206 protein-coding genes and 4 pseudogenes (1 of these 210 running past the window's edge) are annotated in these 227,372 nt (G+C 64.2%); 116 read left to right on the top strand and 94 right to left on the bottom strand.

The annotated features are described in order from the left end of the window. Window positions 1–967, top strand: partial view of a flagellar hook-length control protein FliK gene (locus RP6297_RS17220; RefSeq protein ID WP_009239974.1) — the 3' portion only. Its footprint begins 608 nt before the window's first position; the window shows 967 of its 1,575 coding nt (coding positions 609–1,575); its start codon lies beyond the left edge, outside the window; the stop codon is at window positions 965–967. Window positions 968–1,341: 374 nt separating this feature from the next. Here RP6297_RS17220 and RP6297_RS17215 read toward each other — a convergent pair whose 3' ends face one another. Next, entirely contained in the window at window positions 1,342–2,319 is a 978-nt protein-coding gene (locus RP6297_RS17215) for a DedA family protein/thiosulfate sulfurtransferase GlpE (protein WP_009239973.1), read from the bottom strand. Between the two features lie 168 nt (window positions 2,320–2,487). Here RP6297_RS17215 and RP6297_RS17210 point away from each other — a divergent pair, with 168 nt between their 5' ends. After that, entirely contained in the window at window positions 2,488–3,024 is a 537-nt protein-coding gene (locus RP6297_RS17210; RefSeq protein WP_009239972.1) for a GNAT family N-acetyltransferase, read from the top strand. A gap of 103 nt (window positions 3,025–3,127) precedes the next feature. On the opposite strand, the gene RP6297_RS17205 is transcribed toward RP6297_RS17210, so the two are convergent. Then, complete coding sequence (locus tag RP6297_RS17205; RefSeq protein ID WP_009277085.1) at window positions 3,128–3,295, bottom strand: DUF6726 family protein; 168 nt, start codon at window positions 3,293–3,295, stop codon at window positions 3,128–3,130. 420 nt (window positions 3,296–3,715) lie between these two features. Here RP6297_RS17205 and RP6297_RS17200 point away from each other — a divergent pair. The 5 genes and pseudogenes from RP6297_RS17200 to RP6297_RS17180 form a co-directional block, all read left to right on the top strand. Next, window positions 3,716–3,898, top strand: a pseudogene (locus RP6297_RS17200) (hypothetical protein); the annotation flags it as partial. 131 nt (window positions 3,899–4,029) lie between these two features. Further along, window positions 4,030–4,332, top strand: a complete 303-nt coding sequence (locus tag RP6297_RS17195) for a hypothetical protein (protein ID WP_009239970.1) — start codon at window positions 4,030–4,032, stop codon at window positions 4,330–4,332. Window positions 4,333–4,416: 84 nt separating this feature from the next. Continuing rightward, complete coding sequence (locus tag RP6297_RS17190) at window positions 4,417–5,088, top strand: DUF1345 domain-containing protein (RefSeq protein WP_009277086.1); 672 nt, start codon at window positions 4,417–4,419, stop codon at window positions 5,086–5,088. After that, on the top strand, window positions 5,085–6,122 hold the full coding sequence (locus RP6297_RS17185; RefSeq protein ID WP_009239968.1) for an AI-2E family transporter: 1,038 nt from the start codon (window positions 5,085–5,087) through the stop codon (window positions 6,120–6,122). Before RP6297_RS17190 ends, RP6297_RS17185 begins: the two co-directional genes overlap by 4 nt. A gap of 739 nt (window positions 6,123–6,861) precedes the next feature. Further along, complete coding sequence (locus RP6297_RS17180) at window positions 6,862–8,103, top strand: MFS transporter (RefSeq protein WP_009239966.1); 1,242 nt, start codon at window positions 6,862–6,864, stop codon at window positions 8,101–8,103. Window positions 8,104–8,178: 75 nt separating this feature from the next. On the opposite strand, the gene RP6297_RS17175 is transcribed toward RP6297_RS17180, so the two are convergent. Together RP6297_RS17175 and RP6297_RS17170 are read right to left on the bottom strand one after the other, a co-directional pair. Further along, complete coding sequence (locus RP6297_RS17175; protein WP_009239965.1) at window positions 8,179–9,234, bottom strand: hypothetical protein; 1,056 nt, start codon at window positions 9,232–9,234, stop codon at window positions 8,179–8,181. 183 nt (window positions 9,235–9,417) lie between these two features. Next, window positions 9,418–10,044, bottom strand: coding sequence for a LysE family translocator (locus tag RP6297_RS17170; protein ID WP_009239964.1), 627 nt, complete (start codon window positions 10,042–10,044; stop codon window positions 9,418–9,420). A 101-nt stretch (window positions 10,045–10,145) separates the two neighbouring features. On the opposite strand from RP6297_RS17170, the gene RP6297_RS17165 reads away from it, so the two are divergent. Then, window positions 10,146–11,012, top strand: a complete 867-nt coding sequence (locus tag RP6297_RS17165; RefSeq protein ID WP_009239963.1) for a LysR family transcriptional regulator — start codon at window positions 10,146–10,148, stop codon at window positions 11,010–11,012. 11 nt (window positions 11,013–11,023) lie between these two features. On the opposite strand, the gene RP6297_RS17160 is transcribed toward RP6297_RS17165, so the two are convergent. The 3 genes from RP6297_RS17160 to RP6297_RS17150 form a co-directional block, all read right to left on the bottom strand. Continuing rightward, window positions 11,024–11,296, bottom strand: coding sequence for a hypothetical protein (locus tag RP6297_RS17160; protein ID WP_009239962.1), 273 nt, complete (start codon window positions 11,294–11,296; stop codon window positions 11,024–11,026). Between the two features lie 126 nt (window positions 11,297–11,422). Then, window positions 11,423–12,187 carry an SDR family oxidoreductase gene (locus tag RP6297_RS17155; RefSeq protein ID WP_009239961.1) on the bottom strand — a complete coding sequence of 255 codons (765 nt, stop codon included), beginning with the start codon at window positions 12,185–12,187 and terminating at the stop codon, window positions 11,423–11,425. A gap of 48 nt (window positions 12,188–12,235) precedes the next feature. Then, a complete protein-coding gene (locus RP6297_RS17150; protein ID WP_009239960.1) occupies window positions 12,236–12,910 on the bottom strand; it encodes a histidine phosphatase family protein in 675 nt (224 codons plus the stop codon). A gap of 230 nt (window positions 12,911–13,140) precedes the next feature. Here RP6297_RS17150 and RP6297_RS17145 point away from each other — a divergent pair, with 230 nt between their 5' ends. Then, window positions 13,141–14,364 (top strand): M20/M25/M40 family metallo-hydrolase, encoded by a 1,224-nt coding sequence (locus tag RP6297_RS17145; RefSeq protein WP_009239959.1) that lies wholly within the window; start codon window positions 13,141–13,143, stop codon window positions 14,362–14,364. 233 nt (window positions 14,365–14,597) lie between these two features. Beyond that, window positions 14,598–15,719, top strand: a complete 1,122-nt coding sequence (locus RP6297_RS17140) for a beta-ketoacyl-ACP synthase III (RefSeq protein WP_009239958.1) — start codon at window positions 14,598–14,600, stop codon at window positions 15,717–15,719. A 28-nt stretch (window positions 15,720–15,747) separates the two neighbouring features. Here the strand turns inward: RP6297_RS17140 and RP6297_RS17135 are convergent, their stop codons facing one another. The 4 genes from RP6297_RS17135 to RP6297_RS17120 all read right to left on the bottom strand — a co-directional run bounded on the left by RP6297_RS17135 (window position 15,748) and on the right by RP6297_RS17120 (window position 18,630). Continuing rightward, window positions 15,748–16,860, bottom strand: a complete 1,113-nt coding sequence (locus RP6297_RS17135; protein ID WP_009239957.1) for an alpha/beta hydrolase family protein — start codon at window positions 16,858–16,860, stop codon at window positions 15,748–15,750. A gap of 2 nt (window positions 16,861–16,862) precedes the next feature. Continuing rightward, window positions 16,863–17,294 carry an AraC family transcriptional regulator gene (locus RP6297_RS17130; RefSeq protein ID WP_009239956.1) on the bottom strand — a complete coding sequence of 144 codons (432 nt, stop codon included), beginning with the start codon at window positions 17,292–17,294 and terminating at the stop codon, window positions 16,863–16,865. Window positions 17,295–17,303: 9 nt separating this feature from the next. Beyond that, entirely contained in the window at window positions 17,304–17,702 is a 399-nt protein-coding gene (locus RP6297_RS17125; protein WP_009239955.1) for a helix-turn-helix transcriptional regulator, read from the bottom strand. A 73-nt stretch (window positions 17,703–17,775) separates the two neighbouring features. Then, window positions 17,776–18,630: a LysR family transcriptional regulator gene (locus tag RP6297_RS17120; protein ID WP_009277087.1), complete on the bottom strand. Its 855-nt coding sequence runs from the start codon at window positions 18,628–18,630 to the stop codon at window positions 17,776–17,778. A gap of 103 nt (window positions 18,631–18,733) precedes the next feature. Between RP6297_RS17120 and RP6297_RS17115 the strand changes: the two genes are divergently transcribed. Continuing rightward, on the top strand, window positions 18,734–19,117 hold the full coding sequence (locus RP6297_RS17115) for a tautomerase family protein (RefSeq protein WP_009239953.1): 384 nt from the start codon (window positions 18,734–18,736) through the stop codon (window positions 19,115–19,117). Beyond that, window positions 19,114–19,239, top strand: a complete 126-nt coding sequence (locus RP6297_RS22720) for a hypothetical protein (RefSeq protein ID WP_009239952.1) — start codon at window positions 19,114–19,116, stop codon at window positions 19,237–19,239. Before RP6297_RS17115 ends, RP6297_RS22720 begins: the two co-directional genes overlap by 4 nt. Here RP6297_RS22720 and RP6297_RS17110 read toward each other — a convergent pair. Continuing rightward, window positions 19,229–20,191 (bottom strand): SRPBCC family protein, encoded by a 963-nt coding sequence (locus tag RP6297_RS17110; RefSeq protein ID WP_009239951.1) that lies wholly within the window; start codon window positions 20,189–20,191, stop codon window positions 19,229–19,231. The two genes, RP6297_RS22720 and RP6297_RS17110, sit on opposite strands and share 11 nt — an antisense overlap. After that, the gene (locus RP6297_RS17105; protein WP_009239950.1) at window positions 20,175–20,531 is read right to left on the bottom strand and encodes an ArsR/SmtB family transcription factor; all 357 of its coding nucleotides are present in this window, start codon (window positions 20,529–20,531) and stop codon (window positions 20,175–20,177) included. Before RP6297_RS17105 ends, RP6297_RS17110 begins: the two co-directional genes overlap by 17 nt. Window positions 20,532–20,648: 117 nt before the next feature. Between RP6297_RS17105 and RP6297_RS17100 the strand changes: the two genes are divergently transcribed. The 3 genes from RP6297_RS17100 to RP6297_RS17090 are packed head-to-tail and all read left to right on the top strand — an operon-like array spanning window position 20,649 to window position 22,743. Further along, the gene (locus tag RP6297_RS17100; protein ID WP_009239949.1) at window positions 20,649–21,536 is read left to right on the top strand and encodes an alpha/beta hydrolase family protein; all 888 of its coding nucleotides are present in this window, start codon (window positions 20,649–20,651) and stop codon (window positions 21,534–21,536) included. Next, window positions 21,533–21,967: a MarR family winged helix-turn-helix transcriptional regulator gene (locus tag RP6297_RS17095; RefSeq protein ID WP_009239948.1), complete on the top strand. Its 435-nt coding sequence runs from the start codon at window positions 21,533–21,535 to the stop codon at window positions 21,965–21,967. The genes RP6297_RS17100 and RP6297_RS17095 overlap by 4 nt, the downstream gene beginning before the upstream one ends. After that, window positions 21,964–22,743: an enoyl-CoA hydratase gene (locus RP6297_RS17090; RefSeq protein WP_009239947.1), complete on the top strand. Its 780-nt coding sequence runs from the start codon at window positions 21,964–21,966 to the stop codon at window positions 22,741–22,743. The genes RP6297_RS17095 and RP6297_RS17090 overlap by 4 nt, the downstream gene beginning before the upstream one ends. 182 nt (window positions 22,744–22,925) lie before the next feature. Here RP6297_RS17090 and RP6297_RS17085 read toward each other — a convergent pair whose 3' ends face one another. Then, window positions 22,926–23,378, bottom strand: a complete 453-nt coding sequence (locus RP6297_RS17085; RefSeq protein WP_009277088.1) for a DUF3005 domain-containing protein — start codon at window positions 23,376–23,378, stop codon at window positions 22,926–22,928. Between the two features lie 74 nt (window positions 23,379–23,452). Further along, window positions 23,453–24,871 (bottom strand): aminotransferase-like domain-containing protein, encoded by a 1,419-nt coding sequence (locus RP6297_RS17080; protein ID WP_009239945.1) that lies wholly within the window; start codon window positions 24,869–24,871, stop codon window positions 23,453–23,455. Between the two features lie 245 nt (window positions 24,872–25,116). On the opposite strand from RP6297_RS17080, the gene RP6297_RS17075 reads away from it, so the two are divergent. The 4 genes from RP6297_RS17075 to RP6297_RS17060 all read left to right on the top strand — a co-directional run bounded on the left by RP6297_RS17075 (window position 25,117) and on the right by RP6297_RS17060 (window position 29,560). Continuing rightward, window positions 25,117–25,635: a rhodanese-like domain-containing protein gene (locus RP6297_RS17075; RefSeq protein WP_009239944.1), complete on the top strand. Its 519-nt coding sequence runs from the start codon at window positions 25,117–25,119 to the stop codon at window positions 25,633–25,635. Window positions 25,636–25,683: 48 nt separating this feature from the next. Continuing rightward, the gene (gene epsC, locus RP6297_RS17070; RefSeq protein ID WP_009239943.1) at window positions 25,684–26,685 is read left to right on the top strand and encodes a serine O-acetyltransferase EpsC; all 1,002 of its coding nucleotides are present in this window, start codon (window positions 25,684–25,686) and stop codon (window positions 26,683–26,685) included. Window positions 26,686–26,775: 90 nt separating this feature from the next. Continuing rightward, the gene (locus tag RP6297_RS17065; RefSeq protein WP_004631502.1) at window positions 26,776–27,714 is read left to right on the top strand and encodes a family 2A encapsulin nanocompartment shell protein; all 939 of its coding nucleotides are present in this window, start codon (window positions 26,776–26,778) and stop codon (window positions 27,712–27,714) included. Further along, window positions 27,689–29,560, top strand: a complete 1,872-nt coding sequence (locus RP6297_RS17060; protein ID WP_009239942.1) for a family 2A encapsulin nanocompartment cargo protein cysteine desulfurase — start codon at window positions 27,689–27,691, stop codon at window positions 29,558–29,560. The genes RP6297_RS17065 and RP6297_RS17060 overlap by 26 nt, the downstream gene beginning before the upstream one ends. A 178-nt stretch (window positions 29,561–29,738) precedes the next feature. Here the strand turns inward: RP6297_RS17060 and RP6297_RS17055 are convergent, their stop codons facing one another. Genes RP6297_RS17055 through RP6297_RS17045 form a run of 3 tightly spaced genes read right to left on the bottom strand, consistent with a single transcriptional unit; the run spans window position 29,739 to window position 32,339 of the window. Continuing rightward, the gene (locus tag RP6297_RS17055; protein ID WP_004631504.1) at window positions 29,739–30,392 is read right to left on the bottom strand and encodes a methionine ABC transporter permease; all 654 of its coding nucleotides are present in this window, start codon (window positions 30,390–30,392) and stop codon (window positions 29,739–29,741) included. Next, entirely contained in the window at window positions 30,373–31,509 is a 1,137-nt protein-coding gene (locus RP6297_RS17050) for a methionine ABC transporter ATP-binding protein (RefSeq protein WP_009239941.1), read from the bottom strand. The genes RP6297_RS17055 and RP6297_RS17050 overlap by 20 nt, the downstream gene beginning before the upstream one ends. 20 nt (window positions 31,510–31,529) lie before the next feature. After that, window positions 31,530–32,339: a MetQ/NlpA family ABC transporter substrate-binding protein gene (locus RP6297_RS17045; protein WP_009239940.1), complete on the bottom strand. Its 810-nt coding sequence runs from the start codon at window positions 32,337–32,339 to the stop codon at window positions 31,530–31,532. Between the two features lie 153 nt (window positions 32,340–32,492). On the opposite strand from RP6297_RS17045, the gene RP6297_RS17040 reads away from it, so the two are divergent. Next, complete coding sequence (locus RP6297_RS17040; RefSeq protein ID WP_009239939.1) at window positions 32,493–34,019, top strand: M20 family peptidase; 1,527 nt, start codon at window positions 32,493–32,495, stop codon at window positions 34,017–34,019. A gap of 2 nt (window positions 34,020–34,021) precedes the next feature. On the opposite strand, the gene RP6297_RS17035 is transcribed toward RP6297_RS17040, so the two are convergent. Beyond that, entirely contained in the window at window positions 34,022–34,978 is a 957-nt protein-coding gene (locus RP6297_RS17035) for a TauD/TfdA dioxygenase family protein (protein WP_009239938.1), read from the bottom strand. Window positions 34,979–35,233: 255 nt separating this feature from the next. Here RP6297_RS17035 and RP6297_RS17030 point away from each other — a divergent pair, with 255 nt between their 5' ends. Further along, the gene (locus tag RP6297_RS17030; RefSeq protein ID WP_004631509.1) at window positions 35,234–35,596 is read left to right on the top strand and encodes a DUF2917 domain-containing protein; all 363 of its coding nucleotides are present in this window, start codon (window positions 35,234–35,236) and stop codon (window positions 35,594–35,596) included. Here the strand turns inward: RP6297_RS17030 and RP6297_RS17025 are convergent. The 4 genes from RP6297_RS17025 to RP6297_RS17010 all read right to left on the bottom strand — a co-directional run bounded on the left by RP6297_RS17025 (window position 35,499) and on the right by RP6297_RS17010 (window position 38,750). Continuing rightward, the gene (locus RP6297_RS17025; protein ID WP_370452735.1) at window positions 35,499–35,852 is read right to left on the bottom strand and encodes an ATP-binding protein; all 354 of its coding nucleotides are present in this window, start codon (window positions 35,850–35,852) and stop codon (window positions 35,499–35,501) included. The two genes, RP6297_RS17030 and RP6297_RS17025, sit on opposite strands and share 98 nt — an antisense overlap. Window positions 35,853–36,067: 215 nt before the next feature. Next, a complete protein-coding gene (locus tag RP6297_RS17020; protein ID WP_009239937.1) occupies window positions 36,068–36,502 on the bottom strand; it encodes an HIT family protein in 435 nt (144 codons plus the stop codon). A gap of 95 nt (window positions 36,503–36,597) precedes the next feature. Beyond that, entirely contained in the window at window positions 36,598–38,043 is a 1,446-nt protein-coding gene (locus RP6297_RS17015) for an MFS transporter (RefSeq protein WP_009239936.1), read from the bottom strand. 41 nt (window positions 38,044–38,084) lie between these two features. Then, complete coding sequence (locus RP6297_RS17010; protein ID WP_009239935.1) at window positions 38,085–38,750, bottom strand: TetR/AcrR family transcriptional regulator; 666 nt, start codon at window positions 38,748–38,750, stop codon at window positions 38,085–38,087. A gap of 229 nt (window positions 38,751–38,979) precedes the next feature. Here RP6297_RS17010 and RP6297_RS17005 point away from each other — a divergent pair, with 229 nt between their 5' ends. Then, the gene (locus RP6297_RS17005) at window positions 38,980–40,236 is read left to right on the top strand and encodes a branched-chain amino acid ABC transporter substrate-binding protein (RefSeq protein ID WP_009239934.1); all 1,257 of its coding nucleotides are present in this window, start codon (window positions 38,980–38,982) and stop codon (window positions 40,234–40,236) included. A gap of 29 nt (window positions 40,237–40,265) precedes the next feature. On the opposite strand, the gene RP6297_RS17000 is transcribed toward RP6297_RS17005, so the two are convergent. Then, entirely contained in the window at window positions 40,266–41,201 is a 936-nt protein-coding gene (locus RP6297_RS17000) for a 2-hydroxyacid dehydrogenase (protein ID WP_009239933.1), read from the bottom strand. A 271-nt stretch (window positions 41,202–41,472) separates the two neighbouring features. Between RP6297_RS17000 and RP6297_RS16995 the strand changes: the two genes are divergently transcribed. The 8 genes from RP6297_RS16995 (at window position 41,473) to RP6297_RS16960 (ending at window position 53,282) form a co-directional block, all read left to right on the top strand. After that, on the top strand, window positions 41,473–42,150 hold the full coding sequence (locus tag RP6297_RS16995) for a glycine zipper 2TM domain-containing protein (protein WP_009239932.1): 678 nt from the start codon (window positions 41,473–41,475) through the stop codon (window positions 42,148–42,150). An 89-nt stretch (window positions 42,151–42,239) separates the two neighbouring features. After that, the gene (locus RP6297_RS16990) at window positions 42,240–44,087 is read left to right on the top strand and encodes a methyl-accepting chemotaxis protein (RefSeq protein ID WP_037028658.1); all 1,848 of its coding nucleotides are present in this window, start codon (window positions 42,240–42,242) and stop codon (window positions 44,085–44,087) included. A 738-nt stretch (window positions 44,088–44,825) separates the two neighbouring features. Beyond that, entirely contained in the window at window positions 44,826–46,937 is a 2,112-nt protein-coding gene (locus RP6297_RS16985; protein WP_009239930.1) for a glycosyl transferase family protein, read from the top strand. Beyond that, complete coding sequence (locus tag RP6297_RS16980; RefSeq protein ID WP_009239929.1) at window positions 46,934–48,667, top strand: bacteriophage N4 adsorption protein A; 1,734 nt, start codon at window positions 46,934–46,936, stop codon at window positions 48,665–48,667. The genes RP6297_RS16985 and RP6297_RS16980 overlap by 4 nt, the downstream gene beginning before the upstream one ends. Window positions 48,668–48,928: 261 nt before the next feature. Then, a complete protein-coding gene (gene wecB / locus RP6297_RS16975) occupies window positions 48,929–50,188 on the top strand; it encodes a non-hydrolyzing UDP-N-acetylglucosamine 2-epimerase (RefSeq protein ID WP_009239928.1) in 1,260 nt (419 codons plus the stop codon). A 9-nt stretch (window positions 50,189–50,197) separates the two neighbouring features. Then, window positions 50,198–50,650 (top strand): hypothetical protein, encoded by a 453-nt coding sequence (locus RP6297_RS16970; protein ID WP_009239927.1) that lies wholly within the window; start codon window positions 50,198–50,200, stop codon window positions 50,648–50,650. A gap of 23 nt (window positions 50,651–50,673) precedes the next feature. Then, window positions 50,674–52,392, top strand: coding sequence for a DUF2334 domain-containing protein (locus RP6297_RS16965; RefSeq protein ID WP_009239926.1), 1,719 nt, complete (start codon window positions 50,674–50,676; stop codon window positions 52,390–52,392). Window positions 52,393–52,394: 2 nt separating this feature from the next. After that, window positions 52,395–53,282, top strand: coding sequence for a hypothetical protein (locus RP6297_RS16960; protein WP_009239925.1), 888 nt, complete (start codon window positions 52,395–52,397; stop codon window positions 53,280–53,282). Here RP6297_RS16960 and RP6297_RS16955 read toward each other — a convergent pair. The 3 genes from RP6297_RS16955 to RP6297_RS16945 all read right to left on the bottom strand — a co-directional run bounded on the left by RP6297_RS16955 (window position 53,272) and on the right by RP6297_RS16945 (window position 57,017). Beyond that, window positions 53,272–54,402 (bottom strand): mechanosensitive ion channel family protein, encoded by a 1,131-nt coding sequence (locus RP6297_RS16955; protein WP_009239924.1) that lies wholly within the window; start codon window positions 54,400–54,402, stop codon window positions 53,272–53,274. The two genes, RP6297_RS16960 and RP6297_RS16955, sit on opposite strands and share 11 nt — an antisense overlap. Before the next feature lie 52 nt (window positions 54,403–54,454). Next, window positions 54,455–55,555 (bottom strand): GGDEF domain-containing protein, encoded by a 1,101-nt coding sequence (locus RP6297_RS16950; protein WP_009239923.1) that lies wholly within the window; start codon window positions 55,553–55,555, stop codon window positions 54,455–54,457. Window positions 55,556–55,697: 142 nt separating this feature from the next. Then, complete coding sequence (locus RP6297_RS16945; RefSeq protein WP_009239922.1) at window positions 55,698–57,017, bottom strand: Nramp family divalent metal transporter; 1,320 nt, start codon at window positions 57,015–57,017, stop codon at window positions 55,698–55,700. A 233-nt stretch (window positions 57,018–57,250) separates the two neighbouring features. On the opposite strand from RP6297_RS16945, the pseudogene RP6297_RS16940 reads away from it, so the two are divergent. Then, window positions 57,251–57,929: pseudogene (locus RP6297_RS16940) on the top strand (response regulator). Next, window positions 57,926–59,413: an ATP-binding protein gene (locus tag RP6297_RS16930; protein ID WP_009239920.1), complete on the top strand. Its 1,488-nt coding sequence runs from the start codon at window positions 57,926–57,928 to the stop codon at window positions 59,411–59,413. Before RP6297_RS16940 ends, RP6297_RS16930 begins: the two are co-directional and overlap by 4 nt. A 35-nt stretch (window positions 59,414–59,448) precedes the next feature. On the opposite strand, the gene RP6297_RS16925 is transcribed toward RP6297_RS16930, so the two are convergent. From RP6297_RS16925 to RP6297_RS16910, 4 genes are all read right to left on the bottom strand, one after another. Next, window positions 59,449–60,060, bottom strand: coding sequence for an NAD(P)-dependent oxidoreductase (locus RP6297_RS16925; RefSeq protein ID WP_009239919.1), 612 nt, complete (start codon window positions 60,058–60,060; stop codon window positions 59,449–59,451). 97 nt (window positions 60,061–60,157) lie between these two features. Beyond that, the gene (locus tag RP6297_RS16920) at window positions 60,158–60,595 is read right to left on the bottom strand and encodes an Rrf2 family transcriptional regulator (RefSeq protein ID WP_009239918.1); all 438 of its coding nucleotides are present in this window, start codon (window positions 60,593–60,595) and stop codon (window positions 60,158–60,160) included. Between the two features lie 73 nt (window positions 60,596–60,668). Further along, window positions 60,669–61,313 carry an FMN-dependent NADH-azoreductase gene (locus RP6297_RS16915; protein ID WP_009239917.1) on the bottom strand — a complete coding sequence of 215 codons (645 nt, stop codon included), beginning with the start codon at window positions 61,311–61,313 and terminating at the stop codon, window positions 60,669–60,671. Window positions 61,314–61,333: 20 nt separating this feature from the next. Beyond that, the gene (locus tag RP6297_RS16910) at window positions 61,334–61,663 is read right to left on the bottom strand and encodes a DMT family transporter (RefSeq protein ID WP_009239916.1); all 330 of its coding nucleotides are present in this window, start codon (window positions 61,661–61,663) and stop codon (window positions 61,334–61,336) included. Window positions 61,664–61,946: 283 nt separating this feature from the next. Between RP6297_RS16910 and RP6297_RS16905 the strand changes: the two genes are divergently transcribed. From RP6297_RS16905 to RP6297_RS16875, 7 genes are all read left to right on the top strand, one after another. Next, the gene (locus tag RP6297_RS16905) at window positions 61,947–63,035 is read left to right on the top strand and encodes a tartrate dehydrogenase (RefSeq protein WP_009239915.1); all 1,089 of its coding nucleotides are present in this window, start codon (window positions 61,947–61,949) and stop codon (window positions 63,033–63,035) included. Window positions 63,036–63,202: 167 nt separating this feature from the next. Beyond that, the gene (locus RP6297_RS16900; protein ID WP_009239914.1) at window positions 63,203–63,604 is read left to right on the top strand and encodes a winged helix-turn-helix transcriptional regulator; all 402 of its coding nucleotides are present in this window, start codon (window positions 63,203–63,205) and stop codon (window positions 63,602–63,604) included. Between the two features lie 64 nt (window positions 63,605–63,668). Beyond that, complete coding sequence (locus tag RP6297_RS16895; protein WP_009239913.1) at window positions 63,669–64,196, top strand: hypothetical protein; 528 nt, start codon at window positions 63,669–63,671, stop codon at window positions 64,194–64,196. Between the two features lie 113 nt (window positions 64,197–64,309). Beyond that, window positions 64,310–65,656, top strand: a complete 1,347-nt coding sequence (locus RP6297_RS16890; RefSeq protein ID WP_009239912.1) for a TolC family protein — start codon at window positions 64,310–64,312, stop codon at window positions 65,654–65,656. Next, a complete protein-coding gene (locus RP6297_RS16885; protein WP_009239911.1) occupies window positions 65,653–66,873 on the top strand; it encodes an efflux RND transporter periplasmic adaptor subunit in 1,221 nt (406 codons plus the stop codon). The genes RP6297_RS16890 and RP6297_RS16885 overlap by 4 nt, the downstream gene beginning before the upstream one ends. Continuing rightward, on the top strand, window positions 66,870–70,019 hold the full coding sequence (locus RP6297_RS16880) for an efflux RND transporter permease subunit (protein ID WP_009239910.1): 3,150 nt from the start codon (window positions 66,870–66,872) through the stop codon (window positions 70,017–70,019). Before RP6297_RS16885 ends, RP6297_RS16880 begins: the two co-directional genes overlap by 4 nt. Further along, on the top strand, window positions 70,016–70,339 hold the full coding sequence (locus RP6297_RS16875) for a P-II family nitrogen regulator (protein WP_009239909.1): 324 nt from the start codon (window positions 70,016–70,018) through the stop codon (window positions 70,337–70,339). The genes RP6297_RS16880 and RP6297_RS16875 overlap by 4 nt, the downstream gene beginning before the upstream one ends. A 107-nt stretch (window positions 70,340–70,446) precedes the next feature. On the opposite strand, the gene RP6297_RS16870 is transcribed toward RP6297_RS16875, so the two are convergent. Together RP6297_RS16870 and RP6297_RS16865 are read right to left on the bottom strand one after the other, a co-directional pair. Then, window positions 70,447–72,687 carry a M1 family metallopeptidase gene (locus tag RP6297_RS16870; protein WP_009239908.1) on the bottom strand — a complete coding sequence of 747 codons (2,241 nt, stop codon included), beginning with the start codon at window positions 72,685–72,687 and terminating at the stop codon, window positions 70,447–70,449. Between the two features lie 175 nt (window positions 72,688–72,862). After that, window positions 72,863–73,000, bottom strand: a complete 138-nt coding sequence (locus RP6297_RS16865; RefSeq protein ID WP_155647574.1) for a hypothetical protein — start codon at window positions 72,998–73,000, stop codon at window positions 72,863–72,865. Between the two features lie 252 nt (window positions 73,001–73,252). Here RP6297_RS16865 and RP6297_RS16860 point away from each other — a divergent pair, with 252 nt between their 5' ends. Beyond that, complete coding sequence (locus RP6297_RS16860) at window positions 73,253–74,725, top strand: sensor domain-containing diguanylate cyclase (protein ID WP_009239906.1); 1,473 nt, start codon at window positions 73,253–73,255, stop codon at window positions 74,723–74,725. A gap of 18 nt (window positions 74,726–74,743) precedes the next feature. On the opposite strand, the gene RP6297_RS16855 is transcribed toward RP6297_RS16860, so the two are convergent. Then, window positions 74,744–75,586, bottom strand: a complete 843-nt coding sequence (locus tag RP6297_RS16855; RefSeq protein WP_009239905.1) for a class I SAM-dependent methyltransferase — start codon at window positions 75,584–75,586, stop codon at window positions 74,744–74,746. Window positions 75,587–75,805: 219 nt separating this feature from the next. Between RP6297_RS16855 and RP6297_RS16850 the strand changes: the two genes are divergently transcribed. Further along, window positions 75,806–77,068, top strand: a complete 1,263-nt coding sequence (locus tag RP6297_RS16850) for a TIGR03862 family flavoprotein (protein WP_009239904.1) — start codon at window positions 75,806–75,808, stop codon at window positions 77,066–77,068. A 9-nt stretch (window positions 77,069–77,077) separates the two neighbouring features. Here RP6297_RS16850 and RP6297_RS16845 read toward each other — a convergent pair whose 3' ends face one another. Continuing rightward, window positions 77,078–78,232 (bottom strand): methyltransferase, encoded by a 1,155-nt coding sequence (locus RP6297_RS16845; protein WP_009277096.1) that lies wholly within the window; start codon window positions 78,230–78,232, stop codon window positions 77,078–77,080. Between the two features lie 299 nt (window positions 78,233–78,531). On the opposite strand from RP6297_RS16845, the gene RP6297_RS16840 reads away from it, so the two are divergent. Genes RP6297_RS16840 through RP6297_RS16825 form a run of 4 tightly spaced genes read left to right on the top strand, consistent with a single transcriptional unit; the run spans window position 78,532 to window position 82,860 of the window. After that, a complete protein-coding gene (locus RP6297_RS16840; RefSeq protein ID WP_009239902.1) occupies window positions 78,532–79,266 on the top strand; it encodes a DUF3348 domain-containing protein in 735 nt (244 codons plus the stop codon). A gap of 18 nt (window positions 79,267–79,284) precedes the next feature. Continuing rightward, window positions 79,285–81,591: a DUF802 domain-containing protein gene (locus RP6297_RS16835; protein WP_009239901.1), complete on the top strand. Its 2,307-nt coding sequence runs from the start codon at window positions 79,285–79,287 to the stop codon at window positions 81,589–81,591. Next, window positions 81,588–82,241 carry an OmpA family protein gene (locus RP6297_RS16830; protein WP_009239900.1) on the top strand — a complete coding sequence of 218 codons (654 nt, stop codon included), beginning with the start codon at window positions 81,588–81,590 and terminating at the stop codon, window positions 82,239–82,241. The genes RP6297_RS16835 and RP6297_RS16830 overlap by 4 nt, the downstream gene beginning before the upstream one ends. After that, the gene (locus RP6297_RS16825) at window positions 82,228–82,860 is read left to right on the top strand and encodes a DUF2894 domain-containing protein (protein WP_009239899.1); all 633 of its coding nucleotides are present in this window, start codon (window positions 82,228–82,230) and stop codon (window positions 82,858–82,860) included. Before RP6297_RS16830 ends, RP6297_RS16825 begins: the two co-directional genes overlap by 14 nt. 115 nt (window positions 82,861–82,975) lie before the next feature. Here RP6297_RS16825 and RP6297_RS16820 read toward each other — a convergent pair whose 3' ends face one another. Further along, a complete protein-coding gene (locus RP6297_RS16820; RefSeq protein WP_009239898.1) occupies window positions 82,976–83,401 on the bottom strand; it encodes an HU family DNA-binding protein in 426 nt (141 codons plus the stop codon). A 193-nt stretch (window positions 83,402–83,594) separates the two neighbouring features. Here RP6297_RS16820 and RP6297_RS16815 point away from each other — a divergent pair, with 193 nt between their 5' ends. Continuing rightward, complete coding sequence (locus tag RP6297_RS16815; RefSeq protein ID WP_009277098.1) at window positions 83,595–84,797, top strand: DUF2252 family protein; 1,203 nt, start codon at window positions 83,595–83,597, stop codon at window positions 84,795–84,797. 306 nt (window positions 84,798–85,103) lie between these two features. Here RP6297_RS16815 and RP6297_RS16810 read toward each other — a convergent pair whose 3' ends face one another. Continuing rightward, window positions 85,104–86,399: an Nramp family divalent metal transporter gene (locus tag RP6297_RS16810; RefSeq protein ID WP_009239895.1), complete on the bottom strand. Its 1,296-nt coding sequence runs from the start codon at window positions 86,397–86,399 to the stop codon at window positions 85,104–85,106. Between the two features lie 144 nt (window positions 86,400–86,543). Here RP6297_RS16810 and RP6297_RS16805 point away from each other — a divergent pair, with 144 nt between their 5' ends. Next, entirely contained in the window at window positions 86,544–87,413 is an 870-nt protein-coding gene (locus RP6297_RS16805; protein ID WP_009239894.1) for a manganese catalase family protein, read from the top strand. 99 nt (window positions 87,414–87,512) lie between these two features. Then, window positions 87,513–87,668, top strand: coding sequence for a hypothetical protein (locus tag RP6297_RS16800; protein WP_009239893.1), 156 nt, complete (start codon window positions 87,513–87,515; stop codon window positions 87,666–87,668). Window positions 87,669–87,679: 11 nt separating this feature from the next. On the opposite strand, the gene pdeM is transcribed toward RP6297_RS16800, so the two are convergent. Genes pdeM through RP6297_RS16780 form a run of 4 tightly spaced genes read right to left on the bottom strand, consistent with a single transcriptional unit; the run spans window position 87,680 to window position 93,655 of the window. Beyond that, window positions 87,680–88,339, bottom strand: coding sequence for a ligase-associated DNA damage response endonuclease PdeM (pdeM, locus tag RP6297_RS16795; protein WP_009239892.1), 660 nt, complete (start codon window positions 88,337–88,339; stop codon window positions 87,680–87,682). Further along, on the bottom strand, window positions 88,336–90,951 hold the full coding sequence (locus RP6297_RS16790; RefSeq protein ID WP_009239891.1) for a ligase-associated DNA damage response DEXH box helicase: 2,616 nt from the start codon (window positions 90,949–90,951) through the stop codon (window positions 88,336–88,338). The genes pdeM and RP6297_RS16790 overlap by 4 nt, the downstream gene beginning before the upstream one ends. After that, window positions 90,948–92,594 carry an ATP-dependent DNA ligase gene (locus RP6297_RS16785; protein WP_009239890.1) on the bottom strand — a complete coding sequence of 549 codons (1,647 nt, stop codon included), beginning with the start codon at window positions 92,592–92,594 and terminating at the stop codon, window positions 90,948–90,950. The genes RP6297_RS16790 and RP6297_RS16785 overlap by 4 nt, the downstream gene beginning before the upstream one ends. Continuing rightward, a complete protein-coding gene (locus tag RP6297_RS16780; RefSeq protein WP_009239889.1) occupies window positions 92,591–93,655 on the bottom strand; it encodes a ligase-associated DNA damage response exonuclease in 1,065 nt (354 codons plus the stop codon). Before RP6297_RS16780 ends, RP6297_RS16785 begins: the two co-directional genes overlap by 4 nt. A gap of 711 nt (window positions 93,656–94,366) precedes the next feature. On the opposite strand from RP6297_RS16780, the gene RP6297_RS16775 reads away from it, so the two are divergent. Both RP6297_RS16775 and RP6297_RS16770 read left to right on the top strand, forming a co-directional pair. Next, window positions 94,367–94,819 carry a hypothetical protein gene (locus RP6297_RS16775; protein WP_009239887.1) on the top strand — a complete coding sequence of 151 codons (453 nt, stop codon included), beginning with the start codon at window positions 94,367–94,369 and terminating at the stop codon, window positions 94,817–94,819. Between the two features lie 156 nt (window positions 94,820–94,975). Then, the gene (locus RP6297_RS16770) at window positions 94,976–95,362 is read left to right on the top strand and encodes a hypothetical protein (protein ID WP_009239886.1); all 387 of its coding nucleotides are present in this window, start codon (window positions 94,976–94,978) and stop codon (window positions 95,360–95,362) included. A gap of 481 nt (window positions 95,363–95,843) precedes the next feature. Here the strand turns inward: RP6297_RS16770 and RP6297_RS16765 are convergent, their stop codons facing one another. The 3 genes from RP6297_RS16765 to RP6297_RS16755 all read right to left on the bottom strand — a co-directional run bounded on the left by RP6297_RS16765 (window position 95,844) and on the right by RP6297_RS16755 (window position 100,782). After that, window positions 95,844–97,202: a GGDEF domain-containing protein gene (locus tag RP6297_RS16765; RefSeq protein ID WP_223293304.1), complete on the bottom strand. Its 1,359-nt coding sequence runs from the start codon at window positions 97,200–97,202 to the stop codon at window positions 95,844–95,846. A gap of 673 nt (window positions 97,203–97,875) precedes the next feature. Continuing rightward, complete coding sequence (locus tag RP6297_RS16760) at window positions 97,876–98,940, bottom strand: porin (protein ID WP_009239884.1); 1,065 nt, start codon at window positions 98,938–98,940, stop codon at window positions 97,876–97,878. 297 nt (window positions 98,941–99,237) lie between these two features. Continuing rightward, window positions 99,238–100,782: a methyl-accepting chemotaxis protein gene (locus RP6297_RS16755; protein ID WP_037028662.1), complete on the bottom strand. Its 1,545-nt coding sequence runs from the start codon at window positions 100,780–100,782 to the stop codon at window positions 99,238–99,240. 247 nt (window positions 100,783–101,029) lie between these two features. Between RP6297_RS16755 and tnpA the strand changes: the two genes are divergently transcribed. The 5 genes from tnpA to RP6297_RS16730 all read left to right on the top strand — a co-directional run bounded on the left by tnpA (window position 101,030) and on the right by RP6297_RS16730 (window position 105,071). Beyond that, window positions 101,030–101,401 carry an IS66-like element accessory protein TnpA gene (gene tnpA, locus RP6297_RS16750; RefSeq protein WP_004633552.1) on the top strand — a complete coding sequence of 124 codons (372 nt, stop codon included), beginning with the start codon at window positions 101,030–101,032 and terminating at the stop codon, window positions 101,399–101,401. Beyond that, a complete protein-coding gene (gene tnpB, locus RP6297_RS16745) occupies window positions 101,368–101,733 on the top strand; it encodes an IS66 family insertion sequence element accessory protein TnpB (RefSeq protein WP_306303472.1) in 366 nt (121 codons plus the stop codon). Before tnpA ends, tnpB begins: the two co-directional genes overlap by 34 nt. A gap of 62 nt (window positions 101,734–101,795) precedes the next feature. Further along, on the top strand, window positions 101,796–103,325 hold the full coding sequence (tnpC, locus tag RP6297_RS16740; RefSeq protein WP_009238807.1) for an IS66 family transposase: 1,530 nt from the start codon (window positions 101,796–101,798) through the stop codon (window positions 103,323–103,325). A 249-nt stretch (window positions 103,326–103,574) separates the two neighbouring features. Beyond that, on the top strand, window positions 103,575–104,441 hold the full coding sequence (locus tag RP6297_RS16735; protein WP_009239881.1) for a CHAD domain-containing protein: 867 nt from the start codon (window positions 103,575–103,577) through the stop codon (window positions 104,439–104,441). Between the two features lie 180 nt (window positions 104,442–104,621). Continuing rightward, window positions 104,622–105,071: a hypothetical protein gene (locus tag RP6297_RS16730; RefSeq protein WP_009239880.1), complete on the top strand. Its 450-nt coding sequence runs from the start codon at window positions 104,622–104,624 to the stop codon at window positions 105,069–105,071. A 696-nt stretch (window positions 105,072–105,767) separates the two neighbouring features. Here the strand turns inward: RP6297_RS16730 and RP6297_RS16725 are convergent. The 6 genes and pseudogenes from RP6297_RS16725 to RP6297_RS16700 all read right to left on the bottom strand — a co-directional run bounded on the left by RP6297_RS16725 (window position 105,768) and on the right by RP6297_RS16700 (window position 114,535). Beyond that, window positions 105,768–106,982, bottom strand: coding sequence for an alkaline phosphatase family protein (locus RP6297_RS16725; protein ID WP_009239878.1), 1,215 nt, complete (start codon window positions 106,980–106,982; stop codon window positions 105,768–105,770). Between the two features lie 3 nt (window positions 106,983–106,985). Continuing rightward, entirely contained in the window at window positions 106,986–108,410 is a 1,425-nt protein-coding gene (locus RP6297_RS16720; protein ID WP_009239877.1) for an alkaline phosphatase family protein, read from the bottom strand. Between the two features lie 286 nt (window positions 108,411–108,696). After that, a complete protein-coding gene (locus tag RP6297_RS16715; protein WP_009239876.1) occupies window positions 108,697–109,227 on the bottom strand; it encodes a GGDEF domain-containing protein in 531 nt (176 codons plus the stop codon). Window positions 109,228–109,349: 122 nt separating this feature from the next. Further along, a pseudogene (locus RP6297_RS16710) lies at window positions 109,350–110,511 on the bottom strand (low temperature requirement protein A). A gap of 35 nt (window positions 110,512–110,546) precedes the next feature. Then, window positions 110,547–113,237 carry an excinuclease ABC subunit UvrA gene (locus tag RP6297_RS16705; protein ID WP_009239873.1) on the bottom strand — a complete coding sequence of 897 codons (2,691 nt, stop codon included), beginning with the start codon at window positions 113,235–113,237 and terminating at the stop codon, window positions 110,547–110,549. Between the two features lie 614 nt (window positions 113,238–113,851). Beyond that, entirely contained in the window at window positions 113,852–114,535 is a 684-nt protein-coding gene (locus RP6297_RS16700) for a type 1 glutamine amidotransferase domain-containing protein (protein WP_009239872.1), read from the bottom strand. Window positions 114,536–114,716: 181 nt separating this feature from the next. On the opposite strand from RP6297_RS16700, the gene RP6297_RS16695 reads away from it, so the two are divergent. Further along, a complete protein-coding gene (locus RP6297_RS16695; protein ID WP_223293302.1) occupies window positions 114,717–115,136 on the top strand; it encodes a hypothetical protein in 420 nt (139 codons plus the stop codon). 375 nt (window positions 115,137–115,511) lie between these two features. On the opposite strand, the gene RP6297_RS16690 is transcribed toward RP6297_RS16695, so the two are convergent. Continuing rightward, window positions 115,512–116,573 carry an SDR family oxidoreductase gene (locus tag RP6297_RS16690; RefSeq protein WP_009239871.1) on the bottom strand — a complete coding sequence of 354 codons (1,062 nt, stop codon included), beginning with the start codon at window positions 116,571–116,573 and terminating at the stop codon, window positions 115,512–115,514. 112 nt (window positions 116,574–116,685) lie between these two features. On the opposite strand from RP6297_RS16690, the gene RP6297_RS16685 reads away from it, so the two are divergent. Further along, the gene (locus RP6297_RS16685; RefSeq protein WP_009239870.1) at window positions 116,686–117,591 is read left to right on the top strand and encodes a LysR family transcriptional regulator; all 906 of its coding nucleotides are present in this window, start codon (window positions 116,686–116,688) and stop codon (window positions 117,589–117,591) included. A gap of 117 nt (window positions 117,592–117,708) precedes the next feature. Further along, complete coding sequence (locus RP6297_RS16680; protein WP_009239869.1) at window positions 117,709–118,662, top strand: chemotaxis protein; 954 nt, start codon at window positions 117,709–117,711, stop codon at window positions 118,660–118,662. Between the two features lie 54 nt (window positions 118,663–118,716). Here the strand turns inward: RP6297_RS16680 and RP6297_RS16675 are convergent, their stop codons facing one another. The 5 genes from RP6297_RS16675 to RP6297_RS16655 all read right to left on the bottom strand — a co-directional run bounded on the left by RP6297_RS16675 (window position 118,717) and on the right by RP6297_RS16655 (window position 123,743). Next, window positions 118,717–119,229 (bottom strand): hypothetical protein, encoded by a 513-nt coding sequence (locus RP6297_RS16675; protein ID WP_009239868.1) that lies wholly within the window; start codon window positions 119,227–119,229, stop codon window positions 118,717–118,719. A 111-nt stretch (window positions 119,230–119,340) separates the two neighbouring features. After that, window positions 119,341–120,465 (bottom strand): zinc-binding metallopeptidase family protein, encoded by a 1,125-nt coding sequence (locus tag RP6297_RS16670; protein ID WP_009239867.1) that lies wholly within the window; start codon window positions 120,463–120,465, stop codon window positions 119,341–119,343. A gap of 249 nt (window positions 120,466–120,714) precedes the next feature. Beyond that, entirely contained in the window at window positions 120,715–122,100 is a 1,386-nt protein-coding gene (locus tag RP6297_RS16665) for an LLM class flavin-dependent oxidoreductase (protein WP_009239866.1), read from the bottom strand. A 5-nt stretch (window positions 122,101–122,105) separates the two neighbouring features. Continuing rightward, a complete protein-coding gene (locus tag RP6297_RS16660; protein WP_009239865.1) occupies window positions 122,106–122,945 on the bottom strand; it encodes a hypothetical protein in 840 nt (279 codons plus the stop codon). 153 nt (window positions 122,946–123,098) lie between these two features. Next, entirely contained in the window at window positions 123,099–123,743 is a 645-nt protein-coding gene (locus RP6297_RS16655; RefSeq protein WP_009239864.1) for a TetR/AcrR family transcriptional regulator, read from the bottom strand. 125 nt (window positions 123,744–123,868) lie between these two features. On the opposite strand from RP6297_RS16655, the gene RP6297_RS16650 reads away from it, so the two are divergent. From RP6297_RS16650 to paaE, 9 genes are all read left to right on the top strand, one after another. Then, window positions 123,869–124,300: a YybH family protein gene (locus RP6297_RS16650; protein ID WP_009239863.1), complete on the top strand. Its 432-nt coding sequence runs from the start codon at window positions 123,869–123,871 to the stop codon at window positions 124,298–124,300. 111 nt (window positions 124,301–124,411) lie between these two features. Next, entirely contained in the window at window positions 124,412–124,843 is a 432-nt protein-coding gene (locus RP6297_RS16645; RefSeq protein ID WP_009239862.1) for a VOC family protein, read from the top strand. A 233-nt stretch (window positions 124,844–125,076) separates the two neighbouring features. After that, entirely contained in the window at window positions 125,077–125,604 is a 528-nt protein-coding gene (locus RP6297_RS16640) for an SRPBCC family protein (protein ID WP_009239861.1), read from the top strand. A gap of 40 nt (window positions 125,605–125,644) precedes the next feature. After that, window positions 125,645–127,093, top strand: coding sequence for a DHA2 family efflux MFS transporter permease subunit (locus RP6297_RS16635; RefSeq protein WP_009239860.1), 1,449 nt, complete (start codon window positions 125,645–125,647; stop codon window positions 127,091–127,093). Window positions 127,094–127,258: 165 nt separating this feature from the next. Beyond that, on the top strand, window positions 127,259–128,278 hold the full coding sequence (paaA, locus tag RP6297_RS16630) for a 1,2-phenylacetyl-CoA epoxidase subunit PaaA (RefSeq protein WP_009239859.1): 1,020 nt from the start codon (window positions 127,259–127,261) through the stop codon (window positions 128,276–128,278). A gap of 17 nt (window positions 128,279–128,295) precedes the next feature. Next, window positions 128,296–128,583 carry a 1,2-phenylacetyl-CoA epoxidase subunit PaaB gene (paaB, locus tag RP6297_RS16625; protein WP_004635034.1) on the top strand — a complete coding sequence of 96 codons (288 nt, stop codon included), beginning with the start codon at window positions 128,296–128,298 and terminating at the stop codon, window positions 128,581–128,583. Window positions 128,584–128,592: 9 nt separating this feature from the next. After that, window positions 128,593–129,393, top strand: coding sequence for a 1,2-phenylacetyl-CoA epoxidase subunit PaaC (paaC, locus tag RP6297_RS16620; RefSeq protein WP_009239858.1), 801 nt, complete (start codon window positions 128,593–128,595; stop codon window positions 129,391–129,393). A gap of 23 nt (window positions 129,394–129,416) precedes the next feature. Continuing rightward, the gene (gene paaD / locus RP6297_RS16615; RefSeq protein ID WP_009239857.1) at window positions 129,417–129,899 is read left to right on the top strand and encodes a 1,2-phenylacetyl-CoA epoxidase subunit PaaD; all 483 of its coding nucleotides are present in this window, start codon (window positions 129,417–129,419) and stop codon (window positions 129,897–129,899) included. Between the two features lie 37 nt (window positions 129,900–129,936). Beyond that, window positions 129,937–131,037, top strand: a complete 1,101-nt coding sequence (gene paaE, locus RP6297_RS16610; RefSeq protein WP_009239856.1) for a 1,2-phenylacetyl-CoA epoxidase subunit PaaE — start codon at window positions 129,937–129,939, stop codon at window positions 131,035–131,037. 3 nt (window positions 131,038–131,040) lie between these two features. Here paaE and RP6297_RS16605 read toward each other — a convergent pair whose 3' ends face one another. Next, on the bottom strand, window positions 131,041–131,679 hold the full coding sequence (locus RP6297_RS16605; protein WP_009239855.1) for a TetR/AcrR family transcriptional regulator: 639 nt from the start codon (window positions 131,677–131,679) through the stop codon (window positions 131,041–131,043). An 86-nt stretch (window positions 131,680–131,765) separates the two neighbouring features. After that, complete coding sequence (pcaD, locus tag RP6297_RS16600; RefSeq protein WP_009239854.1) at window positions 131,766–132,581, bottom strand: 3-oxoadipate enol-lactonase; 816 nt, start codon at window positions 132,579–132,581, stop codon at window positions 131,766–131,768. Between the two features lie 111 nt (window positions 132,582–132,692). On the opposite strand from pcaD, the gene RP6297_RS16595 reads away from it, so the two are divergent. Then, window positions 132,693–133,643 (top strand): LysR family transcriptional regulator, encoded by a 951-nt coding sequence (locus tag RP6297_RS16595; protein ID WP_009239853.1) that lies wholly within the window; start codon window positions 132,693–132,695, stop codon window positions 133,641–133,643. 43 nt (window positions 133,644–133,686) lie between these two features. On the opposite strand, the gene RP6297_RS16590 is transcribed toward RP6297_RS16595, so the two are convergent. Next, the gene (locus RP6297_RS16590) at window positions 133,687–134,292 is read right to left on the bottom strand and encodes a cysteine dioxygenase family protein (RefSeq protein ID WP_009239852.1); all 606 of its coding nucleotides are present in this window, start codon (window positions 134,290–134,292) and stop codon (window positions 133,687–133,689) included. Between the two features lie 154 nt (window positions 134,293–134,446). Here RP6297_RS16590 and metC point away from each other — a divergent pair, with 154 nt between their 5' ends. After that, complete coding sequence (gene metC / locus RP6297_RS16585; RefSeq protein ID WP_009239851.1) at window positions 134,447–135,691, top strand: cystathionine beta-lyase; 1,245 nt, start codon at window positions 134,447–134,449, stop codon at window positions 135,689–135,691. Window positions 135,692–135,694: 3 nt separating this feature from the next. Here metC and RP6297_RS16580 read toward each other — a convergent pair whose 3' ends face one another. The 17 genes from RP6297_RS16580 to RP6297_RS16500 all read right to left on the bottom strand — a co-directional run bounded on the left by RP6297_RS16580 (window position 135,695) and on the right by RP6297_RS16500 (window position 151,849). Continuing rightward, complete coding sequence (locus tag RP6297_RS16580; RefSeq protein WP_009239850.1) at window positions 135,695–136,552, bottom strand: amino acid ABC transporter ATP-binding protein; 858 nt, start codon at window positions 136,550–136,552, stop codon at window positions 135,695–135,697. Beyond that, entirely contained in the window at window positions 136,539–137,222 is a 684-nt protein-coding gene (locus RP6297_RS16575; protein ID WP_009239849.1) for an amino acid ABC transporter permease, read from the bottom strand. The genes RP6297_RS16580 and RP6297_RS16575 overlap by 14 nt, the downstream gene beginning before the upstream one ends. Further along, complete coding sequence (locus RP6297_RS16570) at window positions 137,215–137,997, bottom strand: amino acid ABC transporter permease (RefSeq protein WP_009239848.1); 783 nt, start codon at window positions 137,995–137,997, stop codon at window positions 137,215–137,217. The genes RP6297_RS16575 and RP6297_RS16570 overlap by 8 nt, the downstream gene beginning before the upstream one ends. 14 nt (window positions 137,998–138,011) lie before the next feature. Continuing rightward, the gene (locus RP6297_RS16565) at window positions 138,012–138,860 is read right to left on the bottom strand and encodes a transporter substrate-binding domain-containing protein (RefSeq protein ID WP_009239847.1); all 849 of its coding nucleotides are present in this window, start codon (window positions 138,858–138,860) and stop codon (window positions 138,012–138,014) included. A gap of 89 nt (window positions 138,861–138,949) precedes the next feature. Further along, on the bottom strand, window positions 138,950–140,077 hold the full coding sequence (locus RP6297_RS16560) for an acyltransferase family protein (protein WP_009239846.1): 1,128 nt from the start codon (window positions 140,075–140,077) through the stop codon (window positions 138,950–138,952). 49 nt (window positions 140,078–140,126) lie between these two features. After that, window positions 140,127–141,287 (bottom strand): sigma-54 interaction domain-containing protein, encoded by a 1,161-nt coding sequence (locus RP6297_RS16555; RefSeq protein WP_009239845.1) that lies wholly within the window; start codon window positions 141,285–141,287, stop codon window positions 140,127–140,129. A gap of 23 nt (window positions 141,288–141,310) precedes the next feature. Beyond that, window positions 141,311–142,513 (bottom strand): acyl-CoA dehydrogenase family protein, encoded by a 1,203-nt coding sequence (locus RP6297_RS16550; protein WP_009239844.1) that lies wholly within the window; start codon window positions 142,511–142,513, stop codon window positions 141,311–141,313. Then, window positions 142,485–143,318 carry an ABC transporter ATP-binding protein gene (locus RP6297_RS16545; RefSeq protein WP_009239843.1) on the bottom strand — a complete coding sequence of 278 codons (834 nt, stop codon included), beginning with the start codon at window positions 143,316–143,318 and terminating at the stop codon, window positions 142,485–142,487. The genes RP6297_RS16550 and RP6297_RS16545 overlap by 29 nt, the downstream gene beginning before the upstream one ends. A gap of 11 nt (window positions 143,319–143,329) precedes the next feature. Next, window positions 143,330–144,586, bottom strand: a complete 1,257-nt coding sequence (locus RP6297_RS16540) for an acyl-CoA dehydrogenase family protein (RefSeq protein ID WP_009239842.1) — start codon at window positions 144,584–144,586, stop codon at window positions 143,330–143,332. A gap of 44 nt (window positions 144,587–144,630) precedes the next feature. Continuing rightward, entirely contained in the window at window positions 144,631–145,962 is a 1,332-nt protein-coding gene (locus tag RP6297_RS16535; protein WP_009239841.1) for an ABC transporter substrate-binding protein, read from the bottom strand. Window positions 145,963–146,019: 57 nt separating this feature from the next. After that, window positions 146,020–147,099, bottom strand: a complete 1,080-nt coding sequence (locus tag RP6297_RS16530) for a branched-chain amino acid ABC transporter permease (protein WP_009239840.1) — start codon at window positions 147,097–147,099, stop codon at window positions 146,020–146,022. Between the two features lie 3 nt (window positions 147,100–147,102). Further along, a complete protein-coding gene (locus RP6297_RS16525; protein WP_198286344.1) occupies window positions 147,103–147,984 on the bottom strand; it encodes a branched-chain amino acid ABC transporter permease in 882 nt (293 codons plus the stop codon). 14 nt (window positions 147,985–147,998) lie between these two features. Then, window positions 147,999–148,913, bottom strand: coding sequence for an ABC transporter ATP-binding protein (locus RP6297_RS16520; RefSeq protein WP_009239838.1), 915 nt, complete (start codon window positions 148,911–148,913; stop codon window positions 147,999–148,001). Between the two features lie 93 nt (window positions 148,914–149,006). Further along, on the bottom strand, window positions 149,007–150,155 hold the full coding sequence (gene sfnG, locus RP6297_RS16515; protein WP_009239837.1) for a dimethylsulfone monooxygenase SfnG: 1,149 nt from the start codon (window positions 150,153–150,155) through the stop codon (window positions 149,007–149,009). Between the two features lie 50 nt (window positions 150,156–150,205). Beyond that, window positions 150,206–150,787 carry an FMN reductase gene (gene msuE, locus RP6297_RS16510; protein WP_009239836.1) on the bottom strand — a complete coding sequence of 194 codons (582 nt, stop codon included), beginning with the start codon at window positions 150,785–150,787 and terminating at the stop codon, window positions 150,206–150,208. Window positions 150,788–151,142: 355 nt separating this feature from the next. Then, window positions 151,143–151,466 (bottom strand): RNA polymerase sigma factor, encoded by a 324-nt coding sequence (locus tag RP6297_RS16505; RefSeq protein ID WP_009277117.1) that lies wholly within the window; start codon window positions 151,464–151,466, stop codon window positions 151,143–151,145. Continuing rightward, entirely contained in the window at window positions 151,463–151,849 is a 387-nt protein-coding gene (locus RP6297_RS16500; RefSeq protein WP_009239834.1) for a winged helix-turn-helix transcriptional regulator, read from the bottom strand. Before RP6297_RS16500 ends, RP6297_RS16505 begins: the two co-directional genes overlap by 4 nt. Window positions 151,850–151,999: 150 nt before the next feature. On the opposite strand from RP6297_RS16500, the gene RP6297_RS16495 reads away from it, so the two are divergent. Then, window positions 152,000–153,007 (top strand): zinc-dependent alcohol dehydrogenase family protein, encoded by a 1,008-nt coding sequence (locus RP6297_RS16495; RefSeq protein ID WP_009239833.1) that lies wholly within the window; start codon window positions 152,000–152,002, stop codon window positions 153,005–153,007. A gap of 84 nt (window positions 153,008–153,091) precedes the next feature. Here the strand turns inward: RP6297_RS16495 and RP6297_RS16490 are convergent, their stop codons facing one another. From RP6297_RS16490 to RP6297_RS16465, 6 genes are all read right to left on the bottom strand, one after another. Continuing rightward, window positions 153,092–153,745, bottom strand: coding sequence for a GntR family transcriptional regulator (locus tag RP6297_RS16490; RefSeq protein ID WP_009239832.1), 654 nt, complete (start codon window positions 153,743–153,745; stop codon window positions 153,092–153,094). Between the two features lie 226 nt (window positions 153,746–153,971). Continuing rightward, window positions 153,972–155,180 (bottom strand): porin, encoded by a 1,209-nt coding sequence (locus RP6297_RS16485; protein WP_009239831.1) that lies wholly within the window; start codon window positions 155,178–155,180, stop codon window positions 153,972–153,974. Between the two features lie 60 nt (window positions 155,181–155,240). Beyond that, entirely contained in the window at window positions 155,241–156,593 is a 1,353-nt protein-coding gene (locus RP6297_RS16480) for a TRAP transporter large permease (protein WP_009239830.1), read from the bottom strand. Between the two features lie 6 nt (window positions 156,594–156,599). Further along, window positions 156,600–157,088, bottom strand: coding sequence for a TRAP transporter small permease (locus RP6297_RS16475; RefSeq protein ID WP_009239829.1), 489 nt, complete (start codon window positions 157,086–157,088; stop codon window positions 156,600–156,602). 134 nt (window positions 157,089–157,222) lie between these two features. Beyond that, window positions 157,223–158,215, bottom strand: a complete 993-nt coding sequence (locus tag RP6297_RS16470) for a TRAP transporter substrate-binding protein (protein ID WP_009239828.1) — start codon at window positions 158,213–158,215, stop codon at window positions 157,223–157,225. A 76-nt stretch (window positions 158,216–158,291) separates the two neighbouring features. Further along, on the bottom strand, window positions 158,292–160,307 hold the full coding sequence (locus tag RP6297_RS16465) for a glycoside hydrolase family 28 protein (protein WP_009239827.1): 2,016 nt from the start codon (window positions 160,305–160,307) through the stop codon (window positions 158,292–158,294). A 415-nt stretch (window positions 160,308–160,722) separates the two neighbouring features. Between RP6297_RS16465 and RP6297_RS16460 the strand changes: the two genes are divergently transcribed. From RP6297_RS16460 to RP6297_RS16430, 7 genes are all read left to right on the top strand, one after another. Then, the gene (locus RP6297_RS16460; RefSeq protein ID WP_009239826.1) at window positions 160,723–161,709 is read left to right on the top strand and encodes a MerR family transcriptional regulator; all 987 of its coding nucleotides are present in this window, start codon (window positions 160,723–160,725) and stop codon (window positions 161,707–161,709) included. A gap of 100 nt (window positions 161,710–161,809) precedes the next feature. Continuing rightward, on the top strand, window positions 161,810–162,538 hold the full coding sequence (folE, locus tag RP6297_RS16455) for a GTP cyclohydrolase I (RefSeq protein WP_009239825.1): 729 nt from the start codon (window positions 161,810–161,812) through the stop codon (window positions 162,536–162,538). 28 nt (window positions 162,539–162,566) lie between these two features. Continuing rightward, window positions 162,567–163,862 carry an NAD(P)/FAD-dependent oxidoreductase gene (locus RP6297_RS16450; protein ID WP_009239824.1) on the top strand — a complete coding sequence of 432 codons (1,296 nt, stop codon included), beginning with the start codon at window positions 162,567–162,569 and terminating at the stop codon, window positions 163,860–163,862. After that, entirely contained in the window at window positions 163,859–164,626 is a 768-nt protein-coding gene (locus RP6297_RS16445) for a DUF1365 domain-containing protein (protein ID WP_009239823.1), read from the top strand. The genes RP6297_RS16450 and RP6297_RS16445 overlap by 4 nt, the downstream gene beginning before the upstream one ends. Then, on the top strand, window positions 164,623–165,822 hold the full coding sequence (locus RP6297_RS16440) for an SAM-dependent methyltransferase (RefSeq protein ID WP_009239822.1): 1,200 nt from the start codon (window positions 164,623–164,625) through the stop codon (window positions 165,820–165,822). Before RP6297_RS16445 ends, RP6297_RS16440 begins: the two co-directional genes overlap by 4 nt. Window positions 165,823–165,824: 2 nt before the next feature. Then, window positions 165,825–166,601: a DUF1295 domain-containing protein gene (locus tag RP6297_RS16435; protein WP_009239821.1), complete on the top strand. Its 777-nt coding sequence runs from the start codon at window positions 165,825–165,827 to the stop codon at window positions 166,599–166,601. 32 nt (window positions 166,602–166,633) lie between these two features. Beyond that, window positions 166,634–167,734, top strand: coding sequence for an SAM-dependent methyltransferase (locus tag RP6297_RS16430; RefSeq protein ID WP_009239820.1), 1,101 nt, complete (start codon window positions 166,634–166,636; stop codon window positions 167,732–167,734). 15 nt (window positions 167,735–167,749) lie between these two features. On the opposite strand, the gene RP6297_RS16425 is transcribed toward RP6297_RS16430, so the two are convergent. Then, on the bottom strand, window positions 167,750–168,280 hold the full coding sequence (locus RP6297_RS16425) for a DUF2878 domain-containing protein (RefSeq protein ID WP_004634963.1): 531 nt from the start codon (window positions 168,278–168,280) through the stop codon (window positions 167,750–167,752). Here RP6297_RS16425 and RP6297_RS16420 point away from each other — a divergent pair. After that, window positions 168,269–168,901 carry a lipocalin family protein gene (locus RP6297_RS16420; RefSeq protein WP_009277120.1) on the top strand — a complete coding sequence of 211 codons (633 nt, stop codon included), beginning with the start codon at window positions 168,269–168,271 and terminating at the stop codon, window positions 168,899–168,901. The genes RP6297_RS16425 and RP6297_RS16420 overlap by 12 nt on opposite strands. 11 nt (window positions 168,902–168,912) lie before the next feature. Here the strand turns inward: RP6297_RS16420 and RP6297_RS16415 are convergent, their stop codons facing one another. After that, on the bottom strand, window positions 168,913–169,392 hold the full coding sequence (locus RP6297_RS16415) for a chalcone isomerase family protein (RefSeq protein WP_009239818.1): 480 nt from the start codon (window positions 169,390–169,392) through the stop codon (window positions 168,913–168,915). Between the two features lie 339 nt (window positions 169,393–169,731). On the opposite strand from RP6297_RS16415, the gene RP6297_RS16410 reads away from it, so the two are divergent. The 3 genes from RP6297_RS16410 (at window position 169,732) to RP6297_RS16400 (ending at window position 172,911) form a co-directional block, all read left to right on the top strand. Further along, on the top strand, window positions 169,732–170,337 hold the full coding sequence (locus RP6297_RS16410) for a lipocalin family protein (RefSeq protein ID WP_009239817.1): 606 nt from the start codon (window positions 169,732–169,734) through the stop codon (window positions 170,335–170,337). Window positions 170,338–170,414: 77 nt separating this feature from the next. After that, window positions 170,415–171,956 carry a cryptochrome/photolyase family protein gene (locus RP6297_RS16405; protein ID WP_009239816.1) on the top strand — a complete coding sequence of 514 codons (1,542 nt, stop codon included), beginning with the start codon at window positions 170,415–170,417 and terminating at the stop codon, window positions 171,954–171,956. 34 nt (window positions 171,957–171,990) lie between these two features. Next, the gene (locus RP6297_RS16400; protein ID WP_009239815.1) at window positions 171,991–172,911 is read left to right on the top strand and encodes a TIGR01777 family oxidoreductase; all 921 of its coding nucleotides are present in this window, start codon (window positions 171,991–171,993) and stop codon (window positions 172,909–172,911) included. Window positions 172,912–172,995: 84 nt separating this feature from the next. Here the strand turns inward: RP6297_RS16400 and RP6297_RS16395 are convergent, their stop codons facing one another. Next, the gene (locus RP6297_RS16395) at window positions 172,996–173,655 is read right to left on the bottom strand and encodes a carbonic anhydrase (RefSeq protein ID WP_004634952.1); all 660 of its coding nucleotides are present in this window, start codon (window positions 173,653–173,655) and stop codon (window positions 172,996–172,998) included. 440 nt (window positions 173,656–174,095) lie between these two features. Here RP6297_RS16395 and RP6297_RS16390 point away from each other — a divergent pair, with 440 nt between their 5' ends. The 7 genes from RP6297_RS16390 to RP6297_RS16360 all read left to right on the top strand — a co-directional run bounded on the left by RP6297_RS16390 (window position 174,096) and on the right by RP6297_RS16360 (window position 182,273). After that, the gene (locus RP6297_RS16390) at window positions 174,096–174,956 is read left to right on the top strand and encodes an alpha/beta hydrolase (RefSeq protein WP_009239814.1); all 861 of its coding nucleotides are present in this window, start codon (window positions 174,096–174,098) and stop codon (window positions 174,954–174,956) included. Window positions 174,957–175,140: 184 nt separating this feature from the next. Next, window positions 175,141–176,691: a cryptochrome/deoxyribodipyrimidine photo-lyase family protein gene (locus tag RP6297_RS16385; protein WP_009239813.1), complete on the top strand. Its 1,551-nt coding sequence runs from the start codon at window positions 175,141–175,143 to the stop codon at window positions 176,689–176,691. An 8-nt stretch (window positions 176,692–176,699) separates the two neighbouring features. After that, window positions 176,700–176,864: a DUF2256 domain-containing protein gene (locus RP6297_RS16380; protein WP_165835792.1), complete on the top strand. Its 165-nt coding sequence runs from the start codon at window positions 176,700–176,702 to the stop codon at window positions 176,862–176,864. Then, window positions 176,861–178,162 (top strand): DASH family cryptochrome, encoded by a 1,302-nt coding sequence (locus RP6297_RS16375; protein WP_037028675.1) that lies wholly within the window; start codon window positions 176,861–176,863, stop codon window positions 178,160–178,162. Before RP6297_RS16380 ends, RP6297_RS16375 begins: the two co-directional genes overlap by 4 nt. A 149-nt stretch (window positions 178,163–178,311) precedes the next feature. Beyond that, on the top strand, window positions 178,312–179,691 hold the full coding sequence (locus tag RP6297_RS16370) for a sensor domain-containing diguanylate cyclase (RefSeq protein WP_009239811.1): 1,380 nt from the start codon (window positions 178,312–178,314) through the stop codon (window positions 179,689–179,691). Window positions 179,692–180,223: 532 nt separating this feature from the next. Then, window positions 180,224–181,120 (top strand): LysR family transcriptional regulator, encoded by an 897-nt coding sequence (locus RP6297_RS16365; protein WP_009239810.1) that lies wholly within the window; start codon window positions 180,224–180,226, stop codon window positions 181,118–181,120. A gap of 94 nt (window positions 181,121–181,214) precedes the next feature. Then, the gene (locus RP6297_RS16360; RefSeq protein WP_009277125.1) at window positions 181,215–182,273 is read left to right on the top strand and encodes an AI-2E family transporter; all 1,059 of its coding nucleotides are present in this window, start codon (window positions 181,215–181,217) and stop codon (window positions 182,271–182,273) included. Window positions 182,274–182,306: 33 nt separating this feature from the next. On the opposite strand, the gene RP6297_RS16355 is transcribed toward RP6297_RS16360, so the two are convergent. Beyond that, the gene (locus RP6297_RS16355) at window positions 182,307–183,023 is read right to left on the bottom strand and encodes a TetR/AcrR family transcriptional regulator (protein ID WP_009239808.1); all 717 of its coding nucleotides are present in this window, start codon (window positions 183,021–183,023) and stop codon (window positions 182,307–182,309) included. A gap of 363 nt (window positions 183,024–183,386) precedes the next feature. Between RP6297_RS16355 and RP6297_RS16350 the strand changes: the two genes are divergently transcribed. The 6 genes from RP6297_RS16350 to RP6297_RS16325 all read left to right on the top strand — a co-directional run bounded on the left by RP6297_RS16350 (window position 183,387) and on the right by RP6297_RS16325 (window position 192,910). Further along, the gene (locus RP6297_RS16350; protein WP_009239807.1) at window positions 183,387–184,553 is read left to right on the top strand and encodes an efflux RND transporter periplasmic adaptor subunit; all 1,167 of its coding nucleotides are present in this window, start codon (window positions 183,387–183,389) and stop codon (window positions 184,551–184,553) included. Further along, window positions 184,550–187,717 carry an efflux RND transporter permease subunit gene (locus tag RP6297_RS16345; protein ID WP_009239806.1) on the top strand — a complete coding sequence of 1,056 codons (3,168 nt, stop codon included), beginning with the start codon at window positions 184,550–184,552 and terminating at the stop codon, window positions 187,715–187,717. Before RP6297_RS16350 ends, RP6297_RS16345 begins: the two co-directional genes overlap by 4 nt. 2 nt (window positions 187,718–187,719) lie before the next feature. Next, window positions 187,720–189,183: an efflux transporter outer membrane subunit gene (locus tag RP6297_RS16340; protein ID WP_009239805.1), complete on the top strand. Its 1,464-nt coding sequence runs from the start codon at window positions 187,720–187,722 to the stop codon at window positions 189,181–189,183. An 87-nt stretch (window positions 189,184–189,270) separates the two neighbouring features. Next, window positions 189,271–190,596: a paraquat-inducible protein A gene (locus tag RP6297_RS16335; protein ID WP_009239804.1), complete on the top strand. Its 1,326-nt coding sequence runs from the start codon at window positions 189,271–189,273 to the stop codon at window positions 190,594–190,596. 47 nt (window positions 190,597–190,643) lie between these two features. Beyond that, on the top strand, window positions 190,644–192,239 hold the full coding sequence (locus RP6297_RS16330) for a PqiB family protein (protein ID WP_009239803.1): 1,596 nt from the start codon (window positions 190,644–190,646) through the stop codon (window positions 192,237–192,239). Beyond that, on the top strand, window positions 192,239–192,910 hold the full coding sequence (locus RP6297_RS16325; RefSeq protein ID WP_009239802.1) for a PqiC family protein: 672 nt from the start codon (window positions 192,239–192,241) through the stop codon (window positions 192,908–192,910). Before RP6297_RS16330 ends, RP6297_RS16325 begins: the two co-directional genes overlap by 1 nt. Window positions 192,911–192,953: 43 nt before the next feature. On the opposite strand, the gene RP6297_RS16320 is transcribed toward RP6297_RS16325, so the two are convergent. Further along, on the bottom strand, window positions 192,954–193,709 hold the full coding sequence (locus tag RP6297_RS16320; RefSeq protein WP_009277128.1) for a TetR/AcrR family transcriptional regulator: 756 nt from the start codon (window positions 193,707–193,709) through the stop codon (window positions 192,954–192,956). 136 nt (window positions 193,710–193,845) lie between these two features. Here RP6297_RS16320 and RP6297_RS16315 point away from each other — a divergent pair, with 136 nt between their 5' ends. From RP6297_RS16315 to RP6297_RS16295, 5 genes are all read left to right on the top strand, one after another. Beyond that, window positions 193,846–195,546 (top strand): bifunctional 3-(3-hydroxy-phenyl)propionate/3-hydroxycinnamic acid hydroxylase, encoded by a 1,701-nt coding sequence (locus tag RP6297_RS16315; protein ID WP_009277129.1) that lies wholly within the window; start codon window positions 193,846–193,848, stop codon window positions 195,544–195,546. 10 nt (window positions 195,547–195,556) lie between these two features. Then, on the top strand, window positions 195,557–196,627 hold the full coding sequence (locus RP6297_RS16310; protein WP_009239799.1) for a VOC family protein: 1,071 nt from the start codon (window positions 195,557–195,559) through the stop codon (window positions 196,625–196,627). Between the two features lie 48 nt (window positions 196,628–196,675). Further along, window positions 196,676–197,629: a fumarylacetoacetate hydrolase family protein gene (locus RP6297_RS16305; protein ID WP_009239798.1), complete on the top strand. Its 954-nt coding sequence runs from the start codon at window positions 196,676–196,678 to the stop codon at window positions 197,627–197,629. A 5-nt stretch (window positions 197,630–197,634) separates the two neighbouring features. Beyond that, window positions 197,635–199,584 (top strand): acyl-CoA synthetase, encoded by a 1,950-nt coding sequence (locus tag RP6297_RS16300; RefSeq protein ID WP_009239797.1) that lies wholly within the window; start codon window positions 197,635–197,637, stop codon window positions 199,582–199,584. A 152-nt stretch (window positions 199,585–199,736) separates the two neighbouring features. After that, complete coding sequence (locus tag RP6297_RS16295; protein ID WP_009239796.1) at window positions 199,737–200,462, top strand: OmpW/AlkL family protein; 726 nt, start codon at window positions 199,737–199,739, stop codon at window positions 200,460–200,462. Window positions 200,463–200,477: 15 nt separating this feature from the next. On the opposite strand, the pseudogene RP6297_RS16290 reads toward RP6297_RS16295, so the two are convergent. Beyond that, window positions 200,478–200,693 (bottom strand): annotated as a pseudogene (locus RP6297_RS16290) (methyl-accepting chemotaxis protein); the annotation flags it as partial. A gap of 423 nt (window positions 200,694–201,116) precedes the next feature. Between RP6297_RS16290 and RP6297_RS16285 the strand changes: the two are divergent. From RP6297_RS16285 to RP6297_RS16265, 5 genes are all read left to right on the top strand, one after another. Further along, entirely contained in the window at window positions 201,117–202,709 is a 1,593-nt protein-coding gene (locus RP6297_RS16285; protein WP_009239795.1) for an MFS transporter, read from the top strand. 70 nt (window positions 202,710–202,779) lie between these two features. After that, window positions 202,780–203,277 (top strand): MarR family winged helix-turn-helix transcriptional regulator, encoded by a 498-nt coding sequence (locus RP6297_RS16280; RefSeq protein WP_009239794.1) that lies wholly within the window; start codon window positions 202,780–202,782, stop codon window positions 203,275–203,277. A 29-nt stretch (window positions 203,278–203,306) separates the two neighbouring features. Further along, entirely contained in the window at window positions 203,307–204,278 is a 972-nt protein-coding gene (locus RP6297_RS16275) for a magnesium and cobalt transport protein CorA (protein WP_009239793.1), read from the top strand. A 10-nt stretch (window positions 204,279–204,288) separates the two neighbouring features. Beyond that, window positions 204,289–204,846 (top strand): DNA-3-methyladenine glycosylase I, encoded by a 558-nt coding sequence (locus RP6297_RS16270; protein ID WP_009239792.1) that lies wholly within the window; start codon window positions 204,289–204,291, stop codon window positions 204,844–204,846. A gap of 74 nt (window positions 204,847–204,920) precedes the next feature. Then, a complete protein-coding gene (locus tag RP6297_RS16265) occupies window positions 204,921–205,466 on the top strand; it encodes an NADPH-dependent FMN reductase (RefSeq protein WP_004634902.1) in 546 nt (181 codons plus the stop codon). Between the two features lie 22 nt (window positions 205,467–205,488). Here the strand turns inward: RP6297_RS16265 and RP6297_RS16260 are convergent, their stop codons facing one another. Next, window positions 205,489–206,715: a CynX/NimT family MFS transporter gene (locus RP6297_RS16260; RefSeq protein WP_009239791.1), complete on the bottom strand. Its 1,227-nt coding sequence runs from the start codon at window positions 206,713–206,715 to the stop codon at window positions 205,489–205,491. 91 nt (window positions 206,716–206,806) lie between these two features. Beyond that, window positions 206,807–207,688 (bottom strand): Rossmann-like and DUF2520 domain-containing protein, encoded by an 882-nt coding sequence (locus RP6297_RS16255; protein ID WP_009239790.1) that lies wholly within the window; start codon window positions 207,686–207,688, stop codon window positions 206,807–206,809. A gap of 180 nt (window positions 207,689–207,868) precedes the next feature. Between RP6297_RS16255 and yddG the strand changes: the two genes are divergently transcribed. The 9 genes from yddG (at window position 207,869) to RP6297_RS16210 (ending at window position 218,025) form a co-directional block, all read left to right on the top strand. After that, window positions 207,869–208,789 (top strand): aromatic amino acid DMT transporter YddG, encoded by a 921-nt coding sequence (gene yddG / locus RP6297_RS16250; RefSeq protein WP_037028678.1) that lies wholly within the window; start codon window positions 207,869–207,871, stop codon window positions 208,787–208,789. A 172-nt stretch (window positions 208,790–208,961) separates the two neighbouring features. Then, window positions 208,962–209,117 carry a DUF3309 family protein gene (locus RP6297_RS16245; RefSeq protein WP_004634893.1) on the top strand — a complete coding sequence of 52 codons (156 nt, stop codon included), beginning with the start codon at window positions 208,962–208,964 and terminating at the stop codon, window positions 209,115–209,117. A 143-nt stretch (window positions 209,118–209,260) separates the two neighbouring features. Next, complete coding sequence (locus RP6297_RS16240; RefSeq protein ID WP_009239788.1) at window positions 209,261–210,820, top strand: efflux transporter outer membrane subunit; 1,560 nt, start codon at window positions 209,261–209,263, stop codon at window positions 210,818–210,820. Further along, window positions 210,817–211,968 carry an efflux RND transporter periplasmic adaptor subunit gene (locus tag RP6297_RS16235; RefSeq protein WP_009277133.1) on the top strand — a complete coding sequence of 384 codons (1,152 nt, stop codon included), beginning with the start codon at window positions 210,817–210,819 and terminating at the stop codon, window positions 211,966–211,968. Before RP6297_RS16240 ends, RP6297_RS16235 begins: the two co-directional genes overlap by 4 nt. After that, window positions 211,965–215,060: an efflux RND transporter permease subunit gene (locus tag RP6297_RS16230; RefSeq protein WP_009239786.1), complete on the top strand. Its 3,096-nt coding sequence runs from the start codon at window positions 211,965–211,967 to the stop codon at window positions 215,058–215,060. Before RP6297_RS16235 ends, RP6297_RS16230 begins: the two co-directional genes overlap by 4 nt. A 48-nt stretch (window positions 215,061–215,108) precedes the next feature. Further along, entirely contained in the window at window positions 215,109–215,879 is a 771-nt protein-coding gene (locus RP6297_RS16225; RefSeq protein ID WP_009239785.1) for a crotonase/enoyl-CoA hydratase family protein, read from the top strand. A 385-nt stretch (window positions 215,880–216,264) separates the two neighbouring features. Then, window positions 216,265–216,948 (top strand): CsgG/HfaB family protein, encoded by a 684-nt coding sequence (locus tag RP6297_RS16220; RefSeq protein WP_004634882.1) that lies wholly within the window; start codon window positions 216,265–216,267, stop codon window positions 216,946–216,948. Between the two features lie 49 nt (window positions 216,949–216,997). Beyond that, window positions 216,998–217,363: a DUF4810 domain-containing protein gene (locus RP6297_RS16215; protein ID WP_004634880.1), complete on the top strand. Its 366-nt coding sequence runs from the start codon at window positions 216,998–217,000 to the stop codon at window positions 217,361–217,363. Continuing rightward, on the top strand, window positions 217,363–218,025 hold the full coding sequence (locus RP6297_RS16210) for a DUF799 domain-containing protein (protein ID WP_004634877.1): 663 nt from the start codon (window positions 217,363–217,365) through the stop codon (window positions 218,023–218,025). The genes RP6297_RS16215 and RP6297_RS16210 overlap by 1 nt, the downstream gene beginning before the upstream one ends. A 73-nt stretch (window positions 218,026–218,098) precedes the next feature. Here the strand turns inward: RP6297_RS16210 and metE are convergent, their stop codons facing one another. Then, entirely contained in the window at window positions 218,099–220,429 is a 2,331-nt protein-coding gene (gene metE, locus RP6297_RS16205; RefSeq protein ID WP_009239784.1) for a 5-methyltetrahydropteroyltriglutamate--homocysteine S-methyltransferase, read from the bottom strand. Window positions 220,430–220,553: 124 nt separating this feature from the next. Between metE and RP6297_RS16200 the strand changes: the two genes are divergently transcribed. After that, complete coding sequence (locus RP6297_RS16200) at window positions 220,554–221,471, top strand: LysR family transcriptional regulator (RefSeq protein ID WP_009239783.1); 918 nt, start codon at window positions 220,554–220,556, stop codon at window positions 221,469–221,471. Here RP6297_RS16200 and RP6297_RS16195 read toward each other — a convergent pair whose 3' ends face one another. Continuing rightward, window positions 221,472–222,392: a LysR family transcriptional regulator gene (locus tag RP6297_RS16195; protein WP_009239782.1), complete on the bottom strand. Its 921-nt coding sequence runs from the start codon at window positions 222,390–222,392 to the stop codon at window positions 221,472–221,474. A 113-nt stretch (window positions 222,393–222,505) separates the two neighbouring features. Between RP6297_RS16195 and RP6297_RS16190 the strand changes: the two genes are divergently transcribed. Together RP6297_RS16190 and RP6297_RS16185 are read left to right on the top strand one after the other, a co-directional pair. Next, on the top strand, window positions 222,506–223,663 hold the full coding sequence (locus RP6297_RS16190) for an acyl-CoA dehydrogenase family protein (RefSeq protein ID WP_009239781.1): 1,158 nt from the start codon (window positions 222,506–222,508) through the stop codon (window positions 223,661–223,663). Between the two features lie 103 nt (window positions 223,664–223,766). After that, window positions 223,767–224,405 (top strand): FMN-binding negative transcriptional regulator, encoded by a 639-nt coding sequence (locus RP6297_RS16185; RefSeq protein WP_009239780.1) that lies wholly within the window; start codon window positions 223,767–223,769, stop codon window positions 224,403–224,405. Between the two features lie 41 nt (window positions 224,406–224,446). Here RP6297_RS16185 and fahA read toward each other — a convergent pair whose 3' ends face one another. Beyond that, complete coding sequence (gene fahA / locus RP6297_RS16180; protein WP_009239779.1) at window positions 224,447–225,718, bottom strand: fumarylacetoacetase; 1,272 nt, start codon at window positions 225,716–225,718, stop codon at window positions 224,447–224,449. Window positions 225,719–226,025: 307 nt separating this feature from the next. Next, the gene (gene hmgA, locus RP6297_RS16175; protein ID WP_009239778.1) at window positions 226,026–227,372 is read right to left on the bottom strand and encodes a homogentisate 1,2-dioxygenase; all 1,347 of its coding nucleotides are present in this window, start codon (window positions 227,370–227,372) and stop codon (window positions 226,026–226,028) included.

Genomic DNA, 227,372 nt, shown 5'->3' with positions numbered 1-227,372 from the left:
TTCCGCAGACCCGGCCGCGATGGCACAGGCCGGCCTGGCCGGACTGCCTGCCGCGAAGGACGCGAAGGCAAACGCCGCAAACACGCCGACGCCGCCCGCCACCGCGTTGCCCGATAGCGGCACGCTGGCCCAGGCCATGGCTCGCACACGCGCCGCTGCTGACAACACGCCGGCTGCCGTGCGCCAGCTCGGCAGCGCGTCGTCTGGGCAGGGCGCCAATGCCGATCGCGGCCTGCCGCGCCGCGATCTGAGCCCACACAACGCCCCCGCGCAACCGGCCGCCGCCGCCGTAACCGATGCCATCAGCCACGCCAGCAATGGTGGCAACACCGGCAACACCGATAACGCTGGCACGCAATCCAACGCGCAGGGCAACGGCATGCAGTTCCAGGGCGTGCTGTCGCGCGCCACTGGCGACGGGGGGATGGCCGCGCCTACCTTTGCGGTGGGCGGTGCCAACGCAGGCGCAGCGGCTGGGGCATCGATCACGCCGCAACAAGTCCACACGCTGCCCACCTTTGGCGATGCCGCATGGCCGCAGAGCATGGCCAGCCAGCTGGCTTTCATGCAAGTGCATCGCCAATCGTCGGCCGAACTGCAGTTGAACCCGGCCGAGCTGGGCGGCATGCACGTCAAGCTGGAAGTGGACAACGGCGCCGTCAACGCGAGCTTTGTCTGCCAGCACCAGGCCGTGGCCGAACTCGTGCAGGACGCCATGCCGCGCCTGCGCGACGCCATGCAGCAAGGCGGGATGCAGCTTGCGCAAACGTCAGTCAGCACGGGCGACTTCAGCCAGCAGCAGAACGCATCGCAGGGCTCGTCGGCGCAAAACCAAGGTAGCGGTTCGGGCAACGGGGGGAGTGGCAGTCGTTATGGCAGCAGCGGCTCGCAAGACCGCCCCGATACGGTGACGGCGGCACCGCGCCGTGTTTCCAGCCACGAAGGTGCGATCGATACATTTGCCTGACGATTGGGGCGGCGCCTAAAGTTCGACGCGACGCTGCCGTTAGTACGCAGGAGTGCCACGCAAAAATGGCCAGCCGCAAGGCTACAAAGGAAGGACGGGAAATCACAACGCGAGCTCGCCGCGCATAGGTTTGAAGCGGCAGCGTTGCAAATGAATAACAAGGGGGTCAAGTCCGACTGGCGAAGAAGGGATCAAACGGGGATCATTTCGCCACATCCGTCCTTGGGCGGATGCACACGGACCGATGCGGGGTGTCCGAGCCGGGGGGCTGGCGCACCGCATGTTTGCCGTACTTACGGGAGAGCGCACCGCGAGGTGCGCTTTTTGTTTTTGTGCGCCAGCTTCGTGGTTGCGGCGCACCTGCGTGCGGAGTCTCAGGCGCCCGCTTCCGCCGTTGCGAGTGTGGCGGGCGTGACCGATATCACGTGCTCCACGCCATAGCCGCGCTGCACCCATGCATCGATACCGCCATGCAACGGACGCACGCGCTTGAAGCCGCGTCCCATCAGCGTGCGGGCCAGCATGACGGCAGACGCCTCGTTGGGACAGGCGCAGTAGATGATGATCTCTCGGTCGGGGCCGTCGATCTCGATCGCGCGTTTGCTGCTGGACATGTCATACAGCATGGCTCCCGGAATGCGTTGCGGCTGCAGCATGCGCGAGCTGTCGGCGCGTACATCGATGATGACGGGTGCCGCGCCCGATTCGATCAGCGCGTGCAGCTCATCGGGCGAGATGCGCGCCATCTCCAGCATCTTGCGAAAGCGCCAGCGCTGCAGCCAGCGCGCCGCCACATACACCGCCGCCAGCAATGCGATCAGCAGCACGGCACGCGCGCCCAGCATGTCGAGCTGGCGCAGCGCCTGGTCGATGCTGTCATGCGCTACGCGGCCCAGCAGCAGCCAGAGCGTTGCCCACGCCGCCGAGCCCACCAGGTTGTACAGCGCAAACCTGCTGAACGGCGTGCGCATGGTGCCCAGCAGCGCCGACGACACGGTCGACAAGCCCGGAATGAACTTCGCGATCAGCAGCATCGGCGCGCCCCAGCGCTCGAACTGCGTGCGCGTGCGCCGCACGCAGGAGTCGGGCGACAGCGACACGCGGCACAGCAGTGCCATGACGTGCCTGCCGTAGCGCTTGCCTGCGAAGTACCACAGGCCGTCACCCAGCAGCGCACCGGACACCGCAGCGGGCGCAAGCTCTATGAAGTAGAGCGGCCCCTGGAATGTGAGCGCGCCGGCCACCAGTAGCGTCGGCACGGCCGGCAGCGGGGCGCCGGCTTGCGTCAGCAGCACATTGAGGAACACGGCAAACGCGCCGTATTCGGCGATCAAGGGAAACAGGTCATGCATGGCAGGAAGGGCGCGGCGGGGGCAAATGCGTCTGCCAAGTTACCGCATTCCGCCGCCGCCCGATAGCCATGTCACCGGAATGCGCTCGGCGATATGCGATTCGTGTTGAATTGGCGTGACAATGAACGCTTCACACCGCTTCCAGCTCCTGCCGCCATGCCTTCTGCAATGCCCATCGACGCTTCCGGATCCGTGCGCGAATCCGGTGCGGTTGCCATTCGTCCCGCTATCGAGGCGGATCTGCCGACCATCGTCGGCATCTATGCACATCATGTGCGTACCGGCACCGCCAGCTTTGAGATCGATGCCCCCGATCTGGCCGAGATGACGCGCCGCTTTCATGCCTTGCAGGAAGCCGGCATGCCTTACGTGGTGGCCGAAGCGGGCGGTGCGCTGCTCGGTTATGCGTATGCCGGCCCGCATCGTGCGCGGCCTGCGTATCGCCATACGGTGGAAGACTCCATCTACCTCGACACCGCCGCTCAGGGGCGGGGCGTTGGGACGTTGCTGCTGGAGGCGCTCATCCGCGAATGCCAGGCGCGCGATTTCAAGCAGATGGTGGCTGTGGTAGGGGGCGGCCGCGAGAACCCGGGGTCAGCCAAGCTGCACGCCCGTTGCGGGTTTCGCGAGGTGGGCGTGCTGGAGGCGGTAGGCTACAAGTTTGGGCGCTGGCTGGATTGTCTGCTGATGCAGCGGGCCCTGTGAGGCAGCGGCACTGGTTAAGGTTCAGTGAAGAACGGTAGATGCTTTCCTGAGTGGCCCAAGCCTTCTGAGCTCAATTCACAGCACAGCGCTTTGATTACTACGCTCAATCGATGATGTCGGCGCAGGCGTCGGTGGGCGCGGCCGCCACATGCCCCACCAGCGGCACCATCTTCAGGCCCGCCGATGCTACGCGGCACGGCGCGGCCACCACGCCGCACCCGGAAAGGAGTGCAGCGACGAGCAGGGACACAGCGAGGAGAAGGCGTTTCATCGTGGGTGCGTTTGAAAGCGAATGCCGTGCAGTGTGACACAGGGTCATTCGCCAACCTCTGCGCGTGTGTATCGGGAAATGACAATCTGTGCGCGTCGCACAACCATGATGCGATGCGTCAGAACCCAACAATAAAACCCGTTCGAAAGCCGTACAACGCTGACTTTGGGTGAAAAAGTCACATTCTGCGTTTGCGCAAATTAACCCGCAAGCCTTTGTCGCAGGCCGCAAAACCACTGGTGATGCGGGTTTTCCCGTAATTTCACATATCGCAACAATAAATTGCCTGTCGCGACATTTATTGTCTGAACAGGCTCGCCTACGATGACTCCATCGAATGCGGCGCCGCAGCGAAAAAGAAAATCCTGGAAATGTCCGGATCACCTGCCCGACGCGCTGCGCCCATCTGGAGAAGACATCATGAAAGCCCAACGTACCCTGATTGCTGCCCTGATCGCCTTGGCAAGTGTGCCGGCCCTGGCCGCAGCCAAGTTTGACGTGTACACGCAAGGTGCTGCGCAAGTCAGCCAACGCTTCGATGTGTACTCGGAGGGCGCCAAGGCTGGCAGCAAGTTTGATCCGTACACCGAAGGCGCCGTTGCCTGAGCCTGGTTCCTACCCCAAAAACGCCCGCATATTGCGGGCGTTTTTGTTTGCGTCACCGGGCAAGCGCGATGATTGCGAACCGAGTCGCCGTTGCCGCGTCTCACTCTCATCGCAACCAGGAAGCCATGATGATTCGTTCTCGTCGTCCGACTCGCTCCCTCCTGTGCCTTACGCTGGCCGCGGCCGCCATGCTCGCCGGTTGCGCGACTGTCACCCCGGGTCCGTTCTTGATCACCGTGCGTGATGCCGATGACACGGTGCTGGCGCAGTTCCAGTTCCAGGCCGGATCGCAGGGGGCGCTCGAGACGGCCATGATCGGCATGTGCCGCGTGTATCCGAAAGCCACCGTCATCGCAGAACAGCTCTCAACGCACGAACGCCTGCAGGAGCGCTGCAAGCGCTCGTTCGCTTCAATGCTCTCAGCGTCCTGATGCGCTGAAGCGGCTACCATGTCGCCTCATCGGCTGGCGTTGCCGGCCTTGTGTGAACACCGCGAGCACGCACCCGAGGCCCATGTGAACCCGCAAGACAAGTCCTCCGAGATTTCCCGGCTTCCCCGCTTTGCGGCGACTCGGCCGCGCCTGTTGTTGGCGCTTGCGCTGGGCGCAATTGCTGTCGCCGTTGTGTCGGCGCACGGGTGGCTTGCGCGCCTGCTGCTCGGCTGGGACATCGCCGTGTGGACGTATCTGATTCTGATCACGGTAATGATGTTGCGCGCAGACCCACACCGCATCCGTGCCGTCGCCCGCCGTGAAGACGCACGCGCGTCTGCCGTGCTGGCGGTAGTCTGCCTCGGTGTGGTGGCCAGCATGGTGGCCATTGCGTTTGAGCTGGCGACGGCCAAGTCGGCTGGGCATGCACAGACGTCGCACTATGTATTTACAGGCATCACGGTGCTCGGCGCCTGGCTCATGGTGCCGATGATGTTCACGGTGCACTACGCGCATCTGTATTACCGTGCGCCCCACGAGCCGCCGCTGCGGTTTCCCGACGAGCAGCTTGAGCCCGATTACTGGGATTTCCTCTACTTCTCCTTTACGATCGCGGTCGCCAGCCAGACGGCCGATGTCAGCATCCGTTCGCGCGCAATGCGGCGGGCGGTGCTGGGGCAATCGCTGCTGTCGTTCTTCTTCAATACGAGCATCCTCGCGCTCTCCATCAACATTGCTGCCGGCCTGTTCTCATGACGATGCTGCCCCCCGAGCTTCCTCCCAACGCGCACACCCGCGCCATCAACGCTGTCAGCTACGTACTGGTGGCGGCCATGATTGCGGCAGTGCTGTGGCTGCACCTGTTGCCGGCCGCCATAGCCGGTTTCCTCGTCTACGCGTTGGCGCGCAAGCTGGAGGCGCGCCTGCGCCGGCGCCGCACGCTATCCCAGCGCGCAAAGGCGATTGCGGTGATCTGCGTGTTCGTGATCGCGGCGCTCATTCTCGCGGCGCTGGGCATCGGGATCGGCCGCTTGGTCGAACATGGTCATGGGCTCGAAGGCATGCTCACACGCATTGCCGACGTGCTCGACAACCTGCGGGAATCATTGCCGGCAGCGGTGGTCAGTTACGTTCCGCAGTCGGTGACGGAGCTGCGTGTGCAGCTTGTACAGATGATCAAGGAGCATGGCCATCAGGTGTCGACCCTCGGCATCGACGGGTTGCGAGCCAGCGCATTGATGCTGGTTGGGCTGATCCTGGGGGCGATGGTGGCTTGGTCGGAAACACCTGATTCCGAGCACCACAAGCCGCTGGCCGCAGCATTGGTAAGCCGGCTGAGCCGGTTGACCGATGCATTTGAGGCGGTGGTGTTCGCGCAGGTGAAGATCTCCGCGCTCAACACGGCCCTCGCGGCCATTTACCTGCTGGGCGCGCTGCCGCTGTTCGGGCAGCACGTGCCGTATTCCAAATCGCTGATCCTGCTGACCTTCGTGGCGGGGCTGATTCCGGTGGCGGGCAACCTCATCTCCAACACAGCGATCGTCGTGATGAGCGTGACCGCCTCATTGGAGTTGGCGGTGGCGTCGCTGATCTTCCTGGTGGTGGTGCACAAGCTGGAGTACTTCGTGAATGCGCGCATCATTGGCAGCCGCATCGACGCGCGGGCTTGGGAGCTGATCCTCGCGCTGATCGTGATGGAAGCGCTGTTTGGCGTGGGCGGCGTGATTGCCGCGCCGGTGCTGTACGCCTATATGAAGCGTGAACTGGCGGACGCCGGGCTCATCGGCTGACACGTTTCCCGTTGATGCGTGGGGTGACCCGCCAGCGCCCCCGCGCTGACGGCATCGGCAGAAAAGAGCGCGCCCTACGGGACGAGGGGCGCGCAATAACTCGCTGACCGAGAGACGTCAGCGAGCCGAGGGTCGGTACATGGGGACGAAGCGGGCGGCGGGCGCGTGCCGTCGCCAGTGACATCCACGGCTTCGGACGTGACGAAGCAGCAGACGACCCGGTCGTCGAGCAGGGCCTGATAGAAAAGGTCTCCCATCGCGCGGCATAGCGTTCCCGTTAGCAGGATCATCATGGCTCCCCTCCCATGTTGGCCGATGTGCGGCATCGTCGATGCTGGTCATCGGTTCGGGTTGCGGATCATCGTGCGTGTGAAATGGCTCACGCATCGGGCTCCGTCAGGCCGTCGGCACTGGCGCCATGCTGGTGCTCCGGCGTCGTGCTGCAGTCCATGCTGGCGAGTATAGAAAGCGTCTCCTGAGCGGCCATGCTACGAACGGAGTAGCCCTCCGCGAGAAAACGGCTAACACGTTAGCTACCTGCCAGGGCAAGCGGGGTCAGGGTTTGCGGGAAGACGCCTCCTGTTTTAGTAAAAGGGGCGCGGCGCGAGCTGACGCTTCTGCCGTAGCAATAGATTGTCAGGTTCGCGCTAATCGTTGTCGAATTTGCGGTAACACGCCTGCACCGTTTAGGCGGAAGATTGAGCGCTTCCTCGCCTCAACTTTGTGACCTCAAACCATCATGCAAACCACCGCAAATGGCACGGCCGCTGCCCCGGCGACTGCCGCCGCGCAGGCCGACAAGACCGGCTTTGGCGTGATCGGCGCCATCAGCTTCGCGCACTTCCTCAACGACATGATGCAGTCGTTGATCCTGGCGATCTATCCGCTGCTCAAGGGCAACTTCCATCTCGATTTCTCGCAGATCGGGCTGATCACGCTCACGTACCAGATCACGGCGTCGCTGCTGCAGCCGATGGTGGGGCTGTACACCGACAAGCATCCGAAGCCGTATTCGCTGGCGGTGGGCATGGGCTTTACGCTGGTGGGGCTGGTGCTTTTGTCGGTGGCGCCCAACTTTGGCACGGTGCTGCTGGCGGCGGCGCTGGTGGGCACCGGCTCGTCGATCTTCCATCCGGAATCGTCGCGCGTGGCGCGTATGGCGTCGGGCGGCCGCCATGGTCTGGCGCAGTCGCTGTTCCAGGTGGGTGGCAATGCTGGCAGCGCGATGGGTCCGTTGCTCGCGGCAATCATCCTCATGCCGTACGGGCAGCACAGCCTCGCGTGGTTTTCGATCGCTGCGCTGATCGCCATCTTCGTCCTGTATCACGTGGGCGGCTGGTACAAGCGTGAACGTGCCGCGGGCCATGGCAGCAAGGCGGGTGGCCGTGCACATGCCGCGATCAAGCTGTCAGGCGGGCAGGTCGCGTTTGCGATGACGCTGCTGGTCGTGCTGCTGTTCTCGAAGTACTTTTATCTGGCGAGCCTGAACAGCTATTACACGTTTTTTCTGATCACCAAGTTCCACCTGTCGGCACAGACGTCGCAGCTGTTCCTGTTCCTTTTCCTGTTCTCGGTGGCGGTGGGCACGATCGTGGGAGGTCCGATTGGGGATCGCGTAGGCCGCAAGGTGGTGATCTGGGTGTCGATTCTGGGCGTGGCGCCGTTCACGTTGCTGTTGCCGTACGCCAACCTGTTCTGGACGGCCGTGCTGACGGTGATCATCGGGCTGGTGCTGGCCTCGGCGTTCTCGGCCATCCTCGTGTATGCGCAGGAGCTGATTCCCGGCAAGGTCGGGATGGTGTCGGGCTTGTTCTTCGGGTTTGCGTTCGGGCTGGGCGGCATCGGCGCCGCGGTGCTCGGCAAGCTGGCCGATGCAACCGACATCTACAACGTCTATCACCTCTGCTCGTTCCTGCCGCTGATCGGCCTGTTGACGGTGTTCCTGCCGAATATCGAACGCAAGCGCCAACAGGCGGCGTAACGCGACACATACCGCATACGGATGCAGCGCGGCGGACGTCCCCTCCCGGACGATCCGCCGCTTTGCTTTTCGGCGTTACTTCTCGACGGCGTGGGTCGGGCCCGGCCACACGCCGGTCATCTCGATCTCGCGCCGGCCGGTCAGCCATTGGCCGAGCGGGCTGGGCCAGCGGAACGAATAGTTGTCGCTGTTCACGACGCCCTGGAACTTCACGTCGACCTGGATATCGGTGGCGTTGAGCGGAATGTTCGCGACCGTCTTGGAGATGCCGCCGCTGAGCGAAAACTCATCGCTGCGCGGGCCTTGCGGCGTGTTGAAACGCAGCTTGATGTGCGTGACGTAAGTGCTGCCCGGCTTGTTGTTGAAGTAGATCTCGAAGCCGCCCAGACGCGTGATCCAGTTCGGGATCAGCAGGTTGCCGTCGAACGACGCAAAGGTGTAGGCCACCGGAATGGGCGCGGGCGCCTGCTTGCCGGGCTCGAACGGCCACAGATGCTGGTCGACGCTCTTGGTCTGGTTGACCGACACGAACGATCCCTTGCCCGTCGCGCTGCCGAGCATGTCATGCACAGCGCCCGCCGAGCCCGTGATCGAGAACGACGCGTTGTTGTCTTGCGAGCCCACGTTCAGCCCGCTGTTGGCCAGAATCACGCTGGTCACCACGCCGAAGCCCTGCGCGATATTGCCGCCCGAACCCATGCTGACGGACTGCGCCTGTTCGGCGAGCCACTTGATCGTCTCGGGCCGTGTGAGTTGCGTCAGGTCGCTGATGTAGGACTCCGAAGCAATGCCGAATTCCGAGGCGATCGACCCGACCGACGAGAACTCCCATTTCACTTCCACGCCCGCGTTGATCTTGGTGCCGCTTTCAGGGTCGGTGGCCGAGCCATCGAGCTTGACGTTGGTCTCGGTGCGGTGGACGTTGTTGGTCGACAGTTTCCATTGGTTCGGTACGATGCGCGTGTTGACCGCCACGCCAGGTGTTTCCGGCTTGACGGGCGTGAAGTCGCCGGTGTCTGGCGACACAAAACCGACGGCGCCGGGTTTGATGGTGGGGGCGAGCGTCCAGTTGCCCCAGTAAGCTGCGCGGCCGTTGCGGATGAGGTCGGTGAAGGCGCGATTCCATTGCATGGTTGCACTCCAGGTGTGAGGTTGTGCTGCGAGTCAGCGGGTTTGCGCGATGGCCTCCATCGTCACGTAGCGACGGGCAGGGCGCGAGGGCACTGTCTCAAACGGGCTGGCGCCTGTTAATGCAGCAGAAGACCTGGGACAGACGGCACGGGCGCAGGCATGGGCAGGCTGTTACGCGCGACATCACGCAAGCCGCGCAAGCCCCAGCGCCAATCCCAATCCGATCAGGATCACGCCAATCACGCCGTCCACGATGCGCTGCCGCGCCAGCAGCGAACGCCGCAACGCGCCTGACGCAAACGCTGCGGCCACCAACGCAAACCACATCGCGTGCGCAGCCGACATGAACAGGCCGTAGCCGAACTGCGCGAGCAGCGGCGTGCTCGCGTGAACAACCTGCGTGTACGTGCTGACCACGAACAGCGTTGTTTTTGGATTGAGCGCATTGGTGAGAAAGCCCATGCGCAGGGCTGCGAAGGTCGATAGCGTTGGAGCGTCGACGCTGTTACCGGCAGTCTCGCCGCTGGGCAACGGCTTGGCCGACAGCGTCTTCCAGCCAATCCACACCAGGTACGCCGCGCCTACCAGCTTGATGCCATGCAGAAGGGTTGGCGCATGCGCAATCAGCAGCCCTACGCCGAACATCGTGTAGAACACGTGCACCTGTACGCCCAGCGCAATGCCCAGCGCGCACAGCACGCCGGCGCGCCGCCCATGCAGCAGGCTGTTGCGCGTGACCATGGCAAAGTCCGCGCCTGGGCTGATGACGGCGAGGATGGTGATGAGGGCAACAGCAAGGAGTTCGGTCATGTCAGGCGCAATCGCAAAGTGGGGGTGCGCCAATTCTGGATGCACCCATCATCGCCGAAAATCGATTTATGATGCCGTTTTTAGGTGAGAAAAACTGACAGATGGCGCTGCCTCCACTGAATACCCTGCGTGTGTTTGAAGCTGCTGCACGGCATGGCAGCTTCGTGCGTGCGGCCCAGGAACTGCACGTAACGCATGGCGCTGTCAGCCGGCAGATACGACAGTTGGAAGCGTCGTTAGGGGTGGATCTGTTCGAGCGGCGCAATCGGGCCGTCTTCCTGACGCCAGCGGGCGACCAGTTGCATGCGGCTGCCACAGATGCGTTTGAAATTCTCACAGATAGCATCGACCGGATCGCCCGCCGGGCAATGTCTTCAACGCTGGTGGTGTCATGCGAACCGACGCTGGCGATGCGGTGGCTGATCCCGAGACTGTCGCGCTTCCAGGCGCGGCATCCGGCCATCCAGGTGCATCTGTTTGCGGCGGGCGGGCCGATCGATTTCGCGCGCACCGGGGTGGACGTCGCATTGCGCCGTGATGACTTTGCGTGGCCCGCGCACGTGCATGCGGCGCCCATTTGCGACGAGTGGATCGGCCCGGTACACGCCCGCCAAGCGGATATTGCCGCGCGTCGACGGCTGCTGCACACCGTCACGCGCCCCGATGCATGGCAGGCATGGTGGCGCGCCAGCAGCACGGCACGGCCGCGAGGGCGGCTGCCCGAAGCGCGCTACGAACATTTCTATCTGAGTTTGCAGGCGGCCCTGGCGGGGCAGGGCACCGCCATCGCGTCAAAGCTGATGGCCGGTGATGACCTGAAAGATGGGCGGCTGGTCGCGCCCGAAGGGTTCCGACGCGACGGCTCTGGCTACTACTTGCTGGCCGATGCGCCTATTGCGCCCGACAGCGCGGCCGGCGCGTGGCTCGCCTGGTTGCGCGAAGAGACGGCAGCCACACTTGCGGACTAGCGCACGCCGGCTTACGCCGCTGCGTGTCCGCCGCCAAGGATGCCGCGAATAGTGGCCAGATAGGCTTCGCCCACAGCCCGGTTGAGCGGTCGCGCACGGGGTGTCGCGCGTTTGCGCGGCGGCGGCGTCAGGCCCAGCGTGCGGCAGACTTCCGACGCATACGGCCGCCCGCGCACATCCATGCGCAACACGACTTCGTTCAGCGCCTGTTCACCCAGACGCTCGCGCAGCCAGAGCACCGTCTGGCGGTCGTACTCGTTTTCGATGCGGATTAGGTCGTCCATGGCAGTGCTGTATAAATTTACAGTTACTGTAAATATATACAGGTATCCACAGATTTCAAGGACGATGTTGCGGCCGCGCCGCACTAGCGTGCCGGGCGGCTCAGTCGATGCCGTAAACGCCCAGTGTCAGACCGTCATGCCGCCATCGACGACGATGCATTCGCCGTTGGTGTAGCTCGCCGCATCCGACACGAGATAAAGCACCGTGCCCGCCATCTCGCGCGGTTCGGCGTGGCGGCGCAGCGGGATTTCGCTGATCCAGCGGTCGTACGTGGCCTTGTCTTCAAAGAGGGCGCCTGCGAACTTCGTCTTGGTTAGCCCCGGCAGCAGCGCGTTCACGCGAATGCCGAACGGCCCGCATTCCTTGGCAAAGGCGCGCGTCATGTGGGCCACGGCGGCCTTGGTGATGGAGTAGATGCCTTGCTTGTCGCCCGGGTGCAGCGCGTTGACCGACGCGGTATTGACGATCGCGCCGCCGCCCTGCGCCTTCATCATCTTGCCGGCTTCAACCGACATGAAGAAGTAGCCGCGGATGTTCACCTCAACAGTCTTCTCGTACGCCGCCAGATCCGTGTCGAGGATGTGGCCGAAGTGCGGGTTGGCCGCCGCGTTGTTGATGAGAATGTCGAGCCGGCCGTGCGTGCGGCGGATGGTGTCGAACGCCGCGGCAATGTCTTCCATGCGCCCGACGTGGCAGGCGAGGGCTTCTGCCTTGCCGCCGGCTTCGCGGATGCGTTCTGCTACGACTTCGCAGTCGGCCAGCTTGCGGCTCGACACGATCACGTGCGCGCCTTGTTCTGCCAGCAGCTTGGCAATCTCTTCGCCAATGCCGCGGCTGGCGCCGGTAACCAGGGCGATCTTTCCGGTCAGGTCGAACAGGTTCGTGCTCATGGTGTGCTCCTCCAATGGTGATCTGTTATGGGCGTCCGGCCTGGGCGATCAGCCGTACGTCTGGAACGCGCGTCGCGCCGGATCGTCCAGATGCGGGACGCCGTTGAAAGTGGCCAACTGGAACGATTCGGCGTTGAAGAAATACTGCGAGACGCTGCTGTTGCGGATTTGCAGGTTCAGCGCAATGGCGGTGGTGGGCGGTGCGGCCAGCACCTGCTGCGCGGTCACCGCAATGGGGCCGCCGGAACTGATCGCCAGCACACGCTGCCCGCCGCCTGCCTGGATGGCCGCGCGGGCGTCGGCCACGCGTTGCTGGAAGGCGGCCCACGTTTCGGGCAGGGGCCCGCGGATCTTGTCGTCCGACCATAGATGCAGCACTTGCTTGAGCGCCCGGTAGTGATCGCGCATTGAGCCCGAGGCCAACTGCGTCAGCTCCGGAAAATCCTCTCCCAGCGCGGCAAAGAGGCCCTGGAAGTCGTATTCGTTCAGCCCGGCATGCTGCTCATATGCCGTGCCTGAAATGCCCATGCCGCGCAGGATGCCGTCGACAGTCTGCTCGTGGCGGCGCAAGGTGCCGCAGATGACGCGATCAAAAACAATATCCTGCCGCGCAAAATATTCACCAAGCCAGACGCTCTGCTGCTCGCCGCGCTCGGAGAGCCGGTCGTAATCTGCCGCGCCAAACGAGGCCTGTCCGTGCCGTACGAGATAAAGCTCCGCCATCGTCTGCCCGCCAAATCAAAGGGGAAACCAGATTAGCGGCGCGTGCATTATTTGTGAAATTTATTGTTTGAATGACTGGTAATGCATGCAATGAATAGTTGTGCCACTGCATGACGGCTTGCCAAGAGCAAGCTGCGGGTGACGACCGTGCGCCTCGCGCAACATGGCTGCCCGGCCAGCACTGATGTTGTGTGTAATGGCTGTTTTGCCACTCGCTACAAAGGTCCTGTATGAAACCGTCCCGCCTTGCCGTTGCTGCGCTGCTGCTGTGTGCCTCAGGCCTGTCTTGTGCCGCCGATGCCAATCCCAAGGTGCTGTCCGCCGCCGAGGGCTACCGCGGCGACGCTCTGCAATTGCTCGAGCGCCTGGTGAACATCGATTCGGGCACGGGCAACGAAGCGGGGCTGAGCCAGATTGGCACCATCGTCACCGACGAACTGCGCAAGGCTGGCGCCCAGGTGGAAACGGTGTCCGCCGCGCCGGCAGTGGGCAACAACATCCTGGCGACCTGGAAGGGCTCCGGCAAGACGCGCATTCTGCTGATGGCGCATATGGACACCGTCTTCAAGGACGGCACCGCACGCGCCAAGCCGTTTTACATCAAGGACAAGCGCGCCTATGGCCCCGGCGTGATGGACGACAAGGGCGGCGTGGTGGCGGGTTTGTATGCGATGAAGATCCTGCAGCAGCTCGACTTCAAGCAATACGGGCAAGTCACGCTGCTGCTCAACACCAACGAGGAAACCGGCTCCAAGGGCACGCGCGCGTTGATCGAGCGCGAAGCCAAGCAGCATGACGTGACGCTCAACCTGGAACCGGGCCGGCCCGCCGATGGGCTGGTCGTGTGGCGCAAGGGCAGCGGCACGGCGGAGATCGACGTCAAAGGCAAGGCCGCGCACGCCGGCGTGGCGCCCGAATCCGGTCGCAACGCCGCCAACGAACTGGCGCACCAGGTGCTGCAAGTCGGCAAGCTGGGCGACAGTGCCAAGCAGACGACTTTCAACGTGACGGTGCTCAAGGCGGGCGACGCGACCAACGTCATCCCCGACCATGCAACGGCGTACGCCGACGTGCGCGTGGCCGTGCCGGAGGAATTCGACCGCGTGGAGCGCGACCTGACGCGCGTGTCGGCCAACAAGCTGATCGCCGAGACGGAAGTGAAGACCTCGCTGGTGCGCAGCTTCCCGCCGATGCCGCGCAATGCAGCGTCCGACCAACTGGCCGCCAAGGCGCAAGCCATCTACGCCGAGATCGGCCGCAAGCTCACGCTGGAGGGCAGCGGCGGCGCGGCCGATTCCAGCCTGTCGGCGGGTGTCGGTACGCCCACGCTGGATGGCTTCGGGATTGTTGGCGGCGGCATTCACACGCCGGAGGAATATGCGGAAGTGGAGAGCGTCGTGCCGCGCCTTTATCTGCTGTCGCGGATGATCATGGAGGTTGCGGCGAACAAGTAGCCGCAGCGCCCACGCTGCGGAACAAAGCGCGGGTGACGGCGCGGTGCTGTCACCCGTTTTGTTTTGCTGGCTGGGCGAGGGCGAGGGCCGGGGGCGCGGAGTTGGGATGGTGTCGGCGCATGTGCGCCCCGCTGCGCAAGGTCCAACTAGACGTAAACGACCACATGCTGGCCCCCGCATTGCCGGGCCGATGTGCTATCGTCGCCGCCACGAAAAATTCATAAATTCCGGGTATGCACGACGTCGTTATCAGCGGCACGGGCCTGTGGGTCGCGCCCGAGGTCATCACCAACGAGGAGCTGGTCGCCTCCTACAACGCCTACACTCAGCGCTACAACGCGCAGCACGCCGAAGCGATTGCCGCGGGCGAGCTGACGGCGCTGGCGGAATCGTCGGCCGAGTTTATCGAGAAGGCTTCAGGCATTCGCCAGCGTTACGTGATCGACAAGGCCGGTGTGCTGGACCCAACGCGCATGCGCCCGCGTCTGACGCCGCGCCCCGACGATGCGCTGTCGCTGCAGGCTGAGATTGGCGTGGCGGCCGCGCGCGATGCCTTGGCCGCTGCCGGCCGCGATGCCGCCGAGGTCGACATGCTGCTGTGCGCAACGTCCAACTTCCAGCGGCCGTATCCGGCACTGGGCGTGGAGATCCAGAACGGCATTGGCGCGGGCGGCTACGCGTTCGACATGAACGTCGCGTGCTCGTCGGCCACCTTCGGGCTGGAGCAGGCCATCAATGCGGTGCGCAGCGGCACGGCGCGGGCGGCGCTGGTCGTGAGCCCCGAGATCACCTCCGGTCACCTCGATTGGAAAGACCGCGACTGCCACTTCATCTTCGGCGACGTGTGCACGGCCGTGCTGGTCGAGCGCGCGGAAGACACACGCTCCGCCGACGCCTGGCGCGTGCTCGGCACCAAGTGCGCGACGAGCTTTTCCAACAACATCCGCAACAACGCCGGCTACCTCTCGCGCAGCGAAGACCGCAACCCGGACGACCGCGATCAGCTCTTCCGCCAAGAGGGCCGCAAGGTCTTCAAGGAAGTCTGCCCGATGGCCGCCGAACACATTGCCGGCCATCTGCAGCAGCTCGGCCATGTCCCGGCTGACGTGCGCCGCTTCTGGCTGCACCAGGCCAACCTGGCAATGAACCAGCTGATCGGCAAGCGCCTGCTTGGGCACGATGCATCGGCCGACGAAGCGCCGGTGATTCTGGATGAGTTCGCCAACACCGCATCGGCGGGGTCGATCATCGCGTTCCACCGCCACCGTGCCGACCTGAAGTCGGGCGACCTGGGCATGATCTGCTCGTTTGGCGCGGGCTATTCGATCGGCAGCGTGGCGGTGCAGAAGCAGTAATCGACCTGCATCGAATCGCGGGCGACGCTCAGGTCTGACCGGGCAGCGCCGCCCCGAAAAAATCCAGCGCCCGGCGCACGGCCTCGGCATGCACCGCATCGCGGTCGACGCCCGGGTTGTCCTTGCACAGCAGCGGCACATGGGGTGCGGCCCCCGGCAGGCACGTATCCATGAACGTGTAGTGCGACGCGCCCGGCACCAGCAGCAGATCGGCCTTGGGCAGCATCTTGGCGACGCGGCGCACGTTGGTGTCGACGGGCACGGTGATATCCGCGTCTCCGGCCATCAGCGAGACCGGGATGCTGATGTTGCCAAGCGACGTGGCGTCCATCGCCATGCCCAGTGCCGGCGCCATCGCAAAAACGGCTTTGATGCGTGCGTCGCGGTAGGACGCACCGGAGCGGGCGAGGGACGCTTCCGTCTGCGGTGATCTTGTTGTGTCGACGGTCGGGTTGATCTGCGCGCGGGCCATCTCGGGTGGATGGCAGATCGCGTCGGCCTGCGGCGAGCCGCAGAACGCCATGAACGCCGGGACATCCGTGCGTGCGCCGGCAAGTTCGAGCACCGTATAGCCACCCAACGAGAAGCCCACGGCGCCGATGCGCGTGCGATCGACATGCGCGCCCAACACGGGATCGGCGAGCACGCCGTCCAGCACTTCGCTCACGTCAGTGGCGCGCTCCCACCACAGCATGAAGCCATCGCGCGTGAGCGGTTCCAGTGCCGTGTTACCGGGATGATTCACGCCCGCGACGATGTAGCCGTTCGCGGCCAGCGCAGCGGCCATCCAATCGAGGCTGCTTGCCGTGCCGCCCGTGCCGTGCGAAAGCAGCAGCAGCGGATGTTGCGCCTGCGTTGACGCGACGGGCGCTTTGCCGGCAGATGGCTGCATGCGGAACGGCGACCGGCCCGGCGCATCGACGTTGTGCGAAACCTCCGGCACGGAAATGTCCACCGGATACCAGATGTTGGTGATGAGCGCCTGCGTGCGTGCCCCGCGCCAATGGCGTTCAGCCTGCGGGTGGAACGTGCGGGTGGTTTCGCCCACGTGAAACGGCGCAGCGGGTGCGTCTGCCGGACCGCCATGGGCAGCGCCCATGACGACGGCCGCCAGCGCGGCGGCAAGGCAACGGTGCAACATCTCTACTCCTTGCGGATGGGGATCATCAGATCGGTCACGCAGGCACGCGGCGGGTGGTGCCGCCCTGGGCTGCGATACAACTCAAGTGCCGGCCGGTCGTCCGGTTCAAAGCCGTAGCTTGGGAGGCATCCGCCGTAGAGCGCCTGCATGGTCGGCGCGATCAGCGCATAAGGACCGATCAGCCGGTGGCAAGCGTAGAGACCGCCTTCGATCCGCATCGGGAGCAACGGCCCGGTGATGGCGCGCGGCGCATCGAGGATGACCCCCGCGAAGTACTCAAAGGAGCCGGGCGTTTCGGGGTCGCCGTGGCAGATGCCAATGCGATCGGGTGCATCCGCCGATTCCATGTCGATGCCGAGCGGTTGCCGCAACGTGATGAACGTCTGGCGGATGGTTGCGACGGGGCCGTCGTGGCGCAGGCAGAGCGCGTGCAAAGGCGGCTGCTAGATCAGCTCGATGGGCGGCAGGTCTTCCGTATCGGCGCTGCGCACATTCAGCGCCTGCTGCCGGGTCTGGAAGGCGCGCGGGCTTACGCCCGTGAACTCGCGGAAGGCGCGCGCGAATGCCTGCGGGCTGCCATAGCCCACGTTGAGCGCGACGTCGGTGACGGAATCTTCTGCGCCGCTCAAACGCCGCGCGGCCTGCGCCAGCCGCATGCGCTGGACGGTCTCGAATACGCCTTCGCCGGTCAGCGCCCGGTAGATGCGATGGAAGTGAAACGGCGACAGGTGGGCCACCGCGGCCAGACTCTGCACCGTATGTGGCGCGGCGGGGTCGGCCAGAATCGCCTGGATCACGCGGGCGATGCGGCGGTGGTAATCGTGTTCAGTGCGCGGTTTCATGGGGCAAAGCATAGTCGCCCCGCAGGCGCCGCGCGGTGCAGCGATTGCGCAAATCTGCGCCTATGGTTATCGGCTAACGCCCCGCCGTGGCCCGCAAGGTGGACGCGAACGTGCGTAGCGCCTTCTTCGCCGCAGAATCGGTCAAACGGGAATGCAGCACCACGCTGCGTGGTGGAAGCGGAGGAAGGCCGAGCGCAGCGCCCATGTCCACTGTGCCGGGCGGCGCCACGCGGCGGCTGAGGGCCGCCACGGCGAGGCCCGCTGCCGCGGCCGCCCCGATGGTGGCCACACCGCCGCCCACAAACACCTCCTGCCAGGGAATGCCCGCGTCTTCCAGCGTGGCGACTGCCATCTGCCGTATGCGGCATGTGTCCGCTTGATTTGCCAGGCGAATGGGGTCGCCGGCGCGGTGTTCGAAGTCGGGCGCAGCCATCCAGCCGAACGGTTCTTCCATGAGGACTTCGCCATCGGTGCGGCGGTTGTCGTGGCGCAGTACGATGGCCGCGTCCAACGCGCCGCTCTCGAAAATGTCGAGGATCTCCCACGAACTGGCGATGCGGATCTCCAGCGTCAATGCAGGTTCGGCCAAGCCCATCTGGCGGAGCAGCCGTGGCAGTTCAGCGCCGACGATGTGATGGCTGATCCCGACCGACAGCCGCCGCCGTTCCACGCCAAACGCGCCGAGCGCGCCTTCGTGCGCGGCCACCAGTTCGCGCGCCGCTACCAGAAAGGCGGCGCCATCCTGAGACAGCCGCACGAGACGCGGCGTGCGTTCCAGAAGCCGGCGGCCCAGCGCATCTTCCAGCCGCTTGATCTTCAGGCTCACCGCGGATTGCGTGGAGTCCATGGCCTCCGCCGCGCGCGTGAAGCTCTTCAGATCGGTGGTCAACACGAAGGCCTGGACGGCCTCCATATCCAGCATCTTCATGGCTCAATCATTTTGAAATCGAATGATTGAAATATCTTAGGATGCCTTTTTTGAATGATCAACGTGGGGCATGCTTTGGTCACTGCAAACCTCGGAGTTGACCATGCCTCTCGTTCAAGTGTCGCTGCGGCGCGGCAAGCCTGCCGCTTATCACCAGGCCATTTTCGACGGCGTCTATCGCGCCATGCGCGAGACCTTCAACGCGCCGGAAGACGACCGCTTCATGACGCTCACCGAGCACGACGCGAGCACCTTCAGCGTCAGCCCGACGTACTTTGGCATCGCGCGTAGCGACGACGTTGTGATCATCCAGATCACCGCCAACAACACGCGCAACCGCGAGCAGAAGCAGGCCCTCTATCGCCGTATCGTCGAGTTGCTGGGCGAGGAGCCCGGCATACGGCCCGAAGACGTGTTTATCAACCTGGTGGAGGTGCTGCCCGAGAACTGGTCGTTCGGCAACGGTCTCGCGCAGTACGCGCAATGACGCCGCGCCAGGCGCTTCTGGCGCACCTGGGCGGCGTGTTGTGGGCGGCAGTGTTGATCGTCGGCGCGGCGGTCACGTTGGCGACCATTGCGCGCGACGTCGTGCAGATGCTCAGTCCTTGAGCGAATTGCCGAGCATGTCGAGCAGGAACTGCGTGCCGCGCTCACGCGATCCGGAGTCGTCGTAGCCATCCAGGAAGGCGCCTTGCTCGGTCATCACGAGATGCGTGCCGCCCGAACCGTCCTTCGGCTCACGCAATTCCAGCGTGGCGAGCGATGCGGAGATCTTGCGGTCGTCCAGGTGCATCACATACGAATAGACGACGCGCTCGTTCGGAATGACGTCGTGATACAGCGCTTCAAAGCTGGACACGACACCGCTGTCCCACCGGCCCTTGACGACTTCGCGGCCGCCGGGCGTGGCGTTCATTTCGCGCACGAGCAAGGTGTAGCCGTTGCCGCCCGCAAACCACTTGGCCTTGGCGGCCGGGTCGGTCAGCGCCTTGAACACGCGCGAACGGGGTGCGTCGTACGTGCGCTCCACCGTGAAGGTGGCATGCACCACAGAGCGCTGGATGCCATCGGCCACCGGCACGCTTGCGGCTTCGCGTTCCAGCTTGTCGAGCGTCTGCTTCCAGCCTTCGGACGCGCCCTTGATCATCATCTCGGCAATCGGCGCCAGCGGCGTGTGGGTTTGCGTAACTTCCATGCGCGTGCCGCCGCCGGTTTCTTCGGCAAAGGTCACGACGGTGTGGGCGTTCATCAGCGGGCGGTTGTCGCCGTCAACGACGTTCATGTCGATGACCAGGCGCGCGTTCGGCACGATCTCCAGAAAGTGACCGCGCGACCAGTGGTCCTGGCCCTCGGGCGAGCGCATGCAGACGTCAAACTTGCCGCCCACGCGAAACTCCACCGTTGCATCCGGCACCGTGTAGTGCGTCGGGCAGAACCAGCGCTTGATGTGATCGGCGGTGCTCCAGGCCTTGAAGACCCAGTCGCGCGAAACCGGGAAGGTGCGAGAGATCACGAGAGGGCGCAGGGTCGTGCCGGCGGGGCGGTCAATGGTCGTCGTCATGTACGTCTCCTTGGGTTTTGAGTGTTTCCAGGTAGGCGCCGAGGCGGTCGAAGTGCTGTTCCCACTCCAGGCGTCGTTGGTTGATCCACTGCTCGGCGAGGCTCAGCGCCTCGGGTTCGATACGGCAAGTCCGCACGCGGCCCACCTTTTCCGATCGCACGAGACCGGAGTTCTCCAGCACCGCCAGATGCTGCATCACCGCGGGCAGCGAAATATCGAGGGGTTGGGCAAGTTCGCTCACCGACGCAGGCCCGCGCACGAGCTGCACCAGCATCGCGCGCCGGTTGCCGTCGGCCAGGGCCTGGAAGGCGAGATCGAGAGAGGTGTCATGGTTAAGCATGTGGTTAACTATAGCGAGTTCGAATAGTTAAGCAAGTACTTTATCTTTCTGTCGTTGACAGGCCAATTTAGTTCGCATACAAAGTAAAACACTTCGCATGCGAACTAATTTCCCGCCATGGACAGCACACCGCACACCATTCCCGCGACGGACGGCTACCCGCTGGGCGCCATGCTCTGGACCGCTGCCGGCGTGCCGCACGGCGTGGTCGTCATGCACCCGGCCACGGGCGTGCCGCAACGCATTTACCAGGCGTTCGCCAAGTTCCTGGCCGAGCGCGGCTTCCACACCATCACCTATGACTACCGCGGCATCGGCGCATCCCGGCCGAAGAGCCTGCGCCGCTTTGCTGCGCGCATGCGCGACTGGGCGCTGCTAGACGCCGAAGGCGTGATGCGATGGGCAAGGGCGCGCTACCCGGAACTGCCACACCTGGCGGTTGGGCATTCTGTGGGCGGTCACGCCATCGGCTTGTGCAGTGCGGACTGGGACGTCGCGGGCGTGGTGCAAGTGGCCTGCCACACGGGCAACGCGCGCTTCATCCGCCAACGCGGTGAACGCTGGCGCGTAGACCTGATCCTGCGCGGCGTTGGCCCCTTGATGGCGCGGTTGATCGGCTACGTGCCCGGCAAGCGCATGGGCCTGGGCGAAGACCTGCCGGGCGGTGTCGCCATCGAGTGGGGCGCATGGGCCGGCATGCAGCGCTACTTCTTCGATGACCCGACGCTGGGCGCCATCGAGCGCTTCAACCGCGTCACGCATCCGGTGCTCGTCTACGGCTTTGACGACGACCCGTGGGCCACGCCCGCCGCCATCAACGCGTTGACGATGCACTTCACGAACACGTGGGTGGAGCGGCGGCAGATCACGCCTGCGCAGGCCGGCGGCGCGGTGGGGCACATGGGTTTCTTCCGCGCGCAGTTCGCCACCACGTTGTGGCCAGATCTGGTGGATTGGCTGCGCGAACGTGCCGCCACCACATGCAACGAAGCGGAGGCTGCATGACGGCACCCGACCGCCGCCTCGTCTATCTGATCAGCGTTGGGCAACGCCGATTGCAGCGCTGGATTCAATCGCGTACCGGCGAGGGCGTGACCGCCGCGCAATCCGGCCTGCTGTTCTTCCTGGAGAAGAACGACGGCGCGTTGATGCGCGAAGCCGGCGCCGCGCTGGACCTCGGCCCCTCCGCCATGAGCGGCCTGGTCGATAGAACCTCCGACGCCGGCCTCATCGAGCGCCGCGCAGACGCCAAGGATGGTCGCGCCTGGCAACTCTGGATCACGCCCGCCGGCCGCGAAGCCTTGGCAGCAACACGCAACGGCCTGGCCGAGTTGAACGCGCGGCTGACCGAAGGTTTTACTGACGCCGAGATCGACGTTGTCGCACGCTGGCTGGCCAGCCTGCAAACCAAGTTCCCCAACGGAGACGAACAATGAGTGAACATATCCAAAGCCATAACGCCGATGGCGTGCTGACGCTTACCCTGGCCCGCGCCGACAAGAAGAACGCCATCACCGATGCGATGTATGGCGCGCTGGCCGATGCGCTGAGCGCCGCCGAGCGTGACAGTACCGTGCGCGTGGTGCTGCTGCGGGCTGAAGGCGACATGTTCTCCGCCGGCAACGACATCGGCGAATTCGCGTCGATTGCGATGGCCGGCGGCAAGGGCGATGGCGAGCGCAATGTCATCCGCTTCCTGCACGCGCTCGCACGTGCCACGCGCCCGCTGGTGGCGGCGGTGCAGGGCCGCGCGGTCGGCATTGGCACGACCATGCTCCTGCATTGCGATTTCGTGCTGTTGGCCGACAACGCGCAGCTCTCCACGCCGTTCGTCAATCTGGCGCTGGTGCCGGAAGCTGCATCGAGCCTGCTGATGCCCGCCCGACTCGGCCACGTGCGCGCGTTCGAGATGTTCGCGCTGGGCGATGCGGTGGGCGCCGAATCCGCGCTCGCGTGGGGCTTGGCGAATCGAGTAGTGCCGCTGTATCAGCTCGGCACGGAGGCGCAGGCCATTGCGGCGCGATTGGCGCGCCAGCCGTTGGGCGCCCTGACCGAAACCAAGCGCCTGATGCGCGATGCCGAACTGCTCAAGCAACAGATGGATGCGGAGAGCGCCTGCTTTGCGCGGCGGCTGCAATCGCCCGAGGCGCATGAAGCCTTCCGGGCGTTCGTCGATCGGCGGCCGCCCAATTTCAACGCCCTGGCGCACTGAGCGCGGCGGTGTCGTGTTCGGCGGCCCTGGTCCGGCCGCGTTTTTTCATTCAAACGGCCAATCGCCCCGGGGATGCTGCAATCGAAATCGTTGTTCCCAGCGGTGGCGATTCAAACGCCTGAGGGCCGCGGCGACGGGGCGCAGAGAGAAGAGCGCGTGTCAACGCGCCATGCTAAGGCTCCTCACTGCTCGTCGTCTTCGAGTGAAAACCGCTGCGCGGCGCGCGTGCCATTGCGGGCCGTTTCATCGACCACGCCTCGCATGACCACCCGCTGACCGGGCTCCGCAGCGATGGTGGGGCGCCCCTGATTGGGCCGGCTGTCGATCCCGGCGATGGGCGCCGCCGGGTCCGGCTCGGGCCGGCTGTTGTCGAGCGACGCGTTCGAGTAGATGACGTTGTCTTGCCACTGAGACGCACTCTTTGCGGCCTCGAGCCCCTTGCCGTCGGTATCGACGGTGTTGTCAGTCGCTTCCGCCCCGGCGGCGTCGACGGAGAGGATGCGGCGAGACGCTTGCGCCAGCGGGTCGTTGCGTGGGGCGTCGGGCGGCGGTTGCGTGAGCTTGGCGCTCTCCGGACGGTGAGTCACCGGCTCTTCGGGCTGAGGCTGCACTTGGTTGTGCTCGGCGTTGTGCATGATCGGGTTCCTGCGCCGCTGCATGCGGCATGAACCTCAACTGCATCGCAACGCGCGTGCCCGGCACGCTGGCGTCAGGCGCGCTTGCGGCCGGGCCGCCGCCCCGCCTCCTGCAGGAAGGCTACCGCACGGGGCTCGGTCGCGTAGGCGCTGTTGATGCGCACCCACGGCGATACCTCCAGGTTCGGTCGGAAGTAATGCCCGGGCGCCAACGTCACGCCGTGCTTTTCTGCGGTGGCTGCCAGATCGCGCGAATCCTCCACATGCGGCACGCGCGCCCACAGGAAGTTGCCGCCCGACGGATGGTGAAACACCTCCCAGCCTGCATCGGCCAACACATCCAGCGACGCGATGACGGAGTCACCCGCGCGCTGGCGCAGCCGCTCCACATATTTGCGATAGGCGCCGCGCTCCAGCAGCGTGCTCACCACGGCCTCGGCAAAGCGGGAGCCGCCCACGCTGGTCAGCATCTTCACGTTGGTCAGGTCATGTACCAGCTCGCGCTTGGCAATCAGGTAACCCACTGGCAGCGATGCCGACACTGTCTTGGAAAACCCGCCCACGTAGATCACATGATCCAGCTGGTCCAGCGTGGCAAGCCGTGCGGTCGGATCGGCCTGAAGGTCGGCAAAGATGTCGTCTTCGAGAAACGTGAAACCGTGGCGCCGCGCCAGTTCAAGCAGGCGGAACGCCACCGGCGGTGACACCACCGAGCCCGTGGGGTTCTGCAGCACGGTGTTGATGAAGAACAGCTTGGGCCGATGCTCGCGCAGCATCGCTTCCGTCACTTCCACGTCCGGCCCGTCGCTGCGGCGCGGAATGCCGACCAGCTTCACGCCGTGCAGCCGCAGCAGCCCAAACACGGTGTAGTAGCCCGGGTCTTCCACGAAGACCGTGTCGCCGGGTTTGAGCAGGTGCCGCATTACCAGGTCGATCGCCTGGCTCGTGCCGGCGGTGATGAGCACATTGGGCGGGTCGGCCTGGATGCCGAGCTGCCGCGCACGCATCATGACCTGATGCCGCAGCGCCGCGTTGCCCAGTGGCGAGGCGTAGTCGATTACCGCATGCGTATCGGTGCGCGATACCTGACGGATGGCCTGCGTCAGGCCATCGACATCGCGCCAGTCTGCCGGCACGAAGCCGCCGCCGAGCTTGAGCATGCCGTCGGGGTAGCTGAACTGCTCGAAGATGTGTTTGGACTCGGCCTCCGCCCGGCGCGGGTCTGACCAGCCGCGCCCGTCGCGCCCCGTCAGGTTGCTCTCAGCCACGTAGAAGCCCGAGCCGTGGCGCGAGTCCAGCAGGCCCAGCGAAACCAGCCGGTCATACGCCTCGATCACGGGGAAGCGGCTGATGCCGTAGTCCGCCGCCAGTTGCCGGATCGACGGCAGCTTGGCGCCGGGGCGCACGTCGTTGTCGCGAATCCACGCCTGTACGCCGGCCACGATCTGGTCGGAGATGGGGACGCGGGTGGCGGGATCGATCTGGAGTTTCATGGGCGGTAGCCCTCCGGGCAGATGATTCGGAACAGTCACGTACAACTGTTCTGGACTGTTCGCATTGTAATGACCCGGCGCACCAACGGACGCGCTTCGGTACGGCGCGTCATGCAGGCCGGCGTTATGCGATGACCGTGGATCGAAGGGCGGTTTTATTCGTTTTATCAAATATCACCCAAGGCTAGAGTGGGCTTGTCCGTCACCCATTGCGCGCTCGTTGCGATCACTAAGTCGGAGGTTCGATGTCTGCCACCACCGTTCAAACTGCGCCACGCGATCCGGCTGTGCAGGCCGTGCTCGACAGCGTGCTGTCTACACCCTCGTCAACGCTGCTGGAGCGCGCACGCAGCCACGCCAGCGAGCAGGGGCTGCGCTACGCGGGCGGGCTGACACCGGCCGAAGCCTGGGCGCTGGTCAGCCGTGGCGACGCCGTACTCGTGGACGTGCGTACAGCGGAAGAACGGAAGTTCGTGGGTCGTGTGCCGGATACCCCTCACGCGGCGTGGCAGACCGGGCCCGCCATGATCAAGAACCCACGCTTCCTGCGGGAGCTGGAGAAAGCCGCGCCCAAGAGCGCCGTGGTGCTGCTGCTGTGCCGCAGTGGCAAACGCTCTGCTGCCGCAGCGGAAGCCGCCGCCGCTGCCGGATTCCAGAACGTGTTCAACGTGCTGGAAGGCTTCGAGGGCGACCTGGACGAACAGCAGCAACGCGGCGAAGCCGGCGGCTGGCGCCGCTGGGGCCTGCCCTGGCAGCAGGACTGAGCGCCGCCGCAGCGCTAACAATCAAACCAACAGAACAGGGGAGCGACGATGAGCGATCGCGTCATCGCGGGCAGGCCTGCGCCCGCACACGACCCAGGCTGGCAATTGGACCGCATCGTCGGCGAGTTGCGTGCGGCCCGGGCTGATTGGCGCGCCCGCAACGGCCGTACCGAAGTCACGGGCCGCGAGTTGCCCTCGCGCGAGGCGGTGCGGCAGATCCTGGAGGCGCTGCGCGGGGCACTGTTCCCCATGCGGCTCGGCCCCACGGACCTGCGTGAAGAAAGCGAAGACTTCTACGTCGGCCATACGCTCGATTCGGCACTCAATGCGCTGGTAGCGCAGGTGCGGCTGGAACTGCGTCACACGGTGCGCCAGGCGCGCGCCGTGGATCGCGATCCCGATGCCGAGGCTGTGCGACTCGTGCGCGACTTCGCGGCGGCACTCCCCATGCTGCGTCGCCTGCTCGATACCGACGTGCTGGCCGCCTACCACGGTGATCCCGCAGCGCGCAGCGTCGACGAGGTGCTGCTGTGCTACCCCGGCATCCTTGCCGTCATCCATCACCGCATTGCCCATCACCTGTACCGCGCCGGCTTGCCGCTGCTCGCGCGCATGGTCGCCGAGACCGCGCATGCCGACACGGGCATCGACATCCACCCCGGCGCCCAGATCGGCAGCGGCTTCTTCATCGACCACGGTACGGGCGTGGTGATTGGTGAGACCGCCGTGATTGGCGAGCGCGTTCGGATCTACCAGGCGGTGACGCTCGGTGCCAAGCGCTTTTCTGCCGATGCCGATGGCCATCTTGAGAAGGGCGTTGCGCGCCACCCGGTGGTGGAAGACGACGTCGTCATCTACGCCGGCGCGACCATCCTCGGGCGCATCACCATCGGACGCGGCTCGTCCATTGGCGGCAACGTGTGGCTCACGCGCAGCGTGCCGCCCGGCAGCAGCGTCACCCAGGCAAACGTGCAGAGCGGCGTGCAGGAGGGCGTTCAGAGCCCTCGGCCGCACACGCACAGCCACAGCGAGGCACACCCCGCGCGCTGATTCGCCCGACGTGCCTTTCCCACCGGTTTTATCCACCGCACCCGCCAGAGAAACGGGGGCATTTTTTCAAATGAAGTTGGGAGTCATTGCATGGCAGAAGCAGATACCCAGGACGTGCGCACCGCGCTAGGCGACAGTGCCGCACGCCAATTGGCGAACGCGACCAAGACTGTTCCGCAGTTGTCCACCATCAGCCCGCGCTGGCTGGTGCACCTGCTGCAGTGGCAGCCGGTGGAGGCCGGCATCTTCCGCCTGAACCGCGTGAAGAATCCGCGCGATGTGCGTGTTGCCTGCTCGCAGCGCGACGAGGCAGAGCTGCCGCAGACTTTTGTCGACTACGACGAACATCCGCGCGAGTACTTCCTCAACGCGGTGACGACGGTGCTCGACGTACATACGCGTGTCTCGGATCTGTACAGCAGCCCGCACGACCAGATCCAGCAGCAGCTGCGCCTGACCATCGAGACCATCAAGGAGCGTCAGGAAAGCGAGCTGATCAACAACCCCGACTACGGCCTGCTGGCCAACGTGGATGAAACGCAGCGCATCTCCACGCTCACCGGCGCGCCCACGCCTGACGATCTGGACGAGCTGATCACCAAGGTCTGGAAAGAGCCAGCGTTCTTCCTTGCGCATCCGCTGGCGATTGCCGCGTTTGGCCGCGAATGCACACGCCGTGGCGTGCCGCCGCCCACTGTCAGCCTGTTCGGCTCCCAGTTCCTGACATGGCGCGGCCTGCCGCTGATTCCGTCGGACAAGGTGCCCATTGACGAAAACGGCCGCACGAAGATTCTGCTGCTGCGCGTGGGCGACAAGCGCCAGGGCGTGGTGGGCCTGTATCAGCCGGGTGTGGCGGGCGAGCAGAGCCCGGGCCTGTCGGTGCGCTTCATGGGCATCAACCGGAACGCCATCGCGTCGTACCTGATTTCGCTGTATTGCTCGCTGGCCGTGCTGACCGAAGACGCGCTGGCGGTGCTCGAAGACGTGGAGATCGGCAAGTACCATGACTACCCCGACACCTACAAGTAATGCGCCCGGCGTGAGCGGCCTGGCGCTGCCGGCGGGCGACGTGCCGGCTGGTTTGCCGGATGCGGCTGCGCTGGCGCAACTGGCCAACGCGTTCTTCACGGCGCTACCCGGCAGGGAGCCAGAGCCCGCCATCGATCTGGCGCCGGTGGGCACATCGCCGCAGTTGAACGCGTTGCCCGTTGCGGATGCCGCACCGATTGCATCGCACGTCCCTGTGCTGGGTGTGCCGACGCAGTATGCGGCGGCGCTGCCGCAGCTGGCACCCGGTCATGGCCAGCCTGTACCTGCGCATCCCGTCTCGGCCCCGAGTTCGCCGTACTACTTCCTCGGTGAGGCGAGCGGATATCAGTCCGCTGCGCCGCATGCGGGGGTGGCGGCGTCGGAGGCGGGTGTGCCGGAGGATCGTGTCTCAGCGCAGCCGTTTCAGCTACCGGGCACCGATGCGCTGGCACGGTTGATCGATGGCGCATCTGGCACGCCGCCTGCGGGGCCGGATGCATTGCGGCAACCGGGTGGGGCTGCGCAGGCGGGGCAGTTCTACTTCCTCGCGCCAGCCGGCGGCCCGGCCGCGCCCACGCTGGAGGCACCGCGCAATACGAGGGACCAGCAGAGCCACCAGCCGCATCGCGTTGGCGCTTTCGACGTGCATGCCGTGCGGCGGGATTTTCCGATCCTGGCCGAGCGCGTCAATGGCCGACCGCTGATCTGGCTGGACAACGCTGCCACCACACACAAGCCGCAAGCGGTGATCGATCGGCTGGCGTATTTCTACGCGCACGAGAACTCCAACATCCACCGCGCGGCGCATGAACTGGCCGCACGTGCAACCGACGCATATGAGGGTGCCCGCAACAAGGCGGCGCGCTTTCTCGGTGCGCGGTCGGCCAGCGAGATCATCTTCGTGCGCGGCGCCACCGAGGCGATCAACCTCGTTGCGCAGACGTTTGGCCGTCAGCACATCGGCGCGGGGGACGAGATCATCGTCTCGCACCTGGAGCACCACGCCAACATCGTGCCGTGGCAGCAGCTGGCCGCGCAGGTGGGGGCGCGCATCCGCGTGATTCCGGTGGACGACAGCGGGCAGATCCTGCTGGATGAATACCGCAAGCTGCTGAGCCCCCGGACGAAGTTGGTGTCGGTCACGCAGGTGTCGAATGCGCTGGGGACGGTGACGCCCGTGCAGGAGATCATCGCACTGGCGCATGCGGCCGGCGCGCGCGTGCTGGTGGACGGGGCGCAGGCGGTCTCGCACTTGCGTGTGAACGTGCAGGCGCTGGACGCGGACTTTTACGTGTTCTCCGGCCACAAGGTCTTCGGGCCGACAGGCATTGGCGTGGTCTACGGCAAGCAGGATCTGCTCGACACGCTGCCGCCGTGGCAGGGCGGCGGCAACATGATTGCCGACGTCACGTTCGAGAAGACGCTGTACCAGCCCGCACCCGCGCGCTTCGAGGCCGGCACCGGCAACATTGCCGACGCGGTGGGGCTGGGCGCTGCGCTTGATTACGTCGAGCGTATCGGCCTGGAGCACATCGCGCGCTACGAGCACGACCTGCTGGTGTATGCCACGCATGGGCTGTCGCGCATTCCCGGTTTGCGGCTGATCGGTACGGCTGCCAACAAGGCGAGCGTGCTGTCGTTCACGCTGGCTGGGTACCGCACCGAAGAAGTGGGCGCGGCGCTCAACCGCGAAGGTATTGCCGTGCGCTCCGGCCATCACTGTGCGCAGCCCATCCTGCGGCGCTTTGGGGTGGAGGCCACGGTGCGGCCATCCCTGGCGTTTTACAACACGTGCGAGGAGGTGGATGAACTCGTGCGCGTGGTGGGGGCGCTGGCCCGGCGGTAAGGCATTTTGGGCTGTTGAAGAAAGACGCCCTGTTGGTCCGATGCACGGGCTGGCGGGGCGTTTTTTTGTTTTGGCCTTTGGCCTTTGGCGGGGCGGGGGGTGGTGGTGCGTCTCTTTTTCTCCCCCTGCCGGGGATGAAACCGGGAATGGACCACTAGCAAAAAAAATCAACGAGCTCTCAACGCGCCTTCAGCCGCCGCACCGAGACATCCCCCACCCACTGCACGAGGCTCACCAGCCCGATCAGCACCACGATCACCACCGCCATGACGGTGGTGTCGAAGCGCTGATAGCCGTAGCGGATGGCAATGTCGCCCAGCCCGCCTGCGCCAACGGCACCCGCCATGGCCGATGCGCCAATCAACGACACCACCGTCAGCGTAAAGCCGCCGATGATGCCGGGCAGTGCCTCTGGCAGCAGCACGTGCCAGACGATGTGGCGACGCTCGCAACCCATGGCCTGGGCGGCTTCCATCAGGCCGCGGTCGACCTCGCGCAGGCTGATCTCGGCAATGCGCGCGAAGAACGGTGTGGCGCTGATCGACAGCGGTACGACCGCCGCCCATACGCCAATCGTTGCGCCCACCACCAGCCGCGTGAACGGCAGCAGCGCCACCAGCAGGATGATGAATGGCGTGGCCCGAAAGCCGTTGATGAGTGCACCCAGCACGCGGTGTACGCGCGGCGACTCCAGCGCATTGCCCGGCGCGGTCAGCACCAGGATGAGCGCCAGCGGAATACCGGCCAGCACGGCGATCAGCGCGGAGGCCGACACCATCGTGAGCGTGTCGAGCAAGCCCTGCCAGATGCGGTCAATCGTGAGCGGCGACATAGCCGAGGCTCCGGGTGTGTTGCGACAACTGCAGCGCGGCGAGCGCGTCAGCCGACAGCGTGCTGCCCGCTGCTGCGACCAGCAGGCGCCCTTGCGTGCGGCCCTGGATGCGGTCAAGGTCGGCGCGCAGCAGGCGGGTGGGTTGGTGCAGCGCCTGAGCAATCTGCGCGAGTTCCGGCACGGCGGCGGTGCCGGTGTAGCTGAGTTCGATCAGTTGCTCGAACGGAGCGCGCGCGGGCGGCGTGGGCTGCAAACGGAGCGCTACGTCTTCGGGCAGGCCGCCGCGCAGCGGTTCGAGCAAGGCCTTTGTGGCGTCGTGCTGCGGGTCGCCAAAGACGCGCCACACGGGGCCTTGCTCGGCAATGCGGCCGGCTTCGAGCACGAGCACGTTGTCGCAGATATCGCGGATCACGCCCATCTCATGCGTGATGAGCACGATCGTCAGCCCCAGGCGGCGGTTGATGTCGCGCAGCAGGGCGAGGATGGCGTCGGTCGTTTCGGGGTCGAGCGCAGAGGTGGCCTCATCGCACAACAGAATTTCCGGGCGATGCACGAGTGCGCGCGCAATCCCCACGCGCTGCTTTTGCCCGCCGGACAGGCGCCCGGGATACACGTGCTGCTTGCCCTCCAGCCCGACCAGCGCCAACAGCGCATCCACGCGCTCCGCGATCTCGGCCGGCGGCACGCCTGCCACCTTCAGCGGCAGCGCGACGTTTTCCCAGACCGTCTTGGCGGAAAGCAGGTTGAAGTGCTGGAAGATCATGCCGATGCGCCGGCGCAGCCCCACCATTGCGGCCCTGCCGAGCGTGCCGACATCGACGCCGTCCACCAGCACCTGCCCGCTGGTGGGTTGTTCAAGTCCGTTGATGGTGCGCAGCAGGCTGGATTTTCCCGCACCGCTACGCCCGATGATGCCGAAGATGCCCCCAGCCGGAATGTCGAGGTCGATGCCTTGCAGTGCATGCACATCGCCCGCGGCCGCGCGGTACGTCTTGCCGACGTTGCGAAACGTGATGGTGCCGGCCGTGGGGGTGGAGACCGCGGCATCGGCGTGCCTGGCATGCGGCGCGATCGCGTCGGTCCAGATGTGTGCGGGGTTTGAGACGAGTGTGGTCATGGCCTTGGCGCTTTACCGTGTCACCGTTTCACCCAGGGCAGAGTGAAGAGCTTGTCGTCGTTGGCATAGGACGTGCGCACTTGCTGGCGCACGGCAGGCGAGTCCTGATACAGCTTGATGAAGCGGGCGATGCGCGGGTCGTTGGCGTTGTCGTTGCGGGCAACGAAGCGGATGGCGAAGTACTCGTCGTCGATGCCCGAGTACAGCAAGCCGGCGCTTGCAACGTCCGGTTTGCCCGCGTTGACGAAGTGCGCGGGGTAGCCCTGTGCAAGGTCCACGTCATCGAGCGCGCGTACGAGCTGCGGGCCTTCGATTTCGACAAACTTCAGTTTCTTCGGATTGGCGACCACGTCGTTGAGCGTGCCGCGTGCACCCACGCCATCGCGCAGTTTGATCAGCCCCGCCTTCTGCAGCAGCAACAGGCCACGGCCCTGGTTGACGGGGTCATTGGCCACGGCCACGCGCGCACCGTCCTTCAAATCGCTCAGGCGTTTGATCTTGCTGGAATACAGGCCGATGTTGCCCAGCACGCCGATGCCGACGCTCTTGAAGGCATAACCGCGTTCCTTGATCGCGTTGTCGAGAAAGGCCTGGTGCTGAAAGTAATTGAGATCCAGATCACCCGAGGCGAGTGCCACGTTCGGAGTGGTCCAGTCGGTCAACTCCACCACCTTGACGTCCAGCCCCTGTTTTCGGGCTTCGGCGGCGGCCACCTCCACGGAATCGGCCAGCGCACCAGGCGTGACGCCGATACGCAGTGGGGCCGCATGGGCGGCAGCGGCAATGGTGAGGGCGCTGAGTGCGAGGGCGAGTCGTTGGGTCAGGTTCATGGGTACGGTTACAGCAAAAGGAACATGCAGTGATTCCAGCATGGCAACCGGGCCCATTCCCACGAATATTTGCGTAGATGGTTACTCGGTCTGAGTTAGAGCGATACTTGCCGTCGACCGTGGCAGTTCAATCACAAGGAGGGGGACTCTTCGATGCATGCATCTTTCAAACGTCGCCGAGCGACGGCGGGGCGGGTGGTGGGGCGTTTGCTGTTGGCAATCGCCGTCATCCTGGTGGTCCTTGCAGCGGTTGTGGGCGTCAATACGTGGCGGCACAACTCGCGCCAGCTGGATGTGCCGGCCGTTACGCCGGTCGCGGTGGATGGCCCCGCCGCTGCGGCCCACTTGGCCGAAGCCGTGCGCGCACGCACCGTGTCGAGCGCCGCCGATGCGCAACTGAGCGCCGACCAGTTCCGCCAGCTGCACGCCATGCTCGAGGCGCGTTACCCTAAGGCGCACGCCGTGCTGCAGCGTGAGCAGGTGGGCGACTTTGCGTTGCTCTACACCTGGAAGGGCGCTGACCCGTCGCTGAAGCCCATCATGCTGATGGCCCACCAGGATGTCGTGCCGATCGCCTCCGGCACCGAAGGCGACTGGACGCAGCCGCCCTTCGACGGCGTCGTCAAAGACGGCATGGTCTGGGGGCGCGGTGCGTGGGACGACAAGGGCAACCTGATCTCGCAGATGGAAGCCATCGAGTTGCTGGCTGCCAGCGGCTTCAAGCCGCGCCGTACCATCCACCTGGCCTTTGGCGCCGACGAGGAAGTGGGCGGCGAGCGCGGTGCCAAGCGGATCGCCGCGCTGCTCAAATCGCGCGGCGAACGTCTCGACTTCGTGATCGACGAAGGTCTGCTGATTACCGAAGGCGTGCTGCCTGGGCTCGCCAAACCTGCGGCGCTGATCGGCGTGGCAGAGAAGGGCTTCCTCTCCGTGCAGCTCAAGGTGGGCGCTACGCCGGGACATTCGTCGATGCCGCCTCCGCCAGGGCAGAGCGCCATCGCCATGATGAGCGCCACGCTCAAGCGGCTGGATGACGATCAATTGCCCGCGGGCATTAGGGGCGTTGCGCAGGAGATGTTTGCGACGCTGGCGCCCGAGATGCAGGGTTTCAGCCGCGTGGCACTGTCCAACCTGTGGCTGTTCGGGCCGCTGCTCCAGAAGCAATTGGAGGCATCAGGCAGCTCCAACGCCATGCTGCGAACCACGACTGCGTTGACCATCGTGCAGGCCGGCAACAAGGACAACGTGCTGCCCGGCCGCGCCGAGGCCACAGTCAACTTCCGCCTGCTGCCCGGCGACACCATCGCCTCCGTCACCGCGCACGTGGAAGACGCCGCCAAGGCGGCGGCGCCCAAAGGCAAGTTCGAGCTGACACGCCTGCCCGGCTCGAGCGAAGCCTCGCCGGTGTCGCCCACGCAATCGGCGTCGTATCAGTTGATCAACAAGACGGTGCGAGAGCTGTTCCCGGGCACGGTCGTGGCGCCAGGGCTGATGATCGGCGCGACGGATTCGCGCCACATGATCGAGATTGCCGACCATGTGTATCGGTTCTCGCCGGTGCGCGCCAAGCCGGAAGACCTGCCGCGCTTTCACGGCACCAACGAGCGGATCACCGAAGCCAACCTGGTGGAGCTGATCCGCTTCTACCACCGGTTGGTGCAGCAGGCGGCCGGGGCCTGATCTTAGTGTGAGGCTGCCACCAGCGTGTCGATGTGCGCGTCGTTGGTGGCTTCGGGGCGGCGCAGTTGCGTGCTGCGGCTGCCATCCACCGAGACGGCCGTGTCGCCATGCACGGTCACGCGGCGTACCAGGCGCGGCTGGTTGCCGTAATCGTTGATGGCGTAATGCTGCGTGGCGCGGTTGTCCCAGATGGCAACGTCGTGCTGGCGCCATTGCCAGCGCACGGTGTTGTCCAGCCGCGTTACGCGGTTCTGCAGCAGTTCGAACAGCCGCGTCGATTCGCTTCCCGGCAGGCCGGTGAAGCGCTTGACGAAATGCCCGAGCAGCAGGGCGCGTTCGCTGGTCTCCGGATGCACATGCACCACGGGGTGCGACGCTTCATACACCGACGCGGTAAACACCTCGCGGTGATGCCGCAGGCGTGCGCCGTCGATCTGCGTGCGCTCGGCACCGTAGTCGTAATCGTTGGTGTGCACGGCCCAGAGTTGCTCGGCAAGCTGCTTGAGCGTATCCGGCAATTGTTCGTAGGCGCGGGCCGTGTTGGCCCAGACCGTGTTGCCGCCGTAAGCGGGAATCGTCACCGCGCGCAGGATCGACACCTTCGGAAACGCATCGAGAAACGTCACGTCGGTGTGCCACGAGTCGGCACGGCCACCGCCCTTCGACGCGTCGAGTTCAAACAGCTGCGTGCCGGTGGGCGCCGGCACGGTCGGGTGGGCGACGATGCGGCCGAAGCGCTTGCCGAAAGCCTGGTGCTGGTCATCGTCCAGATGCTGCTGGTCGCGAAAGAACAACACCTTGTACTTGAGTAGCGCGGCATACAGGCTCGCGAACGTGTCTTCCGCCAAGTCGGCACCAAGCTTGAGGTCGAGCACCTCCCCGCCGATATGTCCGGCCACGCGGCGTACGCGCAGGGCGCCGAACGTGGTGTCGATGGCGGCGTTGTGATCGTCTGGCATGGCGGCTCCGGCAGGAACGGCGATGGATCATGCTAGCCACCCGGTGCCGGGCGGAAAACGAACGGTTTGACATATCCAAATGCAGTTCTGTCGCTCATGCCGATGAACTGTTCGAGAAAGATGCTGAACAGTTCAGCGAAACTGTTCACAACTGTTCATGTCAACCGGTTGCGCTGCCGCGCAAGATGGAACCGTGCCGATCCGCAGTCCCCATAAAAATCATCCACCACGAACCCCGGCACAGGAGTCTCAATCATGCGCGAAATCAGAATCTTCGAACTGGACCGGCCGGGCGTGCCGGTGAGCTGGCGGTCGGCACGGGCCCAAACCATCGCCGCACAAGCCGGGCTGCTGTGGGTCACGCAAGAGCATCAGCGCCAGGACATCTGGCTCAAGCCCGGCCAGTCGATCGACGTGCCGGCGGGCGTGCGCTTCTGGCTGTCCGGTGAGCCGGTTGAAGGCACGCCAGCGCGCTTTGCCGTGACCGAAGACATCAACGCCCCGCGCCGCCTGCTGCGCTTCATCGGTTTGGTGGTGATGGCCGCGTATCGGCAGATTCTGCGCGACGACGGGCAGGATGCAGCGCGTACGCCGTCGGCACAGCGGATTGGTACGTAAGCCTTGCGTCAAGCCGGAAACACGAGCCGGAACCCGGTCCGCCCACCCGGCGAGCTGCTGGCCTGCACGCTACCACCGTGCAGGTCCATGATGGTTTGACGGTGGCCAGTCCCAACCCGGTCGACTGGCTTGATTGCGCACTGGATTGCGCCTGCGAGGGGGCGCCCCGGTAGAACCGCTCGAACAGCGGCGGCAGGGCGGTGTGCGGAATGCCCGGCCCCGGGTTGCACACGGGAATGGCGATCCCTTGCGGCACCGGCTCGATGGCCACGTCGATGCGCGCGCGGGTGGGCTTGTGGTGCAGCTGCGCATCGCACTGCAGGTCGATGGTGATGTTGCGATCGGCTGCCACCGGGCCGAAGCAGTCGACCAGCACCTGGACTGGCTGGCTTATCGACAGGAGAATGGGCGGGCGACATTACGGCGCAGGCAAACGCGGCAGTGCCGTCTGCTGCGCCGTGACGGTAGCGTTTATTCCGCTTGCAGTGCGGCGATGATCTTCTCAGCTTGGGCCTTGAGCTTGTCGCTGTCGGCCTGGACACGGGCGTGTGGTTGCAGCGGGGTGTCGCTGTAGCGCGGCAGCACGTGAAAGTGCACGTGCGGCACCGTCTGCCCGGCGGCGCTGCCGTTGAGCTGAAAGATGGCGATGCCCGGCGGGGTAAACGCAGCCCGCACGGCGCGCGCCAATTTGCGCGTGGTGCGGATGGCAGCCGATGCGGCATCGTCGGACAGGTCGAACAGCTCTGCCGCGCCTTCCTTGGGCAGCACCAGCACGTGGCCGTCGGCCTGCGGCATGATGTCCATGAAGGCGATGGTGTGATCGTCTTCGTACACCTTGATGCAGGGCAGCTCGCCGCGCAGGATCTTGGCGAAGATGTTCTGGTTGTCGTAAGTCGCGTCAGGCATGGGTGTCTCCAGTAAGCGGGAAATGCACGGGAAAGCGCTGCGCGAAAGTATATAGGCGACCGATGGCGACGCGCGCGGCGCGGGTTTGGCGCAGATCAAGCCTGGCTATCGTCCACCGACAGCGGCGCAGCCACGTGTTCGAGCGGTTTGCGCTCAGCGGCCGTCCCCCAGCACGCCTGTACCGCGGCCGCAAGCAGCATGAGCACCGCGCCGAACGCATAGCCGCCGAACACGGCACCGCGCGAGTGTGTATCGATCAGCCAGCCGAACAGCGCAGGCCCCGCAACGCCGCCCAGCCCCGTGCCCACGGCATAGAACAACGCGATGGCCAGTGCGCGCACCTCAAGCGGGAAGGTCTCGCTCACCGTCAGATAGGCCGAGCTGGCGGCGGCCGATGCAAAGAAGAACACGACGGTCCACGCGAGGGTCTGCGTGGTGCCGTCGAGCACACCTGCCTTGAATAGCGTGCCGCTCACCAACAACAGCACACCGCTGATCGCATACGTGGCGGCAATCATCGTGCGCCGGCCGACCACATCGAACAACCGCCCAAGCAGTAGCGGCCCGAGAAAATTGCCCAGCGCGAACGGCAGCAGGTAGGTGCCGACCTTCGTTGCGGGCACGCCATAGAAATCCGTCAGCACCAGCGCGTAGGTAAAGAAGATCGCGTTGTAGAAAAACGCCTGCGCGGCCATCAGCGCGAGGCCCACCAACGCACGTTGCCGGTGCTGCACGAACAGCACCCGTGCGACTTCCATCAATCGGGGATGGCCGCGGCTGCGCATGCGCAATGCCGGCAGCGGCGCGGAATCGAAGCGATGGCCACGCGTGGCGATCTCGCTTTCGATGTCCTGCACGATGGTCTGCGCTTCTTCGTGGCGACCGCGCGTGATGAGCCAGCGCGGGCTTTCCGGAATCCAGAAACGCATCACCAGAATGATGAGCCCCAGCAGGGCGCCGATGAAGAAGCACAGCCGCCAGCCGGTATCGACGCTCATGTGCGCGGGGTCCAGCAACCACTGCGATGCGCCCGCACCCAACGCGGCACCGACCCAGAACGTGCCGTTGATGGCGAGGTCCGTCCAGCCGCGCACGCGTGCCGGCGTCAGTTCCTGGATCGTCGAATTGATGGCCGCATATTCGCCGCCGATTCCCGCGCCGGTGAGCACGCGAAACACGACGAGGCTGGCGAAGCTCCACGAGAACGCTGTCGCCAGCGTGGCCAGGATGTAGACGCCCAACGTGATGAAGAACAGCTTGCGGCGGCCGAGTCGATCGGTCATCCAGCCGAACAACAGCGCGCCGAATACCGCGCCGATCAGGTATGCGCTGCTGGCGATGCCGACCTGCGCGTTGGAAAGATGCAGGGCAGGGCTTTGCTTGAGGGCGCCCGCCACCGCGCCGGCCAGTGTCACCTCCAGGCCGTCGAGCAGCCACGTAATGCCCAGCGCAATGACCACGCGCGTGTGAAAGCGGCTCCAGGGCAGGCGATCGAGCCGGCTGGGCAGGTCTGATGTGTGAAAGGCTGGCGACTCGGGCATCGCGGCGCACTCTAAAGCGAATGCGCTCGATGCAGCACGATCTATTCCTGCGAGGGTGTGGCCGAATCTTCTTGCGGCGCGCCGGCAAGCAGCGTGTCTTCAAAGAAGCGGCGGCGCGCGTCTTTGTCGGGCTTGCTGCCCTGGTGCCAGAGCGTGGCTTCCGATAGCTGGTAGGCGTACAGCATGAAGGCGCGCGTCTTGGCGTCCTTGCGCGTAAAGCCGATCGCCTGGAAATGCTGGATGTAGTAGTCCATGCGGTGTTCGTCGACGGCTTCGACGGCTTCCTGCGCCATCGGGTCACGCCGCGCCCAGGCACGAATGGCGAATTCGATCATGGCCGTGCGTCGCGCGCTGCGACCGCGAAACGGCAGTGCCAGCAGATCGCGGACGAGCCCCTGCACCGACGGGTTCTGCCGCTCCAGCTTGGGGCCCACGCGCGTGCGCTCGCTCCAGTCCTGCAGCACCTGGTGCAGCAGGTCGTCGCGGTTCTTGAAGTGCCAGTAGAAGCTGCCACGCGTCACGTCCAACTGCTTGGCGAGCACATCCACGCGCACTGCATCGATGCTCTTGGTGACGAGCAGATCGGTGGCGGCGCGCACCCAGTCGTCGGGCGTGAGCTGTGCACGCGGCGCGGCAGGGGAGTCGGAATCGGCACCGACGTCGACGGTGTCGTCGTGTTTGTCGAGCAGCAGGGAAGGCTTGGGCATGAAGGCGGATTCTAGTCCCGCTGACAGGGCTGTCCAGCGCTTAAATCGTGCTGAGGCCCCCTGGTTTGCGCGGGTTGACACGGCAACAAACGCGCTCCTACCATGCACATACGTTTGTGTATGGAAGGATCGAGCTACCGTAAGCCTCGGTTTGCGGTTTAGTACAAGAACCATGCTCGACGATGCCTTCTGCACGGCGTCAAACGATAAGACATCAGGAGACATTTGCATGAAGGCATTCCGACTCGCGCTGTGCGCGGCGGCAGCAGTTGGCACATTCGCGGGCGCATTGTGCCCGAGCACCGTCCACGCCGAGACCGTCAAGATCGCGTGGATCGATCCGCTGTCCGGGCTGATGGGCGCGCTGGGCCAGAACCAGTTGCGCAGCTGGCAATACGCGGCCGACCTGGCCAACCAGCAGAACTGGAGCGGCAACGGCACCAAGTTTGAAGTCATCGGCTTCGACAACAAGGTCTCACCGCAAGAAAGCCTGACGATCCTCAAGCAGATCACCGACCAGGGCATCCGCTACGTCGCGCAGGGCGACGGGTCCAGTGTGGGCATGGCGCTGCAGGACGCGATCGCCAAGTACAACGACCGCAACCCGGGCAAGGAGATCATCTATCTGAACTACGCCGCGGTCGATCCGGACATGACCAACAGCAAGTGCAACTACTGGCACTTCCGCCTGGACGCCAACTCCGACATGAAGATGGAGGCCCTGACGAGCTATCTCGCCAAGGACCAGAGCATCAGGAAGGTCTACCTGCTCAACCAGAACTACTCGTTCGGCCACCAGGTGGCGCGCGCGGCGAAGGAGTACCTCAAGCGCAAGCGCCCGGACATCCAGGTGGTGGGTGAGGATCTGCACCCGCTCGCGCAGGTGAAGGACTTCTCGCCGTATGTCGCGAAGATTCGTGCTTCGGGCGCGGATACGGTCATCACCGGTAACTGGGGGAGCGATCTGGCACTGCTGATCCGCGCATCGAAGGATGCGGGCCTCACCACCAACTTCTATACGTACTACGCCGGCACCACCGGTGTGCCCACGGCGATGGGGGCTTCGGGCGCCGACCGCGTAAAGGTCATCAGCTACTTCGCGCCGAACGACGGCAACGCGAAGACGAGCGCTGTGCTCGACGGCTTCAAGAAGAAGTACAACGACGATTTCTTCAACGCCGATGTCTACACCGGCATCGCCTTCCTCGCCAAGGCCATCAAGACCAGCGGTTCGGCGGAGCCGGCCAAGGTGGCCAAGGTGATGGAAGGCATGACGGTCGATGGCCTCAACGGCCCGATCGAGATGCGCAAGACCGACCACCAGGCCCAGCAGACGCTGTACGTGACCACCTGGGTGAAGGCCGATGGCAAGAAGATCAAGTACGACCAGGAAAACACCGGCTACGGCTGGCGTACCGACGTCACGCTGGAACCGCATCTCGCGGCCCAGCCGACGTCGTGCCAGATGAAGCGTCCGGCGTCGTAACCGCGTGATGGAGGTGTCCCGGGGTCAGTTCATTCGACCGGGGACACCACGCCTGTGCCCGCCAGGTGTCCGCGGGCGTTCTCCAAAAAGCGATCCACCGTCGCCTGCACCGATTCCGGCGACCAGCCGGCAATATGCGGCGTCAGCACGACCTGCTCCAGGTCCAGCAGCCCGGCCGGCGGCCTGGGCTCGCTCTCATACACATCCAGCCCCGCGCCGCCCAGCTTGCCCGAGCGGATGGCTGCTTCCAGCGCTGCCGTATCCACCACGCTGCCGCGCGCAATGTTGACCACGTAGCCATTCGGGCCCAGCGCTTCCAGGATCGTCTGGTTGACCAGATGCTTCGTCTGCGCACCGCCCGGCGTGGCAACGATCAGGAAGTCGGCCCAGTCGGCCATGTCCTTGAGCGCATCGAAGTAGCGGTATGACACGCCTTCGCGCGGCTTGCGATTGTGATAGGCGATCTGCATGTCGAAACCGGCTGCGCGGCGCGCGATCTGCATGCCGATGGTGCCCAGGCCGACGATGCCCAGGCGCTTGCCGCATACGCCGGGCTGCAGCGGAATGTCGTCACGCCAGACGCCATTGCGCGTCGAGCGATCCAGCTTGGGAATGCCGCGCACGGTGGCCAGCAGCAAGCCAAAGGCGTGGTCGGCCACGCAGGCGTCGTTGGTGCCGGCGCCGTTGGCCACCGCCACGCCACGTGCGCGGGCGGCCTCCACGTCGATGTTCTCGTAGCCGGCACCGAGCGCGCAGGCCAGTTCCAGCTTGGGCATCGCGGCGATCTCCGCGCCGGTCAGGCCCGTCGAGCCATTGGTGAGCACGATGCGGACATCGCGCCCATCGCGCGCGATGGCGGCGTCGCGTTCGGCGCGGGTGGGTGCATGGATGACGCGGAAATGTTCAGCGATCTGCGCCATGTTCTCGGGCGTCATCGCAATGAGGAGCAGCAGGGTCGGTTGCATGGGGTAGGAAGAGGAGACGGGCCGCATGAATGGGGGCGAGACCCGGCAAAGAGGTGCGTCGCGCAGCGCCTAGCGATGATAACGCGCGCTCCAACGCCACGCGGAAAGCCACGCGCGCCATGCGGTTACACACCGTTACCGATGAGCAGGTTTGGTTGCACGGGTTTGCAGGGCCGCGGCATAGACTTTGCGGCAGGAGGCGCATGGCCGCGGGCCGCAGAACAGACTGCCGGTCCGGCCCAGATGCCTCGCTTACCAGACGGGATTCATCATGCGAGCAACGAACAAGTTGGACCGTGCAGGGCGCGCAGCGCATTGGGTGGCTGTGGCCGCATTGGCCGCCGTGGCAGCAGGGCTGACGGGCTGCGTGACGGCGCCGGCGTACCCCGGTTACGGCGCCGGTTATGGGGCAGGCTATGCCGCGGGCAGCAATGCTTACGGCAACAGCATCGCCCCGACCACCTACAGCAGCGGCTATGGCAGCTATGACGCGAATGCGCCGCAGCCGTATCCGCAGCAGCCGGCGCCGGCGTATTCGCAGCCCCAGCCGACATATTCGCAACCGAACTATTCGCCGTATCCGAACAACGGCGACCCGTCTTATCAAGCGCCAGCGGATAACCGCTACGGCGTTGTCGAATACGTCGAAGCGGTGCCCGTGCGCGGCCAGTCGAGCGGCGTGGGTGCCGTGCTCGGCGGCGTGGTGGGCGGCTTGCTTGGCCACCAGGTTGGCGGCGGGCGCGGCAACACCGTGGCCACCATCGGCGGCGCGGTGGCGGGTGCCATGGCGGGCAATGCCGTGGAAGGCAACACGGTGGTCGGCCAGACCTACCGCGTGACCATGCGGCTGAACGACAACTCGCGTATCACGCTCACCCAGAACAACCCCAACGGCCTGCGCGTGGGGGATCGCGCCCGCATCGAAAACAACATGGCAGTGCCGTACTAGCCACTTCCTGCATGGGAGCGCCCGCGCCGGCTTCAGAAACGGCGCGGGCCGACCGATATAGCGGAGGCAATAACCCCGCGGTGATTCCCATGCTCAATCGACTTTCCATCCGTTTCCGTCTCAATGCAGCGCTGACGCTGCTGGCCTTGCTGCTCGCCATTACCGGCACCATTGGCGTGATCGGAATGCGCGCGTCCGACGCGAACATCAACGAGATCTACACCAATCAGCTCGCTTCGACCTCGCTGGTCGGCAAGGCGCAGCTGAATGCGGCGATCGTGCGTACGACGCTCGATCGCGCGGTCTTCCATCCGGATGCCGCTGACGTGCCGGCCATCCTGGACAAGGCCAACGGCTACCGCACGAAGTCTGACGACGCCTGGAAGCAATACAAGACCCTGCCCATGAACGCGGACGAAAGCCGTCTGGCCGCCGACATGGAGACCAAGCGCAACGCATTCTTCCGTGACGGCATCGAGCCGCTGATGACCGCATTGCGTGCCCGCGATGCCGCGACCGTCGACAAGGTGGTGATGAACGTGATTCCGCCGCTGTCCGTGGCGCTGTCTGCGGCAGCCGATGCGCTGGATCGCAGCCAGGTCGAACAGGCCAAGGCAGCCTACGAAAGCGCAGCGGCCCGATCGCACGCGTTCCTGATGCTGATCATCGGCGCCATCGGAGTGGGCATTGCGGCGGCGCTGGGGTGCGCATTTGGCCTGCACCGGGCAATTTCAGTGCCGTTGTCAAAGATGCTGGGCCACTTCAGCGCGATCTCGAACGGCAACCTGACCGAGCGCATCACTGTCGGCAGCAAGGACGAAATGGGCGCGCTCACGCAAGGTCTCATCGACATGCAGCGCGGCCTGATCCGCACCATCGTGACAATGCGCGGCGGCAGCGAATCCATCGCCAGCGCCACCAAGCAGATTGCGGCCGGCAACATGGACCTGTCGCAGCGTACGGAGGAACAGGCTTCGTCACTGGAAGAAACTGCGTCGAGCATGGAAGAGCTGACGAGCATCGTGCGCCAGAACGCCGACAACGCACGTCAGGCCAGCCAGCTTGCCGGCAACGCGTCGGACATCGCCGTGAAGGGCGGTGAAGTGGTGGGCCGCGTGATCGAGACGATGTCGGGCATCAACGACAGCAGCAAGAAGATCGCCGACATCATCGGCGTGATCGAAGGCATTGCGTTCCAGACGAACATCCTTGCGTTGAATGCCGCAGTGGAAGCCGCCCGCGCGGGCGAGCAAGGCCGCGGCTTTGCGGTGGTGGCTGGTGAGGTACGCAGCCTTGCACAGCGCTCGGCCACGGCAGCCAAGGAAATCAAGGAACTCATCAGCGATTCGGTTGGACGTGTAGAAAACGGCACGACCCTGGTTGCCGAAGCAGGCGACGTGATCGACGAGGTGGTCGTTGCCGTGAAGCGTGTGACCGACATTATGGGCGAGATCAGCTCGGCTTCTGAGGAACAAAGTGCCGGTATCGAGCAAGTCAACCAGGCCGTCACGCAGATGGATGAGGTGACCCAGCAGAACGCCGCGCTGGTGGAAGAGGCGGCGGCCGCTGCGCAATCGCTGGAAGAACAGGCTGGCGTTCTGCGCGAGGCCGTGGCGTCATTCCGCCTGCCGGCGGCGGGCGCGAATGCCGAGCCTGTGCTGGCTCCCGTCGCTGCCAGTGCGCTGAGCGTTGCCAAGGCAGCACCGGCGGTATCGACGGTGCCGGCTTCGCCCGGTCCGGCAGCGAAACCGGTCGCGCGCAAACCAGGGGCAGCGACGGCACGTGCCGCACGCAAGCGCCCCGCAGCGGCTGCCAAGCCGGCGACTGTACCTGCCCCGGATGCGAAGGCAGTGCCTGTTGCGGTGGCCGAGGCCAAGCCCGGCAAACTTGCCCTGGCTGCGGTGTCCAGCGATGCCGACGACTGGGAACAGTTCTGACGCACCCGCCGAACGTCCATCCCGACAAGCCGCGCCCTGAGCGCGGCTTTGTGTTTCAGCGCTGCAACCGATTTACAGAACTGCTTGGGCCGAGGTTGTTGATCCGGCCGACGATTTGCGCTGCGGCGTCGCCAACGCAACGCCGGACCGCGAGGTCGGTCGCGTTTTGCCGCGCGATTCATCGGGCAGAGCCTTTGCGCATAAGACTTTGCAACCTGCGCCCGGTTGCGCGCATTAGTCCATGCGGTAACACGCGCCCACGCCGGTCAGGGGTGCTCCCCGCTCGCCTAAGCCAAACCGCCTGCATTTGATCGGTCAGCGCCTCCGTCGTTTGTAGGGAGGCCTTGTTGGCTGACGGTCGAATGTCCCCCCATATCAGATGGCGTTGTATGCCGTGGCGTTGATCCCGCTACCGCCACCGCCCGTTTCTTGCGTTCACGCATGCAACAACCCGGGCTATCCGGCACGTGTCTGAAGGCGCATTTGATGTGCTGCGCCGCATAACTGTGCGCCTCGGCGGGCGTTGGTATGGTCCTCGCGTTCCCCTTCACGAGAAGCAGGCCAGAGGGCGACGCGTCAACCCGATCGGCGGTGGCAGATTGGGTCGGATGCCATGGCGCAAAGCGGTTGCGTCGCACGTCGAAAAGACCTTGGGGGAAGCATGAGCGCCACTGCGCAAGGCGGGGGGTACGCCGGACACTCGCAACGCGCCCGCAAGGCCGGGGCAGGGGAGCAGCCGTGAGCGATTTGCCATGGGAGCTTTACCTGGCGTTGCTCAACACCTTGACGGTAGCGACCACGCTCGTCATCTTCATCAGCACCGCCGACGACTTCTTCCTGGACGCCTTCTACTGGGTGCGGGAGCTGTGGCTCTGGCCGCAGCGTGGCCGCACGCCGGTCACGATTTCGGCGCAATCGTTGCGCGAGCGCGAAGAGCAGTGGCTCGCCATCATGGTGCCGGCCTGGAAGGAGTACGACGTCATCGCCAAGATGGTTGAGAACACCCTAGCGACGATGGAGTACACGCGCTTCATCATCTTTGCCGGCGCGTACCGCAACGATGCGGAAACCACCACCGAAGTCGAACGCATGGTGCGCCGCTACCCGGGCCGCGTGGTGCGCGCAGCGGTCACGCACGATGGCCCGACATGCAAGGCCGACTGCCTGAACACCATCATCCAGACCATCATCCGGCACGAGGCTGGGCACGGTATCCGCTTTGCGGGCGTGATCATGCACGACTGTGAAGACGTGATCCACCCGCTGGAGCTGAAGTACTTCAACTACTTCATCCTTGATCAGGATCTGGTGCAACTTCCGGTGCTATCGCTTGAGCGCAAGTGGTATGAGTGGGTGGCCGGCACGTACATGGATGATTTTTCCGAGACGCACCAGAAAGACCTGGTGGCGCGCCAGGCGCTGACCGGCACGGTGCCCGGTGCTGGCGTCGCGCTCTGTTACAGCCGCCGTGCCATCGAAGCTGTGATGAAGGTGCGCGGCGATTCGCCCTTCAACACCAGCACGCTCACGGAAGACTATGACTTCAGTTTTCGCCTGCGCGAACTGGGCATGCGCGAAGCGTTCGTGCATTTCCCGATCTGCGAGAACGCAGAACCAACCGCGGATGCCGAGGGCAAGACGCGCACACGCTGGCGCTTTGGGCGGCGCAAGGGAACCCGCCCGCAACTGCTGGCCACGCGTGAGTACTTTCCGAGCACCTTCCGCACGGCCTACCGCCAGCGTGCGCGCTGGGTGCTCGGCATCGCGTTCCAGGGCTGGTTGCAGATGGGCTGGAGGGGCAACCTCATCACGCGCTACATGTTCTTCCGGGACCGCAAGGGCGTGCTCACGGCGCTGTTCTCGATCCTGGCCTACGTACTGTCGCTGAACTATCTGGCGCTGGGCGCGCTGATGTTCAACGGCGTGATCACGATCCCCGATGGCACGTTCGTGGTCGGCAGCATCTGGATGCAGGACCTGCTGGCCATCAACGCGGCGCTGCTCTTTAACCGGCTGGCGCAGCGCGTGTACTTTGTCGGTCGGCTCAATGGCCCGCTGCAGGGCGTGCTGTGCCTGCCCAGGCTGGTGGTGAACAACTTCATCAACTTCTTCTCGGTGTGCCGGGCGTGGAAGATCTTCCTGATCTACTGCCTGACCGGCAAGCCCATCGCCTGGGACAAGACGCAGCACACCTATCTGTCGAACGACGCGCTGGGCCGTACGCGCTGCAAGCTTGGCGAGACGCTCGTCAAGTGGGAAGTGCTCACGCAGGCGCAGCTGGATGCGGCCCTCGCCATTCAGAGCCAGACCGGGCGCCGGCTTGGGCAAGTGCTGGTCGAGCAGGGGCTGGTCACGCCCGACACGCTGGCCGATGCGCTGGCCGAGCAGGTCGACCTGCCGCGCGTGAGCCTGACCAACGTGGTGCTTGGCGCGCTGGCGGATTGCCTGCCGCGTGACTTGGCTGTGCGGCATCACGTGGTGCCGTTCTCGATTGGCGAAGACGGGTCGCTCAACATCGCCGTGTCGGAGTTGCCCGAGGGCGAAGTGCTGGAAGAGCTGGCCCGCGCTGCGGGCCGCAAGGTCGCCTGCTTCATGGCGTGCGACCACGAGATGTCGGCCGAGCTGGCGCAGATGGCCGACCCTAACCGCCGTGCCACGGTCGTATTCGGACCGTCGGCGCATTCGGCCATGTTGGCCGTCGAATCCATGACGGGCGCCGGCCCAGGCATTGCAGCCGGCACGGCACCCGCATCCGAGGCTTCCACCATCCCCCCGATTCCTGTGCCGCCGGATCTGCCCCCCGGATCAGAGCCGCGGCCCAACCCATCTGTTGCGGGAGGTGTGGCATGACACACGAGAGAGCCATCCGTCTAACCCTGCGCCGTTTGCGCTGGCCGATTGCCGCGGCAGTGTGGGCGCTCTGTCATGGCGTATCTCTGGCAGAGCCGCCCGCGCCGTTGCAGCCTGACGCCTATTTTCGCGCCGACCGCGCCTATCGCGCCATCGACGCCAACAAGCTCGACGATGCGGAAGCCGCCACGCGTGCGGCACTGGCCGCGCAGCCAGACAGCCTGCAACTGAACCTGCTGCTGCTCGATGTGCTGACGCGCAAGGGCCAGTTGGATGCGGCGCGCGCGCAGGCCGATGCGCTGCTGCGGAAGTATCCCGACGAGCCCCGTGTCTTTGCACAGCACGGGTTCCTCGCGCAGAAAGCGAACGATCCTGCCGTGGCCGAACAGGACTTTGCACACGCCGTGCAAGGCACCGACTGGACGCCGCAGGAGCAGCGCAATCTGCATCTGGCCTGGTCGGACAGCGCATATTCGGCCAAGCATCCGCAGGCTGCCATCGATGCGCTGAGCGGCATGAAGGACGAACCCGATGCCGACGTACAACTGCGTCTCGCGCAATCTCGCCTGCAATTGGGCGACCGTGATGGTGCGTCTCAGGCCGCCACGCTGGCAGCCGAACACGCGACGGACCCGGCGCGCCAGCGCTACGCCAAGGCGCTGCTTGCCCAGGCGATGGCACCTGAAGCGCAGGGCGAAACCACGTCCGCCAATGACCCGCGCGTGGTCGGCCAGCGTGAGTTGAACGATGCCTACAGTCACCTGCGCGCGCGTGACGATCGTGCCGCGCTGGCAGCGTTCCAGCGCGGCTTTGCCACGGGCCAAGGCAAGTGGACGCACTACGCCGATGCCGCCTACGCGGCCAAGCGCCTGGGCGACAACCCGACCGCCATCAAGCTCTTCCGGCAAAGCCTTGACCATGCCGATGCCGATGCCAAGAGCGACAGCGGCGGCAATGGCGACGACCGCCTTCCAGCAGACCGTCGCTTCGGCTACCGGCGCGAAGTCGAGCAGATGCAGCGTAACTTCGGCATGGTCGTCTCGGGCGCATATCAAACCTCGGCGTTCGGTTTGCCCAACACCGTGAGCGTGGGCCAAGCGGGCGCGGAGGTGTACTGGCAGCCGCCCGGCGTCGGGTATCGGGACGGCAGCGTCTTCCAGCTCTTTGCGCGCGGCTATGACAACGTGTACGACCGCAATGGCCACACAGGCCTCCCGACCGCGCAGGGCTCGGTGGGCGCGCGCTACAAGCCGATCAAGGACATCAACCTGGTGTTCACCGCCGAGCGCCTTTTCCGCATTGGGCAACTGACCACCAACGACACGCTGCTGCGCATCGGGTTCTCGACCGACCAGGGGCTCGACCTGCAAGTCACCAAGCCGCGCTGGCAGACCTGGCAGGTGTATGGCGAGGGCGCCTATTTCCTCAACCAGGGCCGGATGATCATCAGCACGGAAATGCGCTACGGACACACGTGGCTACTGAACTCCATCAGCGATCGGCTCACGGTCTACCCGCACATCGTGCTGGCGGGCGATCACGACAACAAGGCGATCGACCACCAGCTTGCGCTGGGTGTCGGCCCAGGCATCAACTTCCGCTATTGGTTTCGCGAGTCGCACTACGCGGCGCCGGCCAGTTGGCTGGACTTGACCGTGCAATACCGCTTGCCGTTGACGCACGCGGATCGAGCAAAGGGGGTGGTCGCGCGAGCCATTCTTTGGTTCTAAGGCAACCCCGGATGCAAGCAGACCCCCAGTCAGAGGTGTCGCAGATGAAACGTTTTTGACCGCCGAGGGAAACGGGTAACAAAGAGACGCGGCAGCGGCGTCCACAGGATGGCGTCGCAACGCCATGGTGGGTCAAAGCAGGATGCATGGCACGGCCTTCGCTCAGTAGCGAGGTCTGCCCGGCGTCAGAAGCGACACGCGCGTCTTCGCGCCCGTCGTGCTTTGCAGGCGCGCCGGAGCAGACGACAGGGGAGTGCAGTGATGATGGGGAAGATCTTGACCGTGTTCGGCACGCGCCCAGAGGCCATCAAGATGGCGCCGCTGGTGCAGGCATTGCAGGCCGAGGCAGGCTTTGCGTCGGCAGTGTGCGTGAGCGCGCAGCACCGGCAGATGCTGGATCAAGTGCTGGAGCTCTTCGGCATCGTGCCGGAGTTTGACCTCAACCTGATGCGGCCTGGGCAGACGCTGTCCGATATCACATCCAACGTATTGAGCGGCATCGACGGCGTGCTAGACGCCTACAAGCCCGATGCCGTGCTGGTCCACGGCGATACGACGACCACGCTGGCGGCGAGCCTCGCAGCGTTCTACCGGCGCATTCCGGTCGGGCATGTGGAAGCGGGTTTGCGTACCGGCAACATCTGGTCGCCATGGCCGGAAGAGTTGAACCGGCGCGTGACCGATTCCGTGACCACCTGGCACTTCGCGCCCACGGCCGAATCACGTCAGAACCTGCTGGACGAGGGCATTGACCCCGAGCAGGTCACGCTGACCGGCAACACCGTCATCGATGCGTTGCTGGCCGTGAAGCAACGGCTGGACAGCGATGCCGCGCTGTCAGCGCAGTTGGCGGCGCGCTATCCGTTCCTGGCGGCTGGGCGTCGGATGATCCTGGTGACAGGCCATCGCCGCGAGAACTTCGGCGAGCCGTTCGAGAACTTCTGCGTGGCGCTGCGCCTGCTGGCGGCGCGGCATCCGGATGTGCAGGTTGTGTATCCGGTGCACCTGAACCCGAACGTGCAGCAGCCGGTCAGCGCCATCCTTTCCGGCCACGGCAACGTTCATCTGATTGCGCCGCAGGACTATCTGCCGTTCGTCTACCTGATGGACCGCGCCTACCTGATCGTCACCGATTCCGGTGGCATTCAGGAAGAGGCGCCCGCTCTTGGCAAACCGGTACTGGTAACGCGCGACACGACCGAGCGACCGGAGGCTGTGGCATCGGGCACCGCACGGCTGGTCGGCACCGATACGCAACGCATCGTCGACGAGGCAGAAACGCTGCTTAACAACGCCCCCGAATACGAGCGAATGGCGCAGGCCCACAACCCTTATGGCGACGGCCAGGCCTGCCGGCGCATTGTCGATGCGTTGAAGCAGGCCTTCACCACGCAGCCGCAGAAGGTGGCGCGCGGCCCGCAACTCATTCGCAAACCGGCCACCGAGGCCGAAATCTTCGATCTGGAAGCGGCGCGTGCCACCGCGCAAGGGTCGTCAACACAGCACCGCCTGAACGGTTAGGAGGCTTTGATGAAAGCAAAACGAATCGGTGGCGGCGTGTTGGTTGCCTCCGCACTTGTTGCCGGGTGGCTGATCGTCGCGCCGCCGTGGGCTGGCGATGGGGGCGTACCCGCCATCGTGACCGGCGCGACGAACCAGGGCAGCCCCGGTGCCGATACACGCAAGAAAGGCCCACCGCCCGCGTTTTCCAAGGCGGCAGCCACGGCTGCGCAACCCGTGCAGCCCACCGTCGTGGCCGCAGCAACACCCAGGCCTGTGACGGGAGGCGCGCGCGCCTACGGCTACGGCGTCATGGATGAGAACGGACAGGTCGTCCCGCCGCCACGTCCGGCGGTCATGACCGAAGTCCGCCCTGGCATGCCGGAAAACGAGACGACAGGTACCGAACGTGGCCACGATCGTGGCCCCAACTTCAACCTCGGGCTCTACCGCCAAGCGGATGGCTCGATTTATCGCCCATGATCGCCATGAGTCGGAGAGTCATCATGAAGACATTGCTACGAAAGTTTCTGTGCGCGCTCGTCTTTGCGGGCGGCATGCTCGGGGTCTCGCTGACAGCGCCGGTGCAGGCCGCCACCTGCACAATTGGGCTCGGGCCCATCTGCGTGACCATTGGTGGATCTGCATCGGCCCAGACCGCGCCGGCCCCGATGCTCGTGCTGTACGACGCCCCGCCAAACGACCAGTACACCAACCTCGGCAAGGCGTACGCGATCATGCTGTACAACCTGCTCGCGCACTTCAACGCCACCATCACGCTGCTGCCCGTGCAGAACTACACGGCGGGCATGACCGAGCAGTACACTGCCACGTTCTACATGGGGAGTTACTACAACAATCCCATACCGGCGGCGTTCCTGTCGGATGTGACCACCACACAGAAGACCGTGGTCTGGTTCAAGTACAACCTGTGGGAACTTGCCTGGAATACGGCCTATCCGTTCACGACGCGATACGGCATTACGTTCTCCAGCCTGGCGGGCATGAATGCGGCACCGTCAGCCAGCGCGCCGAATCCTGGTTTCTTTGACACGATTACGTACAAGAACCAGACGATGACGAAGTACTACGCCTTCAATGCCACGACCGGTGCGATTTCCGCAGACCCTGATATTGGTCTGACGGCGGTGGCCGATGCCACCAAGGCGACGAGCCTGGTGACGATCACCAATTCGGTCACCAAGGCGACTGCACCGTATGTGATTCGGTCCGGCAACTTCTGGTACTTCGCCGATATGCCGTTTTCGTACATCGGGCCGCGCGACCGCTATCTGGTGGTGTGCGACATGCTGCATGACATCCTTGGCACCAATGCGCCCACGCTGCACCGTGCTCTGGTGCGGCTGGAAGACGTGAACGCTACGACCACGGTTTCGTCCATGCAGACGCTGACGGACTACATGTACGGCCAGAAGATTCCGTTTTCGATCGCGACCATCCCCGTGTATACGGATCCGAACGGGGTCTACAACGGCGGTGTGGCGCAGACCATCCACATGGTCAACGCAACAGGCCTGAAGCAGGCGCTGAACTACGCCAGGGCGCGCGGCGGACATGTCCTGATGCACGGCTACACGCACCAGTACAGCAACGTCCCGAACGTGATCAACGCGGTCAGCGCGAACGACTATGAGTTCTGGTTCGCCACCCAGAATCGCCCGGTGAATGAAGACTCGACGCAATGGGCTGCCGGTCGTCTTTCGGCGGGGTTGCTGGAACTGCAGTTCAACGGCTACTTCCCGTTTGCGTGGGAGGCGCCGCACTACCAGTCGTCGCCATTGGCCATCAAGGCCGTACCGACGTACTTCAAGAACACCTACCAGCGCGTGGTGTACTACACGTCGGACAACCCGCAGACGCTTGCTGCCACCACGCCGGGCCATGATTTCTCGGTGGGGCAGTTCTTCCCCTACATCATTCAGAAGGACTACTATGGCCAACGCGTGATTCCGGAGAACCTGGGCAACGTTGAATACAACATCTGCTCGATCGATCCGTCGTCTTGCCTGACTTACAACGTCACGGACATCCTGACCAACGCGAACTATGCGCTGGTCGTGCGCGATGGCTTTGCCTCGTTCTTCTTCCATCCGTTCTGGCTGGAGCCGGGGCTGGTCGCCACGGGGTTCCCCGACTTCCAGCAGATCATTACTGGCATCACCGCGCTCGGCTATACCTGGGCGGATGCCAGCACAGTGCAGTAGCCATGCAGCGGATGCGCTGGATACTGGCGGCAGCCATGCTGGTAATGAGCGCATCCAACGAGGCCGCGGGGCTGGTGGGCGCGATGCCTTCCGGCCCTGTGCCGTTGTATGGCGTGACCGTCGATGCGGTGGACAACGTGCCCGCCGTGGTCGACGCACTGTCGCACCTCTCGCGCACGCCCACCGTGCGCGTCGTCTTTGATGAAGGCATGGACGCGCCGCATTACGTCGGGCGCGTGGCCGCCATCCGGGACGTGGCCTACGTGATGGGCGAGCTGGCCGATTCCTCCACGCTCAAGCAGTACACGACCCCGCAACTGCGCCAGCGTGCCGCGGCTTATCTGCACACGCTCGCCGGCAACGTCGATGTCTGGGAAATCGGCAATGAGATCAACGGCGAGTGGACAGGCCCCACACGCGAGGTGATCGACAAAACCATGGCAGCCTATGAGGTCATCAAGGCCGGCGGCGGCCGCACGGCGCTCACGCTGTACTACAACGAGGGCTGCGCAGAGCAGCCATCACGCGCCATGTTTGATTGGACGCAGCGCAACGTGCCGCTACGCCTGCGCGATGGGCTCGACTACGTGTTCATCAGCTTCTATGAAGACGACTGCAAGATCGCGCCGCCCGACTGGAACGCCGTGTTCACCCGCCTGGGAGAACTGTTTCCGCACGCCGTGCTGGGTTTTGGCGAAGTCGGGACGCGGCATGCCATGCGCAAGGCCGCGCTCGTGGCGCACTACTACGGGCTTGCGATCGCGCATCCGCGGTTTGTCGGCGGGTACTTCTGGTGGTACTTCCGGCAGGACATGGTGCCGCGTTCGAGACCGCTGTGGCGCAGCCTCGATGCGGCGTTTCTCAGCATGCCCGCAGTGGTCAACCGCTAGCCCGCGCGCTCACACGCTGAGTGCTGGCGGGTGAGCGGTCGGCGAGGTCTTCCGGGCCAACAGGTTCGCCGTCACGGCGCACGAGCTGGATCGTACGCGTGGGCAGGGCGAACGAGGTGCCCAGATTTTCCAGCCCTTCCAGGATCGTCAGGTTGATGCGCTGCTGGATATCCATGTACAGATTGAAATCCGGATCGGTCACGAAATACACGACCTCGAAGTTCAGCGCGTTCTCGCCAAACTCCTTGAAGTGCGCACGATCGAAACGCGTGTTGCCGACGGCCTCCACCGCACGGCGCACGATGTCCGGAATCTTCTGCAGTTGCGCGGCGCGCGCATCGTAGGTCACCCCAAAGGCGAAGACGATGCGTCGTTCCGACATCCGTTTGTAATTATGAATCGTGCTCTTGAGCAGCGCCGTGTTGGATGCGACGATCTCTTCGCCCGACAGGCTGCGGATGCGCGTGGTCTTGAGGCCCACGTGCTGCACAGTGCCGGCAATCGATTCGAAGACGATGAAGTCGCCAATCTCGAACGGCTTGTCCAGCCCGATGGCAAGGGAGGCAAACAGGTCGCTCAGGATGCTCTGCACCGCCAGCGCCACCGCCACACCGCCCACACCCAGGCTGGCGACGAAGGCCGTGATGTTCACGCCCACGTTGGCCAGGATGGCCAGCAGCAGCATCGACCACAGCGCAAACCGCAGCACCCACGCGGTCATCGACGTGATCACCGGGTTACGCGTGGCGTGAGTCTGGGTCGACAGCCGATCGCGCGCCCATAGCTTCACGCCGCGGTTGAGCCACAGCGCAATCTGGAAGCCGATGATGACGAACCAGATGTGATCGAGCTTGTTGGCAACGCGCGTGGGCAGATCGATGAAATACGAGCCCGCGAGCAACGCTGCCAGCGCAATGAACAGCGGATGCGTATCGCGCAGCACCGCCGTGACGAGAATGTCAAAGCGATAGCCGGTGCGGCGGGCACGTGCGTCAAACCGGTTGCAGATCAGGTGCAACACGCTGGACAGTACCGCATACGCAGCAATCACAGTCAACGCGGCGGCGGCCCAATCGCGGGCCGGCACGCGCAGGAAGGTGTGGGTGTTGAGCCACTCCATTGGCATCTCCGTGCAAGAACACGGATGCTGCGCCGCACAGAGCGTGCCTGCCTTACTGCCGCAGATTTGCCGGCGGCTGCACATCGGTCGGTACGCACACGCGGTTGCGGCCCTGGCGCTTGGCCTCCATCAGGCCGAGATCGGCATCGGCCAGCAAGCGTGCCAGGTCTTGCCCGGGGCGCAGCGGTGCGGCTCCTACGCTTACCGTCAGCGGCCCCACGGGCGTTTGCGTGCCGGCCACCGCAGTCTTGAGCCGTTCCACCACGGCGAGCGCACCCGTCAGACCACAGCCCGGCAGCAGCACGGCGAATTCGTCACCGCCCAGACGGCCAAACAGATCGGCCGGGCGCAGCACGTCCGCCAGCGCATCGGACAGCGCGACGAGCGCTTCGTCACCGGCGGCATGTCCCCACGTATCGTTGATCGACTTGAAGTGATCGACGTCGAGGTACAACGCGCATAACGGTTCAGCATGATGCTGCGCGCGTTCGACCGCAAAGCTGCCGAGTTCGAAGAAGCGCTGCCGCGCAAGCATGCCGGTCAGGTGGTCAGTGTTGGCGCGGTCGGCCAGGCTGCGTTCGGCCGCAAAGTGTCGGGCCATGGCGCGCAGCAGGTAGTGGTGAATGACGGCGGCCGCGGCTATGCAGATCGGCAGATAGAGCACCAGACCCAGCCAGCCGTGGCGGATTGCCGAGGCCGGTTCCGGCGCGATCAGCAGCGCGACGATGGGCCCGGCTGTGCACAGCGCCATGGCAATGCAGAAATCGCGCCGGGTGAGCCACGCGGGGCTGGTGGCAAGCGGCATCAGGTAAAACGCCGGCAGTACCCATTGGAGCCCCGCCTGATGACCGAACGCGATGATGGCCACTTCTTCTGCCAGCAGGTGCGTGAGCGCCAGCAGCCCCCACATCCCGGTGTGCCGATACCGCTGTGCGACCACCACGATCGCCACCAGAACCAGGAGCAGCGCAAGCAGCGGCTCGGGCCGATGCAGCAGCCCGACCGACCAGCCCAGCATGATCGCGAAGGCGTAACCGAGCACGCCGCATTTGCTCAGCGCGAGGATCATCGGCACGAAATGGCGCGCCTGATAGTCGAGCGAGGGCGTGCGGGCGTCGGGCAGGTCGGAGGCGGTAGGCAGGTTCGCGCTCAAGGCAGGACAATGGAGGCCTGCTGACGCGACGGGATGATGCGGGCGCGGGCGTGGCCGGATTGCGCAACAAAGCGCGCATTCTAACGGCGGCAGGCGGCGCCGTGCGCGGATTTTTAGTGGGGGAAATCCCGCAATGGGCGTATCAGCCCGCCAGTACCTGCCATACCAGCCACACATTGGCGACGCCGATGACGACGAACAGGCTCCACGCCAGCCACGACGTGAATCGGCTGTTGGCAAAGACGCCCATCAGGGTGCGATCGCCCGTCATGCGGATCAGCGGAAACATCGCGAACGGCAGTTGCAGGCCGAGCACGACCTGGCTGATGACCAGCAGCTTGCCAATGGCATGGTCGCCCAGCATTGCTACGCCGATGAACGCGGGAATCAACGCCAGGGCCCGCGTGATCAACCGCCGCTGCCAGCAGGGGATGCGCAAATCGAGGAAGCCCTCCATGAGGATTTGCCCCGCGATGGTGCCGGTAAAAGTCGAGCTTTGCCCCGCCGCCAGCAGCGCGATACCGAACAGCAGCCCCGCCAGCGCCGTTCCGACGATGGGCTCCAGCAGGTGATAGGCATCCTGGATGTCGGCCACGTTCTGATGGCCGTGCGCGTTGAACGCCGCTGCCGCCAGGATCAGGATCGCGCCGTTCACCAGCAGCGCCAGCCCCAGCGACACGATGGTGTCAAGCCGCGACAGGCCGATAGCCTCGCGCTTGGCCGCCTCGGTGTTGGCCGTCATGCGCGTCTGCACGATGGACGAATGCAGATAGAGGTTGTGGGGCATCACCGTGGCGCCCAGGATGCCGATGGCCAGATACAGCGGCTCGCGCTGGCTCACGGCCTGCCACGACGGCATCAGCCCTGCAGCCACCGAAGGCCAGTGCGGCTTGATGAGCACGAGTTCAACGAAATAGCACAGCCCGATCGTGAGAATGAGCCCCAGCACGATGGCTTCCAACTGGCGGAAGTTTTTGCCCTTCAAGCCCAGCACGATCAGCGTGTCCAGCGCGGTGAGCGCCACGCCCCAAAGGATCGGCACGCCCAGCAGCAAGTGGAAGGCCAGCGCGCAGCCCAGCACCTCGGCCAAGTCGCACGCGATGATGGACAGCTCTGCCAACAGCCACTGCACGCGCAACGCGCCGGGTTGATAGCGATTGCGCGACGCACGCGCCAGATCCATGCCCGTGACGATGCCAAGCCGCGCCGACAGACACTGCAGCACCATCGCCGCCAGACTGGAGAGCACCACCACGAACAGCAGCGCATAGCCGTAACGCGAACCGGCTTCAATGTCGGTTGCCCAGTTGCCCGGGTCCATGTAACCGACCGACACCAGCAGCCCCGGCCCCGCAAAGCGCAGCAGCTCCTTCCACAGGGGCAGGCCGGGCGGGACAGCAACGGTGCCGCGCACCTCGGACGGGCAGAACGGCGCGGTGGCGGTGGTGGGCAGGCGGAACATGCTCGGGGGCTTAAGGAAAATACAATCGGAATTTCGGAATGATAGCTAAACGCCACGTTGTATGCCCGAGCCCGCGTCCGGTATGTATTGGCGAGGCGACTTCTTCGTCACGTGTCTCCACACATTTAAGGTAAAGCTCAGTCCGTTGCGGTAGATTTCGACCTTCGCCGGCGCCTGTTTTCCAGGTGCCGGTTGTCCGTTTACTGTCATTACCGCCGCCGAGATTCCCGCGCATGAACGCCATCCTCCTCATCGAAGACGATTTGCCGTTGGGCACGGCGCTGGCCCGCGCGCTGCGTCAGGCCGGCTACAACGCGACCTGGGTGCGCCGCCTGGTCGACGCGCAGAAATGGATCACCACCAACACGTTCGAAGCCATCGTGCTGGATCTCGGGTTGCCCGATGGTGAAGGCCATACGTTCCTGGAAGAACTGCGTGCCGCGCACAGCGACGTGCCCGTCATCATCGCCAGCGCGCGCGACGCGCTGTCGGAACGGCTCAAGGGCCTGGATTCCGGCGCGGACGATTTTCTCGTCAAGCCGTTCCCCGTGGACGAACTTATCGCCCGTCTGCGCGCCGTGCTGCGCCGCCATGCGGGACAGAGCACCAATCAGTGGAACGTCGGCAACCTGGTGGTGGAACCCTCGCAGAAGCGCGTGACGCAAGAGGGGCAGGTCATTGAACTCACGCCGCGCGAATACCAGCTGCTGCTTGAACTTGTGCGCCGCGCCCACCGCTGGGTGCCGCGCGAAACGCATCATGGATGCGCTCTACCGTGAGGGCGACAGCGTGAGCGCCAACGCGCTGGAGGTGGTCATCCACCACCTGCGCCGCAAGCTCGGCAACGAAACCATCCAGACCATTCGCGGTGTCGGCTACATGATCGGTGGCAACCGCGGGGCGGGCCAATGAAGCTGGCGGTTCCAGCCATCCTGCGGGTTCGCTCGCTGTCGTTCCGCCTGTATGTGCTGATCCTGCTCGCGCTGGTGTTGATGCTGCTGGTGCAGCTCGTCATCGCGCATCTGGAAATTTCGCGCACCAACAGCCGCCAGGTGGTGAGCGATCTGCGCATGTCGGCGCAGGCCTATGCGGACCTCACCACGCTCAACATGGATGACGTGCCGCGCCGCGAAGAATTCCTGCGCCGCCTTACCGACATCAAGCTGGGCCTCTCGCTGCCCAACATCCTGCCTGGCGAATTCCGCTACGTGCTGTGCGATCGCGCCGGCAACGTCATCACCGCCTTCCCCGGCGCGCCCACCATGCCGTGCGGAAAGGCGCACGACACCGTGGTCGAGATCATGCTCGAGGGCAAGCCGTGGCGCAGCTACACGGTCGACAGCGTTGACGGCAAGATCTCGGCCACCGTCGCGCAGCCCCTGGCCGCCTACGAACGCGCCATTCGCGATCTTTTCCAGGAAGTGGCGGTGGCGCTGGCCATCTTGGCGAGCGCCCTGATGGTGATGGTTGGTTGGGCGGCGCATCAGGGCCTCAAGCCGCTGCGCACGCTCACGCGCCAGGTGGAAGCGCGCGACTCCGCCGATCTTGACCCCGTGCAGAGCGTCGAACACGCCGAGTTGAAACCGCTGGTCGAAGCCCTGAACGGCTTGTTCGCGCGCGTGCGTCGCGGTATCGAGGCGGACCGCCGTTTCTTCGCCGATGCCGCGCACGAACTGCGCACGCCGCTGGCCGCCATTCAGGCGCAGGCATATGTCGTGTCACATTCCGACAGTGAAGACGACCGTTCCACCGCCCTGCGCGAGTTCGATCGCGGGATTTCACGCGCGACGCAGTCGCTCGCCAAGCTGCTCGCCATTGCCCGGCTGGATGCGCGCCGCGTGGAGGCGCAGCTCGCGCAGGGTGCGCTCTCCGACCTGGCCGGCTGTGCGCGCAGCGGCGTGATTCAGCAAGCCTCGCGCGCCGAGCGTCGCAACATCACGCTGTCGTATGACGGCGCCAACCAGGCGTGGGTATCGGTGTCGCATGAAGACGCCGCGACGCTGGTCGAAAACGTGCTCGACAACGCCGTGCGCGAAACACCCAATGGCGGCGAGGTGCGCGTGGCCGTCAACCGCATCGAGCAGGCGGGCGTGCCCATAGTCGAACTGCGCATTGAAGATTCCGGCCCCGGTATTCCGCCCGACGAGCGCGATCGCGTATTCGAGCGGTTCTACCGCCCGCGCACCAGTCAGTCGCAAGGCAGCGGCCTGGGCTTGGCGATCGTGCGCCGCATCGTTGAATTGGGCAACGGCTCGGTGGCCATCGAAGACGGCCTGGCGCATGCGGAAGGCAGAGGGTGCGCGATCGTGATCCGCCTGCCGGCGCTGGAATCCGCGCCCGAGCCGATCGAGCCCGATGATGCGCCGCCGGGCATGGCAGACACGCGCGGTCATTGATTGGCGCGCACCCCCGTGCCCCCATCCGCCGCTGATCAGTAACCGACCGTGAAACGCTGGCGCGGGTGTGCCGGCTTTTCCGTTTCGTCGAGGAAGGCGATGGCGTAGTCTTCCATCGAAATCCACGGCTTGCCGTTCGCATCCACCAGCAGTGAATCCTTGCCGACGCGGAAGCGCCCCGTGCGCTCGCCCGGCTCGAAGATGGCCGACGGCGACACGAACGTCCAGTTCAACTCGGTTTCCTTGCGCAGCGCATTGAGGAAATCGCGGCCGGCCGAGGCTTCTTCAAAGTACTCCTTGGGGAACTGCGGCGTGTCGATCAACGCCACGCCCGGAGCCACTTCCAGGCTGCCGGCACCACCCACCACCAGCAGGCGTGGCACGGCCGCTTTCTTCACCGCACCAACGATCTGGTCGGCGCTTGCCTGCAGAAAGCGCACGGTGCTGTAGACGACATCGTTGCCGGCAAGCGCTGCCACGAGCCCCGCCTCGTCGGCAACGTCGACATCCTTGGTGGTGAGCCCGGCACGTGCGGGCAGCTTCGATGCGGTGCGCGCAATGGCCGTCACCTGATGGCCGCGCCGCAGCGCTTCGTCGATCAGGCGGGTGCCCACGCGCCCAGTAGCGCCAATGATTGCGATCTTCATGGTCAATTCCTTGTGGTTGGTCTGGGTGGTTGAAACGTTATATGTAATTAACGCAGTTACATATAGGGGTAAAAAAAGAGGCCGACATGCGGCCCGGCTAGGCCCGACGGCGGCGGCGTTGCGCGTGCCCCACCTCGCTGAGGATGCTGGCGATGGTTTGCGCAGCCAGCTCGGCTTCCAGCGCGGCCTGCGCGCGTTCCGTCACGCGTTCGAGCACGCCGGTGATCTCACGACCGACCTCGCACGCCGGGTTGGGCGCGTTGGGCGGCAGCGCAATCAGCACCGGAGCTTCCACCACACGAAAGACGTCGAGCAGCGTGATTCGGTCTGCCGGTCGCGCCAGCGTGGCACCGCCTGTCGCGCCCATCTGCGAGGTCACAAAACCGGCATCCGCCAATTGCGCCACCAGACGCCGGATCAGCGCCGGGTTGGTCCCCACGCTGCCAGCAATGAGCGAAGACGGCACCGGCCCCTCCGCGCTGGCAAGCAGGGTGAGGATATGCACGGCGACGGCGAAGCGGCTGCTGGTAGACATGGGATTACGTACGAAAGTGTAACCATCGTAGATACACTTTGGCGCGCAGTCAACCCGCGGGCAGACGTGCATCTCAGAAGGCTGCGCCCAATGCCGCCGCTCGCGCTTTGGCATCGGCCTTGGTCGCCGCGAGCAGATCGGCTGCCGTCAGCGTGGGCGCGGCGCTGATCTCCCTCACATCTTCGATACCGAGAAAACGCAGCCAGCGGCGCAGATAGGGCTTCTGGAAATCGTCCGGCGATTCGCTGGCACCTTCCGTGTGTGCGGCGTACGCCCCGGCGCTGGCGTAGATAAGCGCTGCCTTTTTGCCCGAGAGCAGCGCCTGATAACCCGTGGCGGGCGACCAGTTCCAGTTCTGCCCGGGCAACGTCATCACATCAATGAAATGCTTGGGCCGATAAGGCACCCCGAAATTCCACATCGGTACAGAAAAGAGATAGTGGTCTGCCGCATTGAAGCGCTGTGACAGTGCCACCGCGCGCTGCCATTGCGCGCGCTGTTGCGGCGTTGCGTTCTGCGCGCGCAAGACCGCAAACTTGGCGCCGATCATGTCGGCGTCGAATTCGGGCAGGTCAATGTTCTGGCTCCACAAGTCGATCGTGTCGATCTCGTGGTTGGGGTGTGCGGCACGGTAGGCGTCGAGAAACTGCTTCGCCACGTCGATGGAGTGGGACAGCCTTTTCATGGGTGAGGCTTCGATATGGAGCAGGCGGGTCATGCTGGGCTCCTGAGGCGGTGTTACGCAGCGTTGAAGAAGTTGAGGCCGACGGTGCCGGCAATCACCAGCCCGATGCAGGCCAGGCGCGCGGGCTGCATGCTCTCGCCAAAGAGCACGATGCCCAGCACCGTCACGCCCACTGAACCGATGCCCGTCCAGATGGCGTAGGCCGTGCCGGCAGGCAGGCCGCGCATGGCATGCGTGAGCAGGAAGACGCTTGCAAGCGCCGTCACGATGCCGAGCACGCTGGGGATCGGGCGCGTCCACCCCTGCGCAAACTTGAGCGAGACCGCCATGGCGATCTCTACAGCCCCGGCTGCCAGCAGCCAGAGCCAGGCGGTTTGAATCATGGGACCTCCGAGATATCCGCTGCCGGGCCGGCAAGCGGATGCGTTGCGATGCACGCAGAGTAAGGACGGTGCGGTGCGGCAACAAGTACGCACCTGGAGGTAACCACCATGGGCGGCGTGGGTATGTGCGTCCGATTTTGGTCGTGGTGGCCCGCATCATCCATACTGCGTGCAACTTGCCAACTCGGTGCCCGAACTGCGCCCGGCCTGGCTTGACGAGCGGGACCGCACGGTGACCCATTCCGCGGCGGTCTCCATCTAACAGAGAAGCAAAAGGAACGACATGATTCCCGCATTCCGCGTCGCGATCATTCCAGGAGACGGCATCGGCAAGGAGGTGATGCCAGAAGGCCTGCGCGTCATCCAGGCGGCGGCCGAGCGCTTTGGCTTGCAGCTTGAGTGCCACACCATCGATTGGGCCAGCTGCGACTACTACCAGCAGCACGGCCAGATGATGCCCGACGACTGGAAGGCGCAGCTCAAGGGCATGGACGCGATTTTCTTTGGCGCGGTCGGCTGGCCCGCCACGGTGCCCGATCACGTTTCGCTGTGGGGCTCGCTGCTCAAGTTCCGCCGCGAGTTCGACCAGTACATCAACCTGCGCCCCGTGCGCCTGTTTGAAGGCGTGCCGTGCCCGCTCGCCAATCGCAAGCCCGGCGACATTGATTACTACGTCGTGCGTGAGAACACCGAAGGCGAGTACACATCGCTCGGCGGCATCATGTACGAAGGCACCGACCGCGAGATCGTGATCCAGGAATCGGTCTACTCGCGCAAGGGCGCAGAGCGGCTACTGAAGTTCGCGTTCGACCTCGCACAGAGCCGCCAGCGCAAGCATGTGACGCTCGCCACCAAGAGCAACGGCATCGCCATCAGCATGCCGTGGTGGGACAAGCGCGCGGAGGAAGTCGCGCAAAACTATCCGGACGTCACGCTCGACAAGCAGCACATCGACATCCTGACCGCGCGCTTCGTGCTGCAGCCGGGCCGCTTCGACGTGGTGGCTGCCACTAATTTATTCGGCGACATCCTGTCCGATCTTGGCCCCGCCACCACCGGCACGATCGGCCTGGCCCCTTCCGCCAACCTGAACCCCGATCGCACGTTCCCGTCGCTGTTCGAGCCCGTGCACGGCTCGGCGCCGGACATCTACGGCAAGAACATCGCCAACCCGATTGCAATGATCTGGTCGGGCGCCTTGATGCTGGACTTCCTCACGCAAGGGCAGGGCGCGGGGCGTGCGGCGCACGACGCCATCGTCGCAGCCATCGAAGCGGTGCTCAAGGACGGCCCGCGCACGCCTGACCTGGGCGGCACCGCCAATACCACGCAGGTGGGCGAGGCGATTGCCGCGCACGTTGCTGCTCACTGATCTTCATCGACTGGATCGTTCACGCGGACAAGGTATGCGCTCTTGCGTGGACGATTAGCTCGACAGCAAGTACGTCTGCCAGGGCCAGCTCGACTGACGGGCTGCATTGCAGGGTCGCACGATTGGCGGTACGGTCACGCGTATCCCAATCGTGTTCCGGAGGCCCCATGGCCGACAACCTGGCCCCGTCCTCTTCGTCCACGCCGGGAAGTCCCGCTGAAGGCACCGTGGACGCCTGCCCGTCCATGCGCGCACTCGAGCTGATCGCCGGCAAATGGGCGCTGCGCATCTTTCCGGCGCTGGAAAACGGCCCCGTGCGCAACAACGAACTCCTGCGCCGCGTGGGCAACGGCATCTCGCAAAAAATGCTCACGCAGACGCTGCGCGAGCTGGAAGCCAACGGCCTTATCCTGCGCACCATCTACGACAGCGTCCCCCCGCACGTCGAATATCGTCTCAGCCCGCTCGGTGAATCGCTCAACCGCACGCTCGTCGGCCTGGACGACTGGGTGCGTGCGCATTGGTCCGACATGGAACGGATTCGCAAAAGTCAGGTCGATTCCGATTGATATCCGGGCGATCTGCCTGACGTTGTGTGTAGATGCAGCATTTTTCCGATAGTATTCGGAGCCCATGTTTGTGACGAATCTTTCATCCGCCTTGCCGACGTTGTCTCGCGCCACCGCGCGGGGCGTCCTGTCACGTGCGCGCGGCGTACGGTGGATCGTCACGATCTGGTGTCTGTTGTTTACGGTGTCGGTGTTTTCGGCCACCCATTTTCCCGATGGCCAGGCTGCGGACGACGCGCTTGAAGCCATCGAAGCCGTGGTTGACGACGTGCCGGGTGAAGCGCTGCCCGCTGCTAAGCCCAGCAAGGGTTTTGAGCGTGCCATCAAGGTCGCGCTTGGCAAGACGGTCAAGCAGCCCGGCCAATGCTTCAGCGTTGAACACTGGGTTGCGCACGCATCCGATGCGCCCGATGCGCCCTCGACCAGCGCCGCCGCCCCCGATCACCCCAGCGACGCGCCGGAACTCTGGCTCCCGCCCCCTCCCATGGTGTTGACGCCCGGCTTGCGTGTCGCGCGCGTCCGTGTCGCTCTTCCCCCGTTCCAGGCTGGCCCCACGCCGGCCCCCATGCTGCGCCCGCCCGCACGCGCCTGATCTCCGGCGTTCGCCGGAAACCATCCCCTTGAGTTGCTAGTGCTGCGCCGACCGGCCCGTTGACCGGCTGGGCGTTCGCGCTTGCCTGTTCTTCTTTTTCAGGATGATTTCGGATGTTGTCCAATCAGGATGCGGCCAACCCGCGCCCCGCAGCAGGCGCGCGCGCGTCGCGGCGTGCTGTTCTTTCCGCTGTGCTGGCCGCGATGGCTGTCCATGCCAATGCAGCGCCCACGACACCGTCGCCACGTAGTGCTCAGACCGCCACCACCGGTGCCGACGAGGCGCTCCCGCAGCCGCGCTACACCTTGCAGCAGTTACTCGAGCTGGCCCGCGCCAACCACCCGGCACTCGCCGCTTCACAGGCGCAGGTGCAGGCGGCGCAGGCGGGCATCGCCACCGCACGCGCGTGGCCCAACCCCGAGGTGGAGGCGATGGCCGGCCGGCAGCGGGCCCGCATGCCGGGTGCGGCGGAAGGCCGCACTAATAGCGTGTCGATCACGCAAAAGCTCGATTTGCCCTGGCAGCGCGCCGCCCGTAGGCAGGCCGCTGATGCCGCGTACGAAGCGTCGCAGGCCACGGCCCGATCGCAGGCACGCGACGTGGAGGCCGATCTCAAGCTGCGCTTCTACAACGTGGTGCGTCGCGAAGCGGAGCAGCGCAACGCGCGCGAAGACGTGACGCTGGTCGAGCAGATCCGCCGTGGCGTGGCCGTGCGTGTGGAAACCGGCGAAGCCCCGCGCTACGAACTCATCCGTGGCGACGCGGAGTTGCTCAACGCGCAGCGCAACGAGCAGGCCGCCGCACTGCGTGTGCAGCAGGCGCTGGCCGAACTGCGCCGCGCCGTGGGTGCCGATCTGCCGCAGACGTTCGATGTCGATGCCGGTGCGGAAACGCCTCCCGTCGCGCATCTGCCTCCGCTGGCCGATCTGGTTAGCACGGTCCTCGCCACGCATCCAGAGCTGGAGGCCGACCGCGCCGCCGTGCGCGAGGCTGACGCGCGTCTTGCGCACGAGCGCAGCCAGCGTTGGCCGTCGCTGGCGCTGCGCGGGTCGGTCGACCGTCAGCCCGATCTGCAGGACAGCCGCGTGGGGCTGGTGATGTCGATTCCGCTGTTCGACCGCCGCGATGGTCCCGTCGGTGAAGCCGTGGCCACCCGCGAACGTGCCCGCGCCCTGTTGCGCGACCGGGAGTTGCGCACGCGCCAGGCGGCGGAATCGGCCTATCGCCAATACGAGATTGCGGAGTCGCAAGTCAGCGCACTGGAATCCGGCGTCATCAAGCAGGCCGAATCGGCGCTACGCGTGGCCGAAGCCGCATACCGCCACGGCGAGCGCGGGATTCTCGACTACCTCGATGCCCAGCGCGTCTTCCGCCAGGCACGCAATGACCTGATTGCCGCACGCGCAGACCTGCGCACCGCCGCCGTTGAACTCGACCGCCTGCGCCCGGAGGCCCCATGAAACGCCCCAGCCATCGCGTTGCCTCCCGAATTCACGAATCCAGCCAGACCATGACCGTACCTTCTTGTTTCTCTTTTTCGATCCGGCTGGCCGGCGTTGCCCTGGCGGCGATGCTGCTGCTGGGCGCTTGCGGCAAAGATGCCGCCAACGATGCCAAGGCTGCGCAACAGGCAGTCGACCCGAACCTCGTGGTTGCCCAGCCCACGCTGGTGCAGCGTCTGAAAGTGGCGCCGGTGGGCAAGCAGCCGATTGCCGAGCGCCTGCGCGTGCCGGGGCAGATAGCATTTGACGAACAGCGCGTGGCGCGCATCGGTGCCACCGTCACAGGGCGTGTGACCGAGCTGGTCGCCACGCCGGGGCAGAGCGTGAAGGCAGGCGACATCCTCGCGCAACTGCACAGCACGGAGCTTGGCGCCGCGCAGCTCGCCTATCAGAAGGCTGCAGCGCAGCGCGACCTGCAGGCGCGTGCGCTGGAACGCGCCAAGCTGCTGCTGGCTGCCGACGTGATCGGCTCAGCCGAGTTGCAGAAGCGGCAGAGCGAATTGGCGATGGCCGATGCCGAAGTGCGCGCGGCCGTTGACCAACTGCGCGTGATGGGCGTGTCGCCCGGCACGCTGGCGAAGATGCGCACGAGCGGCATGTCGTCGATCTCGCCCGTGGTGGCGAGCATCGGCGGCACGGTGGTGGAGCGCAAGGTGACGCGCGGCCAGGTCGTGCAGCCGGCCGACGAGCTGTTCACCGTGGCCGATCTGTCGCGCGTGTGGGTGGTGGGTGAAGTGCCCGAAAACGCCGCTGCTGGCGTGCGGGCGGGGCAGGCCGTAGAGATCGACACCGGCGCGGGCGATCGCATAGTCGGCAAGCTGATCTGGGTGTCGGACATTGTCGACCCGCAAACGCGGACGGTCACGGTGCGCACCGAAGTGGACAACGCAGAGCGCACGCTCAAGCCGTCGATGCTGGCCACGCTGCTCATCCAGTCGCGGCCGGAAGAACGCGTGGTAGTGCCGACCTCCGCGGTGGTGCGTGAAGACAACCGCGACTACGTGTTCGTGCGCACCAGCGAGACGAACTACCAGCTCACGCCGGTCAAGCTGGGCGATGAATCGAACGGCGTGCGCCCGGTTATCTCGGGCGTGCAGGCCGGCCAGCCGATCGTCGTTGAAGGCGGCTTCCATCTGAACAACGAGCGCAAGCGCGCCGAGATGGAGGGCGCATGATCGACGCATTGATTCGCGGCGCGCTCAAGCAACGGCTCGTGGTGGCGGTGATTGCCGCCGTGCTGCTGTTTTTCGGGTTGGATGCCGCACGCAAGCTGTCGCTTGACGCGTTTCCGGACGTGACCAATGTGCAGGTGCAGATCGCTACGGAAGCGCCGGGGCGCTCGCCGGAAGAGGTCGAACGCTTTGTGACCGTGCCGGTGGAAATGGCGATGACCGGCCTGCCGGCGCTCACCGAAATGCGCTCGCTCAACAAGCCTGGCCTGTCGCTCATCACGCTCGTCTTCACCGACGAGACCGATGTGTACTTCGCGCGCCAGCTCGTGCTGGAGCGGTTGATCGAGGTGCAGTCGCGCATGCCGGCGGGCGTGACGCCGGTGCTCGGCCCCGTATCGACGGGCCTGGGCGAGGTGTATCAGTACACGCTCGACAAACCGGATGACGGCGACAAGGCGCTTTCGGTCGAGGAACTCACCCAGCGCCGCATTGCGCAGGACTGGGTGGTGCGGCCGCTGCTGCGCTCGATTCCGGGCGTGGCCGAGATCAACTCGCAGGGCGGTTACGAGAAGCAGTACCAGGTGCTCGTCAATCCAGAGCGCCTGCGCCATCACAACGTGACGGTCAAGCAGGTGTTCGAGGCGCTGGCCGCCAACAACGCCAACTCGGGCGGCGGGGTGCTGCCGCACTTTGCGGAGCAGTACCTCATCCGCGGCGTGGGCTTGGTGCGTGACACCAACGACATTGGCGCCATCGTGCTCAAGGAGGTCAATGGCACACCGCTCACGATTCGCGACGTGGCCGAGGTAAAGATCGGCACGGCGGTGCGCGCGGGGGCGGTGGTCAAGAACGGCGTGACGGAATCCGTTGGCGGCGTGGTGATGATGATGCGCGGCGGCAACGCCAAGGAAGTTGTTGCCCGCATCCAGGATCGCGTGAAGGCCATCAACAACGATGGCATGCTGCCCGACGGCCTGAAGATCGTGCCGTACTACGAGCGTTCGGAGCTGGTCGATTCGGCCCTGCAGACCGTCATCAAGGTGCTGGCAGAAGGCGTGGTGCTGGTGGTGATCGTGCTGTTGCTGTTCCTGGGCGACATCCGTTCATCGCTCATCGTGGTCGGCACGCTGATCCTTACGCCGCTGTTGACGTTCATGGCGATGAACAAGCTCGGCATCTCGGCCAATTTGATGTCACTCGGCGGGTTGGCCATCGCCATCGGCTTGATGGTCGATGGCTCGGTGGTCGTGGTGGAAAACGCGTTCGCGCACCTCGCCAAGCCGCGCGACCCGAGCGAGAGTCGCGCGCGCATCATCCTCCATGCCGTGACCGAAGTGGCGACGCCCGTGATCTTTGGCGTGGGCATCATCATCCTGGTGTTCCTGCCGCTGATGACGCTGGAGGGCATGGAAGGCAAGATGTTTGCGCCGCTGGCCTTCACGATTGCGATTGCGCTGTTTTTCTCGCTGGTGCTGTCGCTCACGCTGACGCCGGTGTTGTCGTCGTATCTGCTCAAGCCCAAGGTGCCCAAGCACGTGGAAGGTGAGCACAGCGACGACCCCCACGCCGAGCACGACGCGCATGACACGTGGCTGATCCGCAAAATGAAGAAGCCGTATCTGCGCCTGCTGGAGTTGAGCCTGAACAACGGCCGCAAGACCGTCGTCGTGGCCGTGGCCGTGTTCCTGGCCACAGGCGCGCTGATGCCGTTTCTGGGCACGGCGTTCATTCCGGAGATGAAGGAAGGCTCGGTGGTGCCCGGCATCAACCGCGCGCCGAACATCTCACTGGAAGAGTCGGTCCGCATGGAGATGGAAGCCATGCGCCTGGTGATGCAAGTGCCGGGCGTGAAGTCGGCCGTCTCCGGCGTGGGCCGAGGCGAGTCTCCGGCCGACCCGCAGGGCCAGAACGAATCGACGCCGATCGTCTCACTCAAGCCGCGCGATGAATGGCCCAAAGGCTGGAACCAGGACGACATTGCCGAGGCGATGCGCAAGGCGCTGCAGGTGTTGCCCGGCGTGCAGATCGTCATGGCACAGCCGATTTCCGATCGCGTGGACGAGATGGTGACCGGCGTGCGTTCCGATGTGGCCATCAAGGTGTTCGGCGACGATCTGAACACGCTGCGCGAGAAGGCCGAGGCGATTGCCAAGGTGGCACAGGGCATCCAGGGCGCGCAGGACATGCGTGTCGAGCGCATTACCGGCCAGCAGTATCTGCAGATCGCGATCGACCGCCAGGCGATTGCGCGTCATGGCCTGAACGCGGCGGACGTGCACAACGTGATCGAGACCGCCATCGGCGGCAAGGAAGCCACGGAAATCTTCGAGGGCGAGCGCCGCTTCAGTGCGGTGGTGCGCCTGCCGGACGCGTATCGCGGCAGCGTAGAGGCCATCCGCAACCTGATCGTGGCCGCCCCCAATGGCGCACAGGTGCCGATGGAAAGCATCGCCCGCATCGATGTGACCGATGGCCCCGCGCAGATAAGCCGTGAGCTGGGCAAGCGCCGCGTGGTGGTGGGCGTGAATGTGCGCGACCGCGACTTGGGCGGCTTCGTGGCCGAGCTGCAGGCGGCTGTCGCGCAAAAGGTCAAGCTGCCCGAGGGCTACTACCTGGAGTGGGGCGGCCAGTTCCAGAACATGGAACGCGCCATGCGCCACCTGAAGGTGATCGTGCCGATCACGGTGGCGGCCATCTTCTTCCTGCTCTTCCTGCTGTTCAACTCCGTGCGCTATGCCACGCTGATCATTCTGGTGCTGCCGTTCGCCTCGGTGGGCGGAGTGATCGGCCTGTTCGTCACGGGTGAATACCTGTCCGTGCCGGCATCGGTGGGGTTTGTGGCGCTATGGGGTATCGCGGTGCTCAACGGCGTGGTGCTCGTCAGCACGATCCGCAGTCTGCGCGAGCAAGGCATGCCGGTGGAGGAATCCGTGCGGCTGGGCTCGCGCATGCGTTTCCGCCCCGTGATGATGACGGCCACGGTAGCCATGCTGGGCCTGATCCCGTTCTTGTTTGCCACAGGGCCGGGCTCGGAAGTGCAACGGCCGCTGGCCATCGTGGTGATCGGCGGTCTGCTGACCTGCACGCTGCTGACGCTGGTGATGCTGCCCACGCTGTACAAATGGTTTGATGAGGAGTCGAAGGCATGAAGGAAATCCGCATCGTAGTGCGCCCGCAACTGCTGGAGCGCTTGCACGAAGCGCTGCGCGTTTGCCCCGGTTTCCCGGGCATGACGGTGGCCGAGGTGAATGCCTATCCGCCAACGGCTTCACAGGCCGGTGCGCATTCCATCAAGGAAGACCTGACGGAGTTCGTGCCGCGCGTGCGCATCGAGATCGTCGCTTCCGATGCGCTGGCCAGCGTGCTGTTCGAAAGCGCCGTCAAGGTGCTGGAGCACGGCCAGACCGGCGAAAGCGCTCTCTGGATGACCGACGTGATCCAGGCCACCTTCCTGCATCGCACCGGTTGAGAATCGTCTGACGCGCGCATGAAAAACGGCGGACCGTGTCCGCCGGAAATCAGGAGCCACCCTTGCAGCGGGCCGCATCGTAAGACGCGGCCCGCGTGCTTTGGTGCTTACCGCTTGATGTCGGTCAGATGCTTCATGAGACCTTCGTAGCGGAACGTGTGGATCGGGCGATCCATCGACTGCATTTCCTGCAACTGCACCGCTTGCGGTTGCAGCGAGCCGGTTGGCTTCACAGACTGGGCGGCCAGTGTTGCCACCGCAGGCTGGAAGTTCTTGATACCGACGATCTGGTCGTACTGCGCCTTGGTGATGAGCTGCGCGTTATACAACTGCGTGGCATCGCCTGCGATGTTGGTCTTGGCCGCATCGCTGCTGATGGCGCCGGCCTGCGCCAGCAGGTTGCTCCACAGCGTCGGGCTGTAGTTGGTCACGTAGTAGTCCAGGCCCGAGGGGTTGGCCAGCACGGCCGAGCACGTCGGCAGCGTGACCTGCGCGGTCTGCTGGTCGAGCACGATGGTCTGCGACTGACCAAAGTTGTCGCCGTAGGCCAACGTGAGCGGCACGTTCCACTGGTAGCCCGAATAGACGTTCTTGTTCGGGAAGGCCTTCTGCGTGATCGTCAGCACGTTCTGGTTGGTGACCGGATTGCACTGCGCATCGATGGTGACGAGCGGCAGGCCGGTCTGGCGCACGAAGCTGTCGCCCACCTTGCCCACCGGCTTGCCGCTTGCCGCTTCCAGTTCTGCCCACAGGCGCGGCGGCGTGCCGTTACCGAACTTGTACTTGTTCAGGTAGCTCTGCAGACCCTTGCGCATGGCGTCCTTGCCGATGTAGTTCTCGAGCATCTGGAGGACATGGCCGCCCTTGTTGTAGGCAAAGCGGTCGAGGAAGTCCATCGAGCCGGCATCGCTCAGGTTGTGCTGTACCGGTACGGCGGTAGGCTGCAGGTCCAACGTGTAGACGCGCTGCTTGACGGCTGCATAGTCGGCCCATGTGTTGCCTTGGAACTCGGGGTGCAGCGCGATCTTGGTGACGTTCTCGAACCAGTTGGCGAAGGACTCGTTCAGCCAGATATCGTCCCACCAGTCCAGCGTGACCAAGTCACCAAACCATTGGTGGGCCAGTTCATGCGACACCACGACGAACGAGCGCGCCTTGCCCATCGAGTGGACCGTTGTCGGTGCGCCATCGGGCGGCACCAGCACCTGGTCGGCAAACTCGAAGATGGCGCCCCAGTTCTCCATGCCGCCAAAGCCGGCATTCTTGTTGTTGTAGCTGTCGTTGGCGACGATGGTGTCCATCTTGTCGAACGGCAGCGGGATCTGGAAGTAGTTGTAATAGTGGTTCAGCGCTTCCTTGGTGAACTGCATGCCGGAGACCGCCGAGTGCGCCTCGCCGGGCGGCACCCACCAGCGCAGGCGCATGCTGCTGCCGTCGAGCGGGTTGGTGAACTGGTCTTCCAGGATGTCGAACTTGCCGCCGCCGAAGAACAGCAGGTACGCCGGCATCGACGGTGTCTTGGCAAACGACACCTGCTGATAGCCATCCGGCAGCTTGGTGGCGCCCGTCTGCCTGCCGTTGGCCACGGCCTTCCAGTCGCCCGGAATTTCTGCCGTCACCTCGAAGGTGTTGCGGAAGGCCGGTTCATCCCAGCTCGGGAACCACTCGCGCGCGAAGTTCGACTCGCCTTGCGTGACGATGGCGTCCGAGCTCTCACCCGTTGCCGCCTGCAGGCCCAGCTTGAAGATGCCCTCGGCCTTGGTGAAGTTGATCGTGCCCGTCCACTCCATGTGCAGCACGTAGTTGCCGGGCTTGATGTCTCCGGTCGGGTCGCGCAGGTCATAGAAGGCCCCTTGCGATTGCGGAATCAGCACGAGCACACGCGCCGCGCCGTTGCCCGAGGTGGGCGTGAGCGTCAGGCGCGAGCCGTCGAGCTTCAGGTCGCGCACGGCCAGCGTCACGGCACCGGTTTGCTTGGTGACCTTGATCTCCACATCGGCGCGGCCCGAGAAGCTGTTCAGGTCTGCGCTCGGGCGGAACCACAGCTTGTAGTTGACCGGCCTGATGTAGTCCGGCAGTTCAACCGGCGGCACCGTTGCGTCGACTGCCGGCGCTGGTGCATTCGTGTTGCCGGTGTTGGTATTGCCCTGCTGCTGCGAGCCGTTTGCGTCCAGCTTGCCGCCGGCCGGCGTGAGCGCGTCATCTCCGCCGCCGCCGCACGCGGCCAGAATCAGCGCGGCCGCAGCCTGTGCCACGAGTGCCAGCTTGAACGAGCGACGTGTCCGGGCGTTGGAGGCGCGCCCGGTATGTGTCGTGGCCGTACGACGGTGGGTTGTCGAATCCCGCATTGCATTTCTCCTGAGTTGGAAACGAATCCGCGGCCCAGGGCTCAAGAGAAAATCGGGGGGCAGGCCGCAGAATCGGGACAAGGAATTACCCGCTTCTTGCGCGGTGCAAATCACAGCCCGCGCACGGGATGCACGGATTCTGGAGGAAACGGCCTGCGAATTGAGACGAAGTTTTTTAAATCACGTGCGAGAGAATCTGCTGCGGAATTTGCAGTTTTTGGTATGTGCATTTACGAAGCGGCAGGCGCATCTCGGAATGATCGGCGATTTCTGCAACGCGCATTGAAAAAATGAAAGGCGCGACGCGCTTCATGAAAATATCTTAAAAATAGCAGCGGCTTTTTTTACAACGCCAGATAAAGCAAAACTAAATACGGAGTAGCTTCGCAAAATCCGTTTGGGGAACTTTCTGGATATTCGGCAAGGTATTGCGCTGCAGCAGCTGACAGCGCATCGCCTGCATGGGGGTAATCCTTCCGGATGAGCGAGGCGCTGTGCGCGGTGTTACACAAAACCAGTACGCTCGCAAGCTTTGCGAAGTGTTCTTGTTCCCGTAGAGCGATTCATGCAATCCGCGTCCGATAGCGTCAGCAGCCCGGCGGCTGTGGGTGTCAACCTGATCGATTTCTTCGATGTCACCCCCACTTCATTGTGGCTGGAGGATTACAGCGACCTGCACCGCCTCTTTGCCGAGTGGCGCGCCGCCGGCGTAACCGACCTGCAACACTTTCTGGAAGAGGACGTATCACGCGTGGCGGCCTGTTCGGCCTGCATCAAGGTGCTGCGCGTGAACCGGCGCACGTTGTCCATGTACGCCGCCCCGGACGCCGAAACCCTCACTGCCCGCCTGGCCGACGTACTGCGCGACGACATGCTTGAAGCGCACGTGGGCGAACTCGTCCAACTCTGGTCTGGCGAACCGTCGTTCGAGAGCCGCAGCGTCAACTACACGCTTGACGGCCGCCGCCTCGACATCCTGCTCAAGGGCGTTGTCCTGCCTGACCACGCCCAGCCGTGGGACCGCGTGGTGGTGGCCGTGGACGACATCACCGAACTCGAAGACGCCCGCCGCCGTGCCGCGGCCAGCCAACTCTATGCGCGCGGGGTGTTCGAGCATGCGCCGGTGTCGCTGTGGGTGGAGAACTTCAGCACCATCAAGATGCTGCTGGACGAAGTGCGCATGCAGGGCATCACCGATTTCCGCACCTTTACCGACGTGCATCCGGAGTTTGTCGAGCGCTGCATGCAGGAAATCCAGGTGCTCGACGTCAACGGCTTCACGCTGGAGATGTTCAAGGCGCGTAACCGCAATGACCTGCTGGGCCGCTTGCCGGAAATCTTTCGCGACGACATGCGCCCGCACTTTCGCGAGCAGCTGATCGACTTGTGGGAAGGCAAGCTCTTCCAGCAGCGCGAGGTGGTCAACTATGGGCTGGATGGCAACCCGCTGAACATCCACCTGCAGTTCTCGGTGTTTCCGGGCCGCGAGAAGGATTGGGACATGGTGCTGCTGGCGCTGACCGACATCACGGCGCGCAAGAAGGCCGAGTCATACCTGGAATATCTCGGCAAGCACGACGTGCTGACCAAGCTGAAGAACCGCTCGTTCTATGTGGACGAGATCAACCGGCTGGAGCGCAAGGGCCCGTTTCCGGTCACGGTCATCATGATCGACCTGAACGACTTGAAGCGCGTGAATGACCAGCTCGGCCACGCCGCAGGCGATGCGCTGCTGCGCCGCGCCGGCGAGGTGCTCGGCAAGGCCGTCGACAAACCTGCACACGCTGCGCGCATTGGTGGCGACGAGTTTGCCGTGCTGTTGCCCGGTGCCGATGCCCAGGCCGGTGCGGCGCTGGTGGAGAGCCTGCGCAAGCTGGTCGAACTCAACAATCAGTTCTATCCGGGCGCGGAGCTTGGGTTTTCCATGGGCTGCGCCACCTGCCACGAAGGCGGGCGTCTGGAAGAAACGCTGCGCGAGGCTGATGTCGCGATGTACGAAGACAAGCGGGTGCAGCACGAAGGCAAGCGCACGGCATAAGCTCGGCGGCCCGCGTCTTCAGGCGCCAGCCGGCGCGAAAAACCGTTCGTGCAGTTCCTCCAGCCCCAGCGTGCTGATCACCTCGTTCAGTCGCTCGGTCGGGCGGCGACGCGGCAGATCTTTGTAGTGCGCGATGATCAGTTCGTTTTTCATCGAGTGTTCCCACCCGACGAGTTCCGTCACGCTGACCTGATAGCCGTGCGCTTCAAGCTGAAGGCAGCGCAGCACGTTGGTGACCTGGCTGCCGAATTCGCGCGTGTGCAGCGGGTGGCGCCAGATTTCCGTGAGCGCGTTGCCGAGCGACTTGCCCTTGTTCTTGCGCAGCACGCCGGCCACCTCCGCCTGGCAGCACGGCACGAGCACGATGTATTGCGCATGCTTTTCGAGCGCAAAGCGGATCGCATCGTCCGTGGCGGTATTGCACGCATGCAGTGCCGTGACGATGTCGATCGTGCCGGGCAGCTTGTCGGACGTGATCGATTCCGCCACCGACAGGTTCAGGAACGACATCCCCTTGAAGCCCAGCCGCGCGGCAAGCTCGGTCGACTTGGCGACCAGCTCTTCGCGAGTCTCAATGCCGTAGATATGTGAGGTGCCGTCGCCCGGCTGTTCCTTGCAGAACAGGTCGTACAGGATGAAGCCGAGGTAAGACTTGCCCGCGCCGTGGTCGACCAGCGTGACGTGCCCCTTGGCTTGCTGCACGTCGGCCATCAACGGCTCGATGAACTGGAACAGGTGATAGACCTGCTTGAGCTTGCGGCGGCTGTCCTGGTTCATCTTGCCGTCGCGCGTCAGGATGTGCAGTTCCTTGAGCAGTTCGATCGACTGGTTGGGGCGGATTTCGTGGGTCTTGTTGGACATCGTCAGGACAGCCTGGGCGACATGTCGCACGGAATGGGATCGGTGCGGCGGCGCGGAGAAAAACGGAAAGAGGGCGCCAGTTTACCGAAAAGCGGGGTGGGCGACGGCAAGCGCACCCCAGGCGGCGTCATGCGCGACCTCGTTTGCCCGCGCCCAGTGGGGATGTGACAATAGCGCCCCGCTTGTCTGCCCCGCGCGATTCGATCCGTTCCTCCCCGCATGTCCGAAACATCCAACGCCCCTCTCGTTGCCGTCATCGGCGCCGGCCCCGCCGGGCTCATGGCCGCTGAAGTCCTGTCGCGCAACGGCGTGCGTGTGGAGGTGTTCGACGCCATGCCTTCGGCCGGGCGCAAGTTCCTGCTGGCGGGCATCGGCGGGATGAACATCACGCATTCGGAGCCGCTCGATGCGTTTCTCGGGCGTTATCGCACGCGGCGCGAGGCACTGGCGCCGCTCATCGGCCGCTTCAGCCCTGACGCCCTGCGCGCTTGGATTCATGGGCTGGGCATCGACACATTTGTCGGCAGCTCGGGCCGTGTGTTTCCGACCGAGATGAAGGCGGCGCCCTTGCTGCGCGCATGGCTGCACCGCCTGCGCGAGTCGGGCGTGCAGCTGCACATGCGGCATCGCTGGGTGGGGTGGGCAGAACCGTCGGACCACGCGCAGGTGCTGCGCTTTGAAACCGCTGGTGTTGAACGGCTGGTGCAAGCCGATGCCGTGGTACTGGCCATGGGCGGCGGCAGTTGGCCCCGCCTGGGCTCCGACGGCGCCTGGGTGCCGTTGCTGGAGGCGCGCGGCGTGCAGGTGCAACCCTTGCAGCCCGCCAACTGCGGGTTCGACGCCGATTGGAGCGCGTATTTCCAGGAGCGTTTTGCGGGGCAGCCCGTGAAGTCGGTCGCGATCGGTTTGCGCTCGGCCGAGGACGGTGCGCTGCAATTCCGCCAGGGCGAGTTCGTCGTCACGCAGACGGGCATTGAAGGCGGTCTCGTCTATGCGTTGTCGGCGCCCATTCGGGATGCGCTGGCCGCAGAGGGCAGTGCGACGATCTGGCTTGACCTTGCGCCAGGCTGGAGTGCGCAACGTGTGACGGATGAACTGATGCGCCCGCGCGGCGCGCGTTCGATGTCGAGCCATCTGCAAAGCAAGCTGAACATCACGGGCGTGAAGCTCGGCTTGCTGCGCGAGTGCCTGAGCAAGGAAGCGTTTGCCGATTTGGCTCAATTGGCCAAAGCCATCAAGGCGCTGCCGTTACGGCTCACACGCACGCGGCCCATTGAGGAGGCGATCAGCACCGCGGGCGGCGTTGCATTTGAAGCGCTGGATGCAAAGCTGATGATCGAGCGTCTGCCGGGCGTGTTCTGCGCCGGCGAGATGCTCGATTGGGAAGCGCCGACGGGCGGCTATCTGCTGACGGCGTGTTTTGCGAGCGGCGCCGCTGCCGGGCAGGGCGCGCTCGACTACCTGGCGAGGATGGCGCGCTGAATTCCTGGCTTACTGGCGTGCCTTCAGGCGCCACAGCGACGTGACCTCGGCAACGCGCGCGCGATAGAGCGGGTCGTTTTCATCGGACGCCTTCGGGTGCTTCGGCTTGATGTCCTCCCGACCCACCACCTGCAGGCCGGCCGCATCGATCATCGCCAGCAGGGCATCGCGCGTGCGCAGCCCAAGATGCTCGGCAAAGTCCGACAGGATCAACCAGCCCTCGCCATTCGGCTCCAGATGGGCGGCGAGGCCCTCCAGAAAGCCCCGCAGCATGCGGCTGTCCGGATCGTAGACGGCGCGCTCGATGGGCGAGCTGGGCCGTGCCGGCAGCCAAGGCGGGTTGCACACAATCAGCGGCGCACGGCCTTCAGGAAACAGATCCGCATCGACAACGTCGACCTGGGCCTGCAGCCCGAGACGCGCCAGGTTCTCCCGCGCACAGGCCAGGGCACGCGGGTCCTGATCGGTGCCGATGACGCGTTTCACGCCGCGTTTGGCGAGCACCGCCGCCAGCACACCCGTGCCCGTGCCGATATCGAACGCTAGCGTTTTGGAAGGCAACGGCGCATTCGCCACCAGCTCGATGTATTCGCCGCGCACCGGCGAGAACACGCCGTAGTGCGGGTGAATGCGCTCACCACCGAGCGCGGGAATCTCCACACCCTTCTTGCGCCACTCATGCGCGCCGATCAAACCAAGCAGCTCACGCAGCGAGACGACGGAAGCGGCGTGGCTCGTGCCGTAAGCCTCCGTGCAGGCGTCGCGCATGTCGGGGGCGCGGCGCAGCGGGATCGTGTAATCCGCATCCAGTGGAATCAGCAGCATGCCGAGCGTGCGGGCGCGCTGCGATTGCGCCTGCCGGTGCAGGTTGAACGCATCGATGGGCGAGGCGGGTTCCTTGCGCGCCTTGCCGGGTTTGCGATCCGTGCGGCGGGACATGGCTTGCAGCAGTTGGCGCGCGTTCTGGAAGTCGCCTTGCCAGAGCAATGCCGTGCCTTCGCAGGCGAGGCGATAGGCCGCATCAGCGGTGGTGCGATCATCCGCGATGACCACGCGCTTGGGCGGCGGGTTGCCGGCTTCGGAGCGCCAGACGGCGGTATGGACGGCGTCGCTGCTGGCTTCAGGGCGGTCGTCGGTCCAGGTGAGGGTGGGGTGTTCGGTCACGGGGGAAAAGGGGCGGGAAAGCGAGAGGGTGCGGTAGTGGGCGACACGATACCGCTGTCGGCTTGATCGCACAAATGTAGACGGGCGACCCGGGCGGCGCTGCACTGCCGCGGTTTCGCTGGGGCGCCGTGTCATGAAAGGCCGATGCTGCGCTATGCGGTAAAGAACGTCGCCCCGTCTCGCCCGCGAGCGGATCGACTGCAGCGATTCTTCTGGCGAAGTGATTCTGCTGCCACTCAAAGACGTCAGTCCGACCCGGCGGGCAGTGTAAACTCCAGCCTTTTTTCGGCACTCGTAGCATGGCGTACGCCCAGCAACGCAGGGCGCTCAGCGGCCCTGCGCTGATCCGCATTCTTGCTCGCCTGACGGACGTCGACGTTTCCGCATCTGCGCAGCCCCTTTCTGACCGGTTGAGCCAATGGCTCAGCTGGACGGATGCCATTACGCTCTCCTCGGCATTGAGCGCGGCACCGCCCGCCGGTGCCTCCGGCACGCGGCCCGGGGGCCCGGACGCCGAGACGATCGCGGCCCGTGTCCGTGCGGCGTTGGCAAAGTCCATCGCGTCCAGTTGCGCGCCGGACGCCAGGCCTGGGCCTCGCGCGCCGATCCAGGGCCCCTTGGCGCCCGTGGTAGTCGACTATGCCGATTTCCGGCAGCGCTACGTGCTGGTGCAGCAGACGATGGAACTCGAGATCGGCGAGCTGCGTGGCCGCCTGCGGCGCCTGCTGGCTGCCAGGACGCCCGACCTCGCGCGCCTTGCGGTGCTGGACGCCAGCATGGAGCAGGCGCTCGCAGGCCGCGAGCGTTCGTTGCTGGGGGCCATTCCAGCGATGCTCGCGCGGTACTTCGAGCGCTTGCGCGCGGCCGAGCAGCAGCGGCAGGCCGAGTTGCCCGCAGAGGGCCAGGCCACCCCATCCACATCCCGCGCCTGGCTGGACGCGTTCCGCAAGGATATGCAGAGCGTGCTCCTGGCCGAGCTTGATGTTCGTTTTCAACCGATCGACGGGTTGCTCGCAGCCCTTCGCCCCCGCTAAGCGGGACAGACACCATTCATGTCCAGACATCACCTGAATCTCATCGTTTTTTCTGTCGGGCTGGCGGCCTTGGGGTGGATTGCCGGCGGTTACCTCGTTGGCGGAAACCTGCTGGCGCTGGCCGTCACGCTTGTGATCGGTGCCGCCTATGTGGCGGGCGCGCTGGAGCTGCGCCGCTATCGGCAAGCCACGGGCACGGTCGCCCAGGCCGTGGCAGGGTTGTCCGAGACGCCGCCCACTCTGGCGGCATGGCTGGAGCAACTGCACCCGAGCCTGCGCCATGCCGTGCGCCTGCGCGTGGAAGGCGAGCGCGTTGCGCTGCCCGCGCCCGCATTGACGCCGTATCTGGTGGGCCTGCTGGTGCTGCTTGGCATGCTCGGCACGCTGCTCGGCATGGTGGTGACGCTCAAGGGCACGGGCGCAGCGCTGGAAAGCGCGACGGATTTGCAGGCGATCCGCGCATCGCTGGCCGCCCCGATCAAGGGGTTGGGATTCTCGTTCGGCACCTCGATTGCCGGTGTGGCAACGTCGGCCATGCTGGGGTTGCTCTCGGCGCTGTGTCGGCGCGAGCGGCTGCAGGCCGTGCAGGCGCTCGACGCAAAGATCGCGACCACGCTGCGCATCTACTCGCACGCACATCAGCGTGAAGAAACGTTCAAGCTTCTGCAGCGGCAATCCGATGTGATGCCCGCGCTGGTTGATCGGCTGCAGGCGATGATGACGTCGCTGGAGCAGCAGGGCGCGGCCAGCAGCGAGCGACAGATCGCCGCCCAGCAGGCATTTCTCGACAAGGCGGAGACCGCTTACAGCCAGCTTGCGTCGTCGGTCGGTCAGTCCTTGAAGGACAGCGCAGCGGAAAGCGCACGCGTTGCCAGCGCCGCGCTGCAGCCGGTGGTGGAAACGACGATGGCCGGGCTCGCGCGGGAATCGGCCGCGCTGCAGGAGACGGTCACGCACGCGGTGCAGCGTCAGCTCGACGGCCTGTCGACGCGCTTTGAAGCGACGGCCGAGGCGGTTTCCGGCATCTGGAACAACGCCCTGTCGGCGCACCAACGCTCGAGTGAGGCGCTGGTCGGTCAGGTCGGCACGTCGCTGGACCGGTTTGCCGAGACATTCGAGCAACGCTCGGCGCGGTTGCTCGATGGCGTTGCCGAGCGTCTGGATGCCACCGCTGGCGGCCTGTCCGCCGCCTGGCGCGATGCGTTGGGCCGCCAGGAACACACCCACGCCGAACTGGCCGCGCAGAACCAGCGTGCGCTGGAGGCGGCCGCTGCCACGTTCGAGCGGCACGCCACGTCGTTGCAAGATGCGTCGCGCCAATCGCATACGGCGCTGCAAGCCGCACTGGAAGCACGAGACGCGCAACGTCTCGCGGCCTGGACCGAGGCGCTCAGCGCAACGGGCGAGAAGCTCGGCCAGGCGTGGGAGAAAACCGGCGCCGATACGGCGAATCGTCAGCAAGATATCTGCGATGCGTTGGCGCAGACAGCGCGCGATATCGCCGCGCAGCAGGAGGCATCGCGTCAGTCGCAAGCCGCGCTGCAAGCTGCGCTGGAAGCGAGAGACGCGCAACGTCTGGCGGCCTGGACCGATGCCCTTGGCGCGATGGGCGCCAAGCTCAGCGAGGCGTGGGAGAAAGCCGGCGCCGATACGGTAAACCGTCAGCAGCAGATTTGCGACGCACTGGAGCAGACGGCACGCGACATTTCCGCGCAAACGCAGGCACACGCCAACGACACGATCGGCGAGATTTCGCGCCTGGTCCAAGCCGCTTCGGAAGCGCCCAGGGCCGCCGCCGAAGTGGTGGCCGAGCTGCGCCAGAAGCTGACTGACAGCATGGTGCGCGATACCGCGATGCTGGACGAGCGTGCGCGCCTGCTGGGCACGCTGGAAACGCTGCTCGACGCGGTCAACCATGCATCGACCGAGCAGCGCGCGGCGGTGGATGCGCTGGTGGCGACATCGGCGGACCTGCTGGAGCGCGTGGGTGACCGGTTCACCGATCGGGTGGAGACCGAGACCGGCAAGCTCGGCGCGGTGGCTGCGCAGGTGACCGGCAGCGCAGTCGAGGTGGCGAGCCTGGGCGAGGCGTTTGGCGTGGCCGTGCAGCTGTTTGGCGAGTCGAACGACAAGCTTGCGGCCCAGCTGCAGCGTATCGAAGCCGCGCTCGAGAAGTCGCTCACCCGCAGCGACGAACAGCTCGCCTACTACGTGGCGCAGGCGCGTGAGGTGATCGACCTGAGCATGCTGTCTCAGAAGCAGATCCTGGAAGACCTGCAACGGCTGGGTGACCAGCGCGCGCTGGCCGGGACCGAAGCGGCATGAACGACGAGATCGACGGTGGCATCGAGGCCACGGCGCCGGTCTGGGCCGCGTTCGGCGACCTGATGTCGGTGCTGCTGGGCGCGTTTGTGCTGATTCTGGTCGGCGTGATCGGCGTGCAGCTGGAGCTGTCCTCCAAGCTGGAAAACGAGGTCAAGCAGCGCGAGGCCGAGGCACAGCGCCGCAAGACACTGGAGCAGGCGCTGGCCGGCCCGCTGGCGGCCGGGCGTGTGACGCTCGTCAACGGGCGCATCGGCATCAACGGCAACGTGCTCTTTGCGATCAACTCCGATCAATTGCAGCCCGAGGGCCGCGCGCTGATGAAGAGCCTGGCGGGGCCGCTGGCCGCGTATCTCACTTCGCGTGAAGAGATCCTGATGGTGAGTGGCTTTTCCGATGACCAGCAGGTGCGTGCCGGTAACCGGCTGTTTGCCGATAACTGGGAGCTGTCCGCCAAGCGCGCCTTGACGGTGACGCGTGCGTTGATCGACGAGGGCATTCCGGCGTCGAGCGTGTTTGCCGCTGCGTTTGGATCGCAGCAGCCTGTGAGTTCCAATGCAGACGACGTCGGGCGCGCCAAAAACCGGCGTGTGGAAATCGCGCCTGTCCCCAGGCAGGCTGCTTCCAACGGTGGACGTCGTGAGCCGCATTGAGGCGTCGACGCAGGCCATGCTCGACAGCTGGCGCGCAAGCGGCGCGGACCGGCTGGACCGCCTGCGCTTCTGCTTCATCGAGGCGTTGCATCGGCGTGCGGCCGGCCAAACCGGCGAGGCGCGCCGCATTCTCGACGGGCGGCTCGCCGAGCTGATCGCGGCCTACGCGGCAGACCTCGATCGCCCGACGGCAACGTCCGACGCGAGCGACGCAAATGCGCCTGCCGACAGCGCGTTGGCGGAGCTACTGCGTGACATTGCCAGCCAGCAACGCACGGATGTCGGCGAGGCTTCGGATGGCGGATCTGGGCCTCATCGGCATGCATTACCGGAGCTGAAGATTCTCGAAGACGTGCGCGAAACCTGGTCCCGCGTCCGCGCCGAGAAACAGTTGCGCGACGCCCTGGACAAGGTGCCGGTCAATGCCGGTCCGCTGAATTCGAGCAGTCTTGTGCATCGTTCATTGCTATTGATGCGCGAGGTGTCGCCCGATTATCTGCGGCAGCTTTTGTCGTATGTGGACGCGCTTTCGTGGCTGGAACGCATGAGCGGGGACGGCGCCGTCGGTGGCCAGGATGCGGCACGCGGCGGCGGAAAGACGGCGCGCAAGGCGCGCTAAGCATCACAGCACAGCGCCATTCGGCCAGGCAGACTGGTCTGCGCCTGCTGCGTCTTCCGACCGGCAAGCACGCAAAAAAAGGGAGCCGAAGCTCCCTTTTTCTTTGCGCTGCCGATCAGCTGTTGATCGCTGCGTCCTTGACCTTTTTCAAGGCGCGGACCTTGACGCGCACGGTTGCCGGTTTGGCTTCGAACCACTGATCCACACCGGTAAAGGGGTTCTTGCCGAAGCGGCGCTTGGTTGCCGGCACCTTGACCGACGTCACCTTGAACAGGCCCGGCAGCGTGAACTCACCCGCGCCCTTCTTGTGCAGCGAAGCCACGATGGTGTTCTCCAGATGGAGCAGCACCGCCTTCACCGCCTTGGCGTCGACGGCAGCTTGTTCCGCCAGATGGCTCACCAGGCTCGCCTTGGTGAACGTGTCCTTCAAGGGCTTGAGGGTCGGCGTCGTTGCAGCAGGCTTCTTTGCTGGCGCGGCCTTCTTTGCCGGCGAGGCCTTCTTTGCAGCGGTCTTGGCAGCGGTCTTGGTTTTGGTGGCCATAGTGAAAATAGATGGTTGGGTAAAGTTGACCATTCAATGGAAGCGACGCCTGTGCAGCGCGCTTCGAGCAAGCATAGCAAAGGTTGAGCGCCGTGGAGGCGTTATCTAAGCTGTTTTAGGGGGGCGGGGAACACTTATTGCATACGGTTCGCCGTCCATCACCTTGTTCAAGTATCCCAGGTTCAGCACACACATGTCCCAACGAAAATCGTCGCACAGCGCGGTGAGCCCCAAAAACCGTGCACCCATACTTGCCCGGCTGCGGCAATCGAAGATGACGCGTTCCACCCATGCGTACGTTCGCGGCAGCACCGTGAAGTTCTACGAGTGGCTGAGCGAGGTGCAGCCGCACACGTTTCCCGAGGGGCCCACCATCTGGATCTGCGGCGATTGCCACGTCGGCAACCTCGGCCCGATCGGCCATACCTCCGGCGCCGCGCGCATACAGATCCGGGATCTGGACCAGACGGTGCTGGGCAATCCCGCGCACGATTTGATCCGGCTTGGCGTCTCGTTGGCGACGGCCGCACGAGGATCGGACCTCCCTGGCATCGTGACCGCACGCATGGTGGAGGCGCTGATGGCGGGGTACCTGCACGGTATCGACCCCGATGCAGCGTTGCGCTTGCCGCCGCGCCCTGCATCCGTTCGCACAGCCATGAAAGCGGCAACTGCACGTACGTGGAAAGAACTGGCCAAGGAGCGGCTGAGCGACACGTCTCCAACCATTCCGCTAGGGCGCCATTTCTGGCCGCTCTCACGAGAAGAGCGGCGCGAACTGAAACATCTTGTGAGCCAGCACGAGGTGCTTGCACTGGTGGCGCGTCTTTACGAAATGCCGGGCGAAGCCTCCGTCAGCATCGTGGATGCGGCGTACTGGGTCAAAGGATGCAGCTCGCTCGGGCAGCGGCGTTATGCCGTCTTGCTGGCTGTCGACCAGGACCGCGGGCCGCGGTACCGGCTGATCGACATCAAGGAGGCGGGCAAGGCCGCGGCGCCAAGCACCGCTGCAGGCGAGATGCCGCGGATCAACGGGGAACGCGTAGTCACCGGCGCGCGGCGTCTTTCTCCTGACTTGGGCGATCGAATGGCATGGGGGCGCATGCTTGGCGGTAGCTTCTTCATGCGCGAGCTGCAGCCGCAAGACCTGAAGCTGTCGGTCGACAAGCTGGAGCACGAGGACGCCACGGTCCTGGCCGCATATCTGGGCAACGTCGTCGGCCTTGCGCATGGCAGCCAGATGCCCCGGGATGTCGCGATGGCATGGCACCGTGAGTTGCGGGCGCGTCATGGACGCTCCATCGACGCGCCGTTCTGGCTCTGGTCCTCGATTGTCGATCTGCTTGGACGGCACGAGCGCCAGTATCTCGAGTACTGCCGCGCCTGGGCTGGCTGATCCGCTGCGCTGCATCTTTCCACGGGCACAAACGCTGCTATCGAGCCTTCGGAGCCATCGTGAGGCGATGATGAAGGATGGCGCTCGGCTGCCGAAGTGCGCAGCCAAGACAGCGGCAAGGAGGCGCGATGTACGTGGCGATGGGCGCGCCTATGCAAAGATGACCGCCGTGACCTTGGACAAGGATTTCGACAAACCGGCGGACGTCGTGCTGGACCATGTTTCGCTGGCCGACTTCATTGCGGCAGCGTGGGTATGCGCGGCGCACGCCTGACGGGGCCAGGGCGGCAGCGTCATCCCGCATCGCTATGCGACGAGATGGACGAGCAGCGCGCCGTTCAACCCAGCCACCAGGGCGGCCCCAGCCGTCGCAAGTAGAACCAGGCCGCGCCCGGCGGCATGCTGCCCCATCAGGTCCGGCCGGCGTGCCAGCCAGATCAGCGCCGCCATGGGAAACGGCACCACCATGCTCAGAACCACCTGACTGAGCACCAGTGCCCGCGTGACATCCATGCCCGCGCCGATGACGATGAACGCCGGCACCATGGTGATCAGTCGGCGCATCCATACGGGCAGGCGTACACGCAGGAAGCCTTGCAACACCATCTGGCCCGCCATCGTGCCGACCACGGAGCTTGAGAGCCCCGATGCGATCAACCCGACCAGAAACACCAGCCCAGCCGATGCCCCGAACAACGGCGCCAGGGTGACATAGGCATCCTCAATGCCGGCCACCTCCGCATGTGCGCCGTGAAACCCGCCTGCTGATACCACCACCATGGCGAGGTTGATGCAGCCCGCGGCGGCCAGCGCTGCCACCACCTCGCGGTTGGAATAGCGAAGCAGTTGCGACGTCTCTGACGCACTCCGTGGACGCACACGCTTATTGACCAGTCCCGAATGGAGAAAGAGTGCGTGTGGCATGACCGTGGCTCCGACAATGCCGGCCGCCAACATGAACGCGTCGGGCGGCAATGCCGTGGGGACGAAGGTCTGCCGCAGCGCCGTCGCCCACGAGACAGGCAAGATCCACACTTGGATGATGTAAGAGATACCGATGACGGCCACCAGCGCGCCAATCATCAGTTCGACTGAGCGGAAGCCCCGCACTTGCAGCATCAGCAAAAGATAAGTCAGCACACCGGCAACGACCATGGCGGCGAGCAGAGGCATCCCGGTGAGGAGCGCGATGCCGACTGCGGCACCGACAAACTCGGCAAGGTCGGTCGCCATGGCGGCAAGCTCGCTGATGAACCACATGCCAAGCCCGGCCGGCGCAGGCAGATGCATTCGGCAGAGTTGCGCCAGATTTCTGCCCGTCACAATGCCCAGGCGTGCCGAGAGCATCTGGAACAGCATCGCCACCAGGCTGGATGCGAGCACGACCCACAGCAGCTGATATCCATAGCGCGCACCGGCTTCAATGCCCGTGGCGATGTTGCCGGGGTCGGTATAGGCCACCGAGACCACCACCGCCGGACCGACGAACGGCGTGAACGTGCGCCATCCCCGTCGCCGGCCTTCCAGCGCTTCGCGTGCGTGGGCGACGACGCATCTCGATGCAGAAGAACTGTCGCGTTCAAGCGCGAGGGCGTCGTCCATGAATGCTCCGGGTGATAGGCGGCGCAAGGGCCTCCGCAACGTGCGTACCCGGCGGCTCCGCGTCAGGCGTGCGGTACGCGATGGAACGGGTGTTGCGGAAAGGGTTGCGCCATGAAGGCATCCATCCATTCCTGGAGAACCCCCATGTTCATGCACAACAAGCGATTGCAGTACACCGTTCGCGTCAGCGAAACCGATCCTGGATTGGCCAATCTGCTGCTGGAGCAGTTCGGCGGCCCCCAAGGCGAGCTTGCGGCAGCGATGCGCTACTTCACGCAAGCCGTTGCAGAAGAGGATGCAGGCCGCAAGGACATGTTGTACGACATCGCGACAGAAGAGCTCAGTCACCTGGAGATCATCGGCACTATCGTCGCCATGTTGAATCGCGGTGCCAAAGGGGAACTGGCGGAAGCGGTGGACGAGCAGGCGGAGTTGTATCGCAAGCTCAATGGCGCTGGTAACGACAGCCATGTGACGCAGGTGCTGTATGGCGGCGGCCCGGCGCTGACCAACTCGGGCGGCGTGCCGTGGACGGCGGCATACATTGACTCGATTGGCGAGCCGACGGCGGACCTACGCTCGAACATTGCCGCCGAAGCACGCGCCAAGATCATCTACGAACGATTGATCAACGTCAGCAATGACCCCGGTGTGCGCGATGCGCTCGGCTTTCTCATGACGCGCGAGGTAGCGCACCAGAAGTCGTTCGAGAAGGCGCTCTACGCCATCAACGCCAACTTCCCCCCGGGCAAGCTGCCGCCGGTGCCGGAGTTCAGCGATGCGTATTTCAAGATGTCGCGCGGTGGTCCCATCGTGCAGGCACCGTGGAATAGCGGCACGGGTCTTGAGCTGGTTGCAGACCCACCGGTGCCTGTGGATGGCGGAGACGGCAACGCGTCGGTCAACCTGACCGATGCCGAACTGGCTGCGCTGGAGGCCATGAAGACGCGTCTGGCTTCGGACCCGGCTGTCGATCCGACCACCGGTGCGGAGCTTGGTGAAGCGAAGGCGTGATGACCGCATCCAGGCCCGGGTGCAGCGTCACTCGGGCCTGGACATTGCGTCTGCGTCAGACACCGCGCGTTTCAAGCCCGAACAAACATGGAGACGCTCATGGATATGCGAGTACCGTTTGCGATCGCGGCGCTCCCCCTTGCCATGATTGCCATGTACTCGCTCGACCGCGGCGTGCCCGCTGGTGTGTTCGGGGCCGGCGCACAACAACACGCGCCGATTCACGCGAGAGTCGATCCCCTGCACGAACAATGAGAAGTTGCGCCTTAGCTGGGCAGTGGCCAGACGCAGTCGTCGGCGACAGCAAAGAGCGCTTCTCCGGGTGCAGCCGGTGCCGTCCACAAGCCGGTGAACTCGCCAAATGCGGGCAGCAGGGCGCCGGTCGCTCCAAACCTGAAACACGGCAGCCGGAGGCGGTCCCGAGCCGGTCCGCTGATGACGACGCCCGGGTGCACATGTCCGGCGATGACGTAGCGATCGGGCACCCGCTGCGGTTCATGGCACAGCGCGAAGGGCCCGATCGCCCACGGCTCTTCCACCACGTTAAAGCGCAGGTCGGCAGGTGGGTCTCCGGCATGGCGGTCGTGGTTGCCGCGGACCAGCGTGCAAGCGACCTCGGCGTGGCGTGCGCGCCAGGCGGCGAGCGCATCAATGGCTGCGTGCGCCTCGCGTGCGTGCAGGAGATCGCCCAGCCACGCGATATGCGCCACCGGCAGCCTGGCGAGCATGGCATCCAAGCGGGCGACCGCCTGGCTCGTGCTCCCAGCCGGCACCGGCACGCCGCGCGCCCGGAACGTGGCCGCCTTGCCGAAATGCGCATCGGCCACCATCAGCATGCGTTGCGCAGGCCACCATAGCGCGCGCTCGGGCAGCAGCCATACGGTCTCGCCCGCGCATTGGATGGCGTAGTCTTTGGCGAACGTCATAGCAATGGCAGTGGCTTCGATGTCTTACGCGGCCGGCGCGTGCGGCGGCTGGACTTGCCCGCGGTGTCGGGCGCTTCAGTGAGGCGCAGCGCGGCCTGTACGTCGGTCTCGATCTCCGGCCTGGCCGCAGCATCCGGATCGGTGGGTTCGGGGCCGGCGGCGCGCTCGGCTTCGGCCAGCATGCGTGCGATCCGATCGGCGAGTTTCTCCGTCGAGAGCTGCTCGCGAAACCGCTCCACCATCAACGGAAAACTGAACGGCGACGGACGTTTCAGTGCGCAGAGTTGCAGCTGCAAACCGCGCATGCGGACGAGGGCGGCTTCGATACGGTCGAGATCCAGTTCCTGGCGCAGCACTTCGGTCTCTGCCTGTGAAAGCAGCAGGTTGCCGGGGTCGTGGCGCCGGAAGACTTCATAGAACAAGCCAGAAGACGCCTGCAACTGGCGCGCGCTCTTGTGCGCGCCGGGGTAGCCCTGAAACACCAGCCCCGAGACGCGTGCAATCTCGCGAAAGCGGCGTTGCGCCAGTTCTCCGGCGTTGAGGCTGGCCAGCACGTCCGGCATGAGGGTGTGCGTGGCAAATAGTTCGCCGCTGGCGAGCAGCGCCGGCCAGTCGATGGGTGTGGCCGACAGCAGTTCGAGGCCGTAGTCGTTGAACGCCAGTGAGAAGGTCGCCGGCGTGCGATTGGCCGCGCGCCAGCCGAGGAGGCTCGCAAGCCCGAGGTGCGCATGCCGTCCGGCAAACGGGTACAGAAAAAGATGCCAGCCCTCGCGCGAGTGCAGCGTCTCGGCCACCAGCGTTGCCGTGGTGGGCAGCGCAGACCAGCGCGCCTGCAACTCCAGCAACGGGCGCGCGGCTTGCATTTCCGGGCTGTCGAAGCGGGCATGTGCCGCCGCATCGAGTTGCGCCACCACCGCGTGCGAAAGCTCGTTGGATAGCGGCATGCGGCCGCCGTTCCAGCGCGGCACGGCAGCGCGTTTGCCGGTGGCGCGCCGCACATAGGCGGTCATGTCCTGCACGCGCACCAGTTCCAGCAGGCGGCCGGCAAACAGGAAGTTGTCGCCGGGGCGCAGCCGCGCAATGAAGCCTTCTTCAATCGACCCCAGTGCGCCGCCACCGGACGCGTGCCACCAGCGCACGGTCATCGTTGCATCGCTGACGATGGTGCCGATGCTCATGCGGTGCCGCCGCGCGAGCCGCGCATCGGGCACGCGCCAGATGCCGTGTTCATCGGGCATGACGCGGCGGTAGTCGGGATACGCCGTGAGCGAGTGGCCGCCCTGTCGCACGAAATCGAGCGCCCATTGCCACTCGTCGTCGTGCAGATCCCGGTAGGCCCAGGCGCGGCGCACTTCCTGCAGCAGCGCGTCGGGCACAAAGCCGCCGCCCAGGGCGACCGTCACCAGATGCTGAACCAATACATCCAGCGGCTTGTGTGGCGAGGTGCGGGCCTCCACCTGTCCTGACATGGCCGCAGCGCGGGCCGCAGCGCCTTCCACGAGTTCAAGGCTATGCGTGGGCACCACCGTCACGCGAGAGGGCCGGCCAGGTGCGTGGCCAGATCGCCCCGCACGCTGCAACAGCCGCGCCACACCCTTGGGTGAGCCGATCTGCAGCACGCGTTCCACCGGCAGAAAATCCACGCCCAAATCCAGGCTTGACGTGCAGAACACCGCCTTGAGCTTGCCTTGCTTGAGCCCGGTCTCGACCCAGTCGCGCGTTGCGCGGTCCAGCGAGCCGTGATGCAACGCAATCAGCCCGGCCCATTCCGGGCGCGCATTGATGACTGCCTGATACCACAGTTCCGCCTGCGAGCGCGTATTGAGAAACACCAGCGCGGTGCTGGCGCTTTCCAACTCTTCCAACACATGCGGCAGCATCGCCATGCCCAGATGCCCGGCCCACGGAAAACGGCCCACGCCATCGGGCAGCAGCGTATCGATTTCCATGCGCTTGGGCAGGTGGCCTTGCACCAGTGTGCCGGGGGTGGGGGTTGCTGCATCGCCAAGCGCGTCCATGGCTTCCGACAGGTTGCCCAGCGTCGCGGAAAGTCCCCACACGATCAGTTCCGGCGACCACGTGCGCAGCCGGGCGAGCGCCAACTGGACTTGCACGCCTCGCTTGTTGCCAACGAGTTCGTGCCATTCATCCACGACCACCACACGCACCGAGCCCAGGGCCTCGCGCGCATCGGCGCGTGCAAGCAGCAAAGACAGGCTTTCGGGTGTGGTCACAAGGGCGGTGGGCAGGCGGCGTGATTGCGCCGCGCGCTCCGCGCTGCCGGTGTCGCCGGTGCGCAAGCCGAGCGTCCAATGCGGTGCCAAATCCTGTGCGGCCTCGGTCAATGCGCGTGTGGTGTCGGCCGCCAGTGCGCGCATGGGTGTGAGCCATAGCACCGATAACGGTGGTGCGCCGCTGCGGCTGCGTACTTGCGCCAACCGCTGCAGCGCTCCCAGCCAGACCGCATAGGTTTTCCCTGCGCCCGTGGTGGCATGCAGCAGGCCCGATTCGCCGCGCGCCATGGCCGACCACACAGTGCGCTGGAACGGCATGGGCGTCCAGCCACGCGCATCAAACCACGTATCAAGATCGGGCAGTGCAGGTTCGTTCATGACGGCGGCAGCAGGCTCTCCAGCGTCTGCAGGGTATCGGCTTCAGCAACGGGCTTGTCGTGCCGCCAGCGTAGCATGCGCGGAAACCGCACCGCGATGCCGCTCTTGTGCCGAGGGCTGCGCCCAATGCCTTCAAAGCCCAGTTCGAACACCAGCGTCGGCGCCACGCTGCGCACGGGGCCGAAGCTCTCCACCGTCGTCTTGCGGATGAGCGCGTCGACCTGACGGATCTCTGCGTCGCTCAGGCCGGAGTACGCCTTGGCAAACGGCACCAGCTTGCGCTCGGGCACATCGGGCGGCGCATCCCACACGGCGAAGGTGTAGTCGGTATAAAGGCTCGCGCGCCGGCCGTGGCCGCGTTGTGCATAGATCAGGACGGCGTCTACCGAGAACGGATCGATCTTCCACTTCCACCACACGCCCACGTCCTTGGTGCGGCCGACGCCGTAGCGCGCGTCGCGCCGCTTGAGCATCAGCCCTTCCACGCCAAGCTCGCGGGACGCCTCACGCTGCCGCGCAAGATGCTGCCAGTCGTCGCCTTGCAGCAGCGGAGACAGCTCCAGCGCCGGATGGACGTATTCGGCAATCACACGTTCGAGCTGCGCGCGCCGCTCGCTCTGCGCGCGCTCGCGCAGATCCTGCCCCTGCCATTCCAGCAGGTCATACGCCAACAGCACGGCCGGCGCTTCGCGCAGCACGCGCGCGTTCAGGGTCTTGCGGCCGATGCGTTGCTGGAGCAGGGCAAACGGCTGCACGCGACCGTCTTGCCAGACCACGATCTCGCCGTCGAGCACGGTGCCCGGCGGGAGCGCCTCCGCCATTGCGGACAGTTCAGGAAAGCGTTCGGTGATGAGTTCCTCGCCGCGCGACCACAGCCATGCGCTGTCGGCGCGCCGCACGAGTTGCGCGCGGATGCCATCCCACTTCCATTCGATTTGCCATTCAGTGGGCGCGCCGAGCAGGGTGTCGAAGGCGTCCAGTTCGGCCTGCAGCGGGTGCGCGAGAAAGAACGGATACGGGTGCCCGGTATCGAGCGCGTGGCCGTCGACGCGGGCATCGGCCAGCAGCGCCCGATAACGCTCGGCGGTGGGCGCCTGTCCGATGTCGGTATAGCCCATCAGCCGTTGCGCGACGTGCTTGGGGTCGGTGCCGCCCACCTCAGCCAGCGCGCGCGTGACCAGCAGTTTGGACACCCCCACGCGAAACGCCCCCGTGATCAGCTTCATCAACACGAGCCGGGCATGCAGCGGTAGACCCCGGCACAGTTCAGCCAAGCGCGGCAGTACCAGCTCGGGGGGCTGCCCGCGCAACGGCAGCAGACGTGCCTCCATCCACTCGGCCAGGCTGGCGTTGTCTGCGCGATCCGCATCCGGCAGGACGAGCGCGATCGTCTCGGCCAGGTCGCCCACGGCCTGGTAGCACTCGTCAAACAGCCATTCGGCCAAGCCGGACGTGGTCTGCGCAAAGCTGGCGAGCACGCGCACGGGCACCAGCTGGCGAGGTTTGCCGCCAGCCAGGAAGTAGACCGCCCAGGCGGCGTCGGCATCGGGCGCGGTGCGCAGATAGGCCACCAGTGCGGCCAGCTTGCCGTTGCTCGATTTGGTGGCGTCGAGCTGCGCGTACAGATCGGCAAAGGCTTTCATGACGCGGGCGTGTCCTCTGGCTCGCCTGCGGTGGGCGTATCACCTGTTCCGGCGGCTTCGCTTTCTTCGGCCTCGTCGCCATACTCGGTGGCGAAGGCGCGCGCATCCAGGCCGCGTTCGGACAGCCACCGCACCATGGGCGCAACCTGCCCGTGCGTGACATAGACACGCGTGGCGCCCGTGGCGTCGATGGCCTGCAGCAAGCCGGGCCAGTCGGCATGATCGGACAGCACGATGCCGCGATCGACGCCGCGCCGCCGACGTGCGCCGCGCAGCTGCATCCAGCCGCTGGCAAACGCATCGGCGTAGTCGCCAAACCGCCGCATCCACGCCGTGCGTTGTGCGGAGGGCGGTGCCAGCACGAGGGCACGCCGCAAGTCCGCGCGTGGCACGTCGGTCGCGAGTTGCGTGGGCGGCAGCGCCACGCCTGCGTGCCGATAGGCGGCATCCAGTTGCAGCATGGCGCCGTGCGAAACGATGGGCCCAATGTCGGTATCGAGCCCAGAAAGAATGCGCTGCGCCTTGCCGAACGCGTAGCAGAACACCATGCTTGCGCGGCCCGCCTCGGCATTGCCGCGCCACCATGCATTGAGCTGGGCGAAGATTTCTGCCTGCGGCCGCCAGTGGTAAATCGGCAGGCCGAAGGTGGATTCGGTGATGAAGGTATTGCACCGCACCGGTTCGAACGGCGTGCAGGTGCTGTCCGCCTCCACCTTGTAGTCGCCGGACACGACCCACACGTCGCCGCCGTATTCCAGCCGCACCTGCGCAGAGCCCAGTACGTGCCCCGCCGGATGAAAGCTCAGCCGCACCCCGTGATGGACGATGGACTCGCCGTACGGCAGGGTTTGCAGGGGGATGTCGGCTCCCAGGCGTGCGCGCAGCACGCCTGCTCCCGGGGCTGCGGCCAGGTAATGCTGGTGCCCTATACGGGCGTGGTCACTGTGGGCATGTGTGATGACGGCGCGATCTACCGGCCGCCATGGGTCAACGTAGAAGTCGCCTGCCGGACAATACAGGCCGCTGGGCGTGGTTACGATCAGGTCCGCTGCGCTGGTCATCGATTGCTCTCATTAGATGCCCCTTCATCCGACGCCCGCAACAGCCGCCCGCGACAGCGTCAGCGCAATGGCTGCTTGCTTACGGGCTCGGCACGCATGTCGGCCGGGCCCCCGGGCCCTGCGGCGGCGGCACCTGGGCCGGCCGAATCACCACCAGGCTGACGCGTTCCCGCGGAAGTGTCCGCGGGCTGCGTGGCGGGCGACTTCGGTGCAGAGGCCGGCATGGTGTCCGGATACCGCGACAAGGAGTGGTTTGCCGTCTTGGGTTGAACCGCTGGAGCGGCGTCTGGCGATGGCGGGTGCGGCTCAGCCGGCTGTGCAAGCGAAAGCCCGCTGCCGGTCGTCGATACCAGAAAGAATAACCAACCTGCGGCTGCTTGTTTTGCTGCGCGTAATCCCTGATGCACGCATGGGCTCCGTTGCGCTCCCGTGGAGGAAGCAGCCGGCATGCCAGGCGTGCTGGCGGGCGATTGCAGAGCGGTTGTGGAGCGGACGGGCGTCGCGGCTGAGGAGGCGGGTGGCCATTTCTTCAAGGGTGGGAAAAATGACAGTCAGCGGCCCTGGACCTCCGAAAACCGGTGAGCGCGACTTCTCAGCTGCTGAGCGACCCATCCAGAATTTGATCTGTATCAGCCAGCGAAGGCCAGCATCGACGTACCGTGGGGTTCTATTAGAAAGAGCCATCCAATAGGCCAAAAACGGGGGAGCATCATGCTTGAGCATCAACCAGACGAGGTGGTCGCCGCCGCTCTTTGGGAACTGGAGTCCTCGGTGTGCCGTGCATTACCCAGAGGAGCGCTCGTCAGTTCGGCCCGTGCTTACTGCGGTGGCTATGACGTGGCGGCGAAGTGGTCAATGTCGACCGTCCGCGGCAATCGCCAGGAATGCACGTTAGCTGTTCATTTCAGCCTGGCAGAGGCCAAAGCGTACTGTCGATCGAACCACCCAAGACGGGAGGAGATCTGTCGGCGCGTGAGCGAATGGCTATGCGTTCAGTTGGAATTTCAGCGCGTAGAGCTGTGCGCAGACACAGGTTACGACCTGGTGCTCACCGCGCCAAACGCCTTCTTTCTCGATGAACGAGACGCCATTCAAGTGGGCCGCGAAGACCGGGAACACGATTTTTCGCTCTATCGTGGCGCGTCATTGCCGCCACTGAGGTGAGCGGAAGTTCTGTCCGACAGCGGCTGGGTTCTGTCCTTTCCGCTGCTTGACTCTCTACACGCAGGTTCGTTGTGCGCCGTCAACGCACGGGGTTACGCAGCAGCTACCTTCGAATGGCGGCCCGTCAATGTGGGCACGCGCAAATGCGGAGGCCTTATGCGCGAGTGGATCAGCGAAGCCGAGAAGACTTGTCTGCGTGAACTCCAAGATGCGCTAACTGAGACGCTGCCCCGTCGCGCCGTCCTGCGCCTCGAAGGCGATGAGCTAGACGGAATAGGTGCACACGCGTGGTGGATAGTAGAGGGCCCGCAAGGCGCGAAGCAGGTCAACTCGTTTTCCTTTCACCTGACGGAGTTGATGTTGCAGGCCTACTTTCACCAGTCGATCGACGCTCGTGCAAGTACGTGCGGGCGATTGAAGGATTGGGCGCACTGGGCGCTCGAAGGCGCAGAAGAGTCCGACGACAACGAGATGGGCTTCGATATCTGTGCGGTGGTCCCTGGAAGCATCTTTCACCCAAGCGGTCATTTACAGCGGCCGTGACAGCTCGGTCGCAGGACAGATAGCGGCTTTGCGTCGTTGTTCACATTGGGTGGCGGGCAGTGGGCGTAACTTGCAGCTGGGATGGGCGGCGCAGCCTTTGGGGCTTTTCTAGCGAGCATCGATCAACGACGCCTCCTGATGAGGGTAGGACGTTGGGCGTGTCATATGGGTCAAACGTTTGCTTCTGATAGAAAAAAAAAGCGCCCCTGCACACGACTCGGGCGCGGACGCCTTCATCCCTCCGGAAGAGCGTCAGAAAACGCAGAGCACGCAACAGTAGGGACCGTTGGATATTCTGCATTTTTTCATTATCAGTGGATTGAAAAGAAACTTAACCACCCATTAGAGGGGAGAAGCGTACTCTCCGTTGAAAGCCACCTAGCTGAACTGGTTTCGAGTCGGGAAGTTATGCGATGGTCATCGTAAAACCACAGTCCGGCCATCGTGGATTCAGTAGATTGGATTTCAAAGTGGCTGCGGTTCAATGCGTTTCAACGTCGCGCTCTTCGACTTCTGGCGCCGTGACGACTCGATTGCGCCCTGTGGCTTTTGCCAGATACAGTGCCGCGTCCGCCCGCGCCAAGGCAACCTCCAGCGTATCTCCGGGCATGACGCATTCGACCCCTGCGCTGAAGGTGCAGCGGACGCCTTCTATTGGCGATCCTTCGACGGCAAGCCGCAGTTCGTCTATCAACACCGCTGCGTCTGCCTTTTGTGCTTCCACGCAAATAATCGCGAATTCCTCCCCGCCTAGCCGCCCGAAAAGGTCGCTCGACCGCAGTCGTGCGGTCACAACAGATGCGACGTGTCTAAGGGTCCGATCTCCGACCGCATGGCCAAAAGCGTCGTTGACGGCTTTGAATTCGTCGATGTCCAGAATGGCGATCGATACCGGCTTGCCCTTTGCAACCGTTTCGCGAAGCACGGTGTTCGCCTTTTCGATGAAGGCACGTCGCATGAGTGCACCGGTCAGTTCGTCGATACTCGCGAGCTGTTCCATTCTTCGCGCGAGCTGATCATGTGCAAGCATCACCATCCCGGTTGACAGGCAAGGCAATGTGACAATTGCGAGTCCGAGAAACAGAACGTTCCAGGGCGAGGGATCCAGAAGAGCCATTTGCGGCACACCGAAGCCTCCGGCAACGGCCCGCGCGATATGGAATAACGCGCCCAGATAGGCGGCCGCCGCAACGAATCGATATGGGTAGCGCGCACCGTCACGCGGCGCGTGACGCAGCGCCAACGTACCCACAGCGATTCGTGAATAAGCGAGCAAAATGGAGACGAGCGCGATCTTCGCACCGAAGTTCGGCGACGCGTAAGTAAAGTACACCAACGCTGCGAAGGCGATGGCGAATGCCGCAGTTTCGTCGTGCCGTACGTAACTCATGCCGAAGAACTGCCGCATCCCCTGCACGAGCAACAGCATGGCCGTCACCGCAATCAACGCAGCCCCAATGGTCGTGAACTGTCCTGGCTGAGTACCGGCGACCAACATCCACACCAAAGCAGCGGCCAACAGTGCGTGAGCTAAGCACCAGCGACCTATACCCATCACCCCAGTCCGAAGCAGCGAACCAAGGATGGCCACGCTCATCAGGCAAGACATGATCACAATACCTACCAGAATGAGGGGGCTGAGCATGAGATCGGGGTGGTGACAAAAAATTGGCGAAACAAGAGGAGCGAAACCGTATTCGACAACTGAGCGCAGAACGAACGAATCCGCTGGCACGCGATTCTGTTGCTGGATTTTGCGAATAGCAGTTGCGTGGCTCTCAAGCGGCCACCGCACCGTGCTGTTCCCGAGCTTGAAGATTGCCCGCGCGACACAGTGCATCGGCCTGCTCGGCCATTGTATGAGCGGCGGCCTAACGCTCTTCTACCTGTTCTGCATTCCGCTCTGTGACCTCCTCAATCGGACCGACGGCCGTGCTGATTTGCTCGACAGGTACATGGCATGGTGTTGGGTAAGGCGATGACAGCCGGGCAGAGTCTTGGCCTCTACGTCCTCTTATCGACCAATTTGCGTGCCACTTAATACTGTTTTCAGCAATGCAAAGCGCCATGACGGACCAAGAAAAGAGCGCCGTCTATCAGCGTGTCGGTTTAATACGTTGCTACGGCATTGGGTGGAGCGTCGTGGGTCGATGGCGTATGCCTTGTGTTAACGGTTGGCCGGGGTTGGCACAGAGAGGTTTCGTCCCGGCCTGAAAGTAATGTTCACGAGACACCCACGCTCCAGACCGAGCGGACGATCCTCGCCCCCATTGAGCTGGGAATCTTCCGTCGTCACGTCTTGACCGCTCGAAACGACGGCAGCCCTGCCGGGATAGGTGTGGAGCAGCAGTCTCGCAGCGCATCTCGTTAAGAGTGTGGCGCCCGCCGCGTTCCAAAAAAAATGGCCGGCGAAAGCGCCGGCCAAACGTCCTTGAACCTGGTGACAAGTCAAGGTCGATATGATCTAGCGGCGACACGTCCCCGGACGCGTCGACCTGCCTTATTGGGCCGAATTAGAAGCGGTGTCGCACGCCAACCATCGCGCCAGTCTGGTTCTGACCCGGCAGCGTGTTAGCCGTGCCAGTCACGCCATAAGTTGCGTTTCCCTTGTTGTTCACATAGCCGATCAGCGCGTAGGCGTCGGTACGCTTAGACAGCGCGTAGTCCGCGTTCAGCACGAACATCCAGGAGCTGTTGCTGTCGGTACGTGCGTTCGTATAGTAGGCAGCGCCCGTCAGAGTGAACGCAGGGGTAAGTTTGTAGAGCGCGCCGAGCCAGTAAAGATTGTCGTGGCGTGCACTGCCGGTCGTGACTTCATCGCGCAACCAGCGATAACCAGCAAACACCTTGGCATCGCCTACTGCATAAGACGCGCCAATGGCAGCGCGTTTGGCATCGAGTGCTGAGGTAGTAATGGTGCTGCCCTGGTACTGGTCATAGGCGACACCCACCGAAAGCGGACCATTTGCGTAAGCTACGCCTGCGCCATAGTTCTTGCCGACCTTGAAGCTGCCAGGGACTTCACCGCCGAGTCCGGAATTGCTGTCGCGCCCGAAGCTATAGAAACCCGTCGCAGTCAACCCGCCGAACTTACCCGTGTATTTGACAGCATTGTCGGCGCGGCCATTGAATTGGTTGTCCACCGAATTCAGCGAGTAGTTTGGTCCAACGGCCATCGGATCGTAAGCCGCGAACAGGTCGTACAGTGCGTTTTGCTGACGCCCCAGCGTGACGGCGCCGAAATCGCCCTGCAAGCCAACGTAGGCTTGGCGACCAAACAACCGACTACCCTGCGCAGATTTGCCGGTGTCGATGTCAAAGCCGCTTTCCAATACGAAAATGCCCTTCAGGTTATTCCCTAGATCTTCAGCGCCACGGATGCCCCAGCGCGACCCAGATAGTCCACCAGAGGTGAGCGCGGTGACCGAGCCGTTGCCGTTGGCGCCGCCGTTCACGTGGCTTTGATAGCTGACGCCCGCGTCAACAATGCCGTAAAGCGTGACATTCGACGACTGCGCAAATGCGGCGGCAGGGACGGTGCCGGCCGCGATTGTCACTGCGAGGAGAGTTTTTTTCACTGTTAGCCTCAATTGCTGTTTGACCGAAGGAATCTGCGATGGGGCCTGTCGTGACCCGCCTAATGAACGCGACCCCGAACGCTGACGCGAGATAATGCGTCAGTTATGTGACAGCAATAAGTAAACAATCCAGGCAAATAGCTCTTAAATATTTCTTTTTGAGAAACAATTGATCCGAGTATTGCGCCACTCGAAAGACAGGCTGCAGTGCGCTTGCCAGCATCAAGCCCTGTGCTCATCAACTTGATGGCCAGGTCATGCCATCCGCAGATTCCTGCATACCGCGTGGCCTGTTCGTCAGGCGCCCACCGCGCTGTCCCTGAGCTTAAAGACTGCAACCGCGCGGCGCAGTGAATCGGCCTGCTCGGCCATGGCATGCGCGGCAGCCGACGCCTCTTCCACCAATGCCGCATTCTGCTGGGTGACTTCTTCAATCTGGCCCACGGCAACGTTCACTTGATCGATACCGGTGCTTTGCTCGGCCGATGCAGCGGAAATCTCACCAACGATCTGCGTCACGCGATGCACCGAGGTGACGATGTCGTCGATGATGGTGCCGGCTTCGTGCACCAAACGCGCCCCCGCTTCCACACGCTCCGTGGATTGACTGATCAAGCCCTTGATTTCCTTGGCTGCCGAGGCGCTACGCTGCGCGAGCGTGCGCACCTCGCCTGCCACGACGGCAAAGCCCCGGCCCTGCTCGCCGGCACGGGCCGCTTCAACCGCAGCGTTGAGGGCCAGGATATTGGTCTGGAAGGCAATGCTGTCGATGACACCAATGATCTCGCCCACCTTCGCAGAGCTTTCTGAGATGCCTTGCATGGTCTGCACAACTTCGTTCATGACCTTGCCGCCGCGTACTGCGGTGTCGGAAGCGTGACCCGCGAGCGACGAGGCCTGCACGGCGCTTTCCGAATTGCGTCGGACGGTTGACGTCAGCTCCCCAATGTTCGCGGCGGTCTCTTCCAGCGACGCCGCCTGTTCTTCCGTACGCGACGAAAGGTTCAAGTTGCCCGCAGCAATCTGTGAACTGGCAGCGGCAACGCCTTCGGCATTCCGACGCACTTCGCTCACCACGTTGGCAAGGTTGGTTTGCATCTGCTTGAGGGCGTGGAGCAATTGACCGATCTCGTCAGAGCCGCGTGAGTCAAACGGCTTGGCTAGATCGCCATGCGAAACCGCGCTGGCCACATCCGCCGCGCGGGCAAGTGGCTTCGTAATGGTGCGGCTGAATATGAAAGCGCCGGCCAGCCCCAGCCCAAATGCCACGAGCATCAGTGCGGAGCTGACGACCAATGCGGTGCGCGCGGCTTCAGCCGTTTTGGCTGATACGGCGATGCTTTCCTTCGCGATCTCTTGAGCTGCTTCATCCAGCAGGCGTGCTGGCTCGCGATCGACTCCGGCTACGACCTTGTCGCCAACGGTAGGGTCGAACGAGGCGGCGACGAACATATCGTGGCCCTTTCGGTAGCCGACGCCCATGGCGACATGCGCTGCGGCAAATTGCTTGATCAGGTCTCGACTCTTGCCAGGTGGAAGCGAATCCTGCAGCGCCTTTGCCTGATCAGAAACAGCCTGCTCACCTTTCAGGAAGGCCGCCCAATATTTGTCCAGCTTGACTGGGTCTTCACCACGCAGAAGCGTGTCCTTCCACTCCTGCACTTGCGTTTTGAAGGTAACGAGCATTTTCGTCACCGCCCGCTCATCGGCGACGCGGGCCTGCACGGTGGTGTTGTATTCAACGATGGAGTGGTTGAGCGAAGCGATTCCGTAGATTGCTCCGGAGAACATCAGCAGCAGCGCAATACCAAAGGCGAGGGGCAGTTTGATCGACAGTTTCATGATGACGGGTAAGACGAGTTCGGCGAGACCTGGTCCTCGCCTGGACGTCTTCTTATCGGCCAATCTGCGTGCCACTTAAGGTGAATTCTTGCAGTGCACTATTGCAGCGAAAATATGTGCGCCCTCTACCACCTCGCCGCGGTTGAAGCGCGACGCGCTAACGCCGAGTGTAAGCACCCGGTGAACCCGTCTTGAAGGGGACCCGCGTAGCAAGGAGCATCGTGTCCATCTAGTTCTAGGTGGACACGTGGACACTATCGAAGAGAGCGCGCCAATACGGCGCCGACGTCGGCATAGCGCCGAGTTCAAGGCCAAGGCAGTGCAGGAGTGCATGCAGCCGGGTGTTTCGATCGCGGCGATAGCCCTGCACCATCGCCTCAATGCGAATCTGCTGCGGCGCTGGGTCGCCGAGCAGGAAGCAAAGAATGGCGCGCCTGAGGACCGCGAGTTGATGAGGGTGCCGCAAGGCGAGTTCATCCCGTTGCGGATCGGCGAGCCGACCACTGCCGTGCCGGACATCCAGATCGAAGTCCGCCGTGGCGCGACGACGATCAGTCTTCGCTGGCCGGGATCGGCCGCAGCGCAGTGCGCCCAGTGGCTGCAAGGGTGGTTGCGTTGATTCGGGTGGACGCGATCTGGTTGGCCGTGGAGCCGCTGGACATGCGCGCCGGTACCGAAACGATCCTCGCGCGGGTCGTCAAGGTGTTCGGCGCGGCACGCCCCCACCACGCCTACCTGTTTGCCAATAAGAGTTCGACGCGCATGAAGGTGCTGGTCTACGACGGCTTCGGCATCTGGCTGGCCGCGCGGCGCCTCAACAAGGGGCGCTTCATCTGGACGAACGGCGACCAGGCGATCGCCACGGCGCTCAATCCCGAGCAATTGCGTGCGCTGGTGACGGGGCTGCCTTGGCAGACGCTCACCCACGACCACGCGATCACGGTCGTGTAATACCCCCAAAGCCGTAAACTGGCTTCCTTCCAGAGGACTTGGGGTTCTGGCAGACTCGCCGCATGAACCTACCCACCAACCTCGATGCCCTGAGCCCGGACGAACTGCGCACACTGGCTGCGCAGTTGATGGCCCAGGTCGGCGAGAAGGACCGGGAGTTGCGGTACCGGCAAGCCAAGATCGACCAGCTCACACACGAGCTGGCCATCCACAAGCGCTGGAAGTTCGGCAAGCGCAGCGAGCAACTGACATCTGAACAGGCGAGTCTGCTGGACGAAGCCATTGACGCAGACCTCGAGGCGATTGAGACCGAACTGGAAGCGCTCCTGCCGTCGTCCAAATCTGAAGCCAAGAGCAAGCCCAAGCGCCAGGCATTGCCGCCGCAGTTGCCGCGCACCGACATCCACCACGAGCCGGACGCAGAGACCTGCACCTGTGGGTGTGCGCTCAAGCGCATTGGCGAAGACATCAGCGAGAAGCTGGACTACACGCCGGGCACGTTCACCGTGGAGCGTCACATCCGCGGCAAATGGGTGTGCGATCAGTGTGAGACGCTGGTGCAGACGCCGGTGCCACCCCACGTCATCGACAAAGGCATCCCGACGGCCGGACTGCTGGCACATACGCTGGTGTCCAAGTTCGGCGACCACCTTCCCCTGTATCGGCAGGAGCGCATCTATGCGCGCGCCGGTCTGGCCATCCCGCAATCGACACTGGGCGCGTGGGTGGGCATCTGTGGCGTGCGTCTGCAACCGCTGGTGGACGCCCTGCAAGAAGAGGTTCTGAGCCACGGTGTTCTGCACGCCGACGAAACGCCAGTGCAGATGCTCGCGCCCGGCAATGGCAAGACGCACCGCGCCTACCTGTGGGCCTATGCGCCGAGCGAGTTCGAGAAGATGCGCGCGGTGATTTACCAGTTTGCGCCCAGCCGCAGCGGCGAGCACGCTCGCGCGTTCCTGGGGCAGTGGCAAGGCAAGCTGGTATGTGATGACTTCGCCGGCTACAAGGCCAGCTTCGACGGTGGCGTCACTGAGATCGGTTGCATGGCCCATTCGCGGCGCAAGTTCTTTGAACTGCACGACAAGCACAAGAGCGAATTGGCGGGCCAGGCACTGCGCTACATGGTGAGCTTGTACGAGATCGAGGCGCAAGTGCGGGATGCTGAGCCAGACCAGCGCCTGGCAGCGCGGCAACAAAGGGCTGGCCCGATTCTAGAGCGGCTGCACGCCTGGCTCGAGGAACAGCGACGCCGCGTCCCAGACGGCTCGGCGATCGCGCGGGCCATTGACTACAGCCTCAAGCGGTGGCCGGCTCTCGTGCGTTACCTCGACGACCCGACGGTGCCCATCGACAACAACCACGTCGAGCGACAGATCCGGCCGGTTGCCCTGGGTCGCTCCAATTGGTTGTTTGCAGGCTCACTGCGCGCCGGTCAACGCGCGGCTGCCGTCATGAGCCTGATCCAATCGGCCAAGCTCAACGGGCACGATCCCTACGCCTATCTGAAAGACGTCCTCACGCGACTGCCGACCCACAAGGCGGCCGACATCGCCGAACTGCTCCCGCATCGCTGGACGCCCAGCGCCACCTAGCTGGCAAGACGGGTTCACCGGGTGCTTACCGCCGAGTCCTCTATATTCACGGTTGATAGGTGTCAAGGCCAATGTCGAAGACTCGTCTACAGTGGCCTGATAGTCTGGTGGCCAACGTCCCCGGCTTGGCTCCTACCTCTCAATGGAGTGATGAGACTGCATGTGTGTGTCAGCAAGCCGCGCATCGATTCAATTGGGAGATTGGGCTGGTCGCTGCGAACGGTGCTCTGATCTCAACGGGCAATTCTGATGGTCAACTCCGCCGCATCATCTCCTTTGCACGCCGAGGCACCGGCCCTGTCGATGCTCTCTCGGCTGGCCACGCCTGAGATCGCAATCGTCGAGCACTGGGCACCAGAGTATCTACGGAGCAACGACCCCGAGATCGGTCATCGGCTCAGAGTCGCCATTCGTAGACTGCGGGCGCTTTTGTGGGCCTATCGGGACCTGCTTCCGAAGGCGCTGGCCGATGACTGGCGATGCAGGCTAGCGGATGTTGCGGCTCAAATTGGGCCGCCGAGGAACTGGGACATCATCGTCAACGTGCTGTTGCGCGCTGCCGTTCCGCCGAGCCAGCCTTCTGCCTTGATCTTGCTGGAGGCGTTGGAAGACATCAGGCAGCGCGCGCGCGCCGAGAGCCGCGTTGCATTCGAGGGCATCGGGCCTGAGAGGCTGATGGCTGACTTTAGCGAAGCGATCGGCAAGGCAACGCAGGCGCAGCCAGAGACCAGCGAGACGCTCGGAAAGTTTGCGCATGCCAGTATTGCAGCGGCGTCCAGGCGGGTGAATCGAGCGCTTCGTCGCGCGTCGAATGGTGGCTTGCAGGAATTGCATCAGACGCGTATCCAAATCAAGCGACTGCGTTACCTGCTTGAGTTCTTCTCGCCCGTGTTGGGAAAGAAGGACATCAAACGAATTCGCCGACTGGAACAGCTTCAAGACGCTTTAGGAGAGCTGAACGACGTGGTTGTCGGGGCAACCTACATCTCCCAAGTCCCCGTCAGACCGGAGTATGCGACAGCCCACGAACTGTTTGTGCAATGGCTTAGAAAGGAGAAGAAGGCCCGACGTCGTGCTGCTATTGCCGCATTAGGGTGTCTTCCTTGCGAGCGCTGAGGTTCTACTTGGAGCGCCGGTCGGGGAGGTGCAGTCACTTATCCACAGAAGCAGTGGGCAAGATCCGGTCCAAGCTTTGTCAGGAGGCGTCGGGCCTCAGCCTGATCGGTGTGTTCAAGTTTTTTGCCCGTCGGAAACTATATATACTGTTTCAGTACACATCAGAAAAGGGGGCAACAGATGGAACTCGAAATGGCAAAGCAAGCGGCAGTGGCTGAGAACGCATCGTCCAGTGCGACAGCAAAGACTGGCCGAACCAAATCTGAAGCGAGCGCAGGCGCGCGAGCAACCAAACAAAGCTCGGCCAAGCCGGCGGCATTGCCAACCGGGCAAGAGAAAAACCAGAAGAAGACAAAGCGTGCTGCCAGTGTGGCTACCCCAGCGGGAGAGATGGCACCGGAGAAGCCGAAGAAAACCAAGGTTGTGCGGGACAGTTTCACGATGCCGGAAGCAGACTATCGAATGCTCGCCGAGATCAAGGAGAGGTGTCTCGCAGGTGGTAAGAAGGTCAAGAAGAGCGAACTCTTGCGCGCTGGAGTCAACCTATTGGCCGCGATGCCGGCGAATCGTCTGCTCGCCGTCGTAGCGAAACTAGAGTCTGTGAAGACGGGTCGACCAGCAAAGGATTGATGGTGCGGTATTCGCGCTGACGACGATCTGCCAATCAGCGCTTGTATGGACCGGCATACGCGAACTGGCCCCTTGCCCCCTGCAGGCGCGAACCTACAGCGGACCCCTGAACACCGGATCGGCAAAAAAAGCGCAGCCATCTTGGCTGCGCACGAGGAGGAGAAAAGGCCCGACCTATCTTTTTTCAACTAAGTCACATGAAAGCAATGACAAAAATGTCATTCATGTGATGTAAATCTTCGACAATTGCCTTGCAGCCGTCGCCTGCCGACAATAGCAAGACAGCGATGAATACCTTGGGGGCGCTGCAACGCAGCAGTGGGCAATTCAGCAGTTCAGCGGCTGCTCAATACAGGTGCTGGCCGTGCTCGGCAGGGGCTCCGGTTTCAGATACGCATACACATACACAGGGTTTATCTGCGCACCATGGGACGATGCCATGTCCTATCCGCAGATGCAGCGGCTCCATCGTGTGTCCGCCGATGTTGATTCGGCCGTTGCAGCGATCGCCGCAGGCATGCGCGACGGTCGTGCGATTGCCGAGCGGTGCTTCCCGGCGTTCCTTGAAGGGGGGGCAGACGGAGCCGCAGACGCCCCCCATCTGACAGCTTGGCGCATGCCCTCAGCCACCGAGGGCATCTCGCCGCAGCCTTTTTGGCCGGCCCGATGTCGATCGAGACGGCGTCGCGGGAAAGATCAGCGCGCGGCGCTGTACACGTCGCTGCCAAAGCCCTGCAGGCCGTTCATGCCGGCATAGCCAAGATGCGATAACCCGAAAACGTCCTCGATGCTCTTGAGCAGGGCATAGTGGTTGTAGGGCGTATTGCTGACCGTGCCCGGCTTGACGAAGGGGGAGAGCACCACCGCGCCGACGCGGCCACCGCCAGGGCCGGTCAGGCCCGGCGCGACCGAGTTTGGCCCGGTCGGCTCACCGCAGCAGGCCGAGGTGTCATTCGTATCCGCTTCGTCGAACGTGATGATCAGCAGGCCATCGGACTGGAACGCCGGTGAGTTGATGATCTGCGGCACCCAGGCCTGCAGGAACCGGTTGACCGCCGGCAGTCCGCCTGCGCTCTTGCCGTCCGCGCAGGTGGGCTCGTCGTGACCATCGTTGCACAGGTTTGGCACGATGAAGGAGAACGCGGGCGTGGTTGCAACGCTGTTCAGATCGGTGGCCAGCGAATCGAGCCGCACCACATGACTGTCGCAATACGACTGGTTGTCGATCACTGAGTGGAAATACATGAACGGGTTGTGGCGCGTCGCGTATCCGTCCGTCGCGATGGCGGACTGCGTGCCGTCCTTGCCATTGAGGGCGGGGTGGGAGCAGGTCGATCTGCCGTCGCGCGTCAGATCGTTGCCCATGTCTTCCATATAGCCGCGCCAAGCCAACCCTTTGGCATCCAGTTGGCTGGCGATCGTGCCGATGGCGGCAGGGTAGACACAGCCGGTTCCAGTCACCTGCCCGTTGGCATCGGGGCTCATGGTGCCCAACCAGTCGGTGTAGTACTGGCAGTCAGCCTGGGTCTGCGCATTGGGTGCCTGACCGCTGATCATGGTCAGGTAGTTATCGTTGCTGTTGTGGCCGGTACCGTAGTACTGAGTCAGCAACGCGCCTTGGCTCGTCAGCGTGTTTGCGAGGTAAGGCGCTTGGCTGCCAGAACCGAAAGTCTGGGTATAGCCCTTGTTCTCCAGCACGATGACGAACACATGGCCGATCCGGCTTGCGGTTGGCGTCACCGGGGCCTGCGCGGGTGGCGAGACCGGAGCCGGCGACACTGCTGCCGAAGGCCCACCTGTCGAGTTGGCTGCATCGCTCGCGCCGCCGCAGCCCGTCAGCAGGCAGGCGAGGAAGGTTGCGAGGATGCCGCTGGTCAGCCAGTTCAATTGGGAAAGTCGCATGATGGCCATGGTTCAAGGAAGAGGAAAGCCCAACGAGGTGGCGATCGTGCGAAGGGAACTGATGCCAGGAACGCCGCTGATGCCGGGGACGCTGCCGGTGATGGAGCCGGAGCACACGCCCCCGAACGGACCTTGCGGGACAGAGTAAGCCGGCGCCGACAGGTTTGGCTGAGCGACGAAGTCGAGCGCGTAGGCGATCGAATTGGTGTCCGGCAGCCCGCCACGCGCGCCAAGGGCATTCAGCCCGAAGCGCCAGGTCAGCAACTGATGAATTGAACTCGGGTCGAGCGGCCAATGACTGACGTGCCGACGCTTGACCCGGGGCCCGATCAGCACCATCGGCACACGGAAGCCGAGGTAGCCGTCGTTGCCCAACTGTGTCTCTGCGGCAGACACCGGGCGCTTGAACGGCGGTACGTGGTCGAAGAAGCCGCCCCACTCGTCGTAGGTGATGATCAGCAGCGTTTTTTGCCAACCTGGACCATTACGCACGGCATCATAGATTTGATTGAGAAAGACCTGTCCGTTGCGGATATCCGAGTTCGGGTGATCGTCGGCCGATACGCCTTGCGGGTTCTCCCCGGTAAAGCGCGGATCGACGTATGAGAACGCAGGTAGGGTGCCGGCTGCGGCGTCCGTCAAAAACGTCGTGAACGGTTTGGAGTTCTTGAGATACTTGGCGCCAAACAGCGCCGTGAACGGCACGTCGCTGAAGTAATAGTTGGCCGACACGCCCTTCTCGGCAAAGCGATCGAAGATCGTCGGGAGCGAACAGGTTGCATTGGAGTTGTGCAGCCGGTCGGTCTCGCCACACATCAAGTAAAACCGGTTCGGATATGTCTCCGCCAAAACGCCGCAGTGGTAGCTGTCGCATACTGTCCAATCGCGGGCGGCGGATCCGAAGAAAGACAAATCCTCGGCCTGGTAGTAGCCGATGGGAAACAGATCGCCAGGCGTCTTGTTTGTGTCGGCCGTGAGCAACCATCCGTCCATCTTCCCGCCATTGAGCTGGGTGCGCGCTCCCTCGTAGCTGTGATCCGGATCGGCAAAGCCGCAGCCCTGGAAACCATACTTGGGATCAGTCGCAAGGCGGAACGAATTCTGCGGATTGCCAAAGGCATCGATGAACTGGAGTCCAGCCTGCTTTCCGTTAGCGCCGGGCAGCCAGCCCAGATAGTGGTCGAACGATCGGTTTTCCATCACCACCAGCACGACGTGGTCGATACCCGACTGCGCAGGAGCGGGCAGGACCGGTGGAACCAACTGTGCTGGCACGGGCGCGCTGCCCGTCGACGAGGCGCCACCTGAATCCCCCACGAGGCTGCCGTCGCCGCCCCCGCCACATGCAGACAAGCCGGCACTGGCGAGCGTTGCCGCCGCCGCACCAAGCAATCGGCGGCGCGTCTGGAAACGCACCGTTGAAATCTTCTGAGTCACGCAACATCTCCTGCTTGTTTATCGCCCTGAGGGCATCCCTAGAACGCGCGGACAGTAGCAGTGGTGCTCGGACCATCATGTGACAGGATCGCGAAGTAGAGTCGTGGCTCTTATTCAAACGGTCTGGATGCGGCGTGTGGTGCACACGTCGTCAAGACTGCTTCGAGATTAGGTGCGGGTATGCAACGCCTGGCGGACGGGCGCGGGATAAAAATCTGGCAACGGCAGCGGAATCGCATTTGGAGGCGACCGAGTTGTCAGCTCACCCGCCATCACAGAGGAAACGCTAGTCGATGAACACAGTCCGGTTCTTGCCAGAGGTCTTCGCGCGAAACATCGCACTATCTGCGCGACGCATGATGGCGGGGATGTCGAGTGGGGCGTCTCGCGTGTCGGCTGAAAACAGGTAGACGCCGATGCTGGCCGACACAGAAACCGGATGCCCATCAACGGTTTGAATCGCATTCAGTACCGATTGGACTTCATCTGCAATGGCTTGCGCGTCTGTCTTGCTATAAAGGTCGCGCGCCAGAATCACGAACTCGTCGCCTCCCAAGCGGGAGAGCGTATCGCCCCGGCGCATCCGAGCTTGCAAGGCATGGGCAAAGCGTTGCAGCAGCAAGTCTCCTACTCCGTGCCCATATGCATCGTTGACTTGTTTGAACCCGTCCAAATCAATGAGCAACAGAGCCGTTCGGTACGCTTCCCCGTCTTGAGCAGAAAGGACGCGTGCGACGGCCTTCTCAAGGCTCTTGCGATTGCTCAGACCCGTCAAAGGGTCGGTAGCGGCTCGCTTCTCGAGCCTGTTGACCAGCACTGACAATTAGATCGAGGTTGCGGTAACCCCAACCGCCAGAAGTCCGGCCGTTTCGACTCGTTTTACTTCGACACAGATAACTTGGGACGCCATCCGCATTGCACCCGAACTTGCTGTGTCGCTCATGGCTGGTCTCCCGTGATAGCGCTGTTGCGTGGATGATCCTGACGCCCACGGGGGACGGTCAGGTATTTGAGACTGAGGAAAGCATAACAAATCACCGTAGCGGTCAGGCCAAGCAGGATGTAACTTGCTCTGGGCAATAGCAGGGCAAGCCCGGTCAACACAAACACGACCAGGGTGTTGACGACCAATTGGCGCCGCAACTCAGGACGCTCCATGAAATAGGCGTACTGCTTGCCAATGAAAAAGCAGACCGTGCCGATGACCAACAGTATCCGGAAATCGGATACCTGCATGTCGTCCAGGATCGCATGCCGGATCAGGCTCGCCAGGATTGACAGGCCGATGAAAACAAAAAGATGCGAATACGCGACCGAATGACCGGTCGCGAGCTTCTGTCTGGACAACAGGTGAAAACTGTCAAAGTAGACCCACCAGATGCTGGAAATCGTCACGAAGCCGGTGGCGGCGGTCATCAGCCTCACCACAGTCCAGTTAATATTGGCCAGTCCCGCCGACAGGCTGATAACGGACTCTCCCAGTAAGATGAGCGTGAGCAGGCCCACACGCTCGATCAGGTGTTCGGTATGCACTGGGATACCCTGGAGATGACGGGGCAAAAAAAAAGAGGAACGCAACCAGATCGAACAGTATTCCAAGGTAAAACACGACGTATCGCTGTGGCGCCGGGAACAGGATCGAAGCGAGGCTGATGGTGGCGCCAGCGAGGGTCACCCACCCAACTGCCGTTGTGAGATGCACGCTTTCCTTGTGCCGTTGCTTCGATACGAAATACATCATGGCGATGATGTATTTCGAACAAGCGTAGCAGACGATGATGGCCTCAAAGCTGGTCAGGAATCGTTGGTCGATCAAGCCTGAGATGATAATCATCAGGAACATGATGAACAGGGTAGCGAGCCGATGCTTCCGGTCATCCGCGTCGAACCGGTTGGCATACATCGTGTGGCTGACCCAAATCCACCACAAGGGTATGAAAGCGAGGACGTATTGCCAGAACTGGGGTGGGTCAAGATGACCCTCGTGCGTGTGGTTCAGGATATTCGTTACGTCACCGATCGCTACCACAAAAATCAGGTCGAAGAACAACTCCAGCCAGGTGGCACGGCGATTGAGTTCGAAATATTTTGTGTTGTGCATTTTGGGCCTAACAAGTAATGCTAGCGCACCAATCTTCAGTGGTTGTTGAGGTACCGCCGCAGATACTCGACGGTGCGGCTTTCCTTCGCGCGCACGATCTCCACTGGTGTGCCGCTCGCCACGATCTTGCCGCCGGCGTCGCCGGCGCCCGGGCCGACGTCGATAACCCAGTCGCTCTGCGCGGCCACCCGCATGTCGTGTTCGACCACCACGACGGTATTGCCGGCATCCACGAGTCCCTGGAGTTGCACCATGAGCCGGTCCACGTCGGCGGGATGCAGGCCGGTGGTCGGCTCGTCGAGGATATACAGCGTGTCGGAGCGCTGCGCGCGTTGCAGTTCGGTGGCGAGTTTGATGCGCTGGGCTTCGCCGCCGGACAGTTCGGTGGCCGGCTGGCCGAGCCGCAGATAGCCCAGGCCGATGTCGCGCAGCACGTTCAACGCGCGCATCACGCTGGCTTCGTCGGCGAAGAAGTCGCAGGCGGCGTCGACGGTCAGGCGGAGCACCTCGGCGATGTTTTTATCGCGCCACGTGACTTCCAGCGTCTGCGCGTTGTAGCGCGTGCCGTGACATGTCGAGCAGGGCGCGTAGACGCTCGGTAGAAATAGCAGTTCGACGCTGACAAAGCCTTCGCCTTCACAAGTCGGGCAACGGCCTTGCGCCACGTTGAACGAAAAGCGGCCCGCGCTGTAGCGGCGCTTGCGGGCGAGCGGCGTGTCGGCGAACAGCTTGCGCACATGGTCGAACAGGCCCGTGTAAGTGGCAAGGTTGGAACGCGGCGTGCGGCCGATCGGTTTCTGATCGACGCGCACGAGTCGCCGCACGGTGTCCATCCCTTCGGTGATGCGGCCTCCGGTCGGCACGGCGGTGGCGGCGAACAACGGGTCCTGCTCGTCGTTGTCCGGGTTTTCGAAGGCGCGTCCAAGGTGGCTAGCGACCAGCTCGGGCAGTGCCTGGCTCACGAGGCTCGATTTGCCCGAGCCCGACACGCCTGTGACGGCAGTCAGACAGCCGAGCGGAAACGCGGCATCGAGCCCGAGCAGATTGTTGCGCGTGATGCCGGCGAGCCGCAGCCAGCCGGTAGGTTTACGCGGCATACGTTCGACTGGCGCCGGCGGCGCGAACAGATGCCGGCGCGTTTGCGACGCCTCCACCTTCGCGAGTCCGGCGGGCGGCCCGCTATAGACCACATAGCCGCCGGCCTCACCCGCTGCGGGGCCGACGTCGACCAGCCAGTCGGCGCGCCGCATCATCTGCAGATCGTGTTCGACGACAAACAGCGAATTGCCCGCCGCCTTCAATCCCTGCAGCGCGCTGAAGAGTGCTTCGCTATCGGCGGGATGCAGACCGGCTGATGGCTCATCGAGCACGTACACGACGCCGAACAACTGCGACGATAACTGCGTGGCGAGTCGCAGGCGCTGCGTTTCGCCGGATGACAGCGTGGGCGTGCTGCGCTCCAACGCGAGATAGCCCAGGCCCAGATCGACCAGCGTCGTCAGGCGCTCTAGAAGTTCGGCTGCGATACGCTGGGCAGCGACGCGCTTCTCCTCGGACAGGTTGGGCGTGCGCCTCACGTCGGGCGAGGCTTTGTGCGCGGAACCGCCTGCGGCGACCCGCTTTTCGACGGCATCGCGCATGGCGCTCCTGCTGAGCACGCTGCCTTTGGCGGCGTCTTTGACCGAATGAGCGGCATCCGGCTCGGGCCATTTTCCGCGCGCGATCGGTTCGAGCATCTCGGCAAGTCTGGCGAGCGGCAACTGAGCAAAATCGCCGATATCGAGCCCGGCGAACTTCACCGACAGCGCTTCCTTCTTGAGCCGCTTGCCATGGCAGGTCGGACAGACGCTGCCGACCATGAATTGCGACACGCGTTTTTTCATCAGCGCGCTTTGCGTGTTCGCGAACGTGTGCAGCACATAGCGGCGCGCACCGGAGAATGTCCCTTGATAGCTCGGTTCGTCCTTGCGCTTTAGCGCGGCGCGGGTTTCTTTCGGCGTGAGGCCGGCGTAGACGGGCACGGTCGGCTGTTCGTCGGTGAAGAGAATCCAGTCGCGGACTTTCTTCGGCAAATCGCGCCACGGTTTATCGACGTCGTAGCCGAGCGTCACCAGAATGTCGCGCAGATTTTGTCCGTGCCAGGCCGGCGGCCATGCAGCGATTGCGCGCTCGCGAATGGTCAGCGAGTCGTCCGGCACCATGGATTTTTCCGTAACCTCGTACACGCGGCCGAGTCCATGGCAAGTCGGACAGGCGCCTTGCACCGTGTTTGGCGAGAAATCCTCGGCGAACAGCATGGGTTGCTTTGGCGGATAGTCGCCAGTGCGCGAATAGAGCATGCGCACGAGACTCGACAGCGTGGTCACGCTGCCAACCGACGAGCGCGCGCTCGGCGTGCCTCGCTGTTGCTGCAACGCGACCGCGGGCGGCAGGCCTTCGATCGCGTCCACTTCGGGCACGCCGACCTGTTCGATCAGGCGCCGGGCATACGGCGCGACCGATTCGAAATAGCGCCGCTGCGCTTCGGCGTACAACGTGCCAAATGCCAGCGACGATTTTCCCGATCCCGACACGCCGGTGAAGACGACTAGCGCATCACGCGGAATCTGCACGTCGATGTTTTTCAGATTGTGTTCGCGAGCGCCGCGCACGCACACGAAGCCGGTGAAAGCGGGTGCGTCGGATTGCGCCGGCGTCAAGCGACCCTTGTTGCGGATGGCGTCCATATCGATGACTAACGAATAAGCATGGCTCGGCGAATCGAGCGAAAACTAATGAAGGCGCTCGGCACAGGCTATTCGGGCTCGAAGGTTGTTGAGCAACGAGGGCGGGGATGGCCGCTGCGGCCAGCATTGTCGGGGCATCCTCACTGCTTCAATTAAACCCGAAGCGCCAGCATGACAGCGGCACATTTCCCCAGACAGCCGAGACTGTAAAGAGCCATCCCTAAAGATTCAAACATGATGTGCGAGACCAGCATGAGGATGCCTGCAACGAATTCCGCACCGTGTCATATCGAAGAGCATGTGTTCTTCAAGGGAAGATTGCATGACGCGGCTCCTCCATTCTTTTTAGACAATCAGGGGGACCAGCCAGGGCTGACGCGGACAGCAACAGAAAGCCCCATGACATGATCAAACGATCGTCGTTCGCGCTTCTACCAGCCAGCGACGCCGATTTTCTGAAAAGACTCCCTGTGCGATCAAAGCAAGGTGCTTGGTGCGCGCCGGTTCAGGTTCGGCTCGGGCGCATGTATCACGTCCTTCGATTGGTTTCGGGTTTCGGATCTGCTGGCCCACTCTCCTTTTGCATGACTCACTCCTTCAACTCCGGCGACGTATCAAGCCATGCTCAGCCTCGAGAGCAGCGCTTTTGCCGCTGCTTCCGACGAGGCGGGATTCTGTCCAGTAATCAGGCTTGCCGCGACGACCACATATGATTGCCAATCCGGCCCCTTCGAATACTTGCCTCCATTCTTCTTCAACATGTCCTCGACGAGGAATGGCACCACTTCCGTAAGACCGACGGCCGCTTCTTCTGAATTGGCAAAGCCGGTTACGGGTTTATCGCGCACGAGCGGAGAGCCATCAGGCGCCTTTGCATGACACAGCACACCGGGTGCATGGCAAACGGCGGCGACCGGCTTTCCCGCCGCATACATGGTTTCGATCAATGAGATCGACTGCGGATCTTCTGCCAGATCCCAGAGCGGTCCGTGTCCGCCGGGATAGAACAAGGCATCATAGTCCGCGGCCGAGACAGTTGAGAGCTTCGCTGTATTTGCCAGGGCCGCTTGCACTTCGTTATCGTTCTTGAAACGCCGGGTTGCTTCGGTTTGCGAATCCGGATCGTCGCTCTTGGGGTCGAGAGGCGGCTGGCCGCCTTTTGGCGAAGCGAGCGTCATCTCGACGCCTGCGTCCTTGAACACGAAATAAGGCGCGGCAAACTCTTCGAGCCAGAATCCGGTTTTCCGGCCCGTATCGCCGAGCTGGTCGTGTGAAGTCAGTACCACCAGAATCTTCATGACAACCTCGCGAGTCCGTTCAATTCACGTTGCAACGAGCCGAAGAGCGGTGTCGTCGACCCAAGTCATTCTGGCAGTATAGGCGGCTGTCAGGAGCGCTGAGGGTGTTGCCGGTTTTTGTGCTGTGTTCTTCCCCGCCCCTTGACCACGTCGGCATCAAGCGGTCGGAGGTCGCCGGAACATGTCGATTCCAGTTCCGCCAGTATCGAATTCGCGCCAGTGCCAGCGTGCCCCACGGCGGACGTTGGACTGGGACCAGATTCGCGCGGAACTGACCGCGATGGGTAATTCGTTGACGCCGGTGAGTGTGGCAGAGGCGGCGCGGCGCCTCGATGTCGACGTGCGCCAGCTATATCAGAACGCCAACACGGAGGCTCGCATCCTGGCCGAGCGCTGGCGGCGACAGTTGCGGCGCCGCGGAGAACAGAGCCTGGACAATGCGCGAGAGGCTATTGATGTCGCATGTCAGAACATCGTTAGCCAAGGTAAAGCAATCAATCTTCGAGAGGTGAGGGAGCGCGTCCCTCAAGAGGTGCTCGGAAGCGTCAGTGGAGTCATCAGCTTGCTCCAGGACGCCAAAGGACGCATCGAAGCAGACTGAGCGCCTCCAAACCAAAGAAGAAGCCGGCCACGCGGCCGGCTTTTTTACGTCCATCATTCCCGCTGCGAGCGGGAAAAACTATTTAACTGAGCGCCGATTTTCGATACATGTGGCCCAGCGGGTAAACAACCATAACCTGTCCAGACGGCCACTTTATGCTTAACGGCACAAGTTTTGTTGTTCCTCAATAAATCATGAGATGGTGGGACGTACAGGATTTGAACCTGCCTGCCTGCGTCGGTAAACCGTCGCCGCTCGACCCATGAGCTACCGTCCCGCTTTCACTATATCGGCCCTTCCTGAGGAAACCCGAGTCGGGACATCCCCCTAGCCGGATCGGCCAGTGAATCCCGCTGGCCGAGGCATCCGGATGCTCTAGCCCGGAATGATTCTGCGCTGGCGCAAGTCGTCGAAGATGCGCATGAACATCGCTTCCGTCTCCACATATTCGTGAAAGCCGAAGCGGCGCGCCTTGGAGCCGTCGCCGAACATGTCGTAGTCCCACGAGAAGACAAAATCGGCAAAGCGCCACGAAGACACATCGCCGTAGGGTGTATTCACCAAACCATGCCTGGCGATCATGCTTTGCCAGAGCGGCGCCTTATCGGCCATGACGGTGTCGAGCGACAAGGGCAGCGGCGGGGCGACTTCCAGATCAAAGTACCGCGCGATCCTGGGCCACATTTCGCTCCAGCGGAACAGGTCGCCGTTGTTGATGTTGAAGGCCTGGTTGGCGCAGCGCGGGTCGGTGGCGGCCCACACCGTGGCGCGGGCCAGCAGGCCGGCATCGGTCATTTCCAGCAGGTGGTCGTATGCGCCAGGCTTGCCGGGAAAGCGCAGCGGCAGGCCGAGTTCTTTCGAGATCGACGCGTACATGGCAAGGGCCACGGCCAGGTTCATCGGGTTGCCCAGAGCGAAGCCGCCCACCACCGCCGGGCGAATGGCCGACCATGTCCATGTCTTGCCCGCCTGGCGTGCTTCCAGGAAGGTCTGCTGGTCGAACATGAATTCCGGCGGCATGAAATGCGCATCGGTCTCGCGCGCCGGCGTCTTGAAAGGCCCGAGGTGACCGCCGTAGACCTTGTAGCCCTGCATCAGGCTGATGTGCGCGAGGCGGGGCGACGCGGCTTCGATGGCGTCGACCGCGTTGATCAGCATGGCAAGGTTGGGCGGAACGAGTTCAGCCCAGGTCGGGCGGTCCTGATAAGCGGCGTAAAAGAGGTGCGTGACCTTGTCCAGTTCGCTGAGCTTGGCGCGCGTGTCGGCCGCGTCGAGCAGGTCGACGGCGATGTGCGTGATGCGCTCCGTCGATGCGCCGCCGCGGCGCGAAAGGCCGACGATGCGCCAGTCATCCAATGTGGCGAGGTGCTCGACCAAGTTGCGGCCGATCACGCCCTGCGCACCCACGACGAGCGCGACTTTGTCCGGTGTAGTCATGTTGATATTGGGGCGTGCCCAACGTAGCAATGGGAATGGCCACCAGTATGAGAACGCCCGGATCTGTGCGGTAGACTGCCTGAAAGCACATCATCTATGAATTGAAATCACAATGTCGCGGCTTGATGTCAATCGCTTTGGCGAGATGGAAGTCTTCGTGCGGGTGGTGGAGGAGGGCGGTTTTTCCGCCGCGGCGCGCGCGTGCCGGATGACGCCGTCGGCGGTGAGCAAGCTGGTGGCACGGTTGGAGACCCGCCTCGGCGCGCGCTTGGTGAACCGCTCCACGCGGCGCTTGCAGCTCACGCCAGAGGGTGCCGCGTTCTACGAGCGCAGCGTGACAGTGCTGGCCGATCTGGACGAGGCGGAGCGCGAGGCTTCCGCCGGGGCGCAGCCTTCAGGGCGCTTGCGCATCAATTCGAATGTGCCGGTCGGCACGCATGTGCTGCTGCCGATCGTGCCGGCTTTTCTGGCGTGTCATCCGGAGGTGTCGCTCGACATTGCGCTTACGGATCGCGTGGTCGATCTGCTGGAAGATCGCACCGACGTTGCCCTGCGCAGCGGGCCGCTGAAAAGTTCGCGGCTGGTGGCGCGCAAGCTCGGGCAGACGCGCTTGATGGTGGTGGCGTCGCCGGCCTATCTGGCGCGCGCCGGCACGCCGCGCACGCCCGCTGATTTAGCGCGCCACAACTGCCTGACCTTCAGCTACGTACGTGCCGAAAACGCCTGGCCCTTTGCCAAGCGCGGTCGCCGCACCGCGTTCACGCCGCAGGGCAACACGCAGATCAGCGATGGCGAGGCGCTGCGGGCTGTGGCGGTGGCCGGCCTGGGGTTGGCGCGCCTGGCCGAGTTCCAGGTGCGCGCCGATCTTGAGGCAGGCCGCCTCGTCCCCGTCCTGGAGGACTACAACCCCGGCGAGACCGAAGACATCCATGCCGTCTATGTCGGCCAGGGCGCGCATCTGCCCGCGCGCGTGCGGGCGTTTCTCGATTTTCTGGTCGCGCACGTGAAGGTTGCCTAGGCTTGCGATCCCCCTCCCTGGAAGGGCGTGGGCTTCACATTCTCAAAACGCCTTCAAGTTGCCAAATGCCGTGCCGTTTACCGCCACATAACGTGTGCATGAACGGGGGAAGACGCAATGTCACAGCATTCGCAGCACGAAGTCGATGAACGTACCAATCTGACGAACAACAACCGCTTTGAGCTGTTGTTGTTCCGCCTGGGCGAATCTGCGCGCTCCAACCAGCGCGAGATGTTCGGCATTAACGTGTTCAAGGTGCGCGAGATCATGGTCATGCCGCCTGTGACGCATGTTGCGGATGCCGGCGCCCATATCCTGGGTGCGGTCAACGTGCGCGGCCAGATCATTCCCGTGATCGATCTCGCCAGCGTGATCGGCACCAAGAACGGCAATGCCAACATCCTGCTGATTACCGAATACGCGCGCTCCACCCAAGGCTTTGCGGTGGAAGAAGTGGACGAGATCGTGCGCCTCGAATGGAGCCAGATCTTCCCGGCCGAGGCAAGCGTGGGCAGCAGCAACATCACGAGCCTGGCGCGCCTGGACGGCAACGCCGACAACTCGCGCCTGGCGCAGGTCATCGACGTCGAACAGATTCTGGTGGATGTGTTCCCGACCCGTCGCACCGATCTGGCGCCCGACAATGACGAGCGCCCGATCAAGCTGCCGCCGGGTGCAAAGCTGCTGGTGGCGGATGACTCGGGCCTCGCGCGCTCGCTGATCGCCAACGGCCTGGAGGCGATGGGCACGCCGTACGTCATGACCAAGAGCGGCCAGGAAGCATGGGATACGCTGCAGAACATCGCACGCGATGCCGCCCGCGAAGGCAAGACCGTGCGCGACAAGATTGCGCTGGTGCTGACCGATCTGGAAATGCCCGAGATGGACGGATTCACGCTCACCCGCAAGATCAAGACCGAGCCGGCGTTCCAGTCGATTCCGGTGGTGATTCACTCGTCGCTGTCGGGCTCGGCCAATGAAGACCACGTGCGCCGCGTCGGCGCCAACGGCTACGTGGCCAAGTTCGAAGCCAACGAGCTCGCGCAGGCTATTGCTTCTGCGCTGGGTTAAGCCCTGAGCCAGGCATGGGGCCGGGCGACGTGCAATGCGTCGCCGGGCTCTGTATTACTTGCGGCTGTGGTGGTCCCCGCCAAGCGGGTCGACGACGATCATGGTGCGATCGAGCACGCCGTTGTCGTCAAACAGGGCGTTGAAGTGCGCCTGCTGAGTCCCGGCGACGTACATCCGATATGACCACGCCTCCCGCTTCATCAGCGGGTAGTACTGCGTCGGCTCTTTCGGCGTTCCGAAGCGCTCGAGCACATCGCGTTTGGACCACACACCCGGGCGCGCCTCGTAGATTTCCTTTTCCGTCAGCATTTGCCGATAGTTGGTGAGCTTGCCGTTGGCGTCAAAATCGGCGGCATACACCTCGTGCCCGAGCGGCTGCCTGGAGTAAATCCAGCGGTGCGTGCCATCCGCAAGCTGATAGGTCTCGGTGGGTGCGCCAAAGGTTTCTCGCACAGCACTTTCCGGCTGGCCGATCATCTTTTGCGCTGTCTGCACAGGGTTGAGCGAGGCACACGCGCAAAGGGCAAGTGCCGTCAGGCTGATCCATCTGCTGAGTCGTTTTGGCATGGCGTTCTCCGGGGGGATGCTGGGATTGACCTTACGGATGGTAAACCGCGCGGCCGCCCGAAATATTCCATCGATCCAAACTGGCGCCTGTGCCGCACAACATTGGTGCGATCAACGGGGTTTCTGGGCGGAGGCAGCGATGACGCGGTGCACGAAACGCAGCTTGTCGATCACGGGGGATGCCAGCGTGAACGGGTAGCCATCGGGCTGACCCAAGCTGCGGTTGAGGCTGTTGAGCACGTAGGTGAGCGGAAACCAGCGGCTCATCAGGTTGTTGAAGCTGGCTTCTTCCACTGGGGTCTGGTCGGTCAGTTCGGGCTCTTGTGGATGGTCGGGCAGCAATGCCAGGCCGTATGACACGGCGGTGTCCAGCGCGTCGACCATGTGCAGGTAGTGCGCCCAGGTTTCGGCCCAGTCTTCCCATGGGTGCATGGTGGCGTAGGCGCTGATGTAGTGCTGTGCCCAGTCCGCCGGCGGGCCATTGTCGTAATAGGTCTTGAGGGCGTCGGCATAGCTCGCGCGGTCATCGCCAAAGCGCTCGCGGAACGCGGCTTCCCACATCGGCTTGCCGGCAATCAGGCGGTCGAAGAAGTAATGCCCGGATTCGTGGCGGAAGTGCCCAAGCAGCGTGCGATAGGGCTCGCGCAGCTCGGTACGGGCTTTTTCGCGCGCGGCATCGTCGGCTTCGGCAATGTTGAGCGTGATGCGGCCGTGGTTGTGGCCGGTCATGACGGGCGCACTGTCTTCCTTGCTTGCGAGAAACGCGAACTTCAACCCCGTCTCGGGGTTCTCCTGCCGCGATTCCAGTGGCAGGCCCAGCTTCATGAGCGTATAGAGCAGTCGGCGCTTGGCCACCTCCATCTTGTACCAATAGAACCGGTTTTCCGGCACGTTAAGGTCGGGGATCGTTTCGGTGAACTGGCAGGCGCGACACAGCGTGTCGGGCGAATCGGCCAGGATCATCCAGTTGCAGACGTTTTCGACCGCGTAGTTGTGGCATTGGCGATAGCGCTGGCCTTGTGCCTCGGGGTGAAGGCTGCGCCAGCGCTTGTCCGCGGCCTTTGCTGTCTCCAGCGTCTCCCCCGTCTCCGCTGTCTCAGTGGGCTCGTCGGCAGGTTCAAACGCGCTGATCTCGCCCACGTCAGGCAGGTAGCCGAGCAGGGCGTTGCAGCGCTCGCACAAGACGTTTTCAAAGAAGACGAGTTGCTGGCAACGGTTGCAGTGGAACGTTTTCATGGCGGTCCAAGAGCAGGGCAAGGGCTGGCTTTCGGGGTGCTTCCCGACCAGGATGGTGGCGTGGCTGCGGACAGCTTTCCAGCAAGCGTTGTACCCCATTGGCATGTCATACGCACGGCCGTGCGCTGTACCGGCTCGGCCATCAATGCCCGTATCCCGGCGCACAGCGAATCCGCCTCATGGGTCCATCGCACCGCGCTGTGCGTGGAAGCGCGATCAACAGATGCTGGGGACGCCCACGACCAGCGCTTAGGGGTGGCCCACCAGCTCCTGTGCGGGTTGCCGCCGCCGTTGCGCGCCCGGGTGGGCGTCCGGCAGACGGTCGGTACCAAACAGCTTGCGACGCAAGGTGCCCGGCGCATACCCGGTCTTGTAGACACCGCGGTTCTGCAACTCCGGCACCACCAGGTCGATGAAGTCGGCATAGCTTTCCGGCGTGACCGTGCGCGCCAGGTTGAAGCCGTCGATGTCGGTCACATCCATCCACTGCTGCAGCGCGTCGGCTACCTGCTGCGCGTCACCGACGATCGTGGCGTATCGGCCACCCAAGGCAAGTTGGTCGAGCAAGCGCCGCACCGTGAACTGCGTATCGCCGCCGGTGGCGCGGCGGATGGATGACTCGATCGCATTCGTCTTCACCGCACGCAGCGGATCGTCCAACGCATAGGCCGAATAGTCGACGCCAGAGCCTGCCGAGAAATGCGCCAGACCGGCTTCGGCGCTGGCATAGCGTTGGTATTCGGCAAGCTTCTCACGCGCAATTTTTTCCGTCTTGTCGACCACCACGGTGATGCCTATGAAGACTTTGACGTCATCCGCGCGGCGCCCGGCCTGCACGGCAGCCTGACGCAACTGCGCCACCTGATCGCGCGTGGCCGATTGGCTCTGGCCCGACAGGAACACGCACTCCGCATGCTGCCCGGCAAAGGTCTGCCCACGCGCGGACGAGCCCGCCTGGAACAGCACCGGCGTGCGCTGGGGAGACGGCTCGCTCAAGTGGTAGCCCTCCACGTCGTAATAGCGGCCGTGGTGCCGGATGCGGTGCACTTTGTCGGGCTGCGCAAACACGCGTGCGGCGCGATCACGCAGCACCGCATCGTCTTCCCAACTGCCTTCCCACAGCTGGTAGACCACATCCAGAAACTCATCGGCGCGGTCGTAACGCTCGTCGTGTGCAATCTGCTCGCGCAGGCCCATGGCGCGTGCGGCGCTGTCCAGATAACCCGTGACGATGTTCCAGCCGACGCGGCCGTCTGTCAGGTGATCGAGCGTGGAGAAGCGCCGCGCAAACAGGTACGGCGCCTCATAGGTCAGGTTGACGGTCAGGCCAAAGCCGAGATGCTCTGTCACGCCCGCCATGGCCGACACCAGCATCAGCGGATCATTCACCGGCAGTTGGATCGACTCGCGCAGCGTCAGGTCGGCAGACTGCTGGTAGACGTCGTACACGCCCACGATATCGGCGATGAACAGACCGTCGAACAAGCCCCGTTCCAGCAGCTTGGCGAGGTCGGTCCAATAGCTGAGCTTGCGGTAGTCGGCCGACGTATCGCGCGGATGGGTCCACAGCCCGTGGTTGATGTGGCCCACGCAGTTCATGTTGAACGCGTTGAGCAGGATCGATTTCTTGGACATCGCGATCAGGTGCCGAGGCTGGTGAGGGACGGCAGGGCGTCGGCAGAGCGTTGCAGCAATACGCCCAGAATCTCGCGCCGCCATGCGTCGTACAGCGGCACGTAGTTGCGCGTGTCGATGCCGGCTGCGCGTTCGTTCAACGCCCACGATTCGCGCAGGTAATCATCGAGCAGCACCTGCAGCTTGTCGTCGGCTTCCAGCACTTCGCCTACGAGCTGCTCGCGCTCGCCGTCCGATGCCGCATCGAGCTTTCGGTGCCACCACTCGGTGATGAGGATGCGGTGCACCTCCTCGTCCGGCATGATGCGGTTCTCGGCAAAGTCGCGGTTGGCAAGATCGAGCACGCGCGACGTGCGTCGATTGACTTGCAGCCGCGCGAGGATGTGATGCTCGTAGTGGAATTCCCACGCGAGAAACGCGGCCTGACTGGTCAGTGGGTAATCGCCCAGAACATCCCAGTGGTGGCGCACATCGCGGACGATGCGCTCGATCTGATCGCGCCCCGACAGCACGCGAATGCGCTCGCGCGAAGCCACTGTGTGGAACCCGTCATCGCCGATCTGGCGCGACAGTGCGAGCTGGAAGTCGGGCTCATTGCGAAACAGCCGGTCCAACCCAGCGCTGGCCAGTTGCACGATGAAAAGGTCGTGCGCCGCGTTCCACACTGCGTAGTCAATCACGCCTTCCAGTTCTTCCGCTGTCTGTGCGTCGCGCGGCGGTTCCGTGCGTGCGGGTGGCAGGTGCGGCGCATGCACGGCGGCAACGCGGTCGAACAGGTCTTTTTCCAGCGCGGCACCGTAGCGCGTGTGTGCTGAGGCGATGGTTTCGAGATGGGCTTGGGTCATGCTGACATCCTCGTCGCGGAGGGTCGCTCCGGTTGATGGGGCATGCACCTGCGGGGTGGCCGGGTGCAGCGAGGCTGTCATCGTTGCATTGAAGCTTGTGCAGGCAAACGAAGCGTTGCGCATGTCGTCAGACGCTGCACGCACATAACGTCCTTAGAGGCCGTTTTCCACCATTTCGACCACGCGCAGGGCGATGGCGCCGGTTTGCTCCGGCGGGCGGCTGCGCAAGGGCCCGTCGATGATGAGCAGTGCGAGCCCATGCACGGCAGACCAGGCAAGGTATTCGGCACCGGGGCGGCGCTCGGCGGGTAGCACGCCAGCGGCAGTCATGCGATCCAGCGCAAGGCCCAGCAGCTGAAACGGGTTGCGTCCGCTGTCGCCCGCCTTGGCGGGGTCGGCGTCGTTTTCCACCTCATCGGGTACGGCGAAGGCGGTGCGGAACAAACCGGTCTCCATTTGCGCAAAACGGAGGTAACCCACACCGATGGCGCGCAGTGAAGCGCGTGCTTGCGCGTCCGCCGGCCAGGTTGGGTCGATGGATTCGAGTTCGGCCTCCATGGCGCGGGCCAGCGCCGCGAGTGACGCTGCGCGTACCGCCTGCAGCAAATCGAGCCGCCCCGCGAAGTGACGATAGGCGGCATTTGGCGCGACACCTGCGCGGCGGGTGGCCTCGCGCAACACGATGGCCTCCGGCCCGCCGGCACGTGCGAGTTCAATGCCGGCGTCGAGCAGCGCGCGCCGCAGGTCGCCATGGCGGTACGTTGCGCGCACGGGCGGGCGGGGTGGTTCCTGGGTCATGCGATGAAACTCCGCAAAAGCGATGTGGACACTGTTCATTATGTCTGCTATCGTTTGTGGACAGTGTTCACAAATCAACACTAGGCGCTGTCACGCAGGATGCCAAGCGCTTTCAGGAGGTCCATATGACAAACGCAAGCGAGGCCGTGGACGACGCATCCCAGCTGCGCAGCCTGATTGAGGCGTGGGCGGAAGCCGTTCGCGCCAAGGACATCGATGCCGTGATGCGTCACTACGCGCCGGACGTCGTCGTGTTTGACGTCATGCCGCCGTTGTTTGTGAAAGGCGCAGAGGCGTATCGCCGTAACTGGCAGGGTTGGTTCGATGCGCTGGATGGCCAGGCGGATTTCCACTTCGTCGAATTGCACCTCGAGGTGAGTGGCGACCTGGCCTATTGCTTCAGCGTGAACCGCCTGCGTGCGCGGTATCGAGACGGTGCAAAGCACGATGCGCAAACGCGCGCCACCGTGTGCTTTCGCAAGATCGATGGGCGCTGGCTGGTGGTTCATGAACACGCCTCGGTTCCCATGCCGGTGCCGGAAACCGCTTGCAGTTGAGACCAACGAAAGAGCCCAACGAAAGGCGAACAAACCCTTTCCCCAACCGCGTGTTCAAGGTAGCCCGGTGCGCGGCTTTGCAGTCCCCCAAGTCCACCTCAAGGAGTTGTGATGCAAGTTCAACCGTATCTGTTCTTCGAAGGTCGTTGTGAAGAGGCGCTGGAGTTCTACAAGAAGACGCTCAGCGCCAAGGTCGATGTGGTGATGCACTACAAGGATGCGCCCAAGGACGCGCAGCCCACTGCCGAGCAATGTGGCGGCATGGCGCCCCCGCTCGACAAGGTGATGCACGCCGCCTTCCGCGTGGGCGAAACCCAGATCCTGGCATCTGACGGCATGGCCGGCGGCAAGACGGATTTCAAGGGTTTCGGGTTGTCGGTGAGCGTGGCCGACAACGCCGCTGCCGAGCGTACCTTCAAGGCGCTCGGCGACGGCGGCCACGTCACGATGCCGATGTCCGAAACGTTTTTCGCCCACGCGTTCGGCATGGTGACCGATCGTTTTGGCATCACGTGGATGGTGATCGCGCCCAAGCCGATGTAATGGCCGTGTGTATGAAAACGGCCGCCGCACGGTGGCCGTTCTACGCAAACTCGTAGTCGGCCTGCCTTGGCGCAGGGCCGTGGCCCGGTGCTAGACTGCGCGATCACCGGGGCCTTACCAATATCAACGAAACCACCCCCCGGGTGATGATCGGCTGTTCTCGCCGCGACCCTTTGCATGGCCTGCGCAAAGGCGTCTATTCACCTGCTGCCCCCTTTGTTGGAGCGTTCTTCATGCTGAAGATCATTGCGATCGTCATCGTTGTCGCGATTGTTGCTGTGCTGGGTTTTGCGGCCACGCGTCCGGACACCTTCCGTGTGCAACGCGAGATTGACATCAAGGCGCCGCCTGAAAAGGTGTTTGCCTTGATCGACGATTTCCACCGCTGGACGGTGTGGTCTCCGTGGGAGAAGCGGGACCCGGCGATGAAGCGCACCTATGGCGGGCCTGTCAGTGGCAAAGGCGCGAACTATGCGTGGGATGGCTCGCGGGAAGTGGGGGCAGGGCGCATGGAGATTGTCGATTCAACGTCGCCCAGCCGCATCCAGATTCAGCTGGATTTCCTGAAGCCGTTCGAAGCGCACAACACGGCGGAGTTCACGCTCAAGCCTGCCGGCGATGTGACGCACGTCACCTGGGCAATGTATGGCCCGAGCCCATTCATCTCCAAGGTGATGGGCCTGTTCTTCAGTATGGACGCGATGATCGGCAAGGACTTTGAAACCGGTCTCGCCAATCTCAAATCGGCTGCACAATCCTGAGCGCCATTCAGGCGCGCCAGCCCATCATAGGAGTGATTCCATGACGCATGGCATTGACGAACGCAAGCGCTGGCTTGCCCTCATCGTGCTCTGCCTGGGCGTGCTGATGATCGTGCTGGACACGACCATCGTGAACGTTGCGCTGCCGTCCATCCAGGCAGACCTGGGCTTTACCGAAACCTCCCTCGTATGGGTGGTCAACGCCTACATGCTCACCTTTGGCGGCTGTTTGTTGCTGGGCGGGCGATTGGGTGATCTGTTCGGGCATCGAAGGCTGTTCCTGCTGGGGTTGACGCTGTTCACGCTGGCGTCCGCCGCATGCGGGCTGGCGAATTCGCAAGGGCTGCTGATTACGGCGCGCGCCGTGCAGGGGCTGGGCGGCGCGGTGGTGTCGGCGGTGTCGCTGTCGCTGATCATGAATCTGTTCACTTCGCCAGCCGACCGCGCCAAGGCAATGGGCATCTACGGCTTTGTCTGTGCGGGCGGCGGCAGCATCGGCGTATTGCTTGGTGGCCTGCTGACGAGCACGCTGAGCTGGCACTGGATCTTTCTGGTCAACCTGCCGATTGGCGTGGCGGTGTATGTCGCCTGCGTGGCGTTGCTGCCGGTGGGCAAGCCGTTGGCCGATCGCACGAAACTGGATGTGGCGGGCGCGATTGCCGTGACCGCGTCGCTGATGCTGGCGGTGTACGCGGTCGTGCATGGCAACGAAGCCGGCTGGACGTCCACGCAAACGCTGACGCAACTGGGTATTGCCATCGCGTTGATGATCGCGTTCCTGGTCATCGAATCGCGCGTGTCGCATCCGCTGATGCCGCTGCATATGTTCGCGCTGCGCAACGTGGCCACGGCCAACGTGGTGGGCGTGCTGTGGGCGGCGGCGATGTTCGCGTGGTTTTTCATCTCGGCGCTGTACATGCAGCGTGTGCTCGACTACAGCGCCATGCAGGTGGGGCTGGCCTTCCTGCCGGCCAACATCATCATGGCGGTGTTCTCGCTGGGTTTGTCAGCCAAGCTGGTGATGCGCTTTGGCATTCGCGCGCCCCTGTCGGTGGGTTTGCTGGTGGCAGGCATTGGGCTGGTGCTGTTTGCGCGCGCGCCTGCGGGCGGCAGCTTTGTACTCGACGTGCTGCCGGGCATGTTGTTGCTCGGCCTGGGCGCCGGTGTGGCGTTCAACCCGGTGCTACTGGCTGCCATGAGCGATGTGGCGCCCGATGAATCCGGCCTGGCGTCGGGCGTGGTCAATACGTCGTTCATGATGGGCGGTGCGTTGGGCCTGGCCATCCTGGCAAGTCTGGCGGCCGCGCGCACTGAAGGTCTGGCTGCGGCCGGGGCCGATGCTACGACGGCACTCAATGGCGGCTACCATCTCGCGTTCCTGCTGGGCGCGGTAGCAGCGTTGCTCGGTTCGGTGCTGGCGGGCGTGTTCGTGCGCACGCGCGCGCACGGACCGGCGCAGGCCGAAGCATCGTCGGCTGCGCCAGTCTGAGTCACCGCGAAAGGACCACCGAAGGGAGTGCACCGCATGTCTGAAACAAGGCATGCGGTGAAACCCGTTATTGACCGACCGGTCGGACGGTTTATAATCGATCCATCCAAAACACGGTGCGCATGACGTGCCGTGCACATGCCGCGCAAGCGGCCGGAGGATCGCATGTACACCCAAAGCCTCGACCAACCCGGCGGTTTGCCAACGGAGCAGGAATTGGCCGCCGCCTCTCAAGGCGAAGCCGATTTGCAGGCGCGCTTCGATGCACGCATCGGGGCCGACCAAAAAATCGAGCCGCAAGACTGGATGCCGGCGCCGTACCGCAAGACGCTGCTGCGGCAAATTTCGCAGCACGCGCACTCCGAGGTGGTCGGCATGCTGCCGGAAGGCAATTGGATCAGCCGGGCGCCGTCGCTCAAGCGCAAGGCCATCCTCCTGGCCAAGGTGCAGGACGAAGCGGGCCACGGCCTTTATCTCTATTCCGCCGCAGAAACGCTCGGCAGTTCGCGCGACGAGATGATCGACGCGCTGCACGAAGGCCGGGCGAAGTATTCGTCGATCTTCAATTACCCGACGCTCTCCTGGGCAGACGTGGGCGTGATCGGCTGGCTGGTCGATGGCGCGGCCATCATGAACCAGGTGCCGCTGTGCCGCTGTTCGTATGGCCCGTATGCGCGTGCCATGATCCGCATCTGCAAGGAAGAGTCGTTTCACCAGCGTCAGGGCTATGAATCGTTGCTGACGATGATGGGCGGCACGCAGGCGCAGCGCGACATGGTGCAGGAAGCCGTCAACCGCTGGTGGTTTCCGGTGCTGATGATGTTCGGGCCGCCCGATACCGCATCGCCCAACAGCGCGCAGACCATGGCCTGGGGCATCAAGCGCATCTCGAACGACGATCTGCGGCAGCGCTTTGTCGATGCTACCGTCGAGCAGGCGCGCGTGCTCGGCGTGACGCTGCCCGACCCCGGCCTCATATGGAACGAAGCGCGCGGCCATTACGATTTCTCGCCGCTCGATTGGTCCGAATTCAAGCGCGTGCTCGATGGTCACGGCCCGTGCAACCGCGAGCGCCTCGCCACCCGCAAGCGCGCACACGAGGAGGGCGAATGGGTGCGCGAGGCTGCGCTTGCTTACGCACGCAAGCAGGCCCAACGCGCCGCCGCCAGCCAACAAGCTGCCTGAACCGGGAGGAGCCCGCCATGCATCAACACGAATGGCCGCTGTGGGAAGTGTTCATCCGCAGCAAGCAGGGCCTGGAGCACAAGCATTGCGGCAGCCTGCACGCCGTGGACGCCAAGCAGGCGCTGCAGATGGCGCGCGATGTCTACACGCGCCGGCAGGAAGGCGTCTCCATCTGGGTGGTGCCGTCGGCGGCCATCACCGCCAGCGAACCCGACGACAAGCCGATGCTCTTCGACCCGATGGCCGACAAGATCTATCGGCACCCGACGTTCTATCGGCTGCCCGATGAAGTCAACCACATGTGAGCCGCGGCGATGACTTCCGACGCGCATCTGCAATACATCCTTCGTCTGGCCGACAACGCACTCATCCTTGGCCAGCGCAACGCGGAATGGACCGGCCATGGCCCTGTGCTGGAAGAAGACATTGCGTTGTCCAATCTCAGTCTTGACCTGATCGGGCAGGCGCGGCTGCTCTACACGCACGCGGGGCGGATCGAAGGCGCGCTCACCGGCACACCGCACACGGAAGACGACTACGCCTATTGGCGGGCCGAGCCTGCGTTCCGCAACTACACGCTGCTCGAACTGCCCCATGCCGGGCCATTAGTCGCGACATCGGCAGCCGCGCGCGACTACGCCGTCACCATCGTTCGCCACTTTCTGTACGCCGCGTTGATGGTGCCCCTGTGGGAAGCGTTGACGCGTTCGACCGACCCCGAGCTGGCCGCCATTGCCGCCAGATCGGTGAAGGAGATGCGTTACCACCTCGCCCATACGCGCGACTGGCTCGTGCGCTTCGGTGATGGCACGGACGAGTCGCATGCGCGTTCCCAGGCCGCGCTCGATTGGCTGATGCCGTACACGAACGAGTTCTTTGCCACGGACGGCGTTGAAATGGCCGCAGCCGAGGCTGGCTTCGGCGTGCGTCCAGCCGACCTGCGCGACGCATGGGAAGCCACCGTGCGCGACGCGCTGGACGAGGCCACGCTGCGCTGGCCCGAGCCGGGTCCGTATGTCAGCACCGGCAAGCACGGCGTGCACTCCGAACATATGGGCTATCTGCTGGCCGAGATGCAGGGATTGGCGCGCCAGTATCCGGGGGCGTCGTGGTAAGCGAACGGTTGGAGCGGGCACGCATGGCGCTCGAAGCCGTAACCGATCCGGAGATTCCCGTGGTGACGATTGCCGAACTGGGCATCCTGCGCGATGTGCAGCTCGACGAAGACGGCTCCCTGGTGGCAACGATCACACCCACCTATTCCGGCTGCCCGGCCATGGAACAGATTGCCGATGATGTGAGCCATGCCTTGCAAGCGGCAGACGTGGGTGCGTATCGCGTGCGTTCGGTGCTGTCGCCGGCATGGACGACGGATTGGATCACCGCGGAAGGGCAGCGCAAATTGCGCGACTTTGGTATCGCGCCGCCGGCGTATGTGGCCGAAGTGGATGGGGCCCGGCCGATTCGTCTTACGCGCCCCGCGCAGGGTGAACACATCACCTGCCCGCAATGCGGATCACACGATACGGTGCTCATTTCTGCCTTCGGTTCAACAGCTTGCAAGGCGCTGTACCGCTGTCGCGCGTGCCGCGAGCCGTTCGATTATTTCAAGCCCTACTGACCCCGACCCCGCCAACCCCCCGCTGAGCGCGAACGCCATGACTCCGCAATTCCATCCTTTGCGCGTTGCTGAAGTGCGCGGCGAAACGGCCGATACGATTTCCGTGCGCTTTGACGTGCCGAATGACCTGCGCGATGCGTACCGTTTTACGCAGGGGCAGTTCCTGACGCTGCGCGTGCCGCCGGGCCAATTGCCCGGACATGAAGAACTGCGGCGTTCGTATTCGATCTGCTGCGCGGTGCAGGACTACGACGCGCACGGCGAGTTGCGCGTGGCGGTCAAGCGCGTCGATGCGGGCGTCTTCTCCAACCACCTGCACGATCGCATCCGCGTGGGCCAGACGCTTGATGTGCTGCCGCCGGATGGGCGCTTCTACGTGCCGCTCGCAGCCGAAAGCGCGCGCCACTATGTGGCCTTTGCAGCCGGCAGCGGCATCACGCCGATCCTGTCGCTCATCAAGACGACGCTGGCGGCGGAGCCGCAGAGCCGCTTCACGCTGGTCTACGGCAATCGCAGCGTCGACAGCATCATCTTTGGTGAAGCACTCGAAGACCTGAAGGACCGCTACCTCGATCGCTTTGCGCTGTATCACGTGCTGTCGCGCCAGGCGCAGGACATCGCGCTGTTCAACGGGCGGCTCGACGGCGCGAAAGCGCGCGCTTTTCTGGACACGCTGATCCCGCCGGGCGATATCGATGCCGCTTTCATCTGTGGCCCGTCGACGATGATCGATGCGGTGGAGGCCGCGCTGCTCGAGCGCGGGGTGCCGCGCGATCGTGTGCATGCCGAGCGCTTTGGTGTGCCCGTGGGCGATGCGGCGGCAGCGGCCAGGCCGCGCACGCATGCCGCAGTGGCGGGCGATGTGGCACTCACGGTGGTGCTAGACGGCAAATCGCACGAAGTGCCCATGGCGGGTGACGCCAAGGTGCTCGACAGCGCGCTGAGTGCGGGACTCGATCTGCCCTATGCGTGCAAGGGCGGCGTGTGCTGTACCTGCCGCGCCAAGGTGCTGGAGGGCCGGGTGGAGATGGACAAGAACTTCACGCTGGAAGACTGGGAGATCCAGCAGGGGTTTGTGCTGACCTGCCAGGCGCGGCCGCTGACGCAGCGCGTGGTGGTCAGCTACGACGAGCGTTGAACGTCAGCCCTTTTTGCCGTCAGGGCCGCCCAGCCCACCGAGCCCGCCCAGCCCGTTCTCCAGCATGTCGATCACCATTTCCGCATAGCCCTCATAGGAAAGCGGGCCGTCGGGTTTGAGCCAAGTGAACGTCCAGTTCATCATGCCGAACAGCATCATCGTGATGGGCGTGCGGTTGGCCTCGTCCACCTTGCCCGGATAAGCCGCCCCCAGCTGTCGGCCCACCGCGGCCACCACGTCGCGCTCGCGCGCGAGCACGACGTCGCGCTGCTCCTGCGCCAGGTATTTCACGTCATTGAGCAGGGCCACATGCCGCGTACGCGACGTGGCGTATTCGGCCAGGAACGTGCGGATCAGCAGATGCAGCGTGGCGCGCGCCGAAAGCTTGGCGTGCCGTGCGTCGCTCTGGGCGCGTTCAACCAGATCGGCCAGCCGACGCGTGTAGCGGTCGAGCAGGTCGAACAGGATGGCTTCCTTGCCTTCGTAATAGTGATACAGGCGCGATTTTGAGCCGCCGCACGCAGCGGCAAGCTGGTTCATCGACACGCTCGGGTAGCTGTCGGCCGCAAAGGCTTCGGCGGCGGTGTCGAGCACGCTTTCGCGGCGCAACTCGAATTCGTCTTCGTTCTTGACGCGGGACATGGCAGGCGGCACATCGATTGGATGGCCGCCATGTTAACCGGCCGGGTTGCCGCATGTCGATGCTGCATTGATGCTGCATCAACGCGTCAGACCGTTTCGTGCACACCCAGGAAATCCAGAACGGCTTCAAGAAACGCGTCGGGCAACTCCACGTTGGCGAGGTGCACGGTGTCAAGCAGGCGCAATTGCGCGCCCGGAATGGCAGCGGCGATTTCCTCGCCATGGCGGGCAGACGTCACGGTGTCGTGCTGGCCGGCAATGACGAGCGTCGGATGCGTGATCAGCGTGATCGTGCGGCGCAGGTCGGCATCGCGTACGGCTGCCCAGCCGCCGATGATGCCTTCACGGGGCGTTGTCAGCAGTGTGCGGCGGAATGGCTCGACAGCAGCGTCGCGTGCCTCCAGCATGCGTGCTGGAAACCAGTTGCGCAGGAACGTTTCGGCCGTCGCCTGCATGTCGGGGGCCTGAAGAAGTTCGGCAATGGCCTGGTCGAAATACTCCGGCGGGCCGATGTGCGCGGCAGTGTTGGAGAGGACCAGCCGGTCGATGCGCTCCGGCACATGGATCGCCAGCCACTGCGCCACGATGCCGCCGAGCGACAGGCCCAGCATATGCACGCGCCGGATGCCGAGCGCATCGAGCAACTCCACCACGTCACGACCGAGCCGATCGATCGAATAGGCGCCGGCTGGCGCATCCGAAGCGCCGTGGCCGCGCGCGTCGTAGCGCAGCACGTGAAAGTGTTCGGCCAGGCGCGGCACGGTCACGTCCCACATGTGCAGGTCGGTGCCGATGGAATTGGACAGCAGCAGGACTGGCTTGCCGGCGGTGCCATCAAAGCGATAGGCGATGCGCGTGCCGTCGCCGGTGGTGATGAAGGAGAGGTCGTTGCGGGTGGTCATGTTGCGCTCCTGGGAAAGACGGTGGAAACGATTGGGATGTCGTCATCCTAGAAGCTGAAGCGGTTGCTGGATACTATGAAGTTTGGACGAACTTTGTAGGTTTTGCCGACAATGCAGAACTTCACGCTTCATGAGCTGCAGTGCTTCGATGCGGTGGTGACCGCCGGTAGTTTTCAGGCGGCCGCTGAGCGGCTGCATCGCTCGCACCCCTCTGTCTTTGCGGCGGTTGCCAAGCTGGAGGGCCAACTCGGTTTAAGCCTGCTGGACCGCGGCGGCTATCGCGTACGGTTGACGGAGGCGGGGCGGTCCTTCCACCGCAAGGTGCAGTCAGTGCTGCGCGAGAGCGATGAACTGCGAACCCACGCAAAGCAGCTGGCGATGGGCGAGGAGGCCGAATTGCGCGTGGTGCTGGGGGACTTGTGTCCGCTGAAGCCCGTGCTGGCATTGCTCAGTCAGTTCTTCGGCCAATGCGCGCAGACGCGCCTGCACTTGCAGTTCGAAGCCGTTACCGGGCCGTGGGAACGCTTACTGGAAGACGACACCGACCTCATCGTCCACCGCGTGCCGAAAGGGGACGTGCGCATGGAGTGGATCGACTTGGGCAAGATCGCCATGGTGCCGGTGGTGGCGCCGGGGTTTCTGCCGTTCGCCATAACGTCGGCGATCACGCCTGCGCAGATGCAGCGCTTCATGCAGTGCGTCATCAACGACTCGGCGCGCAACCCGCCCGAGCAATCCCACTACGTCATCGACGGGGCGCCGCAGTGTGCTGTGCCCGACCAGTTGATGAAGAAAGAGCTGATTCTCCACGGCATGGCGTGGGGGCATCTGCCGCGTTTCCTGATCGATGCGGAATTGCGCGAAGGGACATTGCTGTCGATTGCGGGGCGGCATTTTCCCGGCATGGTGCAGGAACTGGCGGTCGCCCGCCGGCGAGATCGGCCGCACGGGCCTGTCGCCAATCGGCTGTGGGACTTTCTCGGCGACCATGCTCCCGTGCTCGAGCCGGCGTTGGGTCGCATGCCGCGTCAAACGGGTGCGGCCAGCCGAAAGCGGACATAACCCGCTGAGACGCAGGCCGGCCGTCCCGGCTTGAGGCGGACAATCAAGCGGCCTGCTTGGTCGCGTTCATGTAGTTGCGGTTGTAGTTGAGCACGCGGCCCGCGGCGAGGTCATAGCCGACACGCCCTGTCAGCGTTTCCAGCGCGCGACCATACAGGTGGAAGTGGCGGGTGGGAGCGTTGCCCACTACGTGGATGCTGTGGATGTCGTCATCCAAGAAGGTGATGGGCGTGCCGGGCTGCACCACGACTTCGCGCGACAGCGCAAGTGTGGCGCGCTCCGGGTCGCGGCCATCGTCGGTGCGTGTGTAGACGCGGTTCAACTCTTGGCCTTCGAGTGCAACGATGACCGCCCACGTCGTGTGGTTGTGGGGCGGCGTCGTCTTGCCCGGGTTGATGGAGTTCAGGTACAGCGCGAAGGTCTGATCCGGTTCTGCATGCAGCAGGTAACGGCTGGAGGCATCGGCATCGCCGGCTGCGGGCGGTGGGAAGGCATCGAGCGGGAACAGCGCTTCTTGCGCGGCCAGTTCCTGCAGACGATCGGCAATGCGTGCAAGCGATGCATGCGTAATGCCGTCTTGCGCGGCAATGGCGCGGATGGCGACGAGGGTTTGGTGGACCGCGCGGTCGCGTTGTTGGGCGAGACTCATGGCAGCTCAAAGCGGATCAGTGAAGCACTCAGTGTAGGGCGGCGGCAGCGCACGACCAACGCAGCATCCTGCATATGGTTAGACGCATCCGTTCGTTCTCGGGCGCGGGCCGGCATGCCTAACATGGGCGCCTTCAGAAACGCGCGAGGCCTGCATGACACGCTCTTCCATCGACGCCCATTCCAACGCGTCGGATGCCTCGGATTCTCTTGCAACACGCATCATTCACGCTGGCAGCCCCCCGTTCGTGCAGGGCACCGCGCCCGTCAACGTGCCGGTGGAGCGCACCAGCACCGTTCGCCATGCCAGCACCGCCGCGCAGCACGACGTGTACGCGCGCCGCAAGGCCGGCGAAAACATCGCCAGTTACGGCCGCCACGGCTCTCAAACACACCGCGCGCTCGAAGACGCATTGTTGGCACTGGAGGGCGGCGTGCGCGCGTTTCTTGTGCCGTCCGGCTTGTCGGCGATTTCGCTGACGTTCCTGGCGCTGTTGTCGCCCGGCGACCACGTGGTGGTGTCAGACAGCGTGTATGCGCCCGTGCGGCGGCTCGACAAAGGGCTGCTGCAACGTCTGGGCATCGAACTGACGTATGTGGACCCGCGCGACGGGCAACTCGAAGCGGCCATCCGGCCGCACACGCGGTTGATCTATACGGAGTCGCCGGGGTCGCTGCTCTATGAAATCTATGACTTGCGTGCCATCGCCCGAATAGCGCAACGGCACGGCATCGCGCTGGCCACAGACAACACCTGGGCGTCTGGCATTCTCTTCCGTCCGCTCGATGCAGGTGCGGACATTTCAATCCTGGCCGTCACCAAGTACGTGGCCGGGCATTCCGATGTGATGCTGGGTGCCGTCATTGCCCGCACCGATGCCGTGGCCGCGCGTATTGCAGCCGCACATGATGTGCTCGGCCTCACGATCGGCGCCGATGATGCTTACCTGGCGCTGCGGGGCGTGCGCACGTTGCCGGTCCGCATGGCCCAGCACCAGCGTAACGCCACGCGCGTGGCGCAGTGGCTGCAGGCGCAGCCGGGCGTTGGGCGGGTGTTCTATCCGGCATTGCCAGGTGACCCGGGCCACGCGCTGTGGCGGCGGGATTTCTCGGGCGCCAACGGGCTCGTTTCATTCGTGCTGGAAGGCGCGGATCAGTACGCCGCGGAACGGGTCGCCGATGCCTTGCGCCTGTTCGCGATTGGCGCGTCGTGGGGCGGGTACGAAAGCCTCGTCACCGTGGTGGCGCCCGAAAGATTGGCTGACCACGCACAATGGGATCAGGCTGGCGCCGTGCTGCGCCTGCATGTCGGCCTGGAAGACGCCGATGACCTGATCGCCGATCTGGAGCAGGCCCTGCAGCACGCGCCCGCGGCGGCACTGCACGCGATTGGAGGCTGACCTTCAGATGGCAAACGTCGTGCTGGCGAAGGCGGCGTGCCATGGTGCGTGGACAGTCGGCCGCGCACCCGCATGACCCGATAGCGCGCGCGACAGGAATGCACGTGTGCGCTCGCTCGTCGGGGAGGAAAAAACCTGTTCTGCCGGGCCGCGCTCCACCACGACGCCGTGCTCGGTGAACACAACCTCGTCGCTGATGGCACGCGCGAAGGCCATTTCGTGCGTGACCAGGACGCAGGTCAGGCCGTCGTCGACCAATTCGCCGATGACGTTGAGGACTTCGCCAACGGTTTCCGGATCGAGAGCGGATGTCACTTCATCGAACAGGATCAGTTCCGGCTCCATGGCCAGCGCGCGGGCAATCGCAACGCGCTGCTGCTGGCCGCCGGAGAGCTGTCCGGGGTGCGCGCGGGCCTTGTCCTCCAGTCCGACTTTCTTGAGCAGCGCATGCGCGGTGGCTTCAGCGTCTGGGCGCGCCTTGCCGAGCACGCGCACGGGTGCGGCGATCAGGTTGTCGAGCACGCTCAGGTGCGGAAACAGGTTGTACTGCTGGAACACAAAACCGATTCGCTTGCGCAGGGCAATGGTGTCTTCTTCGGTGGCGAGTTGGTCGACGCGGATGCCATCCACGGTGATGCTGCCGCGCTGCGGCCGGAGCAAGCCGCTGATGCAACGCAGGAGCGTTGACTTGCCCGAGCCCGACGGCCCGATGATGGACACGGCTTGCCCGCGCTGGACGTCGAGGTCGATGCCCGACAATACCGGCGTGATGCCGAAACTCAGGTGCACGTCGCGTAGCGAGACGAGCGGCGGGGCAACCGGCGTGGGTGTATCGAGAGGAAGAAGTTCAGGCAGCGACATGCGCGCGCTCCATGCGCCGGGTCAGGCGCGAAATCGGGTAGCAGTAGAGGAAGAACAAGGCGAGCACGGTGAAGTAGGTCAGCACCGTAAACGGCGTGCGGTTGACCGTGTTGCTGGCGATCTGGGCAGTGTCGAGCAGATCGTGCACGCCCACCAGAGACGCCAGCGCCGTGCCCATGGTGATGACGGCATACAGGTTCATCCACGAAGGCAGCATGCGCTGCACGCACTGCGGCAGCACGATGCGCCAAAGGATGTCCCGCCGCGTAAATGCCAACGACGCAGCGGCTTCCCACTGCGTCTGCGGGATCGACTGCACTGCGCCACGGAAGATTTCCGCCACATGAGCACTTGCCGGCAATGCCAGCGCGAACGTCACCTTGAGCCAATCCGGAAACGGGATCACGTGGCCGCGCACGACAATTTCGAAAGGCACCGCATACGCAATGCCGTAGACCAGCACAAGCCAAGGCGCATTGCGGAACGCGATGACATAAACGCCGGCGAGATGTCTTAGCCCACGCACCGGCGACAAGTGCAGGGCGCCAATCGCCAGCCCGACGAGAGTGCCCAGCCCGACGGCCAGCAAGCTGATGCCGACGTTGATGCCCAGCCCCCGAAGCAATGCGGGTGACCAATGCAAAAGCGTGGCGAAAAGGGTGTCAGGCATGCGCGGCGCCCCCCAGTGTGGTGTGGCCGGTGGCACCGTACCCCGGCATCCGCAACCGGCCTTCGATCCACACGCCCAGCGCATGCACTGCATAGGTCACCACGCCGTAGAACAGCAGCAACAGCACCATGCATTCGAGCACGTTGTCGCGCTGTGTCCAGATCATCAGCGCGCTATACGTGAGGTCGCCCACCGCAATGGCGGATGCCAGCGACGATGCCTTGACCAGCTCGACGGTGTTGTTCATTAGCGAGGGCCATGCAGCGCGAAGTGCCAGCGGCAGTTGCACGCGCCACAGGCGCTCGCGTGCGCTGAAGCCGAGCGAGGTTGCAGCTTCCAGCATGGCGGGTGGCACGGCTTCAATGCCGGCACGCAGGGCTTCTGCATGAAAAGCCGCCTTGTGCAGGGAGAGCAATGTCACCGCCCAGAAGAACGGTGTGAGCGGGTTGGTCAGCTGCCACTGCGACAGCGTTTGCGTGATGAGCGTGTTGACGACGAGGAACGCGCAGCACAACTGCACGAGCGTGGGCGTGTTGCGCGTCAGTTCGATAAAGCCCTGAGCGAGCCATCTCACGCGCTTGTGCGGCGACACCAGCAGCCGTGCAAGCCCGACACCAAAGACCAGGCTCAACACCACGGTGCTCAGCATCACCAGCAGCGAAACCTTCGCGCCTTGCAGCAGCGCATGGCGCTCATACGCCTCGGCCAGAAAGCCGTAGTCGAGGCCGGCGTGGCGCACCAGCGCAATCGCCCGCGTGAGCAGATCGTCAGTCAACTGCAGCCTCTCGATCAGCCGCGCGTGGCCTTCAGCTTGTCATGCCATTCGACCAGCGCGGGCGAAGGCGGCAGGATGCCGTTCTTCTTTTCCGTTTCGATCAGCCAGCCGGTGCGGTGCCAGCCCTGCACGATACGGTCGAGTGCGGCCACGGTGTCGTTCTCGCCCTTGCGCGCCCAGATGACGGTGGGCGAAGGGATGAGGTCGGGGCCGACGATGCGGTAGTCCTTCCATTCGGGGTTGCTGCGCGGCAGCGGCTGCAACAGCGTGGCGTCGTGCACGGCGGCGGCGCAGTTGTTGCCGCGCAGGGCCAGCAGGGATTCGGCCGGGCTCTTGAAGCCCTTGGGCGTCGCGCCGATGTCAGCTGCCAGCGGCTTGGCATAGCTGCTGCCTTGCGACAGGCAGACGTCCTTGCCTTTCAAGTCGCTCCATTGGTGCACCGGGCTGTCCTGCGCGACCAGCGCGACGCCGCCCACGCGATAGTAGGGCGTCGGCACATGTGCGAGCAGCTCCGCGCGTTCGGGATTCAGTTCCATCGCCGCAACCAGGACGTCAACACGCCCCTGCTGCAGAAACTGCACGCGGTTGGAAGGTTGTACCTGCACCGTCTCCACTTCTACGCCAAGGCCGCGCCCGAGTGCCTGTGCAAGGTCGACGTTGAAGCCCGTGCCGCGTTGCGTGACGGGGTCGATGGAGCCGAAAGGTCCACCCGAGAGCACCACGCCAACCACAATCTTCTTGCGCTGCTGGATCTTGTCGAGCGTGGCATCGGCATGGGCCACCGTTGCTGTGAGCGCGGCGGCCGCGGCCAACGCGATGGAGGCGAAGGCAGATCGGCGGGACGAGGAAGAAGGGATGGACATGGCGAGCGACAGATTGTTTCTGAGGCAGCCATTGTCTGAGACGCCCGTCGCGCAGCGAACGAATAAAAACCGGAAACGTTATGCGCCGCTCAAGGCTTTTGTGGGCTCAGGCGGATGCGCCAGGCGTGCCGGCGGCTGCGCATCCACTCGACGGCACGGCGGCCTAGGGCGATTGACGGCAATTCGACATAACGATGCACCAGCACGGCCAGCGCCAGCGTAAGCGCCAGGTTGACGGCAAACACCATCAGCTGGGTGCCGATCCATTCCGGTGCGAGCCTGCCCACCACGCGATGCGTGGCTTCGATCACGGCCGGGTGCGCGAGATAGAGTGCATACGACAGCTCTCCCAGCCACACCGCGACGCGGGGCATGCGCAGCTCGCCGCAGTGCTCCATGGCCACCATGCCGAACAGCAACGCGCCTGCGGGCAGCCCACGCGCCAGCAGATCGAACTTCGGGACCGGGCCGACGACCGATATCACGAACGTTGCCACGCCAATTGCCATCAGGACACGCGCAACGGCCGGTGTCAGGCGATGCCGATGTGCCGCATACAGCCATGCCAACCCTGCGCCCAGCAAAAACTCCAGCACCAGCGGATTCGCTGCCATGGCCTGCAGTGGTGAGGCCCAGTGGTACAAGGCTTCCGGGTTGCCCTGCACGACGCCGCTGTGCCAGAACGGAACGATGATCGTCGTCGTGAACAGCGCCAGTGCCACCAGCCCGAGCGCGCGCCGGCCAAAGAGCGCCAGCCCAACCGCACACAGCGCGTAGAAGAATACTTCGTAGTTGAGCGACCAGCCGACATACAGCGGCGGGTATCCAAAGTACGGCGCATCGACATTGGCCTGCGGCACAAACGCGAGCGAGGTGAGCAGTACGCCGGCCGACACCGGGTTGAACCACGTGGAATACAGCACCGACATCAGCCAGTAGGGCGGCGCAAGCCTGAACGCCCGCTTGACGAGAAACTCGTTGGCCGGCTCAGGTCCCTTGGGGCCGAGAACCGCGACCCATGCAATGATGAAGCCGCTGATGACGAAGAACACGTCCACACCGACATGTCCACGCTTGATCACATGGGACGTGAGCCACGCAAGCGCAGGGACGTCGGCATGGGCCAGGGCGAGTCCGGAATGGAACACCACGACATACAGCGCAGCGAAACCCCGCAGCGCCTGGATGCTGAGTAGAGAAGACGAAGAACGATTCACGCGGGATGGCTATCGATAACCCAAAAAGCAACCTACACAGGCGAGCAAGCTACGTGCCCATCACGTCTTCGTGTGCCGGTGTCCCGGGCTTGGCGGCAAAAGGTGACGTGCGCGGCGCGCCAACCTCGCCCAGGCGAATCAGCCGGGCCCGCACCACGTTGCGGCTTACACCCAGCACGCGTGCGGCGTCGCTTTGACTGTAGTGGCAGTACCGAAAAACCTCCCGGAACAGCGCATCTTCCACCAGTTGATAGACATTCCCCACGCTGTCGTTACAGAGGTGCTGGATCGCTTGGCATAGCAGGTCAGCTTCGTCTGTGCTGTACGGCACAGAAGGTTGCGTGGTCGACGCGGTCGCGCAAGCAATGGGTGGGTCGGTCTCGGTCTGAGCTTGCGCACAGGCAGAGCGGCTCGACAGCCTCAGCTCGGGCGCATCGATGGTGTTTCCATCGCACAGCAGAAGCGTCCGATGAATGACGTTTTCAAGTTCGCGCACGTTGCCGTGCCAGGGGCTTTGTGTCAGCAGGCGTTCGGCTGCCGGTGTGAGTGTGGCGCGCGCGTGGCCGAGTCGCTTGCTGTAGGTGTTGATGAAGTAGCGTGCCAGCGGAACGATGTCGCCCGGACGCTCCTTCAGCGTGAGGACGTTGAGATTGACGACATTCAGCCGGTAGTAAAGATCTTTGCGAAAGCGCTTCTCCCGGACCAGCGTTTCCAGGTCGACGGTGGTGGCCGCGACGATCCGGAGATCGACCGGAATGGGCGTGCGCCCGCCCAGGCGCACGATTTCGCGCTCCTGCAGCACGCGCAGCAGCTTGTTCTGCACAGGCAAGGGCAGGTCGTTGACCTCGTCGAGGAAGATCGTCCCGCCGTTGGCCTGCTCGAACCACCCGACCTGCGTGCCGAATGCGCCGGCGAACGCACCGTTTTCGTGGCCGAAGAGTTCTGCATCGACCAGCGTGTCGGAGAAGGCGCCGCAACTCACCACCACGAAAGGCCCTCCCTGCCGCGCGCTGCGGTTGTGCAGGTAGCGGGCAATCAGCTCTTTGCCCGTGCCGGTTTCACCAGAGATCAGCACGGCCGCGTCGCTGGGCGCCACCTGTTCGACTTCATCGAGCAGGGCGCGGGAGCGCGGGTCTTCGAAGATCCATTCTGGCGTGCTGGCCGCCGGCTCCTGGCCAGGCGGCGGAGGCCATACAGGGAACGTCGCCATGATTTTCCATTCAGCGCGTGGGGTCAGGAATAGAAGGAAGGTTCGGGCAGCGTGCCATTCAGCGCCCAGTCGCCCAGCTCGTGCAGCTTGTAATCGACGGGGTCGTGCAGCGTCTGCGTGCGCAGGTTCCGCCAGAAGCGATCCAGCGCGAGCGCGCCATGCGTGGCGCGTGCGCCGGTCGTCTCGAACATCCGGCTGGTCAGATCGAGCCCGACCCGCGTGGCTGCGACCTTGGCAGTGGCGACTGCGACACCAACATGACCGCGCGCGTGCGCGGTCAGCGCGGGGCCGTGCGCCCACGCTTCATCAAACCGTGTGGCCGCCTGCCGGGCCAGCAGGCGTACGCTTTCCAGGCCGACAAAGAACTCACCGTAGTGGGCCAGCGTGTACGGATCTTCGCTTGCACGCTTGGCTGCAGACCGATGCCACGGTCGCGCCTCATGCAGCGTGTAATGCCGGGCCTGCTCGAACGCACCTTCTGCCAGGCCCAGGAACAGGTGCACGAACACCAGCTGCGCCAGCAACGGGCGCAACGACGAAAAAGGCGTGGTGAGCGGCCCCGGATCGCGGAGCAGTTCGTTCTCTTCCACTCGGACCTTTTCGAACAGGGCGCTGCCGCTGTCCGTCTGGCGTTGCCCGAAAGCATTCCAGTCGTGGTTGAGCGTGATGCCGGCGCGTGCAGTCGGGACCGCTGCAACCAGCAGCTTGTGACTGTGTTCATCGATGCCCGAGGCAATCAGCATTTGCGAATCCAAGGCGCCCGAGCAGAAGCTCTTCTTGCCTGAGAACTCGTACCAGCCGTCGAACCGGCGCACGATGGTGCGATCGTCCAGCGGGTTCAACGCGTTGCCCCAGAACCAGTGCTTGCGCGCGGTCTGCTCGTACCACGGCTCCCACTGGTCCGGCCGTGCAAACAGTCGCACGGTGGCCAAGAGCAGATGGTGGAAGCCATAAACGTGGGCGATGGAGCTATCCACCTGCGCGAACTCGCGCACGGTATCCAACGTCTCGGCCCAACTGGCACCGTGCCCGCCATAGCGCTTGGGAATCGCCAGGGAGAGCAGGCCGCTGCGCCGCAACGCGTCGCGTTCGGCCAAGGGCGTGCCACCCACGGCATCGCGTTCCACCGCCGTTCGGGCGAACTGGGCAGCCAGTGCCTTGGCGGATTGCGGGGCCGGCGCAGCAAGGGTTTCGGTTTCAGGAAAGATTGCCGTTTCTGTTGTCATGAACAATCGGGAAAGACGAATGGACCGCTCGCGCCAAGGCTGGTGCTTGGTGCGCAACATCGCGGCCAAAGTAGAAATGCTGGATGTCCTCACGCTGGCCCAACGCCTCAGCCGTGTCATTGAGCACGGTGACGCCCGCCTCCAGCACCGTGGTGCGATCGGCGTATTGGAGGGCCACCGTGGAGTTCTGTTCGGCCACGAGGATCGACAGCCCGTCTTCACGATTGAGCTGCCGCAGCCTCGCAAAGATGTCCTGCACGACCAGGGGCGCGAGGCCCATCGACGGCTCGTCCAGCACCAGCAGGCGCGGGCGTGACATCAGCGCGCGCCCAATGGCGGCCATCTGCTGCTCACCGCCCGACGTGAGGCCGGCGGCGACCCTGCGCCGTGCTTTCAGGCGCGGGAAGATTGCGTACACGCGTTCCAGGTCGGCAGCAGTCTCTGCACGCGATGCGCTGCGGCCCAGCGCACCCGTGACGAGGTTCGATTCGATGGACAGGTTCGGAAAGCAGCGCCGGCCCTCCAGCACCTGAACGAGCCCAAGGCGCACGAGCTGCGCAGGCGTGGTGCGGGCGACGTCATGCCCGTCGAAGACGATCGTGCCGGCAGTCACCTGGCCGCGTTCGGGCACCAGCAGGTTCGAGATCGCCTTGAGCGTGCTGGATTTGCCCGCACCGTTCGCCCCCAGCAGCGCGTGCACCTCACCGCGTTGGACGGTGAGGTTCACGTTGTGCAAGGCGACGATGGCATTCTGGTACGTCGCTTCCACACCGTTGACGCGCAGCAGCACAGCGGAGTCACCCATCGCCATTGCCCTCAAGCTGCTTTCGCGATGGGCTGCGTCGCCGCGGCACCCGGCCCTGCACCGATCTGCCACACGTACGGTGGCTCGGTGCCGTTGATGTGCCAGTCGCCGACGATGCGCGCCTTGTAGATCAGCGGATTGTGCGAAGCGACCGTGCGCGCGTTGCGCCAGTGACGGTCCAGCGCCTTGCTCGACGCCGTGGCCGACGCGCTGAGCGCATTGAACAACTGCGTGGATGCGCGCAACACCAGATCGGAGATCGCCACCTGCCCTTGCGCGGATTCGAGTTCCGCCTCGATGTTGGCCTGGCGCTCCTGCGCAGCGTCGCCGGCCCAGCGGGCATCGTAGGCGCGCTGGGCGGCAAACGTGGCGCGAATGGCCGTGGCCTCCGCTGCGTAGGCCAATGCTGATACCTCACCAACCACCTGCTGCACCTGGACGTCTTGCGCCACCGCCGAGGCATTGCCGGTGCTGAAGATGCGTTTTCGCTCGCGCACCTGCTGCGCAACTTCGCGAGTGATGGCGCGCGCAATGCCGGCCAGCGTGGCGAGGTGGAACAGCTGGTAGAACGCCGTCTGGTACTTGAAGCGGCTGCTGAACGGGAAGATGTTCTCGTCTTCCACGGCGGCGTTCTCATACACCGACGTGCCGCTGCCGGTGGTGCGCTGGCCGAAGCCGTTCCAGTCGTCGTGGTGCGTCACGCCCGGCTGATGTGAGCTGACGGCGGCGATCACGTCGGTGCCGTCTTCCAGGCGCGCATACAGGTCCACCCAATCGGCAAAGATGCTTCCGGTGCTGTAGTACTTGCGCCCGTTGGCAACCCAGCGGCCGTCCCGTTTGGAGATGCGCGTGATGACATCGCCAATGGCCACGTCGCCGACTTCCGTCCACGCGTTGCCGACCAGATCGCCGGCCACGAAGCGCCGCAGCCAGACTTCGTTGCCCGCATCGCGCGGTGCGTTCAGGCGATCTTCCACGAAGGCAAAATGCCCGCGCAGCGCCTGCACGATGTTTGAATCGGCGTCGGCCAGCTCAATCAGCAGCTGGAACAGTTGGGGCAGCGTGGCGCCGTCGCCGCCATATTCGGCCGGCACGCGCACCGCGCCGAAGCCCGCCTGCTTCAGCCATTGGATGGCGTCGACGCCGAGCTGGCGGTTGTGCTCGCGCTGCAGGGCGGTTTCGCGAATGCGCTGGAAGACGGGGCGGTACTTCTGCGCAAGGGTTTCGTAGGGGGCGCCGAACAAGGTCTCGGCGTGCGGCTGCGTCATGGCGAACCTCCAGGTGGTCGAGCAGGGTGGAGAGACAGCGGAACTCAATCGTTGATGCTCGTGCGTACCTTGATGTTTTTCTCTTTGGCGTACGCCAGCGACGATTTCTCGATAATCGGCCGCAGCAGTTTCCAGTCCGGCGCAATCCAGTCGGAGATCACGTTCCATTTCGTGCCATCCCACTGCTGGAAGGCGACGCGGCCATCCCCTTCATGGTTGTCCCACGTGACGTTGATGGAGTGGAACAGGCCCTTGGCGCCCAGCGCGGCGGCACGGGCTTCGTCAATCTTCAGGTTCTCCAGGCCCCAGCGGACTTCGTCGCCCGTCAGCGTGCGCTTGCCGAACTTGGCCTGCGCGATGCGGATGGCTTCCACGTTCAGGATGCCGTTGAGCACGCCGAGGTTGTGGTACACGCTGCCGATGCGCTTCTTGTCTTGCAGGTTGCCCTTGCCGTGGTCATACAGCGTCTTGGTGATCTGCTGGATCACCGGATACTGGGCACCCGCCGCAACCGTCGTGATAGCGACGTAGCCCTTGGCGGCATCGCCGGCCGGAATCACGTCTTCTTCGGAGTTGGACCACACGTTGCCGATGATGTGGTCGGCCGGAAAGCCCGTCTTCTGTGCCGTCTTGAGCGCCACCGGGTTCATCACGCCCCAGCCGCGCAGCACGACGTAATCGGGCTTGGCGCGGCGGATGGCAAGCCACTGCGACTGTTGTTCATTGCCCGGGTGCGGCACCTCGATCTGCTGCACCGTGAAGCCGTATTTCTTTGCCAGCAGTTCATAGATGGGGATCGTCTCCTTGCCGTACGGCGAGCCGTGATAGAGCACGACGATCTTCTTGCCCTTGAGCTTGTCGACACCGCCTTCCTTGCTGCCGATGTAGTTGACGATGCCCGAGGTTTCGCTATACGGGTTGAGCAGCAGCGGGAAGATGTACTTGAACACGCGGCCGTCCGTCGTATCGGTGCGGCCGTGGTTGATGGTCAGCAACGGCACCTTGTCGGCTGTCACCCGGTCGAGCAACGCGTACGCAATGCCGACCGACAGCGGGTTCCATGTGGCGATGCCGGGGTGCGTCTTCAGGCGTTCGTACACCTCCACACCGCGCTCCACTTCGTACTGCGTTTCGCCTTCCTCCCAGGTCAGCTTGACGCCGCCCACGCCGCCGTCTCGCGTGTTGACGAGGTTCAGGTAATCGATGAAGCCGCCAAAGAACCCCGTGCCGCCGGCCGCATATGGGCCGACGCGGTAGCTTTGCAGCGGAAAGAACTGCTCATCCGCATGGGCGGCTTGTACGCCCAGACCGGTCAGGCCAGAAAGGGCCAGCGCGCCGGTCAGCAGCGCCATCTTGATGGTGCGGGGGAGAGACATGGTGCAGAAGCTCCTGGTATCGATACGACGTAGGTTGAGTAGGGAAAGAGGACGGAATCAGCGCCTGGAAGCTGCACGCGCGACGTTGCTTATCCGGCGCAGCACCCGCTGCCACAGAGCGGCAAGGCCCTGCGGCTCGGCAATCAGAAAGGCCACGATGAGCGCACCGATCACGATGCGCTGGCTGAGGTCCAGCACGCCGGAGTCGAACCGGCCGCCGAACACGAACGCGCCAAAGCGGGATAGCAGCAGCGGAAACACCACCACCAGCGCAGCACCCAGAAACGCGCCCCGGATGGTCGCCAGGCCGCCGATGATGACGATGAACAGGATCTGGAACGATCGATCGAGATTGAAGCCCGCGGGCTCCACCGTGCGCAGATAGACGAAACCCCACAGCACCCCTGCCACGCCAATGACGAACGATGAGATGGCGAACGCCAGCAGCTTGGTCCGCAGCACGGGCACGCCGGTGACGCGTGCCGCCATTTCGTTGTCACGCACGGCAATGAAATGGTGGCCAGTGGGCGTTTGCACGAGTCGCCAGACCAGTGCCGTGAGGATCGTCACGACCGTGAGTGCAAACACGTAGCGCAGCGCCGGCGTATCGAACGCGAAGCCCGCCACCACGATGGGCGGCGCGTCGATCACGCCCGATGCGTTGTTGTTGCTGAACCAGCCGTACTTGGTCAGTGCCCACTGCACGAAAAACTGTGCGGCGAGGGTCGATACGGCCAGGTAGAAGCCGCGCAGCCGCAGGCTCGGCAACCCGAACGCCACGCCGATGGCGGTGGCGGCCAGCCCGGCGAGCACGATGCTCACCGGCAGCGGCAGGCCCTCAACGCGCAGGTTGAAGTTGTATGCGGCGAACGCGCCCACTGCCATGAAGGCGGCCGAGCCCACTGACAACTGGCCTGCGTAGCCGGTCAACAGGTTCAGGCCCACCGCTGCAAGCGACAGCGCGAGGAACGGAATGAGGATGGCGTCCAGCCAGTAGTCCGATGCCACCAGCGGCACCACGAAGTAGGCCACCAGCAGCGTCACGGCGGGCGTTGCCCAGGTGGGCCAGGGCACGTGGGCTCGCGCGATGGTGGCGCGCACAGGGCGCTCGGAAGTGGAGTCCAATGCAGTCGACATGACTCAAGCTCTCTCGACGGGGCGCAGGCCGAACAGCCCGCCCGGTTTGACCAGCAGGAAGGCCAGCGCGGCCACGTAGGCGATCCAGCTCTCGATGCCGCCACCGACGAATGGCCCCAGGTACACCTCGGCCAGCTTCTCCAGCGCGCCGATGATCAAACCGCCGACCACCGCGCCCAGGATCGAATCGAAGCCGCCCAGCACCAGCACCGGCAGCGCCTTGAGCACCACCAGCGATAGAGAGAACTGCACCCCCAGGCGCGCACCCCACAGCAGCCCTGCCACCAGGGCGATCACGCCGGCCGCGGCCCAGACCGTTGCCCAGATCCGCGGTAGCCGCAAGCCCACGGCAATCGCTGCGTACGTGTCGTCCGCCACGGCGCGAAACGCCAGACCAATGCGCGTGTAGCGGAAGAAGACGGACAGCGCCGTCACCATGACGGCTGCAATGGCGGCGGCAAACAAGTCAAAGCTCGAGACGAGGATCCCGCCGATCTGCAACGGCGCATCGGAGATGCCGAGGTTCAGCGCGTGCACCTGCGTGCCCCACACCAACTGCGCCACGCCCTCAATCACGTACGACAGGCCGAGCGTCGCCATGAACAGCGTGATGGGCGGCTGGTTGACCAGCGGCCGCAGCACCACACGCTCGATCCCGAGCCCCAGCAGCACCATCAACGTGAAGGTGATCAGCAACGCGAGCGGGAACGGCACGCCGCGCTCGAGCAGGCTGACAAATGTGAGCGCCGCAAACAGCAGCTGCGCGCCCTGCGCGAAATTGAGCACGCCCGAGGTCTTGTAGATGAGCACAAAGCCAATCGCCACCAGCGAATACATCACGCCAGACAGCAGGCCGCCCACCAGCACCTCGGCAAAGAACGCCAGGTCGAAGTCGCCCATCATTGGGTCTCCGCCGCGTCTGCTGTTGCGTGTGCCACGCCCAGGTAAGCATCGATGACGGCCGGGTCGTCGCGGACTGCCTGCGGCGTGCCGTCGGCGATCTTGCGGCCGTAGTCGAGCACCGCCACGCGATCGGACAGGCCCAGCACGAGACCGATGTCGTGTTCGATCAGCACGATGGTGGTGCCCCACTGGTCGCGCGCGGCGCGGATCAGGTCGGCCATCTGGACCTTCTCCGTCACGGTCATACCGGCGAGCGGCTCATCAAGCAGCAATAGGCGTGGCCGCGCGACGAGGGCACGCGCCAGTTCAACGCGCTTCTGCAGCCCATAGGGCAGCGTGCCCGCAAGTTGGTCCTGCACTTCTGTCAGGCCGACGAAGTGGATCACCTGTTCGGCACGCTCGCGCGCGTCGGCCAGCTCGCGGCGCGCGCGACCCAGCCCGATCAACTGCTCGACGAACACGGAACGGGTGTGCTGTACGCGGCCCAGTGCAATGTTGTCGCGCACGCGCAGGCCCTTGAACAACGCCAGGTTCTGGAATGTGCGGGCAATGCCAAGTCCGGCCAAGCTTGCCGGCGACACCTTGCGCGTGGCGCGCCCATTGAGCCAGATGCTTCCGCGGTCCGGCCGGTACAGGCCGCTGATGATGTTGACCAGCGAGCTTTTACCTGCGCCGTTGGGGCCGATGATGGCGCGGATCTCCCCCGGCGCCACCGTGAGGTCGATGCCGCTGAGCGCCTGAATGCCGCCGAACGACAGGTCGATGTCGGTCAACCGCAGCACGGGTGCCGCAGCTTCTACGGCCCCGCCGTCAACGCTGCGTGCAGGCGATGGTGCATCGGCGCTGCGCGAGTCGGCGTAGCGTGCAAGCGGCGGAGGCGGGACAGCAAGTTCAGCAGACGTGTGAGACATGGCGGTCTTCGCAAAGCGACAGGCAACAGAACTCCCCCGCGCCCGTTCGACTGAGCGGGCGCGTATGGGGAACGCGGGTATCAGATCAGGCGGTCAGGCGGCGGACGTGGCGGCCTCGGCCTCGCGCGTGTCGGCGTTTGTGGCACCGCTTGTGGCGGCGCGTTGGGCTTCCAGCTCGCGCACCAGCGGCAGCACCTTCCGTCCGAAGTATTCGACTTCTTCGATGAAATGCAGGAAGCCCGCCAGGATGAGGTCCACGCCGATCGACTTCAGATGCACGATGCGCTCCGCAATCTGCTGCGGCGTGCCGATCAGGTTGGTCCGGAAACCGTCGTTGTATTGGACGAGATCTTCAAACGTGGATTTCGCCCAGTTGCCTTCGCCTTCGGGCGATGCCTTGCCGGCTTGCTTCACCGCATCGCCAAAGGCATGCACGGCTTCCACGTGCGCATGCTTGATGATGTCGTCCAGCACCGCCCTGGCTTCCTCTTCGGTATCGCGCGCGATGATGAAGGCGTTCACGCCAATGCGGACCGTGTGGCCGTTTTCGCGGGCCTTCGCCTGGATATCGTCGATCTGCGCCTTGATCCCTTCGGGCGTGTTGCCGTTGGTGAAGTACCAGTCCGACACGCTGGCCGCGTTGTCGCGCGCGGCACGCGAGCTGCCGCCCTGGAAGATCTCGGGGTGCGGTTTCTGCAGCGGCTTGGGGCTCAGCGTGTAGTCGTTGATGCGATAGAAGTCGCCCTTGAACGTGAACTTGTCCTGCGTCCAGATGCCTTTGAGCACGCGGATGAATTCGTTGGAGCGGCGATAGCGCTCGTCGTGCTCAAGCCAAGGTTCGCCCAGGGCCTGGAACTCGCCCTTGAACCAGCCGCTGACGACATTGATGGCGATGCGGCCGTTGGAGATGTGGTCGATGGTTGCCAGCTGTTTGGCCACCACCGCCGGATGCCAGGGGCCGGGCAGGATGGCTGCGAGCACTTTCAGCTTGGTGGTGGCGTGCAGGATCGCCTGGCTGAACGATACCGATTCATGCTGATGCTCAGCACCGTAGCCGGCGGTAAAGCGGATCTGGCTGAGCGCATAGTCAAAGCCGGCTTTCTCGGCCGTCTGTGCCAGCTTCTGGTTGTACTCCAGGCTCCAGTCAGTGCGTTGCGGGATGGTGCTGACGACCAGGCCGCCGCTGACGTTCGGCACCCAGTAGGCAAACTTGATATTGGCGCTGGAAGAGGATTGGCTCATCGCGATGGTCCTTTGTCCTGTGTGGGATGGGAACGAACGAAGCGGGTGCTTCAAGCAGCTTGCGCCACCGGAGCGGTGCGAAGATCGTCGGCCGAAGACGCGCTCAACAGCGGCAATGCGCGCGCAACGGCCAGGGCGATCCGTTCGCGCAGTGCCTGACTGGTGATCTCATGGCCGCTGAAATCCTGCTCGGACGCATATACGCCCAGCGGCAATGTGCGCGCCTGGAAGAAGCTGAAAAGCGGGCGCAGCTGGTGATCGATCACCAGCGCGTGACGGTCGCTGCCACCCGTCGCAGCCAACAGGACAGGCACGTCGATGAGCGCTTCGTGGTGGACGAGGTCAAAAAGATGCTTGAACAGACCGGTGTATGAGCCGCGATACACGGGGCTCCCGACAACGAGCACATCGGCCGACTCAATGGCGGCAAGTTCCGCCTGCACCCGGCCCGGCAACTGGTCTCGATACGACGTGCCACCAATGGCCGGGGCCAGCTCTTCGAGCGTGATCAGGTGGACATCGATGGGAAGCACCTCGGCGAGGGCGGCCAGCAGTTGCTCGACCAGCACGAGTGTGCGCGAGGGGCGCTGCACGCTCCCCGAAACGGCCACGACCTTGAACTTGCGACTCATTGTGAGTACCTCTGCGCTTGCGCGATCGACGGAACGATATGAATGCCTGAGCGCGGGCGGCCTTGAGCCATGTCCTGCGCATGCAAATCATTCTGCGTTGCACCATGTGCAGTGGCATACGTAGAAATCGGAGCATCTATATTTCAATGCTCGCGTTTCACGCTAAGTCTCTGAGCTGTAAAGAGAATTGAATTCAGTCTTTGATGTTGGCGTGTTGTTGCCATTCCGCAATTGCGCATCGTCATATCGAAAGACGAATTCCGGATGCTTTCGAGCGCGCAATTTGCTGGAGCGTTGCTTCCAAAGCATCACGATCGACGTGCAGGTCGAAGTGGTGATCTGATGATCGACCGCGTCAGCTGCGGGTAGTGCACCCGGCTGCGCGCTGAAGGAGCAGCGCACGCTCCTCCCGATTGTGCGTGAGTGCAGCAGCACGCTCGTACTCGACGCGTGCCTCGTCCATGCGCGTGAGGCGTGCATGAAAATCGGCGCGCACGCTGGGCAACAGGTGATACCTGCGCAGCGCCGGTTCGGCCAGCAGCGTATCGACGATGTCGAGCCCCGCTTGCGGGCCATATGCCATGGCCACTGCCACGGCGCGGTTCAGCTCGACGACGGGCGAGGGTGTAAGTTGCGCCAGCGCGTCGGGCTCTTTTGGGAAGCCCTCGTGTGACTTCAAGTCGCCATCGCCTCGGCGCGCGCGCATTGCGGGGGTGCGGCGGGCTCGCGGGACATCTCGTTTGTGCGGTACGACTCGCCCCACTCCCGGAGGCTGATGAGCACCGGCGCGAGCGACTCGCCAAGCGGGGTGAGCGCATATTCGACCTTGGGCGGCACCTGCGGATACACGTGCCGCGCGATGACACCGTCCGCCTCGAGTTCGCGCAATTGCAACGTCAGCATGCGCTGCGTGGCATTCGGAATCAGCCGCGTCAACTCCATGAAGCGCTTCTTCCCAGGTAACAGGTGGAACAGGATCACTGGCTTCCAGACCCCACCAATCACGGAAAGTGTGACTTCGACGGCGCAGCCGCTCTTGCCGTCCAGACGTTTCAGACGCATGGTTTTATACCTACAAAATTGATAGTACCTGTGAAAATTGTACGTTCTTACGATGCAGATGGTAGGCCCTGACAATGCCTGCAATGCGGTATCGCTGCAAGTTGCGCGGCGCTGCCTTTTCGCAACCTTTCCATCAAGGATGTCGTCCTCATGAAAGCCATTACCCTGCGCCAGCCTGCTGGCCTCGACAAACTTCATCTCGTCGATCTGCCCGACCCCGGCCAGCCGGGCGCCGGAGAAATCCGCGTGCGTGTGCATGCCAGCTCGCTCAACTTTCATGATCTGGGTGTGGTGACCGGACGCATGCCCAGCGCCGACGGCCGCATCCCGATGTCCGACGGCGCCGGGGTGGTGGAGGCGATCGGCGAGGGGGTCGACGAGTTTGCCGTGGGGGATTCGGTCGTGTCGACGTTCTTCCCGACGTGGCTGGATGGCGGCCCGACACTTTCCGATTTTGCGACCGTACCCGGCGACGGCGTTGACGGCTATGCGCGCGAATACGTCGTTCGCCCGGCGCATTGGTTCACGCATGCCCCACGCGGCTACAGCCATGCCGAGGCGGCGACGCTGACGACGGCGGGGCTGACCGCATGGCGGGCGCTGGTGGTCGACGCGCGCCTGAAGGCGGGTGATACCGTGCTCGTGCTCGGCACGGGCGGCGTGTCCATCTTTGCGCTGCAATTTGCCAAGAGCATGGGCGCAACCGTGATCGCAACCTCGTCCTCCGACGACAAACTCGCGCGGGCGCAGGCATTGGGCGCCGATTTCACGATCAACTACCGGCGTGATACCGACTGGGCGGCCAAAGTGCTGGAGTACACGAATGGCCGGGGCGTCGACAACGTGATCGAAGTGGGCGGGCCCGACACGCTGGGTCAATCCATCCAGGCATGCCGCACCGGCGGACATATCGCCCTGATCGGCGTGCTCACCGGTATTGCCGGGCCGGTGCCGACCGTCGAGCTGATGCGACGGCACCAGACGCTGCAGGGCTTGATTGTCGGCAGCCGGCGCCACCAGCGCGACATGGTCCGCGCGATCGATGCAACCGGCATCAAGCCGGTGATCGATCAGACGTTTGCGCTGGAGGACATTGCCGATGCGTTTGCGCATCAGGCGGCGGGCAAGCATTTCGGCAAGCTCTGCCTGTCGATTTGAATTGCCTGGGCGGCGCGAAACACCACCGGGTGGGGCGCCGCCGCCCCGTATCTGCCGGCCGATGCACCGGCGTGGGCGCCGCGCTTAAACGGTGAAGTATTCGGGCCGCAGCCGGCGTGTGATTTCCAGCACCGGCAGTACGTGGTCCAGATGCTCGCGCATGGCGCGAACAGCCCGCTTCGGGTCGTTGGACGCGAGAGCGTCGATCACGGCGCGGTGCTCGGCCAGCACCTCGGTCATGCGACCCTCCAAGGGGAGGGTCAGCAGCCGGTAACGGTCGATCTGCGTTTTGACTTCCAGGATGATCTGCCAGACGCCGGGGTAGCCCGACAGCTCGGCCAGCGTGGCGTGAAACGCTTCGTCGGTGCGGAAGAAACCGCGCCGGTTGCTCTCGCGCACGCATTGCGCCTGCCGCTCCAGCACGACGTTGAGCTTGTGGATGCCTTCGGGCGTCATGCGCTCTGCGGCCTTCTCGATGATGGCGACTTCCAGCGCGCCGCGCACCAGCATGGCTTCTTCCAGCGTGTTGAGCGGAATGCGCGAGACGAATGTCCCGACGCGCGCCTGCACGTCGATCAAGCCTTCTTCTGCCAAGCGCTGGACGGCCTCGTGCACGGGCGTGCGGCTGGTCCCGAATTCTTCTGCGAGGTCCTTCTCGACAATGCGCGTTCCGGGCAGCAACTCCATCTCGACGATCCGCTCGCGCAGACTGAGATACACGCGTCGAGAGGCGGTCATGGTGGCCTCGTCCTCAGGTGACGAGGGGAAAGGGCGCGAAGTCATACAGCTCGCAACGAGTTCAATTGGGAGAGGATGGGATTGCAACGGCGGTGCCTGGGATTGTCGATGCGGTCACAGGCCAAGGGCAGCGCGGGCATCATGATAGCGGCAAAGTCCGCGCGCTTGAACTGAGGCGAACCCGGCACAGCGTCGAAGCCGACACCGTGCCGGGCGCGTCAATCGGTCAGAACCGGTGAATCATGCCGACAGCCACCGCCAGCTGCGACCCCGTTGCCGAAGGTGCGCCGTTCTGGCCGTCGCCGATCGACGCCGTGGCATCGATGATGCTGCCGGTGGGCGAGATCGTCTTACCCTTTGCCTTCTGATACGCCTCCAGAACGTACAGGCCCGTGCGCTTCGAGAGGCTGTAGTACTGCGACAGGTTGAACTGGTGATACGTCGCTGCATCGGCAATGCCGTTGGCCTTGGTGGCGCGCGTATACGAATAGCCCGCAGCCAGGTCCAGCGTCGGCGTGGCTTTGTAGTGCAGCACTGCGCCGCCGGTATTGAAGATCGCCTGGCTGGCGAACTTGGAGTTCACGCCCGGGATGTACTGCACGTTGGTATACGACACCGACACGTCCCATGCCGGCGAGAAGGTGTAAGAACCCAACACGGCAAAGCGCTGTTGCGCAGCCGCCAGCTGGTAGCCCGCATTGATGGCGGACACAGCAGGTTCGCTGCCGCCGTTGGACAGCGATGAGTTTGCGCCCCATGCACCGCCGCCCACCGTCGAGTTGTTCACGCGCATGAAACCCGCGCCCACGCCGACCGGGCCATTGGCGTAGCGCGCAGCAAAGCTCCAGGTCGAGCCGTTGCCCGCGCTGCCCGGCGTTTCGCCCAGGCCGTACGAGCCGCTGAAGGTCACGCCGCCCAGCGTGGGCGAGGTGTAAACCACCGAGTTGTTGACGCGGTAGTTGGTGTCGAGGGAGTCGATATCGCCCGGGTGCGCGCCGTAGAAGCCGGTCAGCCAGGTGATCGGGCTATATGGGGCGAGGATCGAGAAATACGCCGTGTACTGACGGCCCAGCGTGACGGTGCCCAGGTCGCGGTTGGCCAGCCCCACGAAGGCCTGGCGGTTGAACATCAGCCCCGAGACCGATTGGGAGCCCGTGTCGCCGTTAAAGCCTTCTTCGAGCACGAACTGCGCGCTGTTGCCGCCGCCCAGCTCTTCGTTGCCCTTGAAGCCGAAGCGGCTGCCCGACCAGATGCCGCTGTTCTGCTTTACGACCGAGTGGCCGTTCGATGTCGAGCCGACCGAGGTCTGGTTGCTCTGATACCCGATCGACACGTCGATGTTGCCGTACAGCGTGACGCTGCTCTGCGCGTACGCCGATCCGGCCACGCCCCCCGTGAGCGCGATCGCTGCTGCGATTGCTAATTGGCGCTTCATGACGACTCCTTCCTTGATGTCGCAGCCGTGGCTGCATGTTGGTTATTCGTTGGGACGGCCTCAGAACACCGGGTGTCCGTTGATCACGCTCGGCAGCCAGGTCGAGAAGAACGGCATGTAGGTCACCACGTTGATGGCGGTGAAGATGGCGAGGTAGTAGGGCCACGCGATCTTGGTGGTCTCGCCGATCGAGACCTCACCGATGGCGCAGCCGACAAACTGCACCGAGCCGATGGGCGGATGCACCAGCCCCAGCGAGCAGTTGAGCAGGAGCATGATCCCGAACTGCACCGGGCCGACGCCGCAATGCATGGCCATCGGCAGGAACAGCGGCGTGGTGATCAGGATGTGCGCCGCCATGTCGACGAACGTGCCCAGGAACACCTGCAGGATGTTGATGTAGAGCAGCATCAGCCACGGTGCGGCGCTGGTCTGCGTGAGCATCTGCTCGATGGCGTCCGGAATCTCGAGGTAGGCCATCTGAAAGCGCAGCATGTTCGATACGGCAATCAGCAACAGCACCACGCCCGTGGTCTTGGCGGCATGGGCCAGGGCGCGGCGGAACTTGGTCCACGTCATGGAGCGATAGACCAGCACCGTGAGGCATAGCGAATAGGCAACCGCGATGGCGGCGGCTTCAGTGGCGGTGGCAATGCCCATGGCCACGCACACCAGGATCAGCGCGATCACCATCAGGCCCGGTACCGCACCCACAAAGGCGCGTGCGACGGCAAGCCAGCCGGGGAAGGGCGGCAGCTCGGTCGAGCCGTCGGCCCGGCGCGGGAAACCGTAGCGCTTGGCTTGCCAGTAGGCGGCGATCAACACGAAGCCCATGACCCACAGTACCGGCAGCAGCCCGGAGAACAGCAGGTCACCAATCGACACGCCGCTCACCTGCTGGCCGTTGAGCGAGCCCACGATGCCCTGCGCCGCAAAGGCGTAGATGATCATGTTGGTGGAGGTGGGCATGAGCGCGCCGGCCAGCGAGGCATGCGTGGTCACGTTCACGGCGTAGGCTGCGCTGTAACCTTCGCGCTTCATCAGCGGGATCACCACGCCGCCCATGGCTGAGGTGTCTGCGGTGGGCGAGCCCGAGACGCCGCCGAACAGCGTGCAGGCCACCACGTTGGCCATGCCCAGGCCACCGCGGAAGTGTCCCACCAGTGTTTGCGCGAAGCGCAGGATGCGGTCTGCAATGCCGCCGTGCAGCATCAGCTCGCCCGACAGGATGAAGAACGGCACGGCAAGGAACGAGAACGCGTTCATGCCGGAGATCATCGACTGCATGGCGGTGGCCGCCGGCAGACCTTCGTGCAGATACGTCAGCACGCATGACAGGCCGAGCGCGAACGAAACCGGTACGCCCAGCATGAGAAACGCCAGAAAACTGACGGAGAGAATGGCGAGGTCCATGGTGACTTAACGTGCGTCTTGCGCGAACAGCCCGATCAGGCGTTCGAGAGCGAACAGGGCGATGGCGACACTGGCGACGATCGGAATCCAGTAGCGGACGGCTTCAGGCAGACCGAGGATGGGGATGCGGTCTCCGAACGTGGTTTCGGCCATGTCGAAGCAGCCGATGAAGATCACCACGGCAAAGGCGATCAGGCACAGCTTCTGCAGCACGTGCGCGGCGCGCTTGCCGCCAGCAGGCAGGCGCTCAACAAAGGAATCCAGGCCGATATGGCCGCCTTCGCGCACTTTGAGCGCGGCCCCGAACATGGCGATGGCCACCACCATGAGCAGGGCGATGGGTTCAACAAAATCCGGCGCGTTGTTGAAGACGTAGCGCATGACCACGCCGTAGAAGACGAGCACGGTCAGCGTGGCCAGGCATAGCGCCGCCACGAGCGTGAGCACGAGCGCAAACGCATCGTTGATGCGTTTGAGTAAAGACATCGATTGCATGCTGAACCTGGAGGGGAGCGTGGTATCGGGGGTGGGCAGGCATGGCCGGTGTACCAACGTCGTACATCGGGAGCCTGCCCGGCGCGTGGCCTGCGGGAAAGTCGCAGGCCCCGCGCTTGAGCGGTGTTGCAGGCTTACTTGGTGGCGACGATCGCGTTGACGATGTCCTTCATCTGCGGCGTGGTTTCGTACTTCGCCCAGAGCGGCTGCATGGCCTTGACGAAGGCGGTACGGTCCACCTGCGACGCCGGCACGATGGTGGCGTTGCCCTTGGTCACGGTTGCCGTGGCGGCCTGCTCGCGTGCGGTCCACAGCTTGACGTAGTACGGCACGGAGTCGGCGGCCGCCTTGCGGATGGCGGCTTGCTCCTGCGGCGTGAGCGTGTCCCAGATCTTCTTGGAGAAGACGAGTACCTCCGGCGTCATCGCATGCTGCGTTTCGGAGTAGATCTGCGCGACTTCAAAGTGCTTGGTTTCTTCATACGACGGGATGTTGTTTTCCGCCGCATCCACCAGGCCCGTCTTCAGGCCGGTGTAGACCTCGCTGAACGGCATCGGCGTGGGTGTGCCCCCCATGGCCTTGATCTCGTCCACCATCAGGTCCGACGGCTGCACCCGGATCTTCACGCCCTTCATGTCGGCTGGCGTATGGATGGCCTTTTTGGCGTAGATCGAGCGTGCACCGCTCTCGTAGAACGTCAGCGCGATGAAGCCCTTGGCGGCAAATGCATCGAGAATCTTCTGGCCGACCGGGCCGTACATCACCTTGCGGAAGTGCTCGATATCGCGGAACAGGAAGGGCAGCGAGGGGATGACCGACTCCGGGACGATCTCGTTGAAGGCAGCGCCGTTGGCACGCACCATGTCGATCGCACCGATGCGCACCTGGTCAATGGTGTCTTTCTCTGACCCCAGCGCGCTGTTGCCGAAGACCTTGACGGAATCCTTGCCGTCGGTGGCCTTCTTGATTTCCTCGCCCATGAACTTGACGGCCATGTTGGTCGGATAGGTGTCGCCATGCACGTCGGCGACACGGAAGGTGCGCGCCTGCGCTGCGCCGCTTGCGAAGGCGGACAGCAGCGCAGCGAACAGCAGGGACGTACGAGCGATTGCGGTAGAGCGTTTCATGGATGTGTTGGCTGCAAGTTCGAAGTGAAGAGGCGCTGGCCGGCGGAGCCAGCCGAGCGCCACGGAGGCCGATCGCTCAGCGGGCGTCGGTTACGGTGGTGTTGAAGGTCTGTCCTGCGATCACCACGTTCTGCAGGGTGATGTCGTGCACGTTGTAGGCGTAGAGCGGCCCCGGCGTGGTGGCGCTTGCCGGGCCTGCTGCGGTGGGCGTGCCGAAGTTGCAGTTCGAGATCGTCACGCCGGTGATTGGCGGAATGGCGGGCACAGGCAGCGGGCCGTTGTAGTCGAACGCCACCGGGCCCTGCGCAACGATGGCCTGGAAGCACGAGCCCGTGAGGCCGCCGGTGGTGACATTGCCGGCAGTCACGTTGGAGATGTTCACGTTCTGCACCAGCGCTGGCCGCGTGCGGATGGCGTCGGCAGCGGGCTGATAGTCGCAGTCGAAGGTGATGATCCCGCCTTGCGATGCCGACGGGTTTGCCGCGTTGGGCGTCACTACACCCAGCGGCACCGTGCCGTTGATCGGGCTGCCTGCCAGCATCTTGCTGCCGTAGCCGGCGCCCGTGAGATTGACGCCGTTGGGCAGGCTGACGTTGGTCACATAGAAGTTCTTCACGAACCCGCCACGGTTCATGTTGGTCTTGATGCGGATGGCGATGTTCAGCGAGTTCGTTGCCCAGAACTGATTGAGCATCGCCAGATTGCGCGCATAGATGTTCTGCACGCCGCCGCCCATCTCGCTGCCCAGCGTGATGCCACCGTGGCCGCTGTTCATCGTGCAGTTCTGGATGACGTGGTCTTGCGCGGGGCCGTAGCCGGTGTCGAGATTCTTGCCCGACTTGATGGCGATGCAGTCGTCGCCCGTGTTGAACGTGACGTTTTCACACAGCACGTTGCTGCAGGCGTCGGGATCGAAGCCGTCGTTGTTCGGGCCGATGCTGTCGACCGTCACGCCACGGATCACCACGTTCGTGCAGTGCACCGGATGGTGTTGCCAGAAGGGCGTGTTGACCGTGCGGTAGTTTTCCATCAGCACGTTGGTGCAGCCAATGAACTCCACCATGCAGGGGCGCAGGTAATGCCCGAGCCCGAAGATGCGCTTCTCGACCGGAACGCCGGCTTCGGACAGCGCCGGCAGATAGTTCTGGTCTTGCTGCCACGGCGTCGCCGGATTGGTGAGCTGTGCGTACAGCGCGCTCGGAATGCCGGGCGCAGCGGTCTGCAAGTCGACGTTGTTCGGGTTGCTGTAAGCCTGCGACGGCGTGCTCGAGCTTGCGCAACCATAGGCGCCGTTGGTGCCCTTGAAGGTCCACCAGCACGTGCTCGTGTTGCCTGTCCCGGCAAACGGCGTCATGGCCTGGCCGTTGAGCACCGAAGTCGCGCCTTCGCCCGTCAATGCGATGTTGCTGGCGTTGCGTGCGTAGATGGGCGAGCCGTAATTCAGGCAATCGTCGGCTTGCCAGCGGCTGTAGAAGAGCTTGCCGTTGGTGCCGCAGTCGATGGGGCCATCCTTGGCGTAATCGGCCGGATTGGCGCTGAAGTAGATCGTGCAGTTGGCGCTGAGGTGAAAGTTGACGTTGCTCTGCAGGACGATTGGCCCGGCGCAATACCACGTGCCCGAAGGCACCACCACGCGCCCGCCGCCTGCTGCGCTGCAAGCTGCAATGGCTGCCAGAAACGCAGGGCGCGAATCGAATGCACCGGGTGCCTGCGTTGCGCCAGCGCCTGAACTGACGGGCGACTTGGTCGGATCGGTGTAGGGGCTCGTCTGCGCGACAACGCTGCAGGGCTGCGCGCCATACGCCTCGACCTGGAAATCCACGGCCGGGAATGCACTCTGCGCCACGCTCTTCAGCGAAGAAATGATGGTGGTGGCCAGCCCGCTCGGGCCCCAGATCGGATCTGCCTGCACGGGGGCCGTGGGCGTGGTGGCAACCGGTGCCGCGGCGTCGTCGGAACCGCCGCCACAGGCGCCCACGAGCGCCCCGCCGACCACGGCACCGCCGTAGCTCAGAAAGGCGCGCCGGGATGGATTGTCCGGGGTGCGGGCATTGAAGGCCGGCCGCCGCCGGTGATGGAAGGGCGCTGTCATGGGTCTCCTCGTCGGTGTTTTTCTCTGACGTGTCGCCCAGGCCGGAAGCTGCAGAACCGGTGCACGCCTTTTGATATATCAGAATTTATGGATTGATATATTAGAGGTCAAGGGTGGGTTTTCCCCATCCCCACCTGAGGAGTACGTGGGCGGCGAGGGCTTCTTCAGCAGTCTTGTGGAGATGCGGATGGTCGGCGCGCCGCTCCGCGCAGCCAGTGGATAACAACAAAGCGCTACGGCCGTTGCGGTACGGCGCAAGCGTGGGGAACTCGGCAATCGGAAGCTATGCACAACGGGTTCACGCCGGAATCGCGACTCAATCTCGACTCATGCGCGACCCAAAAGCGCGTTTTGCGCTTCATTTCATTGACGATGTCAGCGGCACAGCGTTTCATGTCAACAAAGCAGCTCTTGCATGGAGACGCACGTGCCACACGAAGACAACGCGGCCCCGATGTACCGAAGCGGAACCGCCGCCCGCATGGCCAAAATGCCTGTATCCACCCTGCGTGTGTGGGAGCAGCGCTATGGCGTGATTTCGCCGGCCAAATCGGAGTCCGGCCAACGGTTGTATTCCAGCGAGGACGTCCGGCGCCTCGCGCTGCTGCGTGCACTCGTCAACCAGGGGCACGCAATTGGTGCAATTGCGCATGCGGACAGCACCGAACTCCAGCAGTTGCTGGAAGCTTCCGTGGCCGTGGAGGCGGCCGCGCCAGCGCCATCCACCGCGGCCATTTCGATGGCCGTCTGCGGCGCGCTGCTGGCCGAGCGCGTCCGGCGCAGAAAGAGCACGCTTGCGTCGCTGGGTATCGAGGCCGTCATCGAGTTGCCCGCGCTTGACGGCGAGGCACTCCTCGACCCACCGCCGCGCAGCGACGCGTTGGTCGTGGAAGCTGCCTCCCTGCATCCGGAAACGGCAGAAGCCGTGCTGGCTGCGGCACGCCGTTGCGGCGCCAGTGCTGTGGGCGTGATCTACAGCTTTGGCACGGTGCGTGCCACCGACATGCTGCGCGCGGCCGGCGTGCGGCTGTATCGAGAGCCCAACGCACAGGGCGAACTCGACCAGGTTCTGCAGGAGTTGGCGCAGCTTGTGCGCGTCGATGCCGTGTACGGAAAGCTCGAGCCGTTGCGGCGCAATGCGCGCAGGTTCACGGACCGCCAGCTGGAGATCTTCGCCAACGCATCGCAGACGCTTGCTTGCGAATGCCCACGGCATCTTGTCGGGCTGATCCGTCAGCTCGATGCATTCGAGCGGTTCAGCGATGGCTGTGCGGTGCGGTCGTCGCTCGATGAACAACTTCACCGTTATCTGGGCGATGTCGCCAACCGTGCGCGGTTGATGCTCGAAGATGCGATGGAATTCGCCATTCGGGCCGAGACGCTGCATCCACCTGCGGGTTAGCTGCGTATAGGTGGGTATGCGTCCCTCCCACCTCGCGCGGCAGCTCGCCTGAGGCGGCATGGGCGGTGAAAGCACCGCCGACTTTTCGGAGGCAACTTCAATGAAACTGACTTTGGATCCGCCCGGGTTTGCCGGTGCGGTTGGCGGCGTGCCGCTTTCTGTCCGGATTCGGGAGCGGCTGATGAGCGCCGGCCACCGCTTTCACGCCAACGACAACATCGCCGCTTACCTGCGCGACGGCGAACTGGATCTGCTCCAGGCAGAGGTGGAGGAGCGCCTGCAGGCGGTGCTGCGCGCACTCGTCATCGACGTGGAGCAAGACCACAACAGCCGGGAAACGGCGCGCCGCGTGGCCAAGATGTTCATACGCGAGGTGTTTGCCGGGCGCTATGTCGAAGCCCCCGAAGTGACGGCGTTTCCGAACGCGGAGCGGCTCAATGAGCTGATGGTGGTCGGGCCGTTGCGGGTGCGCAGCGCCTGCTCGCACCACCTGTGTCCGGTGATGGGACGCGCGTGGGTCGGTGTCATGCCGCGCCAGGACTCCCAGCTCATCGGGCTGTCCAAGTACGCCCGGCTGATCGACTGGGTCATGAGCCGTCCGCAGATCCAGGAAGAAGCCATCAAGCAGATTGCCGATTTGCTGGAAGACCGGATGGAGCCCGACGGCCTGGCTGTCGTGCTGGAGGCCGAACACTACTGCATGCACTGGCGCGGCACGAAAGACGACGAGTCGCGCATGGTGAGCAGCGTGATGCGCGGCGTGTTTCTGACCGACGCCAGCCTGCGGCGCGAGTTTCTTGCGCTGCTGCCCGGCCGCAACGGCGGATGAGCGCCCAGCCACCCCAAGAGGCATTGCCTTGAACATTCTTCAGTTTCCTGCAAAGCGTATCGCCGTGGTCGGCTCCGGTATCTCGGGGCTGGCGGCGGCGCATTTTCTTGCGAAGCGGCACGCCGTGACGCTGTTCGAGGCCGCCCCACGGCTTGGCGGGCATACCAATACAGTCGACATCGAAGAGGGCGGACAGATCTTCGGCGTCGATACCGGCTTTCTCGTGTTCAATTCGCGCACGTATCCGAACCTGATTGCGTTGTTCGACGAGCTGGGCGTGGCGCATTGCGAGAGCGACATGTCGTTCAGCGTGTCGGTCGACGGCGGGGCACTGGAATGGGCCGGTACCAGCCTCAGCACGGTCTTTGCGCAGCCGCGCAATCTGGTGTCGGCGCGGTTCCTGTCGATGCTGCGCGACATCCTGCGCTTCAACCGCCAGGCGCACACCAACCTGGCGGTGGCCCGAAGCGAGCGCCACAGCCTCGGCGCGCTGCTGGCGGCCGGCCGCTATGGCGAGCCGTTCTGCGCGCACTATCTGCTGCCGATGGCGGCCGCAATCTGGTCGACGCCGAGCCGCGAGATCCTGGCATTTCCAGCCGAAACGTTCCTTCGATTCTGTCTAAACCACGGCTTGCTGCAGGTCTTCAACCGGCCGCGTTGGCGTACCGTCAAAGGCGGCGCGCGCAGCTATGTGCAGGCGATTGCCAGCCGGCTGGCCGATGTGCGTGTCGGCACGCCGGTGCGAGGCATCCGCCGGGCAGAGACCCATGTCGATGTGCGCATGGATTCGGGAAGCGAGCGATACGACGCCGTGGTGCTCGCCACACACGCTCCGCAGACGCTGCATCTGCTCGACGATGCCACCGACGACGAGCGCGCCGTGCTGGGCGCTTTCCGGTACCAGCCCAACACCGCATTCCTGCACCGGGATACCCGCTTGTTGCCGCGCCGACGGCGCGTGTGGTCGGCGTGGAACTATCTGGATGCGCCGCACACCGGCACCACGGCGGGCGCGCCGTGCGTCAGCTATCTGCTGAACCAGCTGCAACCGTTGCCGGTGTCGACGCCCGTGGTGGTCACGCTCAATCCATCCGCGCCGCCCGCGCCCGAGCTTGAGTATCGGCGCTTCGACTACGAGCATCCTGTGTTCGATCAACCGGCCATCGACGCGCAGGCTCGCCTGCCGGCATTGCAGGGCCGCAGTCGCACCTGGTTTGCAGGCGCCTGGACCGGCTACGGATTCCACGAAGATGGGCTGAAGTCCGCCCTGCGCGTCGTGGCGGATTTCGGCTGCGCTCCAGCCTGGGCACAGGTGGCGCCATGAACGGCGACGCGCAGCTTCTTGTCGGCCAGGTCATGCACCGCCGCCTGCGGCCGGTGGCCAATCGCTTTGTCTATCCGGTGTTTGCCGTGCGCGTGAAGCTTTCCGCGCTGGGGCGCCTGACCGGGACGTGGTTTGGCGTCGACTGCCTCCGGCCGCTGTCTTTGCGCACGCGAGACTACGGCCCGCGAGACGGCACGGACCTGCTTACCTGGATACGTGGCGTGCTGAGCAGCGCAGGTTTGCCTGCCGATGGCGAGGTCTGGCTGCAGACGTTTCCGCGTATTGCCGGCTGGATGTTCAACCCCGTCTCGTTCTGGTATTGCCACGACGCGGCAGGCACGCTGCGCGCCATATTGGCCGAGGTCAACAACACCTTTGGGCAGCACCATCAATACCTGCTGTGCGCGCAGGGCGGTGGAGCCATCGACCCGCATACCGTGCTGACGTGCCGCAAGCAGCTGCATGTATCGCCCTTCTGCAGGGTCGAGGGCGGCTATCGGTTCCGCTTTGCCGAGGGCGCTGCAACGGCGCTTGTGCGCATCGATTATCACGACCGAGACGGCGCCTTGCTGCATACCGCCATCGGCGGCCGGTTGCAGCCTTTCGATTCCGCTCACCTGCGGCGCGCGTTGCTGCGCCAGCCCTTGCTTGCTCTGCAGGTCATCGGCCGCATCCATTGGCAAGCCCTGCGCTTGTGGTTCAAGGGCGTGCCGTTCTTTGGCCGCGCCCCGCACGACAGATCTTCTCCGGAGAACTCCCGATGACAGTCTCGCGCTCCCTTGCCTGGGTGCCGCCCCATGTTCCTGCTGCCGGCCGGCTGTTTCTGGCCTTGGCCGGTCGGCTGCGGCACGGCTCTCTTCACCTTGTCACGCCTGATGGCGATGTGCAGATCGGCGATGCCGGTTCGCCGCTCGTGGCGGATCTGCGCATCATCGACTGGCGCGCCTGCGGGCGCATCCTGCGCAGCGGCGACGTGGGCTTTGCCGAGGCGTATCGCGACGGATGGATCGACTCGGGCAACCTCACCAACCTGCTGCGGCTAGCCATCGTCAATGCGGCCACGCTGGACCAGGCGATCTTCGGGAATGCGCTGGCGCGCTCCGTCCTGCGCCTGCGCCACCTGCTGCGCAGAAACAGCCGTCGCGGCAGCCGTCGCAATATCCATTTGCATTATGACCTGGGTAACGACTTCTATCGCCTGTGGCTGGACGAGGGCATGGCGTATTCGTCTGCCTGTTTCAACGGCAATCTGCGGCATGGGCTTGCTGAGGCGCAAGCCGCCAAGTATCGGCGCGCGTGCGACATGCTGAGGGTGGAGCCCGGCATGGATGTGCTGGAAATCGGCTGCGGATGGGGCGGCCTGATGGAAATGGCCTGTGCGCGCGGTGCGCATGTGCACGGCATCACGCTCTCGGAAGAACAGCGCCGCTATACGGCCGAGCGCCTGGCCGGCGAGCCGCGGGCGCGCGTTGAGCTGCGTGACTATCGGGATCTGGATGGGGCGTACGACGCCATCGCCTCCATCGAGATGTTCGAGGCAGTGGGCGAGGCTTACTGGCCAAGCTACTTCCGGACGCTGGTGCGCTGCCTGCGGCATGGGGGGCGCGCGCTGGTGCAGAGCATCACCATCGACGAAGCGCATTTCGAGCGCTATCGCGCCGGCACCGATTTCATCCAGCAGTTCATCTTCCCGGGCGGCATGTTGCCCAGCCGTGAGCGCTTCATCAAGCTGGCGGAGCAGCACGGCTTGCGTGTGGTGGACCGCCTCGACTTCGGCCGCGATTACGCAGAGACACTGCGCCGCTGGAGCCAGCGCTTCGAAGCCCGGCTCGATGCCGTGCGCGCACTCGGATTCGATGATTCGTTCATCCGCATCTGGCGCCTGTACTTCGCTTACTGCGAGGCTGGCTTTGACGAGGGCCGGATCGGCGTGTCGCAGTTTCTGCTGGAGCGGGGGTGACCATGCCTGCGATCGGGGTCGCGCTCGTCGCGCTGGTATTCCTGGTGGCGGTGTTCAGTGCCGTGTGGGCGTGGCAGTTGCGCACCGAGAATGCCGGCATGGTCGATCCGGTCTGGGCATTCTCCCTGGGCGCAGTGGCATTGCTGTACGCCGGGTTGGGGACGGGTTCGTTGCCTGCACGCTTGCTGGTCGGTGCGGGTGGCGCGGTGTGGGGCGTGCGCCTGGGCTGGCACTTGTGGCAGCGCAATGCCGGCAAGCCGGAAGACGCGCGCTACCGCAAGTTGCGCCAGGAGTGGGGCGCAGCCGCACCCCGAAACATGTTCGGCTTCTTCCAGGTGCAGGCGGCGGTATCGATGTTTCTGTCGATCGCGTTTGCCGTGCCGAGCTACCGCCCCGATTCACCAGGCGCGGTTGCCGTGGCGATTGCGATTGCGCTGTGGCTGATTGCCGTGGCCGGCGAGGCACTGGCGGACCGGCAACTGCGCAGCTTTGCGGCGGACCCGGCCAACCGCGGCAAGACCTGCCGGGCGGGGCTGTGGCGCTATTCGCGGCATCCCAATTATTTCTTTGAATGCGTGCACTGGCTGGCCTACGTGCCCCTGGCGCTCGGCACGCCGTGGGCATGGCTGACGCTGTTGCCGCCGGTGGCCATGGCGTGGCTGCTCATCAAGGTCTCGGGCGTTCCCATGCTTGAAGCCCACATGCGCGCAACGCGAGACGACTACGCCGAATACGCCCGCACAACGAGCGTGCTGATCCCATGGCCGCCGCGCCACTGACGTTCACACGTACAGATTCCAAGGAGCTTTTCATGACTGCACTGTCCACGCCGACCCTACCGCCGCAGGTTGCGGCCGACGCCAGTGACGGCTGGCTCATCCAGTGCTGCGAGCGCGGATGGCTGCCGGATGGGCTCGTTCGTGCGGGCATGCGCGCCCTCATGCGCCAACGCCTGCGAGACGAGGGCCTGAACGACGGCGAACTGCGTTCGCGGCGCTTCAATGCGTTGCTGGACGAGCTGCATGGCAGCCCCATTGCCATTGAGACAGACGCGGCCAACACGCAGCACTATGAATTGCCGCCTGCATTCTTCGAGGCGCATCTGGGGCCGCAGCTGAAATACTCCTGCGCCCTGTACCCGAACGGCAACGAAACGCTGGCCGAGGCCGAAGAGGCGATGTTTGCGTGCTACGCCGAGCGTGCCAGCCTGGCCGACGGTCAGTGCATTCTGGACCTGGGCTGCGGTTGGGGTTCGCTGTCGCTATGGATGGCCAAGCGCTATCCCAACGCGCGCATTGTGGCGTTGTCGAATTCGCGGGGCCAGCGCAGCTGGATCGAGGCCCGGGCAGCCGAGCGCGGCCTGACGAACCTGACCGTGCACACGGGAAACATCGTCGATTTCGACTTTGCAGAGATGCCCAAGGGCGGTCTCTTCGACCGGGTCGTGTCGATCGAGATGTTCGAGCACATGAAGAACTACGGCCTGTTGCTGGGCAAGATCGCGCGGTGGATGCGACCGGATGCGGTGCTGTTCGTGCACATCTTTGCGCATCGCACGCTGGCGTATCACTTCCAGGTGCAGGACGGCACCGACTGGATGTCGAAGTATTTCTTCACTGGCGGCACGATGCCATCGGAGGCGTTGCTGCTGGAGTTCCAGGACGACCTGCGCATGGCGCGGCACTGGTGGGTCAGCGGCATGCACTACGCGCGCACCGCCGACCATTGGCTAGCCAACCTCGACGCGGCCCGTGATCGTTTGATGCCGGTGTTCATCCAGACCTATGGCAAGCCCCAGGCGGCCGTGTGGTTTCAGCGGTGGCGCATGTTCTACCTGGCGGTGTCGACGTTGTTCGGCTATGCAGACGGCAACGAATGGGGCGTGGCGCATTACCGGTTCGTCAAGCGTTAGGGAGCGGAGCAGCAGTCAGGGCGGAATGCCGGTTCCGTCGCTGTGCTCGCCCATCCGGACCAGTAGCGGCATCCATATCGCCCAACCGATTGCCAGGGTGCCCAGCGTGGCAGCCATCGCCGAAATATGTGCCGCCCCAAGCGCTGCACCCGCACGAAACGAGAGCGGGCCGGCAACGGCCCCCAGCGCCAACGCCAGCCACCATCTGCCGCGCAGCCAACGAAAGAGGACATTCACTTGGATCGCGAACAGCACCCACAGCGCCAGCAGCCAGGGCGGTGCGAATCCGGCCCACAACGTGCCATGCGGATAGGCGATGAGGCCGGCGCGTATCAGGAGGGTTTCCCACGGTGCCGCCAGCACCACGACCCACACCACCAGCCGCAATTCCCGTTGCGGCTGGCGGGCTTGCTGCAAGTGAAGCGCGAGCAGTACGGCGACGAAGACGATGCCGATCCACGCGGCGTCGCGCGCGGCACTCAGCACGCACACAAACCAGCCGGCCTGTCCGGCCACCGCATAGAGGAGAGCACGATGAGAACGCATCAAAGAGGCCTTCGTAGGGTCATCCTGTCAGGTTGGGCACGTTACCTGGCAGTGGTCGCGCTGGCGCTTGCCAGCGCCGCCTGCTCTGGCCCACCGCCAAATCCGAACCCGCGGGCGGCCGTGCCGCTGCACACGGTTTCTGTCGACCTGCCGCGCTACATGGGGCGCTGGTATGTCATCGCCAACATTCCTTACTTTGGAGAGCGGGGCAACGTCGGCAGCTATGCCGAGTGGTCGCTGCGGCCCGATGGCCGTATCGACGATGCGTACGTCTATCGGCCCGGCAGTTTCGACGCGCCGTTCAAACGCATGCAGTTCGTCGATTCGGTGGTGGACGGCAGTGGAGGCGGCGAATGGCGCGTGCGGCTGTTCTGGCCCATCTACGTGTCGCAGCTGACGCTCTATGTCGACCCAGAATACCGTGTGACTCTGCTCGGCTATCCGGACAAAAGCCTCGGCTGGGTGTTTTCGCGCGAGCCCAACATGAGCGATGCGGACTATCGCGCGGCATTGGGCCGTTTCGAAGCGATGGGTTACGACATTTCGCGTTTCCGGCGTGTACCGCAGTTCCCAAGCCAGATCGGGCAACCGGGCTTCCAGTCGCCGGGAGATCCCAACTAGCTGCCTGCGCATCAACGTGACTTGCCCAGAAGGTGACGACGCAAGGACGGAGCGCGCGTGCCGGGTGCCAGCCAGATATCGAAAAAGGCGCGCGCGAAGGCGGGATCGTTCACCTCGGTCGTCAGTTGTCCGTTTGCGTAGAAGCGCGCGCCGCGGCCGGGCACATACACCCCGCACAAAGTGTCGCCCGGTTTGACATCGGGGAAGGCGGGCGTCATGGCGCGCTGCCATTGCGCGAGCGTGTCGTCGGGCGGTGCGGGGCTCTGGAGCCGCCGGATTTCGTCGATGGCGGTGTCGATGAGGCGGCTTCGCTCGATCGCTCGCCGGTACGTCACCTCCAGTGCAAAGGGCGCGTCATAGCTGGGCGGGAGTTCAGCACTCCACAACTGCGCATCGTATAGACAGAACCCCAGCAGGCACAGCGCTCCCTTGCCTGACAGCTGCGGCGCGGGCACGGTGTCGCGGCAGTCGGCCCAGGCGCCGACGCTCATGATGGAGGACAGAACAAGGACCAGGGCTCGGGCGGCGTGAACGCGTTTGGCAGGCATATTGCGGGGGCGTGCGTGTGGTCAAGCGTTGAACAAGCTGCTTAGCAAGTCTACTGACAGAGCCTCTGACGCGGAGACGCTGGTACGAAATTTTCTCGATGCAAATCGTGCTCACGGCTTACACCGTTCTGCAACAGGATTCGCCTGGTATGGGCGAATTTACTGACTCAAAGCGTGTTCATTGGTGGGAATTTGCCGCGGGTTGCGCCGCATTCCGTTGACGCGCTGCGTAGTGCAGCGTTTCATGTCGCCATGGGCGGCATTCATGTCGGGAGGATTTGAATGGCAGATGCGTTGACAACCGCGTTTCAACTTGCGAAGCATGGCCTGCGTGCAGTGCGCGCGCGCCTGCAATGGCTGTTGCCGCTGCTGGCGGGCGCGACGTTTCTGGCAGGCTGTGTGCCGACGAGCCCGCCCGAAGGCATCACTGCTGTTACGCCGTTTGATCTTCAACGGTATCAGGGGCGCTGGTACGAGCAGGCTCGGCTCGATCACTCGTTCGAGCGCGGCTTGACCGACGTGTCGGCCACGTACCAGCTCCAGCCCGACGGCAGTGTGCGTGTGGTCAATCGCGGCTTCGATCCTGCGAAAAGCGAGTGGCGCGAGGCGGTCGGCAAAGCGCTGTTCGTTGGCAGCCACGATACCGGCTCGTTGAAGGTGTCGTTCTTCGGTCCGTTCTACGGCGGCTATCACGTGGCTGCGCTCGATCCGGGCTATCGCTGGGCGCTGGTTGTCGGGCCGGACCGCAGCTATTGCTGGGTGTTGACGCGGGACAAGCAACTCGACCCCGCGCAGCGCGAGGCGATCCTCGCGCGTGCACGCGCGCTGGGCATTGATACGAACGCGCTCATCTCGGTATCCCATGGGCGGCAGGATCCGTCTCAGTAGCGGCGAGGACGTATGCACAAGACCGAAAGCGAGCACGCGGCGCAAGGCCGTGGCGCCATGTTCCACCGAACAATGACATGAACCAGAGCGCCAAGATTCTTCGGCTGGTGCTGGGCGATCAGCTCAACCCGCAGCATTCATGGTTTGCGGACGCGGACGCGGACGTGGTCTACGTGCTGATGGAAGTGCGGCAAGAAACCGATTACGTCCTGCACCACGCGCAAAAGATCCTCGCCATCTTTGCAGCCATGCGCGACTTTGCACGCGGTCTCCGGGCGGCGGGTCACCGCGTGCGGTATGTGGCGATCGACGACGGAAGCAACCGCCAGTCCGTGACCGAGAATCTCGCCGCGCTCGCCCGGCACTACGGCGCCGAGCGCGTCGAATGGCAATCCCCCGACGAGTGGCGCCTGGATGAACAGTTGCGTCGTTGGGCCGAAGCGCAGTCGCTGTCGACGAGCGAAGTCGATACCGAACACTTCCTGACGGGCAGGCATGAGCTGGCTGCCATGTTTGAAGGCCGCAAGCAGTGGCTGATGGAGCGGTTTTATCGCGAGATGCGACGTCGTTTTGGCGTGCTGCTCGACGGCACGGGGGCGCCGGAAAGTGGGCAGTGGAATTTCGATCATGACAACCGCAAGCCTTGGCGCGGCTCGCCCCCCGAGCCCGCCGACGCGCGTCCTGTGCATGACCACCGGGCGTTGTGGGAGACCATTGAACGCAGCGGTGTGAAGTCGTTCGGCAACCCGCAGGCCGGGGCATTGCGGTGGCCCCTGAACCGCACCGAGGCGCTGGCCTGCCTGGACGCGTTTGTCGCGCAGGTGCTGCCTCACTTTGGCGATTTTGAAGACGCCATGAGCAGCGGTCACCAGCGGCTGTTCCACTCGCTGCTGTCCTTTTCCCTCAACGTGAAGATGCTGAATCCGCGCGAGGTGATCGATCGCGCCGAGGCAGCGTATCGGCATGGCAAGGCGCCATTGCCTGCCGTGGAGGGGTTTATCCGCCAGATTCTGGGCTGGCGCGAATATGTACGCGGCATCTACTGGGCGCAGATGCCCGGATACGCTTCGTGCAACGTGCTGAACCACGATGCGCCGCTGCCATCCTGGTTCTGGAGCGGAAAGACGCAGATGCGCTGCCTGCAACTCGCCATCGGCCAGTCGTTGCAAACCGCCCATGCGCATCACATTCAACGCCTCATGGTGATCGGCAACTTCGCATTGCTGGCGGGGCTCGCGCCCGACGAGGTGCACCGCTGGTACCTCGGCGTGTACATCGACGCATTCGAATGGGTGGAGCTGCCGAATACGGTGGGCATGAGCCAATGGGCAGACGGCGGCCGCATTGCCACCAAACCGTATGTCAGCAGTGCCGCTTATCTTTCCCGCATGAGCGATTACTGCAAGGGCTGCCATTACGACAGCAAGCAGCGTGTCGGTGAGCGCGCATGCCCTTACAACGCGCTGTACTGGGATTTCTTTGCGCGCCACAGTGAAGTGTTCGGCCGTAACCCGCGGCTGTCGATGGTGTATCGACAACTCGCCAAGATGGAACCCGAAGAGCGCGACGCCCTGCGCAAGCGCGCCGAAGAAGTGCGCGCAAGTCTCGAGGCGTTATGACTGCGTTGAACCGCAATAAGGAGGTCGTTCCATCGTGCGCATCCTGCTGACTGGAGGCACCGGATTGATCGGGCGGGCACTGTGCCGCCACTGGCAGGCGCAGGGGCACGATCTGGTTGTCTGGAGCCGTACGCCTGAACGCGTCGCGCGGCTGTGTGCCGGTGCGCGCGGCATTGCAACGCTGCGAGAGCTGGACGGTGCTGCGCCATTGGATGCGGTCATCAATCTGGCGGGCGCGCCGATTGCCGATCGCCCGTGGAGTGCGCCGCGACGAAGAATTCTGTGGCGCAGCCGGGTCGATCTGACCCGTGAACTCGTGGACTGGCTCGGCCGTTGCAAGCAGCCCCCTCGCGTGCTTGTTTCCGGATCTGCCACCGGCTGGTATGGCGATCGGGGGCAGGAGCCCCTGGATGAAGACAGCCGCGCTGGCAAGGACGACTTTGGCAGTCAACTCTGCGTCGCGTGGGAGGAGGAAGCGCGCCGTGCCGAGGCGCTCGGCATGCGTGTCGTGTTACTGCGCACCGCGCCCGTGTTTGCAAGCGACGGCGGCATGTTGCCCAGGCTGCGTCTGCCATTCAGCATGGGGCTTGGCGGTCGGCTCGGCAATGGGCGTCAATGGATGCCGTGGATTCATCTTGACGACGTGGTCGGTCTGATTGATTTCCTTTTGCACCACGCCGATTGCTGGGGCGCCTTCAATGCGTGCGCACCGGACCTCGTCAGAAACGCAGACTTTGCCAGCACGCTGGCGGCGACCCTGCGCAGGCCGATGTTCCTGTCGGTTCCTGCCTGGGTATTGCGAATGGCGCTGGGCGAAATGTCAGTGTTGCTGCTGGGCAGTCAGCGTCTGCAACCGCGGCGGGCCTTGGAGACCGGCTATCGCTTTCGCTTTCCGAACCTGGAGGAGGCGCTGGCGGGTCTGCTGGTGCAGGATAAGCATCCCGTTACCCGGTAACCCGCAGATTGATATTGAGCGGCGGGAACTACACCCGCCGCGTGGCCGGGAGCGACCGGAGCTTGAGGGCCCCGGCCGTGCTCGTCAGCCTTGCCGCTGGCTGCGTGACGTGACCGCCACCGTCGTGGGGGATTCCGCAAGCGGCACAAAGCGGCGCGTCGATCCATCCAGCGCGTCGATGCTGCCTCTCTCGATGTCATACACCCAGCCATGCAGGTTCATGCGGCCTTGCTCGAGGGCGAGCGCAACCGACGGGTGCGTGCGCAGGTTGGCAAGCTGTGCGATCACGTTTTCACGAACGAGGCCGTCCAGCTTGGCTCGGGGCGAGTCGAACGTATGCGCTGCGTTGATGACCTTGGCGGCGTCTGAGTGGCGCAGCCAGTTGGCCACGGCCGGCAGGTGGTCAAGACAGGTGCAGCGCGAGATGGCGCCCATCGCACCGCAGTCGGAGTGGCCGCAGATCACGATGTCCTGCACGCCCAGCACCGCAACGGCATATTCGACTGTGGCCGAAACGCCGCCCGGCTCCGGGCCATACGACGGCACGATGTTGCCCGCGTTTCGGATGACAAACAGCTCGCCGGGTTCGCGTTGTGTCAGCAGTTCTGGAACGACGCGGCTGTCCGAGCAGGTCACGAACAGCGCCTTGGGGTTCTGTGATGTCGCAAGTTGTTTGAAAAGCTCTACCCGTTGCGGATAGATGTCGCGCTGAAAGCGCAGGAAACCGTCAATGATGTCGCGCATGGCGTTTTTCCCGTTCAATGGTTGGATGCCGGCGCGATCATTGAGACCAACGCACCGGCACAGCCGTTATTGTCGTCGATATCGAGCGGAAGAAAAACGGGTCCATACGGATTGCAGGGCCATGAAGGTGATACGCCGATGGAGGCGGCGAGGTCGATGTATGACGTGTTCTTCTTACCTGGTCGTGCGATACGCCGGCACGGGCCGTCTCGGTCAGGGCGGTCTACCGTGTGGCACCGCCACATGCCGATGGATCATGCAGTTGGCCGATACATTCAGGACAGCGCATCCAACCTCCGAAAACGCGCGTATACGGTCGAACGTCTTGCCTTGACCTGAAACTGTATGCGCTTCCACTTGATCCGTATCCCATCGAGCATGGGCGGCACTGACCGCCATCTGCGCGTTCGCCCGGCTTTGGTGCCGCATGGAGGATGCCGATGCGTGGCGTGACCCGTCGAGCATGGATGGCAACCGCGTTGGCGAGCCTGGCAGGGTGTTCGGCCCTGGATGTTCTCAACGCCGTGTCTACGTCCGACGCAAGTGTGCCGGCGCTTGGCCTGCCCTACGGCGCACATCCGCGGCAAAGGCTGGACGTCTACCGGCCGGTTCGCCCGATGGAAGGGCCGCCCCGGGCGGTTGTTTTCTTCTACGGCGGATCGTGGCGAGAGGGCGACCGCAAGGATTACGCGTTCGTTGGCGAAGCGTTGGCCGCGGCTGGGTCGATCGCAATGGTTGCTGACTACAGGCTGTATCCCGAGGTGCGCTATCCGGACTTCCTGCTTGACTGTGCCGCCGCCACGGCCTTCGCCCGACGGTGGCTGGATCGGCAGGGCTATGGCGACGCGCGCTTGTTCGTTGCCGGGCACAGCGCAGGCGCCTACAACGCCGCGATGCTGGCAACCGACAGCCGCTGGTTGGCGATGCAGGGTTTGCGCATTGAAACGCTGTCGGGCTGGATCGGCATGGCCGGTCCTTACAACTTCCTGCCGATTCAAGCGGCCGACGTGCGGCCCGTGTTCAACCATCCGAATGAAACAGCGGATAGCCAGCCGTTGTTCCACGTGCGCCAGGATTGGTTGCCCCCGGCGTTGCTGCTCACCGGCGAACACGATGCATATGTGGATGTCCGGCGAAATACGCTTTCACTCGCCGAACGCCTGACCGAGTATCGGCACCCCGTGGAACTCAAGGTCTACCCGCGCCTGGACCATAAAACACTCGTGGCCGCACTGGCCTCGCCGCTGCAGTTTCTCGGGCCTGTGCTTTCAGATGTGGCGCGCTTTGTGGCCAACGCCTGAGCGTAATTTGGAGCTTCGCCTCGCCAGATCACGAAACGTTTTTCAACGACCTGGCGGGGCGATTTGAATTGGTAATGCGTTGGAAATTCGTGCTCGGCCAGCGCGGTGGGTCGTTCATTGCGGGACCCGGCGTCCTTATACTCGGGCGACGCGATCAAGCCGCGCTGCAAGCCGCTGAAGATCAATGAGCTACACCATCGTCTGGTTCAAGCGCGACCTGCGGGTGCACGACCACGCCCCGCTGGTCCACGCCGCGCGCCGGGGAAAAGTCTTGTGTTTGTACGTCATCGAGCCAAGCCTGTGGGCGCAGCCGGACGCCGCATCCCAGCACTATCTCTTTATCCAGGAATGCCTGCACGATCTTGCGGAGCAACTGCGTGCATGCGGCGCACGGTTGCAAGTCGCCGTGGGCGAAGTGACGGAGGTATTCGGGCGGCTGCATGCGGCCGCGGCCTTCAGTCACCTGGTGTCTCACGAGGAAACCGGCAACGGTCATACGTTCGCGCGCGACAAGGCCGTCGCACGCTGGTGCCTCGATCACGATGTAACCTGGCGCGAGTGGCCCCAGCACGGCGTGGTGCGGCGCTTGCCGACGCGAGACGTCTGGCACGACCGCTGGGCGGAGCATATGTACGCGCCCTGCATGCCTGCGCCCGGGGTGGGCGCCCTTAGCGATGTCATGCTGCCATGGCCGGCGATGGACTGGCCTGGGTGCGAGGCCCTCGGCTTGGATACACATGCCCCCCCTCGCCGCCAGCGCGGTGGACGCGCGCGCGGCAGCGAAGTGCTGCGCGATTTCCTGTTCGAGCGAAGCCGGAACTATCGGGGCGGCATCTCTTCGCCTTTGACGGCGCCGAGCGCCTGCTCACGTCTGTCTCCTTACCTGGCATACGGATGCCTCGGCATGCGCGAAGTGGTACAGGCCACCGAGCAACGCGTGCTCCAGCTCAGGGCCAGCACAGACGAGGATGCGGTGTGGCAGCGTAAGGGGCTGGCTGCGTTTGTCAGCCGCCTGCATTGGCATTGCCACTTCATCCAGAAGCTGGAATCCGAACCCGCCATCGAGTTCCGCAATCTGCACCGCGGCTACGACGGCCTGCGTGAATCGGCATGGAACGCCGATCACTTTGCCGCCCTGGTAGCCGGGCGCACCGGCTGGCCGATGGTGGACGCCTGTGTTGCCATGCTGAGAGAGACCGGATGGATCAACTTTCGCATGCGGGCCATGCTTGTCTCCGTGGCTTCCTACCCGCTATGGCTGCATTGGCGGCCGGTGGGCGTTTGGCTGGCCCGGCAGTTCGTCGATTACGAGCCGGGAATTCACTGGAGCCAGATGCAGATGCAAGCCGGCACCACCGGCATTAACACCACGCGTGTCTATAACCCGATCAAGCAGGCGCAGGACCAGGACCCGCATGGCCGGTTTGTCAGGCGCTGGCTGCCGGCCCTGCGCCGCGTGCCCGATGCTTGGCTCTTGCAGCCTTGGCGCATGCCGCCCGATGTGCAGGCGCGCTGCGGAGTGCGGGTGGGCGAAGACATCCCCGTGCCGCTGGTCGACCTTGAGGCAGCAACGCGGCAGGCCAAGATGCGCGTCCATGCGTTGCGTGCGCGGCCGGAAGTTCACGCCGCCAATCACGCCATCGTGAAGAAACACGCTTCGCGTATGCGCCGTGATCGCGTCGACAACCCGCGCGGCAGTGGGGCCACGTCTTCCCAGCTTAGTCTCGACTTTTGATTCCGCCGATGCATAAGAAGCCGAACCTGCCGAACAAGCAATGTGCGCACTGCGGCCTGCCATTCACCTGGCGAAAAAAGTGGGCACGGGATTGGGATGCGGTGAAGTACTGCTCGGAGCGTTGTCGCAGACAAGGCAGGCAGCCCAGGGCACAGCATGGAGAACCGCGTTGAACACCGTGCTGTTCTGGTTCCGCAGCGACCTGCGATTGCATGACCAGCCGGCTCTGCGTGCCGCATGCGAGACCGGAGCCTCGCACCTCGTCCCGGTGTACTGCCATGCCGACTATGAAGCACAGACGCCTTGGGGCTTTGCGCGCGTAGGTGTGCACCGCCGGGCCGTGCTTGCGGCGGCGCTTCGGGATTTGGCCCGCCAGTTGGCCGATCTCGGCACCCGGCTGGTGGAATGCTGTGGCCCGCCGGGGAAGGTCTTGCCCGCATTGGCCCGCGCCGTGGGCGCCTCGACGGTCGTCTGCGAAGACATCGCCGCGCCGTACGAGCAAGCCGAAGTGGCCGAACTGCGAAGCGCGGGGCTGCAGGTGCAGACGGTCTGGCAGAGCAGCCTGATCGATCCGCTGTGTCTGCCTTGGCCTGTTCAATCGCTGCCGGCTGTCTTCACAACATTCAGGCAGGCGCTCGAACGGGCGCGGATTGCACCGTCGACGCCGCTGTCACCGCCCACCCGCCTTCCGCCATGGCCGTCGGGTGTGATCATTCCACCGGGCCTGCGCGCGCCGGCCTACGTTGCAAACCAGACGCTGTCGACAGATTCGCGCGCGTCGTTCCCGTATGGCACACCGGAGTTTGATGGTGGCGAGACGGCGGGCCTTCGGCACCTGGCCCAATACCTGGAGCGCCAGTTGCCTCACACGTACAAGCGCACGCGCAACGCCTTGGCCGGTGTGGACTTCTCGAGCAAATGGTCGCCGTGGCTGGCCACCGGTGCGTTGTCGCCCCGACGCGTGATTTCGGAACTGCAGCAGTTCGAGCAGTCGCATGGACAGAGCGACGGGAGCTACTGGCTATGGTTCGAGCTGCTGTGGCGAGACTATTTCCGCTTTCTGCATCTTCAGCATGGCGCTCGGCTGTACCGCGCACGCGGTCTCGCAAATGAGGTACGGCACGCGGAGCGCCCAGATGTGCAGGGCTTCGAGCGCTGGCGTCGTGCATCGACCGGCGAGCCGCTCGTCGATGCCGCGATGCGCGAGCTGGAGACCACCGGCTACCTCAGCAACAGGCTCAGACAGGTGGTCGCGAGCTACCTCGTGCACGAGCTGGGAGGCGACTGGCGTGCCGGTGCCGCGTGGTTCGAATCCCAACTCGTCGACTACGACGTTTACAGCAATCAGGGCAATTGGCTGTATATCGCGGGGCGCGGCACGGACCCACGTGGTGGCCGGCGATTCAACGTCCGGAAACAGGCCGCTGAGTACGATCCCGATGGGTCTTATCTCCGTCTATGGGCGGCGTGACAGTGCATGGCCAGCAATGCCCCGGAGCGTAAGCGCCGGCTGTGAACGGCGGCCGCGGAAATGAGCTTCGAATCACACATGCGGCCCACCGGCTAAAGACTGCGCATGTCGCGTCGATTACTCATGACGATGCCCCGAGCTAGCGCGACATGACTGAAGCAGTACAACTGGAAGGTGGACGGCCCTCACGCACCGAGATTCTCGCAGCCACGCTGATCAGCGCCATGATTGTTGCCGTGGCTGCGATCGCCTTCCGCCACGCCCAGCGCACCTTGCCAGAGGTCAAGCCGTTTCTGCCCATGTTCCTGACGGTGGTCGTCCTGTCTGAAGGGCTGACCGGCTATCTGTTATTTCAGCGTGCCCGCCTTGCCCGAACGCCTTTTTATGGGGCGCTTGCAGGCGCCTACTTTTTTGCGGCGGCGATTGCCATTGCGCAATTGCCCACATTTCCGGGCGTATTCAGTGCCGACGGCCTGCTCGGAGCCGGCCCTCAATCCGCCGTGTGGCTATGGACCTTCTGGCATTCGGGCTATCCGGTGTTGTTGCTGCTCGCGGCGCTTGGCCGGTATTGCCATGAACGCAGTCGCTCAAGCCCTCAGCTCACGCAAGTGTTGCGAGCATTGCCGTGGTTGGGACCAATTTCAGCAGCGGCCGTAGTGCCGATCTGTATCTGGGGCACCGAGTATTTACCGGCGCTCATCCAGGGTGGGACATATGTCAACCTCGTTCGAATCCTGGGTGTTCCCGTGATCGGATCGAACGTCATTGCGCTTGCTGGCTATCTGGCGCTGACCAGACTCCGGCGCTCGGTGGATGTCTGGGTCACCGTGGCGCTCGCTGTCGGCTTGGCCGACTCGTTATTGACCCTGCATGGGGGCGCTCGTTATACGCTGGGATGGTACGCGGCACGGCTGCTCAGTGTGGTGTCCTCGGCGGTTGTACTGTCGATGCTGATTGCGGATATCACAAGGCTATATCGGGCGCTGATGGCTGCGAATCACAGGCTTGAGCGGCAGTCGTTGCTGGACGGTCTGACGCAGGTCGGCAATCGTCAAGCATTCGACAGATGCTGGGCGGCCGAATCGAAACGCGCGCGGCGTACGGGGCAACCGCTGTCGGTGCTCATGGTCGACATCGACCATTTCAAGCAGATCAACGACACATACGGGCATGGCAGGGGCGACGCATGTCTTGTCGAGGTTGCCAACATCCTCTCGCGCGTTGCGGGAAAGCGCCCGACCGACTTGGTGGCGCGCTATGGCGGCGAAGAGTTTGTTGTCCTGTTGGCAGACACTGAGCGTTCACGCGCCAAGGTCATCGCCGAGCAGGTGCGTCGCGCGGTCGAACAGGCCGCCCTGCCTGCGCCCTCCGTTCGCGGTGTCGTGACCGTCAGCATCGGCGTGGCTGCCTACGCCCCGTCCGCAGATCACGCGCCGGTCGCAGACGCGACATCTGAAGCACTGATGCAAGCCGATATGGCCCTCTACGACGCAAAACGCGCGGGCAGGAATGCGGTGATGGTGCGCTAGCGCGGTCTCGCGGCAGGGCCACCCATTCGGGACTTTCCCCACAACATGCTTGGCGCGCCCTGACGCGAATCGGTCCTGCGTGGAATGCGATGCATAACCGGCGTCTCGGCTCGCGGCATCAGCGATTGCACGGCGCGTGATCCGCAAAAATAAAGTCTGTCGGGAAGGGGTGTTCTAACTCATTGGTTTATGAAGAATCGTGGTGCCTAAGAAAAGGGCGGCAAGTCTGTCGAGGCCAGGCGGGACAAGCCTTTATCAGCCCGCATAGGCCCCTCGTCGCAGTCGGCGAGCGGAGAGCGGCCTTCATCTCATCCACCTTCTGGCCACACACGCCTCGGGAAGCAGTCGCCTCTTTTTTGGCTTCATGCGTCATAATTGACATTGGTATCAGATATGACTAAATTATGCATGCTCGCGATGGAACCGGGGTCGAGAACGAAGGCTGCTATGGAGTTGAGCGCGTTCAATAGCGCATGGGTTTTAGCTGCCGCGTCAACGTGCGCCGTATCCGCGAGCCTTGTTCGAGGTGCATATGGATCATTTCGAGAGCTTGCGGCTCTTTCGTACGATCGTTGAGGTCAGAAACTTCAGACGGGCGGGGCAGATGCTTGGGGTATCGCCGGCCGTCGTTTCAAGAGCGATCACTTCCCTGGAAGAGCGGCTTGGGGCGCGCCTGTTCCACCGCTCGACAAAGCAGTTCTCGCTGACGGACGCAGCGCACAGGTTTTATGACGGATGTTGCCGTGTGCTCGACGATCTGGACTGCCTTGAATCTGATGCACGCAGCCAAGGCCATCTCCCTGTGGGCGTGCTGCGGCTGGTCGCCCATACGTCGGCAACGTCTGCGTGGCTGGCCCCACTGGTCTCGTCCTTCAAGCGGATGCACCCAAACCTCATGGTGGATGTGACGTTGGCGGAGGGCGTTGTCGACCTTGCGACCGAGGGCTATGACATCGGCTTGGTATTGCCCTTCATGCTGGCAACCGATTTGGCCGTGACGCGCATGCTGCAGCGCTTGCCTTTGGCAATCGTCGCTGCACCCAACTACTTGGAATCGCATGTGCGCCCGTCTCACCCGGTCGATCTGTCTGATCACGTCTTCGTCACCGTACCGCCTTCCGTGCATAAGCCCATCGTGACGTTCCGCGCGGAGGGCGCGCCGCTCGTGGTTCCACTACGGTACGAAATCACCTCGAACAACGCGGCATTCAACCGTGAAGTCGTACTCGCCGGACTCGGCATGGGGCTGTTGCCATTGGCGCTGGTTGAAGACGATCTGCGAGAAGGGCGCCTCGTCCGATTGCTTGGCGATCATGAAATCCTGGATACGGCAGCGGAGGTGCGCCTCGCTTACATGAGCCGAACGATGGTTCCCGCCAGAGTCAGGGCATTTATTGACCATGCCGTCGCGTACTTCGAGGAGAAATGAGTTGCGGGTTCCGTCTTCTCGGGTGAGCGCCGCTTCCCGTTGCGAACGGTGCAACGTCCATCCCCAGGGTAGCGCGCGCCTATCGAGAACACTGGTGTCCGCTCTGATACGCCGCCAGGCCTGGCTGTGGGGCCTTGTCGCGCTTGCAATCGGTGTCCTCATGTGGGCACTGCGGCCGGTGTTGACCCCGTTCCTGCTGGGCGCGCTGATCGCCTACATGTTGCAGCCGGGGGTGGAGTGGCTGGCGCGTCGGGGGTTGCCCCGCTGGATCGCCGCGTTGGTGATGATCCTGTGCTTTGCCGCGATGGCGGCGCTGCTCGTCACGCTGATGTTCGCCGTCGTCCAGACCGAAGGTCCGCAACTCCAGGCGAAAATTCCTGCGCTGCTTGCCACGCTGAATGCCTGGTTGCGGCCGAAGCTGGCTGTTTTCGGGCTTGGCGTCGACCTGGATCTGCCACATTTGCGCGATCTGCTGGCCGGACCGCGCTATGGTGGTGAAGGCAACTCCGCCATTGCCATCTGGCAATACCTGCGCACAAGCGGCAACGCGATGTTGACCGTCGTGGGCAACGTGGTGCTGGTTCCGCTGGTGCTGTTCTATCTGCTTTACGACCGCCACCAGATGTTTCGACGTATGGAAAGCCTTGTCCCCCGTCGGTGGCTTGCCAAGACGCAGGCGTTCGTCATCGACATTGATCGGATGCTGTCGCAATACCTGCGCGGGCAGCTTTTGGTGATGGTCGTGTTGGCCGCGTTTTACCCCATCGCCTTGACGCTGGCCGGCTTCGAGATTGCCTTGCCGTTGGGGTTGTTTACTGGCTTGGCGGTGTTCATTCCCTATGTCGGATTTGCCGCTGGCCTTGCGCTTGCCGTGTTGGCCGCCGTGCTTCAGTTTGGCGATCTTTACGGCATCGGCGCCGTTGCTGTGGTGTATGGCCTGGGCCAGATCCTAGAAAACGTCTTCCTCACGCCGCGCTTGATTGGCGAGCGCATTGGCTTGCACCCGTTGGCCGTGATCTTTGCGTTGCTGGCGTTCGGTCACCTGTTCGGATTCTTTGGCGTGCTGCTGGCTTTGCCTGCCAGCGCCGTTCTTGCAGCCGCGCTACGGGAATTGCGCCACCGCTATCTGGCGAGCGAGCTCTATCACGCCTGATCGATGCGCGCCCTCGCCAGACAGCGCGAGGGCTCACATGGCGGCTGCCGCGTTACCGTCCCTGACTTCCGGTAGCGGCAGTTGCGCGATTCTTTCCGCTTCAGCACGCTTGACGCCCAGTGCCTGGAGTACGAAGACGGCCGCACGTTCGGCCAAATGCTCGACGCGAACCGCAGCCGTCTGACGGCTGCGCCCGGGAACCGCCGGTGCCGCCGTAAAGTGCAGCTCGGCCGCAACACCGGCGAGCACTGTCCCAATCACTGAAAGCACGCTGGTCAGCGGATCGGCCACCACAAAGCGCTTGGCGGCAAGCCCGCGCTTGCTGTCGCGTAGCAGGCGCAAGCCCAGGCCGCGCGTCAGGGCGCGTGTAGACACGCCTTCGCGCATCAGCAGCCGGCCCCAGGCCGGTTCGCGCTGCGCCCGCAGCAACGTGTGACGGACCGCGATAGCGATGACCTCGGCCGGATCGGTCAGGCCATGCGCAATGGTATCCAGCTTGTCAGCAAAGTCCTCAAACGCCCAGTCGATCACGGCGGCAAAGAGCCCTTCCTTCGATTCGAAGTGGTTGTAGAACGAGCCGAAGCCCACATCGGCGGCTTCGGTGATCTCGTTGATGGCGACGCGCTCAATGTTCTTTTCAGACAGCAGCAACAGCGCCGCGTGAAGCAGACGTGCCCGTGTTTCCTGTTTGCGCCGGGTGCCGCGCCGCTCGCGGCAGCCTTCTGCCACGCGATTCGTGAGGTTCCGCATAGGGGGTCTGGAATGGTGGTCTCCTCGAGGATGATAGTGTCTTGCGTCATAGTTGACAATAATATCAGTTATGAGTTTAATGTCGAAATGTAGGGTCGATCAGGGTGATGCGCCCTGAGTTAGGACGCGGTGATGGGGCAAGTCCCCGGCGAAAAAGGCCAGAGAGCCGTCCGCCGTTGCTTGCCGGCTGAGTGCAGCCATTCGCCGAGAAGTGGTTCCTGAACGCCGTGGAGACAGGCGACTCGCGTACCCGACATCCGAGTTCCGTGACGCGTAGCCCGAGAGCCGACCGCGCAGAAGAAGCGCGGCTGCGGGATGTGCGTTACCCATTGTTCGTTAGGCCATCACTTGCTTGGAAACATCGTGAAACATCCTGGTCGTCATGCGCAAACGACAGCGCGCCCCCACCTGTCCGTCGTCGGGCGTTCCAAACGTGCGCCCCTTGTCATTGCCGCCTGCTGCGCTGTACTGCTCGCGGGCTGCCACCACAGCGAAACCCTGGTCAGCGCGCCCAAACCGGTCGTTGCGCTGACGCTGCACCCGGACGGCAACGCCGTTGCCAACACCCTGCCGGGGCAGGTGCAGGCGCGGTACTCCACGCCGCTGTCGTTCCGTGTTGCCGGCAAAGTAGTCGAGCGCCGCGTGCGCATCGGCGATACCGTCAAGCAAGGTCAGGTGCTGGCGATGCTCGATCAGTCGGATCTGCGCAACGACCTCGCCAATGCACGGGCGCAACTGGAAGCTGCCGAACATCGGCTCGTCTACGCCAAGCAACAGCTTGACCGTGACCGCGCGCAGTCGCAGGCGAACCTGATTGCGCCGGCGCAGATGGAGCAGACGCAGGACGCCTACGCATCCGCACTTGCGCAACGCGATTCGGCGCGCGCGCAGGCCGCACTCGTTGGCGATCGCCTGCGCTACGCGACGCTGGTGGCAGACCACGATGGCGTCATCACCTCGGAAGATGCGGACACCGGCCAGAACGTCCAGGCGGGTCAATCGATCTATCACCTCGATTGGACGGGTGACGTCGACATCGTTTGCGATGCGCCCGAGAGCGCGTTGTCTTCACTGACCGTGGGAAGCACGGCTCGCGTAAGCCTCCCGGCTGCGCCCTCGCAAGTTTTTGAGGCACGCGTGCGTGAGGTATCGCCCACGGCCGATCCGCAAAGCCGCACGTGGCGCGTCAAGCTGTCGCTCGTGGCGCCAAACGCGGCGGTGCGCATGGGTATGACCGCCAATATCGCCTTCGATGCGAAGAGCGACGCGGGAGCCGCGCGCCCGTTCAAGCTGCCGGTCACCGCACTCTTTCACCGTGGCGAAGAGCCCGCGGTCTGGGTGGTGCGCGCGAACACGGATACCTTGGAATTGCGCCCCGTCACCATCGCGCGTTACGACGAGCGCAGCGTGCTGGTCGCTTCCGGTTTGCGCGACGGCGATCGCGTAGTGATGCAGGGCGTGCATGCCGTCAATGCCGGTCAGCACGTGCAAGTGGTCGCCCCGCTGCACCCTGAGGACTTTGCATCATGAGCGCCGATGATCGCGAAATCGTGCAAGGCACGGCCCCGGTGGCGGCGTCTGCATCTCAGGCGGACGAGGGCGGCTTCAACCTGTCGGCCTGGGCACTACGCCACCAGCAGCTGGTGATCTTCCTGATCGGCCTGGCGACGCTTTTTGGCGTGATCGGTTACACGCATCTTGCCCAGTCTGAAGATCCGCCGTTCACCTTCCGGACAATGGTGATCCAGACATACTGGCCGGGTGCAACTGCGCGCGAAGTCCAGGAGCAAATTACCGACCGCATCGGGCGCCAGCTTCAGGCTGCACCGTATGTCGACAACATCAAGAGCTATTCGCGCCCCGGCGAGTCGATGATCTTCTTCGCCATGAAGGACGCCGCCCCAGTCAAGGACGTGCCGGAGACCTGGTATCAGGTGCGGAAGAAAGTGGGCGACATCCGTGCAACGTTGCCCAAGGGCACGGTCGGGCCGTTCTTCAACGATGAGTTCGGTGATGTCTACACCAACATCTATGCGCTCGAAGGCGACGGCTTCTCGCCGGCACAACTGCACGACTATGCAGACAAGCTGCGCACCGTCCTGCTGCGCGTGCCGGGCGTCGCCAAGGTCGACTATTTCGGTGATCCGGCCGAGCACGTCTTCATCGAAATCTCCAATGCGCAGCTGACCCGGCTCGCCATCACGCCGCAGCAGATCGCACAGGCCATCGACGCACAGAACACCGTGGCACCGGTCGGCACGATCACGACCGCCGATGATCGCGTGTTCGTACGACCGACCGGCGCATTCAAGGATGTGCAGGCGTTGGCCGACATGCTGATCACGGTGAACAAGCGCACCTTCCGGCTGGGCGATATCGCGAAGATCACCCGCGGCTACGACGACCCGCCCGTGACGCAGATGCGCGCCAACGGCCATGCCGTGCTGGGCATTGGTGTAACGATGCAGAAGGGCGGCGATGTGATCGACCTCGGCAAGGCGCTCGACGCCACGGCGGTCGAACTTCAGGCGACGCTGCCTGCTGGGCTAAAGCTGTCTCCGGTTTCCAGCATGCCGCATGCCGTCAAGCACTCCGTGGATGAATTCGTGCGCTCGGTCGGTGAAGCCGTGGCGATTGTGCTGGTGGTGAGCCTGGTATCGCTGGGCTTGCGTACGGGCATGGTGGTGGTGATTTCCATCCCGATCGTGCTGGCGGTGACCGCACTTTGCATGCACGTCTTCGGCATCGGGCTGGACAAGGTGTCACTGGGCACGCTCGTGCTGGCACTCGGGCTGCTGGTGGACGACGCCATCATTGCGGTCGAGATGATGGCCGTGAAGCTCGAGCAGGGGTGGAGCCGCCTGCGCGCCGCCGCCTTTGCCTACTCGAGTACCGCATTCCCCATGCTGACCGGCACGCTGGTGACGGTGTCCGGTTTTCTGCCGATCGCGCTCGCCAAATCGAGCACGGGCGAGTACACGCGGTCGATCTTCGAGGTGTCGGCCATCTCATTGATCGTGTCGTGGTTTGCGGCCGTGGTGCTGGTGCCGCTGCTGGGCTACCACATGCTGCCCGAGCACAAGAACGGCGCGGCCGAGCATGGCCACGAGCACGATATCTACAACACCGGCTTTTATCAGCGCCTGTCGGGTTGGATCTCGTTCTGTATCGGACGCCGATGGGCAATCCTGGGTGTCACGGCCGTGCTGTTTGCTCTGGCCATGGTGGCGTTCACCCGTGTGCCCCAGCAGTTCTTCCCGAACTCCGAGCGGCCCGAATTGCTGGTGGATCTGCGCTTGCCGGAAGGGGCGTCTTTTGACGCCACCCTGCGCGAGGCAAAGCGCCTGGAGAAAGCCCTGGATGGTCGAAAGGAGATCGAACACTTTGTCGATTACGTCGGCACCGGTGCCCCGCGTTTTTATCTGCCGCTGGACCAGCAGCTTCAGCAGCCGAACTTCGCCCAGTTCGTCATCACGGCCAAGAACGTTGAAGAACGCGACGCACTGTCGCGGTGGCTGAGCGCCACGCTCGAGAAGGATTTCTCTGGCGTTCGCACCCGTGTTGCCCAGCTCGAGAACGGCCCGCCCGTGGGTTTCCCGATCAAGTTCCGTGTGAGTGGCGACAACATCGCCACCGTGCGCAACATCGCTGACAAGGTGGCCGAGAAGGTCCGTGCGGATGCGCGCACCCAGAACGTGCAGTTCGACTGGGATGAACCGGCAGAACGTTCGATGTCGTTCGAGATCGACCAGATCAAGGCGCGCCAGCTTGGGGTGACGTCGGAAGATGTCTCCAACTTCCTCGCCATGACGCTGTCCGGCTACACGGTCACGCAGTATCGCGAACGTGACAAGCTGATCAACGTCGATCTGCGTGCACCGAAGACGGAACGTGTCGACCCCGCCAAGCTCGCCGGCCTCGCCATGCCGACGCCCAACGGCCCGGTTCCGCTCGGTGCGATTGGGCATGTGCAGAACAAGCTCGAGTACGGCGTGATCTGGGAACGCGATCGCCAGCCGACCATCACGGTGCAGGCAGACGTGCGCGGCAACGCGCAGGGCATCGGCGTGACGCGTGACATCGATCAGGCCCTGGCCGCAGAACGCGCCAAGCTGCCGGTGGGCTATCGCATCCAGATTGGCGGCGCGGTGGAAGAGAGCGTGAAGGGCCAGACGTCGATCAATGCCGAGATGCCCCTGATGATCATTGCCGTGCTGACGCTGCTGATGATCCAGCTCAAGAGCTTCTCGCGCACGTTCATCGTCGTGTTGACCGCTCCGCTGGGGCTGATTGGCGTGGTGACGGCGCTGCTGCTGTTCGGCAAGCCATTCGGGTTCGTGGCGCTGCTCGGGGTGATCGCCATGTTCGGGATCATCATGCGCAACTCCGTGATCCTGGTGGACCAGATCGACCAGGACATCGCGGCGGGCCAAAAACGCTTTGACGCCATCATCGGCGCAACGGTGCGGCGCTTCCGGCCCATCATGCTGACGGCCGCTGCCGCTGTGCTGGCGCTGATCCCGCTGCTGCGCTCGGGCTTCTTCGGGCCGATGGCCACCGCGCTGATGGGCGGCATCACCATCGCCACGGTACTGACCATCTTTTTCCTGCCGGCGCTGTATGCCGCGTGTTTCAAGGTGCGCCCGGACGAACGGGACCTGCCTTCGACCGGCTCTGCCGCCCTGGAGAATTGATCATGAAACGCTCTCGTATGACGTGCGCGCTTGTCGCAACGTCGGTGCTCGCTCTCACGGCGTGCTCCCTGGCGCCTATCGCCGTGCCGCCTGCCACGCCTTCGCCAGACCATTACGGCGTGACCTCGCAGCCCGCCAAGACGGTGGAAGCGGCCGGCGTTGCCCAGCAGTTTGATGTGGGCGCCGCGCCGGTGCCGCAATGGTGGAAGCTCTATCGCTCCGATGCGCTGAACGCGTTGGTGGAAGAAGGACTGCGCAATAACCCCACGCTGGCTGCAACGCAGAAGACCTTGTCCGCCGCCCAGGAGGAACTGCGTGCGCAGGTGGGTGCATCAACATTGCCGTCCCTGGACGCTGGGGCGCAAGCCGCACGCCAGCGCACGCCGAACCTCACGGGCGTGGGCCCCGAAGCGCTGCGCTACAACGTGTTTGTTGGCCAGTTGCAGGCGCATTACACCTTCGACCTGTTCGGTGCCACGCGCTATGCCAATGCCGCGAGCGCGGCGCGGGTAGATGTGCGTGGCTGCGAACTGGAGGCAGCACGGCGTGCCCTCGCGGCGAATATTGTCGGCGCCGTGATCAATGCGGCCGCGCTGGACCAGCAGATCGCCTTGACCGAACGTCTTGTTGTGGTGGCAGACGCGACGGCGCGAGATAGCCAGCGGCGGTACGAGCTGGGGGCGCTCTCGCATGCGCAGGCGCTGGCATCGACGCAGAGCGCCGCATCGCTGGCGGCGACGCTGCCGCAGTTGCGCCAACAGCGTGCGGTGTCGATCCACGCGTTGGCCGTGTTGCTGGGCCGCACACCGGATGCAGCGCCGGCGGTACCCGAGTTCAGCAGCCTTTCGCTGCCGAACCAGGTGCCTGTGGCCGTACCCTCGGATCTGCTCCGTGCCCGGCCGGATATCCGCGCCGCCGCTGCTGCGGTCAGGGCAGCGTCTGCAGACGCAGGCGAGGCCACCGCACAGCTTTTCCCGAGCCTGTCGCTCACTGCCTCGCTTGGTCGGGGCGGTTTGAGCTGGCCTGCGCTGCTGTCGGGGGCGGGCGGCTTATGGGCCGTGGGCGCCGGGCTGAGTCAGCCGATCTTCCACGGCGGCGCGTTGATGGCGCACCGCCGCGCCACGCTCGAGCTGTATGACGCAACGGTCCTGCAGTACAAGTCGGCGGTCTTGTCGGCATTTGAAAACGTTGCCGACACGCTCGCCGCGCTGGAGAACGATGCACAGACGCTCGCTTCCGCAGAAGTGGCTTCGACGGCTGCGCGTACGGCCTTCAACGAGACCGCCTCGCGCCGCCGCTTGGGCGCGCTGCCCGCATCTGCCGAGCAGTCGAGCGAGCTGCAGTACCTGAACGCGCAGCTCGACACCGTGCGTGCGACCAGCCGGCGCATGAGCGACACGGCTGCCTTGCTGCAGGCCATGGGTGAACTGCCCGCAAACACTGTCCAGACGATCGCCAAGGACTGACATTGCCTTTGGATGGGCTCGGCCTCCACGCGACTCGCGTGGAGTGCCGTGCTTCGCCCGCAATGCCGATTGGCTCCGTCCACGCCCATGGAATCCACCCACCTGATTGCCTGCCATGAGTGCGACCGCGTGTTTCGGCGGCCGCCGCCGTTGGAAGGCTTGAACGTCCGATGCTCGCGTTGTGCGAGCGACCTGAGTAGCGCCCATCTCGCCCGGCCGACCCTCGACAACGCAGCAGCGATGGCGGTGGCTGCGCTCATTACGCTGGTGATCGCGCAGTGCTTCCCGATCATTGCCCTCAAGGCCCAGGGGATGACGTCGCAAGCCACGTTGCTTGACGCAGTGTCCTCACTTTGGGCGGGACACATGGGCGTCGTGGCTGCGGTCGTGTTTTTCACCACCACGCTTTTCCCATCGATGGAATTGCTCGCGTTGCTTTACGTGTTGCTTCCGTTGCGCGCGGGCAGTGTGCCGCCCGGATTTCGCCTCGTCATCCGCTTTCTCCAATGGCTTCGCCCTTGGGGAATGATCGAAGTGTTCATGCTCGGCGTGCTGGTCACGACGGTCAAGATGATCAGCCTCGCGCGCGTGATTCCCGGTGCAGGCCTGTTTGCATTCGGCGCGTTGACGGTGCTGCTGGCGCTGGTTTCGCGCTTCGATCCGCACAAGCTCTGGCATGCGTGCGACGAGATCGAGGGTGGGGATGGCGCAGCGCCGTCTGGCGAACTGCGAACTGGCGCGTCGGTGAAAGAACCGGTCGTGGCGGACTCGCTCAAGGCCGTTTCCGCAAAGCAGGCGGGGCTGGTGGTCTGCCACACGTGCGGCAGCGTGCAACAGCGGGATGGCGTCGGGTCGCATCCGCGGTGCCGTCGTTGCCATACGGCCCTGCACGAACGCCGCCCGGCCAGCGTTTCGCGGACTGCCGCATTGCTCCTGGCTGCCGCGCTGCTGTACATCCCGGCCAACCTGCTGCCGGTGATGCACAGCACCTCACTCGGGCGCTCGGAAGACGACACGATCCTGAGCGGGGTGGCGTACTTCTGGACCTCCGGCGACTGGGGCCTCGCTGCGGTCGTCTTTATTGCGAGCGTGGTGGTGCCAATGCTCAAGCTCGCCATTCTTGCGGTGCTGGTATTCGCGGCACGCCGGCGCTCGACATGGCGTCCGCACGAGAGGACACGGCTTTATCGCCTCGTCGAACGCATCGGCAGGTGGTCGATGCTCGATGTGTTCGTGGTGGCGCTCACGGTTGCACTGGTGCACTTCGGCTCCTTCGCTGTCATCACCGCGGGCCCGGGGGCACTGGCATTTGGCGCTGTGGTGATCCTGACCATGATCGCCTCCATGCAATTCGACCCCCGGCTTATCTGGGACCCGATCCCCGACGAAGCACCCGCGCACGACGATTCCTGAGCGGGTCTCGCGCACACCGTCCGTCCGCCTTCTCTTCCTTGTAAGCAATGCGTCCTCTCGATCTACCTCTTCCCGAAATCACGCCTCCACGGCGTTGGCTTCCTTCCATTGTGTGGCTCGTGCCGCTGATCGCGGCGTTGATCGGGCTTGCGCTGGTCGCCAAGACCATCGCCGAGAAAGGCCCTGTCGTGACCGTCACCTTTTCCAATGCCGAGGGCCTTGAGGCAGGCAAGACCAAGGTGAAGTACAAGGACGTCGAGATCGGCACGATACAAGCCATCTCGCTCACACCGGATCTGAAACGCGTGACGGTGAAGATTCAGCTGGCGCGCGAAGCCGAGCGCTTTGCGGCCAAGGACACCCGGTTTTGGGTGGTCCGACCGCGCGTGGGCGCGAGCGGCATATCCGGGCTGGGCACGTTGCTTTCCGGCGCGTATATCGGCGTGGATATCGGGCATTCCAAAGACAGCCAGACCCAGTTCGTGGGGCTGGAGAGTCCGCCTTCCGTCACCACGGATCAGCAGGGGCGCCAGTTCTCGCTGCACGGCGATTCGCTCGGTTCCGTCGATATCGGCGCGCCGGTCTTCTATCGGCATCTGCAAGTGGGGCAAGTGGTGGGCTTTGCGTTGGACAAGCAGGGCGGGGGCGTGCAGGTGAAAGTCTTCGTCAACGCCCCCTACGACAAATACGTCGGCACCAACACGCGCTGGTGGCATGCCAGCGGGGTCGACCTCCGGCTCGATTCCAGCGGCCTGAAGCTGAATACGCAATCGCTGGCCACCGTCATCGTTGGCGGGCTGGCGTTCCAGACGCCCCAAGGCCAGCCGGATGGGCCGCCGCCCCCGGACAGCGCGGTGTTCTCGCTGGCGTCCGATGAATCGGACGCAATGCGCGAGCCCGACGGCGCGCCGCTGACTGTGGTCATGCGGTTCAACCAGTCGCTGCGCGGCCTGTCTGTCGGCGCACCTGTGGATTTGCGCGGCATTGCATTGGGCAACGTCACCGACATCGGCATCGAGTACGACGAGGCGGCGAAAACGTTCAGCATGCGTGTTGTGATGGCGCTGTATCCGTCGCGGCTCAGCCGGCGCAGCAACACCTCGCTTCCTGCGCCCGACACGCCGGGCGGTCATGAAATGCTGCAGCACTTGGTCATGCAGGGGCTGCGTGGGCAGCTTCGCATGGGCAACCTGCTGACGGGTCAGTTGTACGTTGCGCTCGACATGTTCCCCAAGGCACCGCGTGCGACGGTCGATGTCCATCGGTCGCCGGTGGAGTTGCCGACGGTTCCGAACTCGCTTGATGAATTGCAGGTGCAGCTTGCCGACATCGCGAAGAAGCTCAACCAGGTGCCGTTCGACAAGATCGGCAGCAACCTGAACGGCGCGCTCGAAAATGCGAACCGCCTGTTCGGTCATCTGGATACCGAAGTGGTGCCTCAGGCGCGGGACACACTGGCGTCTGCACAGCAGACCTTCAACGCAGCGCAGGCAACCTTGCGGCAGGATTCCCCGCTCCAGTCGGATGTGCACGAGGCGATGCAGGAACTGACGCGCACGCTTCAATCGCTCAATGCGCTGACGGACTATCTGGAACGCCATCCGGAATCGCTGCTGTTTGGCAAGAAAGGAGATGCGCGGTGATGGTGTCGTGGCTCCCAATTTGCCGCACCCTTGCTGGCGTGGTTGCCTGCGCAGCGCTCGCGGCATGCAGCTCGCCGCCGGCGCGCTTTCATAGCTTGCTCGGTGCCGATGCCGATGGCGTTGCGGTGTCCGCACCAGCACAGGCACCTGTGCGAACGTATCTCGTCGATGTGGTGGCGGTACGTGTTCCGCCGTCGGTGGCGGGCAGGCGGCTGGTCGTCCAGGCCGGTTCAGGCCAGGTCGATGTCCTGGAAATGGACCGCTGGGCTTCGCCCGTGGCTGATGAGATTCGTGCGGCGCTGTCGTCCGGGCTGGCGTTGCAGATCCGCGCGATGGACCTGCACGGCCTTCCATACGATGGGAGACGGCCCGTCTACCGCGTAGCCGTGGATGTACAGCGGTTTGATGCGTGGCGCGGCTCGCACGTGCTGATCGATGCTGTCTGGACGATGCGCACCGCGGATGATCGCCAACTGCTGACGTGCCGCAGCATCGTCCAGAAGAGCGTATCCGCCGGTATTGACGGCGTGGTAGAGGGCCATCGGCGCGCGCTGAAGGCGCTAGCTTCGCAGATGGCCCAGGCGCTGCTGGCATACGCCGCCGCACCGGCAGAGGTGGCGCGACCGATGCCAGGTTGTCTGGATTCGGCGACCAGTACCGTCGGCAAGTAAGGGGGGGCGCCTAGACGCCCGCGCTGCAACGCGGGCGCTCAGGTCAGCTTGCGCTGTCGGCTGTCTCCACAACGGGCAGCGGCCGGGCGGCCACTTTTTCGGCTTCAGCGCGCTTGAGCCCCAGCGTCTGGAGCAGCGCCGCTGCCGTGCGTTCGGGGAAATGCTCCCCCGAGAAACCCAGCTCTTTGACGATATTCGCGGCCGGCGCATCGGGCGCCAGAAAGTTGAGTTCGGCCGAGACGGCGGTCAGCACGGTGCCGCCGACCGACAGGAATCCGATAAACGGATCCGCCACGACAAACCGCTTTGCCGCGATGCCGCGCTCGATATCGCGCAGCAGGCGCTGGCCGAGGCCGTGCGTCAGCACGCGCGCCGAGAAGCCCTCCCGAATGAGGAAGCGCCCCCACACAGGCTCGCGCCTCGCCCGGACCAACGTATGCCGCACCGATACCGAAATGATCTCGGCCGCGTCGGATAACCCTTCCGTCAGCTTGTCGAGCGAATCGGCGAACTCCTCGAACACTGCGCTCACCAGCGCGGCGTAGATGGCTTCTTTCGATTCGAAGTGGTTGTAGAACGACCCGAAACCCACATCCGCGGCCTCGGTAATTTCGTTGATGGCAACGCCCTCCATGCCCCGATCAGCCATGAGCCGGAGTGCGGCATCCAGCAGCCGTGCGCGTGTTTCCCGCTTACGCCGTGCGCCACGGGGCTCGCGTTCGTCAGCGGCGGGCGCCGGAGGAGTGGGCGTCTTCGCAACGGAGCGCTTCGGAGTTCGGCGAGTCTCGGTGGTGGCCATGATGGTCTGGTGGTCCTTGTCGTGGCCGGAATTATAGATTCGAATGTCGATATTGACAAAATCATCAGGCATGACTTTAATGTCAAAAAAGGCGGAAGAAGCCTGACTGAGGCGTAGACAAAGAAACGGAGTAGCGGTGGAGACAAAAGCACATGCGCGTGCCAGTTCACGCGTCGCGGATGGCGCATGCCCTCAGGGGGCAGGTGAGTTGCCATCTCAGATAGACATCCTTGTCGTGGGGCTTGGCCCCGTCGGGGCCATGGTGGCCAATCTGCTGGCGCCTCATGGCGTGAGCGTGTTGGCGATCGACAAGGCCCCCGACATCTATATGGCCCCGCGTGCCATTGCGCTGGATAACGAAGCCTTGCGGATCCTGCAACAGGCAGGCATCAGCGAAGGCGATTTCGAAACGGTGGCCATTCCCCACGTCCGGATGCATTCGCCCTGGCTGGGCGAATTCGGGCGTGTCAACACGCTGGGCAGCCTGGATGGCCATCCGAAGCTCGTCACGTTCTATCAGCCCGATCTGGAGCGCTGTCTGCGCGCACGCCTGGCAGCGCACGGTGATGTGCATGTCGCGCTCGGCACCACGCTGCTCAGCATCACGAATCAGCCGGATGGCGTACTGGCTTCGCTGGATATCGGGTGCGGGCAGGTACACCGGGTCCGCGCTCGCTACCTGGTGGGTGCAGACGGGGCGAGTTCGCTCGTGCGCCACCTGATCGGGCAGGAATTCCGGGGCACGACGTACGCGGAGGATTGGCTCATTGTCGATGCGCGTCATGTCCCCAAGCCGATCGACCATGTTGAATTTCTCTGTGATCACCGGCGCCCCACGCCGCACATGGTCGCTCCAGGCGCGCGCGAGCGTTGGGAGTTCATGCTCCAGCCAGGCGAGAGCGGCGACGACATGGAATCGGACAGCCGTATTCGCGAGTTGCTCGCACCGTGGACGGACGTTGACAGCATCACGATCGAACGCAAGGCGGTCTATCGCTTTCATGCCAGAACCGTCGACCGGTTCAGCGTTGGCCGGGTGTTCCTCGTTGGCGATGCGGCGCACATCACCCCGCCGTTTGTTGGCCAAGGGCTGGTCGCCGGACTCCGGGACGCCGCCAACCTGAGCTGGAAGCTGGCCTGGGTGCTGCAAGGACGGGCCGATGCGCGGATTCTCGACACCTACGACGAGGAGCGCCGCCCGCACGCGAAAGCCATGATCAATCTCGCGCGGTTCATGGGCAAGCTGGTGATGCCGCGCAGTGCGCCCATCGCGCTGTTGACGCACGGCTTGATGCGTTTGACCCGGCTGGTGCCGGGCCTGCGTTCGCAATTCGAGGAGTTGCGCATCAAGCCGAAGAACGCGTTCAAGACCGGACTGTTCGTCAAAGGATGCTCGTCAACCAAGCTGATGCGTGGTGGAGTGATCCCGCAGGGCTGGGTCAGGAACGCGGAGGGCCACATGTGCCTGAGCGACGACGTGCTTGGCCACGGATACACGCTCGTCAGTTTCGGCTGCGACGCCCGCGCCGCGCTGGAGCCCGCAACGGCAGCGGCATTCGAACGCCTGGGCGGTACGTTCGTTCGGATCGCGCATCGGGGGCAGCCTCTGCACCGTGAGGTGCCCGGCGTTTGGGAGGACCTCAACGGCACGTTCCTTCCCGATGCGGTGCCCGTTGGTTGGGCGGCCGTTGTGCGCCCGGATCGCACGGTCGTCCATGACGGGCCAGCCGCCGAGGCAGACCGCCTCGTTTGCGAAAGCCTGGCGCTGCTCGGCGGCCGACCTGAGCCCATGGCCGCCGCCACTGCGGCTGCCGTTGCTGCCGTTCAATCTGCCTGAGTGTCTTGCCATGAAACTCACCACAGCACAGCCTGCACGCCATCCGCAGCCGACGACCAAGGCATTGGCGCTCGCCTACCTGATGTTCGATCGGCCCGATCTCGAACGCGCCGAGCGGTTTCTCAATGACTTTGGTCTCGTGACGGTGCAGCGCGACGAATCGACATTGCTCTTGCGCGGCACCGGCCCGGCGCCGTTCTGCTATGTCGTGCGCAAGGCGCCAAAGGCCGCGTTTGCCGGCTTCGGGTTGCAGGTGACCGGACGCGCAGCGTTGGATGCCCTGACGAAACTGCCTGGCGCCTCGACCGTGGAGCCGTTGGATTGGCCGGGCGGCGGCTATCGCGTGCGACTCGTCGATCCGTCCGGCTTCCGCGTCGATGCCATTGCGGATCAGGCACCGGCAACCGAGCTGCCGCACCGTTCAGCGTTGTCGCTCAACTCGGTGGACGCCCCTTTGCGCATCAACGAAACGCAGCGGCCGCCCGTGGGTACACCCGAGGTGATTCGCCTGGGGCATGTCGTTCTGGAGCTTGCCGACTTTCAGGCCACCTGCGCCTGGTACACGCAGCACTTCGGTTTCATACCGAGCGACGTGCAGGTGTTGCCGGACGGCTCGCCTGCGGTCGCATTCATGCGGCTCGATTTGGGCGACACGCCGGCCGACCACCACACGCTCGCGCTGGCTCAGGGTTTTGTGTCGAAGTACAGCCACAGCGCCTTCGAACTGATCGATGCCGATGCCGTCGGCATGGGGCATCGCATGCTGCGCGAGCAGGGGTGGAAGCACGCCTGGGGGTTGGGGCGGCACATTCTCGGAAGCCAGATTTTCGACTACTGGCAAGACCCGTGGGGCGACAAGCACGAGCACTACTGCGACGGTGACCTGTTCACCGCAGATCAGCCGACCGGCATTCACCCGGTCAGCCGCGAGGCCATGTCGCAGTGGGGGCAGTCGATGCCTGCCAGCTTCACCAAGCCGAAGCTGACACCGGCGGCCATTGCGGCCCTCATCCGTAACCTGCGGCGCAGCCCCGACCTGACGCTGCGCAAGCTGGTCACGCTCGCCCGGATCTTTGCCTGAGGCAGCGCAAGCGCCCTCGGCCGTCACCCATCCAACGCATCTTTCGCCATGTCCATCAATATCGTTCGCTTTGAATACCAGGATCAGACCCAATGGGGCGTGATCCGCGATACACGCATTACGCCCGTGCCTGGCACCTATGCCACGACCGGTGACTTCGTTCGCAATACAACCCTGGCCCAGCTTGCCGCGCTGGATGGTGAATTGATCGCGGTGTCCGCCGTGAAGCTCCTGTCCCCGGTCACGCGCAATCAGCAGTTCATCTGCCAGGGCGCGAACTACCGCCAGCACATGGTCGAGTCCGGCATGGACCCGGACGTGAAGACGTACAACATGATCTTCACCAAGGCGTCGAGCTGCATCGTCCCGGCCGACAGCGACGTGATCAAACCGAAGCGCGTGCAGTTTCTCGATTACGAGATCGAGCTTGGCCTCGTGATGCGCCAGGCGATTCACGGGCCAGTCGACGTGACAGACGACAACCTGTACGAATACGTGGCGGGCGCCGTGATCGTGAACGACTATTCCGCGCGCGACGTCCAGATCCCCCAGATGCAGTTCTACAAGGGCAAGTCGTTCCGTACGTTCGGGCCGGTGGGCCCGTGGCTCACGCTGCTGGAACCGCGCGAGATCTCTGCGCTCAGGAGCCTGCAGCTCAAGCTGACCGTCAACGACAAGCTGCGGCAGAACGACACGACAGCCAACCTCGTCTACGGCCCGGCCGAGACGCTGACCGAGCTGTCTCGCGTGCATGACCTGGAAGCGGGCGATCTACTGGCCACCGGCACGCCGGCGGGCTGCGCGCTGTCCGTGCCGTCGCCGACCAAGCAGAAGATGGCCGCGATGCTGCCCGAGAAGGCGAAGTGGGAGATGTTCCTGAAAGTGCAGGCTGCGCGCCCCCAATACCTGAAGCCGGGCGACGTGGTGGAAGCTCGGATCCACTCGTCGGACGGGCGGATCGATCTGGGCACGCAGCGCAATCGCATCGTTGCCGAGGAGTAAGCGCCATGCCGGGTTTCTCCAGCCTGCAGGACGTGGAAGCCGTGGAAGCCGTGGAAGGGCACGGTCTTCCGCCGGACCTTCCGCAGAACACATACGAAATGATCCGTCGCGGCGCCAGCCTGAATCCGCAGGCGCCGGCATTGAGCTTCTTTCTGAGCGTCAATGACCACCGCACCCCCCAGACGTGGAGCTACGCAGCGCTTCTTGAACGCATCACGCAGACGGCAAATTTCTTCGACGGCATCGGCGTCAAGAAAGACAGTGTGATTGCGTTTGTGTTGCCCAACCTGCCGGAAACACATTTCGTGATCTGGGGCGGGCAGGCGGCCGGCATCGTCGCGGCGTTCAATCCGCTGCTCGAAGGGCCCGCGCTGGCCGAGCTGCTCAATGCTGCCGGTGCGTCAGTGCTGGTCACACTGGCGCCGTTTCCCGGCACCGATACCTGGATCAAGCTGCAGCCGCATTTGCCCGCCATCAAGAGCCTGCGGCACTTGGTGCTGGTGAACCTGGCCGACCGCGTGCATGGCGCAGCGCAATGTGCCGCGCAGATGCAAAAGAACGAGGCGCTGCGATTGCTCGGTCCGCAAGGCGTGCATGGCGCAGTTCCCATGTCGGTGCGCATCCACGATTTCAACAGCGCCATCCAGGCGCAGCGCGCAGACGGCCTGAACAGCCGGCGGCACATTGCCGCGCAAGATGCGTCTTCGTACTTCTGTACCGGCGGCACTACGGGCTTGCCGAAGATTGCGATGCGCACCCACGGCAATGAAGTCGCAAACGCGTGGAGCACGGCGCAGGTGCTGGGGGCGGGCATCGGCCCCGGTAAGGTGGTGTTTTGCGGCTTGCCGTTGTTCCACGTCAATGGCGTTCTGGTGACCGGGCTGCTGCCGTTTTCCAGGGGTGCCCATGTCGTGCTCGGCACGCCGCAGGGCTATCGCGGCGACGGCGTGATCCAGCGGTTCTGGGAGATCGTGGAACACCATCGCGTGAATTTCTTCAGCGGCGTGCCGACGCTCTACGCTTCGCTGCTGCAGGTGCCCGTTGGGGAGCGCGATGTGCGATCGCTCGAATACGGCCTCTGCGGCGCCGCGCCCATGCCGGTCGAAGTCTTTCGCCGCTTCCAGGAGCAGACGGGCATCAAGATTCTCGAAGGCTATGGGCTGACGGAAGCAACCTGCGTGAGCAGCGTCAACCCGCCGATGGGCGAGCGCCGCCTTGGCTCCATCGGCCTGCGCGTGCCCATGCAGCAGATGAAGACCGTCGTGCTGGACGAGGGCGGGGCATATCTGCGTGATTGCGTTGTAGACGAGGTGGGCGTGTTGGTGGTGTCTGGCCCCAACGTCTTTTCGGGCTACCGCCAGGCCGGGCAGAACGAGGGGCTCTGGGTCGATACGGGCGATGGATGGCGGTGGCTCAATACCGGCGACCTGGCGCGGCAGGATGAACAGGGCTACTTCTGGCTTACCGGCCGCAAGAAGGAACTGATCATTCGCGGCGGCCACAACATTGATCCGCTCACCATCGAAGCGCCGCTGCATCGTCACCCTGCCGTGCAGATTGCTGCCGCCGTCGGGCGCCCGGATGTGCATGCGGGCGAGCTGCCGGTTGCCTACGTGCAACTGCGTGCCGGTGCGTCCGCCACGGAAGCCGATCTGCTGGCCTTCCTGAAGGCGGAAATTGCGGAGCGTGCGGCGCTGCCCCGGCAGGTCAACATCATTGAAACGATGCCCCTGACCGCCGTGGGCAAGATCTTCAAGCCGGCACTCAAGCACCGTGAAACGCGTGATGCCCTGTCTGCAGCCCTCAAGGATGCGGGTATCGCTTTTGAGGCTCTGGAAGTGGCGGAAGACAAATCCAGAGGGCTTGTGGCGTCGGTCAGGCTCGACGCCAGCGCATCGATTGCCGTCGCGCGTGAAGTGCTTGGCCGCTTTCCATTTCCCTTTTCCGTCAATTGATTGAAGTGCCGGTGAAGCAGCGTCCTGGCTGATCCGGCTGAAGGAGGAATTCCTCGCCTGCGCACTGTCGCGTGAGCAGGCGAAGTGCCCCGCGCCGCATGGTGGCGCATTCCTGCAGTTGCAGTACCTACATTAGAAAAATCGGAGACAACATGAAGCACACACGCGCGGCAATGCTCTTGTCGCTCGCGGCGACCTCGCTCGCCCATGCGCAATCGGCAGGGCAGTGGGTCGTCAATGCAGGCTGGATGCATCTCGCCCCTCAAGATTCCAGCCAACCGCTGACGGTGCATGCACTCGGGCAATCGGCCGAGGTGCCCGGCAGCGGGTCGACGCTGGCCAACGCCAATACCTTCGCGCTCACCACACGGTATTTCGTCACGGATCATGTGGCCCTGGAAACGGTGCTGGGCGTCCCGCCCAAGCTGCACCTGAGCGGAACCGGATCACTCGCACCGGTTGGTGAGTTGGGCACCGCCCGCGCATGGAGCCCGGCTGCGCAAGTGCAATACCACTTTGGTGAACCGAATGCGCGCGTGAGGCCGTACCTTGGCGTGGGGCTTGGCTATGTCTGGTATCGGGATATCGAGTTGAGCCGGCCGTTGGCAACCGGGCAGATTCTCGCCTCGCCAACCACGGGCTCCATGTTGGTCGGCCCGACCACGGCATCGCTCAGCAAATCGTTCGCCCCCATCGTCAATGCCGGCTTGACGTACAACCTCGACGCGCATTGGTCGATCGGCGCATCGGTGTCGTATATGTGGTTGTCCACCAAGGCGACGCTGACGACGCAGGCGCCCGTGGGCACCGTAACAACGACGACCAAGGTGCGGATCAACCCGTTGGCGAGCTTTCTGTCGGTGGGGTACCGGTTCTAGCGGCCGCGTGCTTGCTCAGACGCCAATCGCGCCGTCGTCCAACTTGAAGATGGAGACGGCGCGGCGCGGTGCACCGGCCTGCTCGGCCGCGGCGTTTGCCGCCGCAGAGGCCTCTTCCGCCATCGCCGCGTTCTGCTGCGTGACTCCTTCGATCTGGCCCACTGCGATGTCGACCTGCTCGATGCCGGTGCTCTGCTCGGTGGAGGCCGACGAAATCTCAGTCGGCAGTTTTCGCGGAGACCGCTGCGCTCTCCGTGGCGACTTACCGCGCTGCTTCGTCTAGCAGACGCGCAGGCTCGCGATGCACGCCCGCGACCACCTTGTCGCCTACGGTGGGGCGAAGGAAGCGGCCACGAACATATCGTGGCCCTTGCGGTCACCCACGCCCATGGCGAGGTGAGCCGTTGAAAATTGCGCGATGAGGTCTCGGCTCTTATCCGGTGGGGGGGGGATGCCTGGTGCGTCTTTGCCTGGTCAGCAACCGCTAGCTCGTCCTTGAGGAAGGCGGCCCAGTGGTTGCCGAGCTTTATGGGGTCTTCGCCGCGCAGCAGCGTGTCTTTCCACATCACGCGCAAGCAAGCCTTCCAGGATTTCGCTACACTATTAATTGACGAATCAATCGTTGATGCGGCATTTGTATTGCCGCTCCCAGTCATGGCCGTCCACACCGCGCTCCCACATTCCCATACCCAGGTCCTGCCGTTCAAGGAATCGCTTTTGGCGATGATCGGCATTTGCTTTGTCGTCGTTCTGGTGGCGTTCGACCAGACCGTGGTCGGTACCGCCTTGCCGACGGTGGTGGCCGAACTCAAAGGCTTTGAGCTGTATGCCTGGGTGGCGACGTCGTATCTGCTGACCTCCGTGGTGACGGTGCCGATCTTTGGCCGCCTGGGCGACTTTTACGGGCGCAAGCCGTTTGTGATTGCGTCCATCGTGGTCTTCACGCTGGCGTCGGTCATGTGCGGCATGGCAGGCAGCATGACGTTCCTGGTGTGGTCGCGGGCGCTGCAGGGCATTGGCGGCGGCATGCTGGTCGGCACGGCGTACGCATGCATTCCCGATCTCTTTCCCGATGCGCGTGTGCGCTTGCGCTGGCAGGTGATGCTGAGCGCCTCTTTCGGTATCGCCAACGCAATCGGCCCGACGCTGGGCGGGTGGATGACGCAGGCATTCGGCTGGCGGTCGGTGTTCTACGTGAACATCCCGTTCGGCGTGCTGGGGCTGTGGTTTGCCTGGCGCTTCCTGCCGCATCTGCGTCAGAACGTGCACACCGGACGTATCCGGCTGGACTGGCAGGGCGCAGTTCTGATCACGGTGGCGCTGGGGGCGTTGCAGTTATTCGTCGAATGGCTGCCGCGGCACGGCCTGTCGCTGCCGCTGTTCGGCTCGCTGGCGCTGTCGGCTGCGGCGTTTGTGGCGCTGTGGTGGTGGGAGCAGCGTGCGGAGCAGCCGCTGCTGCCGTTCGACATGCTACGCAACCCCGCACTGGCTGCGCTGTTCATGCTGGCGTTGCTGTCGGGCTTTTCGATGTTTGCCGTGTTGTTCTACGCACCGTTGCTGTTCCAGGGCGGGTTCGGCATGTCGCCGCAGGAAGCCGGCCTGGTGATTACGCCGCTGGTGGTGTGCATCACGCTGGGCAGCATCATCAACGGGCGCATCGTCACGCGCATTCCCAAGCCCAACGCCATGCTGTATGCCGGCTTTGCGCTGCTGACGGTGGCGGTGGGGGGCATGTCAGTGTCCTTCTGGGGCATGTCGCACGTGGTACTGACGCTTCTGATGCTGCTGGCAGGGTTGGGGCTCGGCTTCGTGTTGCCCAATCTGACCGTGTTTGCGCAGCAGACGGCCGGCCGTACGCATCTGGGCATTGCCACGGCGCTGCTGCAATCGCTGCGCATGGTAGGCGGCATGGTGGGCACGGCGCTGGTCGGCACGCTGGTGAGCGAGCGCTATGCCTCGGGCGTTGCCAATGTGCTGAGCGCCGACAGTGCGACGCAGTGGCTGCGCCAGCTTGCCGATCCCGAAATTCTCATCGATCATGACGCGCAAGCCGCCTTGCTTTCGCAGTTGCATGCTGCCGGCCACGACGGTGCGGCGCTGCTCGAAGCTGCGCGCCATGTGCTGGTGGGTGCCATCCATATCGGCCTGATCGTGGCGACGGTGGTGGCGCTGATCGGCCTTTGGTATGTGCGGCGGGTGCCGCCCGTGGTGCTGCACCATGTCGAGCCCGTGCAACATACGGAATAGGCGCCGGATAGGCGAGAACAAGCCGGAGCGGTTAGGATGCGCGGTTTCCCAGCAATCTCAGCCCTGATCGATGACCTCTGAACGCGAACGCTTCGCCGTCATGCACCAGTTCGGCCGCACCTATCGTGCGTTCATGTCCGCCTTCGAGGCGCATGTCGGCCAGCCGATGCCGCGCTGGCGCATCCTGCTGGCGCTGCACGACAACACCGGCGGCGGCATGGCTCAGAAACAGCTCGCCGAGCGCCTGCAGATGGACCCTGGCGCGCTCACCCGCCAGCTCAAGGTGCTCGAGCAGCTCGGCTGGATCGAACGCGTAACGGATGCACGCGACAACCGTCTGACCAACGTGTCGCTGTCAGACGCCGGCTTGGCCGTCGTGCTTGACTGCATGCCGCGCCGCATCGCCTTCATCAATGCCACGCTCGATGGGCTGCCGGACGATCTCGTCCACGCGTTGTCCGAAGCGCTGGCGCAAATTGAAACACGCCTGGCTGAAGTGCCGGCGCTGGCCACCGCGGCCTCTACCGCATCCGATAGCAAATCCGCAGATCAGCCCGCAGACCGCTAATGCGCGCTGAATGCGTTCCGGAGACAACCATGTCCATGGTGATCAACAGCGCGCTGTACCGCAACGGCAAGCGTGAGCGCGACCTGTCCGTCGAGGCCATCAGCGACGTGCTGCACACGCCGGGCTCGTTTGTCTGGCTCGGTTTGCATGAGCCCGACAACGCGATGCTCGACCGCGTGCAGGAGGAATTCGGCCTGCACGATCTCGCCATTGAAGACGCGCGCAACGCGCACCAGCGGCCCAAGCTGGAGGTGTACGGCGATGTGCTCTTCATCGTGCTGAACACCGCGCAGATGGAAGACGGCAACGTCGTCTTTGGCGAGACGCACCTGTTTGTCGGTCGGGACTTTCTTGTCTCGGTGCGGCATGGGCCGTCGGCGTCGTATTCGCCGGTGCGCGAGCGTTGCGAGCGCACGCCGCAATTGCTGGCCAAGGGCGCGCCGTTTGCGCTGTACGCGGTGATGGACTTCGTGGTCGACAACTATCAGCCCGTGCTGGAACGCCTGCAGGAAGAGTTCGAGCAGATCGAAAGCCAGATCTTTGGCGACACGTTCGATCGCGCGGCCATCGAGCGGCTTTATACGCTCAAGCGCCAGCTTCTGCGCCTGCGCAACGCCGCACTGCCCGTGGAAGACATCGCCGGTCAGCTTGTGCGCCTGCATGAAGACGTGGTCCCCAAAGAACTGCGCGCATATTTTCGGGATATTGCCGACCATGCGCACCGCGCGGTGGGCGCACTCGATGTGATTCGCGAAATGCTGACCACGGCCATCTCGGTGAACGTGGCGCTGGTGTCGGTCACGCAGAACGACATCGTGAAGCGCCTGGCGGGGTGGGGCGCTATTCTGGCTATTCCGACCGTGGTGTTCAGCAATTACGGCATGAACTTCAAGGGCATGCCGGAGCTGGAGCATCCGGCGGGGTATCCCATCGTGCTGGCGTGCACGGCCACCGCTTGCGTGTGGCTGTATCGCAAGCTGCGCAAATCGGGTTGGATCTAGGAGACAAGAGATGGCGCGCTGCTGCTGGGCGGGCGAAGACCCGCTGATGATCGAGTATCACGACACCGAGTGGGGCGTGCCCTCGCACGATGATCGCCACCTTTACGAGATGCTGATCCTGGAGGGTGCGCAGGCTGGGTTGTCGTGGCAGACCATCCTTCGCAAGCGGGCGCGCTATCAGGAGGTGTTCGAGGGGTTTGATGCGGCACGCGTAGCGCGATTTACGCCGGCACGCATCGAAAAGCTGCTCGCCGATCCGGGCATCGTGCGCAATCGTGCCAAGGTAGAAGGTGCCGTCATCAACGCGAGGAAGGTGCTGGAACTTCAGGAAGAAATGGGTTCGCTCGACGCATTCCTGTGGTCGTTTGTCGATGGCAAGACCATCGTCAACCGCTGGGACAGCTACCGCGATGCACCCGCCGCGACCGATGCGTCCAAGGCGATGAGCAAGGCGCTGATCAAGCGCGGTTTCAAGTTTGTCGGCCCGACCATCTGCTACGCCTTCATGCAGGCCACCGGCATGGTGGATGACCACGAAGCCGGGTGTTTTCGCGCCGGCCAGGTGTAGCGCGTAAGGCCTCTTTTTGATCGGGCGAATGTCCGTTATTCTCGTCAATCCCAATATTGACGGAGTCGTTCTTCATGTCGCTGAATTTTCTCGGCATTGCCGGTAGCCTGCGCCGCAAGTCCACCAACCAGGGCCTGCTGCGTGCGGCATCCACCCGCCTGCCCGCTGGCGTTGAAATGGACCTGGCCGACCTGACGGATATTCCGTTCTACAACGCCGACATCACGGACAAACCAGCCTCGGTGGTGCGCGTGCTCGAACAGATCGGGCGCGCCGATGCGCTGGTGCTGGCTTGCCCCGAATACAACTATTCGCTGGCGCCGGCGCTGAAGAACATTCTGGACTGGGCCTCGCGCGAGCCCAACAACGCGTTGCTGGCAGGCAAGCCGGTCGCGATCCTGGGCGCGGGCGGCGGCATGGGCACGTCGCGCGCGCAGTACCACCTGCGTCAGGTTTGCGTGTATCTCGACCTGCATCCGCTGAACAAGCCGGAAGTGTTCGCCAACGCGTTTGCCGGCGGCTTCACCGCTGATGGCGATCTCACCGACGAGCGCATCGCCGGGCTGATCACCGAGCAGATGCAGGCACTGGCCAACTGGACGTTGAAGCACAAGGCTTGAAAGAAACCTTGCCTTAGATGACTCACTCGCCGGCGTGCAGCGTGCGGTTGCGCCCGGCGAGCGAGCCTGCCACAAGGGAGGCCAGCGCAATCGCGCTGAACAGCCAGCCCATCACGGCCCAACTGCCGGTCAGATCGTGCAGCACCCCCATGAGATACGGCCCGGCGGCCGCCATGGTGTAGCCAATGCCCTGCGTCATGGCCGACAGGCTTGCAGCCACACGCACGTCGGCGGAGCGCAGCACAATCAGCGACAGCGCCACGCTGAAATTGCCGCCCTGGCCGAGTCCCAACAAGACCGCCCACCACCACAGCGTCGACAGCGGCGCATACAGGCAGCCCATCAAGCCGGCCCAGCACATCAGCATCATCAAGATCACGGCGGGGCGTTGGTCGCGGCCGAGCCGCGCCACAAAGGGTCCACCCAGTGCGGTGATGAGCTGCACGAGAATCGACACCGCGACGACCACGCCGGACTGAACGGCTGACAGCCCGCGGTCTTGCAGGATCACGGGCAGCCAGCCGAACACGCAATACGCCAGCGACGATTGCAGCCCCATATAGAGCGTCACCTGCCAGGCGATCGGCTTGTTCCATAGAGAAACACGCTGCAGCCGGGTGGCCGCGCCCTTGCCGTGCGCATGCCGCATGTGCGGCCACCAGCCCACAAAGGCCAGCAGCGCCGGCAGGGCCCAGAACGCCAACGCAGGCTGCCAGCCGCCCAGCCATGCCGAAAGCGGGGCGCTTGCCCCGGCCGCCACCGCCGCACCAAAGCACAGCGCCATGGTGTAGACGCCGGTCATCAGGTCTGCCTGCCGGCCGAAATCGCGCTTGACGATGCCCGGCAGCAGGATGCCCGTCACGCCAATGCAGGCGCCTGCAGCCAGCGTCCCGATGAAGAGCGGTACGACGCCACCCGCACTGCGCAACGCAATGCCTGCCGCCAACGCAATCAGCAGGCCACCCACGGCGCGTTCTGCGCCAAACCGGCGAGCCAGCACGGCGGCGGCCGGCGCAAATAGGCCCAGGCATAGCACCGGCAGCGTTGTCAGCAACCCCGCCGTAGCGCCCGATAACCCCGTGCCAGCCGCCACCTGCTTGAGCACGGGCGACAGGCTCGACAGCGCTGGACGCAGGTTCACGCCCACCAGCACCAGCCCGACAACGAGCAGGATCAGCGCTCCGGACGAACGGCGGTCTGCAGCGTCATGCGCGGCAGGAGAGGGCGAAGCGTGTGGACGTTGTGACATGGCAGAACAGGCGTGCGAGCAAGCTGCCGATTGTAGGGCGTGCGCCGGTTTGGTGCATGCGCGCCATCCGATCCCAGTCACGCCGACTCCGTCATTGCGTAGGATTCAGGCGCGCAGCGAGGCCGGCCAGTACGTCTGCGGAAGGTGTGCCGCGTTCGGCCGCCAATGCCAGCGCACGCCGTGTGAGCGCTGTGTAAAGCGCGGCGTGATCCGCGCCCAGTGCATCAAGCGCTTGCAGATGTTTGTCGATGACGCCGCTGTCTCCGCGCGAGACCGGGCCTGCCAGAGCGCCAGCCAGGCCACGTGCGCGGGCCGCCGCCAGCGTGCCGTCCACCAGCGGCCACATGGCCGCCACGGCGGCATCACGGTCGATGCCTGCGGCCCCCCACAACGTGGCAGCTTCGTGGAGTGCGCACAGCAAAAAGCTGGCCGCGTAGTTGGCGCCTGCGTGATACACGGCGCGTTGCCCGGCACGCACCTTCAGCGGCGTGCAGCCGAGCCGCAGTGCAAAGCTGGCGAGTGCCGCGTCGTGCGGCGCATCGGCGTCAATGGCGATGGAGGCGCCGCCCAGCCGTTCGGCATCGTCGGGCAAGCCGGCAAACAGAAACAGCGGGTGAAAACTGGCGGTGTCTGCCCCGGCGTGGCGAGCGGCATCCAGCAAGTCGCGTTCGCCGGCACCGCTGCAGTGGAGTACGAGTTGGCCGGGTCGCCAGCGCACGTGGTTGACCACGCCCGGAATAGCGTCATCCGGCACGGTCACAAACACCCAGTCGGCGGCATCCGCCACGCCTTGCGGGTCGGCCGCCTTGGCGCCGGTAGCGTGCGCAAGCCACGCGGCGGGTGCGCTTGAACGGTTGGCAACCGCCACGGTACGCACGCCTGCGCCGTGGGCCCGCATGGCCAATGCCCGCGCCAGCCGGCCCGCGCCAATCCAGCCCACCGAAACCGGCGTTTCGATTGCAAAAGACGTCATGGCTAATCCCGATTTTTCATGGTCCGCATCTTATAGCGAAGCCACATCGATAGACCGGGATGCTGCAGTCGGCCGATCGGGCGATGCCGCCGGTACACTGCACGCTTTTGCCGGCAGCGTTGATGCCGGGCCTAAGCAAGCGGTTTTCTCCAGGTGGACATGTCAGTGCAGGCAGGCGTTATGCAAAGCAAAAGTAGGGCAACCCTCATCGGTCTCATCGCAGTGCTGCTGTGGAGTTCGATCGTCGGATTGATCCGGGGTGTGAGCCAGCATTTGGGCGCCGTCGGTGGCGCTGCCATGATCTATACGGTCGCGTCGGGGCTGCTGGTATTCACCGTCGGTTTCAATCAGTTGAAGACGTTTCCGCGGCGCTACCTGCTGTGGGGCAGCCTGTTGTTCGTGTCCTACGAGCTGTGCCTGTCGCTGTCGATCGGCTATGCCAACAGCGGGCGGCAGGCGATTGAAGTCGGAATGGTCAACTACCTGTGGCCGACATTCACGATGCTGTCCGCGATTGCCTTCAACAAGCAGCGGGCAAACGCCCTGATCGTGCCCGGTGTGCTGATCTCTATCCTGGGGATCTGCTTCGTGCTGGGCGGTGAGCAGGGGCTTGACATCGCCGGCATGGCGGAGAACGTCAAGGACAACCCCCTCAGCTACGGATTGGCGTTCACGGGCGCGGTGATCTGGGCGGCGTATTGCACCGTCACCAGCCGGATTGCCGCAGGCAAAAACGGCGCGACGCTGTTTTTCATCCTGACCGCGCTGGCCCTGTGGATCAAGTTTTTCGCCACAGGCGGCGGCGCGATGGACTTCAGCGTGTCCGCGTTGATCTATCTTGCGTTGGCCGCGTCGGCAATGGGGTTTGGCTACGCAGCGTGGAACGTCGGCATTTTGCATGGCAACGTCACGGTATTGGCGGGCGCGTCGTATTTCATCCCGGTGTTTTCTGCGGCCCTGGCAGCGGCGCTGCTGCATGCCCCGCTGTCCCTGACGTTCTGGAAGGGGGCAGCGATGGTGGTGGCGGGGTCGATCCTGTGCTGGCTTGCGACGCGCGGCGGTCGCGCCAAGACGTTGCCTTCGCCCAAGTCTTCTACCTGACGTAACAACGGGCACATCGGGAAACTGCCACCTCAACTATTTCGCAATTAACTGCCAAGAAATCAAAAAGACCGCAGAGCGAGCCTGCACGGGAACGGGGCGTGCTAGATGCCGTGTAAGCCGCAGCGCCACGACGGAACGGCGGCATACCAACACAGAAACAGGAGGCATCATGTTGAGCACCATCCTCATCATCGTTCTCATCTTGCTGCTGATCGGCGCACTGCCGTCGTGGCCGTACAGCCGGGGTTGGGGCTACGGGCCAACGGGCGGCCTTGGGCTGATCGTAGTGATCGTGGTCATTCTTGTACTCCTGGGCTATATCTGACGCCCAGTCCAACCCCCGTGTGCGCGCGGTTCTGAGCATCGCCTGACCGGTCGCAGAGGGTTGGCCGCGCACCGTAGCGGGGCAGGTGTCTTGCGGACGCTTGACTGGGCATAATCCCAGCTGCGTTCCGAAGGACACTTCCCATGAAGACAGGTCGACCCGCCGGTAGCCGTGCGCCCGGCAGTCGCGCCCAATCTGCGCCGCTGGTGCTGGCTTTGTTGCTGGCAGGCTGCGCAGTCGGGCGCGACTACCACACGCCGCCACTGAGCGGCACCGAAGCTCCGCAAGGCTGGCATGCCACGCTGCCGCACCACGGCAGCCGCATGGCGCTGGCGCACTGGTGGGAGCAGTTTCACGATCCCGTACTCACCCAGTTGGTTGAGCACGCCGATGCGACCAGTCCGACGATTGCGCAGGCGGTAGGTCGCGTGCGCGAGGCGCGGGCGAGCGTTTCGACCAGCCGCGCGGCGCTGCTCCCGCAATTGAAGGGCTCTGGCTCTGCTACGCGGCAGGGCGGATTTGGCGGCAGCCAATTTGCCGGCGGCGCAGGCGGGCTTTCTGCCGGCGCGCTCAATCCGACGCTGGGGCTGGGCACGATCACCACGCTGGCGGCGCAGGCTGATGCGTCTTGGGAGATCGACCTCTTCGGCGGCAAACGCCGCAGCCTGGAAGGTGCCGATGCGCGGTTGACGGCTAGCGAAGCCGATTGGCACGACGCGCGCGTATCGTTGGCGGCTGAGGTCGCCAATACCTACTTGCAGCAGCGCGAATGCGAGGCACTGGTCGACATCGGCGCGGCAACGCTGTCGTCCCGGCAGGAAACGCTGCAACTGACCGAACGTAAATTCCGCGCGGGCTTTGTCGCGCCCGCCGATTTTGCGCAAGCGCAAGCCACGGTGGGTGATGCCGTCAATGCGCTGGAAGGCCAGCGCGCGCAATGTGCGCAGGGCATCGACAAGCTGGTTGCGCTCACCGGCCTGGACCACGATGCGCTGAACGGGTTGCTGTCCAAGGCGAGCGCGCAGATTCCGGCGCCGCCCGATGCCGGCGTGCCCGATGTGCCGGCGCAGGTGCTGTCGCAACGGCCCGATGTGTCGTCGGCCGAGCGCGCGGTGGCGGGTGCCAGCGCCGATGTTGGTGTGGCAGTCGCCAGCCGGTTGCCATCGATTACGCTGGCCGGCTCCATTGGCATCAATTCTTACCGTCTTGGCGGGCAATCGTTGACAAGCAAGTCCTGGTCGTTCGGGCCCTCGGTGTCGTTACCGATCTTTGACGGCGGCGCGGGCGCGGCGCGCGTGGAAACGGCACGCGCCCGTTACGACCAGGCGCTGGCCAGCTATCGCAGCAAGGTACGCCAGGCGGTGCAGGAAGTGGAAGATGCACTGGTGCGCCTGGACGCTTCCGAGCGCCGCGTCGACGCCGCTACGATGGCCGACGCCCAATATGCAAAGGTGCTGGAAGCGTCCAACGCCCGCTATCGTCTGGGGGCGGGCAGCCTGCTGCAGTTGGAAGATGTGCGGCGCACTGCGTTGCAGGCTTCGCAGTCCCTGGCGGCGGTCAAGCTCGAACGCGCGCAGGCCTGGGTCGCACTGTACAAGGCCGTCGGCGGCGGCTGGCGCGACGATGCGCCCAATCCTCATCCCGATCACAAGACCACTGCACCGACCGCTCAGGGCCGGACGCATACCGGAAGCGCTTCATGACAGGACAACGAGTTTGGATGGCCGCGCTGGCCGTGATGCTGGCCGGCGCGCTGGCGGCCTGCGGCAAAGCTGCGCCCGAAAACAAGAAGAACGAGCAGACGCCTGCCAAGCCGGCGCTGGCTGTCAACGTTGCGCATCTCGCGCAGCAGATATGGCCGCGCGTCGCCACGGCCAGCGGTGCGGTGCAGCCGTGGCAGGAAGCCAGCATCGGCGCCGAGGTGAACGGGCTGAAGCTGGCGGAGGTGCTCGTCAACGTGGGCGATGTGGTCAAGCAAGGCCAACTGCTTGCCCGTCTTTCGGATGAAACCGTGCGCGCCGATGTGGCTGCGCAACGCGCCAGCCTGGCCGAAGCCGAGGCCTCGGCCGCGCAAGCCGCCGGCGAGGCGCACCGCGCGCATGAACTCGACAAGAGCGGTGCGATCAGCCAACAGGATCTGATGCAGTACGACACGCAGGCCAAGACCGCCGCTGCCAAGCTGGCCGCAGCACGCGCCCAGTTCGAGAGTCAGCAATTGCGCTTGCGTTACACCCGCGTGGTCGCACCTGACGACGGCGTGATCAGCGCACGAACGGCGACCGTGGGCGCCGTGGTGTCGTCCGGCACCGAACTTTTCAAGTTGATCCGCAAGAACCGTCTGGAATGGCGCGCTGAAATGCACGGCGACGTCCTGCCCCGCATTCAGCCCGGTCAGGCCGCACGCCTGCGCCGCATGGATGGCGGCGTGGTGAACGGCCGGGTGCGCCAGGTCGCTCCCACGGTCGACGCCAACACGCGCAATGGTCTCGTCTACGTTGATCTGCCGCCGGAAGCTGCAACGTCCGGCGTGAAGGCAGGCATGTATCTCTCGGGCGATGTGCTGCTGGGCGATGCGCCGGCCGCGACGTTGCCGGAGACCGCCGTTTTCTCACGCGATGGGTACGACTACGTGATGGTGATTGGCGAGCAGGGCCGCGTGCGGCAGACCAAAGTGACGGTTGGCCGCCGCCAGGATGGGCAAGTCGAAATCGTGCAGGGCATTGGCGCGAAGGACGGCATTGTGGCTGCAGGCGCCGCCTTCCTGACCGATGGCGATGTGGTGCGTGTGGCGGCCCTCGGTGCAGCCTCCATGCCCGCTGCGTCGGCGCCCGCAGCCGGAGCCAAGCCATGAACTTCTCCTCCTGGGCGATCCGCAAGCCGATTCCGTCGATCCTGCTGTTCATCCTGATCACGGTGGCGGGGTTGGTGTCGTTCAAGATGCTGTCGATCCAGAATTTTCCGGACATCGACTTTCCGGCGGTCTCCGTGACGGCCAGCCTGCCGGGCGCCACGCCCACGCAGATGGAAACCGAAGTCACGCGCAAGATCGAAGACAGCATAGCGAGCATCGGCGCGATCAAGCACATCACCTCCACCATCAACGACGGCAGTTCGACCACGATGGTCGAGTTCCAGCTCGAGAAGGATGTGCAGGAAGCCGTGAATGACGTGCGCGATGCGGTCAGCCGTATCCGCGCGCAGCTGCCGTCGGACGTGCAGGAACCGGTCATCTCGCGCGTGACGTTCGCGAGCATGCCCGTGCTGACGTACGCCGTGGAATCGACCGACATGGACGCGGAGGATCTCTCCTGGTTTGTCGATAACACGGTCAACAAGCGCCTGCTGTCGGTGCATGGCGTGGCCAAGGTCACGCGCCAGGGCGGTGTGGACCGCGAAGTGCGCGTGCAGCTTGACCCCGTGCGCCTGCAGGCGTTGAACGTGTCGGCGGCGGATATCAGCGCGCAAGTGCGCGGCATGCAGCAGGAGGCGCCGGGTGGGCGTGGCAATATCGGCGGGCAGGAGCAGGCGGTGCGCACGCTCGGTACAGTGAAGAGCGCGCGCGAACTGGCGCAGATGGACATCCCGTTGTCCGACGGCCGGCGCATCCGCCTTGCAGACGTCGCAGACGTGCGCGACACCGCAGCCGAGCCACGCCAGATGGCGCTGTTCGACGGCAAGCCCGTGGTCAGCTTCCAGGTGTTCCGCTCACGCGGCGCAAGCGAAATCTCGGTGGCCAAGGGCGTACGCGAAGCGCTGGCCGCGCTGCAGGCCGAACGGCCCAACGTGCATGTGACCGAGGTCTACAACATGGTCAAGCCGGTGTCGGATGCGTACACCGCTTCGATGCATGCCCTATACGAAGGCGCCATCCTTGCCGTGATCGTGGTATGGCTGTTCCTGCGCGATTGGCGTGCCACGTTCGTGTCGGCCGTGGCATTGCCGCTGTCGATCATCCCGACATTCGCGGCCATGCAGTTGCTCGACTTCACGCTCAACGGCATCACGCTGCTGGCGCTCACGCTGGTGGTCGGGATTCTGGTCGACGACGCGATCGTGGAGGTCGAGAACATCGTGCGCCACCTGCGCAACGGCAAGAAACCGCTGGAGGCCGCGATGGAAGCGGCGCAGGAAATTGGCCTCGCCGTGGTGGCGACATCGCTCACACTCGTGGCGGTGTTTCTGCCGACGGCGTTCATGGGCGGTATCTCGGGCAAGTTCTTCAAACAGTTCGGATGGACAGCCTCCCTGGCGGTGCTGGCCTCGCTGCTGGTGGCGCGGCTGCTCACGCCCATGATGGCGGCTTATATGCTCAAACCGCAGGACGAGCCCAACCGTGACGGCTGGGTCATGACGCGCTATCTGCAGGCGGCACGCTGGTGTCTCGAGCATCCGTGGAAGACAGGCGGCATGGCCGCAGCGTTCTTCGTCGTGTCGGTTGCCATCATCGGGCTGATTCCTGCAACGTTCCTGCCACCCGAAGACTGGGCGCAGCTGCAGATGACGGTGGAAAGCCCGCCCGGCAGCACGATCGCGCAAACGCGCGACAACACCGAGCGCGTGCGCAAGATCGTGATGCAGCACAAGGAAGTCCGTCACGTCTATACGGCCATCGGCTCCGGTGTGATGGCCGGCGTGCCGGGCTCCAGCGGGGGAGAGGTTCGCACCGGCACGCTCACGATCTCGCTCACTGACCGGCATGACCGGCACATCAAGCAGCAGGGCGTTCAACGGCAGTTGCGCGAAATGCTGGAAGGCGTGCCGGGCGTGCGGATTTCGTTCGGCGCGGTGGGCTCCGGCGAGCAACTCCAGGTGGTGCTTGCCGGCGACGACCCGGCCACGCTTCAGCAAGCCGCACGCGATGTGATGCGTGATCTGCGCACCGTGCCCGGGCTCGGCGCAGTGACCTCTTCGGCAAGTTTGCTGCGGCCCGAAATCGTCATCCGCCCGGACTTTGCGCGCGCGGCACAGCAAGGTGTAACGGCCGCCGCCATCGGCCAGGCCGTGCGCGTGGCCACCGCCGGCGACTACGACGTCAACCTGCCCAAGCTGAATCTGCCCGAGCGGCAGGTGTACATCCGCGTTGAACTCGATCCGAAGGCACGCAACCAGATCGACACGATCCGGCAGTTGCGCGTGCCGGGCCGCAACGGCGCGGTGCCGCTGGAAAACATCGCCGATATTTCCATCGGCAGCGGCCCCGCACAGATCGACCGGTATGACCGCAGCCGCAACGTCACCATCAGCGTCGGGCTGGAAGGGCGCGCGCTGGGCGACACCAACATGGCGGTGGAGGCGCTGCCGTCCATCAAGAACTTGCCGCCGGGCGTGCGCCGCATTGCCTCGGGCGATGTGGAGGGCATGCAGGAGCTGTTCAGCAGCTTCTTCCTCGCCATGTTTGCGGGGGTGCTGTGCGTGTACGCGGTGCTGGTGCTGCTGTTCCACGACTTCACGCAGCCGGTGACGATTCTGGCGGCGCTGCCGTTGTCGGTGGGTGGCGCGTTCGGGCTCTTGGCGCTGTTCGGCTTCAGCTTGTCGCTGCCGGCGCTGATCGGCTTGCTGATGCTGATGGGCATCGTGACCAAGAACTCGATCCTGCTGGTCGAATACGCCATCGTTGCGCGGCGCGATCTCGGCATGTCGCGCACCGAGGCCATCATCGATGCCTGCCACAAGCGTGCCCGCCCCATCGTCATGACCACGGTCGCCATGACTGCCGGCATGGTGCCGATGGCGCTCGGCCTGGAGGGCGATACAGGTTTCCGCGCGCCGATGGCGGTAGCGGTGATAGGTGGCCTGCTGACGTCTACACTGCTGAGCCTGCTCGTGGTGCCGGTGGTGTTCGAGAAGGTCGACGACTTCAAGGAATGGGCGCTGCGCAAGTTCCGCGGTGCTCGCCATCACGGGCACCGTGCCGAGGCCGCGTCGGAGCAAGGCCTGCGCTAGGTGTAGCATCAAGCGGTCTGTCAACGTACCGCGCTGTGGAGACCGCCCATGCCCGATGCCGTGCTGTTCCAGACCGATGGCCCGGTCTGCACCATCCTGCTCAATCGGCCCGAGTGCCGCAACGCTGTGGACGGTCCGACCGCCGCGGCGCTGCTCGACGCGTTCGAGCGTTTCGAAGCCGATAGCGCGCTACGCGTTGCCGTGCTGGGCGGCACCGGTGGCCACTTCTGTGCCGGCGCCGATCTGACGGCCGTGGGCGATCCTTCCAGACGCAATCATCTCGATCCTGACGGCGGCATGCCCGGCCCGATGGGCCCTTCGCGCATGGCGCTGTCCAAGCCGCTCATTGCTGCGGTAAGCGGCTATGCCGTGGCGGGCGGGCTGGAACTTGCGCTGTTGGCCGACCTGCGCGTGATGGAGCGCGATGCCGTGTTCGGCGTGTTCTGCCGCCGCTGGGGCGTGCCGCTTATCGACGGCGGTACGGTGCGCTTGCCGCGCATCATCGGCATGGGTCGCGCACTGGACATGATCCTGACTGGCCGTGCCGTGCCCGCTGACGAGGCGCTCGCCATGGGGCTTGCCAATCGCGTGGTCGGCCCCGGCGAAGCGCTGGCCGCGGCGCAGAAGCTCGCCCGAGACATCGCCGCGTTTCCGCAGCAATGCATGCTGGCCGATCGGGCATCGGCGTATGCACAGTGGGATTTGCCGTTGGCGGCCGCGTTGCAGCAGGAGGGCGCTCGAGGTACGCCGATCGTGTTTGCCGAAGGGGTGGAAGGCGCCGCGCGATTCGTGGGCGGCGCCGGGCGGCTTGGCGAATAACCGAATTGCGCGCCGAGCGGGTTTTTGCCTCTAAAAAGTCAACCCGAAATCCGAGGGGGCTTTGAGTTGACCGATTGCTGCTTTCATCAATGGCATCAGCCGTTACAATTCTCGCTTTCCTGAAAATAATGGACGCAATGACGTCCAGATAATGTAAGGGTGGTGTGGGAGTTTCGTCGCGACATACAGCGTTGCCAACGCTGTCGGCGCGTGCATCCGCGACGGTTTTGCCTCTCGCGCGGAGCGTTGCGGGCCGATGCAAAATTTCCTCTGTTTTCAATCAAGCGCGGGTCATCCCGTGCCGATAGTGCCTGGGCGCTTTGCGTGAGTGCTCGAAATAATATTTTAGAAAATCAGATTTAAGTATTTTTAAGGGAGAAGTCGAATGAAGCAAACCTCGAAATTGATGATTGCCGGCGCCGCAGCGGTGGCACTCGGCATGCTCGGCGGGTGCGCGACCGAATCGTCGCAGGCGCTGCCGGTTGCCAAGGTGGAAAGCGCGAGCCGCCCATACGCCGGCGTGCGTGCCCCGATTGCGGTGGGCAAATTCGATAACCGCTCGGCGTACATGCGTGGCGTGTTCTCGGACGGCGTGGACCGCTTGGGCGGCCAGGCCAAGACCATCCTGATCACGCATCTGCAGCAGACGAACCGCTTCTCGGTGCTCGACCGCGACAACATGGCCGAGATCAAGCAGGAAGCCGCCATCAAGAACACCGCGCAGAAACTCAAGGGCGCCGACTACGTCATCACCGGCGATGTGACCGAGTTCGGCCGCAAGGAAACCGGCGATCAGCAACTGTTTGGCATCCTCGGCCGCGGCAAGGAGCAGGTGGCCTACGCCAAGGTCGCGCTGAATGTGGTCAACATTTCGACGTCGGAAGTCGTGTATTCGGTGGGCGGCGCGGGTGAGTACAAGCTGTCGAACCGTGAAGTGATCGGCTTTGGCGGAACAGCCAGCTACGACTCGACGCTCAACGGCAAGGTGCTGGACCTGGCTATGCGTGAAGCGGTGAACAACCTGGTCAACGGCATCGAAAGCGGTGCGTGGAAGCCGGGCGCGCAATAAGCGCAGACGCAGTCAAAACGAAAACACGAAATAAGGGGTAACAACTGTCATGAGCAAGGTGTTTGCGATGTGGCGCGTGGCGGCCGGCGTGGCCGTCGGGAGTGCAATGCTGGCCGGTTGCGCCGGCCCCAAGCCGTTGTACCAGTGGGAAGGCTACCAACCGCAGGTGTATCAGTACTTCAAGGGTGAGGCGAAGGAAGCCCAGGTGGCTGAACTCGAGCGCGGCCTGGAGAAGATCAAGGCCACGAATGGCGCCGTGCCGCCGGGCTATCACGCCCAACTGGGCATGCTGTATTCGGGCCTCGGCAAGGACGACCAGATGGTCCAGGAGTTCAATACCGAGAAGGCACTGTTTCCGGAATCGGCAACGTACATCGATTTCCTGATGAAGAACGTGAAGAAGGGGACCAACTGATGGCCAAGCGCTTTCTGAAACTGTTTGCCGCGGCCGGCGTGGTGACCCTGATGGCGGGTTGTGCTGTGCCGACCAAGAACGTCGACTATGCAGCCTTCAAGGCCAGCAAGCCGCGTTCGATCGTGGTGCTGCCGCCGCTGAATGAGTCGCCCGACGTGGGTGCCACCTACGGCATGCTTTCGCAAGTGACGGTGCCGCTGGCAGAGGCGGGTTATTACGTACTGCCGGTCGCGCTGGTGGACGAAACCTTCCGCCAGAACGGCCTGAACACGGCAGGCGACATCCACGGCGTGCCGGTGGCCAAGCTGCATGACATCTTCGGTGCAGATGCGGCGCTGTACATCACGGTCACGCAGTACGGCAGCAAGTACATGGTGGTGAGCAGCTCCACCGTCGTGTCGGCCGATGCCAAGCTGGTCGACCTGAAGAGCGGGCAGACGCTCTGGACTGGCCGCGCCAGCGCGTCCAACAACGAAGGCGGAAACAACTCGGGCGGCGGTCTGATCGGCATGCTGGTGTCGGCGGCGGTCAACCAGATCATCGCCAACGTCACCGACCAGGGCTATAAGGTGGCCGGTACGACCAGCGCGCGTCTGCTGTCGGCCGGGCAACCGGGCGGGCTGCTGTATGGTCCGCGCTCGCCGAAGTACGGCACGGACTAAGCTGCCGTCTGCCGCAAGAAAAAACGCCAACCAGCGCAAGCCGGTTGGCGTTTTTCTTTGGTGCTATCGACTTTTAAGCCGTCGCACCTTCGTCCTGCGTCGCCTTGCTGCCCGCATGCAGCGCATTGGCATGCTTGGCGCGCAAGCGGCGCGTGGCTTCCACCATGCCTTGCAGTGCCGCTTCCACTTCCGGCCAGCCGCGCGTTTTCAGGCCGCAGTCGGGGTTGACCCACAGGCGTTGCACCGGCACAACCTGGGCGGCCTTGTCGAGCAACGCTTCCATCTCTTCGACACGCGGCACGCGCGGCGAATGGATGTCGTACACGCCCGGGCCGATCTCGTTGGGGTACGCAAATTCGCCAAACGCGTCGAGCAGTTCCATGTTCGAACGCGACGTCTCGATGGTGATCACGTCAGCATCCATCGACGCGATGGCCGGCAGGATGTCGTTGAACTCCGAATAGCACATGTGCGTGTGGATCTGCGTGTCGTTGCGCACGCCGGAGGCCGATACACGGAACGCACGCGCCGCCCACTCCAGGTAGCCCGGCACATCGGATGCGCGCAACGGCAGGCCTTCGCGGAAAGCCGGTTCGTCGATCTGGATCGCGGCAATGCCGGCGGCTTCCAGATCGCACACTTCGTCGCGCAAGGCCAGGGCGATCTGCAGTGCGGTCTGCTCGCGCGGCTGGTCGTCGCGCACGAACGACCACTGCAGCATCGTCACCGGGCCGGTCAGCATGCCCTTCATCGGCTTGGTGGTCAGGCTTTGTGCGTACTTGGACCACTCGACCGTCATCGCTTCCGGGCGATACACGTCGCCGTAGATGACGGGCGGCTTCACGCAGCGCGAGCCGTAGCTCTGCACCCAGCCGTTGGCGGTGAAGGCGTAGCCCCACAGCAGTTCGCCGAAGTATTCGACCATGTCGTTGCGCTCGGCTTCTCCGTGCACGAGCATGTCGAGGCCGAGCGCTTCCTGGCGGCGCACCACGTCGGTAATTTCGGCGCGCATGCGCTGCAGGTAATCCAGCGCAGGGAGTTCGCCGCGCTTGTGTTGCGCGCGCGCCTGACGAATTTCTGCTGTTTGCGGGAACGAGCCGATGGTGGTGGTCGGCAGCAGCGGGAGGTTCAGGCGGGCTTGCTGGGCTTCTGCGCGGTCGGCGTAAGGTGCTGCGCGTTCTGCGTCTTCTGCGCGGATCGCGGCGACGCGCTTCTTGACGCCGGCGTTGTGCACGCGGCGCGATTCGGCACGCGAGGCGATGGCGGCGCGGTTGTCATCGAGCGCCTGCTGCACGGCAGCGGGGCCTTCGACCAGCGCGAGCTTGAGGATCGCCAGTTCGTCCAGCTTCTGGCGCGCGAAGGCCAGCCAGCCCTTGAGTTCGTCGTCGAGCTTGGTTTCGGCGGACAGGTCGACCGGCACATGCAGCAGCGAGCAGCTCGGCGCCACCCACAGCCGATCGCAAAAGGCGTCGGCCAGCGGCGCCACGCGCTCCAGCACGCGTGCGAGATCGGAGCGCCAGATGTTGCGGCCGTCGACCACACCAACGGAAAGCACCTTGTCTGCCGGCCACGGCGCGAAGGCGCCAAGCTGTTCGGGCGCACGCACGAGGTCCAGGTGCACGCCATCGACCGGCAGGGATTTGATGAGCGCGGCGTGGTGGGACGCGGCTTCGAAGTACGTCGCCAGCAGCACCTTCGGGCCGTTGGCAGCGGCCAGCGCCTGGTAAGCGGGGCCGAATGCATCTACCCAGGCTTGCGGGAGATCCAGCACCAGCGCTGGTTCGTCGATCTGCACCCATTCCACATTCAGGGCCGCCAGGCGCTGCAGCACAGCCGCGTAGGCCTGAAGCACTTGCGGCAGCAGCGCGAGCTTGTCGGTCAAGCCGTTGCGCGCCTTGGCCAGATGCAGGAACGTCACCGGCCCGATGAGCGCAACCTTCACGCGGTGCCCAGCGGCCTGTGCCTCGCGCACTTCGTCGAACAGCCATTCGGTGCCGGGGCCCCATTGCCGATCGAGGAGGTCCGGCGTGAGTTCGGGCACGAGATAGTGGTAGTTGGTGTCGAACCACTTCGTCATTTCCATGGCGGCGTGGTCGGCATTGCCACGCGCAAGGACGAACGATTGCGCCAGCGTGAGCTGCGCGGCGTCAAAGCCGTAGCGCGTCGGAATGGCGCCGAGCAGGGCGGCCGTCTGCAACACCTGGTCGTACCAGGCGAAATCGCCCACGGTCACGAAGTCGAGGCCGGCCTCGCGCTGGGCAGTCCAGTGGCGCTCGCGCAGGGCGCGGCCGGTGGCCCGCAGGTCGTCTTCGGACGAGGCCCCCTTCCAGAACGATTCGAGCGCGAACTTCAGCTCGCGTTGGGCGCCGATACGCGGGTAGCCGAGGGTATGGATGGTCGTCATGGTGGTCGCAGGAGAGGCGATTCGGTTTTCAGTCCAGCGATGATCGGCGACCCGCTTTCATGAATCAAATGATATTATTTTCGATAGACTTGAATGAGATTCATACATCGGAAGTCGCACGAACATGCTTGAAATTCGCCATCTGCGCACGCTGATCGCCCTGGCCGACGGAGGCTCCGTCTCGCGCGCCGCCGAGCGGCTGCACCTGACGCAATCGGCGCTGTCGCATCAGCTGCGCGCGCTGGAATCGCACTATGGGTTGGCCGTCGTGCGCCGCAAGGGCCAGACGGTGGAGTTGACCGAGGCGGGCGAGCGCATGCTTGAACTCGCGCAAAAGGTTGTCGCCGACATCCAGACCGTCGAGCGCGACCTTGAACGCATCAAGGGGCGTGCGGCCGGCACACTGCGTATCGCGCTGGAATGTCACACCTGCTTTGACTGGCTGATGCCCGTGATGGACGCCTTCCGCCAGCGCTGGCCCGAAGTGGAGATGGATCTTGTGTCGGGTTTTCACACCGATCCGCTTGCGCTGCTCAAGGACGGACGCGCCGACGTCATCATCGGCTCTGATGCCAAGATGCGGCGCGGCGTGGTGTTTGCGCCGCTGTTTCGCTTCGAGATCCTCGCCGTGCTGCCCGTCGACCACGCGCTGCGCAACAAGAAGTGGCTCGACGCGAAGGATTTTACGGACCAGACGCTCATCACGTATCCCGTGCCCGAAGAGCGCATCGATCTGATCCGCCAGGTGCTGGCACCGGCCGGCATCGCATTCAACCGCCGCACGGCGGAGCTGACCATCGCCGTGCTGCAGCTCGTTGCCAGCCGCCGCGGGCTGGCCGCGCTGCCGAGCTGGGGCATCAAGAACTACGTCGATTACGAATACGTGGTGGCCAAGCGTGTCGGTAAGGAGGGCCTGTGGAGCGATCTCTACGCCGCCATGACGCGCGACTATGCGCAGGCACCTTTTGCCCAGGACTTTATCGAGACGGCCAAGTCGATTTGCTTTGCGCAGCTGCCCGGGCTAATGCCGCTGGAAGCGTGATCAGGCGCGTTCCTTCTGCGGCAGGCGCGGCAGCTTGCCTTGCAGCCCGTCCTTCAGGAAGTCCAGCAAGTGTCGCGTCGCGAGCGTCCGGTATCGACTCGGCATCGCCAGCATGTAAAGGCGGCTGCCAAACACGCTGAATCGATATCCGGGCAGCACGCGTTTGACGTGACCGTCGCGCAGATCATCGGCTGCGGCGTAATAGGGCAGGATTCCGAGGCCATTGCCCGAACGAACGGCGGCTTGCAGGAACAGGTAGTTGTCGGACGAGACGCCCGGGTCCAGCGTCACGAGCGTCCGTTCATCGCCCAGTTGCGCCGACAGCCGCAACGGTTGTCCGACGGCCGGCGCGCTGACGATGGTGTGATCTGCGAGCGCGTCGAGCGTTTTCGGCACGCCATGCACGGCCAGGTAGTCCGGCGCCGCGCACAGCACCCAGTCGACTTCATCGAGCAGCGTGGCGACCAGCGATTCCGGCGGGTTGGAGACGATGCGCAGCGCCACGTCGACGTCCTCGCTAATCAGGTCGGACACGCGGTTGTCGAACCGCACATCCAGGCGGATATCCGGATACGACCGCTTGAACGCCACCAGCAGCGGCGACACCAGCAGATGCCCCAGCCCCGTCGGCACCGACAGCCGAACGCTGCCTTGCAGCGATTTGCCGAGCGACGAGACCAGCGCGTCGGCGGCAGCCATTTCGCGCAGGATGCTTCGGCCGTGTTCATAGATGCCGGCGCCGACCTCCGTGGGTTCCACGCGGCGCGTGGTCCGGCGCAGCAGTTGCACGCCCAGTGCGCGCTCGAACGCCTTCAACCGGTGGCTCACGTTGGAACGTGTGGTTTGCAGCCGGCGCGCCGCCGCCGACAGGTTGCCCGCATCGACAATTTCCACGAACAGCTTGAGCGCATTGAGATCCATGACCGCCCGTCAGATTGGTGAATCGAATTCGACATTCTGTTGATGCAGGCGCGGATTGTCAAAGTGTGCCAACCCGGTAACATCCCCCGGCATATCCCACAGGAGCACGTGACATGGCGCTCGACGACGAATCCTTCGGCTTGCTGCAGCAATCGGTGCAGCGCTTCATCCAGGAACGGCTCGTGCCGGCGGAGAACATCCTCGAGGAAGAGGACGACGTGCCCGCCGACATCGTTGCCGACATGAAAGAGATGGGCCTCTTCGGCCTGTCGATTCCGGAAGAGTACGGCGGCATTGGCCTGGCGATGGTGCAGGAATGCGAGGTGGCGTACGACCTGGGGCACACGGCGCTGGCCTTCCGCTCGGTGTTCGGCACCAACGTCGGCATCGGCTCACAGGGCATCCTGATGGACGGCACCGATGCGCAGAAAGCCGACTACTTGCCGCGCATTGCCAGCGGCGAACTGATCATCTCGTTTGCGCTGACGGAACCGAACGCGGGGTCGGATGCGGCGTCGCTGCAGACGCGCGCCACCCCGGACGGCGATCACTACGTCATCAACGGCACCAAGCGCTACATCACCAACGCGCCGCGCGCCGGGGCATTCACGCTGATGGCGCGCACAGGCGGCGAAGGCGCGGGCGGCATCTCCGCCCTCATCGTGCCGGCCGACACGCCGGGCATCACATTGGGCAAGCCTGACAAGAAGATGGGGCAGCGCGGCACCAAGACGTGCGATGTGATGCTCGACAACGTGCGGGTGCCCGCCGCCAACATCATCGGCGGCGTGGCGGGGCAGGGCTTCAAGACGGCGATGAAGGTGCTGGATCGGGGCCGTCTGCATATCTCGGCGCTGGCCTGCGGCATGGCGCATCGGCTCATCACCGACGCGGTGGCCTACGCCAAGGAGCGCAAACAGTTCGGTCAGCCCATCGCAGACTTTCAGTTGATTCAGGCCATGCTCGCCGATAGCCAGACAGAGCTGTACGCCGGCATGTCGATGGTGCGGGATTGTGCGCGCCGCTACGACGCAAAGCCCGTCGGCAAACAGGATCACGAGGTCAGCATGCTGGCCTCGTGCGCCAAGATGTTCTGCACCGAGATGGTCGGTCGCGTGGCGGATCGTGCAGTGCAGATTCACGGTGGCGCGGGCTACATTGCCGAGTACAAGGCCGAGCGCTTCTATCGCGATGTGCGCCTGTTGCGCCTATACGAAGGCACCACGCAGATTCAGCAGCTCATCATCGCCAAGAACCTGCTGCGCGACTAGGTTGGCTCTAATAATCCGCCGGAATCTGGCTCTATGTTGGAGCCACGTTCGGGTTCAGAATAGGCGCTTCCTGTCAGATTGCACGGTTGCCGCCGGAGTCGCCATGTACATTCCCGCCCACTTTGAAGAATCGCGCCCTGAGGCGCTGCACGACCTGATCGCGCAGAATCCGTTCGGGACGCTCGTCACGCATGGCGAGCATGGGCTGGACGCGAACCACATCCCGTTCTTGCTGCTGCCGGAAGAGGGCAAGCTTGGCGTGCTGCATGCCCACGTGGCGCGCGCCAACCCGGTCTGGAAAGACGTGGCGAATGGCGATGAGGTGCTCGTCATCTTCCGCGCGGGCGATGCGTATATTTCACCGACGTGGTATCCGAGCAAGCACGAAGCCCACCGGCAGGTGCCGACATGGAACTACCGCGTCGCGCATACGCATGGCCGGATCACCGTGCGTGACGACGAGCGTTTTGTGCGCGGCGTCGTGGCACGCCTGACGCGCACGTATGAGGCATCGCAACCTGCGCCGTGGAAGATGTCCGACGCCCCATCGGACTACACCGACGCGCTGCTCAAGATGATCGTCGGCATCGAGATCGAGATCACGCGCATCGAAGGCAAGCTCAAGCTGAGTCAGAACAAAGAGACGCGAGATATCGTCGGCGCCGGCGAGGCGCTCAGGGCCAGCGGCGAGCGTGTGATCGGCGACGCGATGCTGGCCTGCGCTGCTGCCAAGACGGAATAAAAGCGGAGCGACGGACTGTTGATCCGTCGCTCTGCACTGCCTTACTTCACACTGCGCGCCGGCAGGATTTCGCCGCGCACTTCCCCAAAGCCCACGCGATAGCCATCGCCCTGGCACCAGCCGGTCATGGTGACTTCGTCGCCGTCTTCCAGGAAGGCGCGCGTGGTGCCGTTGCCGAGGTCCAGCGGCTGCTTGCCGTTGACAGTCAGCTCCAGCAGGCTGCCGTAGGAATCCGGCGTTGTTCCGCTGATGGTGCCCGAGCCCATCAGGTCACCCACGCGCACGTTGCAGCCGGACACCGTGTGGTGCGCGAGCTGCTGCGCCATCGTCCAGTACATCGCGCGAAAGTTTGTGCGGGCGATGGTGGTGCGTTCGCCACCGTGGGGCCGCAATGCAGTTTCGAGAGCGATGTCGTACGCGTTGGGCCGGCTCTGCCGCAGGTACTCCAGCGGCTCGGGCGACTGCACCGGGTTGGCCACGCGGAACGGTTCCAGCGCCTCCATCGTGACGATCCACGGCGAGATCGATGTGCCGAACCCCTTCGAGTTGAACGGGCCGAGCGGCACGTATTCCCATTGCTGAATGTCGCGTGCGCTCCAGTCGTTGAGGAGCACGACGCCGAACATGTAGTCCGGTGCCGCGTCGACGGAAACCGGCTCACCCAGCGCGCTCGGCTTGCCAACCACAAAGGCCATCTCGAGTTCGTAGTCCAGCTTGCGGCAGGCCGTGAAGATCGGGCGCGGCTGGTCGGGCAGCTTGATCTGGCCCATCGGGCGGTGCAACGGTGTTCCGCTCACCACCACGGAGCTGGCGCGGCCGTTATAGCCGATCGGGATTTCCAGCCAGTTCGGCAGCAGCGCGTTTTCGGGATCGCGGAACATGCGGCCGACGTTGGTGGCGTGCTCGCGCGACGAATAGAAGTCCGTATAGCCCGGGATATCGATGGGCAGATGCATCACGGCATGGGCTTGCGGCACCAGCGCACGGGCGTGCAGCGTGGCGTTGTCGCGCACGTGGGTGTCGGCCACGCTGAAGAGCGCTTGGAGCTTCTTGCGGGTGTCGGACCAGACGGGCTTGCCGAGTGCGATGAAGGTGTTGAGCTTGCCGGTGCGGAACGTGCCGCGGGTTGCTGCGGGGAGCAGGCCGGCGTCATCCAGCACGCCGAGATCGATGACCTGATCGCCAAGGGCTACGCCTGCGCGTGGCGACGGGTTTTCCTTGGTGGAGAAGATGCCGAAGGGCAGGTTTTCCAGGGGGAAGTGGGTGTCGGGGGTGTTGGCGGATTCTAGCCAGCTTAGTTGGCGGGTGGTCATGATGGGGCGGTGATTTGTTTGTTGAGTCGGCTATTGCTTGACGTTGCTGGTGCATCCCTTGTTTCACCCCCCTGCCGGGGGCGACTTACTTTCTTTGTCTTGCCAAAGAAAGTAAGCAAAGAAAGGCGCGCCCGAGATGGCGACCCACTCCTTGAATTTATGTCGCAGAGAGGGGAAGGGAAAAACTCGCTTCGCTCAGACAGTTTCCCTTCCTTTTTCCTCTCTGCAACAGAAATTCAAGGCGCCATCTAGGGCAGGGTACGGCCACACCTTCGCGGCGCTGGCCTTGGCGTCAAGGTTGATTTGCTTAACGCTTGGTGGGGTCGAAATGCTTCTTCAGGCCTTGCCAGCATTCGAAGTACTTGGCTTGCAGTTGCGCCGATTCCGCCGCGAAGCGCGTGGGGCGGATCACGGCTGGCGTTTCGAACATGAAGGCCATCGTTGCGTCGACCTTGTGCGGCTTGGTGGTGTCGCCGTTGCTGGCTTTTTCGAACGTGTCGGCATCGGGGCCGTGGCCGCTCATGCAGTTGTGCAGGCTGGCGCCGCCCGGCACGAAGCCTTCGGCCTTGGCGTCGTACACGCCCTGGATCAGGCCCATGAATTCGCTTGCGACGTTGCGGTGGAACCAGGGCGGGCGGAATGTGTTTTCGGCGGCGAGCCAGCGCGGCGGGAAGATCACGAAGTCGATGGTGTCCACGCCCGGCGTGTCGGAGGGGCTTTGCAGCACCAGGAAGATCGACGGGTCCGGATGGTCGTAGCTGATCGAGCCGATGGTGTTGAACAGGCGCAGGTCGTACTTGTACGGCGCGAGGTTGCCGTGCCAGGCAACAACGTCCAGCGGTGAGTGGCCGATCTTCGCGGTCCACAGGCTGCCTTGGAATTTTGCGACGAGTTCGAAGTTGCCCTCGCGGTCTTCGTACCACGCGTGCGGGGTGAGGAAGTCGCGCGGGTTGGCCAGGCCGTTCGAGCCGATCACGCCCAGGTCGGGCAAGCGGAAGAGCGCGCCGAAGTTCTCGCAGATGTAGCCGCGTGCGTCGCCATCCGGCAGTTCGACGCGGAAGCGCACGCCGCGCGGGACAACGACAATCTCCAGCGGTTCGACATCGACCACGCCCATCTCCGTCAGCAGACGCAGGCGGCCTTGCTGCGGGACGATCAGCAGTTCGCCGTCGGCGTTGTAGAAGAAGCGCTCCGTCATCGACGCATTGGCGGCGTACAGGTGGATGCCGCAGCCGGTTTGCGCGTCCGGCCCGCCGTTGCCGGCGAAGGTCACGATGCCGTCGATGAAATCGGTGCCGGCCGCCGGTGCGGGCAGCGGGTCCCAGCGCAGCTGGTTGGGCGAGGGCGGTACCTCGTTGAAGTTGCTGTGGAAGCAGCCTTGCGCCATGGCCTCGAACGGCAGATGCACCGCACCCGGGCGAATGCGATAAAGCCACGAGCGGCGGTTGTGCGCACGCGGGGCGGTGAACGCCGTGCCGGAAATCTGCTCCGCATACAGGCCATACGGCGCCTTCTGCGGGGAGTTCTGGCCGTGCGGCAGCGCGCCGGGCAGGGCTTCGGTGGCGAACTCGTTGCCGAAGCCGCTTTGGTAAGCGGGCCGGTCCAGCGACGCCGGGGTGAATGCGTTCTTGACCGTCGGGGCGAGCATGTTCAT

The organism is Ralstonia pickettii, from assembly GCF_016466415.2.
GTDB lineage: Bacteria > Pseudomonadota > Gammaproteobacteria > Burkholderiales > Burkholderiaceae > Ralstonia > Ralstonia pickettii.
Note: the sequence above shows the minus strand (reverse complement) of the source record. Positions and strands in the feature narration are given on the sequence as shown.

Excerpts from the sequence above, each read along its gene's own strand:
- hmgA (WP_009239778.1), bottom strand. The coding sequence starts at position 227,372 with ATGAACATGCTCGCCCCGACGGTCAAGAACGCATTCACCCCGGCGTCG.
- RP6297_RS16680 (WP_009239869.1), top strand. The coding sequence starts at position 117,709 with ATGTCACAGCATTCGCAGCACGAAGTCGATGAACGTACCAATCTGACG.
- RP6297_RS16370 (WP_009239811.1), top strand. The coding sequence starts at position 178,312 with ATGACTGAAGCAGTACAACTGGAAGGTGGACGGCCCTCACGCACCGAG.
- RP6297_RS17120 (WP_009277087.1), bottom strand. The coding sequence starts at position 18,630 with ATGAAGATGCTGGATATGGAGGCCGTCCAGGCCTTCGTGTTGACCACC.
- RP6297_RS16275 (WP_009239793.1), top strand. The coding sequence starts at position 203,307 with ATGTCCATGGTGATCAACAGCGCGCTGTACCGCAACGGCAAGCGTGAG.
- RP6297_RS16690 (WP_009239871.1), bottom strand. The coding sequence starts at position 116,573 with ATGACTACACCGGACAAAGTCGCGCTCGTCGTGGGTGCGCAGGGCGTG.
- RP6297_RS16640 (WP_009239861.1), top strand. The coding sequence starts at position 125,077 with ATGCTGAAGATCATTGCGATCGTCATCGTTGTCGCGATTGTTGCTGTG.
- RP6297_RS17160 (WP_009239962.1), bottom strand. The coding sequence starts at position 11,296 with ATGGACGACCTAATCCGCATCGAAAACGAGTACGACCGCCAGACGGTG.
- RP6297_RS16495 (WP_009239833.1), top strand. The coding sequence starts at position 152,000 with ATGAAAGCCATTACCCTGCGCCAGCCTGCTGGCCTCGACAAACTTCAT.
- RP6297_RS17165 (WP_009239963.1), top strand. The coding sequence starts at position 10,146 with ATGGCGCTGCCTCCACTGAATACCCTGCGTGTGTTTGAAGCTGCTGCA.
- RP6297_RS16670 (WP_009239867.1), bottom strand. The coding sequence starts at position 120,465 with ATGAAAACGTTCCACTGCAACCGTTGCCAGCAACTCGTCTTCTTTGAA.
- msuE (WP_009239836.1), bottom strand. The coding sequence starts at position 150,787 with ATGAGTCGCAAGTTCAAGGTCGTGGCCGTTTCGGGGAGCGTGCAGCGC.
- pdeM (WP_009239892.1), bottom strand. The coding sequence starts at position 88,339 with ATGACGTTCGCCAAAGACTACGCCATCCAATGCGCGGGCGAGACCGTA.
- RP6297_RS16865 (WP_155647574.1), bottom strand. The coding sequence starts at position 73,000 with ATGAAGCGCGTCGCGCCTTTCATTTTTTCAATGCGCGTTGCAGAAATC.
- RP6297_RS17210 (WP_009239972.1), top strand. The coding sequence starts at position 2,488 with ATGCCCATCGACGCTTCCGGATCCGTGCGCGAATCCGGTGCGGTTGCC.
- RP6297_RS16765 (WP_223293304.1), bottom strand. The coding sequence starts at position 97,202 with ATGCACTGTGTCGCGCGGGCAATCTTCAAGCTCGGGAACAGCACGGTG.
- RP6297_RS16235 (WP_009277133.1), top strand. The coding sequence starts at position 210,817 with ATGACAGGACAACGAGTTTGGATGGCCGCGCTGGCCGTGATGCTGGCC.
- epsC (WP_009239943.1), top strand. The coding sequence starts at position 25,684 with ATGAGCGATCGCGTCATCGCGGGCAGGCCTGCGCCCGCACACGACCCA.
- RP6297_RS17115 (WP_009239953.1), top strand. The coding sequence starts at position 18,734 with ATGCCTCTCGTTCAAGTGTCGCTGCGGCGCGGCAAGCCTGCCGCTTAT.
- RP6297_RS16465 (WP_009239827.1), bottom strand. The coding sequence starts at position 160,307 with ATGACAGCGCCCTTCCATCACCGGCGGCGGCCGGCCTTCAATGCCCGC.
- RP6297_RS17140 (WP_009239958.1), top strand. The coding sequence starts at position 14,598 with ATGCACGACGTCGTTATCAGCGGCACGGGCCTGTGGGTCGCGCCCGAG.
- RP6297_RS17045 (WP_009239940.1), bottom strand. The coding sequence starts at position 32,339 with ATGAACCTGACCCAACGACTCGCCCTCGCACTCAGCGCCCTCACCATT.
- RP6297_RS16960 (WP_009239925.1), top strand. The coding sequence starts at position 52,395 with ATGCAGCGGATGCGCTGGATACTGGCGGCAGCCATGCTGGTAATGAGC.
- RP6297_RS16395 (WP_004634952.1), bottom strand. The coding sequence starts at position 173,655 with ATGCGCGACATCATTGACGGTTTCCTGCGCTTTCAGCGCGACATCTAT.
- RP6297_RS16805 (WP_009239894.1), top strand. The coding sequence starts at position 86,544 with ATGTTCATGCACAACAAGCGATTGCAGTACACCGTTCGCGTCAGCGAA.
- RP6297_RS16990 (WP_037028658.1), top strand. The coding sequence starts at position 42,240 with ATGCTCAATCGACTTTCCATCCGTTTCCGTCTCAATGCAGCGCTGACG.
- RP6297_RS16840 (WP_009239902.1), top strand. The coding sequence starts at position 78,532 with ATGGCGTACGCCCAGCAACGCAGGGCGCTCAGCGGCCCTGCGCTGATC.
- RP6297_RS17205 (WP_009277085.1), bottom strand. The coding sequence starts at position 3,295 with ATGAAACGCCTTCTCCTCGCTGTGTCCCTGCTCGTCGCTGCACTCCTT.
- RP6297_RS16855 (WP_009239905.1), bottom strand. The coding sequence starts at position 75,586 with ATGTCCAACAAGACCCACGAAATCCGCCCCAACCAGTCGATCGAACTG.
- RP6297_RS16405 (WP_009239816.1), top strand. The coding sequence starts at position 170,415 with ATGAACCAGAGCGCCAAGATTCTTCGGCTGGTGCTGGGCGATCAGCTC.
- RP6297_RS17040 (WP_009239939.1), top strand. The coding sequence starts at position 32,493 with ATGCATGCATCTTTCAAACGTCGCCGAGCGACGGCGGGGCGGGTGGTG.
- RP6297_RS16240 (WP_009239788.1), top strand. The coding sequence starts at position 209,261 with ATGAAGACAGGTCGACCCGCCGGTAGCCGTGCGCCCGGCAGTCGCGCC.
- RP6297_RS16635 (WP_009239860.1), top strand. The coding sequence starts at position 125,645 with ATGACGCATGGCATTGACGAACGCAAGCGCTGGCTTGCCCTCATCGTG.
- RP6297_RS17135 (WP_009239957.1), bottom strand. The coding sequence starts at position 16,860 with ATGTTGCACCGTTGCCTTGCCGCCGCGCTGGCGGCCGTCGTCATGGGC.
- RP6297_RS17155 (WP_009239961.1), bottom strand. The coding sequence starts at position 12,187 with ATGAGCACGAACCTGTTCGACCTGACCGGAAAGATCGCCCTGGTTACC.
- RP6297_RS16340 (WP_009239805.1), top strand. The coding sequence starts at position 187,720 with ATGAAACGCTCTCGTATGACGTGCGCGCTTGTCGCAACGTCGGTGCTC.
- RP6297_RS16530 (WP_009239840.1), bottom strand. The coding sequence starts at position 147,099 with ATGTCGACTGCATTGGACTCCACTTCCGAGCGCCCTGTGCGCGCCACC.
- RP6297_RS16645 (WP_009239862.1), top strand. The coding sequence starts at position 124,412 with ATGCAAGTTCAACCGTATCTGTTCTTCGAAGGTCGTTGTGAAGAGGCG.
- fahA (WP_009239779.1), bottom strand. The coding sequence starts at position 225,718 with ATGACCACCCGCCAACTAAGCTGGCTAGAATCCGCCAACACCCCCGAC.
- RP6297_RS16675 (WP_009239868.1), bottom strand. The coding sequence starts at position 119,229 with ATGCCAAAACGACTCAGCAGATGGATCAGCCTGACGGCACTTGCCCTT.
- RP6297_RS16780 (WP_009239889.1), bottom strand. The coding sequence starts at position 93,655 with ATGACCAGCGCAGCGGACCTGATCGTAACCACGCCCAGCGGCCTGTAT.
- RP6297_RS16285 (WP_009239795.1), top strand. The coding sequence starts at position 201,117 with ATGGCCGTCCACACCGCGCTCCCACATTCCCATACCCAGGTCCTGCCG.
- RP6297_RS16295 (WP_009239796.1), top strand. The coding sequence starts at position 199,737 with ATGAAGCACACACGCGCGGCAATGCTCTTGTCGCTCGCGGCGACCTCG.
- RP6297_RS16830 (WP_009239900.1), top strand. The coding sequence starts at position 81,588 with ATGAACGACGAGATCGACGGTGGCATCGAGGCCACGGCGCCGGTCTGG.
- RP6297_RS16195 (WP_009239782.1), bottom strand. The coding sequence starts at position 222,392 with ATGGATCTCAATGCGCTCAAGCTGTTCGTGGAAATTGTCGATGCGGGC.
- RP6297_RS16435 (WP_009239821.1), top strand. The coding sequence starts at position 165,825 with ATGCCTGCGATCGGGGTCGCGCTCGTCGCGCTGGTATTCCTGGTGGCG.
- RP6297_RS16815 (WP_009277098.1), top strand. The coding sequence starts at position 83,595 with ATGTCCCAACGAAAATCGTCGCACAGCGCGGTGAGCCCCAAAAACCGT.
- RP6297_RS16565 (WP_009239847.1), bottom strand. The coding sequence starts at position 138,860 with ATGTCCATCCCTTCTTCCTCGTCCCGCCGATCTGCCTTCGCCTCCATC.
- paaA (WP_009239859.1), top strand. The coding sequence starts at position 127,259 with ATGTACACCCAAAGCCTCGACCAACCCGGCGGTTTGCCAACGGAGCAG.
- RP6297_RS16970 (WP_009239927.1), top strand. The coding sequence starts at position 50,198 with ATGAAAGCAAAACGAATCGGTGGCGGCGTGTTGGTTGCCTCCGCACTT.
- metC (WP_009239851.1), top strand. The coding sequence starts at position 134,447 with ATGACACGCTCTTCCATCGACGCCCATTCCAACGCGTCGGATGCCTCG.
- RP6297_RS17000 (WP_009239933.1), bottom strand. The coding sequence starts at position 41,201 with ATGCAACCGACCCTGCTGCTCCTCATTGCGATGACGCCCGAGAACATG.
- RP6297_RS16930 (WP_009239920.1), top strand. The coding sequence starts at position 57,926 with ATGAAGCTGGCGGTTCCAGCCATCCTGCGGGTTCGCTCGCTGTCGTTC.
- RP6297_RS16185 (WP_009239780.1), top strand. The coding sequence starts at position 223,767 with ATGTACATTCCCGCCCACTTTGAAGAATCGCGCCCTGAGGCGCTGCAC.
- RP6297_RS17060 (WP_009239942.1), top strand. The coding sequence starts at position 27,689 with ATGACTACCCCGACACCTACAAGTAATGCGCCCGGCGTGAGCGGCCTG.
- RP6297_RS17020 (WP_009239937.1), bottom strand. The coding sequence starts at position 36,502 with ATGCCTGACGCGACTTACGACAACCAGAACATCTTCGCCAAGATCCTG.
- RP6297_RS17005 (WP_009239934.1), top strand. The coding sequence starts at position 38,980 with ATGAAGGCATTCCGACTCGCGCTGTGCGCGGCGGCAGCAGTTGGCACA.
- RP6297_RS16905 (WP_009239915.1), top strand. The coding sequence starts at position 61,947 with ATGATTCCCGCATTCCGCGTCGCGATCATTCCAGGAGACGGCATCGGC.
- RP6297_RS16665 (WP_009239866.1), bottom strand. The coding sequence starts at position 122,100 with ATGTCCAAGAAATCGATCCTGCTCAACGCGTTCAACATGAACTGCGTG.
- RP6297_RS16755 (WP_037028662.1), bottom strand. The coding sequence starts at position 100,782 with ATGAAACTGTCGATCAAACTGCCCCTCGCCTTTGGTATTGCGCTGCTG.
- RP6297_RS17050 (WP_009239941.1), bottom strand. The coding sequence starts at position 31,509 with ATGACCACACTCGTCTCAAACCCCGCACACATCTGGACCGACGCGATC.
- RP6297_RS17035 (WP_009239938.1), bottom strand. The coding sequence starts at position 34,978 with ATGCCAGACGATCACAACGCCGCCATCGACACCACGTTCGGCGCCCTG.
- tnpC (WP_009238807.1), top strand. The coding sequence starts at position 101,796 with ATGAACCTACCCACCAACCTCGATGCCCTGAGCCCGGACGAACTGCGC.
- RP6297_RS16650 (WP_009239863.1), top strand. The coding sequence starts at position 123,869 with ATGACAAACGCAAGCGAGGCCGTGGACGACGCATCCCAGCTGCGCAGC.
- paaC (WP_009239858.1), top strand. The coding sequence starts at position 128,593 with ATGACTTCCGACGCGCATCTGCAATACATCCTTCGTCTGGCCGACAAC.
- RP6297_RS17215 (WP_009239973.1), bottom strand. The coding sequence starts at position 2,319 with ATGCATGACCTGTTTCCCTTGATCGCCGAATACGGCGCGTTTGCCGTG.
- metE (WP_009239784.1), bottom strand. The coding sequence starts at position 220,429 with ATGACGACCATCCATACCCTCGGCTACCCGCGTATCGGCGCCCAACGC.
- RP6297_RS16770 (WP_009239886.1), top strand. The coding sequence starts at position 94,976 with ATGCGCGAGTGGATCAGCGAAGCCGAGAAGACTTGTCTGCGTGAACTC.
- RP6297_RS17030 (WP_004631509.1), top strand. The coding sequence starts at position 35,234 with ATGCGCGAAATCAGAATCTTCGAACTGGACCGGCCGGGCGTGCCGGTG.
- RP6297_RS17075 (WP_009239944.1), top strand. The coding sequence starts at position 25,117 with ATGTCTGCCACCACCGTTCAAACTGCGCCACGCGATCCGGCTGTGCAG.
- RP6297_RS16575 (WP_009239849.1), bottom strand. The coding sequence starts at position 137,222 with ATGCCTGACACCCTTTTCGCCACGCTTTTGCATTGGTCACCCGCATTG.
- pcaD (WP_009239854.1), bottom strand. The coding sequence starts at position 132,581 with ATGACCACCCGCAACGACCTCTCCTTCATCACCACCGGCGACGGCACG.
- RP6297_RS16420 (WP_009277120.1), top strand. The coding sequence starts at position 168,269 with ATGAGAACGCATCAAAGAGGCCTTCGTAGGGTCATCCTGTCAGGTTGG.
- RP6297_RS16595 (WP_009239853.1), top strand. The coding sequence starts at position 132,693 with ATGCAGAACTTCACGCTTCATGAGCTGCAGTGCTTCGATGCGGTGGTG.
- RP6297_RS16255 (WP_009239790.1), bottom strand. The coding sequence starts at position 207,688 with ATGACGTCTTTTGCAATCGAAACGCCGGTTTCGGTGGGCTGGATTGGC.
- RP6297_RS16860 (WP_009239906.1), top strand. The coding sequence starts at position 73,253 with ATGCAATCCGCGTCCGATAGCGTCAGCAGCCCGGCGGCTGTGGGTGTC.
- RP6297_RS16880 (WP_009239910.1), top strand. The coding sequence starts at position 66,870 with ATGATCGACGCATTGATTCGCGGCGCGCTCAAGCAACGGCTCGTGGTG.
- RP6297_RS16700 (WP_009239872.1), bottom strand. The coding sequence starts at position 114,535 with ATGAAGATTCTGGTGGTACTGACTTCACACGACCAGCTCGGCGATACG.
- RP6297_RS16380 (WP_165835792.1), top strand. The coding sequence starts at position 176,700 with ATGCATAAGAAGCCGAACCTGCCGAACAAGCAATGTGCGCACTGCGGC.
- RP6297_RS16735 (WP_009239881.1), top strand. The coding sequence starts at position 103,575 with ATGGTCAACTCCGCCGCATCATCTCCTTTGCACGCCGAGGCACCGGCC.
- RP6297_RS17105 (WP_009239950.1), bottom strand. The coding sequence starts at position 20,531 with ATGCTTAACCATGACACCTCTCTCGATCTCGCCTTCCAGGCCCTGGCC.
- RP6297_RS16605 (WP_009239855.1), bottom strand. The coding sequence starts at position 131,679 with ATGTCCCGCGTCAAGAACGAAGACGAATTCGAGTTGCGCCGCGAAAGC.
- RP6297_RS16850 (WP_009239904.1), top strand. The coding sequence starts at position 75,806 with ATGTCCGAAACATCCAACGCCCCTCTCGTTGCCGTCATCGGCGCCGGC.
- RP6297_RS16775 (WP_009239887.1), top strand. The coding sequence starts at position 94,367 with ATGCTTGAGCATCAACCAGACGAGGTGGTCGCCGCCGCTCTTTGGGAA.
- RP6297_RS16785 (WP_009239890.1), bottom strand. The coding sequence starts at position 92,594 with ATGAAAGCCTTTGCCGATCTGTACGCGCAGCTCGACGCCACCAAATCG.
- RP6297_RS16270 (WP_009239792.1), top strand. The coding sequence starts at position 204,289 with ATGGCGCGCTGCTGCTGGGCGGGCGAAGACCCGCTGATGATCGAGTAT.
- RP6297_RS16660 (WP_009239865.1), bottom strand. The coding sequence starts at position 122,945 with ATGACCCAAGCCCATCTCGAAACCATCGCCTCAGCACACACGCGCTAC.
- paaB (WP_004635034.1), top strand. The coding sequence starts at position 128,296 with ATGCATCAACACGAATGGCCGCTGTGGGAAGTGTTCATCCGCAGCAAG.
- RP6297_RS17065 (WP_004631502.1), top strand. The coding sequence starts at position 26,776 with ATGGCAGAAGCAGATACCCAGGACGTGCGCACCGCGCTAGGCGACAGT.
- RP6297_RS16190 (WP_009239781.1), top strand. The coding sequence starts at position 222,506 with ATGGCGCTCGACGACGAATCCTTCGGCTTGCTGCAGCAATCGGTGCAG.
- RP6297_RS16895 (WP_009239913.1), top strand. The coding sequence starts at position 63,669 with ATGTTTGTGACGAATCTTTCATCCGCCTTGCCGACGTTGTCTCGCGCC.
- RP6297_RS17010 (WP_009239935.1), bottom strand. The coding sequence starts at position 38,750 with ATGCCCAAGCCTTCCCTGCTGCTCGACAAACACGACGACACCGTCGAC.
- RP6297_RS16580 (WP_009239850.1), bottom strand. The coding sequence starts at position 136,552 with ATGTCGCTGCCTGAACTTCTTCCTCTCGATACACCCACGCCGGTTGCC.
- RP6297_RS16410 (WP_009239817.1), top strand. The coding sequence starts at position 169,732 with ATGGCAGATGCGTTGACAACCGCGTTTCAACTTGCGAAGCATGGCCTG.
- RP6297_RS16550 (WP_009239844.1), bottom strand. The coding sequence starts at position 142,513 with ATGACAACAGAAACGGCAATCTTTCCTGAAACCGAAACCCTTGCTGCG.
- RP6297_RS17185 (WP_009239968.1), top strand. The coding sequence starts at position 5,085 with ATGACGATGCTGCCCCCCGAGCTTCCTCCCAACGCGCACACCCGCGCC.
- RP6297_RS16475 (WP_009239829.1), bottom strand. The coding sequence starts at position 157,088 with ATGCAATCGATGTCTTTACTCAAACGCATCAACGATGCGTTTGCGCTC.
- RP6297_RS17100 (WP_009239949.1), top strand. The coding sequence starts at position 20,649 with ATGGACAGCACACCGCACACCATTCCCGCGACGGACGGCTACCCGCTG.
- RP6297_RS16415 (WP_009239818.1), bottom strand. The coding sequence starts at position 169,392 with ATGAGCGTCGGCGCCTGGGCCGACTGCCGCGACACCGTGCCCGCGCCG.
- RP6297_RS16725 (WP_009239878.1), bottom strand. The coding sequence starts at position 106,982 with ATGGCCATCATGCGACTTTCCCAATTGAACTGGCTGACCAGCGGCATC.
- RP6297_RS16335 (WP_009239804.1), top strand. The coding sequence starts at position 189,271 with ATGGAATCCACCCACCTGATTGCCTGCCATGAGTGCGACCGCGTGTTT.
- RP6297_RS16685 (WP_009239870.1), top strand. The coding sequence starts at position 116,686 with ATGTCGCGGCTTGATGTCAATCGCTTTGGCGAGATGGAAGTCTTCGTG.
- RP6297_RS17145 (WP_009239959.1), top strand. The coding sequence starts at position 13,141 with ATGAAACCGTCCCGCCTTGCCGTTGCTGCGCTGCTGCTGTGTGCCTCA.
- RP6297_RS16705 (WP_009239873.1), bottom strand. The coding sequence starts at position 113,237 with ATGGACGCCATCCGCAACAAGGGTCGCTTGACGCCGGCGCAATCCGAC.
- RP6297_RS16965 (WP_009239926.1), top strand. The coding sequence starts at position 50,674 with ATGAAGACATTGCTACGAAAGTTTCTGTGCGCGCTCGTCTTTGCGGGC.
- RP6297_RS16790 (WP_009239891.1), bottom strand. The coding sequence starts at position 90,951 with ATGAACGAACCTGCACTGCCCGATCTTGATACGTGGTTTGATGCGCGT.
- yddG (WP_037028678.1), top strand. The coding sequence starts at position 207,869 with ATGCAAAGCAAAAGTAGGGCAACCCTCATCGGTCTCATCGCAGTGCTG.
- RP6297_RS16305 (WP_009239798.1), top strand. The coding sequence starts at position 196,676 with ATGTCCATCAATATCGTTCGCTTTGAATACCAGGATCAGACCCAATGG.
- RP6297_RS16310 (WP_009239799.1), top strand. The coding sequence starts at position 195,557 with ATGAAACTCACCACAGCACAGCCTGCACGCCATCCGCAGCCGACGACC.
- RP6297_RS16480 (WP_009239830.1), bottom strand. The coding sequence starts at position 156,593 with ATGGACCTCGCCATTCTCTCCGTCAGTTTTCTGGCGTTTCTCATGCTG.
- RP6297_RS16555 (WP_009239845.1), bottom strand. The coding sequence starts at position 141,287 with ATGGCGACGTTCCCTGTATGGCCTCCGCCGCCTGGCCAGGAGCCGGCG.
- RP6297_RS17015 (WP_009239936.1), bottom strand. The coding sequence starts at position 38,043 with ATGCCCGAGTCGCCAGCCTTTCACACATCAGACCTGCCCAGCCGGCTC.
- RP6297_RS16945 (WP_009239922.1), bottom strand. The coding sequence starts at position 57,017 with ATGTTCCGCCTGCCCACCACCGCCACCGCGCCGTTCTGCCCGTCCGAG.
- RP6297_RS22720 (WP_009239952.1), top strand. The coding sequence starts at position 19,114 with ATGACGCCGCGCCAGGCGCTTCTGGCGCACCTGGGCGGCGTGTTGTGG.
- RP6297_RS16500 (WP_009239834.1), bottom strand. The coding sequence starts at position 151,849 with ATGCGTCTGAAACGTCTGGACGGCAAGAGCGGCTGCGCCGTCGAAGTC.
- RP6297_RS16820 (WP_009239898.1), bottom strand. The coding sequence starts at position 83,401 with ATGGCCACCAAAACCAAGACCGCTGCCAAGACCGCTGCAAAGAAGGCC.
- RP6297_RS16440 (WP_009239822.1), top strand. The coding sequence starts at position 164,623 with ATGACAGTCTCGCGCTCCCTTGCCTGGGTGCCGCCCCATGTTCCTGCT.
- RP6297_RS16890 (WP_009239912.1), top strand. The coding sequence starts at position 64,310 with ATGTTGTCCAATCAGGATGCGGCCAACCCGCGCCCCGCAGCAGGCGCG.
- RP6297_RS16430 (WP_009239820.1), top strand. The coding sequence starts at position 166,634 with ATGACTGCACTGTCCACGCCGACCCTACCGCCGCAGGTTGCGGCCGAC.
- RP6297_RS17175 (WP_009239965.1), bottom strand. The coding sequence starts at position 9,234 with ATGCAATGGAATCGCGCCTTCACCGACCTCATCCGCAACGGCCGCGCA.
- RP6297_RS17080 (WP_009239945.1), bottom strand. The coding sequence starts at position 24,871 with ATGAAACTCCAGATCGATCCCGCCACCCGCGTCCCCATCTCCGACCAG.
- RP6297_RS16300 (WP_009239797.1), top strand. The coding sequence starts at position 197,635 with ATGCCGGGTTTCTCCAGCCTGCAGGACGTGGAAGCCGTGGAAGCCGTG.
- RP6297_RS16925 (WP_009239919.1), bottom strand. The coding sequence starts at position 60,060 with ATGAAGATCGCAATCATTGGCGCTACTGGGCGCGTGGGCACCCGCCTG.
- RP6297_RS16345 (WP_009239806.1), top strand. The coding sequence starts at position 184,550 with ATGAGCGCCGATGATCGCGAAATCGTGCAAGGCACGGCCCCGGTGGCG.
- RP6297_RS17170 (WP_009239964.1), bottom strand. The coding sequence starts at position 10,044 with ATGACCGAACTCCTTGCTGTTGCCCTCATCACCATCCTCGCCGTCATC.
- wecB (WP_009239928.1), top strand. The coding sequence starts at position 48,929 with ATGATGGGGAAGATCTTGACCGTGTTCGGCACGCGCCCAGAGGCCATC.
- RP6297_RS16485 (WP_009239831.1), bottom strand. The coding sequence starts at position 155,180 with ATGAAGCGCCAATTAGCAATCGCAGCAGCGATCGCGCTCACGGGGGGC.
- RP6297_RS16210 (WP_004634877.1), top strand. The coding sequence starts at position 217,363 with ATGGCCAAGCGCTTTCTGAAACTGTTTGCCGCGGCCGGCGTGGTGACC.
- RP6297_RS16230 (WP_009239786.1), top strand. The coding sequence starts at position 211,965 with ATGAACTTCTCCTCCTGGGCGATCCGCAAGCCGATTCCGTCGATCCTG.
- RP6297_RS16545 (WP_009239843.1), bottom strand. The coding sequence starts at position 143,318 with ATGGGTGACTCCGCTGTGCTGCTGCGCGTCAACGGTGTGGAAGCGACG.
- RP6297_RS16225 (WP_009239785.1), top strand. The coding sequence starts at position 215,109 with ATGCCCGATGCCGTGCTGTTCCAGACCGATGGCCCGGTCTGCACCATC.
- RP6297_RS17095 (WP_009239948.1), top strand. The coding sequence starts at position 21,533 with ATGACGGCACCCGACCGCCGCCTCGTCTATCTGATCAGCGTTGGGCAA.
- RP6297_RS16655 (WP_009239864.1), bottom strand. The coding sequence starts at position 123,743 with ATGACCCAGGAACCACCCCGCCCGCCCGTGCGCGCAACGTACCGCCAT.
- RP6297_RS16390 (WP_009239814.1), top strand. The coding sequence starts at position 174,096 with ATGCGTGGCGTGACCCGTCGAGCATGGATGGCAACCGCGTTGGCGAGC.
- RP6297_RS17180 (WP_009239966.1), top strand. The coding sequence starts at position 6,862 with ATGCAAACCACCGCAAATGGCACGGCCGCTGCCCCGGCGACTGCCGCC.
- RP6297_RS16330 (WP_009239803.1), top strand. The coding sequence starts at position 190,644 with ATGCGTCCTCTCGATCTACCTCTTCCCGAAATCACGCCTCCACGGCGT.
- RP6297_RS17090 (WP_009239947.1), top strand. The coding sequence starts at position 21,964 with ATGAGTGAACATATCCAAAGCCATAACGCCGATGGCGTGCTGACGCTT.
- folE (WP_009239825.1), top strand. The coding sequence starts at position 161,810 with ATGAAACTGACTTTGGATCCGCCCGGGTTTGCCGGTGCGGTTGGCGGC.
- RP6297_RS17125 (WP_009239955.1), bottom strand. The coding sequence starts at position 17,702 with ATGAAACCGCGCACTGAACACGATTACCACCGCCGCATCGCCCGCGTG.
- RP6297_RS16325 (WP_009239802.1), top strand. The coding sequence starts at position 192,239 with ATGGTGTCGTGGCTCCCAATTTGCCGCACCCTTGCTGGCGTGGTTGCC.
- paaD (WP_009239857.1), top strand. The coding sequence starts at position 129,417 with ATGGCGCTCGAAGCCGTAACCGATCCGGAGATTCCCGTGGTGACGATT.
- RP6297_RS16955 (WP_009239924.1), bottom strand. The coding sequence starts at position 54,402 with ATGGAGTGGCTCAACACCCACACCTTCCTGCGCGTGCCGGCCCGCGAT.
- RP6297_RS16280 (WP_009239794.1), top strand. The coding sequence starts at position 202,780 with ATGACCTCTGAACGCGAACGCTTCGCCGTCATGCACCAGTTCGGCCGC.
- RP6297_RS16995 (WP_009239932.1), top strand. The coding sequence starts at position 41,473 with ATGCGAGCAACGAACAAGTTGGACCGTGCAGGGCGCGCAGCGCATTGG.
- RP6297_RS16200 (WP_009239783.1), top strand. The coding sequence starts at position 220,554 with ATGCTTGAAATTCGCCATCTGCGCACGCTGATCGCCCTGGCCGACGGA.
- RP6297_RS16265 (WP_004634902.1), top strand. The coding sequence starts at position 204,921 with ATGTCGCTGAATTTTCTCGGCATTGCCGGTAGCCTGCGCCGCAAGTCC.
- RP6297_RS17195 (WP_009239970.1), top strand. The coding sequence starts at position 4,030 with ATGATTCGTTCTCGTCGTCCGACTCGCTCCCTCCTGTGCCTTACGCTG.
- RP6297_RS16540 (WP_009239842.1), bottom strand. The coding sequence starts at position 144,586 with ATGACGCAGCCGCACGCCGAGACCTTGTTCGGCGCCCCCTACGAAACC.
- RP6297_RS16260 (WP_009239791.1), bottom strand. The coding sequence starts at position 206,715 with ATGTCACAACGTCCACACGCTTCGCCCTCTCCTGCCGCGCATGACGCT.
- RP6297_RS16590 (WP_009239852.1), bottom strand. The coding sequence starts at position 134,292 with ATGAGTCTCGCCCAACAACGCGACCGCGCGGTCCACCAAACCCTCGTC.
- RP6297_RS16875 (WP_009239909.1), top strand. The coding sequence starts at position 70,016 with ATGAAGGAAATCCGCATCGTAGTGCGCCCGCAACTGCTGGAGCGCTTG.
- RP6297_RS16900 (WP_009239914.1), top strand. The coding sequence starts at position 63,203 with ATGGCCGACAACCTGGCCCCGTCCTCTTCGTCCACGCCGGGAAGTCCC.
- RP6297_RS16365 (WP_009239810.1), top strand. The coding sequence starts at position 180,224 with ATGGATCATTTCGAGAGCTTGCGGCTCTTTCGTACGATCGTTGAGGTC.
- RP6297_RS16910 (WP_009239916.1), bottom strand. The coding sequence starts at position 61,663 with ATGATTCAAACCGCCTGGCTCTGGCTGCTGGCAGCCGGGGCTGTAGAG.
- RP6297_RS16835 (WP_009239901.1), top strand. The coding sequence starts at position 79,285 with ATGTCCAGACATCACCTGAATCTCATCGTTTTTTCTGTCGGGCTGGCG.
- RP6297_RS16800 (WP_009239893.1), top strand. The coding sequence starts at position 87,513 with ATGGATATGCGAGTACCGTTTGCGATCGCGGCGCTCCCCCTTGCCATG.
- RP6297_RS16320 (WP_009277128.1), bottom strand. The coding sequence starts at position 193,709 with ATGGCCACCACCGAGACTCGCCGAACTCCGAAGCGCTCCGTTGCGAAG.
- RP6297_RS16425 (WP_004634963.1), bottom strand. The coding sequence starts at position 168,280 with ATGCGTTCTCATCGTGCTCTCCTCTATGCGGTGGCCGGACAGGCCGGC.
- RP6297_RS16730 (WP_009239880.1), top strand. The coding sequence starts at position 104,622 with ATGGAACTCGAAATGGCAAAGCAAGCGGCAGTGGCTGAGAACGCATCG.
- RP6297_RS16920 (WP_009239918.1), bottom strand. The coding sequence starts at position 60,595 with ATGTCTACCAGCAGCCGCTTCGCCGTCGCCGTGCATATCCTCACCCTG.
- RP6297_RS16490 (WP_009239832.1), bottom strand. The coding sequence starts at position 153,745 with ATGACCGCCTCTCGACGCGTGTATCTCAGTCTGCGCGAGCGGATCGTC.
- RP6297_RS16245 (WP_004634893.1), top strand. The coding sequence starts at position 208,962 with ATGTTGAGCACCATCCTCATCATCGTTCTCATCTTGCTGCTGATCGGC.
- RP6297_RS17150 (WP_009239960.1), bottom strand. The coding sequence starts at position 12,910 with ATGGCGGAGCTTTATCTCGTACGGCACGGACAGGCCTCGTTTGGCGCG.
- RP6297_RS17055 (WP_004631504.1), bottom strand. The coding sequence starts at position 30,392 with ATGTCGCCGCTCACGATTGACCGCATCTGGCAGGGCTTGCTCGACACG.
- RP6297_RS17110 (WP_009239951.1), bottom strand. The coding sequence starts at position 20,191 with ATGACGACGACCATTGACCGCCCCGCCGGCACGACCCTGCGCCCTCTC.
- RP6297_RS16445 (WP_009239823.1), top strand. The coding sequence starts at position 163,859 with ATGAACGGCGACGCGCAGCTTCTTGTCGGCCAGGTCATGCACCGCCGC.
- RP6297_RS16535 (WP_009239841.1), bottom strand. The coding sequence starts at position 145,962 with ATGTCTCTCCCCCGCACCATCAAGATGGCGCTGCTGACCGGCGCGCTG.
- RP6297_RS16810 (WP_009239895.1), bottom strand. The coding sequence starts at position 86,399 with ATGGACGACGCCCTCGCGCTTGAACGCGACAGTTCTTCTGCATCGAGA.
- RP6297_RS16460 (WP_009239826.1), top strand. The coding sequence starts at position 160,723 with ATGGAGACGCACGTGCCACACGAAGACAACGCGGCCCCGATGTACCGA.
- RP6297_RS16520 (WP_009239838.1), bottom strand. The coding sequence starts at position 148,913 with ATGTCTCACACGTCTGCTGAACTTGCTGTCCCGCCTCCGCCGCTTGCA.
- RP6297_RS16385 (WP_009239813.1), top strand. The coding sequence starts at position 175,141 with ATGAGCTACACCATCGTCTGGTTCAAGCGCGACCTGCGGGTGCACGAC.
- RP6297_RS16215 (WP_004634880.1), top strand. The coding sequence starts at position 216,998 with ATGAGCAAGGTGTTTGCGATGTGGCGCGTGGCGGCCGGCGTGGCCGTC.
- RP6297_RS16695 (WP_223293302.1), top strand. The coding sequence starts at position 114,717 with ATGTCGATTCCAGTTCCGCCAGTATCGAATTCGCGCCAGTGCCAGCGT.
- RP6297_RS16470 (WP_009239828.1), bottom strand. The coding sequence starts at position 158,215 with ATGAAACGCTCTACCGCAATCGCTCGTACGTCCCTGCTGTTCGCTGCG.
- RP6297_RS16980 (WP_009239929.1), top strand. The coding sequence starts at position 46,934 with ATGACACACGAGAGAGCCATCCGTCTAACCCTGCGCCGTTTGCGCTGG.
- paaE (WP_009239856.1), top strand. The coding sequence starts at position 129,937 with ATGACTCCGCAATTCCATCCTTTGCGCGTTGCTGAAGTGCGCGGCGAA.
- RP6297_RS16220 (WP_004634882.1), top strand. The coding sequence starts at position 216,265 with ATGAAGCAAACCTCGAAATTGATGATTGCCGGCGCCGCAGCGGTGGCA.
- RP6297_RS16870 (WP_009239908.1), bottom strand. The coding sequence starts at position 72,687 with ATGCGGGATTCGACAACCCACCGTCGTACGGCCACGACACATACCGGG.
- RP6297_RS17085 (WP_009277088.1), bottom strand. The coding sequence starts at position 23,378 with ATGCACAACGCCGAGCACAACCAAGTGCAGCCTCAGCCCGAAGAGCCG.
- RP6297_RS16885 (WP_009239911.1), top strand. The coding sequence starts at position 65,653 with ATGAAACGCCCCAGCCATCGCGTTGCCTCCCGAATTCACGAATCCAGC.
- sfnG (WP_009239837.1), bottom strand. The coding sequence starts at position 150,155 with ATGAGCCAATCCTCTTCCAGCGCCAATATCAAGTTTGCCTACTGGGTG.
- RP6297_RS16355 (WP_009239808.1), bottom strand. The coding sequence starts at position 183,023 with ATGCGGAACCTCACGAATCGCGTGGCAGAAGGCTGCCGCGAGCGGCGC.
- RP6297_RS16915 (WP_009239917.1), bottom strand. The coding sequence starts at position 61,313 with ATGACCCGCCTGCTCCATATCGAAGCCTCACCCATGAAAAGGCTGTCC.